Consider the following 225,564-nt stretch of genomic DNA (forward strand, 5'->3'; position numbering starts at 1 on the left):
CACGGCAGCTCCGCCGGAAGCGGCGCCACCCCGGGGACGGGCAGCACGGGATGGCCGGTGAGGGTGAGGTCGCGCAGGTCCAGCCGGCGCAGCCGGCGGCGCACAGTGCGGGGCGCCCCACCGGCCCAGGCGATCAGGTCGGCGGTCAGCAGGGCGGCGGTGAGCGCCGCGGACGTCTCGGTGTGGGCGAAGTCCCGTTCGCCGTGCGCCCGGTGGCCTTCCCAGTAGGCGGCGAGCTCCCGGTGGGCGGGGGTGGCGGCGAGCCTGCGGAGCCGGATGTGCCCGGCGGTGACATCGCCCGGCCCGGCGGCGAGCGGCTCCAGCCAGGCGGTGGCGCCTTCCCGGTGGCAGCGGAGCCAGCCGGTGCGACGGGCCGGCAGTGCCCGGTCGGCGGCGTCCCAGAGGCCGGGCGGCACCGGCCGGTCCAGACACCAGACCACGGCGGTGCGCTCGGGGTCGCCGGACTCCCGGAGGGCTGCCCCCTGTTCGTCCGCCGCCTCCACCTCGGCGCCTGCCTCGGCCGCGTACCGGGCGAGCGGCACGGTCAGCCGGGCGTCCCCGAGAATCCGTACGGTACGGCCGGCGAGCGGTGGAGCGGGCGGGGTCCGCACGGCGTGCCCGGCGGCCTCGAACGCCTCGGTGAGCGCGGCGAGCCGGGCGGACCGGTCCTGCGGGGCGGCCCCGCCGGCCGCGGGTGCCCGGCCGGCGGTGAGGTGGGCCAGCAGGGCCGCCTCGGGCACCCCGCCGGTGTCCACCCGCAGAAACTCCCCGTCGGGTGTCCGGACGGCGAGGCCCCGGCCGGGGACGGTGACAAGGGCGACGCCGGGCGCGAGCCGTGCGGTGGCCACGGGGTTCCTCCTGGAGACAGCGAAAGACAGCGGCAGACGAGAACGACGGACAACGAGGAGAACAGAGAACGACAGAGAACGACGGACAGCGGCAGAGAACGGGCGGACGACGACAGCCGGGCCCGGTCGGGGACGACGGAGCGGGTCGGGGACGACGGGGACGGGCCCGCCCGGAGGGTGTCCGGGCGGGCCCGCCGGAGGTGTTACTTCTCCGCGCCGGCCTCGGCGGCGGTGTCACCGGCCTCGCCGAGGTCGGCGAACGGGTTCTCCACGAGGGCGTTGGAGTGCGTCGCGGAGAGGTGGGCCAGCTGACCCTGCTCGGCGATCGGAGTGAACACCTTGTGCTGCTCCATGAGTTGAGCCTCCATTCGTTAGGGACCGCGCCGCCGGACCGGCGGTGCGTAAGGAACACTAATGAATATGATTTTCATTTTGCAAGTCCCGTTCGACAACTGTCTCGAACGGCAGGGGGTGATCCGGGTAACACACCGGCCAGCCACCCTCCGGATCGAGCCCGACCCGGCCCGCCACACCGAACACACCGGCGAGGAGCCCGGGGGTGACCACCCGCCCGGGCGGGCCGTCGGCGGCCACCCGGCCGTCCCGCAGCGCGACGATCCGGTCCGCGAACCGCGCGGCGTGCCCCAGGTCGTGCAGGACCATCAGGACGGTGAGCCCGCGTTCCTCCCGCAGCCGCACCACCGTCCGCATCACCTCCAGTTGGTGACGCAGGTCCAGATAGGTGGTGGGCTCGTCGAGCAGCAGCACCCGGGTGTCCTGGGCCAGCGCCATCGCCAGCCGCACCCGCTGCCGTTCCCCGCCGGAGAGGGCGTCCACCGGCCGGTCGGCCCAGCCGGCCACCCCCACATCGGCCAGCGCCCGGGCGCACACCGCGTCGTCGCCGTCCCTGAGCATGCCGAGCGGCCCCCGGGCGGCGTACCGTCCCTGGCGCACCAACTGCCGTACGGTCATGCCCGGTACGGCGGGCGCCGACTGATGGAGCAGGGCCACCCGGCGCGCGGCGGCCCGGCGGGAGAGCCGGGCGAGGTCGTCCCCGCCCAGCAGCACCTGGCCGCTCGTGGGTCTCAGCAGCCCGGCGCAGAGCCGCAACAGGGTGCTCTTGCCACAGCCGTTGAGGCCCACCAGGGCGACCAGCTCCCCGGCGCGGACACTCAGCTCCACCCCGTCCAGCACCTGCCGCCCGGGGTAGCCGAACCCCACTCCGGCCACCCGGAGCATCTCCCCGGCCGGTCCCGCTCCCCCGAACTCCCGGGGCAAGCCAGCCTCCTCGGGGCGGCGGTCCCCTTCCGGTGACAGATGTCCCGGCCACCGGTGGCCCGGCCCCGGGTGTCGCGCTCCCGTCACTCCTGGTCTCCTCTCACCCCTGGTCTCTCCTCACTCCTGGTCTCCTCTCCGCCGGGCCACGAGCAGCAGCAGCGCGGCTCCGGCACAGGTCGTCAACGCCCCCACCGGCACACTCAGCCGGTCCACCTCCAGCACCCGCGCCGCCACCCGGGAGAGCGACTGGGCCGCCGCGTCGGCGCCGCCCACCACCACCGCCCCGAGCAGCGCGGCCCCGGGCAGCGCCGCCCGCAGATCCGCGCCGAACAGGGCGAATGCCAGGTGCGGTACGAGCAGCCCCACGAAACCCAGGGCGCCCACCACCGAGACGGCACCGGCGGTCAGCGCCACCGCGCACCCCAGGGCGGCGAGCCGGGCCCGGTCGGTGCGCAGCCCGGCGGCGGACGCCTGCTCGTCGCCGCAGCGCAGCAGGGTCAGCGGGGCCGCCAGCGCCCAGGCGGCCAGGGCCCAGACGGCCGCCCAGGGCCAGAGCAGCCGCCAGTGCGCCCACACCCGGCCCTCGGTGGAACCGACCAGCCACTGCACCACACTGCCGAGCTCGCCGGGCGCGACCAGCAGCACCACGGCGGTGAGCCCGGAGAGCACCGCCGAGACCAGCACCCCGTGCACCGCCAGCCGGGCCGGGTCGCCCTTCTCCCGTCCGGCGACCAGCCAGAGCAGCCCCGCCCCGGCGAGGCCGCCCAGACAGGCGGCGGCGACCACGGCGGCCGGGGAACGCCAGCCGGCCAGGCCGAGACCGGTGGCGGTCACCGCCCCGAGCACGGCACCCGGGGTGACCCCGGTGACCTCCGGACCGGCCAGCGGATTGCGCAGCGCCGCCTGGAGAACGACCCCGGCCAGCCCGAGCGAGCCCCCCGCGACCAGCGCCACCAGGGCGCGTGGCAGCCGGAGTTGCAGCACCACATGACGGGCGATCGGATCGCCGCCGCCGCTCAACACCTCCCAGACGTCCGCCGGGGCGACCGCCCGGCCGGCCAGCAGCCCGGCCCCGGCGGCGGCCAGCAGGGCGAGCCCGAGCAGGGCGTACCGGCGGACGAGCCTCACCCGTACGGCGGTACGGCCGGCCGGCCGGGCACCCTCCCGGGTCAGCGGAGCGGGGCCGGTCATCGGCGGCCTCCCGTGCGCAGCAGGATCACGCCCGCCGGTACGCCGAGCAGTGCGGTCCAGGCGCCGACCGGAGTTTCCACCGGCGCCAGGGCGAGCCGGGCCGGCAGATCGGCACCGGCCACGGCGAGCGCGCCGCAGAGCGCGGACCAGGGCAGCCAGCCGACCGCGTCGGTGTCCGGGCGCAGCCGCCGGGCGAGATGCGGGGCGAGGAAGCCCACCCAGGCGACCGGGCCGCAGACGGCCACCACCGGGGCGATCAGCAGGACCGCGATGGCGAGCGCGGCGAGCCGGGCGCGGCGCACCCGCACCCCGAGCGCCCGGGCGTCGTCGTCCCCGAGCCTGAGCACCCCCAGGACCGGGGCGCAGAGCACCAGCGCGGGCACGGCCGCGAGCAGCCAGGGCCAGAGTCCGGTGAGGTCGTCCCAGGTCCGGGCGGAGAGGCTGCCGAGCAGATAGCGGTAGATGAGCTGGAGGTCCAGCTGGTCGGCGAGGACCATCAGGACCAGCAGGGCGGCCTGGAGGGCGGCGGCTACGGCCGCCCCGGTCAGCAGCACCGCCGAGGGGCTGCGCCCGAACCCGGCGGCAAGCAGGGTGAGCAGCCCGCCGGCCGCCGCACCGGCCAGCGCCGCCAGCGGCTGGACGACGGCGGGCACCGGGAGCGCGAGCACCAGCGGCGCGGCCACCCCCAGCGCCGCCCCACTGGAGACGCCGAGCATCTCCGGGACGGCGAGCGGATTGCGCAGCGCCTCCTGGAGCACCAGCCCGGCCGCGCCCAGACAGCCGCCCGCGACCAGGGCCAGCAGCAGCCTGGGCAGCCGCAGTTCACCGACCACCACCCCGGCCAGGCCGTCGCCGGTGAGAGCCCCGGGCAGGGCGGTGGGCGCCAGCGTGGGCGTACCGGCGCAGAGCGCGGCTCCGGTCACCAGGAGCAGCAGCGCCCCGGCGACGGGCAGCTGCCACCGCGCCCCGCTCGCCCGGCGCCGCCCCACCGACCCGGACGGAGCCGCACCGGCCGGCCCGCCCGGGGCGACAGCGGCCGGGCCGGGTGAAGTCCGGTCGATCGCTGAGGAGTTGACCGTGACCGCTCCCGGGTCGGTTACGGCCGCGGACGAGGCGGCCGCCTCCGGAGTCGTACCGAAGGAGGTCGCGCCCGGGCCTTCCGGGTCCGGGGTATCCGGGTCCGGGGTATCCGGGTCCGGGGCATTCGCGCCCGGGGCATCCGGGTACGCGGCGGACACGCCCGGGCCGTTCGCGTCCGGGGCGCTCGGGTGCGGGGCGGCCGGGTGCGGGGCGGCCGGGTGCGGGACGACCCCGTTCCGGGTTCCGTCGGCGGTCATGCCAGCGCGGCCGTCGCCTCGTCGAGGACGAGGGAGAGGGAGCGGGTGCCGCGCCCCTTGGCCCAGACCTCGGCGTCCACCTCGTGCACCCTGCCCTCCCGGACCGCCGGAATCCGGGACCAGAGCGGGTTCTTGGCCAGTTTGTCGGAGAGCTTGCCGCTCGCCGGTCCGCCGAAGGAGAGCGTCTCCACGAAGAGCACGTCCACGTCCCGGGCGAGGATCTCCTCCAGGCTGTAGGTGCCGTCGACTCCCCGGCTGCTCCACGGATAGTCGGTGAGTCTCGGCAGCAGACCGGCGGTGACGTCGTCGCCGGGGGTGGCGACGCCGAAGTTCTCGTCGCTGCCGAAGACGATCAGTGCGGTCTTGTCGCTGCGCGCCCGTTCGGCGCGGGCGAGCTTGGTGCGGAAGGCCCGCTCGGCCGCCTCACCCTGCCGGGTGCGCCCGGTGAGCGCGGCCAGATCACGGAGATAGCCGACACTGTCCTGCCAACTCCCGGGCTGTACGGGCCAGAAGGCCGTGGCGCCCTGGAGGGCGGGGGCCAGCTTGCCGTGGGTGTCCGCCAGCCCGATCACCAGATCCGGCTTCTGGGCGAGGATCGCCTCGGCCTCGGGGGCGAGGAACCCGCCGGGTATCGCCGGGATCCGGTCCGCCCGCGCCCGGCCGAGAAACTTCGGATGGGCCAGCAGCCGGGAGTTGGTGGCGGCCGGGGTCATGCCGAGTTCGGTCAGCATGTCGTCGCAGAGGGCGACCAGACAGACGATCCGGCGGGGTGGCCGCTCGGTGGCGACAGTGACACCCCGGGCGTCGGTGATCCGGCGGGCGGCGGTGATGGGCCGGACCGAGGTGGTGGTTCTCGGCCCCTCCTGGCCCGAGGCGGCGGTGTCCTCGGTGGCGGTGGCGCCGCAGCCGGTGAGCAGGGTGCCGAGGACGGCGGCGGCCGTCCAGCGGCGGACATGGGCGATCAACTTCCTTGAGGGCATGGCGTTTTCCGTACTCCACAGAAGAGGGGTCACAGCGAGGGGGCACAGCGAAAGGGGCGACGGCACTCCCGCCGGCAAGTCGCCACATGATAATCATTATCAACAATCCACCACTTCCACCAGCCCCCGGAGTCCGCCATGCCCCGCCCACCGCGCCCCCTTCCGGACCACACACCGCACTCCCTCCCGGATCGCTCACGGACCGCCCCCGCGGACCGCGCACCGGCCTCCCCGGCGTACGGCTCACCCGCCCCCGCGCGGCAGCCGTCCCGGACCGGCTCGCGGCGGCTGCCGCCCCGGCTGCTCGTGGCCGACCAGGTGGCGGGGACGGTGCGGGTGCTGGACCTGCCGGACGGCCGGCTCGCCGGTGAGCTGACCGGCCGGCATCTCGCGGAGCACGCCGGGTTCCTGGCACTCCCCGGCGGCCGGTGGGCCTTCGCGGACGATCTGGCGGGCGAGGTGGTGGTGCTCGATCCCTACGGCCCCGATCACGGCCGGCCCCTGGTCGCCGCCACCGCCCCGGTCGCCGTTCCGGCCGAACATCTGGCCGCCGATCCCTCCGGCCGGTTGCTGGCCGTCTCGACCGGGCTCGGCCGCGACGAGGCCGCGTGGAGCGATCTGCTCACCGCCGTCGACCTGGCGGCCCCCGGCGGGCCGCGCGCGGTGCGGGTCCGGACCCGCACCGGCGAGCCGGGGGTGACGGTGCTGGGCCCGCCGGACGACGCCCTGGTGGTGCTCCGTCACCGGGAGCCGGGTGCGCTCGCGGCGTACCGGCACGCCGAGTTGCTGGCCGCCGCGCCCGGCTGCCCGGCCGTCGGGGCCGCGTACGGGCTTCCGCTGCCCGACCCCGACGGGCACGGCGACGCCCAGGACCCGTGCACCGGACGGGTGTTCGCGGCGACGGGCTCCGGGGTGCACCGGGCCCGGCGGGCCGGCGAGGGGCTGGTGGCCGAGGAGCCGCTCGCCTGGGCGGGCCCGGGGCGCGGCTACTATCTGCGGCTCGACCCGGGGCGCCGGGCGCTCTGGTCCTGCGTCCGGGGCGGCCCGGCCGACCCGGGGCGCTGGCCGGAGTGGTCGAACGACGCCTGGTGCCACGCGCTGGACACCGGCCGTACCGAGCGGGTGCCGCTCGGCCCCGGCCTGGTCTTCCGGCTGGCCCTCACCGACCGGCACGCCGCCTTCGCCCGCGTCCACCCGGACGGTGACGAACTGATCCTGCTCACCCCCGGGCCGGCCGGCGTCCGGACGGTGGCCCGCCGGCCACTGCCGCCCATGGCCGGGGCGCCCCGGCCCGGCTCGACCCCCTGGGACGGTGTGCAGCGCCGGGCGATCGCCGGTTCACCGGGGGCCGGATTCACCGCCGTCAGCCGGGGCGGTCACGGCGAGATTCACCTATTCGACGGAACCGAACCGGTCGCCACCCTGACCGTGCCCACCCCGCTCGACGACGGCGGCCACCTCGCCCTGACCGCCCCGGACGACGGGGCGGAGGGTGACCCGGTGGGCCGGTGACCGGGCCGCTGAGGGCACCCGGCAGGCGTACCCGGGCCGTTGACCCGGCCGGCGGTGATCGCACGAGGAGCGCGAGCGGGACCGGGAACGGCACCGGAACGCGCCGGAGCGCGACCGCCCCCGGTTTGTGAATCCATTCACCCACCCCCTTGGCCGGGCGGGCGATCCATGCTGAACTGCGTCCCGACCCAACGGCCCAACGGTGTGCTCGGGGAGGGCAAGTGGCGGAAACCGCCGTGTCTGGTTCCGGAACGACCGAGAGTGACGATCCCCTCCGGGCCGCGGTGTGGCGGCTGCGTTCCCGAGGCTGCTGGACCGACGCGGCGGCGCTGCTGGCGCCGCACGCCACCGAGCCCGCCGTCGCGGTGGAGCGGGCGGCCCTGCTGATCGAGCGCTGTCTCTACACCGAGCGCGGCTGGGCCGAGGCCGAGACGGCGGTACGGCTGGCCGAGGCGGTCGCCCGGAAGGGCGGGGAACGCGGCGCCGCCGCCTGCGAGCGCGGCCATCTCGCCTACGCGGCCACCCTGCTGGGCGTACGGGACCGGGCCGACGAGGCGCGTGCGGCACTGGGCCGGGCGGCCGCGCTGGTCGCCCCGGACTCCCCCGGCCGGCCGCTGCTGGACTTCCGGCGCGGGCTGGTCGCCCAGGACCTGAGCGACTCCCCGCAGGCCGCGCGGGCCGCCTACCGCCGGGCCCATACCGGCGCCGCCGCGCTCGGGGACACCCTGCTGCTCTCCTCCACCTGGCGCCACCTCGCCGGACTGGCCCTGCGGGAAGGCGAGTTGGCCGAGGCCCGGCACGGTTTCGCCGAGTCGCTGCGGATCCGCGAGGAGCTGGGACACCTGGTGGGTACGGCTCCGGCGCTCGCGGCGCTGGCGGACGCCGAACCCGAACCTGAGGCGAGCCGGCTGCGCGCCGAGGCCTGGCGGCTGTTCCGGCTGCTGGGCGGGGTGCCCACCTGGCTGGGCGGCCGGCTGGCCCCCCGTCCGGCGGCCTGAGCGGGACCGGCGGCCGGGGAACGGTCGCCGCGGCGGGGCGGGTGGAACGGGCCCGGGATCGGCTCCGGACAGAGCATGCGTGCCGGAACCCGCCCCGGCCGGGCGGCTCGGATCAGTCCCCGGCGGAGCGGGCGGGCCGCAGCCGGATCAGGGTCTCGTCGGTGCCGATCACCAGGGTCCCGCCCCCGGCGACCGCGACCGCGCGGACCGGCACACCCGGCCGGAAGGACAGTGTCCGCGCCGCGTCCGTGTCCGCCCCGCCCGCGTCCGCCGCCTTCGCGCCCGTGCCCACCGTGTCCGGGTCGGCCGCCTTCGCGCCCGAGTCCACCGTGTCCGGGTCCGTACGGGTGTCCATCGCGCTCCCCGCCCCGGCCCGGCGGAGTTCCACCAGTCCGTCCCCCCAGGCGACGGCGAGCAGTCCGCCGCCGGCGCCCAGGGCGACGACCGGGCAGGGCCGGGACGCCAGCGGGCGCGGGCGCGCCGACCGTCCGGGGACCCAGCCCCGTACCGTGCCGTCGGCCCCGCCGGAGTAGACGACGGAGCGCGCCCCGGACGTGCCGGGCATGGCCGTCAGGGCGGTGACCCGGCCGGAGTGGGCGGCCGTCTGCTCGACCCCGCCGAGGCCGAAGGCGTGCACCGAACCGGTCCGGTCGCCCACCAGCACGGTGGGACCGGCGGTCGCCAGCGCGGTGCCCGGGTGCCGTTCCAGAGTGGCCGCCACCGCCCGGACCAGCCGGTCGGCCGGGCCGCCCGCGCTGTGCAGGCGACCCCGCTCGTCCAGCAGCAGCGGCGTCCCGTCCGGGGCGGCGGCGAGGGCCCGGGGCCGTGTCCCGGTCGCGAGCGCTCCGCCGGGGCCGTCCGCCATCCCGGACCGGTCGGCCGCCAGCAGCAGGTCACGGTGGGCCGCCAGCGCGACGGCACCCCGGGGCTCGGTGGGCGCGGCCCGCCAGGCGGTGCCCACGGCCAGGGCGGCGAGCGCGGCGCGCACCTCCGGGTGGGCGTCCCCGGGCAGGGCGGTCAGCAGTATCAGCGCCCGGTCGGCCGGCGCGCCCTCCCGGACCAGGGCCTGACCCGCCCGCAACCAGGCCCGGCGCAGTCCGCCGTGGCCGGCGGCGCCGGACTCGTACCCGGCGGTCACCCGCAGCGGGTCGGCCGCGCAGACCGCCACCGGATCACCGAGGGCGACGGGCCCGGCCCCTGTCCCACCGGCCGGCCGGTCCGGCCCGGCGCCCGGCGGACCGGACGGCTCCGGCGGCTGGACCAGCTCGACCGGGAGCAGCGGGGCCAGCTCCCGGGCCAGCTCGGCGGCGCCCGGGCAGTCGGGCAGCTCCACCGGGCCGGGACGCCGGTGACCCGCCAGCACGGCGGAGAGCAGTTCGGCGGGCGTCCCGGCCACCACTCCCAGTCGGTTCGCCAGCGCCCACACCGCGACCCGCACGCGCCCTCCCCCTCACATTCCGATTATTCCGATGATCCGTTTTTGCGACGATCCCCGCCGTTTCCGGTGATCCGCTGCTTCCTGTGCACGGCCGCTTTCCGTGCACGGCCGTTCTCTGTGCACGGCCGTTTCCGATGGACGGCTGCTTCCGTTCCCCGGCCCCGTCCGCCACCCCCGGGCCGGCCTCCGGGTCCGCGCCCGGGTCCGGTTCCGCCTCCGGGTCCGGGTCCGGGCGGCTCAGCCCTTGGCGCCGGTGAAGTGCTCCCGCACCAGGGACTCGACCACCGTCAGGTCCCGGGCGATCAGCGCCTCCAGCAGCGCGCCGTGCTCGGCCGCGTCCGCCACCAGATCCGCCCGACGCTCGGCCGGGACGCTGACCAGCGGCCACTGGGAGCGGCGGTGCAGGTCCTCCGCGACGGCCACCAGTTGCTCATTGCCCGCCAGCGCGAGCACGGCCCGGTGGAAGGCACGGTCCGACTCGGCGTAGTGGGCCCGGTCGCCCCGGGCGGCGGCGGTGGCGGTGGCCTCGGCGAGCGGACGCAGCCGTGCCCACTGGCCGGCGGGCACGGTGCGGGCCAGCCGCAGCATCACCGGGACCTCGATCAGCGCCCGGACCTCCACCAGCTCCGCCAGTTCCCTGGAGGTGCGCTCGATCACCCGGAAGCCCCGGTTCGGCACCACCTCGACGGCGCCCTCCAGGGCCAGCTGCTGCATCGCCTCACGCACCGGGGTGGCCGACACCCCGAGGCGCAGCCCGAGCGCGGGCGCCGAGTACACCTCACCGGGCACCAGCTCGCCGTCGACGAGCGCGCTGCGCAGCGCGGTGAGAACCTGGCCCCGTACCGAGTGGCGTACCACCGGGGACGCGGCGGCGTCCGGCGGGCCGGGTTGCGCCGGCAGCGCGCCGTGCCTGCTCGCCTGCTCCACTCGGGTCCTCCTGCCGCCGGGTCTGCGGACCCGGCTCGCGGCGCACGGGTCCCGCGTGCACCATAAGCAAACAGAGGCCGAACAGTCCCGTCGAAACGATCCGGTAAGGTAAGGCTTACCTGCTAACGATCGCGATTCGGTGGTCCTGCATGTCCCCCACACTGCTTTCCGCTCTGCCCTCGCCCGTCGCGGACGCCTATGCCCGGCTGGCGGAGGTCTTCCCCGGGCTGCGCGTCGGCGAGCTGGCGGAGGACGAACGGGCGCCGCGCGGCGGCGCCTGGGTGGGCGCGGACGAGCTCGCGGCCGGCGGCGCGGAGCTGGACGCCTTTCTGGCTTGGGACGACGCCCAGGTGCTGCGGGACTACGGCGAGCGGGGCCGGCCCGATGTGATCGCCTCCTTCGGTCTGCACCGGTACGCCTGGACCGCCTGTCTGCTGGTGACCATTCCGTGGTTCCTGCGCCGCCGGGTGCCCCGGGTGCCCGCCGCCGATGTCTCCTTCGAGCGGGTGCGCGGCCGGATGGCCGTCCGGGTGCGGCAGTTCGCCTGCCTGCCCGGTGACCCGGCCGCCGCGCTGCCCGGCGCCCGGGTGGTGCCGGACGAGGAGGCGCTCCGGGCCGAGGTGCGGGCCGCCGTCGCCGAACACCTGGACCCGGTGCTGGGCGGCTTCGGCCCCCGGATGCGGCGCGGCAAGCGGGCGCTGTGGGGCATGGTGACGGACGAGATCGTCGAGAGCCTCTGGTACGTCTCCCACCTGCTGGGCGAGGAGTCCCGCGCCCGGACCGAGCTGGAGCTGCTGCTGCCGGGTGCCACCAAGCCGTACGTCGGCACGGCCGCCTTCCGGGAGCTGACCGGACCGGACGGGACGCCGCTGCCGACCCGCGACCGGGCGAGCTGCTGCCTCTTCTACACCGTGCGCCCGGACGACACCTGTGTGACCTGCCCGCGCACCTGTGACGCCGAGCGCGTCCGCCGACTGAGCGCCTCCGCCTGACCGGTCGGCGCGACGCCTCGCGCCACCTCGTGCCGACAGGGCCGTCCGGGGGATTCACGCCACCCGGACGAGTGGTTTCATGCGCCACCTGACTCGAACGTAACTCCATCTCACCAAGCGTCAGTTCGAGGGAATCGTACCTATTCGTATGCCGTCCGTCCCCGACCGCGTTCTCTTGCGCGAAAAGCCGGTGGGCTCTCCGCCTCCTCGGTCACTATGACGCCGGGCGAGTGAGCCGAAGGGGGCGCTCCGGTGCCGGCTTCCGGCGCCGACGGAGGCGGATCGAGCCCAGGTTGACCGAAGGGCCCCACCGCGACGCGAGGAACACCGCATGAGAATGACCGACATGGCGCTGGACTGGCTGCTTCCCGGCGGCGTGATGCTCGTGGGGGCCCTGGCGGCGGTCGCGGTGCTCACCCGGGGCAGGCGCGCCGCCGGAAAGACGGCCGCCGCCGACGACTCCTGGGAGCGCAGCGAGGAGCGGCGCCGGCGCAAGGAGGCCGTCTACGGCACCGCCTCCTATCTGCTGCTCTTCTGCTGCGCCGCAGTGGCCGCCGCGCTCTCCTTCCACGGTCTGGTCGGCTTCGGCCGGCAGAACCTCAATCTCAGCGGCGGCTGGGAGTATCTGGTGCCGTTCGGGCTGGACGGCGCGGCGATGTTCTGCTCGGTGCTCGCGGTGCGCGAGGCCAGCCACGGCGACGCGGCCCTCGGCTCCCGGCTCCTGGTGTGGCTGTTCGCCGGGGCGGCCGCCTGGTTCAACTGGGTGCACGCTCCCCGGGGCCTGGACCACGCGGGTGCCCCGCAGTTCTTCGCGGGCATGTCGCTGTCGGCGGCGGTGCTGTTCGACCGGGCGCTCAAGCAGACCCGGCGGGCCGCCCTCCGGGAGCAGGGCCTGGTGCCCCGGCCGCTTCCTCAGATCCGGGTGGTCCGCTGGCTGCGGGCGCCCCGGGAGACCTTCGGCGCCTGGTCGCTGATGCTGCTGGAGGGCGTCCGCACGCTGGACGAGGCGGTGGACGAGGTGCGGGAGGACCGGCGCCAGAAGGAGCTGGAGCGACAGCGCCGCCGCGAGCAGCAGAAGCTGGAGCGGGCCCGGATCAAGGCGCTGAACCGGCAGCACCGCGCCCGGTTCGGCCGGGGCGGCCGGCAGATCGGCATGGTGCCCCCGGTGACCGGGCCTCAGGTGGAGGTGGAGGTCGGCCACGTCGGCTCCGGTTCCGCCCCGGCCGCCGTGGGGCCCGCCGTCGCGGAGCCCGCCATAACCGGGCCAGGACAGCTGCCGCTTCGATCCCGGCCCTCCCTGCAAGCCGTGACCGGCACTGAGCACCCCCGGACCGCCGCCCCGGGCACCGACCCCCGTCCCCGGTCGGCCGCCCCGGGGGCCGACCACCGGTCCCGGTCGGCCGCCCCGGGCGGCGGGCAGGCCCGGGCGGAGACCCGTACGGTCGATCTCACCGCCGAGGACGACACCCAGAGTCTCCCCCGGCTCGACTCCCTGGAGCGCAAACTCGCCGATCTGGAGCAGCAGTTCGGCTGAGCCGACCGGTCCTCGCGCCACGGCGCCGCCGGGCCGGACAGCAGGAGCGACCGCCCACCCCGGACGGCGGGTAGCGCCCGGCGCGGACGGCCGGAAGCGGCGGCCGTCCGCGCCACCTGCTCCCGCCGCTCCCCCTATCGCCCGTGCCCCGGTCTCCGCCCGACCGGGGCACGGGCTCGTCCGCCGGCCGCCGGAGCCGTACCGACGCACCCGCTCGCCGTCAGCCGGCCGGCTCCAGCCGTACCGCGTCCGGGCACGGCCCTTCCTCCGGCTTCGACCCTTCCGCCACCGCCGGCAGCGGCTCGCCCGTGAACCCGGTGATCGCGGACTCGTCGCTGTACAGCACATTGCCGGAGGAGCACTGGCGCGGGCGGTCGGGAAGCCGCCAGACGGAGAGCGCGGCATGGGTGCCGGTGTGGTCGAAGGTGGCGCCGGAGACGGTGTTCCGGTTGCTGAAGTCCGTGACACGCACCGGGTCGCCGCTGACCCGGGCGAAGGTGGTGGTGCCGGTCACCCGGTTGTCGTTGCTCTCCAGCGCCAGATAGACGCCGTGCATACAGCCGCCGCACTCGCCGTTGACCAGATCGAGGAAGGCGTTGTTCTGGATCAGCGTGTGATCCGCGTAGTTGAGGTGGACGGCGCCGAACCCGCTGGCGGGGCCGCCGATCTCCTTGAAGACATTGCCCCGGATGGTGGCCCCGGTGATCCGCTTGCCCGGCCCGGTGCCGGTGCCGCGCAGCATGATGCCGCCAATGGTGTAGCGCAGCACGGTGAAGCCGGTGAAGGAGAGCCGGGTCTCGGTGGGCATGACCTTCAGCCAGTACTCTGCCGTCCGCCCGCCGTCGAACACCGGCCGCCCGGTGCCGGGTTCGGCCGCGAAGTCGATGCTCCGCGCCCCGGTGGGGTGCAGCTGCTGCTGCGGCAGCCGGTAGGTGCCGCCCCGGAAGAGCACGGTCACGGCGCCGGTCGCGCCGCGCTTCGCGACGACCCGCTCCACCCCGGCGATGTCGGCCACCGGGGCACTCTTGGTCCCGTCGCCCTCGTTCCGGCCGTCGGGGCTCACATGGACGGTCGCGTCCACGGCCGGGGCGGCGGCGCCCCGGCCGCTCCCGGCCGCCGTCCGTACCGGCGCACTCGCCGCCGGGGCCACCAGCCCGCCCACGAGCAGACCGGCCACCATCGCCACCAACCCGGTTCTCCGCATACCTCGTTCGCCTCCCGAGACTCCGCTTCGCCGGACGGGCACACGTGTCGCGCCCGCCCGCCGAAGATCTTCTGTACATCGACTCTCGGTCATCGGAGGCGCCGGTTCAATCCCTTTCGCGGCCGGATGATCATCCGTTGGCGCCACCGGGCCCCGGTCCCTCCCCCGAGGTTCCGGCCAGCGCGGCGAGCAGCCAGTCGTGGGCCGCGCCCGGCGTCGGCTCGGCCGGGCCGGAGTCCGGGGCGGTCAGCTCGGCCACCAGGTCCCAGTAGCGGTCGATCCGGGGGTCGGCGGCCAGTCGCCGGCCGAGCAGCCGGCGGAAGGCGGGTATGTCCCGGACACCGCCCGCCCGGGCGTAGGCGGAGACGAAGCCGTCGAGCGCCTCGCCCGCCACCGGCGGCCGCCCGGCGCGCAGTTCGGGGGCGGCGAGGTCGTACGCCTCACGCAGCCCGGCGTAGAGCACGGCCGGCCGGACCCCCGCGTCCGGCCGGTGGGCGGCGGGCTGATGGGGAGCGGCACCGGCCCGGCAGTCGCCGGAGACCAGGGCGTGCAGCCGGGCGAAGGCCAGGACCCGGGACGGGTTCGGTTCCGCGGGCGGCTCGGGTACCGCCGCGTCCACCACGGCCGCGAGCAGCGGGGCCGGCAGCCGCGCCGGGCCCAGCCAGCGCCGCCAGAAGCGGGCCAGTGCCGTGGTGTCCGGCGGCATGGCGACGGCTCCGATCAGCCGCAGCCGGTCGGCGCGCTCCTCCGGCCCGCAGCCCTGGAGCGACCGGAGCGCCGCCTCCCGCCAGCGCAGGGCGGCCAGCCGGGTGCCGAGGTCGCTCAGCCGCTCCGCGACCAGGTCCTCCAGGTCGTCCTCGCGGTCGAGCACCCGCTCCACGTCCGGCACCGGCAGGTCCAGGCTCCGCAGCGAGCGGATCAACCGCAGCCGGTCCAGCGCCCCGGGACCGTATCTGCGGTGGCCGCCCGAACTGCGGCCCGCCGCGGGAAGCAGCCCCCGGTCCGAGTAGAAGCGGACCGTCTTGACGGTGACGCCCGCCCGCGCGGCCAGTTCCCCGATGCTCCAGAAGCCGTCGGCGCTCACCACTTGAACCTCCCTCAGGGGGAGTTCCTACCGTAACGGCGGACGTGACCGGCCGGAGGGGCCGGGGTGGCGACCGCCGCCGTGGCGGCCGTGCGTCCGGGAGGAGTCCGGGGATGACAAGAGACACGACGAGCAAGACGAGCAAGACGAACGCGGCGGACACGGCCGACACGCCGGACACACCGGTCGCGACGGGCACCACAGGGACGACGGGGACGGCAGGGGCAACAGGGACCGGGACAGCAGGGGCAGCAGGGACAGCAGGGACAGCAGGGACAGCGAGAACGGTGGACACAGCGGACGGGACCGGGGCGACGGACACGGCCGGCACGGCGGTGCCGACGGCCCGGCCGACGACGGCGTTCGTCCTGGTGGCGGGGGCGCATACCGGGAGCTGGGTGTGGGACGAGGTGGCCGGGGCGCTGCGGCGGGCGGGCGCGGAGGCGTACCCCGCCCCGCTCACCGGTCTGGAGGACGGCCGCCCGGCCGCCGTCCCGCCCGGCGTGGATCTGGAGACGCACATCGCGGAGCTGACCGGCCTGATCGACCGGACCGGAGCGGCGGAGCTGGTGCTCGTCGGCCATGGCTACGGCCTCCTGCCGGTGCTGGGCGCGGCCGGCCGGCGGCCGGGCCGGGTCGCCCGGATCGTTCATCTGGACACCGGGGTGGCGGAAGACGGTGATACGGCGCTGACGCTGCTGCCCGCCCTGGCGGAGCCGGCCGGCCGGGGGCCCTGGGTGGCGCCACCGGCTCGCGGTGACTGGCACCGGCTGGGCAGCACCGCCGGGCTCTCCCCGGCCGGCCTGGACCGGCTGGCCGGGCGCGCCGTGGCACAGCCGGCGGCCACGCTGACCGCCCCGCTCCGGCTGCCGGAGGCGGTCGCGGCGGTGCCGCGGAGCGGGGTGCTCTGCACGGGCAACGGCTCCACCCTCGCCCGGGTCGAGGAGCTGGTGGCCCTGGGCGACCCCCGGCTGCGGTCGCTCGCCGGCCCCCGGACCGGCTTCTTCGAACTGGACACCGGCCACTGGCCGATGCTCTCCGCGCCCGGCGAGCTGGCCCGGGTGCTGCTGGCGGCGGCGGCCGGCGAGGGCCGGCGGATCTCCCCGTCGGCGGCCGGAATCCCCGCTCGGCTGCGGCCGTTCCCGCTGAGTCCCGTGGAGCGGCCCCGGGACCGGATCGGGCGGGTGGACCTCTATGCCCCGGACGCCGACGGGCCCCGGCCGGCGGTGGTGTTCGTGCACGGCGGACCGGTGCCGGCCCGGGTGCGGCCGACACCACGGGACTGGCCGCTCTTCACCGGCTATGCCCGGTACGCGGCCGAGCGCGGGGTGGTGGGTGTGACGGTGGACCACCGGCTGCACGGGACCGGGGAGTACGAGCGGGCCGCCGGCGATGTGGCCGAGGCGGTGGAGGTGATCCGGGCGGACCACCGGGTGGACGGGGACCGGGTGGCGCTCTGGTTCTTCTCCGCCGGCGGGCTGCTGGCCGCGGACTGGCTGGCCGCCCCGCCGCCGTGGCTGCGCTGTCTGGCGGCGAGCTATCCGGTGCTGGCGCCGCTGCCCGGCTGGGGCGCGACCGGTGACCGGTTCCGCCCGGCGGCGGCGGTACGCGGGGCGGGGCGGCTGCCCCTGGTGCTGACCCGGGTGGGCCGGGAGAGTCCGGAGATCGCGGCGACGGTCACGGAGTTCCTGGCGGTGGCCGAGGAGTGCGGGGCGCGGGTGGAGGTGGTGGACGTACCGCACGGGCGCCACGCCTTCGAGACGCTGGACGTACCGGATCACGCCGCTGAGGTCCTGGGGGCGCTGGACCGGGCGATGGGGCTGGTGGTCGGCCTACTCCGCCCGGCGCGGGCGGCCGCCCCCGGGCCCGGCGGACGCCCGGACCGGGCCTCCCGAGGTCGGCCCCGCTGAGCACGGCCCGAGCGAGGAGCCGGCCGGCCACCTCGCCGGGGCCGCGCATGACCGGGACCGCTCAATGACCGCTCATCGTCGCTCGTGGTCGGAGAGACACCCCCTAGGAGCAGGTGTCTCCCGCGTCGCTCGTGCCGGTGCGGCCGGCGGCCGAGCCGTTGGAACCGGCCGGGCCGCCGTCGCCTCCCGGAGACAGCTCGAACCACACCACCTTGCCCACGCCGTGGCCGCGCACCCCCCAGGCGTCGGCGAGGCCGTCCACCAGCACCAGGCCGCGGCCGTGGGTGCCGTCGTCGACCGAGGGGCGGTGCGGGGTCGGCGGCGCGGCGAGGAAGTCCCGTACCTCCACGCGTAAACCGGCCGGGCCGAGGGTCGCCGTGACGACCGCGCCGCGCTCGGTGTGGATCAGCGCGTTGGTCACCAGCTCGCTGGTGAGCAGCTCCGCGACGTCGGCCGACCCGGGGCCGCCCCAGTGGCGCAGCAGTTCCCGCAGATCCTGGCGGATCTCCCGGACGGCCTTGAGATCGGCGGGGCCCACCTGGCGGTGCCAGCGCGCGAGTGGCCCCTGCTCCGGTCCGTCCGCCCCCTGCCCGGTCGCGCGCGGTCCGCGCTCGCCCGGGGCCGGCCCGGCCGCCCCTGCCTGACGCCCACTCATAACCCCCACCCGCACGTCATCGGCCCTTTCCGCTCGAACATGCTCACGGGATGCATGCCCGGGCCCACCGTGTGTCACGCATCGGTCACGGCGGAGCACGGGGGGCGCATGGGCGTAAGCCGCGCGAACCGGTCGCGCCGTGCGCGGGGTCCCGGGCCGGGCCCCCGCGCCGGATGTGCGGGGTGCCGGGCGGCCCTGACCCCGCGCCGGGGGTTCGGGGACGATTCAGGGGCGGGGACGGCTCGGGTGCGGGGACGGCTCAGGGGCGGGGGACGTTCCGCAGGTTGGAGCGGGCCATCTGGAGCATCTTGCCGACGCCGCCGTCCAGGACGACCTTGCTGGCCGAGAGGGCGAAGCCGGTGACCATGTCGGCCTTGATCTTCGGCGGGATGGAGAGCGCGTTGGGATCGGTGACCACGTCGACCAGCGCGGGACCCTTGTGCCGGAAGGCGTCCTTGAGGGCGCCCGCCAGTTCCTTGGGCTTCTCCACCCGCACTCCGTAGGCGCCGGCCGCGCGGGCGATGGCGGCGAAGTCCGGGTTGTGGTTGGCGGTGCCGTGCGCGGGCAGTCCGGCCACCATCATCTCCAACTCCACCATGCCCAGCGAGGAGTTGTTGAACAGCACGATCTTCACCGGCAGATCCTGCTGGACGAGGGTGAGGAAGTCGCCCATCAGCATGGTGAATCCGCCGTCGCCGGACATCGAGACGACCTGCCGCTTGCGGTCGGTGAGCTGGGCGCCGATCGCCTGCGGCAGCGCGTTGGCCATCGAGCCGTGGCTGAACGAACCGATGATCCGGCGCTTGCCGTTGGGGGTGATGTACCGGGCCGACCAGACGTTGCACATACCGGTGTCCACGGTGAACACGGCGTCGTCGTCGGCCATCTCGTCCAGCACCGAGGCGACGTACTCGGGGTGGATCGGGGTGTGCTTCTCCACCTTGCGGGTGTACGCCTTGACGACCCCTTCGAGCGCGTCGGCGTGCTTCTTCAGCATCTTGTCGAGGAAGGCGCGGCTCTTCTTCTCCCGGACCCGCGGGGTGACACAGCGCAGGGTCTCGCGCGCGTCGCCCCAGATCGCCAGGTCCAGCTTGGAGCGCCGGCCGAGGTGCTCGGGCCGCACATCCACCTGGACGATCTTGACGTCGTCGGGGAGGAAGGCGTTGTACGGGAAGTCGGTGCCGAGCAGGATCAGCAGATCGCACTCGTGGGTGGCCTCGTAGGCGGCGCCGTAGCCGAGCAGCCCGCTCATCCCCACGTCGTACGGATTGTCGTACTGGATCCACTCCTTGCCGCGCAGCGCGTGGCCGACCGGGGCCTTGACCCGCTCGGCGAACTCCATCACCTCCGCGTGCGCGCCCGCCGTGCCGCTGCCGCAGAACAGGGTGACCTTGCGGGCGTCGTCGATCATCCGCACCAGCGCGTCGATCTCGTCGTCGCCGGGGCGGACCGTCGGCCGGGAGGTGACCAGGGCGTGTTCGGTGGCCTTCTCCGGAGCGGGCTTGGCGGCGATGTCCCCGGGGAGGGTGACCACCGAGACGCCCCGTCGGCCGACCGCGTGCTGGATGGCGGTCTGGAGCAGCCGGGGCATCTGCTCCGGGCTGGAGATCATCTCGTTGTAGTGGCTGCACTCCTGGAAGAGCCGGTCGGGGTGGGTCTCCTGGAAGTAGCCCGAGCCGATCTCGCTGGTGGGGATGTGCGAGGCGAGGGCCAGCACCGGCGCCATCGAGCGGTGGGCGTCGTAGAGGCCGTTGATCAGATGGAGGTTGCCGGGCCCGCAGGAGCCGGCACACGCGGCCAGCTTCCCGGTGATCTGCGCCTCGGCGCCCGCCGCGAACGCGGCGGCCTCCTCGTGCCGGACGTGCACCCAGTCGATGCCGGCGGTGCGGCGGACCGCGTCCACCACCGGGTTGAGGCTGTCTCCCACGACCCCGTACAGCCGCTGCACACCGGCCCGGCCGAGGATCTCGACGAATTGTTCCGCGACGTTCTGCTTTGCCATGATTCCTATCAAGTCATGTCGGGCGTCGTTACGCCTCCCGGATGGCCACCCCCGTACGATCATCGGCGTACCCCGTCATCCCGGCCCGCATGTCCGGCACCCGTCCGGCGCCCTCCGGAACCCGGGCTTGGCGGAGCGGCGGGTGATACGGGGATGATGGCCGGCGTCGGGTGCGCGCCGTGGCCCGTTTCCACCGCGGCGCCCGGGAGCGACGGCGTCCGGCGGGGGTCCGGGGCGGAGGGGTGAGGGCACGATGCTGACCGCGATTGGTCTCGACGAACACCAGGAGTCCGCCTACCGGGCCCTGGTCGCGCTCGGCGCGGCCGAGGTGGCGGACCTGGCGCACCGGCTGGCGCTGCCGGAACCGGACACCGAACGGGCGCTGCGGCGACTGGAGTCCCAGGGGCTGGCCGCCCAGTCGTCGGCGCGGACCGGGCGCTGGGTGGCCGCGCCGCCCGGGGTGGCGCTGGGCGCGCTGCTGACCCAGCAGCGGCACGAGCTCGAACGGGCGGAGCTGGCGGCGGCGCTGCTGGCCCAGGAGTACCGGGCCGAGGCGGTGGAGCCCGCGGTGCACGACCTGGTGGAGGTGGTGACCGGGCGCAGCGCGGTGGCGCACCGGTTCCGCCAGCTCCAGCTGGGCGCGGCGCGGGAGGTGTGCGCGCTGGTCACCGGGGAGCCGCTGGCGGTGAGCGCCGCCGAGAACGAGGCGGAGGAGCGGGCGGCGGCCCGGGGGGTGGCGTACCGGGTGGTGGTCGAGCGGGAGGTGCTGGCGCTGCCCGGCGGGGTGCGGGAGCTGTCGGTGGCGCTGGGGCGCGGGGAGCGGGTGCGGGCGACCGAGCGGGTGCCGACCAAGCTGGTGGTGGCCGACCGGTCGCTGGCCATGGTCCCGCTCACCGGGCGGGGCGCCGAGCCGGCCGCCGTGATGGTGCACGGGAGCGGGCTGCTGGAGTCGCTGACCGGGCTCTTCGAGGCGGTCTGGCGGGAGGCGCTGCCGCTGCGGCTGGGCACCGGCGGCCGGGTGCTGGAGGGCCCGGCGCCCGGCCCGGACGGCACGGACCTGGAGATCCTCTCCCTGCTGCTGGCCGGGATGACGGACGCCAGTGTGGCCAAGCAGCTGGAGCTGGGGCTGCGCACGGTGCAGCGCCGGGTGCGGGGGCTGATGGAGCTGGCGGGGGTGACCACCCGGTTGCAACTCGGCTGGCACGCGTACGAACGCGGCTGGGTCGCCCGGTAGACCGTACCGGCGGTGGGCCGGTGTGCCGTACGTACGGCCTCCGATAGGTACGGCCTCCGGTAGGTACGCCCCCGTACGGCGGACCGGCCGGGCGGCCGTGCCGGGGGCCGTACCCGGCACCGGACACGGGCCGCGCGGCCGGCCGGTCCGTGCCCGGGCCACCGGGCCGCCGGGGCTCAGGGCTTGACGGCGACGGCGGCGTAGCAGGCGGCCTCGGCGGCGGTGACGCTCCCGAACGGCTCGTCCGGGTCGGGACGCCACTCATGGGTCGGCACCAGTCCCGGCTCCTGGATCTCGAAGCCGGTGAAGAAACGGGCGATCTCGGTACGGCTCCGGGCCTGGAGCGGGGTGCCGACGGCGACATAGGTGTCGGTGACCCGGGCCATCGCCGCCGGGTCGAAGTCCGGGGTGGCATGGCTGATGGTCAGCGCGCTGCCCGGGACCAGCCGCTCCATGAGCCGCTCGACGATCCCGTGGGCGTCCTGGTCGTCGGTGACGAAGTGCAGCAGGGCGTTGAGGCTGAGCACGACGGGCCGGTCCAGGTCGAGCGTCTGGTCGAGCACCGGGTGCCCGAGCAGCGTGCCGGGGTCGGTGACATCGGCCTGGACGTAGGCGGTACGGCCTTCGGGGTGGCTGTGCAGCAGGGCGCGGGCGTGCGCCAGCACGATGGGGTCGTTGTCGGTGTAGACGACCCGGGAGCGCCGGTTCACCGCCTGGGCGATCTCATGGAGGTTGGGCGACGTGGGGATGCCGGTGCCGATGTCCAGGAACTGGTCGTGGCCCCGCTCGGCGAGGAACCGGGTGGAGCGGTGCATGAAGCGGCGGTTGATGCGGGCGGCGGCCAGCGCCGAGGGGAAGGCCGCCAGGGCCCGGCCGGCGGCCTCCCGGTCGGCCGGGAAGTTGGTCACGCCGCCCAGGTAATAGTCGTACATCCGGGCCGAATGCGCCTTGTCGAGCTCCAGGTCCACGGCGTCGCCGCCCATTCTCCGCCCCCCGCGTGGTCAGGTGTCAGGTGGTCCCGCGCCAGGGGTGGCGCGAGGCAGCGCCACCCCTGGCGCCACCCGATGACTGCCCCGGGCCGTCCCGGGGCAACCGCCGCCACCGGAGGGACTCTCCGTTAACGCCGAAGTCGAGCCACCGCCCCCGGAGTCCCCGGCAGCGGCCGGGCCGGGGCGGCGACACCGCGAAGGGGCCCGGCGTGGGGCCGGGACCGGAGCGAGAGCCGTCGACCATGACCCCGGAGTGAACCGCCTGTCACGTCCCGCGAGAAAAGCGGAACCGGGGACGCGCGGAAGCAACGGTTCCGTCGCCTCGTGACCGGCCGTGGGACGGCTCAATTCCCGCGCCACCGGCCCCCGGTGGCGGGTGCCAGGTACCGGGTGGCACGGTGCGCGGCCGGCCGGGCACCACCGCTCGCGGCGCCGTCCCGGCCGTGGCCCGGTCCGGGCCCGTACGCGGCGGAAGCGCGTACGGGCTCGGGACCACCGCACGCCCGGGACCACCGCACGCGTGGGGCCCGGCCGGGCGGCCGGCGGACGCGAGCGGATCAGCGGGTCCGGATCAGCGGGTCCGGCCGCCCCGCTTGATGGCCGTCGCCTCACGGCTCGCGGCGACCGTGCGCTTCCAGTCCTTCAGGATCTCGGTCCGGAGCCGGGCGTCGGTCTTGGCGACGATCCGCTGGTTCTCGCGCTGCAGCTTCCGATAGCTGTCCAGCCGGCGCTCGGGCAGCTCGCCCGCGTCGATGGCGGCGAGCACCGCGCACCCCGGCTCGGTGCGGTGCGCGCAGTCGTGGAACCGGCACTCCCCGGCCAGCTCCTCGATCTCGGCGAACGTCCGGCCGACCCCGTGCCCGGCGTCCCACAGCCCGACACCGCGCAGCCCCGGGGTGTCGATCAGCACCCCGCCGCCCGGGAGCACCAGGAGGTTGCGGGTGGTCGTGGTGTGCCGGCCCTTGCCGTCGACCTCCCGGATCGCGCCGACGGCCATCGTGTCGGTGCCGAGCAGGGCGTTGGCCAGGGTGGACTTACCCGCGCCGGAGACGCCGAGCAGCACACTGGTCCCGCCCGCCACGATCTCCGCGAGCGCGCCCATACCCTCACCGGTGGCGGAGCTGACGGCCAGCACCCGCACCCCCGGCGCGCCGGCCTCGACGTCCTGGACGAGATGGCCGAGGACCACCGGGTCGGGCACCAGGTCGGCCTTGGTGAGCACCACCAGCGGCTGCGCCCCGGACTCCCAGGCCAGGGCGAGGAACCGCTCGATCCGGCCGAGGTCGAGTTCGCCGGTGAGCGCGACCGCCACCACGGCGTGGTCGACGTTGGCGGCGAGGATCTGGCCCTCGGACCGCTGGGACGACGTGGAGCGCACAAAGGCGGTACGCCGCCGCAGGCAGGCCCGTACGTACCGGGGCGTGCCCCCGGTGTCCACGGCGGCCCAGTCACCGGTGCAGACGACCCGCAGCGGGTCGTGCGGGGTGACGAAGGCGGTGTCGGCGCGGACGACTCCCTCGGCGGTGACGACATCGCACTGGCCGCGGTCGACGCGCACCACCCGCCCCGGCACATATCCGTCGGCGGCGTACGGAGCGAACTCCGCCTCCCAGGCGCTGTCCCAGCCGTACCGGGCGAGCGGATGCCCGGCGCCGGACGCGGCGGAGACAGAAGCGGCGGACGCGGAGAAGGAAACGGAGGAAGAGGAGGAAGACAAGGAGGAGCGAGACGGGGTGGAGAAGACCTCGTTCAAGGGGGAACCCTTCGAAGGGTGGCCCCGGCACGGCACGCCGCACGCGCGGCGGAAGAAGGGTCAGCCGGAGACCACAGGGATGGAAACGATGAACTCCTGCGTGCGGGCAGCGCCCGCCTCCGTGACAGTCATCAATGTCCTCACCCCCTGCTTCTTCTCAACCTCATGACGGATCGACACCGCTCACTCGCGCATCACTCACGCGTCCCTCGCGAACGGACGAGCAGAACCATAGCCCCGTCCGGGGGACGGCACCACCGAATTGGACGTCACCTCGCGAGAGCGGGAACGGCGGCCGGCATCTGACCACCCGGCCAGTCCAGCGCCGGACTCGGCCGGGCTCTGGTCACTCTGGCGTCGGAGTGGCGGTCAGCCTGCTCGCCGGAGTCACGATCACCTCGTTCTACGACCGCCGGCGCCCCACAGGACCGCCGGTACCAGTGCCACCAGGGCGCCGCCGAACCAGGGCAGCCAGTGGAGACCGCCGCCGTCGGCGATCCGTCCTCCGGTCAGCGCCCCCAGCGAGATGGACGCGTTGAAGACGGAGATGAACAGCGCCGAGGCCACGTCACCGGCGGCCGGGGCGACCCGCAGCACCCACGCCTGGGCGCTGAGCGACACGCCTCCGTACGCCGTTCCCCAGCCGATGAGCAGGATCCAGGCGGCGACCGGTGCCGCGCCGAACGGCGGGATCAGTACCACCGATCCGGCGAGCAGGACCGATACCGCGACGAGCGTGGGCCCGGGGGCGCGGTGGGCGCGCGTTCCCGCCAGGAAGTTCCCGGCCACCCCGGCGGCTCCGTAGCCGAGGAGCAGACCGCTGAGCAGTTCCGGAGAGGTCCCGGCGACCGATTCCAGCAAGGGACGCAGATAGGTGTAGACGCTGAAGTGACCGGTCACCAGCAGTGCGGTGACGAGCAGTCCGGTGCGCAGCCGCGCGTTACGGAGGAGGTCCGGCAGCTCCGCGAGCCGCACCGCCCGGCGGGACGGCAGCGGCGGCAGCAGCACCGCCAGGGCCACGAGGACCAGGAAGCACCCCAGGCCCATCAGCGCGAACGGGATCCGCCAGTTCCCCAGCCCCCCGACGAACGTGCCGAGGGGCACCCCGACGACGAACCCGACGGCGATTCCACCGAAGATCACCGAGGTGGCGGCCGGGGCGGCTCGCTCCGGCACCAGGCGGCCCGCGATGCCCACGGCTATCGGCCAGATTCCGCCGATGGCCAGCCCGATCAGCACCCGGGCGCCCAGCAGCACGGCGAAGTGGGGCGCGAACGCGGTGGCCAGATTGGCCGCCGTCAGCAGAACCATCAGCAGACACAGGACCGGTCTCCGGTCGTGGCGGCCGACGGCGAGGGCCAGCGGCGGCGCGGACAGCGCGGCCACGACCCCCGGCAGCGTCATCGCCAGTCCGGCGGTGCCCGGGGAGACCTGGAGCGCCGCGCTCATCGGGGTCAGCAGGCCGACGGGCAGCATCTCGGTGGTGACCAGGGAGAACACGGCGAAGGCCACGGCGGCCACCGTGAGCCGCCCGCGCAGCGGGGAGAGGGCCGGCCCGGCGGTGCCGGCCGGGGACGGTTCCGGCACCGCCACGGACGGGGCGGACGAGCGGGGAGCCGAGGGGTCGGACATGGCAGCGGATTTCCGTTCGCCTGGCGTGGGAAAAGCGGCGGGTGCGGACCCGAACGCCACTCCGGAAATACAGCACGGAGGCGGTCCGCATGCGCTTGCGGAAAAAGCGGTACAGGACGGGGCATGACAATGAATTTTCTCGACAGAGGCCGCGACCGGATTCGAACCGATGTAGACCGCTTTGCAGGCGGTTCCCTGACCACTCGGGCACACGGCCACCACCCTGGCGTCATTCGAACGGAGCGCCGTATGTGGTGATGAGGAGAACTTATCCGCCACCGGCTCGCCGGGTCAATGCCGGGAAAGCAGATATTTTCCACTCCCGGGAAATGCGACGGCGACAGGGGCAGCTGAGGGAAAACCCACTCACACGTCATGGCGCCGTCTCCTTTCCTGTTTTCCGGCCAGGAATTCCCCGTCCGGGACCGATTCCCGTCCGGGACCGCTCACCGTGCCGGCCGGGCGCCGTGGCGGCGGCCCGGCGGCACCGTGGCCCTCCCGGTCAGCGACGGGGGCTGCGCCCGGCGGTGGTGGCCACGCGGAGCGCCGCCTGCCTCGCACCGGTCCCGTCGTGCCCGGTCCCGGCACTCCCGCCCTCGCCGCTTCCGTCCTCGTCGCCGAGGGCGGCGAGGTAGCGCTCCGCGTCCAGCGCGGCGGCGCAGCCGCTGCCCGCCGCCGTCACCGCCTGGCGGTAGACGTGGTCGGCCACGTCCCCGGCCGCGAAGACACCGGGCACAGCGGTCCGGGTCGACCCCGGTTCCACCCGCAGATAGCCGTTCTCGTCCCGGTCGAGCACCCCGGCGAAGAGTTCACTGCGCGGAATGTGGCCGATCGCCTCGAAGAGACCGGTCACCGGGAGGGTCACCGTCCCGCCGGTGCGCACGGAGCGGGCGACGACCCCGGTGAGCGAGGTCGCGCCGCGCAGCTCCACCACCTCGTGTTCCAGCAGGAAGGTGATCCCGGGGTCGACGAGAGCGCGCCGCCGCATCACCCGCGAGGCCCGTAGCTCCGGGCGGCGGTGGACGACCGTCACCGAGCGTGCGTACCGGCTGAGGAAACAGGCCTCTTCGAGCGCCGTGTCACCGCCGCCGACCACCACCAGGTCCTGGCCCCGGAAGAAGAACCCGTCGCAGGTGGCGCACCAGGAGACGCCATGGCCGGCGAGCTCGTCCTCGCGGGGCAGACCGAGGCGGCGGTGCCCCGCCCCGGTGGCCACGATCACGGCGCGGGCCCGGTGGACCGCGCCCCGCGAGTCGGTCAACCGCTTGACGGGGCCGGTCAGTTCGACCGTCACCACATCGCGCTCCAGGGTCTCGGCGCCGAACCGTTCGGCCTGGGCGCGCATCCGGTCCATCAGCTCGGGTCCCTGGACGCCCTCGGGGAAGCCCGGGTAGTTCTCCACCTCGGTGGTCGTGGCCAGCGCACCGCCCTGGAAGGCCTCGCCGCACAGGACGAGCGGACAGAGCTCCGCGCGCGCCGCGTAGAGCGCCGCGGTGAACCCGGCCGGGCCCGAGCCGATGACGATCACCTCACGGGGCTCGTCGGCGCCGCCGTCCCGCGCGCCGGGCAGTCCACGGGGGGCGCCGGCCGGCTCGCCGGGTGGTCTGGGTCCCGGAAGCGACTCCGCGCTCACCGGCCCGGCTCCCCCGGGGCGGACACCGGGCCGGGGCCCCCGTCCCCCACGTGCAGCAGGCGGTTGGGCGAGTCCTCGCCGGCGTCCCGCACCCGGTCCTTGGTCGAGTCGTCGATCAGCGCCTTGTCCAGGTCGGCGGGGGTGGCGGCCGGCCGGGCCGCGAGCTGGAGGGCCGCGGCACCGGCGACCGCCGCGGCGGCGGCCGAGGTACCGGTCAGGGTGACCCACCGGCGGTCGGCGGCGGCGGACGCCGTCGGGATGCCGGCACCGGGTGCGAACAGATGCACACAGGAACCGTGGCTGGACCCCGCCGCCCTGCTGTCGTCCGGCCCGGTGGCGGCGGCGGTGAGCGCGGTGGTCTGGCGGCCCGGTGTCAGGTCGCAGGAGTCGGCGTCCGTGCCGTCGGAGCCGCCGCCCGCCGGGGCCGCGTACGCGATGCCCTTCTGGGTCATGTGGTAGAGCTGGAGGTCCAGTACGGAGGCAGCGGGGCCGGAGAAGCCGAGGGCGACCACGGCCGGCTTGCGGGCATGGCCGGTGATCCAGTCCACCGCGGTGAGCAGATGCTCCAGGGTGCCCTTCCCGTCGCAGCCCAGCGCCCGCACCGACTCCACGCGCGCCTGCCGGGCCACCCCGGCCGCCCGGCCCGCCGCGATCGCCGCGACGGCCGTGCCGTGGCCGTGGCAGTCCTGGCCGCCGCCGCCCTCGCGCCGGCTGATCGCGTCATAGGCGCCACGGGCCCGCCCGGTGAAGTCGCCGTGGCCGGTCCGTACTCCGGTGTCCACGACATAGACGCGCACGCCGGGCGCGCCCCGGGTGACGGAGTACCGGCCGTCCAGGGGCAGTTCCCGCTGGTCGACGCGGTCGAGCCCCCAGGGCACGGCCGCGGCCGGCGACGGGCTGCCGGAGCCGAGCGGCGCGAGCCGCCCGGCGACGGTGTAGATCTGGTCCTCGGTGACGGCGCCGACCCGGGTGTCCTTGAGGTACTTCCTCACCTGCTCCGGGGTGAGCGCGGTGGAGAAGCCCTGCATCGGATCGGTGTACACGCGCCGGACGCTGCCGCCGTGAGCGGCGGTCATCTCGGTGGCCACCCTGGTGACCGCCTCCGTCGTCGCCTCGACGTCATTGAGCCGGATGATGTGGACGGTGGCGTCCGGGGAGGTCCGTGCCACGGCGGCGGGCGAGGCCGCGCCGGTGTGCCCGGCGGCCTGCGCCGGCGAGGGCACCGTGGCGGCCAGGGGCAGACAGACGGCGGCGGCCAGGGCCGTGGTGAGGCGCGAGCGGGTGAGGCGTACGGCGGCCAGGGCGCGGGCACCGGCGGGGGCGGCCCGGCCGGTGCGCGCTTCCGGCGTCCGCTGCCGGCCGGTCGCGCTGTCGGGGTGATCCATGAGGTCTGCCTTTCGGGGGTGTGGGTCCGCCGGGACGGGTGCGGAGCCGGAGCGTCCGGGACCGCCCGGGGACCTCGGGGAACTCCCGGGGGGTTCCAGGGACTGCCGGAACCCCCCGGGGACTTCCGGGGACTTCCAGGGACTTCGGGGAACTTCGGGGGGAGGGCGGCCGGGTGGGCACCGGCCCGCGGCGGCGCCACGGGGCGCGATGCCGCGGGCCGGCACCCTGCACCCGTCACCGGCCGGGTGCCGGCCGGTTCTCAGGGCCTCACAGGTTGTTCAGCCAGGTGCGGAGCGCACGGGCGCCGTCCCAGCCCTCCATCCGGCTGCCGGCCTCCGCGCCGTTCCGGAGGTTCACCAGCGTCGGCAGACCGCTGACCTTGAACTTCCTGACCAGGTCACGGTTGGTGTCGGCGTCGACGCGCGCCCAGATCCAGGCGCCCTTGTCGTCCTTGTTGTACTGGGCGAGGTAGGGCTTCTGCTTCTGGCACCAGGAGCACCAGGTCGCGGTGAAGTCCAGCACCACCGGCTTGGTCTTCGAGTACTCCACCACCTGCTGGTAGTTGGCCGAGGTGACGTCGATCTCGGAGGGGGTGTCGGCCGCGGCCCGGTACGTCACCGGGGCGGCGGGGGCGGCGGCGACGGCGGGCACGGCGGCCCCGCCCAGCATCAGCAGGGCGGTGGTCGCCGCCGTGGCGAGTGTCTTGAACATGACATTTCCTTTCGGTGGGGCGGACGGACTGCCCCGGGACCGGGTGGCCCCGGGGCCCGACGGCCGGGAACGAGCGATCGGAACAGATGGCCGGGACGCGGGCCCGGCGGGCGGGCCACCCCGGCCGGTGCGGCGCACCGGGACCGGACGGGCTCCGCCGGGGACCGGGGCTCAGCCGGGCGAGCCGGCACCGGGGCCGGGCCGAACCGCGGCGCGGGTGCCTTCGGTGGGCAGCCCGGCGGACACCCAGTCCTCGATGCCCTCGCGGTACTTGCGCACATCGGCGTAACCGAGTTCGGCCAGCCGGGCGCCGACCAGTTCGCTGTTGCGGCAGGGCACGTTGGCGCAGTAGACGACGACCGGCACGGACTTGTCCGGCACCACCACGGGCGCGTGTTCGTCCGTGAACCCGGCCGCCTCCTCGTACGGGAAGCCGGGGATGTTACGGGCGCCGGGAAGGTGCTCGCGCGCGTAGTAGTCGGCGGGCATGGTGTCGACGACGATCACGGACTGGTCCCGTATCGCCTGCCGGAGCTCTTCCCTGGCGATCAGCGGCAGCACGGCGGCCTCCTGAGGTAGTGGGGGTTCTCGGTGACCGGCGGGGACGGGGGCGGTACGGCCCCGCCGGCGGGGGTGGCTGGTCCCGGAGGGGCGACCCAGGGCGGGCGCTCCCCGGAAGTCCCTCCGGGCCCCGGGGGCGCGCCGGGGCGTACGCCGGGCGGGCACTCTCCGGACGGACGTGCACCGGGCGGACTCCGAGCGGACGTGCACCGGGCGGACGTTCACCAGGCGGACTCCGGACGGACGTACATCAGGCGGACTCCGGACGGACGTGCACCGGGCGGGCCCCGGTCCGGGCGGGCCTAATCCGGACCGGCGTTCACCGGGCCGGCGTTCACCGGGCCGGGCTCGGTGCGCCGGGGCCGCACGGGGCGGGTCCGCCCATCGGCCCCGGTGCGGCGGGCCAGGGCGAGGCCGGCCGCGGCGTACAGGACGAACGCCGCCAGCAGCGAGTTCACGGCCGGGATGCCCGGCTCCACCCAGGTGCCCGCGGCCCAGCCGGCGGCCCAGCACACCAGGGAGAGCGGCAGCCACGGGGCGCTCGTCTCCGGCAGTACGCCCTCGGCCCGGGCCCGGTCGAACACGGGACGGCACTCGCGCACCACGAAGTACTCGGCGATGAGGACGCCGGCCACCGGGGGCGCCAGCACGCCGAGTGTGGTCAGGAAGCCGGTGAAGTGGCCGGCGATGCCCACGGCGGAGAGCAGGGTGCCCACCGCTCCGAGGACGAGCGTGACCCCGCGCCGGCCCAGCCGCCGGCCGAGGAGCACCTCGGCGGAGTTCACCAGGCCCAGCGAGGACGAGTAGAGATTCCAGTCGTTGATCTTGACGATCGCGGTGGCCAGGACGAAGGTGCCCAGCAGTCCCGACGAGGAGGTGATGATGCCGACCACGTCCGGGCTGCGGGCGGCATGGCCGAGCAGGACCGCGGTGAGACCGATGACGTACTCGCCCAGCGTCACACTGATGAGGGTCTGTTTGACGACATCGGCCGAGCTCCGGTTGAAGCGGGTCATGTCCGGAGTCATGATCGCGCCGAGCACGAAGGCGCCCGCCACCAGTGTGGTCCCCGCCGCCAGGGACATCGCCGGGCCCGGCGGCGGGGCGGTGACCAGTTCCCGCAGGGAGTGGTCGCGCAGGGTGTCCACGATCGCGTAACCGGCCAGCGCCAGGAAGGCCGGGACGGTGAGCCACGCGGTCCGGGCCATCGCCTGGAAGCCGTACAGCGCGATCACCGTGACCGCGGCGCCGCCGGCGATCGCCCACGCCCAGGCGGGTGCCCAGCCGGCCAGGCCGTGCATGCCCTCGGCGAAGACGCCGTTCTGGACGCCGAACCAGCCCGCCAGGCTCAGCGAGATCAGCAGGCCGACCGCCGCCGACCCCTTGTGCCCGAAGCCCGCCCACCGGGCCAGCACGGAGGTGGAGAGCCCCTCCCGGACACCGGCGATCCCCAGGGCGATGGTGACGCACTCCAGCAGGACGGAGCCGAAGGTGATCGCCAGGAACGCGTCCCGGAAGGTCATGGAGTATCCGAGGACGGCACCGACCATGAACTGCTGGAACGAGGAGACCTGCCCGAATCGCTGCACGGCCACGGAGACCCAGGAGTGCCGCGCCGCCCGGGGCACGGGCGTCAGCGCGTAGTCGTCACCGGCCTCCGCCGGCCGGGCGGCCCTCATACCGGCTCCCCCGCCCGGACCTTCTCCGTCACCAGCAGAAAGCCCTGCCGCTCGGCGGGGCGCCAGGCCAGTTCCCCGCGGTAGAGGCGCTCCAGGAAACGGACCCGCTGGTGGTAGACGAAGAGCGAGGGACGCCCGGGACTGTCCAGGCAGATGGTGGCCGAGTCCGTGAAGAGCGGCAGCTCCGCCAGGAAGTAGCGCACCGCCAGGGCGAGTTGCTCCTCGGTGGGCTCCCGCCCGTCCGGCAGCCTGCGGTCGAGCACCCAGCGGGAGGCGTCCAGACAGGCGGCGCGGAAGGCGTCGTCCGAGTCGAACAGCCGCTGTGCGGCCTCGCGCAGTTCCTGGTAGCGAGGGGACGCCGCCAGGCGCCGCGCCCCCCACACCAGGCTCTCGGGCCGGGAGATCCCGAGCGAACCGAGCGCGGTGGCCAGCTTGTTGTGCACATAGGCGCCCTGGCGGGCGGCCTTGTGCCGGGCACGCCCGGCCGGGTAGCCGAGGGCTTCGAGGGTGAAGGCGGCCGGGCCGTCCGGGACGAAGAAGTGGCAGGACCCGAAGCGGGACATGGCCCAGGCGGCCAGCGCGGCGATGCGCCGAGTGCTGAAGTAGCTATTGAATGGGCTGATACCGATGCACACATGGTCAGCCTCAGACAATACAAACTTGCACTTGTCAGTGAGTGGTTCAAGGTCGAACATTATCCGCCCTTGCGGTGGTGGGGGGAAACAGCCGTGCGGCGGGGGCTCGCGATTCAGCAGGGAGGAGTCTCACGCGAAACGCACGGTCCCGGTAATGTCGGGCCGCTATGCCTTCGGCGCATATCCCGCTCACCGCCCGGGGGACATAATCGGCATAACCGCCAAACGAATCCGTATGGCCGCACGGTCTACTCGCGTCACCTTTACAGGTGTGCGAATTTACTCGCAGGTGTGGTGGGGGGAACGCGATGGCGGTTTACTGCCCGCCATGAATCTTGAGATACGGCATCTGCGCATCCTCCGCGCCGTGGCCGAGCTCGGCAGTGTCAACCGGGCGGCCATCGCCCTCGGCCTGTCCCAGCCGAATCTCAGCAGACAGGTGCGCCGGCTGGAGCAGACCCTGGGCGGAACCCTCTTCGAGCGGGACATCCGGGGCACCCGGCCCACCGAGCTGGGAACTGCCGTCCTGGGCCGCGCCGAACCGATCATGCGTCTCCTCGACGAACTGGAGCAGCAGCTGACGACGCTGCACACGCAGCGGGACCGGCTGCTGCGCGTGGGGTGGGCCACCACTCCGCTGTACGAGCTCCTGCTGCGCTGCCTGGACTGCCTCGACGCCGGCAACCGGCGCCCCCGGGTGGTGACCGCCGCCTCCTCGTGGGAACTGACCGAGCTGGTCCGGGCGGGCGAGATCGACATCGCGCTGATCGACCACGAGAGCGACACCCCGCCGGTGTGCCGGCCCGGCCTGGCGGAGGTGGTCCTCGGCTGGTCACGGGTGGCGCTGGCGCTGGGCGCCGGTCACCCCCTGGCCGACGGCGGGCGCATCGTCATGGCCGACCTCGCGGACGAGGACTGGATCACCTGCTCGGGTCCTGACGGCTGTCCCGACAAGCTGCGCGCGCTCTGCGAGGGCTTCGGCTTCGCCCCCCGGCTCGCCCATGACATTCCGGTGAACGGCTGCCGGGGCAGTGTCATCCGCAACCAGCGGTGCGTCACGCTCGCCCAGGTACTGCGCCCGGTCGGCCCGGGAGTGGTCCTGCGGCCGGTCGCCGACCTGTCCCGGGGTGTGCGGCACTGTCTGCTGTTCCGTACCGACGGCCCGGGCGCCGCGTTCCTCCCCGCGCTCACCCGGAGCCTCTCCTGCGCGCTGCGCGCCCTCGCCCATCACCGGGCCCCGGCGTCGGGGGCCCCGGGGCGCCGGGCGGTGCGGCCACCGTGACGGGCGCCCGGCTCCGCCGCCCCGTTCCCGTTCCCCTTGCCGTTCCCCGCACGATGCCGCCGTCCGCACGAGACCGCCGTCCGGCCGGCCGCGACCCGTCCCCGCTCGCCAACTCGCCCACCCGGATTCCCCCATGAACATCGAACTCCAGGATCTCAGACTGCTGCGGGCGATCGACGAGGCCCGCACCCTGCACGGCGCCGCCTGCCTGCTCGGCATCAACCAGGCGAACGTCAGCCGCCGTCTGCAACGGCTGGAACGGGTCTGCGGTCTGCCGCTGTTCCGCCGATGTCCCGGTGGAGTAGTGCCCACCGCCGCCGGGGGGCTGCTCCTGCACTACGCCCGGCGCGTCCTGCCGCTGGTGGACGAGCTGTGCGCCACCGCCGCCCGGAGCGACCAGGAGCGGGCCGCGCACCCCGAGGACGGGAAGCCGCACGGCGAACGCCCGGGGCCGCGCGGTGAGGGCCCGGGGACATGAGGAAGCGCCGGCCCCCACCGTGCCGGGACGCCACCGTGCCGGGACACCGCGCCGCCGGGGCCCAGGACCGGCGGCGGCCGGGCCGGTCAGCGGGCCACCGGGAGCACCCGGCGGAGGGCGGCGTCCAGGTCCCGGGCCAGCTCCTTGTCGGAGGGCGGGTCGTCCTCGAAGAGCCGGCTCAGCCCGCTCAGGAAGGTCTGGCTGAAGGCCCCGTAGTGCGGGGTGCGGGGGCGCTCGACCACGGAGCCGTTGAGGGCGGGGAGCAGGATGGTACGGGCGTACCGCGGGCGCCCGTTCGCGTCCCGGGGCATCCGGTCGGCGCTCTCCGGCGCACCACCGCCCGGAGCGCCGGTGGTGGTCGGGGAGGCGCCGTGCGACGGCAGCCGGCAGGTGACCCGCTCGTCGGAGTAGGCCGAGGTGCGGGTGGCGGCGAACCCGGCGTCCAGCAGGCAGCGTTCGCTGCGCCGGTCGGTGAGGAAGGCGATCAGCTCGCGGGCCGCCGCGGCCCGGGGGCCGGTGGCCGCCGTGGTGACGGCGAGGTTCTGACCGCCGAGCACGGCCCGGCCGGGCAGCGGGGCCACGCCCAGCTGTTGCGCGTTCAGCGACTGGTGGAGGATCCGGTAGGCGTAGGGCCAGTGTCTCAGGAAGGTGGTCCGGCCGTCGGCGAAGGCGGTGAGCGAGGCGGTCTCGTCGGAACCGGTGGCCTCGGACAGCAGGTCGGAGGCGTCGGTGCGGACACGCAGTTCGTCGAGGCCGTCCTCCAGGACACCGGGAGTGCCGGTGTACCGGCCGCGCTCGTCGGTGAGCCCCTGTCCCTTCGCCATGACGGAGGCGAACGCCTCGATGCCGTTGACCGTCAGGCCCTCGTACGGCGCCAGTTGGGTGGTCCAGCCGGCCTCCTGTCCCGGGGGCCGCCGGTGTTCGACGGTACGGATCAGGCCGCGCAGCTCGGTCCAGGTGGTGCCGGAACCCAGCCGGGTGTCCCGCACCCCGGCCCGCGTCAGATGGTCGCGGCGGTAGTAGAGCAGGCCGACATCGGTGTTGAACGGTACGGAGTACACCGCGTCGTTCCACCGGGCGGTGCGGGCCACGGAGTCGATGACGTCGCCGTCCAGGAACGCGGGGTCGAGCGACTGGACCAGCCCGGCCTCGGCGAACTCCGGGACCCAGGTGACGTCGAGGTTGACCACGTCGTACCGGGCGCCGCCGGACTGGAGGCCGCCCAGGAGCTGGCTGCGCTGCTCGTCGGCGGAGCCGGGGAGCTCCACCAGCCGGGCCCGGTAGGCCACTCCGGGCCGCGCGTTCCACTGCTCGATCAGCCGCTCCCGGATGCCGCCCTTACCGGTGACGTCCCGGCCGCTGGCCACGATCAGCGGGTCGCCGGGGCCGGGCGCGGACGGGCCCGGGGCGGGGCCGGTCCCGTCGTCCCCGGCGGAACAGGCGCCGAGCAGCGAGGCCGTCGCGGTGAGGAGGAGGGCGAGCAGGGCGGCGAGCGCGGCGGAGCTACCGCGCCTCCGCATCCGGCCGGGTCGCCGGACGCGCTCCGGCCGGGCCGGGCGGGCCGGGACCGCCTGCCGGGCCGGGGCGGCAGGTCGCGGGGGCCTCGGGTCCGTGGGCCTTCGGTCTGTCGGCCTCGGGTCCGTCGGCCTCGGGTCCGTGGGCCTTCGGTCCGTCGGCCTCGGGTCCGTCGGCCTCGGGTCCCTTGGCTCCGGCTCCGGGAGTCGCATGGCGGTCTCAGGGCTCCTCTCCCGGGTCACCGGTGCCGGTGCGGGCGACCTCGGCCCGCACTCCGGCCGCCAGATCTTCCGAACCGTCCACGCACCGGCCGCCGCTCGCCTCGGCGATCCGGGCGTCGGCCTTGCCGGCCGCGCAGGCGCCGATGTCCAGCGAGGCCATCACCACCGGGACCGCCGCGGCGCGCAGAGCCCCGAGCAGTTCCGTCAGCCGGGCGCCGGTGAGCCGGTCGTGATCCTCGTCGTCCGTCACGTACACGATGAGCCGGGGGCTGTCGTCGCCGGCGTTCCGGGGGCGCATGGCGTCGAGCGCCGAGCGGAGCGCCGCGTAGGGATCGGCTTCCAGGTCCGCGACCCGGGCCCGGGCGAGCGCGGCCTCGGCCTCGGCACGCCGGGCGTGCGCGGCCAGCGCGAGCAGGGGGGTGTACGCGCGCTCCGCGCCGGGCGCGGCGGACACGGTCCAGACGCCGTACGCGTCCTCGCCGCCCAGGTCGTCGAACGCCTGCCGGACGATTCCCGGGGCGCCGCTGGGGCCGTCCCAGAGCGGCTGCATGGAACCGGAGTTGTCGAGCAGGAACAGCACCCGGCCGGGCCCGCGCGCCTTGCGGTAGCCCTCCAGGGCCGCGGCGACGGCGGCGACCGGGGCCTGGTCGGGCAGCGGCCCGGGGTCCGCGAGGGTGCCCTCGGCCGGCGGCGCGGTCGTCCCGCTCCCGGCGCCCGGGCCCTCGCCGGAGCCGGGGCGGTAGCCGTCGGCGGTGAAGACGGCCACCCCCGCCGGGCCGGTCAGCCACTGCCGGAACCGCTCCACGGCCGCCCGCCTGGCCGGCGCGTCCCGGGTGGCCCCCGCCCACGCGACGCGGACGAACGGCAGCGCGAGCCGGGGCACGTCCGAGGGATACTCGGCCACCCGGGGCTCCCGGGTCCTGGCCTCGCAGCGGGTGCCGGTGCGCAGCAGATGCTCGGGGACCAGCGCGGCGGTGCTCCGGTCGGCCGCCGGGTCCCGGGGCAGCGCGCAGAGCAGGGCCCGGCCGTCCGGCGGCGTCGGTCCGCCGGACCAGAGCGCCCGCTCGGCGCCGGGGGCGGCCCCGGGGAGCCCGCCGTACAGCCCGACGGTGGCCAGCAGGGCGGCGTCGGTGTGCTCGGGGTCGGCGCGGGCCACGGTGAGCGGGTGCGCCGCGAGCAGCTGGGCGAGCGACCGGCCGCTCCGCTCGCCCTGGTCCGCCGGGGCCAGCCTCCCGGGCACCGCGAGCACCAGCGGCGAGTGCACGAAGGGCTCCCCGGCCGTCAGCGTCACCGGTGCTCCCCCGCCCTTTCCCCCACCGTCGGCATCCGCATCCGCATCGCCGTCGGCCGTGCCGGGCCCGGCCCAGGCCACGCTCGCCACCGAGCCGGGAATCCAGACGTCCGGCTGCGGCCCGACGTCCCGCTGGGGGTTGGTGGTGGCGTCCGGGGACTGCCAGAACCTGGCCTGCTCGCGGAAGGCGGTGATCACGGCGGTGGCCCGGGCGCTGTAGACGGTGATGCCACTGCCCCGGCAGCCGTGGTCGCGGTCGGCGTCGGAGTTCAGATACGCGGCGGCCGCCCTGCGCACCGTCGGTGCCGCGTCCGGATCGGTGAGCACCCGCAGCTCCAGCGGCGGCGGGCAGGAGGCGGGCTCCTCGGACGCCCACAGGGCGCGTAACGCCGGGTATCCCAGGGCGCCGAGCAGGCCGAGCAGTCCCAGGACGAGGCCGAGCGCGGCCGCCCCGCCGGCGGACCGGCGCCGCCCGGACCGGCCGGCCCCCGGCTCTCCCCTCGCCCCATTGCCGCCGACCGGTCCCGCCGTACCGGGTGCGTACTCCCGGCCGCCCGGGGCCGCCGGTCCGGTGTCCGGCTCCCCCGGGACCGCGCCGCCGCCGTCCGGCGAGGGCCCCGGCTCCGTACCGTCACCGTCCTGGCCGGCACCGCCATCGGGGCCCGCCGGGGGCGTGCCGAGCCCGGCGAGCAGCACATCGGCCGCCTCGGCCGGGCAGCTGTGCGGCAGCCAGGGAGTGGGCGGACGGCGGAGGGTGGTGTGGTGGGCGGACATGTAGGCGGTGAGCGCGTCGGCCAGGTCCGCGAAACCCACCTCCCCGCCGCGCCCCGTCACCCCCGTTTCGAGCAGCTGGACGAGGCGGGCGGTGAACGGTGTCGGGGTCGCCGCGTCCCCCGCGTCGATACGGTCGTTGGCCTCCACACAGGCGAGCAGCGAGACCCGCCGGCGGTCGGCGGCGGGCAGCTTGTTCCAGGCGGCCGAGGCGTTCCCTGCGTGGCAGCAGTCGAGCACCACCACGAGCTGCTCGGCCCGGGCGTGGGCCAGCGCGGCGGGCAGCAGCTCCGTCCAGCGGACCGCCCGCAGCACCACCGGCGGGCCGCCCGGCACGATGGTGGTTCCGGGCATGGCGAGCCACAGCTCGTCCGGGTCGTGGTAGCTGGAGACCAGACCGTGGCCGGCGAAGTAGAGCAGCAGCAGCCCCTCGGCCCGCGCGCAGGCGCGGGTCAGCTCCCGGTAGAAGGCGTCGGCGCCGTCCGGTTCGGCGAGGGTGACCTCGTCGGGCCCGAAGACCCCGCCGGCCCGCAGCGCACGGGCGAGCCCGGTGGCGTTGTGCCGGACGGCGGCGATGTCGCCCAGCGCCCCGGAGGGATCCGGCGGCCGGTCGGAGTGGTACCGGGGGACGGTGACGACAAGTGCGTGGTTCCTGCTGCCGCGCGGGTCGAAGCGCGCCACCGGGTCACCCGGCGTCGTCGCCGTCCACGGTGACATCGAAGTCCGGCGGGTCGTCGTCACCGACGGACCTGCGGTTCTCCTGCCATTCCCGTACCGCGCTCTTGGCCTGCTCCATGAGTTCGAGCACCACGACACCGGTGACGCCCTGCACCACCACCAGGACGATCTCCGAGCCGAGGCCCATCGGCGTCCCGGTCGCGTCGGCCACCGGCCGCTCCTGGAGCCTGCACTCCCCCCTCGCCAGCCGCTCGCTCAGGAACCGCTCGCGCGCGAGCCAGACCCGCAGGGCCTCCACATCGCTGCCGGGCGTCTCCCCGGCCGGCCTGATCCGGATGACCTGACGCGGCGCCCCACCCTCCCCGTATGCCATGGCTCACATCATGGCACGGGGGGCGCCGGGAGGAACCGGCCTTGTACGGATCTCCCGCCCGCCGTCCGGACGGCCCGCGAGCCGGGCTGTCGCGGACACCTGGACGGCAGCGGGGCCAGGGCGACCGCGGGCGCCCGGGCGGCCACGCACAGCGGGCGGCCACGCACAGCGGGCGGCCACGGACGGCGGGCGGCCACGGACGCCGGAACGGCCACGGGACCGAGTGGCCACGGCTCCCGGGGCGACGGCTCCGGGGACGCGGGCGGTGACGGACACCGGGACGGCTCCGGGTTCCGGCGGATCAGCTGGCGGCCGGGGTCCCCGGGGCCTCGGCCAGCTCCTCGTGGCCGGCCGGGGGCGGGGCCGGGGGCCCGGCGGGCGGCGGGGCGGACCCGGCGGGGGTGCCCCGGCCCAGCAGGCCGCGCAGCCGGCCGACCGCGGGCTCGGTCCAGCGGGCGGTGAGCGGGCCGAGGACGACCAGGATCAGGACGTACGCCGTGGCGATCGGCCCGATGCGCGGCTCGGTGCCCACCGCGAGCCCCGCGATCACGATGGAGAACTCGCCCCGGGCGACCAGCGCCCCGCCCGCCCGCAGCCGGCCGCGCGCCCCGATCCCGGCCCGGCGGGCCGCGTACCAGCCGGTGACGATCTTGGTGGCGGCGGTGACCAGGGCGAGCAGCAACGCGGGCAGCAGCACCGGCGGGATGTCGGCCGGGGCGGTGGAGAGCCCGAAGAAGACGAAGAAGACCGCGGCGAACAGGTCGCGCAGCGGGGTGAGCAGCTTCCGGGCGCCCTCCGCGACCTCCCCGGAGAGGGCGATGCCGACGAGGAAGGCGCCGACGGCGGCCGAGACCTGGAGCTGCTGGGCGATCCCGGCGACCAGCACGGTGAGCCCGAGCACGACCAGGAGCAGCATCTCGGGGTTGTCCGAGGAGACCGCCCGGCTGATCACCCGGCCGTGGCGGAGGGCGGCGTACAGCACCAGACCGACGGCGCCGAGGGCGATGAGCAGGGTGATGCTGCCGCCGGCCAGGCCGACGCCGGCCAGCAGGGCGGTGAGCAGCGGCAGATACACCGCCATCGACAGGTCCTCGATGACCAGGACGCCCAGGATGACCGGGGTCTCGCGGTTGCCGAGTCGGCCGAGGTCGGTGAGCACCTTGGCGATGACCCCGGAGGAGGAGATCCAGGTGACCCCGGCGAGGGCCACCGCGCCGGTCGGCCCCCAGCCGAGGAGCAGCCCGGCCACCGCGCCCGGCACGGCGTTGAGCGCGAAGTCCACCGCGCCCGAGGGGTACTGGGTCTTGAGACTGGTGACGAGTTCGGAGGCGCTGTACTCCAGGCCGAGCAGGAGCAGCAGCAGGATGACGCCGATCTCGGCGCCGACCGCGACGAAGTCCTCACTGGCGTTGAGCGGCAGCAGTCCGCCGTGGCCGAAGGCGAGTCCGGCGAGGAGGTAGAGAGGTATCGGGGAGAGGCCGACCCGCCCGGCGAAGCGGCCTATCAGCCCGAGGCCGAGGATGACCGCCCCCAGCTCGATGAGGAGCGCGGTGGTGTCGTGCATGTCAGCCTCCGCCGACGATCGCGGCGAGGGCGTCCACACCCTCGCGGGTTCCGACGGCGACGAGGGTGTCCCCGATGGCGAGCCGGAAGTCCGGGCCCGGGGAGGGATGGGCGCTGTGGCGGCGGAGCACGGCGACGATGGAGGCCCCGGTGCGGGTGCGCGCCTTGGTGTCGCCCAGCTGCCGGCCGCCGTAGGGCGAGCGGGCGGTGACCGGGATGTGCTCGGTGACCAGGTCGAGACCGTCGGTGCGGACCGCGTCGATCGGCGCCGGGTCGACGAGGTGGGCCAGCGCGGTGGCCTCGCCGGTGGTGAGCTGCACCGACGCCTGGCAGGTGTCGGGATCGTCGGGCCGGTAGAAGCCGAGGAACCGGCGGCCGTCGTGGTGGACGACGACGGATATGTGCTGGCCCGCGTCGGTGACGAAGTCGTACTGCGTGCCGACGCCGGGCAGCGGGGTGCGGCGGGTACCCATGTCGCTCCTCCGGTGGGTCGCCCGGACGGCGCGGGGCGTGCGACGGGGTGCGACACGGCGCGCGAAGGGGCGGATGGGGGGGTGCAGTGGCGCGTAAGGATCTTTCTTTACCGTATCATTACGTTCCTTTGCCCGACGAGGCGGTTCCGGCCGGTATGCCCGTCCGGGCCTCGGGCGGGCCCACCGGCGCCCGGGACCCGGGACCGGGGGCCCGTGACCGGGACGGGGTCTTCTAGCGCCGCTGGTCCCCGTTGCGGCCGGGCGGGGTGTTCCAGGGGTCCCACCAGGCCCCGTCGCCTCCCCCGGCTCCGTTCTCGCCGCCGTTCAGGGGCTCCCCGGGCGCCTCGCCCCTCTCCCCCGGCCGCTCCTCGCGTCCCTTCCGATCCGCCCGCCCCTTCTGCTCCTGCTTGCCCTGCTCCTTCTGCTTGCCCTGCTCCTTCTGCTCCTTCTCGCGGGAGCTCTGCAGCCGGGAGCGGACGTCCTCCGGGGGAAGGAAGCGGGACCACCGCTCGGGGAACTCCGACGGCATGTCCGGGTCGTCGTCGTCCAGTTCCTCGACCGCCGACTTCGCCCGGGCCACCAGCGCCGCCGCCTCGGCGGTGCGCGCCCGCTCGGTCTCGGCGCGGGCGGCGGCGGTGGCGACGGACGGCCAGACCCGGTCGATCGCGGCGTTCACGGCCGCGCCGACCAGCACCGCGAAGGCCGAGATGCCGATCCAGAGGAGGACCGCGATGGGCGCGGCGAGCGAGCCGTAGATGGTGGGCCCCTCGACGGTGCTGGTCAGATAGAGCCGCAGCCCGAAGCTCCCCAGCACCCACATCGCCAGCGCCACCAGGGCCCCCGGCACGTCCTCGACCCAGGGCGAACGGACCGGGACCGAGACGTGGTACAGCGTCGTCAGGAAGGCGATCGACAGCAGGATCACCACCGGCCAGTAGAGGATCGCGACGACCTCGGTGCCCCAGGGGACCAGCTCCACCACCCGGTCGGGCCCCACCACCGCCAGCGGCAGCACCACCGCGCCGATCACCAGCGCCACCAGGTAGAGCAGAAAAGCGAGCAGCCGGGTGGCGACGATCCCCCGGTGGCCGTCCAGGCCGTACATCACGGTGATGGTGTCGATGAAGACATTGACCGCCCGGGAGCCGGACCAGAGGGCGATGGCGAAGCCGATCGAGATGATGTCGGGGCGGCCGTTGCGGGTGACGTCGGCGAGCAGCGGCCGGGCGATGTCGTTGACGCTCCGGTCGGAGAGGAAGGTGCCCACCGCGTGAAGGATGTTCTTCTCGATGGAGGAGACCGTCGTGGTGCTGGTCCAGTCGTCCATGTAGCCGAGCAGGCCGAGCAGGCCGAGCATCAGCGGCGGCAGCGACAGCAGGGTGAAGAACGCCGCCTCGGCGGCCAGCCCCAGGATCCGGTACTCGACGCACGAGTTGACCGTGTCCTTCAGCAGCAACCAGGCCATGCGCCGCTTGGAGACATTGCGGTAGAGGGCCCTCGCCCGGTGGAGCCGGCCGGACGCTTTCGGCGACGACTCGGGTGTTTCATTTGCTGCCTGCACCTCTTTACCGTAGCCGCATGGCGACCAGCACCCACACAGTGACCAACCAGGCTCCGCCCCTGGTCGGATACGACGTCTACACCGCCGACCGGGCCCTCACCGAGGCGGTCGAGCGCCACCTCCCGGAGGAGCTGCGGGACGAGGCGCGGCGGGAGCTGTCCTCCCTCGGCACGACGGCCGGTTCCGCCCAGGCGCAGCAGTGGGGGGTGCTCGCCAACGAGAACCCGCCCCGGCTGCGCACCCACGACCGGTACGGCAACCGGATCGACGAGGTCGAGTTCCATCCGGCCTGGCACCGGCTGCTGGGCCACGCGGTGACCAACGGGCTCACCGGCGCCTGGAACCGGCCGGGCGGCCATGTGCGGCGGGCGGCCGGCTTTCTGGTGTGGACCCAGACCGAGGCGGGCCACGGCTGCCCGCTGTCGATGACCCATGCCGCGGTGCCCGCGCTGCGCACCGACCCCGAGCTGGCGGCCGAGTGGGAGCCCCGGCTCACCTCGCGGGTGTACGAGGGCGAGGACCCGCTGCCGCCCGCCGGGAAGAGCGGGGTGCTCTTCGGGATGGGGATGACGGAGAAGCAGGGCGGCAGCGACGTACGGGCCAACACCACGGCGGCGGTGCCGCTGGCGGAGGCGGGGACGTACGCGCTGACCGGGCACAAGTGGTTCTGCTCGGCACCGATGAGCGACGGCTTCCTGGTGCTGGCACAGGCGCCCGGGGGGCTCACCTGCTTCCTGGTGCCCCGGGTGCTGGCGGACGGCGGCCGGAACGTCTTCCGGATCCAGCGGCTCAAGGACAAGCTCGGCAACCGGTCGAACGCCTCCGCCGAGGTGGAGTTCGACGGCACCTGGGCGCGCCGGGTGGGCGAGGAGGGGCGCGGGGTGCGGACCATCATCGGGATGGTGGCGGCCACCCGGCTGGACTGTGTGCTGGGCTCGGCGGCGCTGATGCGCCAGGCGGTGGCGCAGGCGGTGCACCACTCGGCGTACCGGAGCGCCTTCGGCGGGGTGCTGATCGAGAAGCCGCTGATGCGGAACGTGCTGGCGGATCTGGCACTGGAGTCGGAGGCCGCGACCACGCTGGCGCTCCGGCTGGCGGCGGCGTACGACGACGGCTCGGAGCGGGAGCGGGCGTTTCTGCGGATCGCGGTGCCGGTGGCCAAGTACTGGGTGACCAAGCGGTGTACGCCGGTGGCCGCCGAGGCGCTGGAGTGCCTGGGCGGCAACGGGTACGTCGAGGAGTCGGGCATGCCCCGGCTGCTCCGCGAGGCGCCGCTCAACTCCATCTGGGAGGGCTCCGGCAATGTCCAGGCGCTGGACGTGCTGCGGGCGCTGGGCCGGGAGCCGGGCGCGATGGACGCCTTCCTCCGGGAGGTGGGCGCCGCCCGGGGCGCGGACCACCGGCTGGACGGGGCGGTCAAGGATCTCCTCACCGAACTGGCGGATCTGGAGGGCGTCGAGGCCCGGGCCCGCCGGCTGGTCGAGCGGATGGCGCTGGTGCTCCAGGGGTCGCTGCTGGTGCGCTGGGCGCCGCCGGCGGTGGCGGACGCGTTCTGCGCCTCCCGGCTGGGCGGCGACTGGGGCGCGGCCTTCGGCACCCTGCCGGGCACCCTGGACCTGGGCTCGGTGGTCGAGCGGGCCCGCCCGGTGGACTGAGGGAAGCGGACGGGTGCCTTCCGGCTCGGGTGGACGGCCTGTGGTTCCGGTGGACGGCCCGCGCTTCCGGTGGGCGGGCGACTCGGCGCGCTCGTGGGCCCGGCGACCGCCTCGGGGCCCGGGCCCGCACACGGGGAGGGCGGAGGCCCGGGCGCCCGGAGGCAGGCGAGTGGGGTGGTGCTGCGCCGACACGGCACCACCCCGTCGCCGTACCGGCGGACCGGTACGCCCTCACTGTCGTACGGGACGGGGGGCGCCCGCGAGAGTTGCAAGAGGTTGCGGTTTCGGCCGGATCCTTGCGTCGGCCGCCGCCCGGGAAGGGGGAATATCCGAGGAGACGGCCGACGCCGGAGGGCCTCGGGACCATCGGGACACGGCGAACGCCGGAGGGCCTCGGGACGACCGGGTCACGGCGAGACGCCGGAGGGCCTCGGAATGACCGGTACGCCGAAAAGCGTCCGGTACGCGGAAGAGCGGAAGAGATGACGGCACCAGTGGGGAGGGCCGGAATGCCGGAAGCCACCGTGCGGACCGTGGAGATGGGCCGGCTCGCCGGCATGGACGCCCGGGAGGCGACCCGGCTGCTCCAGCGGGTCCGGGACACCGCGCTGCGGGGCGGGCGGCCCACCCCCGGGCCGCGCGCGGACATAGGGGCGTCGTGGCAGCGGATGATGCGTACCGGGGTGGACCCGGACCGTGACCGCCGCTCGGGGCTGCTGGGCCCGGACGAACTGGCCCGCCGCCGGGCCGAGTCCCCGCTCGCCCAGGTGCTTCCCGTGCTGCGGGAGGGGTTGATGGCGGGTACGGGCGGCGGACCGATGCGCCACATCATGGTCGTGGGCGACGCCGAGGGGCGGGTGCTCTGGCGCGAGGGCCACCCGGCGGTGCTGCGCAGCGCGGACATCCACGGCTTCGTCCCGGGCGCGGACTGGCGGGAATCGACCGTCGGCACCAACGGCCTGGGCACCTCGCTGGTCACCCGGCGGCCGGTGCAGGTGCACTCGGCCGAGCACTTCGTGTCGACGCACCACCCCTGGACCTGTGCCGGCGCGCCGATCACCGACCCCCGGGACGGCACCCTGCTCGGCGCCGTGGACGTCAGCGGGCCGCTGGGCACCATGCAGCCGCTGACCCTGCTGCTGGTCGCCTCGGTGGCCCGGCTGGCCGAGGCGGAGCTGCGCAACCGGCACCTCACCGAGCTGGCCCGGCTCCGGTCGGTGGCCGCGCCGCTGCTCTGCCGGGTGGGCGGCCGGGCCCTGGTGGTGGACCCGCACGGCTGGACCGCGGCGGTGACCGGCGTGGCACCGCCGGACCGGCTGCCGCTGCCGGCGTCGTTCGCGGCCGGCCGGGTGTGGCTGCCGTCGCTGGGGGCGTGCGTGGCGGAGCCGCTGCCGGGTGGCTGGCTGCTGCGGGTCGTGGACGAGGAGCCGGCCGCCGGGGCCGGGGCCGGCCGGGTGGTGCTGGACATGAGCCGGCCGCGCCGCTGGACGGTGGAGGTGTCCGGGGCGGCGGGCGGCTGGATCCAGGAGCTGAGCCCGCGCCATGCCGAGCTGCTCTATCTGCTGGCGGTGCACCGGGACGGGCGGACGGCGGCGGAGCTGGCCGGCGACCTGTTCGGCGACCGCACCCGCACGGTGACCGTCCGGGCCGAGCTGTCCCGCATCCGGCGCACCCTGGCGGGCGTGCTGGACCACCGGCCGTACCGCTTCCGGGACGAGGTGGAGGTGGCGGTGGTGCCCCCGGCCGACCCGGCGGACCTGCTCCCCCACTCGACCGCCCCGGCGGTGGCGGCCGCCCGCGCCGGCCGGGCCGGGCCCCTGACCGGAGCGCGGAGCGCGGGGGCGACGGGGGCGGGGAGGCTTTCGGTGGACATGGTGTCCACTCCGTGGGACGGGCCGCACCCAGCGGGCCCGGTGGACCCGCGAGGCCGGCCGGGCCTGCCAGATTCGCCGGGCCGGCCGGGCCTGGCGGGCAGGCCGGGACGGGCCGCGGTCGACCGGCCGGTGGCGGGGCGGCCGGCCGGTCGTGGTTCGCTGGGGCCATGAGCATCACCGTGACCACCTGGTCCCTGGAACAGACCTCGCCCGAAGATCTGCGCCCGGCCGCCGAGCCGCCCGGGGACATTCGGATCGTCCGGGCCGGGGTGCCCTCGCCCGAGTTCAGCCGCTTCCTCTATTCGGCCGTGGGCGGTGACATCCACTGGACGGACCGGCTGGGGCTGACCCGTGCCGAGTGGCGGGAGATCCTGGAGCGTCCGGGTGCCGAGACCTGGGTGGCGTACGAGAACGGCACGCCCGCCGGCTATGTGGAGCTGGACGCGCAGGACGACGGGACGGTCGAGATCGCGTACTTCGGGCTGATACCGGCCTTCCGGGGGCGCCGGATCGGCGGTCATCTGCTGTCGTACGGGACGGCCCGCGCCTGGGACCTGGCCGAGCGCCGGCCGGAGCGCGCGCCGACCAAGCGGGTCTGGCTGCACACCTGTTCACTGGACGGTCCGCACGCGATGGACAACTATCTGCGGCGCGGTTTCCGGCTCTTCGCCACCGAGGTGGCCGAGCAGGAGGAGCGCCCCACCCCGGGCCCCTGGCCGGGCGCCCACGACTGACCCGCCCCGTACGGCTCCGGCCGGGTCGGGCCCGGAGCCGTACGCCCCCGGAACCCGGGATTCCGGCGGATTCCCGGGCCGGGCACGCTTCCCGGCGCCATGTGGTCCGCAGCACAGTCATCTCGTATCGCGAGACAGAGTAGTCCACATCACGGACAAAGCTGGACTGGCTCCGAACTCCCGTGCCAGGCTTCCGCCATGTCTTCAGCTGGAACCGCCCTGGTGAGTCGACGCCACGTCGACCTCGGCCGCATGTCCAGCGCCATCTGTCCGGTGAGCTGAGCGACCCAGCACCTCCGCGAGACACCGACCTCCTCATCTCCCCGCACACGCGGCGCCATCCCGTGGCCTCGCCCGCGTATGCGCAGGTCAGAGCCGCCCTCCTGCAGTCCCGAAGGACGTATCGCCATGGCCGCCACCCCGGAAAAGCCCGCTCCCGCCGCCGCCCGACGCAAAACCGGACGGCATCGCGGCGAGGGTCAGTGGGCCGCGGGCCACTTCACGCCCCTCAACGGCAACGAGCAGTTCAAGAAGGACGACGACGGTCTCAATGTGCGGACACGCATTGAGACGATCTACGCCAAGGCGGGATTTCACTCCATCGACCCCAACGACCTGCGCGGGCGCATGCGTTGGTGGGGTCTGTACACCCAGCGCAAGCCCGGTATCGACGGCGGCAAGACCGCGATCCTGGAGCCGGAGGAGCTGGACGACGAGTACTTCATGCTCCGGGTCCGTATCGACGGCGGGCGGCTGAGCACCGAGCAGCTGCGGGTCATCGGGGAGATCTCCCAGGAGTTCGCGCGCGGCACCGCCGACATCACCGACCGGCAGAACGTCCAGTACCACTGGATCCGGATCGAGGACGTCCCCGAGATCTGGCGCCGTCTGGAGGCGGTGGGCCTCTCCACCACCGAGGCGTGCGGCGACACCCCGCGCGTGGTGCTCGGCTCGCCGGTCGCCGGGATCGCGGCGGACGAGATCATCGACGGGACGCCCGCCGTCGAGGAGATCTACCGCCGGATCGTCGGCAACCCGGACTTCTCCAATCTGCCCCGGAAGTTCAAGTCCGCCGTCTCGGGATCGCCGCTGCTGGACGTGGCGCACGAGATCAATGACATCGCCTTCGTCGGGGTGCGCCATCCCGAGCACGGACCGGGCTTCGACCTCTGGGTCGGCGGCGGGCTGTCCACCAACCCCAAGATCGGGGTCCGGCTGGGCGCCTGGGTGCCGCTGGACGAGGTGCCGGACGTCTACACCGGCGTCATCTCGATCTTCCGCGACTACGGCTACCGGCGGCTGCGCAACCGGGCCCGGCTGAAGTTCCTGGTGGCGGACTGGGGCGCGGAGAAGTTCCGGCAGATCCTGGAGGACGAGTACCTCGGCCGGAAGCTGGCCGACGGACCGGCGCCCGAGCAGCCGGTGGAGCGGTGGCGGGACCACGTCGGGGTGCACCGGCAGCGGGACGGCCTCTACTACGTCGGCTTCGCCCCCCGGGTCGGCCGGGTGGACGGCGCCACGCTCACCAAGATCGCCGAGGTGGCGGAGGCGCACGGCTCCGGCCGGCTGCGCACCACCGTCGAGCAGAAGATGATCGTCCTCGATGTGCACGAGGAGCAGGTGGACTCGCTGGTCTCGGCGCTGGAGTCGCTGGATCTGCGGGTGACCCCGTCCCCCTTCCGGCGCGGCACCATGGCCTGCACCGGCATCGAGTTCTGCAAGCTGGCGATCGTCGAGACCAAGGCGCGCGGTGCCTCGCTCATCGACGAACTGGAGCGCCGTCTCCCGGAGTTCGACCAGCCGATCACCATCAACATCAACGGCTGCCCCAACGCCTGCGCCCGTATCCAGGTGGCGGACATCGGCCTCAAGGGCCAGCTGGTGCTGGACGACGCGGGCAACCAGGTGGAGGGCTTCCAGGTACACCTGGGCGGCGCGCTGGGCCTGGAGCCCGGTTTCGGCCGCAAGGTGCGCGGGCTGAAGGTCACTTCGGAGGAGCTCCCCGACTACGTCGAGCGAGTGCTCCGCCGCTTCCAGACCGAGCGCGAGGCCGGCGAGCGCTTCGCCACCTGGGCGGCACGCGCCTCCGAGGAGGCTCTCTCGTGAGCGTCGCACGCGCGGCCACCGGGCCGCACCCGACGACGAAAGCCGCGCCCCCGCGCCGCGCGGGCGGAGAAGCGAACCAACAGGCACGGAGCGTCGCACGCGCGGCCACCGGGCCGCACCCGACGACGGAAGCCGCGCCGCCGCGCCGCGCGGGCGGAGAAGCGAACCGTGTGAGGGAGGCGCAGTCGTGAGCGAACGCGCCGCACCGTTCTACTGCCCCTACTGCGGGGACGAGGATCTGCGACCGAGCGAGGAGGGGCACGGCGCCTGGGAGTGCGCGGGGTGCAACCGGGCCTTCCGGCTGAAGTTCCTCGGGCTGCTGTCCCGGGGGCTCCGCCCGGGCGCGGCGTCCGGACCGGCGGACGCCCCCGGCCCGGACAGCCCCCCTCAGGCCGACGGAGGCACGACATGACGACGCCCGCTCAGGAGGCCGGCGAAGCTCAGGAGGCCGAAAAGGCCGCCCGGCTCAGGGAGTTGGCCGAGCGGGCCGGCCGGGAGCTGGAGGACGCCCCGGCGCTGGAGATCCTCTCCTGGGCGGCGAGGACGTTCGGGGAGCGGTTCTGCGTCACCTCCTCCATGGAGGACGCCGTCGTCGCCCATCTCGCCGCCCGGGCCCGGCCCGGTGTGGACGTGGTCTTCCTGGACACCGGCTACCACTTTCCCGAGACCATCGGCACCCGGGACGCGGTGGACGCGGTGATGGACGTCCGGGTCATCACGCTCACTCCGCGCCGCACCGTGGCCGAGCAGGACGCCGAGCACGGTCCCCGGCTGCACGACCGGAACCCCGACCTGTGCTGCGCGCTGCGGAAGGTGGCCCCGCTCGAAGAGGGGCTGACCGGCTACGACGCCTGGGCGACCGGGCTCCGCCGGGACGAGTCGCCGACCCGCGCCGGCACCCCGGTCGTCGGCTGGGACGAGCGGCGCCGGAAGGTGAAGGTCTCCCCCATCGCCCGCTGGACCCAGGACGACGTGGACGCGTACGTGGCCGAGCACGGGGTGCTCACCAACCCGCTGCTGACGGACGGTTACGCCTCCGTCGGCTGCGCACCCTGCACCCGCCGGGTGCTGGAGGGCGAGGACGCCCGGGCCGGCCGCTGGGCGGGCCGCACCAAGACCGAGTGCGGGCTCCACGGATGACGGGCGCGCACAGCCCGTCCGCCGCCCACCCCCGCACCCGCCCGCCGGGCGAGCACCACCACCCGACCACCACCCCACCGCACCCACGGGAGACACACGTGACTGGGGCCACCATCTGGCTCACCGGACTGCCGAGCGCCGGCAAGACGACCATCGCGCACGCGCTGGCGGACCGGTTGCGCGCGGAGGGGCGCCGGACCGAGGTGCTCGACGGCGACGAGATCCGGACGTTCCTCTCGGCGGGCCTCGGCTTCGGCCGCGAGGACCGGCACACCAACGTCCAGCGGATCGGCTTCGTCGCCGAACTGCTCGCCTCGCACGGGGTGCTGACGCTGGTACCGGTGATCGCCCCGTACGCCGGCAGCCGGGAGGCCGTCCGCAAGCGCCACCAGCAGGAGGGCACCGCCTATCTGGAGGTGCATGTGGCGACCCCGGTCGAGGTGTGTTCGGTACGCGATGTGAAGGGGCTCTACGCCAAGCAGGCGGCGGGCGAACTGACCGGGCTCACCGGGGTGGACGACCCGTACGAGGAGCCCGCCTCCCCCGATCTGCGCGTCGAGGCGCAAGCCCAGACGGTCCAGGAGTCCGCCGCGGCGGTCCACGCGCTGCTCACCGAGAGGGGTCTGCTGTGACCTCGGTCGCCCCCGCCCACGACGGCACCGACAGCCCGTTCGCCCTGTCCCACCTGGACTCGCTGGAGTCCGAGGCGGTGCACATCTTCCGGGAGGTGGCGGGCGAGTTCGAGCGCCCGGTGCTGCTGTTCTCCGGCGGCAAGGACTCGATCGTCATGCTGTGGCTGGCGCTCAAGGCGTTCGCGCCCGCCGCCGTGCCGTTCGCGCTGCTGCACGTGGACACCGGGCACAACTTCCCGGAGGTGCTCGCCTACCGGGACCGGGTGGTGGCCCGGCACGGGCTGCGGCTCCATGTGGCCAGTGTGCAGGAGTACATCGACGCGGGCACCCTGCGCGAGCGCCCGGACGGCACCCGCAACCCGCTGCAGACCGTGCCGCTCACCGATGCCATCCGGCACCACCGGTTCGACGCGGTGTTCGGCGGCGGACGGCGCGACGAGGAGAAGGCCCGGGCCAAGGAGCGGGTGTTCTCGCTGCGGGACGAGTTCTCCCAGTGGGACCCGCGCCGCCAGCGCCCCGAGCTGTGGCAGCTCTACAACGGCCGGCACGCGCCCGGCGAGCACGTACGGGTCTTCCCGCTCTCCAACTGGACCGAGCTGGACGTCTGGCAGTACATCGCCCGGGAGGGGATCGAGCTGCCGGAGATCTACTTCGCGCACGAGCGGGAGGTGTTCTCCCGCGACGGCATGTGGCTGACCGCCGGGGAGTGGGGCGGGCCGAAGGAGTCGGAGCCGGTGGAGACCCGGCTGATCCGCTACCGCACGGTCGGGGACATGTCCTGCACCGGCGCGGTGGAGTCCGACGCGACCACCCTGGACGCGGTGATCGCGGAGATCGCCGCCTCCCGGCTGACCGAGCGCGGGGCCACCCGCGCCGACGACAAGCTCTCCGAGGCGGCGATGGAAGACCGCAAACGCGAAGGGTACTTCTAGTCATGACGAGCACCACCGAGCGGCTCAGCGCGACCACGCTGCTGCGGTTCGCCACCGCCGGTTCCGTGGACGACGGCAAGTCCACCCTGGTCGGCCGGCTGCTGCACGACTCCAAGTCGGTGCTGGCCGACCAGTTGGAGGCGGTCGAGCACGCCTCCCGCTCGCGCGGCCAGCAGGCCCCGGACCTGGCGCTGCTCACCGACGGGCTGCGGGCCGAGCGGGAGCAGGGCATCACCATCGACGTGGCCTACCGCTACTTCGCCACGCCCCGCCGCCGGTTCATCCTCGCGGACACCCCCGGCCATGTGCAGTACACCCGGAACATGGTCACCGGGGCCTCCACCGCCGAGCTGGCCGTGGTGCTGGTGGACGCCCGCAACGGCGTGGTCGAGCAGACCCGCCGGCACGCCGCCGTCGCCGCCCTGCTGCGGGTGCCGCATGTGGTGCTGGCGGTCAACAAGATGGACCTGGTGGGGTACGAGGAGGCCGTCTTCGCCGCCATCGCGCGGGAGTTCACCGCGTACGCCTCCGAGCTGGGCGTCCCGGAGATCACCGCGATCCCGATCTCGGCGCTGGCCGGCGACAATGTGGTGGAGCCGTCCGCGCACATGGACTGGTACGGCGGCCCCACCGTCCTGGAGCACCTGGAGACCGTGCCGGTCAGCCACGATCTGACCGGCTGCCCGCCGCGCTTCCCGGTGCAGTACGTCATCCGGCCCGGGACGGCCGAGCACCCGGACTACCGGGGCTACGCGGGCCAGATAGCCTCCGGCGCGCTGCGGGTGGGCGATCCGGTGACCGTGCTGCCCTCGGGCCGCACCTCGGTGATCACCGCGATCGACGCGCTGGGCACCCCGGTGGACATCGCCTGGGCCCCGCAGTCAGTGACCGTCCGGCTCGCCGACGACATCGACATCGCGCGCGGCGATCTGATCGCCCCCACCGCGACCGCCCCGGCCACCACCCGCGAAGTGACCGCCACCGTCTGCCATGTGGCCGACGAACCGCTGGTCCCGGGGCAGCGGGTGCTGCTCAAGCACACCACCCGTACGGTCAAGGCGATCGTCCAGGAGATCCCGTCCCGGCTCACCCTGGACGACCTCTCCCAGCACCCGTCCCCCGGGCGGCTGGTGGCCAACGACATCGGCCGGGTGCGCGTCCGCACCGCCGAGCCGCTGCCGCTCGACTCCTACGCCGACTCCCGGCGCACCGGCTCCTTCCTGCTCATCGACCCGGCCGACGGCACCACCCTGGCGGCCGGCATGGCGGGCGACTCCCTCACCCCGGCCGCCGCCCCGGCGGCACCCGCCGACGACGAGGGCTGGGACTTCTGATGGCGCTCACCCTCCGGTACGCCGATGTGTACGCGACCTTCGCCAAGGAGGGCGGCCGGATCGGCAGCGGCAGGCTCGGCAGCGGGCAGGGCGGAGTGGCCCGATGTGCCTGACCGCCGCCGCCCGCGCGCCCCGCGCCCCCCACGGGCGTTTCCGCACGACCGTACCGCCGCCCCCACGAAGACCCGACCGCCTCCCGGCCGCGTCCCCGGATCCCCGGAGGACCTGAACACCGGGCCAACGAGAGGACCCCCTCCCGTGTCCGCACCGTCCCGCCGTCTCGCCGCCCTCCGTGGCTCCGCCGGCCACACCGGACTCACCACCCGCCGCGGGCTCGCCGCCGTCGCGGCCCTGCCCCTGCTGATCGGGGCGCTCGCCTCCTGCGGCTACGGCTCCGAGGCCACCGCCGACAAGAAGGTGGCCGCCCAGGGCGAGAAGCTCTCGGCCGGCGAGGTGCGGCTCGGCTACTTCCCCAACCTGACCCACGCCACCGCGCTCGTGGGTGACCAGGAGGGCCTGTTCCAGAAGGAGTTGGGCGGCACCCAGCTGAAGGTCTCCACCTTCAACGCGGGTCCCTCCGAGATCGAGGCGCTCAACGCGGGCTCCATCGACATCGGCTTCATCGGCCCCTCGCCCTCCATCAACGGCTATGTGAAGTCGAAGGGTTCCAACCTCCGGATCGTCGGCGGCGCGGCCTCCGGCGGGGTGAAGCTGGTGGTGAACCCGGCGAAGATCAAGACGCTGGACGACGTCAAGGGCAAGCGGATCGCCACCCCGCAGCTCGGCAACACCCAGGACGTGGCCTTCCTGCACTGGGCCGCCGAGCGCGGCTGGAAGGTCGACCCGCAGAGCGGCAAGGGTGACGTCTCGGTGGTGCGCACCGACAACAAGGTGACCCCGGACGCGTACAAGTCCGGCTCCGTGGACGGTGCCTGGGTGCCCGAGCCGACCGCCTCCAAGCTGGTCACCGAGGGCGCCAAGGTCCTGCTGGACGAGTCCACGCTGTGGCCTGGTGACAAGTTCGTCATCACCAACATCATCGTGTCGCAGACGTTCCTCAAGGAGCACCCGGACGTGGTGGAGGCGGTGCTGCGCGGCTCGGTGCGGACCAACGCCTGGATCAACGCCCACCAGGAGAAGGCCAAGGCGTCCGCCAACGAGAAGCTGAAGGCGCTCTCCGGGAAGGCGCTGGGCGACCAGGTGATCGACGCGGCCTGGCCGTCGATCCGGTTCACCGACGACCCGCTGGCGAGCACCCTCCAGGCGCAGGCGGACCACGCGGTCGGCGCCGGGCTGCTCAAGAAGCCGGACCTGAAGGGGATCTACGACCTGCGGCCGCTCAACAAGGTACTCAAGGCCGAGGGCAGGCCCGCGGTGGCCGACGCCGGCCTCGGCACCCCGTAGCCGCAGGGCCCGTACGGCCGCACCGCCGAACAGGCATACGCCGTACGGGCCGTGTCCCCACCCGTCCGCCGGACGTCCCGACCCGGTGACGACCCGGCTCCCAGGCAATCCGACATCCCGACATCCCCAGGAGGTGACGATCATGGCCACCGCATACGCCGAGGCCGGTGACCGTACGGCGGCGGCGACCCACGCCGCCCGGCTGACGCATGTGTCGAAGTCCTTCGCCGGCCCGGCGGGCCCCCAGCTCGTGCTGGACGACATCTCGCTCGATGTCGCACCCGGCGAATTCGTCACCCTGCTGGGGGCGTCCGGCTGCGGCAAGTCCACCCTGCTCAATCTGGTCGCCGGACTCGACCGGCCGACCGCGGGGTCCATCGAGACCACCGGCGGCCGGCCGGCCCTGATGTTCCAGGAACACGCGCTCTTCCCGTGGCTCACGGCGGGCAAGAACATCGAACTCGCCCTGCGGCTGCGGGGGGTGGCGAAGGCCGGGCGCCGCGCCGAGGCCGAGCGGCTGCTCGGTCTGGTACGGCTCGGCGGCGCGTACGGGAAGCGGGTGCACGAGCTGTCCGGCGGGATGCGCCAGCGGGTCGCGCTGGCCCGGGCGCTCGCCCAGGACAGCCGGCTGCTGCTGATGGACGAACCGTTCGCGGCGCTGGACGCCATCACCCGGGACGTGCTCCACGACGAGCTGACCCGGATCTGGCGCGAGGCCGGCGTCTCGGTCCTGTTCGTCACCCACAACGTGCGCGAGGCGGTGCGGCTGGCCCAGCGGGTGGTGCTGCTCTCCTCGCGGCCCGGGCGGGTGGCCCGGGAGTGGACGGTCGGCATCGAGCACCCGCGCCGGATCGAGGACGCCGCGGTGGCGGAGCTGTCCGTGGAGATCACCGAAGAACTACGGGGGGAGATCCGCCGCCATGGCCGCGACTGAGACGACGACCGCCAAGACCCCGCCCGGGCCGGGAACGCCGGGATCCGGAACTCCGGGGCCGGGGGCTCCGGGGCCGGGGGCTCCGGGGCCGGGGAAGAACGCCGACGACCTGGCCGGTCTCGAAGCGGGACTGGACGCGCTGGAAACGGTGCGGGAGCAGCGGGTGCCGGTCCGGGAGGTGCTGCTGCGCAAGGTGCTGCCCCCGGTGACCGCCGTCGCGCTGGTCCTGGTGGTCTGGCAGCTGCTGGTCTCCGGCGGGGTCACCGACAGCTACAAGCTCCCGCCGCCGTCCGCCGTCTGGGACAGCCTGACCGCCATGTGGCTGCAGGGCACCCTGCTGGACGTCCTGTGGACCTCGGTCTCCCGCGCGCTGCTCGGCTTTCTGATGGCACTCGCCATCGGCACCCCGCTGGGGCTCCTGGTGGCCCGGGTGCGGGTGGTCCGGGCGGCGATCGGCCCGATCCTCTCCGGCCTCCAGTCGCTGCCCTCGGTGGCCTGGGTGCCGCCCGCGGTGCTCTGGCTGGGGCTCAATGACTCGATGATGTTCGCGGTGATCCTGCTGGGCGCGGTGCCGTCGATCGCCAACGGCCTGGTGGCCGGCGTCGACCAGGTGCCCCCGCTGTTCCTGCGGGCCGGCCGGACCATGGGGGCGACCGGGCTGCGGGGCGCCCGGCACATCGTCATGCCGGCGGCGCTGCCCGGCTATCTCGCCGGGCTGAAGCAGGGCTGGGCGTTCTCCTGGCGGTCGCTGATGGCGGCGGAGATCATCGCCTCCTCGCCCGATCTGGGCCTCGGCCTCGGCCAGTTGCTGGAGAACGGCCGCAACAACATCGACATGCCGGGCATCTTCCTGGCGATCATCCTCATCCTGGTCGTCGGCGTCGCCATCGACCTGCTGGTCTTCAGTCCGCTGGAGCGGTGGGTGCTGCGCAGCCGGGGCCTGCTGGTCAGGAGCTGAACGTTTCCATGCACGCCTCCCCCGTCCTTCTCGTCGTCGCCCACGGCAGCCGGGACCCCCGGCACGCCGCGACCGTCCACGCCCTGGTGCGCCGGGCCGCCGCGCTCCGGCCCGGGGTGCGGACGGAGACGGCGTTCCTCGACTTCAATGTGCCCTCGGTGCCGGCCGTGCTCGACCGGCTGGCGGCCGAGGGGGCACGGGAGGTGGTGGCCCTGCCGCTGCTGCTGACCCGGGCCTTCCACGCCAAGTCCGACCTCCCCGCCGCGCTGCGGGAGGCGCCGCCGGGCCTGCGGGTGCGCCAGGCCCCGGTGCTCGGCCCCTCCCCGCTGCTGCTCGCAGCGGTGGAACGGCGGCTGTACGAGGCCGGGCTGAGCCCCGGCGACAAGTCCGGCACCGGGGTCGTCCTGGCCTCGGCGGGCTCCACCGACCCGGAGGCGGGCGCGGCGATCGCAGAAACGGCGCGGGAGCTGCGGCGCGCCGGTTGGTGCGCCGTGCGGCCCGCGTTCGCCTCCGCTTCCACGCCCCGTACGGAGGACGCGGTCCGCGCCCTGCGTGCCCAGGGGGTGGCCCGGGTGGCGGTGGCCCCGTACGTCATCGCGCCCGGCCGCCTTCCGGACCGCATCGCCGCGGGCGCCGCGGGCGCGGACGTCCTCGCCGGCGTCCTCGGTCCCGCCCCCGAACTGGCCCGGCTGCTGCTCACCCGCTACGACGAGGCCCGTGCCTGGCGGTCCCACGCCGCCGTCGCCTGAGCCCCGGCGCGGCCGTCAGGCCCGGTTCTGCCGCCTGGCCCGCCACCTCCGCCCCCGCTCGGGCGCTCCCTTCAGCATGCCGTCCCGCAGCCAGCCGAGGCCCGCCGCCAGCGGTGTCACCGCGAGACCGACCAGCAGCGCCTTGTCCCACTCCATCCCGTCGCGCCGGAAGCGCAGCATCAGCACACAGATCACATACAGCCCCACCGCGTAGAGCGCGATCTTCATTGCTCTTGGCATCCCCATGCGCACCCGGGTACCCCGCCACGGGCGCTGAAGGCCCGTCATCCGGAAGGTCGCACGCGGGTGCGGCGGGGGCCGGTGGGCACCACGATGGGGTTTTCGGCGGACGGGTACGGAGGTGGCCGGTGACGGAGGTGCGGCTTCGGGCGGCGGGGACGGCGCCGGTGGAGACGGTGTGGCGGCGGTATGTGACGCCGGGGTGCTGGCCGGAGTGGTCACCGCAGATCCGGGCGGTGCGGGTGGCCGGGGACCGGGTGGTGCCGGGGCTGCGCGGGGAGATCCGGACGGTGCTCGGGGTGGGCGTGCCGTTCGTGGTGGAGGCGGTGGACGAGGAGCGGCGGATCTGGAGCTGGCGGGTGCGGCTGGGGCCGGTCCGGCTGCGGCTGCGCCACGAGGTGCGGGAGCGGCCGGGCGGCGGGGCGCTGACCGAGCTTCGGGTGACGGGACCGGTCTGGGCGGTGGCCGGGTACGCGCCGCTGGCCCGGCTGGCGCTGAGGCGGCTGGTACGGCGCTGAGCCGGGCGGGGGCCTCGGGCGCGGGGCCCGTGCCGGTCCGGGCCCCGGACGCGGCACCGGTCCGGGCAGGCGCGGGGCGGGCGGGCGGACACGCGGCCGGGCGCCGGCCACCGGGCGGGCGCGGGGCCGGTGGGCCGGGCGCGGCCACCGGGCGTCAGCCGCCGGTCAGTTCGGCCAGCTTCCGGACAGTGTTCCAGTTGCGCGAGGTGGCGACGAGGCCCCGGTTCAGCGCGGGGCGGGAGAGCGCGACGGCCAGTTTGGAGCGGCCCAGGCCCTCGGGCGCGTACAGATAGAGCGCCCGGTCGCCGAGCCGGAACTCCTCGGGCCGGAAGGCGTCCGCGTCCAGCGCGGCGAACCGGTCGGCGGCGACGGGCCCGGAGAAGAAGGTGACGTGCAGTTGTCGGCCCTCCAGCCGGCCGGCCGGGAAGGGGCAGGCGTCCCGCACGGACCGGAGGTAGGGACCGGAGCGGACCAGGCAGTCGACGCGGAAGCCGAACCGCTCCTCGATCGCGGTCTCCAGCTCGGCGGCGAGGGCGTCCTCGCCGGTGCCGGAGGCGGCGGTGAAGACCGCGTTCCCGCTCTGGAGATAGGTGGTCGCACCGGTATGGCCCAGGCCGGTGAGCAGGTCCCGCAGCTCGGCCATCGGGACCTTCTTGCCGCCGCCGACATTGATTCCGCGCAGCAGGGCGGCGTAGGTGATCTCCATGGCCCCCATCCTGACAGAACGGGCGGTGGCCGCCGTGCCCCATGGGGGCGGGCACGGCGGCCACCGGTTCTGGGAGGGTAACCCCGCTACTGGACGATCCTCAGCAGCTTGTTGGGCGTGCCCTGGGTGGCGTTGGTGATCTTGCCCGCGGTGGCCCCGTCCACCAGGGCCCTGGTGACCTGCTCGGGCGTGGCGTCCGGGTGGCCGGCCAGATAGATCGCGGCGGCGCCGACCACGTGCGGGGTGGCCATGGACGTACCCGAAAGGGTCTTGGTGCCGGTGTCGCTGTCGTTCCAGGCCGAGGTGATGGAGGAACCGGGGGCGTACAGGTCCACCAGCGTGCCGAAGTTGGAGAAGTCGGACTGCTGGTCGGCGGTGGTGGAGGAGGCGACCGTGATGGCCTCGGCCACCCGCGCCGGGGAGACCTGCTGGACGTCCTGGCTCTCGTTGCCGGCCGCCACGCCGAAGGTGATCCCGGCCGCGACGGCGCCGCGCACGGCCGCGTCCATCGCCTGGTCGGCACCGCCGCCGAGGCTCATGTTGGCGACCGACGGCCCCTGGTGGTGCTCGGTCACCCAGTCGATCCCGGCCACGACCTGATCGGTGGTGCCGGCACCCGAGTCGTCGAGCACCCGGACGGCCACGATCTTCGCCTTCTTGGCGACACCGTGGGCGGCTCCGGCGAGGGTGGCCGCGACATGGGTGCCGTGGCCGTGTCCGTCACTGGCGTCGGTGTCGTTGTCGATGGCGTCGAAGCCGGAGGTGGCCCGGCCCTCGAAGTCCTGGTGGGTGAGCCGGACACCGGTGTCCACCACATAGGCGGTGACGCCCTCACCGGCCGTGTCCGGATAGGTGAACTTCTTGTCCAGGGCGGCGTCGGTCTGGTCGATCCGGTCGAGCCCCCAGGAGGGCGGATTCTCCTGGGTGGCACTGACAGTGGTGGCGCCGGCCGCGGCGGAGCTGATCCGGAACGTCTTGTTCTGCACCACGGCGGAGACCGCCGGGTCGGCGGCGAGTTCCTTCGCCTTGGCCTCGGACAGGTTGTCGGCCGAGAAGCCGTTGACGGCGAAGGAGTAGGTGCGCTTCAGGGTGCCGCCGTACTTCTGCGCCAGCCGTTGTTTGGCCGCCTTGTCGGTCTCGGCGGACCGGCCGTGCAGCAGCACGATGTAGCTGCCGGTGACGGCGCCCTGGGCGCCGGCCCCGTGGACCGTACCCGCCGGGGGCTTGGGAGGGGGGACGGCGGCGCCGGCGAAGGACATGCCCAGCACGCTGACTCCGGCCACCGCCGCCAGGGCGGCGGCGAGCCGGGATCCACGCTTGCGAGTGGTCATGTAGAGGGGTCTCCTCGTCATTCTGTGGGGGGACCGGCCCTCGGACGGAAATCCTCCGGGCGCCGGCTCGAAAGACTGGCGGATTGACGCGCTCATATCAAGAGCGTCGCCCGACCGGGACCCACTCAACAACGAGCCGACATCAAAAACCAGCCAAATCCGGGCATGTCGTCTCCCTGCACCCTCGTTCGAACCACCACCCCCGCCGGAGACCGCACGCCCGGCCGTGCGGGTGGCCCCCGGCCCGGGCGGGCGGCCGGCGGCCCGCCGCTCCGGGGATGCGAGACTGCCGGAGCCGGGCGCCGGCGAACCGGCCCCGGCGCGGCCCGGTACGGACCGGGGCACGGCGGCGGCACATGGCCCATGGCGCGCGGACAGCGGAAGGAAGCGGACGACGGTGGACGAGGCACGGGCACGGGAGGTCCTGGCGGCGGCCGGGGTGGCGGGCGCGGCGGAGGTGGCCGGCGCGGAGCTGCTGGCGCTGGGCGAGAACGCGGCCTTCGGCGTCGGTGACCTGGTGGTGAAGGTGGGCCGGGACGCCGAGCTGCTGGCCCGCGCCGAGCGGGAGCTCGCCGTCTCCGCCTGGCTGGCCGGGTGCGGTGTCCCGGCGGCCCGGGCGGCGGAGCCGGCGCCCCGGCTGGTGGCCGGGCACCCGGTGACCCTCTGGTACCGGCTGCCCGCCGCCGTCCGGCCCGCCGAGCCCCGCGACCTGGCGCCGCTGCTCCGGGCCGTGCACGCGCTGCCCGAGCCGCCGGTCCCGCTGCCGCGCCGGGACCTGCTGGGCGGGGTCGAGCGCTGGCTGCGGCTGGCCGGGGAGGCGGTGGACCCGGCGGACGCCGCCTATCTGCGGGAGCGCCGGGACGGGTTCGCCACCGCCGCTGCCGCGCTCACCCCCCGGCTGACGCCGGGTCCGGTCCATGGCGACGCGCTGCCCCGGAACGTCCAGGTGGGCCCGGACGGACCCGTGCTAGTGGACCTGGAGACCTTCTCCTCGGACCTGCGGGAACACGACCTGGTGGTGCTCGCGCTCGCCCGCGACCGGTACGGCCTGGACCCGGCGGCCCATGACGCGTTCACCCGGGCCTACGGCTGGGACGTACGCGAGTGGGACGGCTGCGCGGTGCTGCGCGGCGCCCGGGAGACGGCCAGCTGTGCCTGGGTGGCCCAGCACGCCCCGTACAACCCGAAGGCGCTGGCCGAGTTCCGCCGCCGGGTGGCCTCGCTCCGGGACGGCGACCCGGAGGTGCGCTGGTACCCGTTCTGACGCCGGTTCAGGGTGTCCGGACCGGGGTGCCCGGGACCGGCTCCCGCAGCGGCCAGACCGGGTCGATCACCGCGTCCGGGCTCCCCTTGCGGCGCAGGAACCCCTGGAAGTCGGCGGCCCACTCGGCGTACCACCCGATCTGGCGGTCATGCAGCTCGGCCGGGGTCAGCGCGGCCACCGAGGGGTGCCGCCCGGCTATCGCCCGGGCGACCAGCACCGCCGCGAGCGCGTCGGCCGCCGCCTCGTGGGCACCGTCCAGCCGTACGCCGTACTCCCCGCAGACCGCCTCCAGATTGCGCTTGCCGCGCCGGTAGCGGTCGACGGCCCGGTCGATGGTGTACGGATCGATCACCGGACCGGCCGGGGCGCCGCCCAGCCGGTCACCGAGCGACGGCAGCCCGTACCGCAGCAGTTCGGCGGCGAGCAGGGTCAGATCGAAGGCGGCATTGTACGCCACGACCGGGACACCCCTAGCCCAGTATCCGGTGAGCGCCTCGGCCAGCTCCTCCGCCACCTCGCGGCCCGGGCGCCCGTCGGCGGCGGCCCGCTCGGTGCTGATGCCATGGATGGCGGACGCCTGCGCCGGTATCCGGACGCCCGGATCGGCCAGCCACTGCCGACGGGCCGTCACCTCCCCGGCCCGCACCTCCACGATCGCCGCCGTCACGATCCGCGCCTCGCGCGGATCCGTGCCCGTCGTCTCCAGATCGAAGCCGACGAGCGTCTCCCCGTGCCAGCCCATGCTGCTCCTTCCACGGTGCTCTGGTGCGTTCCCCCGTCCGGGCGCGCCGGACGCGCGGCGCCCTGGTGCGCACGGTCCCGCGGTGCACTCCCCCTGTGTCCTTCACCCTGGCACGCGCCACTGACAACGCCGTCCCCGGCTCCCTCCCGACGAGGGCGCCGACGGGGCGTCAGGCCGGGTTCCCGGACCGTGCGGGTACCAACCCGACTTGGCGGCTTCCCGGGGGGCCGGGCCGGGCGGGGGGGGATCCGGCCGTCCGGGCCGACCGTCCGGGCGACCGGTCCGACGGCCCGCCGGAGAACTGACCGGAGCGCCGGTCAGGAGACCGGGCGGGAGTCGGTCCAGACGGACTCGAACTCCTCCCGGTAGATCTCGAAGAGGCCGTGTTCGCTCTCCGCGCCGGACCGGACCACCGCCCGCCTGCCGCCGCGCAGCACCAGGACCGGCGCCTCCATCCCCCGGGCCCGGCGCAGATACGACTGGACGACCCCGACCCCGTCCGGCCCGTCGCCATCCACCAGATAGGCGGTGAAGCGGGGGGTCTCGTCGAAGACCTGGATCTCGAAGGCGCCCGGGTCGCGGAGCCGGGCGCGCACCCGGCGCATGTGCAGGATGTTCATCTCGACCGAGCGGCTCAGCTCGCCCTTCTTGATCCCCAGCTCCCGCTCCCGCCGCCGGACGGCGCTGCTGGCCGGATTGAGGAAGAGCAGCCGTATCCGGCAGCCGGTCTCGGCCAGCCGCACCAGCCGGCGCCCGGAGAAGTTCTGCACCAGCAGATTGAGACCTATGCCGATGGCGTCCAGCCGGCGGGCGCCGCCGAACAGGTCCTCGGCGGGCAGCTGCCGCTGGAGCCGCACCCGGTCCGGGTGGACCGAGACCACGTCCGCGTACCGGTCCCCGACCAGGTCCTCCACCGCGTCCACCGGCAGCCGGTGGGCGGACGGCACCCCGGCGCCACCGCCCAGGATCTCCAGGAGCCGGGCACTGGCCCGCTCCGACTGGTCCAGCACGGTCCGGGAGAGCGCCCGGTTGCGGGAGACCACGTTCCGGGTGACCTCCAGCTCGTCCAGGGCGAGTTCCACCTCGCGGCGGTCGTCGAAGTAGGGCTCGAAGCAGGGCCAGTGCTGGACCATCAGCTCCCGCAGCTGGGGCAGGGTGAGGAAGCTCAGCACATTGTCGTCGGCCGGGTCGAGGAGATAGCCCTTGCGGCGGGACACCTCCCGGACCGCCACCGCCCGCTGCACCCACTCCTGTCCGGCGGGGCCGGCGGCGGCCACCACCCACTCGTCGCCGTGCACCGGCTCGTAGACCGGACGCAGCACCGCCGCCACCACGGCACGCAGCCGCTGTTCGACCAGATTCAGCCAGATGTAGGCGCGGCCAGCCCGCTGGGCCCGGGTGCGCACCTCGCTCCAGGCGTCCGGTCCCCAGTCCAGTTCCGCGCCGATCTCCATGGGCCGGGCGAGGGAGACCGCGCCGGGCGGGACATCAGCGGGGTCAGTGGAGTCCCCCTCATGACCTGGGTCACCTGGGGGCAGCTCCAGCCCTCCCGAGCTCACCCGCGCACCGCCTTCTGCTTCCGTACACCCGTGTGCACCCGTCTCCAACGATCAAGGAAGGTTACTCCGGGAGTGGGCCGGGACGCAGCCCGTTGCCGTCCCTCCCCGGTCAACTCCCCTGGCCAAAATGGCCGTTCTCCGGGCCGAGTTCGACCGGAGTGAGCGGATTCATAATGATTGGCACCGCCCGGACGGGGCCGCCGGACGGCCGCCGGAGGCGGTCCCGGGCACCGCCGGACGGCGTTCGATGCGGGCGACATCCAGATGTGCGAGGTTGACCGGTCCTCGCCCCCGGTCCTCGCCTTGCCCGGCCGGAAGCGGGGTATCCACCCGGCACGGGCCGGGTACATGCCCGGGGCAGGACCGGCGTGGCGGCCGGTTCCGGTCCGGGCCGCCGGGGGCGGGTCCGGGTGGAAGCCGGGCACGGGCGGGGTACAGAGAACGGGAGGCCGGAGCGAGCCGCACCGGGCGCGCGGGGCGGAGGGGCCGGAAGCGCCGGCTCCGGGCGACTCACCGTCCCCGACGGCGGGAAGTCCTAGGAGGTCGCACCACTTTCGGGGAGGATCGGCAAAAAAGCCACCATTCAGCCGGATCAGAAGTGGAAGAGTCCTATCGATGCAGGTCTGGCCGGGACAGGCGTATCCCCTCGGTGCCACCTACGACGGCGCCGGAACCAACTTCGCGGTCTTCTCGGAGACCGCCGAACGAATCGAGCTGTGTCTGCTCCACGACGACGGCTCCGAGACCGCGGTGGAGCTGCGGGAGAGCGACGCCTTTGTGCGCCACGCGTATCTGCCGGGGGTGATGCCGGGTCAGCGGTACGGCTTCCGGGTCCACGGGCCGTACGCGCCGGAGCACGGGCAGCGCTGCAACTCCGCCAAGCTGCTCCTCGACCCGTACGCGCGGGCCGTCTCCGGTGCGATCGACTGGGGCGAGGCGGTGTACGGCTACCACTTCGGCAAGCCGGACTCCCGCAACGACCTGGACTCCGCGCCGCACACCATGGCCTCGGTGGTCGTCAACCCCTACTTCGACTGGGGTGACGACCGGCCGCCGCGCACCGACTACCACCGGACCGTGATCTACGAGGCGCACGTCAAGGGCCTGACGATGCGCCACCCGGCCCTCCCGGACGATCTGCGTGGCACCTACGCGGGGCTCGCGCACCCCGCCGTGCTGGAGCACCTGACGGAGCTGGGGGTCACGGCGCTGGAGCTGATGCCGGTCCACCAGTTCGTCAACGACCACCGGCTCGCGGACGCCGGACTCGCCAACTACTGGGGTTACAACACCATCGGCTTCTTCGCCCCGCACAACACCTATGCCTCCTGGGGCGACCGGGGCCAGCAGGTGCTGGAGTTCAAGTCGGCGGTCCGGGCGCTCCACCAGGCGGGGATCGAAGTCATCCTGGACGTGGTCTACAACCACACCGCCGAGGGCAACCACCTGGGCCCGACGCTCTCCTTCCGGGGGCTTGACAACCCGTCGTACTACCGCCTCACCGACGACCCCCGGTACTACATGGACACCACCGGCACCGGCAACTCGCTGCTGATGCGCTCCCCGCACGTCCTTCAGCTGATCATGGACTCGCTGCGGTACTGGGTGACCGAGATGCATGTCGACGGTTTCCGCTTCGATCTGGCGGCGACCCTGGCCCGGCAGTTCCACGAGGTGGACCGGCTGTCGTCCTTCTTCGACCTGGTCCAGCAGGACCCGGTGGTGAGCCAGGTGAAGCTGATCGCCGAGCCCTGGGACGTGGGCGAGGGCGGTTACCAGGTGGGCAACTTCCCGCCGCTGTGGACCGAGTGGAACGGCATGTATCGGGACACGGTCCGGGACCTGTGGCGGGGCGAGCCGCGCACCCTGGCGGAGTTCGCCTCCCGGCTGACCGGTTCCTCGGACCTGTACCAGGACGACGGGCGCCGTCCGCTGGCCTCGGTCAACTTCGTCACCTGCCACGACGGTTTCACCCTGCGCGACCTGGTCTCGTACAACGAGAAGCACAACGAGGCCAACGGCGAGAACAACCGGGACGGCGAGAGCCACAACCGGTCCTGGAACTGCGGTGCCGAGGGCGAGACGGACAACGACGAGATCAACGCGCTGCGGCTGCGCCAGACCCGCAACTTCATCGCCACCCTGCTGCTCTCCCAGGGGGTACCGATGCTCAGCCACGGGGACGAGTTCGGCCGCAGCCAGCGCGGCAACAACAACGCCTACTGCCAGGACAACGAGCTGTCCTGGGTGGAGTGGCCGGACGCCGGGACCACGGAGGCGCCGGAGGCCCCTCCGGTGGCGGACGGCGAAGGCCCGGCCGGCTCCGGGGACCGGGCCGGCGCGCCGGGCGGCAAGGCGGCCGCGGAGGCCCGGGCGCTGCTCGAATTCACCCGTTCGATGGTCTGGCTGCGCCGGGACCACCCGGTCTTCCGGCGCCGGCGCTTCTTCCACGGGCGGCCGGTGGAGGGCACCCACGACGAGCTGTCGGACATCAACTGGTTCACCCCGGACGGCTCCGAGATGACCTCCGAGGACTGGCAGGCGGCGCACGCCAAGGCGCTGTCGGTCTTCCTGAACGGCAACGCCATCTCGGAGCCCGGGCCGCGCGGCGAGCGGATCGCGGACGACTCCTTCCTGCTGATGTTCAACGCCGGGGCGGAGGAGCTGGAGTTCGTGGTCCCGGTCAACCACGGCCGGCAGTGGCAGGTGGTGGTGGACACGGCGGTGCCGGAGAGCGTCCGGCCCGGCCAGGGCGCCAAGGTGGCCGCGGGCGACCGGCTCACCCTGATGGGTCGCAGCATGACCGTCCTGCGCCGCCCGGCGTAACGCCCCGGCCCGGCGCCCACCGGGCCCTGGTGCGCCCGGCCCCGGGCCCGGCCGGGGCCTCCCCGGCCCCGTCGGGCGTACCGGCCGGTGTCCGTCCGGAACCGCCGGGCGCACGGACCGGACACCGGGCGCCGGGCACCCGGCGGCGATTCACCTTTTCGGATGCTCGTAGTGCGTACCCGGGCCCCCCGGGCCGGGGTACGCCGTCCGCGCGCGCGGACAGCAGGCCGGGCCGGGGTACGGCGACCGCCCGCACGGGTACCGGGCCGGGCGTACCCCCGCCCCCCGATCCCCCGGCCGCCGGTCCCCCGATCGCGCGCTCCGGAGTGCGGCCCTCGGCCGCCCGCGCCCCGGTGCGGCGGGGGGCGTAAATGGCGTGAGCCGATGACAGAGACCGCGTTCCAGCGGGTACCAGCGTGTCCATGACGCCCTCTGCCACCTACCGGCTCCAGATCCAGCCGGAGTTCCCGTTCCCGGCCGCCGAGCGCGCGGTGCCCCGCCTGGCCTCGCTCGGGGTGTCCCACCTCCATCTCTCCCCGGTCCTGGAGGCGGTCCCCGGCTCCTCGCACGGGTACGACGTGACCGACCACGGCCGGGTGCGCGAGGAGCTGGGCGGCGAGGCGGGGCTGCGGTCCCTCGCCGCGACGGCCAGGGCCAACGGCCTGGGGCTCGTGGTGGACCTGGTGCCCAACCACATGGCGGCCTCCCCGCGCCACAACCACCGGCTCCGGGAGGTGCTGCGGGAGGGGCCCGGGTCGCGGTACGCCCGCTGGTTCGACATCGACTGGGCGGGCGGGGACGGCAAGGTACTGCTGCCGGTGCTCGGCGGCCGGATCGGGGACGAGCTGGCCGGAGCCCGGGTGGTGGACGGTCTGCTGCGCTGCGGGGGCCAGGAGTTCCCGCTGCGGCCCGGTACGGAGGGACTGCCGCTGCCGGAGCTGCTGGACGCCCAGTGGTACCGGCTCGGCTGGTGGCGGCTGGCCCGCACCGAGCTCAACTACCGGCGCTTCTTCACCATCTCGGACCTCATCGGGGTGCGGGTGGAGGACCCGGAGGTGTTCGCGGCCACCCATGTCAAGATCCTGGAGCTGGTGCGGGACGGGGTGATCGAGGGGCTGCGCATCGACCACCCGGACGGGCTCGCGGACCCCGAAACGTATCTGCGCGAGCTGGACCGGGCGACCGGCGGCTGCTGGACGGTGGTGGAGAAGATCCTCAGCGAGGAGGAACGACTCCCCGCGAGCTGGCCGGTGGCCGGGACGACCGGGTACGACGCGCTGCGCCGGATCGACGGGGTCTTCGTGGACCCGGCGGGCGCGGCCGAGCTGACCGAGCGGTATCGGGCGTACGCCCGGCCCGCCGCCGACCGGGGCGGCGACTGGGCGGCCACGGCGCGCCGGGCGGCGTACGAGGTGGTCACCCATCAGCTCGCCGCCGAGGTCTCCTACCTCACCCGGACGGCGGAACGCATCGCCGCCGCCGACCCGGCGACCCGCGACCACGCCCCCTGGGCGCTGCGGGAGGCCGTCCGGGAGCTGCTGGTCCGGCTGCCGGTCTACCGGCCGTACGGCACCGGGGACGAGACCGTACTGACCCCGGAGGCGGCGGCCGAGGCCCGGGCGGCCTTCGCCGTGCCGGACGAGGCGGCGGCGGTCGACCTCGTACGGGACCTGGCGCTCGGGCTGCGCGGGGACGGGCCGGACGAGCGGGCGTTCCGGGTGCGGTTCGCCCAGACCTCGTCGGCGCTGCGCGCCAAGTCCCTGGAGGACCTGGCCTTCTACCGCCACACCCCGCTGCTCTCGGCCAATGAGGTGGGCGGGGAGCCGGGGCGGCCGGCCGTGGAGCCGGCGGCGTTCCACACCTACTGCGCCCGGCTGGCCCGCGACTGGCCGGCCTCCGGGACGGTGCTCTCCACTCATGACACCAAGCGCAGCGCCGACGTCCGGGCCCGGATCGCGGTGCTCTCGGAGTGCCCGGAGCGGTTCGCCAAACTGCTCGCCGACGTGGACCCCAAGGCGCCCGCGCCCGACGGCGGAGTGGGCTGGACCGGCTGGCAGACGGCGGTCGGCTTCGGGACGCCGGACGCCGCGCGGCTGGGGCCCGCGCTGCTCAAGGCGGTCCGCGAGGCGGGCCTGCGCACCACCTGGACCGAGCCGGACGAGGCGTACGAACGGGCCGTCACCGACTTCGCGGCCGCGGGCCCGGCCGGTCCCCCGCAGTACCTGGTGGAGGTGCTGGCCCGCGAACTGGCCCCGCACTTCCGGGCCAACATCCTGGGCGCGGCCCTGCTCCAGCTGACCATGCCGGGCGTGCCGGACCTGTACCAGGGCACCGAGCGGGAGTACCGGGCGCTGGTCGACCCGGACAACCGGGCGCCGTTCGCGGCGGCCGAGCCCGGTGACGAGCGCGGCGAGGACGAGAAGACCGGGCTGACCCGGGCGGCCCTGGCGCTGCGCCGGGAGCGCCCGGAGGCGTTCGGCCCGGCCGGCGGCTACACCCCGCTGACCGCCACCGGCCCGGCCGCCGGACACTGCCTGGCCTTCGCCCGCGCGGACGAGGTGGTCACGGCGGTGACCCGGCTCTCGCTCCGGCTGGCGCAGTCCGGTGGCTGGGCGGACACCGCGCTCACCCTGCCCGAAGGGGTCTGGCACGACGCGCTGGCCGGGGACCCGGCGGGGGCCCGGGAGTTCCCGGGCGGCGCCCCGGTCGCCCTGGCGGAGCTGTTCGGCGACCGCCCGGTGGCGCTGCTGGCCCGCCGGGACTGAGGACCCGGTCCGCCGCGCCCGTACCGACCCCGGTGGCGGCGGAGGCGGACCCGGCGGACGAACCGGCCCGCGCGCCCGGGCCGTACCCTCGGCCCCGGGCACCCGCGTCCGCCCCCTCGGCCCCGGGCGCCGGCCGCGTCCGCCCGGGCGACAGGGCGCACGCGCGACCGCCGTTCCCCGGCGAGCCGCCCGGCGGCAGGGCGTACGGCACAAGGGCCCCGGACCGTACACCCACCCGCGCGCCGGGGCGGGCGGTGGCGACAGCGGCGGACACGGGGCCCCGTCCCACGACCGCCGTCCGCCCGGCGGCCGGTGCCCGGAGCCCGGCCGTGCGGCGAGCACCGACCCCGCCACCGCCCTGGGCCCGGCCTCGCCACCGCCCCGGCCCGGAGCCCAACTCCTCGCGCTCCGCCCCCCGTCGGCTCCACGAGCCGGCCGGGCCCGCCCCACGGCCGGGAGCCACCCGGGGGTACGGAATGAGCCGCACGCCGGTGACAAACGACCCCGAAGCGGCGACGGCCGACGACACCTCGCTGATCGGCCGCACCCTGGCCCGCGCCTTCGAGTACGACCCGACGATGCGCTGGTTCTTCCCCGGTGACGCCTCGCGCGCGCAGAGGCTGGAACGCCGCTTCACCACGCTCTTCACCCGGCAGTACGTCCACCACGGCACAGGCGAACGCGCCGGGGCGGCCGCGGCGTTCTGGGTCCCGCCGGAGGCGCGGGACAAGGCCGTTCCGGACGCGGAGACCGTCCGGGAGCTCCAGGAGGTCCTGGGCGACCGGGCCGAGCGGTTCGCGGCCGGAGTCGGGATGGCCGCCGGGCACACGCCCCGGGAGCCGCACTGGTACCTGGCGGTGATCGGTGCCGACCCGGCCGCCCGGGGCCAGGGGCTCGGGACCGCCCTGCTGCGCTCGGGCCGGTCAAGGCCGACGCGGAGGGTCTGCCGGTCTGTCTGGAGCCCTCCAAGCCGGCCGACCCGCCCTTCTACGAGCGCTTCGGCTTCACCGTGCGCGAGGAGCTGCGGCTGCCGCAGGGCGGGCCGGCGCTGTGGGCGATGCGGCGCGAACCACGCCGCCCGGCCGGCGACCGGTGAGCACCGGCCGTACCACCCACCACTGACTGACCGCGTGACGCGGGCGTGGCCCCTCCGCCGCCGGCCGCCCGACCGCCCGTCACGCGACGGCCACCGTCACACGGCGGCGGCCGGGCCGCGGACCTCAGCGGGCCGACAGGCAGAAGGACATATGGCCGAAGGAGACCAGGTCGCCGGCGCGGACCACCACCGTGCCGGTGACCCGGCGGCCGTTGACGGTGGTGCCATTGGTCGAGCCGAGGTCCCGCAGCAGCCACACCCCGCCGCTCAGGGTCAGCTCGGCATGGGCCCGGGAGACCGTCTCATGGCTGAGCCGCAGCCCGCAGACCGGATCCCGCCCTATCCGCAGCGGCAGCGGCCCCGGCTCGGGCAGCAGCAGCTTGGGCAGCCGCTGGGCCTCCCAGGCGCGGCCCAGCCGGGCGGTGAACTCCGAGGCGCGGCCGACCGCCCCGACCAGCCGCTTGGTCCAGCGGCCCTCGGAGCACAGATCGGCGGTGAGCGCGGCCAGTTCGTCGGAGCGGCGGGCGACCAGGGCCAGTTCCATCCGCCGCAGAAAGGTGTCGTGCGACAGCCGGCCCTGGGCGGCCCCGTCCCTGAGCAGTTCCAGCGCGCGGTCCCGCTCGGCGTCGGAGAGCCGGGCGGACCGGGTGGCGAACTCGTACGGGGTGCTCACGGGCTGATTGTCGGTCCGGAAGGCCCGGGGTGTCCAGACGGCTCCGGTCGCCGGAAATCCCGCTGACCGGCGGCGCCCCGCCCGGTACCGTACCGGCCGCTCGAACCACCGCTGAGGAGAAACGACATGACAGACGCGCGCCGGCCGGCGGCCGTCACCTTCCGCCCGCTGTCCGCACCCGAGGAGCTGCCACTCTTCCGGCGGTTGACGTATGTGCTCGACCATGAGCTGGCCGACGACCTGGCGGCCGGCCGCCGCCGTCCCGAGTGGCTGTGGGTGGCGCTCGACGGGGCGGGCCGGGTGGTGGCCCGGCTGGCCTGGTGGACCGGCGCCCCCGGTGGGCCGCCGCGGGTACTCGACATCCTCGACTTCCTTGACGGCCCCGCCCGCCCCGGTGTCGCCGGTGTCCCCGACGGCCTTGACGCCCTTGGCCGTCACCATGGGCCGGCCGCCGCCGGGGACCCGGCCGAGGTGGCGGTACGACTGCTGGAGACGGCGACCGCCCGGGTGGTTCCGGCGGGGGCGCCGCGCCCGGAGTACACCCGGTTCGTACCGCCGGACTGGCGCACGGACCCGGCCGCCCGGGCGGTGGTGGCGGCCAGGACCGGGGTGGTGGAGCGGACCGGGGCGCGGCTGCTGGTGGAGCGGCTGCGGCTGGAGTGGCGGTCCGGGGCGCCAGAGCCGGAGCCCACCGGGCGGCTGGTCTTCCGGGGGGTGCGGGACGGGGAGGAACTGGTGGCGCTGATGGCCCGGGTGATGGACGGCACCCTGGACGCGCACGGACGGGCCGACCTGGCCTCCGGTCTCTCGCCCCGCGCGGCGGCGGAGAAGCACTACACGGAGGAACTGGCCCGGTACCGCACACCGCGTGCGTGGTGGCGGATCGCGGAACTGCCGGAGGGCGGCGGCCCGGTGGGGTTCGTGATCCCGGCACGGAACAACTACCACCCGATCATCGCCTACCTCGGGGTGCTGCCCGAGCACCGGGGGCGGGGGTACATCGACGAGATACTCGCCGAGGGCACCCGGGTGCTCGCCGCCGAGGGCGTCCACCGGATCCGCGCCGCCACCGACCTCGGGAACGTACCGATGGCGCGGGCCTTCGCCCGGGCGGGGTATGTGAACTTCGAACGCCAGGTGGACTACGTCTGGCCGGCCGGCTGACCCGGGTCCCGCGGACACCGCGCCGGCCCGGGCGAAGGGGTGGCCTTCGGCCGAGTGCCGTGCTTCCGGTTACGGATCTTGCCAGGATGGGCGCTGTCGTCGACGAGGGGATCGCCAGTGCTGTTCGAGGTGTGGGCACCGAAGGCAAGCGAGCGGGTGGAACTCCGACTGGAGGGTGGACGGTTCCCGTTGACCCGGGACCCGGAGCGGGACGGCTGGTGGCGGGCGGAGGTGGCGCCGGAGGCCGGCGCGCGGGACGGGGCGCGGTACGGCTTCGCGGTGGACGGCGGGCCGGTGCTGCCCGATCCGCGCTCCCGCCGCCAGCCGGACGGCCCGGACGGGCTGAGCGCGGTGGTGGACCACGGCACCTTCGCCTGGCGCCACCGGCCGCCGGGGCGCGGGCTGAGCGGGGCCGTGCTGTACGAGCTGCACATCGGTACGTACACCCCGGAGGGCACGCTCGACGCGGCCGCCGCCCGGCTGGACCATCTGGTGGAGCTGGGTGTCACCCATGTGGAGCTGATGCCGCTCTGCCCCTTCCCCGGCGTCCACGGCTGGGGGTACGAGGGGGTGTCGCTCTGGGCGGTGCACGAGCCGTACGGCGGCCCCGAGGCGCTGAAGCGGTTCACCGACACGGCGCACGGGCTGGGCCTGGAGGTCGTCCTGGACGTGGTCCACAACCATCTGGGCCCGTCCGGCAATCATCTGCCCGCCTTCGGGCCGTACTTCACCGAGACCCATCACACGCCGTGGGGCGCGGCGGTGAACCTGGACGCGCCCGGCTCCGACGAGGTGCGGGACTACCTGCGGGAGAGCGCCCTCGCCTGGCTGCGGGACTACCGGCTCGACGGGCTGCGGCTGGACGCGGTGCACGCGCTGGCCGACACCCGGGCGCTGACCTTCCTGGAGGAGCTGTCGGCGGCGGTGGACGAACTCGGCGCCGAACAGGGCCGGGAGCTGTTCCTGATCGCGGAGTCCGATCTCTGCGACCCGCGCACCACCACCCCGCGCGAGGCGGGCGGCCTGGGGCTGCACGCCCAGTGGAACGACGACTTCCACCACGCCCTGCACACCGCGCTCACCGGAGAGAGCCAGGGCTACTACGAAGACTTCGCCCGCGCCCCGCTCGCCGCGCTGGCCAGGACGCTGGGCCATGTCTTCTTCCACGACGGCACCTACTCGGCCTTCCGGGCCCGTACCCACGGCCGCCCGGTGGACCGGAGCCGCACGCCCGCGCACCGCTTCCTCGGCTACGCCCAGACCCACGACCAGATCGGCAACCGGGCGCTCGGCGACCGGCTCGCCGCCTCCTGCTCCCCGGGACTGCTCGCCTGCGCCGCGGCCCTGGTGCTCACCGGGCCGTTCACCCCGATGCTCTTCATGGGCGAGGAGTGGGGGGCCGGTACGCCCTGGCAGTTCTTCACCGATCACACCGACCCGGGGCTGGCGGAGGCGGTACGCACCGGCCGGCGGCGCGAGTTCGGCGCGCACGGCTGGGCCGAGGAGGAGATCCCGGACCCGCAGGAGCGGGCCACCCGGGACCGGTCCTGCCTCGACTGGAGCGAGCCGGGGCGGGAGCCGCACGCCCGGCTGCTCGCCTGGCACCAGGAACTGATCGCCCTGCGCGCCGCCCAGCCGGACCTGACCGACCCGGACCTGACGGCGGTGCGGGTGGTCTTCGACGAGCGGGCCCGCTGGCTGGCGTACCGGCGCGGTGACCTGCGGATCGCGGTGAACCTCGGCCCCGAGCCCGCCCCGGTCCCGGTGGGCACCGGCGGCCGGGTGCTGGCCGCCTGGGAGCCGGTGACGCTCCCGGACGCCACCGGTGCGGCGGCCGGCGGCCCGGACGAGGGACTGTTGCGTGTCCCGGCCGAGTCCTGCGTGATCCTGACGGACGACTGAGCGGGGCGGGGGCCGGGCCCGCGCGTACCGTGCCGGGTCCGGCACGGTACGCGTGCACGGCCAGCGACTAGTACGGATGTACGACGAGGTCGGCGCGGGCGCGGCCGGGGGCGACCAGCCGGGCGTTGGCCTCGTCGGAGCGGTGCACCCAGCGCTCGGCGGCGGCTCGCTCCCGGCCGTACCGGACGTGCCGGCCGATCAGCCGCTCCACCCGGCGGCCGTGATCCGGCTCCAGGAACCAGACCTCGTCCAGCAGGGCCCGGACCCGCGCCCAGGGGCCCTCGTCGTGGAGCAGATAGTTGCCCTCAGTGATCACCAGGGGCACCTCCGGGTCCACCGGTACGGCCCCGGCGAGCGGTTCCTCCAGCCTCCGGTCGAAGGCGGGCGCGTAGACGGTGACACCCGGTTCGGGGGCGCGCAGCCGGGCCAGCAGGGCCAGGTACCCGGCCGAGTCGAAGGTGTCGGGCGCGCCCTTGCGGTCGGCCCGGCCGAGCCGCCGCAGCTCGGCGCCCGCGAGGTGGAAGCCGTCCATCGGCACCACGACGGCGGCGCCGTCCAGGCCCTCCGCGAGCCGTCCGGCCAGGGTGGACTTCCCCGCCCCGGGGGCCCCGGCGATGCCGAGGACCCGCCGCTCCCCCGGGACGGCGAGACCACGGGCCCGGGCGATGAGCCCGGCGAGCTGCTGTGCGTCCATGCCCGCATTCTCCCGGCCCCGCCCGGCCGGCCGGCGAGCGGGGGCCATGGGACCGGGCCTTGGGACCGAACCTCGAGACCGGCCCATGGGCCGGGGCCAAAGCCGGCCGGAGTCCTGGACCCCGCCCTGTCATACGTATAACGTCCCCTTCATGGCTCATCTCGCACTGGTCACGCTGGTCGTCCGCGACTACGACGAGGCCATCGCCTTCTACCGGGACGCGCTCGGCTTCGAACTCGTCGAGGACACCGACCGGGGCGACGGCTCCCGCTGGGTGGTGGTCCGGCCGCGTGGTACGGCGCCCGGCACCGGTCTGCTGCTGGCCCGCGCCGCCACCGATGCCCAGCGGGCGGCCGTGGGCACCCAGGCGGGCGGCCGGGTCGGCTTCTTCCTGCACACCGGGGACTTCGCCGCCGAGCACGCCCGGATGGCCGGGGCCGGGGTGCGCTTCCTGGAGGAGCCCCGCCACGAGCCCTATGGCACCGTCGCGGTCTTCGAGGACCTCTACGGCAACCGCTGGGACCTCCTCCAGCCCGCCTGACCGGAGGCCGGACCGGCCCGGCCGGCCCACTCCCGCGTCAGGCCGACACACCCCCACGGGGCCCCGGCCGGCCCGTGCCGTATATGAGGGCGGGGGCCTCTTCGGCTTCCCTCTCTTCCTGTTCCGTCAGGTCTCCGACGGAGTCCGCCGACAACGGAGGCAGTGCCGCCGCTTCCGCCTCGGCCTCCGCGATCAGGGCGTCCACCCCGGCGAACCGCGCCTCCATGGCTTCGGTCTCCGCCATCTGACGACCCCCGGCACGGACGAGACAGGCGGAAACATCCATGCCCTCTTGCGCGGCATGCCGCCGCACCCGCTCGGCCTGCTCCGCTTCGAGGCCGACGCTGATCCTCACCACGCGCTGGAGGGTACGCCGCGTATCGCCGTGCGCGGGTCCCCCGGGGGACCCGTCTCACCGCCTCGTACGTCCGTTCCCGCCGGGGCGTGCCGACGGGAACGGGAGCGGGGACCGGCCGGGGCTCAGCCCTCGTCGGAGGCGAGCTTGAGCGAGACCGAGTTGATGCAGTAGCGCTGGTCGGTCGGGGTCGGGTAGCCCTCGCCCGCGAAGACATGGCCCAGGTGGGAGCCGCAGCGGGCGCAGCGCACCTCGGTGCGGACCATGCCGTGCGACCGGTCCTCGATCAGCTCGACGGCGTCGCCGTCCTTGGGGTCGTAGAAGGACGGCCAGCCGCAGTGCGACTCGAACTTGGCGGTGGAGGTGAACAGTTCGGCGCCGCACGCCCGGCAGAAGTACACGCCCCGCGTCGTGGTGTCCGTGTACTCACCGGTGAACGGCCGCTCGGTGCCGGCCTCGCGCAGGACGTGGTACTCCTCCGGGGACAGCTCGGCGCGCCACTGCTCGTCCGGCTTCTCGATGTCGTACGCCATGCGTGCGTGCTCCCTCGGGTGTGGCGGGTCTCAGGCGGACAGCCGGGCGAGGATCTCCGGACCGAGGTCGGTGACATCGCCCGCGCCCATGGTGAGAACAAGATCACCGGGCTTGGCCATTCCCGCGACCACCTCGGCGACGGCCGCCTTGTCCGGGACGGCGGTGACGTCCGCGCCGGCCGCCCGGGCGGCGTCGGTGATCAGCGCGCTGGTGACGCCGGGGATCGGGTCCTCGCGGGCCGGGTAGATGTCCAGCACCAGGGAGGCGTCCGCGAGGGCGAGCGCCCGGCCCATCTCCAGGCCCAGTTCCTGGGTGCGCGAGAACAGGTGCGGCTGGAAGACCACGAGCAGCCGGGCGGATTCGGCGGCGGCCCGCATCGCCTCCAGGTCGGCGGTCATCTCGGTGGGGTGGTGCGCGTACGAGTCGATGACCTGGACACCCGCCGCCTCGCCCTTCAGCTGGAGGCGGCGGCCCACCCCGGTGTAGGCGGTGAGCGCCCGGGCCAGCGCGGCCGGGTCGACTCCGGCGCGGACACCGGCCACCAGCGCGGCGGCGGCGTTGTGCGCGTAGTGGCGGCCGGGCACCGAGACGGTGAAGGTGTGCGCGGTGCCGTCCAGTTCGACGGTGACCTCGCTGGTCATCCCCTGGGGCACCACGGCGGTGATCCGGGCGTCGGAGTCGGCCGACTCACCGACCCGGACGACCCGCAGATCCTGCCGTCCGGCGACCCGGCGGGCCAGCTCGCGGGCGCCCTCGTGCTCCCCGACCACCAGGGTGCCGCCGGGGCGGATCCGGGCGGCGAACGCCTCGAAGGACTCGTAGATCTCCGCCATGGAGGCGTAGTTGGCGTGGTGGTCCAGCTCGACATTGAGGACGATCGCGACCTCGGGCTCGTACTTCTGGAAGCTGCGGTCGCTCTCGTCCGCCTCGGCCACGAAGATCTCACCGGCGCCGTGCCGGGCGTTGGTGCCCGGGCCCGCGAGGTCGCCGCCGATGGCGTACGAGGGGTCGAGCCCCAGCTCGGTGAGGGCGACGGCGAGCATCGAGGTGGTGGTGGTCTTGCCGTGGGTACCGGCCACCGCGATCGCCCGGAGGTCCGTCATCAGGGCGGCCAGCGCGTCGGAGCGGTGCACCACCGGGATGCCCAGCTCATGGGCGCGGACCAGCTCCGGGTTGTCCGCGCGGATGGCGCTGGAGACGACGACGGCGGTGGCGTCCGGGGCGAGGTGGCCGGCGGCGTGCCCGATGTGGACGGTGGCCCCGACCGCCCGCAGCGAGGCGGCGGTCTCCGACTCGCGCGCGTCGCTGCCGGCCACGGCGGCGCCTCGGCTGGCGAGGATCCTGGCGATGCCCGACATGCCGGCGCCGCCGATGCCGATGAAGTGCGGCCGTTCCATGGCAGCAGGGATGGCGGGTGCCATAGGTCTCTCCCCGGGGTGAGGCGTGTGTGCGGGCCCCAGCCTATGCGGTGCGCGGCGGCGCGCTCCGCAGCCCCGGGCCGGGACCCGGCCGGGCCCCGGCAGGCGGCCGGCCGAGGAGCCCCGGACGACCCGGCGGAGCGGCCGGGCGATCCCCGGCGGAGCGACAGACCGGCGGGGCGACGGGGCCGCGGATCACCGGGCCGCCGGGCCGGCGATCCGGCGGATCATTCGTTGTGGGCGAAGAGCTTCAGCACCGGCACCCCCACCTTGTGCCGCGCCCGGGAGGCCCAGTCCCGGTGGAAGAACTCCTCCACGTAGTGCGGGGCGGTCAGCACGATCACCTCGTCGGCCCCGGATTCGTCCACCACCGCCTGAAGTCTGTCCAGCGGATGGTCCTCGACCACCTGCCCGACGGCCTCGCAGCCGGCGTTCCGCAGCACCTGGAGGGAGTGTTCCAGGGCCGTCTCGGCCGGGACGCGCGCGGCCCGGCCCTCCGGCTCCTCGCCCTCGCGGGCGGCTTCCTTGATCTCTCCGACGGCCACGTCGTCGATGGCGCGCAACAGCACGACGGCCTGATCACCACGGGGCTGCATCAGGACGATGAACGACATGCGCTCGTCCCCGTGCAGGGTGGTGACGAACTCCACATCCACGGACGACAGGGGCTTCTCGATCATCAGAACGCTTGTGAACATCTGGGGAGCCCTTCTGCCGAAACCATCCTTCCCCGTGATCGCACGGGGACTGCGAGAGTAAGTGTGCCCAGCCGAAGCTGACCGGAACGGTGGATTCCGCAACTCGGCGCGCAACTCCGGGCCGACCGGCCCGGAGTTGTCGTACGGCACAGTCCCGGACACGGCGGGCCATCCGGCACAGTACGCGTCACCCCCGGGCCGTACCGGTCGGATTCCGTCGCGCCCCGATCAGATCCTGCCGTACCGCGTATAGAGGAACCCCTCCTCCTCCAGTACGGAAACCAGTGCGAACCGCGCCGGGACCGCGAGCCCGGGCCCCCCGGCGATCCGCTGGGCGTCCCCGGCGGTCAGCAGCGGGGAGACGGTGAGGCAGAGTTCGTCCAGCACCCCGGCGGCCACCCACTGGCCCAACAGCCGCGGCCCGCCCTCGGTGAGCTGACGGGTCAGCCCCCGGGCGGCCAGCGCCTCCGGCACCCGGGCCGGGTCCACGCCCGCGCCGTCCCCCGCCAGGACCACCACGGCACCGGCCCGCTCCGCCGCGCGGACCCGCTCGGGCGGCGCCCCGGCCCCGGTCAGCAGGAGCGTCGGAACGAGGGGGGCGGTGAACAGGGGTGCGGTGAAATCCAGGTCGAGGGAGGCGCTGACCACGGCGATCGCGGGCGCGGGCCCCTGCCCGGCCGCCGCGCGCCGCTCCGCGAACGCCTCCCGGGCGCGGGCCGGCCGGTATCCCTCCAGGCGCACCGTCTCGGCGCCGACCACCACCACGTCGGCGAGGGCCCGGAGGGTGCCGAAGATCCGCATGTCGGTGGCGGACGAGATCGGCTGGGAGCGCCCCTCGTGCTGGGCCGCCCCGTCCAGCGAGGTGACCATGTTGGCACGCAGCCAGGGACGGGCCCGGGCGGCGGCGGGGTACGCGTACGCCTCGGCCAGCTCGTCCAGGGACCACTCCCGGTCCTCCGGGGAACCGGGGAGGTCCCGGTCCTCCGGGGGGCCGGGGAGGTCCCGGGAGTCCCGCGAGCCGGGGATTTCCCGGGGCTCCGGGCCTTCCGGCGCCCCCGGCGGCCCGGCCGGGACAGCCGGCGCGTCCCGGACGGCGTCCGCCGCCCCGGCGGCGGACGGGCCCGGGGCACCGGATGCCATGAGCCCGCCGGACGGGCCCGGCGAACCGGCGGTACGGGCGCCGAGTGCCGGACCGGCGGCTCCGGCGGGTGCTGTCGGGTCGGTCACAGGGAAGAGGCGTCGCATGCCGGCGAGTCTGGCACGCCGCTTACAGTGGAAGCGTGTCCCTCAGTGCCATAACCGAAGCGGCTCCGCTCTCCCTGTGCGCCCGTGAGCCGCACGTCCCCGCCGATCGTCTGGTCGCGGAGATGGTGCCGCCACCGCGCTTCGACGGGGTGCGCTTCGAGACGTACCTCCCGGACCCGAACCAGCCCAGCCAGACCGAGGCGGTGGAGGTGCTGCGCGGCTTCGCCGCCGGACTCGGCGGCGGGAGCGCGCCGGGCTCCGGACTGCGCCGGTGGTTCGGCCGGAAGCCCGCCGCCCCGGCCGGGCCGCGCGGGGTGTATCTGGACGGCGGGTACGGCGTGGGCAAGACCCATCTGCTCGCCTCGCTCTGGCACGCCACGCCCGCCGAGCCCGCGCTCAAGGCGTTCGGCACCTTCGTGGAGCTGACCAACCTGGTGGGGGCGCTCGGCTTCCAGCAGACGGTGGCGACCCTCAGCGGGCACCGGCTGCTCTGCATCGACGAGTTCGAGCTCGACGACCCGGGCGACACCGTGCTGGTCTCCACCCTGCTGGGGAGGCTGGTGGAGGCGGGCGTGGCCCTGGCCGCCACCTCCAACACCCTGCCGGGCAAGCTGGGCGAGGGCCGGTTCGCGGCGGCGGACTTCCTCCGCGAGATCCAGGGGCTCTCGGCGCACTTCCGGCCGCTGCGCATCGACGGCGAGGACTACCGGCACCGGGGGCTGCCCGAGGCCCCGGCGCCCTTCTCGGACGAGGTGGTCACCCGGGCCGCGCACGCGGTGCCGGGCGCCTCGCTGGACGCGTTCCCGGAGCTGCTGGGCCACCTGGCGAAGGTGCACCCGAGCCGGTACGGGGCGCTTACCGACGGTCTGGCGGCCGTCTGCCTCACCGGGGTGACGGCCGTGCCCGACCAGGCGACCGCGCTGCGTCTGGTGGTGCTCGCCGACCGGCTCTACGACCGGGAGGTCCCGGTCCTCGCCTCGGGGCTGCCGTTCGACCGGCTGTTCAGCGACGAGATGCTGAACGGCGGTTACCGGAAGAAGTACTTCCGGGCGATCTCCCGGCTCACCGCGCTGGCCCGGGAAGCGAAGGGCCTGGCCGGGCAGTAGGTTGGGGTCCGGTACGCCCCGCGGGCCGTGTGCGCACGCGTCCTGACGGGTCGTACGGCTCGGCGGTGCGGCCGGCGCCGGGCGCCGTACGCGCGCCGCGGCGGGCCGTCCGGCCCGTGGCGGTGGTACGTCTCCGGTGACGGGCGCCGCCCGGTGCGGCCCCGCGCCTCGCCGGACGCCGCGCTCGCGCCGGAGGCCGGACGCGCGACCGGGGGTACGCGACCGCGGACGCCCGGCCGGTGAGCGGGCCGGCGCCGCCACGCCACCGAGCCACCGGAACCCCATCGTCGGACCATCGGAAGGAATCACCACCATGGCCACCACCCGCGTCGCCCGTACCGCCTGGGAGGGCGAACTGCTCAAGGGCTCGGGCGTCGTCACCTTCGACTCCTCGGGCATCGGCGAGTACCCGGTCTCCTGGCCCTCGCGCGCCGAGGAGGCGAACGGGAAGACCAGCCCGGAGGAGCTGATCGCCGCCGCCCACTCCAGCTGCTTCTCGATGGCCCTCTCGCACGGCCTGACCGGTGCCGGCACCCCGCCCACCCGGCTGGAGACCAAGGCGGAGGTCACCTTCCAGCCCGGCGAGGGGATCACCGGTATCCACCTCACCGTGCGCGGCGAGGTGCCCGGCGTCGACCAGCAGGGGTTCGCCGCTGCCGCCGAGGACGCCAAGAAGAACTGCCCGGTCAGCCAGGCGCTCGCCGGCACCACCATCACCCTCACCGCCGAGCTCGGCTGATCCCGGACGGCCCGCGCCACTGAGGCGCCGCCGGCGGTCCCGTGCTCCGGGGCCGCCGGCGACCCGTGCGGCCGGACGGTTCCGCGTGGTTCCCGCGCCCGTACGGTGCGTGATACACACATGCGGTCACCGCACATCTCCTGTCCGCCAGCAGGGAGTTGCCTCATGTCCGCGACACGACGTCAGATCCTGGCCCGTACCGGTGGTTCGGTGGCCGGGATCGCCTTCACCGGGGCGCTGTCCGAACTCTTCACCGGGTCCGCAGCCGCCCTCGGCCGGGGCGCCGGCTACGGCCCGCTCGTCCCCGACCCGGCCGGTCTGCTGGACCTGCCGAAAGGTTTCCGTTATCAGGTGCTCTCCCGCGAGGGGGACCGGCTGCGCTCCGGCGAGGGGCCGGTGCCGAGCAACCACGACGGAATGGCCGCCTTCGCCGGGCGGCGCGGCCGGACGCACCTGGTCCGCAACCACGAGAACGCCTACGACGGCCGGATCGCCGTGCCCACCGCCCGGGGGCTGACCTACGACCCGGCGGCCAGGGGCGGCTGCACCGCGTTCGAGCTGGACGGCCGGAACACCGTGCTCGGCGAGCGGGTGGCCCTCGCCGGTACGGCCGTCAACTGCGCGGGCGGGCCCACTCCCTGGGGTACCTGGCTCAGCTGCGAGGAGACCGAGGACCGGACGGGCGACCACGGCTACACCAAGGATCACGGCTTCGTCTTCGAGGTCCACCCGGCCGACCCGCTGCGCACCGGCGCCGTACCGCTCATCGCGCTGGGCCGCTTCCAGCACGAGGCGATCGCCGTGGACCCGCGCGGCGGAGTGGTGTACGAGACGGAGGACGCCTTCGACAGTCCGTTCGGGCTCTTCTACCGCTTCCTGCCGCGCCGGCCGCTCGGCGGCACCGGTTCGCTGCGGGCCGGCGGCGAGCTGGAGGCGATGCGGGTGCCGGGGGTACCGGACCTCTCGGCGGTCCAGGAGCCGGGCACCGTCTTCGAGGGCGTGGAGTGGGTGCCCGTACCGGATCCACTGGCCCGCCGGACCCCGGTACGGCTCCAGGACTATGGCCCCGGGGGCATCACCCACGCCCAGAAGCTGGAGGGCTGCTACTGGTCGGGGGCGTCGGTCTGCTTCGTCTCCAGCTACGCCGAGGCGGCGGACGGTTCGGCGGCGGACCACCACGGGCAGGTCTGGAAGTACGAGCCGCACCGGCGGCGGCTGACCCTCGTGGTCGTCTTCGGGCCGGACACCGACGTACGGCTGCCCGGCGAGGCCCCGGACAACATCTGCCTGGCCCCCGGCGGCGGGCTGATGGTCTGCGAGGACGGCGACGGCGCCCAGCACGTCTTCGGGCTGACCCGGCGGGGCGAGGTCTATCCGATGGCCCGGGGCGCGCAGAACATCGGCACCCCGGAGGAGCCCGCGTGGGGCGAGTTCGCGGGGGTCACCTTCGCCCCGGACGGCGGCACGATGTACGTCAACTGCTACACCCCGGGCACCACCTTCGCGGTGACCGGCCCCTGGCGGTGACCCGCGGCCCCCGGTGAGGGAGCGTGGCGCCGCCGGTGACGGGGGTGGCGCCGCTCGTCAGGGGCGCGGCGTTCGGCCACTCCGGGGGTGGCCGGGCGCCGCGCCGGGTGCCGTACCGACACTGGTGGGTTAATCGGATAATTTCCCCCGGTGACCCTCTCTGCACGGAAACGGAAACTCCCGCTGCTCGCCGTCCTCGGCGCCGCCGCGCTCGCGGCCTGCGCGGCTCCCGCCGCCCCGGACGGCACCCGTACCGCCGACCGGCCGGCCACCGCCCACCCCACCGCCGGCGCGCCGGGCCGGCCCGCCGCCGAGGCGGTTCCTCCCCGGCACCCCGGGCAGGCCGCGACGCCCCAGGCCCCGCCCACGATGGCACCGGGGCCCGGCGGCCGTACCCCCGTCTTCGAGCGCGGCAGCGCGGTGGCCGGCAAGACGGTGGCGCTCACCTTCGACGCCGACATGACGGCCGATCAGGGTCCCCGGGCGGCGCGCGGCGAACACTTCGACAACCCGGCCCTGATCGGCGCCCTGCGTGAGCTGAAGGTGGACGCCACCGTCTTCATGACCGGCCGCTGGGCGGAGGAGTACCCGGACCAGGCGCGGGCGATCGGCACCGACCCCCGCTTCGAGATCGCCAACCACTCGTACAGCCACTACGCCTTCAAGGACCCCTGCTACGGGCTGCCGGTCCTCGGCCGGGCGGAGCAGGTGGCCGACGTCCGCCGGGCCTTCGACGCCTTCCGGACGGCGGGCGCCCGGAACGTGGTGCCCTACTTCCGCTTCCCCGGCGGCTGCCACGACGACCGCGCGCTCACCGAGCTGGCGCCCGCCCGGGTGACCGCCGTCCAGTGGGACGTGGTCAGCGGTGACGCCTTCGCCACCGACGCCGACGCGGTCGCCGAACAGGTGCTCGCCGGGGTCCGGCCCGGCTCGCTGGTGGTGATGCACTGCACCCGCAGCGCGGCACCCGTCACCGAGCGGGCCGTCCGGAAGATCGTGCCCGCGCTGCGGGCCAAGGGCTACCGGTTCGTCAAGGTCTCCGAGCTGATGCGCCCCGAACACGGCGACGAACGCTGAACCCGGGCGGGTACGGGGGGTCCGCGCCGCCTGCCGGGGCGGTGCCGGCTCCTCGGGCCCGCGCCGACTCGCCGGAGCCGCCCGTCCGCGCACGCCGGGCCGAGCGGCCGGGCGGCCTCCGCCGCCGGGCCGGGAAATCCCATGGCCGGCGCCGGACCGCCCGTGTTACCACTTTCCGGTTCCGGGCGCGGGCCCGGACGGGACACGAAGGTGGCGCGAGTGATACGCGGAACGTCGGTGCGACTGCGGGCGATGGGGGCCGAGGACGCGGAATCGCTGTGGCGGTGGAATCACGACCCCGAGGTCATGCGCTGGATGGAGAACCCCCACCCGCAGACGCTCTCCCAGGTCCGTGACCGGCTCGCCGCGCGGGCCGCCAACGCCTACGACGACCTGCTCCTCGGAGTGGAGGCCCTGGCGGACGGGGTGCTGATCGGTCTGGTCGCGCTGCGGGAGGCCGCTCCGGAGAAGGGCATCGCCTCGCTCGACATCTATCTGGGCGAGAAGGAGTACTGGGGCCGCGGCCACGCCACCGACGCCATGCGGACGGTCTGCCGGTACGGCTTCGGGGACATGCGCCTGCACAAGATCGAGCTCACCGTCGTCACCGAGAACCACGCCGCCCGCCGGGTCTACGAGAAGGTCGGGTTCATGGAGGAGGGCCGGCTGCGGCGCTGCTTCCGCCGGGACGGACAGTGGTACGACAGGTACGCCATGGGGCTCTTCCCGGACGAGCTGCGCTGACGGTACCGGGGCCGGCCAGGTACCGGGCCCGGGCAGATGCCGGGGCCCCGGACCGGCGCCGGTCCCGGACAGGTGCCGGGGCCAGGTGGGCGGCCGGGCCCCGGCGCGGGTCAGTGCTGGCCCGGCTTCTGCGGGGTCAGCTCGCTCGGGCGGACGATCACGAAGCCCTCGCCCTGGAGCATCAGCTGCACCGCCTCGCCGGAGCCGCCCCGGATCATGGAGCCGAAGGACTGCGAGCGGTGCAGCGAGGTGTTCAGCTGGGCGCTCCAGCCGACGACGGCGTCGGTGTCCACGTACACCGGCTGGTTGTGGGTGACCGGGATGACCAGCGGGTTGCCCTCGCAGATCACGGCGAGCCTGCCATACCCGGTGAAGAGGCTGTTGAACAGCCCTCCCCCGGTCATCCCGGCCCCCTTCACCGTCTTGATCTCGTACGAGAGGGTGGGGTCGAAGCAGAGCACATTGCGGCCATTGACGGTGAGGGCGTCACCCTGCTCCACATCCACGATGAAACAGTTCTGCGCCTCGTGCGCGAACCACGCCTCGCCCTGGCCGCGCACCGCCATCAGCGGCAGCCCCTCCCCGGTGACCGCGCGCTTCAGCATGCCGCCGACGCCCTGGCCCTTCCGCTCGAACTGGAGATTGCCCCGCCAGGCGATCATCGCCCCCTGCCGGGCGTACATCTCCCCGTTCACCGTGTACTTCACCGATTTGGCGTTCTGGAGCACCATGCCGGGCGCGGTCGCGGGCTGGGCCATGTTCTCGGAGGAGAAAAGATCACTCTTCATGTCCGGCATCGTCGCCCCTGACCCCCCGGACCGACAAGCGCACTGTGGGAACACCGGCCGGGAGACCGCCCGGCGCGCGCCGTCCGGCGGCTGGCAGACTGGGCCGGTGAGCAGCGACGATGTGAACCGCGAAGCCCAGGCCCCGGCCCAGGACGCCCGTGAGGCCGGGGACGACCGGGACGCTAGGGACGAGGCCCCGCAGTATGTGCTTCCCCTGGTGGTCCGGATCGAGAGGGCCGCGCCCCCGGAGCGCACCGACGCCCTGGAGACGGCGGCCCGGGCGGTGCTGCTGATGCTCACCCACGACCGCGCGACCGGCGACGGCGACTGGGCGCCCGCGCTGCGGGCCTGGCAGGACGGCCGGATCCGCAAGGTGGTGCGCCGGGCGCGCGGTGCCGAGTGGCGGAAGGCCGGCGAGCTGCCCGGACTCACGGTCGCCGGTGACGGTGCCGAGGTACGGGTCTTCCCGCCGGTCCCGCTGGACGGCTGGCCCAAGGAGCTGGCCAAGCTCCAGGTCTCCGGCACCGAACTGGCGGACCCCGCCGCCCCGTCCGAGCCGGGCCCCGGCCGGGCGCTGCTCTGGCTCAGCCCGGAGCTGGAGATGTCGGCCGGCAAGGAGATGGCCCAGGTCGGGCACGGCGCCCAGCTGCTCTGGTACGCCCTTCCGGAGCGGCGGCGCGAGGAGTGGCGGCGGGCCGGCTTCCCGCTGGCGGTGCGCACCTCCTCGCGGGAGCGGTGGGCCCGGCTGACCGACGGCGGGCTGCCCGTCGTTCGGGACGCGGGTTTCACCGAGATCGCCGCGGGCTCCCGCACCGTGGCGGCCGAGCCCCCGGCGGACGGCTTCGACCCGGTGGCCGGCTTCGACCCGGTGGCCGGCTGACCCCGGGGCGGGGCACCCGGGCCGGGGCTCGGCCGGTCGGCTGCCAGGCCCGGTCGGCTGCCAGGCCCGGTCGGCTGCCAGGCCCGGGAGGACCGGCCGTCGGAAACGGGTCGGCTTCCGCACCCGGGGCCGCTGAACGCCCCGGGTCCGCTATACGTACCTCCGGACACCGCCACGAGGGCCCGGCCGGGCGCCGTGGGGCACAGGCACGGCTCGGGAGGCACATTGCTGCGGTGGATCAACGGCTCGGTACTCATCATCGCGGCGCTGGTCGCGACCATCGGGGCGCTGGCGTTCCCGGTCTGGTCGTACGCCGACCGCTCGGGCACCGGTCAGGCGAACCTCGACGCCGCGACCGTGGCCACCCAGTGGGGCCCGCTGTCGGCCACCGACCGGGACTTCCTGGTCAAGGTCCGGCTGGCCGGGCTCTGGGAGCTGCCGGCCGGTCAGCAGGCGATCGAGCGGGCGCCGAGCAAGGCCATCAGGGACGCGGGTGACCATCTGGTGGTCGGCCACACCGATCTGGACCAGCGGGTCCGGGACGTCTCCGCCCGGCTGGGGGTGGAGCTGCCGAACCAGCCCAACGAGCAGCAGCAGGGCTGGCTGCGGGAGCTCTCGGCGGCGAGCGGGCAGGAGTACGAGCGGAAGTTCGCCAATCTGCTGCGCAACGCGCACGGCAAGGTCTTCGCCCTGGTCGCCCAGGTCCGGCACACCACCCGCAACTCCCTGGTGCGGCAGCTCGCCACCGACGCCAACCAGACGGTGCTGGACCACATCACCATGCTGGAGCAGACCGGGCTGGTCGACTTCGACGCGCTGGCCAATGAGGCGGCAGGCGCCGCGACCGCCAGCCCGACCGGTCCGCCGCCGCCCGGCGGCGGTCTGCCGCCCGCCCCCTCCCCCGCCGTGCCGAGCGGGGACGACCAGTCCTTCACCTCCCGCCCCTCCACCCAGCCGGGGCCGCCGACGGCCGTCAACACCGACCGCCCGCCGGCCGGTGGTCACGGGGAGGGGGGAACCGCTCCCTGAGCGCGTACGTCACTGTCCCGGAAGCTCAAATCAAGCTCTGAACCGGGGGCCTGCCGGATTGACGGCCGGCCTTCGGGGCCATCACCCCGGGGACCGGCCGGCGGGAGGACCGGGCAGCCGGGACCGGGTGGGACCGGCGGGGACAGGGACGGGAACGGGGGACGGGATGAGGGAGCCGACGCGGCTGGGTACGGGCATCGGCTGGCGCCCGGAGATCGCGGACGTGGTGGCGGAACTGCCCGGACTCGACTGGGTGGAGGTGGTGGCGGAGAACGTCTGCGCCGGCCACCCCCCGGAGGCCCTGGTACGGCTGCGCGAGCGCGGTGTGACGGTCGTCCCGCACGGGGTCTCGCTGGGGCTCGGCGGGGCGGACCGGCCGGACGCCGGGCGGCTCTCGGCGCTGGCGGCGACGGCCACCGCGCTGGGCGCCCCGCTGGTGACCGAGCACATCGCCTTCGTCCGGGCGGGCGGCCCGCTCACCGCGTCACCGGCGCTGGAGGCGGGCCATCTGCTGCCGGTCCCCCGCACCCGGGACGCGCTCGACGTGCTCTGCAAGAACGTCCGGATCGCCCAGGACGCCCTGCCGGTGCCCCTGGCCGTCGAGAACATCGCGGCCCTCTTCTCCTGGCCGGACGAGGAGCTGACGGAGGCGCAGTTCCTGACCGAGCTGGTCGAGCGGACCGGGGTACGGCTGCTGATCGACGTGGCCAATCTGTACACCAACCAGGTCAACCGGGGCGATGACGCGGTCAAGGCACTGGCCGCGCTGCCGGTGGAGGCGATCGCGTACGTCCATGTGGCCGGCGGGGTCGAGCGGGACGGGATCTGGCACGACACTCACGCCCACCCGGTCCCCCGCGCCGTGCTGGACGTGCTGGCCGAACTGACCGCCCGGGTGGATCCACCGGGTGTGCTGCTGGAACGGGACGACGACTTCCCGCCCGGCCCCGAGCTGGCCGCCGAACTGGCCGTGGTCACCGGGATGGTCGCCCACGCCCGGCGCGCCGCCACCCGGGCGGAACCGGTGCCGGCGGGCGCCCTCCCGGCCGTGCCGCCCGCCGCCTCCGGACCCGCCACGGGGCCGGAGGTGCCGGGGCCGGTCCCGCCGAGGCCGGTCATGGACGAACCGGTCGTGCCGGGGCCGGTCGTGTCGGGGCCGGAGGTGCCGGGTGCCCGGCAGCGGCTGGGCATCGCGCAGACCGCGCTGCTGTCGGCGCTGGTCGCCGGGACACCGGCGCCCGAGGGGTTCGACCGCGCCCGGCTGCGGGTGCAGAGCCGGGCACTGGTGGCCAAGCGGACCGGGGTGGTCGCCCGGCTGGCGCCGGAGCTGCCGGCGATCCTCGGGCCGGACTTCGGCCGGGCCTTCACCGCGTACGCCGGCGCCCGGCCGATGCGCGGCGGCTACCGGCGCGACGCCCTGGACTTCGCCGAACGGCTGCTCGTCGACGAGCGGTCGCCGTACCTGACCGACCCGGCCGCGCGCCGCCGGCTGGCCCGCTGGTGGCAGGACCGGGCCGGAGCGCGGCCGCCGTCCCGGACGGCCCGCCTGCTCCGGGGCGCCCGGGATGTGCTGGGCGCACGGTGGACGGCGTGAGCTTCACCGGAACGGCGGTCGCGCTGATGTACGCGGCTGTGGCGTTCTCGTCGATGTCGCTGCCGTCCGGGTGGCCCGGCACCGGAGGGACACGCCCGGGACGCTCCAGCACCCGGTGGAGGCCGCGTTCCTGAGCAGCGGGCCCAGCCGTGTGGTGGACTCCGCGCCGGCCGGCGACGGATGGCTCGCCGTCGGCGGGCCGGGAATCGTGATGGTACTCCGTCCGGTCGTCCACGATCCGGTGGAACAGGCGGTGCTGGAGGCGTACGGGCAGGCTCCCGGCGGTGCCCCGCACTACCTGCGGCAGGAGGCCCCGCGGACCCGGGCCGTCCAGAGGATCGGCGGCGGCCTGGCCGGGTGGGGCCCGCTGGTGCCGTATGTCTCGGGGCCCCGCTGCGCCACCGGGCCAAGGCGTAAGCGGCCCTGTGCCTGCTGCTCCCTGTCCCGGTGGTGCTGAGCGCACCGGTGGCGTCCGCCACGGGCCTCCCAACCAGCCCTGCCCGTTGGCCCTTGCGGTGGCGCAGGGGCCGGCCGGGGCCTGATGGTGGCCGCTGTGGACGGCCTGCTCGTCGCCGGCCGGGTGACCGGGGCAGGCCGGCGGGAGCGGGTCGTGTACGGCAGGACATCTGGCGCGGTCACCACGCCCGGCGCCCTGGCGGCGCCGCACGGGCTCCGGACGCTGCCCGATCCGGTACCGCGCGAGCAACTACTGGTGGGCGCGGCGCGCCGGCGGTGCCTCGGTGGCCCTGGCGGGGCGGGAGAAGGGGCCGACGGCGCCTGGACGGACGCGGTGGCGTGGTGCGCCGTACGGCCCCCAGCCGATGCGGCGGCCCGGACTGCGGCTCCGGGACGGGTGGCTCGGGCTGTCCGGGCGGCCCAAGGCCGCGGCGGGGTGGTGGAGGCGGCTGCGGAGGGGGCGGCGGCTGAGATCCCGCCCGGGCGGCTTGCGGGGCGGAGCCGGCCGGGCGGTGCCCCGGTACGGCCCGCGCGGCGCGCCCGACGACCAGGCCGGCGCGGTGCGGCCGGGCTTCACCCGATCGGCGGGCGTCGCCGTTGACATGGTTGTCGGACCACCCGAAAGGGTCATTGATCCCGACACGGGCCACCGGTCCTTGGCCGGGCGCCGGGGGCTGGGGACGGTCGTCCTCCCCGCCTCGTACGAAGGGACCGCGACACCGCGATGAGGACACCCGACCCGGCCCGGCGCACCACCCGGCCCGCCCCCGCTCCGCCGCCCGGGCCCCGGCGCCGGCTCCGTACCGCCGCCGCCCTCACCACCGCCCTCGGCTCGCTGGCGGTCTCGGCGCTCGCCGCCGCCCCCGCCGAGGGCCGTGCCCCGGGCCCGGCCGGGGAGTACGGGGTCGCCGTGGCCGTGCGGTGGGCGACCGAGGCGGGCATCGCCTTCGGACCCTGCCCCGCCGCCGAGGAGCTGCCCGCGCCGGTGGAGTGCGGCACGGTCCAGGTGCCGCTGGACTACGCGGCACCCGACGGCCGCCGGATCTCCCTCACCGTCAGCCGGGTGAGGGCCGGCGGGGCGCCCGGGGACCGGCAGGGCGCGCTGGTCTTCAACCCGGGCGGCCCCGGCGGCTCCTCGATGTACTTCCCGCTCGCCGCCGGGCTGGCCGCGTGGAAGAGGCTGGCCGCCGCGTACGACTTCGTGGGATACGCCCCGCGCGGGGTCGGCCGGTCGGCGCCGATCAGCTGCCAGGAGCCCGCCCGGACGGTCGAGGCGCCGACCCCGGCGGTGGTCCGGCCCTCGGAGGCGGAGAAGCGGGAGCGGATCGAGCGAGCCAGGGCGTACGCCCGGGGGTGTGCCGAGCGGACCGGGCCGGCGCTGCGGCACTACACCTCGCTCAACAACGCCCGGGACCTGGAGGTGCTGCGGGCGGCGCTGGGCGAGCCGGAACTCACCTATCTGGGTGCTTCATACGGCACCTACTTCGGCGCGCTGTACGCCACCCTCTTCCCGTCCCGGGTCCGTCGGATGGTCTTCGACTCGGCGGTGGACCCGGATCCGGAGCGGATCTGGTACGTCAACAACCTGAACCAGTCGCTCGCCTTCGAGCAGCGGTGGCTGGACTTCAAGATCTGGGCGGCCCGGCACGACGACACGTACCGTCTGGGCGTCTCCCCGGGGGCGGTGCAGGCGTCGTACGAGAAGGCGGCGGCCCGGCTGGCGGAGGAGCCGGCCGGTGGCACCGTGGGCCCCGGCGAGCTCCAGGCGGCGATGCTGAGCACCGGCTACCACGACCGCTACTGGCCCCGGCGGGCCGGCGCGCTCGCGGAGTACCTGGCGGGCGATCCGGCGAAGCTGATCGAGCAGGCGGCGCCCGATCCGTCCACCGCGAAGGAGGCGGAGAACTCCACGGCCGTCTACACGGCGGTGGAGTGCAATGACGCTCCCTGGCCGGAGGACTGGGCGACCTGGGACCGGGACAACTCCCGGCTGGCCGGGGCGGCGCCGTTCGAGACCTGGTCCAACGCCTGGCTCAACCTGCCGTGCGCGTACTGGCCGGCGCCCCGGCAGCGGCCGCTGGAGGTGCGCACCGGTCCCGGTGAACTGCCGCCGGTGCTGATCCTGGCGTCCGAGCGGGACGCGGCCACACCGTACGAGGGGGCCAAGGAGCTGCAGCGCCGGCTGGCGGGCTCGGTGCTGGTCACCGAGCGGGACGCGGGCAACCACGGGGTGTCGGGTGGTCAGAACGACTGCGTCGACACCTATCTGGAGGACTATCTGCTGCGCGGGGTGACGCCGGTGCGGCGCGCGACATGCGCGCCGCACCCGGAGCCTGACCCGGTGTCGCTGGACCGGCGGACGGTGCCCGGGCCGGAGGTACCGGCCGGACGGACGCCCGCCGTCTGATCTTCCGGGTCTGCGGGTGGCGGGGCGGCCGTCAGGCCAGTCCCGCCACCAGGTCCGCGACCGACTTGCGCCGGCCGGTGAAGAACGGGACCTCCTCGCGGACGTGCATCCGCGCCTCGGACGCGCGCAGATGGCGCATCAGGTCCACGATCCGGTGCAGCTCGTCCGCCTCGAAGGCGAGCAGCCACTCGTAGTCGCCCAGCGAGAAGGAGGCGACGGTGTTGGCGCGCACGTCGGGGTAGCCCCGGGCCATCTTGCCGTGGTCCGCGAGCATCCGGCGGCGGTCCTCGTCGGGCAGCAGGTACCAGTCGTACGAGCGCACGAACGGATAGACGCTCACATAGTCGCGCGCCGTCTCGTCGGCGAGGAACGCCGGAATGTGCGACTTGTTGAACTCGGCCGGGCGGTGCAGGGCCATGTTCGACCAGACCGGTTCCATGGCGCGGCCGAGCCGGGTGCGCCGGAAGAGGTTGTACGCCTCCTGGAGCTCGTCGGCGGTCTCGGCGTGCCACCAGATCATCAGGTCGGCGTCGGCCCGCAGTCCGGAGAGGTCATAGGTGCCGCGCACCGTGATGTCCTTGGCGTCGAGCTGATCGAACAGCTCCTGGACCTCGTCGGCCCAGCCGCCCCGGTCCTCGGGGAGCACATCGCGCAGCTTGAAGACGGACCACAGCGTGTAGCGGATGACCTGGTTGAGGTCCTTCGCCTTCTTGCCGGCGTTCGGAATCTTTTCGGGCGCACTCATGGGGCTATTCTCGCCCCTCGTTTTCCGTGGTCCGCGCCGGGGTGGACGTGGCGATGATCTCGTCCGCGGCCCGGTGGGCACTGGCCACGCAGGCGGGGATGCCGACCCCGTCGTAGGCGGCGCCGCAGACCCGGATGCCGGGCAGCTTGGCGACCGCGTCCCGGACCCGGGCGACCCGGGCGAGGTGGCCGACCGGGTACTGCGGCAGGCCGTCGGTCCAGCGGGTGACCCGGGTGGCGACCGGGGCGGCGGTGAGACCGGTGGCGGCGGCCAGGTCGGTGCGGGAGACCGCGACCAGATCGGCGTCGTCCCGGTGCAGATACTCCTCGTCGCCGTACCGGCCGACCGAGGTGCGCAGCACCAGCAGGTCCGGGGCGGCCTCGCCGAGCCAGGACCACTTCTGGGAGGAGAAGGTGGACGCCTTGACGGTACGGCCGTCCACCGGCGGGACCAGGAAGCCGGAGCCGGCCGGCAGGGCGCCCGCGTCGGCACGCCGGAAGGCGAGGGTGACCAGGGACATGGAGGCGTACTCCACGGCGGCCAGCTCCCCGGCGGCGGCCGGGGACTCGGCGGCGAGCAGCCGCGCGGCGGGCCCGGCCGGTACGGCGACCACCACGGCGGCGGCGGTCAGCGTCTCCCGGTCGGTGCGCACCCGCCAGCCGTCGGCGGCGCGGGTCAGGGCCTGGACCGGGGTGCCGTACCGGATCTCGCCCCCCCGGGCGGTGACGGCGTCCGCGACGGCGCCGGGCAGCAGCCCCAGTCCGCCCGCGAGGCCCAGGAAGACAGGCCCGGGCGTGGCCTGGGCGGCGGCCCGCTGGACGGCCCCGACGGCCTCGGTCAGGGTCGGCCGCTCCCGTACGGCGTCGAAGAGCTTCGGTACGGCGGCCCGCATGGAGATCCGGTAGGAGTCGCCCGCGTAGACCCCGCCGAGCAGCGGTTCCACCAGCCGGTCCACCACTTCCCGGCCCATCCGGGCGGCGACGAACTCACCGATCGCCACGTCCTCGCCGACCTCGGCGGGCGGCAGCTCCCGGTCCCGCTCGATCCGGGCCAGTCCCTCGGCCGAGAGCAGCCCGGCGAGGGCGGACGGATCGCCCGGCACGCCCATGACATGCCCCTTCGGCATGGGGCGGAGGGCGTCCCTGGTCCAGACGGACGCGGTGGCGGTGGCGGGTGGCCGGAGCCGGTCCCCGAGGCCGACCGCCCGGGCCAGCTCGACCGCCTCCGGGCGGCGGGCCAGCACGGACTCGGCGCCCAGGTCGACCTGGACGCCCGCGATCTGCCCGGCGAGGAGCTTGCCGCCGGGCCGGGAGCCGGCCTCCAGCACGGTCACCCGCCGGCCCGCCGAGGCCAGCCGGTGGGCGGCGGCCAGTCCGGCGATGCCGGCGCCGATGACGACGACCCGGCCGCCCGGGGGGGCCGCCGGTTCGGGTTCCGCTCGGAGCTGCGCGTTCATGGGTCCACTCTCTCAAACACCGTGCCGAGTCCCGACCGTGACCCGTTCGGAATCACCTGGCCGAAACCGATCCCCGGGACCGGCACGTCGAACCGGTGTCGGGGAGCGCGGCATTCGGGCCGCTCTCCGGGCTGTCCGGCAGCGGGAGCGAGGGGGACGAGGGATGACGGCGGACGTACGGGACGGCCGGCGGGACCGGTCCGGGGAGCGGGACCCGCGGGGCGCGGCCGGCGGGCCGGGCCTCCGGGCGCGGCCCGGCGCACCGGACCGGCGGGGCACGGCGGGCCGGTGGCCCGGCGGACGGAGCCGGCGCGGACTCGCGGTCCTGCTGCTCGCCGCCGGGCTGGCGCTGAGCGGCTGCGCCGGCTCGTCCGACTCTCGCGGCTCCTCCGGTGACAGCGCGTCGGACCACAAGGCGGCGGCCCCGAAGCAGGACACCGGCGCGGCCGCGCCCGGGCAGCCGTACGCCACCGGCCGGCCCGCCCCGAGCGGCGCGCCCGCCACCGGCGGTGCACCGGGCGCGAAGAAGCCGGCCGCCCAGTTCCTGATCCGCACGGCCGAGCTGTCCGTGGAGGCCGGCGACGCGGCGAAGGCGGCGGCCACCGCCCGTACCGTCGCGACCGGGGCCGGCGGCCAGGTCGCGGGCGAGGACACCGGGCGGGACGCCGGCGGCCGGGTCACCTCGCGGATCACACTGCGGGTGCCCCAGGAGTCGTACGAGCGGGTGCTGAGCGCCCTGACCGGCACCGGGAAGCTGCTGTCCCGCACCCAGCGGGCCGAGGACGTCACCGACCAGGTGGTGGACGTGGAGAGCCGGATCGCCAGCCAGCGGGCGAGCGTGGCGCGGGTGCGGGCGCTGATGGACCGGGCCGGGGCGCTGAGCGACGTGGTCGCCCTGGAAGGCGAGCTGAGCAGGCGTCAGGCCGATCTGGAGGCGCTGCTGGCCCAGCAGTCCTCGCTGCGGGACCGTACGTCGCTGGCGACGATCACTCTGCGGATCACCGAGCCCGGCGCGGCCGTCCGGGACCGGGACGACGAGCGGCCGGGCTTCCTGGAGGCGCTGGCGGCCGGCTGGCGGACCCTGGTCGCCTCGGTGGCCTGGGTGGCGGTGGTCCTGGCCGCGGTGGCCCCGTGGCTGGCGGTGGCACTGGCCGGATATCTGCTGTGGCGCCGGTTCGTCCGGCCGCGCACCGCCCGGCGCCCGGCGCACACCCCGGGCGCCCCGGCGGGCGGGTTCCCGGCGGCCTGGCCGGCGCACCGCTCCCCCGCCCCGGGTGCCCAGGACGCCCCCGGGGGCCCGGGCGCCCCGGACGCCCCGGACCAGGGCTCCACCGGCCCGTCGGACGACGGCCCGTCCGGCGGCACCGGGTGACCGCGCCGTAGCGTGTCCCGCATGGCGAAGCAGTCGGAGCAGGCAGACCGGTCGGAAGAGCGGGGACAGCCGGAAGAGTCGGAACGGTCGGAACAGGCAGACCGGTCGGAGCAGTCGGAGCGGGTGGGGACGGCGGGGCGGGCAGGCCCGGGAGGGCGGCGGCCGGAGCGGCTGGTGGTGGTCGGCGGGGACGCGGCGGGCATGGCGGCCGCGTCCGGCGCCCGGCGGCTCAGGGGCCCGGACGAACTGGAGATCGTCGCCTTCGAGCGCGGCCACTTCACCTCGTACTCCGCCTGCGGGATCCCGTACTGGGTCGGCGGGGACGTGGACGGGCCGGACGAGCTGGTGGCCCGTACCCCCGAGCAGCACCGGGAGCGCGGGATCGCGCTGCGGATGCGCACCGAGGTCACCGAACTAGACCTGGAGCGGCAGCGGGTCCGGGCCCGGGACCTGGAGTCCGGCGAGGAGTCCTGGACCGGGTACGACAAGCTGGTGCTGGCCACCGGGGCCCGGCCGCTCCGTCCCGCGCTGCCCGGGATCGACGCGCCGGGGGTGCACGGGGTGCAGACCCTGGACGACGGCCGGGAGCTGCTGGACGCGCTCGCCGCGGCGGAGGGCCGGCGCGCGGTGGTGGTGGGCGCCGGGTACATCGGGGTGGAGATGGCCGAGGCGCTGCTCAAGCGCGGCTACGAGGTGACCGTCCTCGACCGGGGCGAGCAGCCGATGTCCACGCTCGACCCGGACATGGGGCGGCTGGTCCGGGAGGCGATGGACGGGCTCGGCATCACCACGGTGGGCGGCGCCGAGGTGACCAGGATCCTCACCGGCGACGACGGCCGGGTCCGGGCGGTGGCCACCACGGAGGAGGAGTACCCGGCGGACGTGGTGGTGCTGGGCCTGGGCGTGGCGCCGGAGACCTCGCTCGCCCGGGCGGCCGGGCTGCCGCTCGGGGAGTACGGCGGGCTGCTCACCGATCTGTCGATGCGGGTGCGCGGCCGGGAGGACGTCTGGGCCGGCGGCGACTGCGTGGAGGTGCTGGACCTGGTCTCGGGCCGGGAGCGGCACATCGCGCTGGGCACCCATGCCAACAAGCACGGTCAGGTGATCGGCGCCAATGTGGCGGGCGGCTACGGCACCTTCCCCGGTGTGGTGGGGACGGCGGTGAGCAAGGTCTGCTCGCTGGAGATCGCGCGCACCGGGCTGCGGGAGAAGGACGCCCGGGCGGCGGGGCTGCGGTTCGTCACGGCGACGGTGGAGGCCACCAGCCGGGCGGGCTACTACCCGGGGGCGGCCCCGATGACGGTGAAGGTGCTGGCCGAGCGGCGGACCGGGCGGCTGCTGGGGGCGCAGATCGTGGGCCGGGAGGGCGCGGCGAAGCGGGTGGACATCGCGGCGGTGGCGCTGACGGCCGGGATGACGGTGGAGCAGTTGGTGGCCCTGGACCTGGGGTACGCCCCGCCGTTCTCACCGGTCTGGGATCCGGTGCAGGTGGCCGCCCGCAAGGCGGTGTCGGCGGTGCGCGCGGCGGGCGGCTGACCCCTGCGGGACACATGAGCCGGTACGACGGGGTGACGTACGGCCGGTACGGCGACGGGGGCGGGGGCGGGGGCGGGACCGGTGGTGGTCCGCCCCCGCCCGCCGTCGCGCGGGCGTGTCCGGCGCCGGGGCGTCCCCCGCCGGCGCGACGGCGCGCGGGCAGGAGCGGGGGCGGCGCCGGGAGGCCCCGCCCGGGGTCAGCGCGCGGTGCGGGTGTGGACGTGCTCCACCAGGCGGGTCAGCGCGTCCGGGTCGGTGGCGGGCAGCACCCCGTGGCCCAGGTTGAAGATGTGGCCCTCCAGGCCGGAGGCGGCGGCCAGCACCCGGTCGGTCGCGGACTCCACCGCCTGCCGGGGGGCGAAGAGGACGGCCGGGTCCAGGTTGCCCTGGATCGCCTTGCCGGGGCCCACCCGCCGGGCCGCCTCGTCCACCGGCACCCGCCAGTCGGCGCCCACCACATCGGCGCCCGCCTCGCCCATCAGGCCGAGCAGCTCGCCGGTGCCGACCCCGAAGTGGATGCGCGGAACGCCGTATTCCGCCACGGCGTCGAAGACCCGGGCGGAGGCCGGCAGCACCGAGCGGCGGTAGTCGGCCGGGGAGAGCGCGCCGACCCAGGAGTCGAAGAGCTGCACCGCCGAGGCGCCCGCCTCGATCTGGACCCGCAGGAAGGCGGCGGTGATGGCGGCGAGCCGGTCGAGCAGCTCGGCCCACAGCTCCGGGTCGCCGTACATCAGTGCCTTGGTGTGCTCGTGGTTGCGGGAGGGGCCGCCCTCCACCAGATAGCTCGCCAGGGTGAAGGGGGCGCCGGCGAAGCCGATCAGCGGGGTGGCGCCCAGCTCGCCGGTGAGCATGCCGATGGCCTCGGTGACATAGGCGACGTCCTCGGGGGTGAGGTCGCGCAGCCGGGCCAGGTCCTCGCGGCGGCGGACCGGCTCGGCGACGACCGGGCCGACGCCGGGCTTGATGTCGAGGTCGATCCCGATGGCCTTGAGCGGGACCACGATGTCGCTGAAGTAGATGGCCGCGTCGACCTTGTGGCGGCGCACCGGCTGCAGGGTGATCTCGGTGACCAGCTCGGGCCGCATGCAGGACTCGAGCATCGGGATGCCCTCGCGGACCTTCAGATACTCGGGGAGCGACCGGCCCGCCTGCCGCATGAACCAGACCGGCGTGTGCGGCACGGGCTCGCGCCGGCACGCCTTCAGAAAGGCGGAGTCACGGGCGGCGGCCGGGGCGTACGGGGCGGTCCGGAGCCGGCCGGCGGCGCCTGCGGGGCGGCCGGCCGCTCCGGCGGGGATCGGGTCGCCGGATGCCGGGGCGCCGGCACCGGCGTGGGTCAGGTCCTGGGCACCGGCGGGGGGCAGGTCGTTGGCACTCACGCCAAGAATCTTCGCACGCGGCGGGAAGCCGCCTGCCCGGCCCGGGTGTCCCTCCCCGCACAGGGCCCGGCTTCCGCCTACGCTTCCCCGCATGGCTGCGGCTCAGGGACATTTTTCCGATCATTCCGGCGGCACCCGGAAACCGGACGGCACCGAGGAGGAGGCTCCGCCGGCCGCCTTCCGGCTGGCGGTGGACGCGCTGCGCACGGTGCGGCTGCGCCCGGAGATCGAGGTCGAGCCGACCCGGGCGCCGCAGCGGCTCGCCCCGTACGCGCACGCGGTGGAGGCGGCCGTGGTGGAGGCCGACGAGGACCTGGCCGACGGCCGGCTGGTGCTGCTGCACGATCCGGCCGGTCACGAGGGGTGGGAGGGCACCTTCCGGCTGGTGACCCTGGTCCGGGCCGAGCTGGAGCCGGAGATGGCGACGGACCCGCTGCTGCCGGAGGTCTGCTGGTCCTGGCTGACCGGGGCGCTGGAGGCGCGGGGGCTGGCGTACGGCGCGCCGGGCGGCACGGTGACGCGGTCGGGGTCGTACTACTTCGGCGGCCTCAGCGACCGCCGCCCGGCGACCCAGATCGAGATCCGTGCCTCCTGGACGCCGCGCGAGGACCGGAACGGGGTGCCGGACACCGGGGCGCACCTGGCGGCCTGGTGCGACCTGCTCTGCCAGATCGCGGGACTGCCGCCGTCGGCCCCCGGGCCGGCCGAGCCGGGCGCGGGCGTCGTCTCACTGCCCCAGCGCCGGGGCCCCCGGCAGCCCTGACCGGGCCGGCCGGGGGCCGCGACCGCCGGCTGGGTCTGACGAGGAGCATTCGGGAGTCTTCGGGGGCGCGCGGGGGCGCCTGAGCTCATCCGGGGGCGCTCAGGGGCCCGAGGGGCACAGGGGCCCGAGGGGCGCCGAGGGGCGCCGAGGGGCGCCGAGGGGCTCGTGAGAGCACTCAGGGGCGCTCGGGGGATGGTCATATCATCGATCACTCGTCCGAATTGCATCGAATGCGAAGATTTCTGGTCATCAAAACGTGATCGTTTCCTAAAGGCCGACGGGATTGCTGCCGAAGAGGTCTGTGACCCTTCCCGCACGGTTCGCCCGGCTTCTTCCCCGAGCCGGATGTGTCCCGACCTTCCCAGGAGGCCTGGTGTCCGTTCTCCTTGAGCAGCCCGCAAGCCTGGTCGCCTACCGCCCGAACAAGCCGACGGCCATGGTCGTCGTGGCCGACCCGCGCGTCCGTTCCACCGTGACCCGCCATCTCTGGGCTCTCGGAGTACGTGATGTCATCGAGGCGTCGTCCATCGCGGAGGCCCGCCCCCGAATCGGCAACCCGCGCGACATCTGCGTTGCCGACGTCCATCTGCCCGACGGCTCCGGGCTCACCCTGCTGTCCGAGACCCGCGCGGCCGGCTGGCCCAACGGCCTGGCCCTCTCGGCCGCCGACGACATCGGCGCCGTGCGCAACGCACTGGCCGGCGGTGTCAAGGGATATGTCGTCACCGGTACGCGTACGAATATCGGCCACCCGACCCGTCCCGGCGCCGCCCCCATCGGCGCCGCCCGGATGCACCGCCGTCCCCCCGGCGCCCCGAGCCACCCGGGCGGCTACCGCGAGCTCTCCGGGCGCGAGGTGGAGGTGCTCCGCCTGGTGGCCGAGGGACAGTCGAACAAGGCGATCGGGGTCTCGATGGGACTCTCCGCGCTGACCGTCAAGAGCCACCTGGCGCGGATCGCCCGCAAGCTCGGCACCGGCGACAGAGCGGGCATGGTCGCGGTGGCACTTCGTACGGGAATCATCCACTGACCGGTTCCCGACCCTGTGAGCGCCCGTCGACGGAACGTTCCGGCGACGGGCGCCTGCCGTTCGCGGATACCCTTGACAGGTGACCGACGCCCAAGAGACCGCAGCAGAGACAGCACTGCGAACCGCCGGGGGCGGCCCCCCGGACGACGGCGTCGCAGCCGCCGGCGCCGACGGAGCGCCCATCCCCCTGCTGGAGCCCCGCGAGGGCATCCCGCCCGTCGTGGCCGACGAGCACGCCCTCGCCGAAGTGATCGCCGCCTTCGCCGGTGGCACCGGACCCGTCGCCGTGGATGCCGAACGCGCGTCCGGATACCGCTACGGCCAGCGCGCCTATCTGGTGCAGCTGCGCCGCGCCGGGGCGGGCACCGCGCTGATCGACCCGGTCGGCTGCCCGGACCTCTCCGGCCTGGGCGAGGCCCTCGCCGGCACCGAGTGGATCCTGCACGCCGCCACCCAGGACCTGCCCTGTCTCCGGGACATAGGCATGACCCCCACCAGCCTCTTCGACACCGAGCTGGCCGGACGGCTCGCGGGCTTCCCGCGAGTGGGCCTCGGCGCCATGGTCGAATCGGTGCTCGGGTACGCCTTGGAGAAGGGGCACTCGGCCGTCGACTGGTCCACCCGCCCGCTCCCCGAGCCCTGGCTCCGGTACGCCGCGCTGGACGTCGAGCTGCTCGTCGACCTGCGGGACGCACTGGAGAAGGAGCTGGACCGGCAGGGCAAGCTGGACTGGGCGCACCAGGAGTTCGCCGCGATCGCCGCCGCTCCCCCGCCGCCGCCGCGCAAGGACCCCTGGCGCCGCACCTCGGGCATGCACAAGGTGCGCCGCCGCCGGCAGATGGCGGTGGTACGTGAGCTGTGGACCGCGCGCGACCGGATCGCCCAGCGCCGGGACGTGTCGCCCGGCAAGGTGCTGAGCGACGCCGCCATCATCGAGGCCGCGCTCGCCGTGCCGCCACACGCCCAGGCGCTCGCCGCCCTGCCGGGATACGGCCACCGGATGGGCCGCCGGCAGCTGGAGCAGTGGCAGGCCGCCGTGGACCGCGCCCGCGCCCTGCCGGAGGCCCAGCTCCCCCAGCCGGGCCAGCAGCTCGCGGGGCCGCCGCCGCCCCGCGCCTGGGCGGAGAAGGACCCGGCGGCGGCCGCCCGGCTGACCGCCGCCCGCTCGGGCGTCACGGCCCTGGCCGAGCGGCTGAACCTGCCGCCGGAGAACCTGATCACCCCGGACACCGTGCGCCGCGTCTGCTGGGAGCCCCCCGCCGACCCGGCCCCCGAGTCCCTGGCCGCCGCCCTCACCACCCACGGCGCCCGCCCCTGGCAGATCGCCCAGGTCACCCCGCTGCTCGTCGCGGCACTCCAGGAGCAGCCGAAGAGCTGACCCCGCGCGCGCCCACCGGCCCGTTTCCCGCCTGGGGCGGTTCCTCTCTTGTCTTACGGAGGGGCCGCCTTTGCATGTGCGGGGAGCACCGACGGGCCGCGTCGGGCGCGGGCGTGCCGGAGGGGTCACCCCCGCATACGCGGGGAGCACTTGGTAGTGGTTCGGTTCACGGCTCTTCGTCAGGGGTCACCCCCGCATACGCGGGGAGCACACGGTGGAACCAGAACGAACGAGAGGGCCGGGGGGGGCACCCCCGCATACGCGGGGAGCACAGGAGCTGACCAGCGACTTTAGCGTGGGCGGGGAGGGGATTGAGCAACTTTCGTGGATTGCGACTCTTCAGGACACAAGGGGCGTAGATGCCAGAAAGGGGCGTCGATCGCGGCGCCGCGCGCCCGGCGGGCGGGGCGTCGGGCCCGTACAAAGGGGGTGTCGGGGGTGGGGGCGGTGTGAGGTTCGCCGCTCCGGGCGGGGGGACTGGGCAGGTTGGTTACTCATAAGTAGCATGAGGGCGCAAGCGCGCGCTTAGCCGTGCGCCCGCAGCAGTGCCACCCCGCACCCTGGAGGAGAGCCATCGTGCCTCGTACCGTCAGGGACGTCGTCTTCGTCGACGGCGTCCGCACCCCGTTCGGCAAGGCGGGCCCGAAGGGCATCTACCACGAGACCCGCGCCGACGACCTCGTTGTCAAGGCCATCCGGGAGCTGCTGCGCCGCAACCCGGCGCTCGACCCCAAGAAGGTCGACGAGGTGGCCATCGCCGCCACCACCCAGATCGGGGACCAGGGGCTCACCCTGGGCCGGACGGCCGGCATTCTGGCGGGGCTGCCGCAGTCCGTGCCGGGGTACTCCATCGACCGGATGTGCGCGGGCGCGCTGACCGCCGTGACGTCGACGGCCGGTTCGATCGCCTTCGGCGCGTACGACGCCGTGATCGCCGGTGGTGTCGAGCACATGGGCCGCCACCCGATGGGCGAGGGCGTCGACCCCAACCCGCGGTTCGTCAGCGAGAAGCTGGTGGACGAGTCGGCCCTGTTCATGGGCATGACGGCGGAGAACCTGCACGACCGCTACCCGCACATCACCAAGCAGCGCGCCGACGAGTACGCCGTGCGCTCGCAGGAGAAGGCGGCCAAGGCGTACGCCAACGGCAAGATCCAGCAGGATCTGGTGCCGATCTCGGTGCGCCGCACCAACCCGGAGGCGGGCGAGACCGGCTGGGGTCTGGTCACGGCCGACGAGCCGATGCGCCCGGGCACCACGCTGGAGAACCTGGCCGGCCTGAAGACGCCGTTCCGGGTGCACGGCCGGGTCACCGCCGGCAACGCCGCGGGGCTCAACGACGGCGCCACCGCGTCGATCATCGCCTCCGAGGAGTTCGCCCGCGAGAACGGCCTGCCGGTCAAGATGCGGCTGGTCTCGTACGCCTTCGCCGGCGTCGAGCCGGAGGTCATGGGTTACGGCCCGATCCCCGCCACCGAGAAGGCCCTCGCCAAGGCCGGGCTGGCCATCGGCGACATCAATCTCTTTGAGATCAACGAGGCGTTCGCCGTCCAGGTGCTGGCCTTCCTGGACCACTACGGCATCGCCGACGACGACGCGCGCGTCAACCAGTACGGCGGGGCGATCGCGTTCGGTCACCCGCTGGCCTCCTCCGGCGTCCGGCTGATGACGCAGCTGGCCCGGCAGTTCGAGGAGCAGCCGGAGGTCCGCTACGGCCTCACCACCATGTGCGTCGGCTTCGGCATGGGCGCCACGGTCATCTGGGAGAACCCGCACCACAAGGACGCCGGAGGCACCAAGTGAGCAGCACCGCCGAGCTTCTGAAGGGCGCCGCCGAGCTCTTCCCGGACGAGGTCGTCACCCAGGCCCATGTACGCCACCTGGACCTGCCCGCCGGGGCGGGGCGGTTCGCGCTGATCACCCTGGACAACGGCCACGACCACACCAAGCCGACCACCTTCGGCCCGCAGTCGCTGGCCAACCTCGACGCGGCCATCGACCAGGTCGAGAGGGAGGCCGGCGAGGGCACGATCGTCGGCGTCGGCATCACCGGCAAGCCGTTCATCTTCGCCGTCGGTGCCGACCTCAAGGGCGTCGAGCTGCTGAAGCGCCACGAGGACGCGCTCGCCATCGGCAAGGGCGGCCACGAGGTCTTCAAGCGGCTGGCCAGGCTGGCCGTGCCGACCTTCGCGTACTACAACGGCGCGGCGATGGGCGGCGGTGTCGAGGTCGGTCTGCACTGCGCCTACCGGACCGTCTCGGCGGCCGTGCCCGCCTTCTCGCTGCCCGAGGTCTTCCTCGGTCTGGTGCCGGGCTGGGGCGGCTGCGCCCTGCTGCCGAACCTGATCGGCGCGGACCGCGCGGTATCGGTGATCATCGAGAACTCGCTCAGCCAGAACCGCCAGCTGAAGGGCGCCCAGGTCTACGAGCTGGGCATCGCGGACGCCATCTTCGAGGGCGCCGACTTCCTGGAGCAGTCGCTGATCTGGACCGCCGCCGTCCTCAAGGGCGAGCTGGCGGTCGAGCGTCCCGAGGTGGACCGCGGCGAGGGCTGGGACCAGGCGGTGGCGCGCGGCCGGGCGATCGCCGACGCCAAGGTGCACTGCGCGGCCCCGGCGGCGTACCGCGCCCTGGACATCATCGAGGCGGCCAAGGACGGCGACGTCCAGAAGGGCTTCGACGCCGAGGACGCCGCGCTGGCCGACCTGATCATGGGCGGCGAGCTGCGCAGCGGCATCTACGCCTTCAACCTGGTGCAGAAGCGGGCCAAGCGGCCGGCCGGCGCCCCGGACAAGAACCTGGCCCGCCCGGTCACCAAGGTCGGCGTCGTGGGCGCCGGTCTGATGGCCTCGCAGCTGGCCCTGCTCTTCCTGCGCCGTCTGGAGGTGCCGGTCGTCCTGACCGACATCGACCAGGAGCGGGTGGACAAGGGCGTCGGCTATGTCCGTGCCGAGATCGAGAAGCTGCTCGGCAAGGGCCGGATCAACCAGGACAAGGCCAACCGCCTCAAGGCCCTGGTGACCGGTGTGCTGGACAAGGCCGAGGGCTTCGCGGACGCGGACTTCATCATCGAGGCCGTGTTCGAGGAGATGTCGGTCAAGCAGAAGGTGTTCGCCGAGGTGGAGGCCGTCGCCCCGGCGCACGCCGTCCTCGCCACCAACACCTCCTCGCTCTCGGTCTCCGAGATGGCCTCGAAGCTCCAGCACCCGGAGCGGGTCGTCGGCTTCCACTTCTTCAACCCGGTGGCCGTGCTGCCGCTGCTGGAGATCGTGCGCGGCGAGCGGACCGACGACGCCGCGCTGGCGACCGCGTTCGGCGCGGCCAAGAAGCTGAAGAAGACCGCGGTGCTGGTGAAGGACGCCCCGGCGTTCGTCGTGAACCGCATCCTGACCCGCTTCATGGGCGAGATCCAGAACGTCATCGACGAGGGCACCCCGGTCGAGGTGGCGGAGCGCGCGGTGGAGCCGCTCGGGCTGCCGATGTCGCCGCTGGTGCTGCTGGAGCTGGTCGGCCCGGCGATCGGTCTGCATGTGTCGGAGACCCTCAACCGGGCCTTCCCGGACCGCTTCACGGTCTCCCCGAACCTGGCGGCCGTCGTCAAGGCGGGCAAGCGCGGCTTCTACGTCTACGACTCCGGCAAGCCGGAGCTGGACCCGGAGGTCGCCGCGCTGCTGAAGCAGGGCGACACGGTGCTCACCGAGGACCAGGTGCGCGAGCGGGTGCTCGACGCGGTGGCACGGGAGATCGGCCTGATGCTGGAGGAGGGCGTGGTCGCGGAGGCGCAGGACATCGACCTGTGCCTGATCACCGGCGCCGGCTGGCCGTTCCACCTGGGCGGTCTCACCCCGTATCTGGACCGCGAGGGCGTCTCGCAGCGGGTGAACGGCAAGCCGTTCCTCGCCCAGGGCGTGGCGAGCGTCCCTGCGTAACGGGGCCCCCGGCCCTGTGCCTGCCGTCCCGGCGTGACGGGACGGCAGGCGGACCGGCGGACCGGAACCGGGATGACGACCGGGCGGGCGGTACGGGAGAGGTTCTCCCCGTACCGCCCGCCCGGTGTCATATGCCGCCGATACCGTACGCGTGGCACCGGCGGCAGGAGCTTGGTCCGGGCTCCTCACTCTCCTTCGGCGGGCCCGGCGAGGGCGTCCAGGATCGACTGGCCGTACTTGGCGAGCTTGTTCTCGCCGACGCCGCTCACCCCGCCCAGGTCGGCCAGGGTGGCCGGCGGAGCGGCGGCGATCTCGCGCAGGGTGGCGTCGTGGAAGATCACATACGCCGGGACGCCCTGCTCCTTGGCGGTCGCCGCCCGCCAGGCGCGCAGCCGCTCGAAGACCGGTACCGCCTCGGCCGGCAGATCGGCGGGCGGCGCCTTGCGCGAGCCGCCGCCGGACTTCCCGCCCCGGGCCGCGCGGGCCGGGCGCTCGGGTTCACTGCGCAGCGCCACCTGGCGCCGGCCGCCCAGCACCTCGCCGGCGGCGTCGCCCAGGACCAGGGTGCCGTAGTCGCCCTCGACGGCGAGCAGCCCCTGGGCGAGCACCTGGCGCACCACGCCCCGCCACTGGGCCTCGGTCAGCTCGGTGCCGATGCCGAAGACGCTGAGCGCGTCGTGGTCGAACTGGATCACCTTGGCGGTCTTGCGGCCGAGCAGGATGTCGATGAGCTGGCCGGCGCCGAACTTCTGGTTCCGCTCCCGCTTCAGCCGCACCACCGTGGAGAGCAGCTTCTGCGTGGCGACGGTGCCGTCCCAGGACTTGGGCGGGGTGAGACAGGTGTCGCAGTTGCCGCACGGGGTGCTCTCCTGGCCGAAGTAGGCCAGCAGCCGTACCCGGCGGCACTCCACGGTCTCGCAGAGCGCCAGCATGGCGTCCAGATGGGCGGCGAGCCGGCGGCGGTGCTCGGCGTCGCCCTCGGAGCCGTCGATCATCTTGCGCTGCTGCACCACGTCCTGGAGGCCGTACGCCAGCCAGGCGGTGGACGGCAGTCCGTCCCGGCCCGCGCGGCCGGTCTCCTGGTAGTAGCCCTCCACCGACTTGGGCAGGTCCAGATGGGCGACGAAGCGGACGTCCGGCTTGTCGATGCCCATGCCGAAGGCGATGGTCGCGACCACGATCAGACCGTCCTCGCGGAGGAAGCGGGCCTGGTTCTCGGCGCGGACCCGGGCGTCCAGACCGGCGTGGTACGGGACGGCGTCGATGCCGTTCTCGACCAGGAAGGCGGCCGTCTTCTCGACCGAGGCCCGGGAGAGGCAGTAGACGATGCCCGCGTCGCCCTGGTGCTCCCCGCGCAGCAGTTCCAGGAGCTGCCGCTTGGGCTCGTTCTTGGGGACGATCCGGTACTGGATGTTGGGCCGGTCGAAGCTGGCGACGAAGTGCCGGGCGTCCTGGAGGCGCAGCCGGCCGGCGATCTCGGTGTGGGTGGCGCGGGTGGCGGTCGCGGTGAGCGCGATGCGCGGGACGTCGGGCCAGCGCTCGTGGAGGGCCGAGAGCTGGAGGTAGTCGGGCCGGAAGTCGTGGCCCCACTGGGCGACGCAGTGCGCCTCGTCGATGGCGAAGAGCGAGACGGTGCCGCGATCCAGCATGGCGAGCGTCGACTCGACCCGCAGCCGCTCCGGGGCGAGGTAGAGCAGGTCCAGCTCCCCGGCGGCGAACTCGGCCTCCACCAGCCGCCGTTCGTCCAGGTCCTGGGTGGAGTTGAGGAAACCTGCCCGGACCCCGAGGGCCCGCAGCGCGTCCACCTGGTCCTGCATCAGGGCGATGAGCGGTGAGATCACCACCCCGACACCCGGGCGGACCAGGGCGGGGATCTGGTAGCAGAGCGACTTGCCGCCGCCGGTCGGCATCAGGACCAGCGCGTCACCGCCGCCGGCCACCTGGTCGATGATCTCCGCCTGCTCGCCGCGGAAGGAGTCGTAGCCGAAGACCCGGCTCAGCACGGTCAGGGGCGCCTCGCCGACGAACGCCCCGGCGGCCGGGCGGCCGGCGGCGCCACCGGACAAGGCGGCCGGTTCGCCGGCCGGGTACGCGTGCTCGTACGCCGGGTCCTCGGGAAAGTCCTCGGGCGGGTGGTCCTCGGGGAACCCGGGGTCCTCCGGGAAGCCCGGGTCGTCGAACGGGAACCCGTCGTCGGATGCGAAGCCGCCGGCGGTACGACCGTCCGGGGCGCCGTCGTCGGTCGGGGAGCCTGTGCCGGTGGCCCGGCCGTCGTCGGGGGAGCTCATCCGGCGATTCTACGAGCGGCTCACCCGGACAGCCCAAATCCGGCCAGACCCGGAGCGGGTCCGGCGGGTCCGGAGCGGGCCTCGCCGCCTGGCACCCTGGTCGCATGAGCGAGGACGTCACATGAGTGAGGACGACACGTGAGCGTGGACGGCGGTGCGCTGCTGATCGTGGACGGCGCCAATGTGGTGGGTTCGGTGCCGGACGGCTGGTGGCGCGACCGGTTCGGCGCGGCCGAGCGGCTGCGGGACCGGCTGGTGCCGCTGGCGGAGACGGGGGCGGCCGGGCTGCCCGGGCCGCTGGAGGTGGTGCTGGTCGTGGAGGGCCGGGCCCGGGGTGTGGCCCCGGTGCCGGGGGTCCGGGTGGTCGAGGCGCCCGGCAGCGGGGACGACCGGATCGTGGAGCTGGTCCGGGCGGCGGCGGACCGGCCGTGCGTGGTGGTCACGGCCGACCGGGAGCTGCGCCGCCGGGTCGCCGCGCACGGCGCGGAGTGCGTGGGGCCGTCGGCGGTGCGATAGACCGTCCCCGCCCTGCCGGCGGGGCGCGATCGCCGGGCGCCCAGGTGCCGGGGCTCCGGGTCCCCGGGCCGGGCGGGGTCGTCCGGCCGGGCGCCGTACCGATGGCGCGTCGGTGCGGGTCCCCCGGGTGGCGCCTCCGCCGGACCGCCCGCCGGTACGGGGCCGGGGCGGGCCGCGCCGGAGACGGAGCCATGGCGGCGCCTCGCCGGGCGTCCGGCCGCTGCCACCCGCGCGCGGGCCGGACCCCGGACGCCGCGCGGTGTCCGCGCGGGGCCGGATCGCGGGTGCGGGGCCCGTGCGGAACGGAGCGGGGGCGTACCTCCGGGCGGGCTCAGTCGAAGACGATCCCGTCCGGTGACAGCCGGGAGAGCACGGCGAGGAAGCGCTCCGAACCGGTGACGACCCCGGGGGCGGAGCTGCCCGGAGGCGCCGGGGTCACACCGATGGACTCCACCGAGCCCTCATACATCCAGAGCACCCGGGAGCACAACCGCCGTTCGGGTGGCTGCTCGGCCCAGTGCTTCTCGACGGTCTCCGCGCAGCCGATGAGCTGCCACCGCGGTTCCCCGGCGTTCAGGGCCGTGAAGAAGAGAGAGCCCTCGTACGGCACCATCGCCAGGATGCCGTGCGGGGCGGGGGTGGTGAGGAGCTCGGGCACCCGCAGCAGATGGGCCGAGGTGAAGCCGGCCGGGCTCTCGGCGTTCACCATCGCGCGGTCGCCGTCGTGGCCGAGGGCGACCGGATCGTGGTGGAGGTTGGCGAGGGCGCGCCGCAGCGCCGCCTCGGGGGTCATCCCCCACCGCTCGGCACGCTCGGCCGGGAGCGGGTGTGCCCGGTCGCCCACCCGGACGAACACCAGGACGGACAGCTCGTCGGTGAGCGTCCCGTGCACCACCCCGTCGGGTATGTCGTCGGGCCGCCGGAGCCGGGGCAGCAGCAGGGCCGGTACGTCATCGGGGGCGAGCCCCCCGAAAACGTCCAGGGCGGCGAGGCCGCGCTCGGCCTCCGCGGTGAGCCGGAGCAGCGCGGCCGGCCACTCCCAGCGGGGCAGCGGCCGGATCTCGGCCGCGAGCCGGCCGAGGTCCAGCGGGACATGGTGCCCGTCCGCCCGGCCCAGATGGACGAACCGCTCCTCCCCCGGCCCGGCGCCGCCGCCCGCGATGCCGGGCCCGGCATCGCGGAAGACGGAGGCGAGGGCTTCCCGGAAGGCCGCCCACTCCGCCGGGGTGAACCACGGGCACCAGTCCGGGGCCGGCCCCGTGTGGGCCAACGGCTGTCTCTTGGGTCTCCTGGAGCTCCGGAACAACGGCATGGGGTCACGCTAGGGGCGGACCGCCCCGGCCCGGACGGTTTTCGGGCACATGGGCCGGGCGGCACCGCGGGGGCGGTCAGGGGAGCCGCTCGCCCCGGGCCCGGGTGGCGAGACGGCTGTGGGAGCGGCCGTAGAGGGCGTAGACGACGATGCCGATCACCATCCAGACGGCGAATCGGAACCAGGTCTCGCCCGGCAGGTTGAGCATCAACCAGACGGAGGCGGCGACCGACAGGATCGGGAGGGCCGGGACCCAGGGGGTGCGGAAGGCACGGTGCAGGTCGGGGCGGGTACGGCGCAGGATGATCACGCCGAGGGCGACCACCACGAAGGCGAAGAGGGTGCCGATGTTCACCAGGGTGGCCAGCTCGTTGATGCTGGTGAAGCCCGCGACGACGGCGATGACCACACCGAGCAGGATGGTCGGGCGGTAGGGCGTGCGGAAGCGCGGGTGGGTGATGGAGAAGAAGCGGGGCAGCAGTCCGTCGCGGCTCATCGCGAAGAAGACCCGGGTCTGGCCGAGAAGCAGGATCAGGCAGACGGTGGTCAGACCGACGGCGGCGCCGAAGCTGATGATCCCGCCGTAGACGGGGTGGCCGACGTCCTTGAAGGCGTCGGCGAGCGGGGCGCTGACCGAGAGCCTGCTGTAGTTCTGCATACCGGTGACGACCAGCGAGACGGCGACGTACAGCACGGTGCAGATGAGCAGCGAGCCGAGGATGCCGCGCGGCATGTCGCGCTGCGGGAGCCGGGTCTCCTCGGCGGCGGTGGCCACCACGTCGAAGCCGATGAAGGCGAAGAAGACGACCGAGGCGGCGGTGAAGATGCCCATGACGCCGAAGTTGGTGGGCGCGTATCCGAAGATCGTCTGAACCAGCGGGGCGTCCCAGCCGGAGCTGGTGGGCGGGGTGACCGGGTCGGGGATGAAGGGCGAGTAGTTGTCGCCGACGATGAAGAAGAGGCCCGCGATGATCACGATCATCACCACGGTCACCTTGATCGCCACCACGACCGCGGTGATCCGGGCGGAGAGTTTCATGCCGACGACCAGGACCGCGGTGAGCACCAGGACCAGCAGGAAGGCCAGCAGGTCGAAGGTGCCGCCGGGTACGTCCGGACCCTCCAGGACGGCGGGCAGATGCCAGCCCAGGTTGTCGAAGAGCGAGCGCACATAGCCGGACCAGCCGACCGCGACCACCGCCGTGCCGAGGGCGAACTCCAGCACCAGGTCCCAGCCGATGATCCAGGCGGGCAGCTCGCCGAGGGAGGCGTAGGCGAAGGTGTACGCCGAGCCCGCGACCGGGACGGTGGAGGCGAACTCCGCGTAGCAGAGGGCGGCCAGCGCGCAGACGATCCCCGCTGTGACGAAGGCCAGGGCGGTGGCGGGGCCTGCCGTCTCCTTGGCGACCTTGCCGGTGAGGACGAAGATGCCGGTGCCGATGATCACACCGACACCGAAGACCGTGAGGTCCCAGGCGGAGAGCGTCTTCTTGAGCGCGTGCTCCGGCTCCTCGGTGTCCTGAATGGATTGCTCGACGCTTTTCGTCCGGAACATTCCGGTATCGCGTGCTGGCTGCTCCGTGCTCACCGGCGTACCTCCGTAGCCATCGGCCTGTCCAGCCCATGTTCGAGAGGAGCGCCGAATGGCGCTCGCCCTCGGGTATGCCTTTCACACAAAAGGACCGCTGGGAACCCCCTGGGGATACTCCGACCGGCTCAACACGCTCCGGTGGCCGGGACCGCTCGGGACCCGCTCGGGAAGAGGGAGGGCCCGGGGCGTACGGCGTGCCCCGGGCCCTCCCTCTCCTGGCATGCGGAGGCTCGTGGAGCCCCCGCACGGCGGCGGGCGGTCGCCGGCCGCCGTGCGGATCAGTCGCCCGCGGATCAGTCGCGCGCGGTGGCCACCTCGGCGTCGTCCGCGGCGGCGGCGTCCTCGTAGCGGCCGTCCAGCTTGGCGACGAGCCCGGTCACCTGGCGGGCGATGTCCGGGGCGGTGAGGCCGATCTCCGCCAGCACCTCCTTGCGGGAGGCGTGGTCCAGGAAGCGCGGCGGGATGCCGAAGTCACGCAGCGGCACGTCCACGCCCGCGTCGCGCAGCGCCTGGGCGACCGCCGAGCCGACGCCACCGACCCGGCCGTTGTCCTCGACGGTGACGACCACCCGGTGGCCGGCGGCCAGCGGCGGCAGGGCGTCGTCCACCGGCTTGACCCAGCGGGGGTCCACCACCGTGGTGGAGATGCCCTGCTTGTCCAGCAGATCCGCGATCTCCAGGCACATCGGGGCGAGGGCGCCCACCGAGACCAGCAGCACATCGGGCCGGTCCGCCCCGGCCTCACGCAGCACGTCCATGCCGCCGATCCGGCCGACGGCCTCCACCGCCGGGCCGACCGCGCCCTTGGAGTAGCGGACCACGGTCGGCGCGTCCTCCACCGCCACGGCCTCCCGCAACTGGGCCCGGACCTGGTCGGCGTCGCGCGGGGCGGCGATCCGGAGGTCCGGCACGACCTGGAGGATCGACATGTCCCACATGCCGTTGTGCGAGGCGCCGTCGGTGCCGGTGACACCCGCCCGGTCCAGTACGAAGGTCACACCGCACTTGTGGAGGGCCACATCCATCAGCACCTGGTCGAAGGCACGATTGAGGAAGGTGGCGTACACCGCGAAGACCGGGTGGAGCCCTCCGGTGGCGAGCCCGGCGGCGGAGACGGCACCGTGCTGCTCGGCGATGCCCACGTCGTACACCCGGTCGGGGAACGCCCTGGCGAACTTGTCCAGGCCGACCGGCTGGAGCATGGCCGCGGTGATCGCGACGATGTCCTCGCGCTCCTTGCCCAGCTCGACCATCTCGTCCGCGAAGACCGAGGTCCAGTCGGCGCCGGAGGTGGCGATCGGCAGGCCGGTGTCCGGGTGGATCTTGCCGACGGCGTGGAAGCGGTCGGCCTCGTCCTGGAGGGCGGGCTGGTAGCCGCGGCCCTTCTCGGTGAGGCAGTGCACGATCACCGGGCCGCCGAACCGCTTGGCCCGGGTGAGTGCCGACTCCAGCGCCTCGATGTCATGGCCGTCGATCGGGCCGACGTACTTCAGGCCCAGGTCCTCGAACATGCCCTGCGGGGCGATGAAGTCCTTGAGGCCCTTCTTGGCGCCGTGCAGCGTCTCGTACAGCGGCTTCCCGACCACCGGGGTCCGGTCCAGGATGTCCTTGGTGCGGGCCAGGAAGCGCTCGTAGCCGTCGGTGGTGCGCAGCGTCGCGAGGTGGTTGGCCAGGCCGCCGATGGTCGGCGCGTAGGAGCGCTCGTTGTCGTTGACCACGATGACCAGCGGGCGGTCCTTGGCCTCCGCGATGTTGTTGAGCGCCTCCCAGGCCATACCGCCGGTGAGGGCGCCGTCACCGATCACGGCGACCACGTGGTCGTCGCGTTTCAGCACCTCGTTCGCCTTGGCGAGGCCGTCGGCCCAGCCGAGGACGGTGGAGGCGTGGCTGTTCTCGATGACATCGTGCTCGGACTCGGCACGCGCCGGGTAGCCGGAGAGGCCACCCTTCATCTTCAGCCGGGAGAAGTCCTGACGGCCGGTGAGCAGCTTGTGGACGTACGACTGGTGTCCGGTGTCCCAGAGGATCTTGTCCTTCGGGGATTCGAAGACCCGGTGCAGGGCGATGGTCAGTTCGACGACGCCCAGATTCGGGCCGAGGTGGCCACCGGTCTTGGAGACCGCTTCGACGAGGAAGGTCCGGATCTCCGCGGCCAGCTCCTCCAACTGCTCCGGGGAGAGCCGGTCGAGATCGCGCGGGTCCCTGATACGGGTCAGCAGAGCCACCCGTGCCTCCTTGCGTGTTGAGCTGGTCGAGATGCCGATTCGGTCGAGTCTAATGTTCCGCTCCGCCCGTGCGTCATGGGGCGGCGGGTCCCCGTTCACGCCATTGGCTCAGACCGCGGCATGTTCTGGTTTCACTCTGTCGGCTCAGACACGGGTGTGCCCGGCGCCGGTTGAGGCGCCGGGCACGAAGTGATCGGAATTACCCGCCGCGCCCCTCACCGTCCGGGCCGGGCCCGGCGGCGGGGGGGGCGGGGTCACGCGCGGCCCGGAGGCCGTCGCGGGCCCGCGTGGGCCCTGGGCCGGCGGGCCCTGGCCCGGGCGTCGCCCTGCCGGCCCCGTCGGTGCCGGCCGTGGCGGCTCCGTGCGGGCTCCGGCCCGGCGGGGCTCCGGGCGGGCAGGCCCCCCGGAGCGCCGGCGGGGTTACGCGCGGCCCGCGGTCTTCTGGGTACGCCGGGAGACCGAGTCGATCACCACGGCGGCGAGCAGCACCGCGCCGGTGATCATGTACTGGATCTCATTGGCCATGCCGATCATGTTCAGACCCTGCTGGATCGACTGGATGACGATCATCCCGAGCAGCGCCGACCAGACCTTGCCCCGGCCGCCGAAGAGGCTGGTGCCGCCGATCACGGCCGCCGCGATGACCAGCATCAGGGTGTTGCCGCTGCCCAGGCTCTTGGTGGCGCCGCCGGAGAGGCTGGCGACGAAGAGCCCGCCGAAGGCGGCGAGCATGCCGGAGAGGCCGAAGACCACGATCCGGACCCGGTCCACGTTGATGCCGGCCCGGCGGGCGGCCTCGGCGTTGCCGCCGACCGCGAAGACGGTCCGGCCGAAGGTGGTGCGGCGGGCCACGAAGTCCGCCACCACCAGTACGGCGAGGAAGAGCACCAGGGCGAGCGGCAGCCCGCGCGCGCCGGCCGGCTCGTTGAGGATGTACGCCACCGCGAAGCAGAGCACCGCGACCACACCGGTGCGCAGCACGATCTCGCTCACCGGCCGGGCGGGCAGCGCGGCGGCCTTGCGGCGCCTGCTGTCCACCAGGAGCGAGGCGGCGTAGGCGAGGACCGCGACCAGCGCGAGACCGTAGGCGGCGGCCTTGTCCTCGAAGTAGTACGCGGTGAGGTTCTCCACCACGCTGCCGGAGGGGGCGTTGATCGAGCCCTCCTTGCCCATCAGCCAGATCTGGAGACCGCTCCAGCCGAGGAACCCGGCGAGGGTGACGACGAACGCCGGGACACCGATCTTGGCGAAGAAGAAGCCGTGCAGCAGGCCGAGCGCCAGCCCGCAGACCACGGCGATGCCGACCGCCAGCCAGTCGTTCATGCCGTTGCTCACATTGAGTACGGCCCAGACCGCCGCGCCGACGCCCGCGACCGAGCCGACCGAGAGGTCGATCTCGCCCAGGATCAGGACGAAGACGATGCCGACCGCCATGATGCCGAGGCCGGAGCTGTAGACGGCGATGTTGGCGACGGAGCTGGCGGAGAGGAAGTTGCCGTTCTGCAGCTGGAAGACGACCGCGATGACGATCAGCCCGACGAAGACCGGCAGGGAGCCCAGCTCACCGCCGCGCACCTTTCGGGTGAACTCGGTCCAGTAGCCCTTCAGGCCCTCCTCGCGGACCAGCAGCCTGGGGTCGACGGCGGGCACCGGCGCGGCGCTGCCGGCGGGGGCCGGGCCGGGCGCCCGGTCGGAGGACTTGTCGAGGGCGACGGGGTCCGGGGATCCGGGAGTCTGGGATCCGGGAGTCTGGGATCCGGGGGTCTGGGATCCGGGGGTCTTCTTGGTGAGGTCGCTCACTTCGCGTCCTCCTTCGTGGCCGTGCGTGCCTGCCGGCGGGTGACGGCGTTGTCCGTGGCGCCGGTGATCGCGGCGATGATCGTTTCGTGGGTGGTGTCCTTGACGACGAAGACACCGTTGTTGCGGCCGAGGCGGAGCACCGCGACCCGGTCCGCGACGGCGCGGACGTCCGCCATGTTGTGGCTGATGAGGATCACGCCGTGGCCGCGCTCGCGCAGCCGCTCCACCAGGTCGAGCACCTGGGCGGTCTGCTCGACACCGAGGGCGGCGGTGGGCTCGTCCAGAATGACGATCTTGGGGTCGCCGATCAGCGCGCGGGCGATGGCGACGACCTGCCGCTGACCGCCGGAGAGCGAGGCGACCGGGATACGGACGCTCGGAATGCGGATGGACAGGGTGTCCAGCAGTTCCTTGGCCCGCTTCTCCATGGCGATCTCGTCCAGGACGGCGGAGCGCTTCAGCTCGCTGCCGAGGAAGAGGTTGGCGACCACGTCGAGGTTGTCGCAGAGCGCCAGGTCCTGGTAGACGGTCGCGACGCCGAGCTCCTGGGCGTCGTTCGGCCGGGTGACCCGGACCGGCCGGCCCTCCCACTCGATGGCACCTTCGTCGATCGGGTGGACCCCCGAAATGGTCTTGACGAGCGTCGACTTGCCGGCGCCGTTGTCGCCGACCAGGGCGACGACCTCACCGGCGTGGATCTCCAGGTGTACATCGGTGAGCGCCTGGACGGCGCCGAACCGCTTGGAGACTCCGCGCAACGCCAGCACGGGCGTAGCGGACACGTGAATCATCTCCTTCACCCGCCGGTCGGCGGGGATGGTGGTACTGCTGCTGGCACAAAGGGTCTGGAGGGACGAGGCCCCGCCTCGGGCCCGGGGGCCGGGGCGCGGAACCGGGTCCGGCTGTCGTCGGGCGCGTACGTCCGGCGGGCGCTCCGGTGGGCGCGTACGTCCGGTGGGTGCGCACGCGGGCGTGGGGCGGGTACGGGCCGCGCGCCGGTCCGGTGGTCTCCGGGGCCCCGGCGGTACGGAGCGGGGTGCGCCCCGGCCGGGCACGGTGCGCCCGGCCTGCTCCGGAACGGGGCCGGGCGCCCACCGGGCAGGCGGGCCCGCTCCGGACGACGGGCGCCGCGCACCGGTACCGGGGAACCGGCCCCGGCCGCTTCCGCAGCCGGGAGCAGGCCCGGGGCCCGGCCCCGTGCGGACGACCGGAGCGGATCCGGTGCGACCCGGGGTGCCCGGAGCCGTACCCACCGGGTCCGCGTGGTCCAGGTGGGCGCGGTCCGGGCCCGGGAGCCGTACCGGATCGGAGGTGCCTCCCGGGGCCGTACGGCGCTCGCGCCCCGGGCCGGGCCGGAAGCGGCGGGGCCGGCTCCGGGAGCCGGGAGCCGTCCGGGTGTCCGGGCTGTCGGAGCCGTCCGGGCCGGTCCCGCCCCGGTCGCGTCCGGGCGGGCGGGCGGGCGGCGGGTTACTTCACGCCCGCCGCGACGCAGGCCGCCTTGTACTCGGCGGTGCAGATGTCGGCGGCTCGGTAGACCTTGTCCGCGACGATGGTGGAGGCGATGTTCTCCTTGGTCACGACCTGCGCGTCGTACAGCTTCGCCGGGATGCCCTTGAACTCGCCGCTGAGGCTGTCCACCTTGGCCGGGGTCAGGGCGTCGATCTTCTCGCCCTTCAGCAGCTTGACCGCGATCTCGGCCGTGGTCTCGGCCTCCGGCTTGATCTGCTTGTAGATGGTGAACGCCTGGTCGCCCGCGAGAATGCGCTGGAGACCGGCCAGCTCGGCGTCCTGACCGCCCACCGGGACCTTGACGCCCTGCTTCTTGAGCGCGGTGATGATGCCGCCGGCCATGCCGTCGTTGGCCGAGTAGACGCCCTGGAAGCCGGTCTTGCCGAGCGAGTCGATGGCGGCGCCCATCTTCCTGTTGGCCTCGTCCGGGGACCAGTCGGGGATGTCCTGCTCGTAGACGACCTTCTTGACCTGCTTGTCCAGCACGCTGTGGGCGCCCCGCTTGAACAGCGGCGCGTTGGGGTCGGTCGGGGAGCCGTTGATCATGACAACGTTGGCGTCCTTGGCGCCGGCGCCCAGCGCCTTGACCAGGCCCTCGCCCTGAAGGCGGCCGATCTTCTCATTGTCGTACGAGACATACGCGGAGATCGGGCCCTCGGCGAGCCGGTCGTACGCGACGACCTTGACGCCCTTCTTCTCCGCGTCCCGCACCCAGGTCTTGGTGGCCTTGTAGTCGACCGAGTCCAGAATGATCACCTTGACGCCCTGGGTGATCAACGAGTCGAACTGCTTCTTCTGGGTCTCGGTGTCCTGCGCGGCGTTGTTGTACCTGACGTCGCAGTCGCCGCAGAGCTCGTCGATCTTCGCCTCGATGATCGGGCGGTCGAACGTCTCGTAGCGGGTCGTCTTGTTCTCCGGCAGCAGCAGACCGATGGTCTTGCTGTCGCCACCACTGCCGCCGGCGGTGTCGTCACCCGCCTTGCCACACGCTGCGAGGGAAACGGCCATGGAGACCGCTGCCGTGCCTATGACGACGCGTCGCGTCATTGCGTTCATGTGGGGTTGCCTCCCTGACGAGGCCGCGACGTTGCGGCCGAGGTGGCTGGAAGTCAACTCGGCCGCCAGGTCGGCGTCAAGGAGTAAATCCTTAACGAGATGACAACGGTGCCATCCGTTATCTAAGTGAACGCGGGCGTGGTCACCGGAAGAGCGCCGCCGCTCTGACCGGAATCCCCGGTGGCACCGCGCGCGACACCACTCATCAGGGTGGAGTCGCCCATCTCGCTCAGGACGAGGGCGAGCGCGCCCAGCACCTCCGCCCGGCCACCCAGGGCGCCGGGGGCCACCGACAGCTGCCGCGCGGCGCTGGGAATGGCGTACCGGGAGACCGAGTCGCGGATCGGCGCGAGCACCAGCTCACCCGCCTCGGCCAGATCGCCGCCCAGCACCACCCGGCTCGGGTTGAGCAGGTTGCAGAGGTTGGCCACCCCGCTGCCAATGTGGCGGCCCACGTCGGCGATCACCCGGCGGCAGCCGGGGTCGCCCTCCCGGGCCAGCTGGACCACCCGTTCCATGGTGAGGTCGGGCCCGTGGCTGGACTGGAGCAGCGGCAGCACATAGCGGGCGGCGGTGAAGGTCTCCAGGCAGCCGCGGTTGCCGCACCGGCAGACCGGCCCGGCCTCGTCCAGGGTGATGTGGCCGATCTCGCCGGCCGTGCCGCCGGGACCCCGGTAGATCTGCCCGGCGATCACCAGTCCGGCGCCGACCCCGCTGGCGACCTTGATGTAGGCGAGGTCGGTGACACCCCGGCCGCTCCCCCAGACCAGTTCACCGAGGGCGCCGAGGTTGGCGTCGTTGTCGACGTGCACCGGCACGCCGAGCCGGCCGCGCAGTTCCTCGCTGGGGTTGATCCCGGTCCAGCCCGGCAGGATGGAGGTGGAGCCCAGGGTGCCGGAGGAGACATCGATCGGGCCGGGCACGCCGAGCCCGACCCCGATCACCTTGTCCGGGCCGATGCCGGTGGTCGCGATCAGTCGTTTGACCAGGTGTTCCGCCCGGTCGAAGCCCTCCGCCGACGAGGCGTCGACATCCAGCGGCTCGGCCTCCTCCGCGAGGACCCGGTGGGCGAGGTTGCCCACCGCGACCCGCAGATGGGTGTGGCCGAAGTCGACCCCGATGACGATTCCGGCGTCCCCGCTGAGCGAGACGCTGCGGGCCCGGCGGCCGCCGGCCGAGGTCGGGGTCACCTCCACGGTGCCGCCGTCCTTGAGCTCCCGGACGATATTGGAGACGGTGGCGGCGGAGAGGCCGGTGGCCCTGGCGATCTCCGCCTGGGTGAGCGAACCGGCCATGCGCACGGCGCGTACGACGCGTTCGAGGTTGGCCCGATGCAGAGATGTCTGCGACCCCGGAGTCTCCATCGACTCACTCACTCCTGCCGTTTTCTCCAACATGTGAACTCTAAGCTCAGCCTTTTGGGTTGGTTCCCGTCAAGACCTTGAGTGGGGCGGAGCCCAGATGAGCGTGAATGGAAACATAAGATGCCCATTCACCGGCATATATGCGGTATGTCCGCCACTGGGGCCGACGGGTGCGGCCGGGGCCGGTCCGCACATGCCGAAAACGCCCCGGCGGGTGCGGGGCGCTCGGGGCGCCGGCACCCGCCGGGGCGTTTCGGAGACCGGTGGTCCCCGGGCCGCCGGACACCGGCGGCCCCGTGGGCCGGCCGGCGCGAGGGGGCTCGCGAGGGGTTCGGGGGAGGGACTACTTGACGGCGCCCGCCGTGAGCCCGGTCACCACCTGGCGCTGGAAGACGATGTACGCCGCCAGCACCGGCAGCATCGCGATCACCAGGCCGGCGAAGAGCCCGGAGTAGTCGCCCTTGTACCCCTGGCTGGTGGAGAGCTCCACCAGCCCCTGGGCCAGCACCCGCTTCTCCGGGTCCGTGTTGAGCACGGTCGGCAGCATGTACTGGTTCCACTGCCCCAGGAAGTTGAAGATCCCGACGCTGATCAGCCCGGGACGGGCGAGCGGCAGCATCACCTGGAAGAACGTCCGGGTGTGCGAGGCGCCGTCCAGCATCGCCGCCTCCGCGATGGAGGTGGGCAGCGTCCGGAAGAACGAGGTCAGGAAGAAGACGGTGAACGGCAGCGAATAGGCGATGTACACCAGGATCAGCCCGTGGATGGTGTTGAGCAGCCCGGTGTTCTCCATGACGAAGAAGAGCGGCACCAGCGCCAGCATCACCGGGAAGCTCATCCCGCCCACGAAGAGGAAGTAGATGAACCGGTTGCCCGGGAACTCGAACCGGGCCAGGACGTACGCCGCCATCGAGCCCAGCAGCAGGGTGCCCACCAGCGAACCCGCCACCACCACCAGGGTGTTGAGGAAGTACTCGCCCATGTGCGCCTCGGTCCAGGCACGTCCCCAGTTCTCGAAGTGCAGCGTGTCCGGCAGCCCCCAGGGCTCGTCGAAGATGCCCGCGTCCGTCTTGAACGAGGACATCACCGCCCACAGCAGCGGCAGCACGACCATCACGGCCCAGAGGATCAGCATGCCGTGCGAGAACACATTGAGGACGGTGCCCTCGCCGCCCTTCCGCCCGGTCCCGGCGGGCGCGTCGCCGGCCGGGGCGCCGGGCGTGCGGGGACCCGGCACGGCCGGGGCGCCGGGGACGGCGGGGGGCGTGTCAGTGGTTTTCATCAGAACTCCAGCCGTTCGCGCCGGCCCAGCCGCATCACCACGGCCGCGAAGGCCAGGGTGACGACGAGCAGGGCGACGCCGATCGTGGTGGCGTAGGCCGCCTGGCCGTCCCGGAAGGCCGCCTGGTAGACGTAGAGCGGCAGGACGGTGGTCGCGTAGTCGGGGCCGCCGGGGCCGATCGACATGATGTGCACGACGGCGAACGCCTCGGCGCCCAGCGCCAGGATGCCCATGTAGACCCAGCCGGACTGCACGGTGTCCCAGAGCAGCGGCAGGGTGATCCGGAAGAAGGTGGTCACCCGGCTCGCGCCGTCCAGCAGCGCCGCCTCGTAGAAGTCCCTGGGGATCGAGGCCATGCCCGCCGAGAAGAGCACCACGAAGAAGCCGACCGTGCACCAGACGAGCACGGCCGTGATGCACCAGAGGGCGAGGCCCGGATCACCGAGCCAGTTGGGCTGGAGGCCGTCGAGCCCGACGGTCCGCAGGGCGCCGTTGATCATGCCCTGGGCGGGGTCGTAGGCGAACTGGAAGAGGATCGCCACGATCGCGATGGAGAGGACCTGGGGGAAGAAGTACGCGATCTTGTAGAAACCGGAGCCGCGCACTCCGCCCACGGCCGCGCCCTTCCGGCGCCGCCCGCCGACATTGATCATGAAGGCGAAGAAGAGGGCGAGGCCCAGGGTGATCACCGGAAGCACCAGCAGCAGCACCACACTGTGCTGGAGGGACTTCCAGAAGACCTCGTCCTGGAACATCTTGGTGTAGTTGGCGAAGCCCACCATCGAGAACTCGGGACTCAGGCCGGTCCAGTCGGTGAACGAGTAGTAGATCGACTGGATGAAGGGCCAGATGACGAAGACGGCGTAGAGCGCGAGGGGCGCCGCCAGGAACCCGATGATGAAGCGGTACTTGCCGTGTTGCATGGTCGCTGACTCGTCCTTCCGTGGGACCGCCGGCCCCGGGGCCCGCGCGGCCGGCCGGCTCGCCGCCGGCCGGTGCGCGGACGCCGGCCCCGGGGCCCGGCCGTCACTTCTGGTGCTTGAAGTGCTTGATGGACGAGTCCTTGGCGGCCGCGTCGGCGAAGCCCTGGATCTTCTTGATGGTCTCGGCGGGGGTGGCCCGGCCCGCCATCATCTCGCCGAGACCGGCGACACCGATCTGCTCCTTCTGGAGCTTGACGTACCAGTCCTGGAGGCGCGGGTTGAGCACGTTCTTGCCGGCCTTCTCCAGCGCGGCGACACCGGACGTGAGGCCGTCCGAGAGCGGAATGCCCTCGGTGCCGCCGTTGAAGGCGGAGAGCGACTTGGTGCTGGTGGTGAAGCTCTTGGAGGACGCCTCGCTGAGCATGATGCGCAACTGCTCCATGCCGCCCTCGGCGTTCCGCGCCTTGGCCGGGACGATGAAGGGCTCGCCGCCGGAGGCCCAGAGGGTGCCGAACGGCAGCTTGTCGGAGGAGTCCAGGCCGGAGGGCGCGCCGACCGCCAGTCTGAAGTCCTTGGGGATGAACTTCGCCTCCTCGTTCTCCACCCAGGAGCCGTTGGGGATGAACAGCGCCTTGCCCCGCGCCCAGGCGCCCTGTGAGCCCCGGTGGTCCAGGCCCGGGGTGCCGGGGAGGATGTATCCCTTGGCGTAGAGCTCGTAGTACGCCTCGAACGCGGCCTTGACGGCGGGGTGTTCCCAGGCCCTGGGCTCCAGGTTGTCGATGGCGTCGAGCACCTCGGCGCCGCCGATCTTGCCGATGAACGGGTAGAGCGAGAACGGGATGTAGTACGGGTGCTTGCCCGAGTACGTCCAGCCCGCGATGCCCTGCTTCTTCGCCTTGGCGCAGAGCGCGAGCATCTCGTCCCAGGTCTCCGGGTACCGGGCGTCGAGCTTCTCCAGCGCGGTCTGCGAGTACCAGACGCCGTACACCGTGTAGGCGTAGTACAGGATCCAGACCGGGTCGCCGTCGAACTGGCCCATCTCCACGATGCCGGGGCGCAGGGTGTCCCGGACCTTCTTCTTGGGGTCGTCGACGGAGGGCGCGTCCAGCAGCGGGGTGAGGTCGGTGAGCTGCTTCTTGCCCACCAGGACGCCCATGTCCATCTGCTGGGCGCCGGAGTTGTCGATCAGGTCCGGCGGAGTGCCGCCGTTGAAGCGCGGCTGGAGGACGGACTGGATCTTCTGGGTCTTGGAGAACTTGACCTCGGCCTTCGGGTACGTCTTCGCGTAGACGTCCTTGGCGTCCTCGGCGTACTGGGTGCCGAACCCGCCGTCGAAGATGACCAGTTCGAGCGGGGCGGAGGCGTTGACGCCGAGCGGGTTCTTGGCGGTCTTCTCGCCCTTCTCGGCCTTGCCGGAGTCGCCGGAGCCGCCGCCGCTGGCGCAGGCGGACAGCACGCCCATGGCCGGTACGGAGATCAGGCCGAGCGCCGCGGACCGCTTGATCAGGTCGCGTCGGCCGACGCCTCCGGGGCTGCCGTCGAGGTGTGCCGTGTCCGTGCCGGGGCCCTCGGTGCCACGAGCGGAGGTGGTTCCCATGCGCAAGTCCTCGCCTTCTCCAGGACTCAGGCGGTGTACCGGTCGCTCGCGCTCTCGCCTGAGCCGGAGGGGCCGCCACCGCGGTCGATTGCTGGGTCGTGCAGGTGCTGTTCGGTGCAAGGTGGTGCGGTGTGACGCGTGTGGTGCGGTGTGGTGCTGTGTGACGCGTGTGGTGCGGATCGAAGTGGCGCCGGGTGGTGCGGTGTTCCGTTCCATGCCCCAAGCCGCCCGGACGCCGACAGGTATAGTCCACTCCCCGTCAACTGAGCAAGATCGAAAGCGGGGTTGACGAGCAGTCTTTCCCGAGTTGAGACCTCCCGGAGCCGATGCGCGGCTCTGTCCACGCGCACCCGTCCTTCCGTCCATGGACATCGAGCGGCACGAGAGGCACGGGAGACACGAAGCCGTCGGCACGCCCGGCGCCGAACCCCCCGGACGGCTGAAATCCCCACACCTCCTTCCGGGCTTCACCCTGCCCCTTTTACAGGCTCCTTTCCCCCTCCCTCCGGACTTCTTCCCGCTCGTCCCGCCGGGGCTCTTGCGGCAACACCCTTGACAGCACACCGCACTTGCCTCCCTACTGTTTCCCGCACGGCCCTCCTGACAACGTTGTCCAGAGCCGTTTCACGGCCCGGCAGAAGGAAGAGCGCGGGATGCGACCCCGACGATCCGCCCGACGACCCGGACGACGCGCCCGTTCCGGACACCCCCACACCGGACGCCCCCGGGTGCCCGGCCTTCATCCGGCCGCCCTGCTGACGGCCGCCGCCCTGCTGGTGACGGCGCTGCCTCAGGCCGCCGTCGCCGCGCCCGGCCGGCACGGACCCGCGGCGGACCGGGCGCCCGGCGGCTCCCCGATGTCCTCGGCCTCCGCGTCCTCCTCGCCGTCCACGGCCTCCTTCATGTCCTCCTTCGAGGACGGTGAGCCCCGGCCCAGCTGGCTGGACACCGTCGAGACGGGCCCGGACGGCCGCCCCCGGGCCTCCGGGGTGGACGGGGCCTACGCGGCGGGCATCCCGGGCAATGTCACGGACACGGTGACCGCCGTCCGGGCCAGCGGTGAGAACACCGGCGGCGGGGAGACCAAGGAGAATCTGGTCGACCTCCAGCCCACCACCAAGTGGCTGGCCTTCTCCCCCACCGCCTGGGCCGAGTTCGACCTCCGGGCCCCGGTCAAGCTGGCGGCCTACGCCCTGACCTCGGCCAACGACGCCGCACCGCGCGACCCGAGGGACTGGACGCTCAAGGGCTCGGCCGACGGCACCGACTGGAAGACGCTGGACACCCGCGAGGGCCAGAGCTTCGCCAAGCGCTTCCAGACCGTGTCGTACGACCTGGCCGGGAACACCACCGCGTACGCGCACTACCGGCTGGAGATCACCGCCAACAACGGCGCGTCCGACATCACCCAGCTCGCCGATGTGCAGTTCTCCGACGGTGACGGCACCGCCCCGGCGCCCGCCACCATGCGCAGCCACCCGGACCGGGGCCCGGCGGGCTCCCCCACCGCCAAGGCGAACGCCGGCTTCACCGGCAAACGGGCGCTGCGGTACGCGGGCACCCATCACCCGGCCGGGCGGGCCTATTCGTACAACAAGGTCTTCGACGTGGACGTACCGGTCCGCCGGGACACCGAGCTGTCCTACCGGATCTTCCCCGACATGCCGGAGACCGATCCGCGCTACCCGGCCACCCGGGTGGCGGTCGACCTGGCCTTCACCGACGGCAGTTACCTCAGCGGTCTGCGGGCCACCGACAGCCACGGCGGGGCGCTCACCCCGCAGGGCCAGGGCGCGGCCAAGCGGCTCTACGTCAACCAGTGGAACCAGGTCACCGCCGCCATCGGCACGGTCGCGGCGGGGAGGACGGTGGACCGGATCCTGGTGGCGTACGACTCCCCGGAGGGCCCGGCGAAGTTCCAGGGGTGGATCGACGATCTGGCCATCCGGCGCGCCGCCCCGGTCGAGCGGCCCTCCCGTCTCTCGGAGTACGCCTCCACCGTGCGCGGGACCAACTCCAGCGGCTCCTTCTCACGCGGCAACACCTTCCCGGCGACCGCCGTGCCGCACGGCTTCAACTTCTGGACCCCGGTGACCAACGCGGCCTCGCTGAGTTGGCTCTACGACTACGCCCGGGGCAACAACGCGGACAATCTGCCGACGCTCCAGGCGTTCGGCGCCAGCCATGAGCCGAGCCCCTGGATGGGCGACCGGCAGACCTTCCAGCTGATGCCATCGGCCGCCGCCGGGACCCCGCCCACCGGCCGGACGGCCCGGGCGCTGCCGTTCCGCCATGAGCGGGAGACCGCCCGGCCGCACTACTACGGAGTCACCTTCGAGAACGGACTGCGCGCGGAGCTGGCGCCGACCGACCACGCGGCGATGATGCGGTTCACCTATCCGGGCGAGGACGCCTCGGTGGTCCTCGACAATGTCACCGAGCAGGGCGGGCTCACCCTCGACCCCGCGACCAGCTCCTTCACCGGGTTCTCGGATGTCAGGTCCGGGCTGTCCACCGGCGCCACCCGGATGTTCGTCTACGGCGTCTTCGACGCGCCGGTCACCGGTTCCGCCTCGGCGGGCGTCACGGGCCATCTGCGCTTCGACGCCGGGGCCGACCGGACGGTCACGCTCCGGATGGCCACCTCGCTGATCGGCGTGGAGCAGGCCAGGGCGAACCTGGCCGCCGAACTCCCGGAGGGCTCCCGCTTCGAGCGGGTGGTGTCCCGGGCGCAGGACGCCTGGGACGCGGTACTGGGCCGGGTCCGGGTGGAGGGCGCCACCCACGACCAGCTGGTCACCCTCTACTCCAGCCTCTACCGGCTCTACCTCTACCCCAACTCCGGTTCCGAGAAGGTGGACGGCGAGGACCGGTACGCCAGCCCGTTCTCGCCCCGGACCGGTCCCGACACCCCGACCCGCACCGGCGCGAAGATCGTGGACGGCCGGGTGTACGTCAACAACGGGTTCTGGGACACCTATCGCACCACCTGGCCCGCCTACTCTCTCCTCACCCCGAAGAAGGCGGGTGAGCTGGTGGACGGCTTCGTCCAGCAGTACAAGGACGGCGGCTGGATCTCCCGCTGGTCCTCACCGGGGTACGCCGATCTGATGACCGGCACCTCCTCCGACGTGGCCTTCGCGGACGCGCTGGTCAAGGGGGTGGACTTCGACGCGGAGGCGGCGTACGAGGCCGCGCTCAAGAACGCCACGGTGGTGCCGCCCGGCGACGGGGTGGGGCGCAAGGGGATGGCCACCTCGCCGTTCCTCGGCTACGCCTCCACCGAGACCCACGAGGGCCTCTCGTGGACCCTGGAGGGCTGCCTCAACGACTACGGCATCGCGCGGATGGCCGAGGCGCTGTACCGGAAGACCAAGAAGCCGCGCTACCGGGAGGAGGCCGCCTACTTCCGCAACCGGGCGCTCTCCTACGTCCATCTCTTCGACCCGAAGGCCGGCTTCTTCCAGGGCAGGGACCTCAAGGGCGACTGGCGGGTGGACAGCGCCTCGTACGACCCCCGGGTCTGGGGGTACGACTACACCGAGACCAACGGCTGGGGGTACGCCTTCACCGCCCCGCAGGACAGCCGGGGCCTGGCCAATCTGTACGGCGGACGCGCCGGGCTCGGCGAGAAGCTGGACCGGTACTTCGCCACCCCCGAGACCGCGAGCCCGGAGTTCGTCGGCTCGTACGGCAGTGTCATCCACGAGATGACCGAGGCCCGGGACGTCCGGATGGGCATGTACGGCCACTCCAACCAGGTCGCCCACCATGTCCCGTACATGTACGACGCCGCCGGACAGCCGTGGAAGACCCAGGAGAAGGTGCGCGAGGTGCTCTCCCGCCTCTACACCGGCAGCGAGATCGGCCAGGGCTACCACGGCGACGAGGACAACGGCGAGCAGTCGGCCTGGTATCTCTTCTCCGCGCTGGGCTTCTATCCGCTGGTGATGGGCAGCGGGGAGTACGCGGTCGGCTCGCCGCTCTTCACCAGGGCGACGGTACGGATGGACAACGGCCGCACCCTGGTGGTCCGGGCGCCGGAGAACAGCGCGCGCAACATCTACGTCCAGGGGCTGCGGGTGAACGGCAAGCGCTGGACCTCCACCGCCCTGCCGCACGAACTGCTGGCCCGGGGCGGGACGCTGGACTTCGCGATGGGCCCCCGCCCCTCCCGCTGGGGCACCGGGCCGGGTGCCGCGCCCGTCTCGCTCACCACCGGCGACCGGGCCCCGTCCCCCCGCCGGGACGCGCTGACCGGACCGGGCGCGCTGGCCGACGACACCTCGGCCACCTCGGCCCCGGTGACCACCGCCGTCCTCCCGGTGGCCGCGCCGGCCCGGGTGGTCCAGTACACCCTGACCTCGGCCGCCCGGGACCGGGCCCCGGCCGGCTGGGTGCTGGAGGGCTCCAGGGACGGTACCTCCTGGACCCGGCTGGACGAGCGGCGCGGCGAGTCCTTCGCCTGGGACCGCCAGACCCGCGCCTTCACGGTCGCCGCACCGGGCACCTACGCCACGTACCGCCTGGTGACGACCGAACCTGGCGCGACCCTCGCGGAGGTGGAACTGCTGTCCTGACCGGCCCGGGGCGCGTACCGGCGACCGGCCCGGGGTGCGGCCGGCGCCGTCGGTACGCGCCCCGGGGCCCGTGCGTTCCGCACCCGCCCGAGAGGTTGATCACAGGGCGCCGGGCGCTGTACCGCTTTGGGCACCTTTGGCGAGAATCCGGAACAGCCCCCGCCTGTCAAACCGGTTGACCGGTAAAGATGCTGTGGAAGTATCCATGGAGTCGCGTGAGCGGCCGCCGAGCCCGGCGCGCCGGCCCGGGAACCACCGAGTTCCCGGCGGCGCGAAGGCTCCCGGGGGGCTTGTGCCGCCCTGTGCCGTCCGCTCCGCCGACACACCGATTCATGACTCACATGGAGAGTTACGTGGCCAATTCTTTGGGCCGTAAGCGCGGGCGCAAGCTCTCGCGTCTCGCCGTCGCGGCGGCTGTCGCCGCCCTCGTCGGCACCTCCGCCGGGACCGCCGTGGCGGACCCGCAGCCCACCGCCCCGGAGGCGTCCGCCGCCGCGGCGGGCGTCGGCAAGGAGGCGTTCACCGGTAAGGCGCCCACCACCGCCACCGTCAAGGCCGGCGCCGCCGCTCCGGTCAACGCCCTGTTCGCGGCCGACAAGTCGGGCGCGCTGTTCATGTACATCCCGAACGGCAAGGGCGCGTTCACCTCCCGGCAGCAGATCGGCGACGGCTGGGACCTGATGGCGGCCTCGGACCAGGCCGACCACGACGGCGACGGCGAGGCCGAGGGCCTGTACGTCTGGGACAAGCAGGGGAACGTCTTCTACAACTCCGACGACGAGTCGGAGAACTACGAGGGCCACGGCTGGAACATCTACGACAAGGTGCTGGTCGCGGGTGACCTGGGCGGTTCCTCCGCCTCGGACGTCCTGGCCCGCGACAAGACCGGGGTGCTCTGGCTCTACAAGGGCAACGCCGACGGTTCGCTGCAGAACCGCACCAAGGTCGGCGCCGGCTGGGGTGGCTTCGACCAGCTCGTCGGCAAGGGCGACCTCTCCGGCGACGGCCGCGCGGACATCGTGGCGCGGGACAAGTCCGGTGTGCTGTGGCTGTACCAGGGCACGGGCAACCCCGCCGCCCCGTTCAAGGCCCGCACCAAGGTCGGCTCCGGCTGGAACACGTTCAACTACCTCGTCTCCACGGGTGACCTGAACGCGGACGGCCACACCGACCTGATCGGCCGGGACGCCAAGGGCGCCCTGTGGCGTTACGACGGCACCGGCAACGCCGCCGCCCCGTTCAAGGCGCGGACCCAGATCGGCGCCTCGGGCTGGAACATCTACACCATGATGTTCTGAGCCGACCCGGCTCCCGCCACGCGCGAGGAGGGCCGCACCCCGTCCGACGGGGTGCGGCCCTTTCGCGTCACCGGCGCCCGGCGGTGCGGGGCGCGGGGGCCGGGCACGCGCGGGCGCCCGGATGTACGGGCGCCAGAGGTGCGGGCGGCCCGGACGTGCGGGCCCGGCCCGGTGTACGGCCTCACCGGTGTCCGGGCCCCGGGGCTCCGGGCCCGCGAACGGGCCCGGAGTCGTACCGGCCCCGGGTGCGCGGCCCCGGAGCCGGTCGGCGGGCGATCCGTCAGGCGCGGAGCAGGTTCCGCAGGACGTACTGCATGATGCCGCCGTTGCGGTAGTAGTCGGCCTCACCGGGGGTGTCGATGCGGACGACCGCGTCGAACTCCACGCCCGTGTCGGTGGTGACCTTCACGGTGCGCGGGGTGGTGCCCTCGTTCAGCTCGGTGACCCCGGTGAAGGAGAAGGTCTCCTCGCCGGTGAGCCCCAGCGCCTGCGCCGAACCGCCCTCGGGGAACTGGAGCGGCAGCACGCCCATGCCGATGAGGTTCGAGCGGTGGATGCGCTCGTACGACTCGGCGATGACGGCCTTGACGCCGAGCAGCGCGGTGCCCTTGGCCGCCCAGTCGCGGGAGGAGCCGGAGCCGTACTCCTTGCCGGCCAGTACGACCAGCGGGATGTCCTGCTCGATGTAGTTGCGGGAGGCGTCGTAGATGAACGACACCGGACCGCCGTCCTGGGTGAAGTCGCGGGTGTAGCCGCCCTCGGTGCCCGGCGCGATCTGGTTGCGCAGGCGGATGTTGGCGAACGTACCGCGGATCATGACCTCGTGGTTGCCGCGGCGGGAGCCGTAGCTGTTGAAGTCGCGGCGCTCCACACCGTGCTCGGTGAGGTACTTGCCGGCCGGGGTGTCGGCCTTGATCGCACCGGCCGGGGAGATGTGGTCGGTGGTGACCGAGTCGCCCAGCTTGGCCAGGACGCGGGCCCCGGTGATGTCGCCCACCGGCGCCGGGTCCATCGTCATGCCCTCGAAGTACGGGGGCTTGCGGACGTAGGTGGACTCGGTGTCCCACTCGAAGGTGTCACCGGTCGGGATGGACAGCGCCTGCCACTGCGCGTCGCCCGCGAAGACGTCCTGGTAGGACTTGTTGAACATGTCCTCGCCGATGGCGTTGGCCACCACGTCGTTGACCTCGGCCTCGGTCGGCCAGATGTCCTTGAGGTGCACCGGGTTGCCCTCGGTGTCGATGCCCAGGGCCTCCGTGGTGATGTCCACCTTCATCGAGCCCGCGAGCGCGTAGGCGACCACCAGCGGCGGGGAGGCCAGGTAGTTCATCTTGACGTCGGGGTTGATCCGGCCCTCGAAGTTGCGGTTGCCGGAGAGCACCGAGGTGACCGCGAGGTCATTGTCGTTGATCGCCCGGGAGACCTCCTCCGGCAGCGGGCCGGAGTTGCCGATGCAGGTGGTGCAGCCGTAACCGACCAGGTTGAAGCCGACCTTGTCCAGGTACGGGGTGAGGCCCGACTTGTCGAAGTAGTCGGTGACGACCTTGGAGCCCGGCGCCAGCGTGGTCTTGACCCACGGCTTGCGGGTGAGGCCCTTCTCCACCGCCTTCTTGGCCACCAGCGCGGCGGCGACCATGACGTACGGGTTGGAGGTGTTGGTGCAGGAGGTGATGGCGGCGACGGTGACGGCGCCGTGGTCCAGCTCGTACGTCGAGCCGTCGGGGGCCGTGACGGTGACCGGGTTGGACGGCACGCCGTCGCTGTGCGCCGGGGCGTCGGAGGCCGGGAAGGACTCCTTGCCCGCCTCGTCCACGGAGTCCACGTAGTTGAGGACGTCGCTGCGGAACTTCTCGGCGGCCTCGGCCAGCACGATCCGGTCCTGCGGGCGCTTGGGGCCGGCGATGGACGGGACGACCGTGGAGAGGTCGAGCTCCAGCTTCTCGGAGAAGTCCGGCTCGGCGGCCGGGTCCAGCCAGAGGCCCTGCTGCTTGGCGTACGCCTCCACCAGCGCGACCTGCTGCTCGGAGCGGCCGGTCAGCTTCAGGTAGTTGAGGGTCTCGTCGTCGATCGGGAAGATCGCGGCGGTGGAGCCGAACTCCGGCGACATGTTGCCGATGGTGGCGCGGTTGGCCAGCGAGGTGGCGGCGACGCCCTCGCCGTAGAACTCCACGAACTTGCCGACCACGCCGTGCTTGCGCAGCATCTCGGTGATGGTGAGCACCAGGTCGGTGGCGGTGGTGCCGGGGGTGAGCTCACCGGTCAGCTTGAAGCCGACGACGCGCGGGATGAGCATGGAGACCGGCTGGCCGAGCATGGCGGCCTCGGCCTCGATGCCGCCGACGCCCCAGCCGAGCACACCGAGGCCGTTGACCATGGTGGTGTGCGAGTCGGTGCCGACGAGGGTGTCCGGGTACGCCTGGCCGTTTCGCACCATGACCGTACGGGCCAGGTGCTCGATGTTGACCTGGTGGACGATGCCGGTGCCGGGCGGGACGACCTTGAACTCGTCGAAGGCGGTCTGGCCCCAGCGCAGGAACTGGTAGCGCTCCTTGTTGCGGCCGTACTCGAGCTCGACGTTCTGGCCGAAGGCGTCGGCGGTGCCGAACTTGTCCGCGATGACCGAGTGGTCGATGACCAGCTCGGCCGGGGCGAGCGGGTTGATCCTGGCCGGGTCACCGCCCAGCTCCTTGACGGCCTCCCGCATGGTCGCGAGGTCCACGACGCACGGCACACCGGTGAAGTCCTGCATGATCACGCGGGCCGGGGTGAACTGGATCTCCTGGCTCGGCTGGGCCTGCGAGTCCCAGTTGCCCAGGGCGCGGATGTGGTCGGCGGTGATGTTGGCGCCGTCCTCGGTGCGGAGCAGGTTCTCCAGGAGCACCTTGAGGCTGTAGGGAAGGCGAGCGGAGCCCTCGACCTTGTCCAGCCTGAAGATCTCGTACGACTCGTCGCCCACGCGCAGCGTGCTGCGGGCGTCGAAGCTGTTCGCCGACACGACAGTCTCCTTCATGAATGTGCGCGTACTTTCCGCATCCTGCCTCGTGGGCCCCGCGCCGATCCGCTAAGGTAAGACTTAGTTAGGTAACCCTTACCGGCTGGCGCGGCTGCGGTGCGTCTTTCGGCAGATATCTCGATGTCGAGATAACTCTAGTACATGACCGCTGCGCGGTCATGCCCGGACGCCTGTGATCGCCGCCATCCGGTGGGCTCCCGCCCGCCGTCCCCGGCACGTTCGCCCTACCTCTGTACCCGTGCGCCTGGCCGCGCCGGGCGAACGCCGCCGGGACGGTGGGCCGAGGGAGCCGGCTCCTCTCCCCAGTGCCCGAGAGGGAGCCGACTCCTCTCCGGACCCCGAGCGGCGCCGGTCCCGCTCCCCTCCGGGTACCCGCCGGAAGCGCCCCGACGCGGAGCGCCCGGCCCGGCGGCACAACTCCTCTCCGCCGCCTTTCTCTCCCGGGACACCCGGACGGCGGCGCTCGTCTCGCCCCGCGTGACCCGGCAGTTCACGATCGAGGAGACCGGGCTCACTCGCGCAGATCCCTCCCCAGGAGGGAATCTCATATGTGAGATAGCCTGCGAATATGTCAGACGATTACCTCGTACGTATCGGCAAGCTCATCCGTGACGCTCGCCAGCATCGTGGCTGGACACAGGCGCAGTTGGCCGAAGCCCTGGCAACCAGCCAGAGCGCCGTGAACCGCATCGAGCGCGGCAACCAGAACATCAGCCTTGAGATGATCGCGCGCATCGGTGAGGCGCTCGACAGTGAGATCGTGTCGCTCGGCTATGCCGGGCCGATGCATCTGCGGGTGGTCGGCGGACGCCGGCTGTCCGGGTCCATCGACGTGAAGACCAGCAAGAACGCCTGTGTGGCGCTGCTCTGCGCGTCGCTGCTGAACAAGGGCCGTACGGTACTGCGCCGGGTGGCGCGGATCGAAGAGGTCTACCGGCTGCTGGAGGTGCTCAACTCCATCGGCGTCCGCACCCGCTGGATCAACGACGGGATGGACCTGGAGATCGTGCCGCCCGGCCATCTCGACATGGAGTCCATCGACGCCGACGCCGCCCGCCGCACCCGGTCGATCATCATGTTCCTGGGCCCGCTGCTGCACCGGCTGCGGCACTTCAAGCTGCCGTACGCGGGCGGCTGCGACCTGGGCACCCGGACCATCGAGCCGCACATGATCGCGCTCCGCCGGTTCGGCCTCGACATCACCGCGACCGAGGGCCTGTACCACGCCGAGGTGGACCGGGACGTGGCGCCGGACCGGCCCATCGTGCTGACCGAGCGCGGCGACACGGTGACCGAGAACGCGCTGCTGGCCGCCGCCCGGCACGACGGCGTGACCGTCATCCGCAACGCCTCGTCCAACTACATGGTCCAGGACCTCTGCTTCTTCCTGGAGGCGCTGGGCGTACGGGTGGAGGGCATCGGCACCACCACCCTGACCGTCCACGGTGTGCCGAGGATCGACACCGACGTGGACTACTCGCCGTCCGAGGACCCGGTGGAGGCGATGAGCCTGGTGGCCGCCGCCGTGGTCACCGAGTCGGAGCTGACCGTGCGCCGGGTGCCCATCGAGTTCCTGGAGATCGAGCTGGCGGTCCTGGAGGAGATGGGCCTCGACCACGACCGGTCCGCCGAGTACACCGCCGACAACGGCCGTACCCGGCTGGTGGATCTGACCGTACGGCCCTCCAAGCTGGAGGCCCCGATCGACAAGATCCACCCCATGCCCTTCCCGGGCCTGAACATCGACAACGTCCCGTTCTTCGCGGCCATCGCGGCCGCCGCGCAGGGCAAGACGCTCATCCACGACTGGGTCTACGACAACCGGGCCATCTACCTCACCGACCTCAACCGCCTCGGTGGCCGGCTCCAGTTGCTCGATCCGCACCGGGTCCTGGTGGAAGGCCCGACCCGCTGGCGCGCCGCCGAGATGATGTGCCCGCCGGCGCTGCGGCCCGCCGTGGTGGTGCTGCTCGCCATGATGGCGGCCGAGGGCACCTCCGTACTCCGCAACGTCTATGTCATCAACCGGGGTTACGAGGACCTGGCCGAGCGCCTCAACTCGGTCGGCGCCCAGATCGAGATCTTCCGGGACATCTAGACCTCCGGGCCTCCGGGACTCCGGGCGACGGTCACCGCCGTATCCGCTCCAACCTTCGTGGCCGCGGGTGTCGAGGGGGTGCGGCGGGGGTGCGGCGGTGCTCGTGGGACCTCTCCGGGACTCGGGCCGGGGCAGGCGCCGGCGGCCCGGTTCCGCCCGTCCCGCGTGTCGTGGGGACGTGGACCCCGGCCATCGCCCCGGGCCCGGACAAGTCCGCCCGTCCCGCGTGTCGTGGGAACGTGGGGCCTCGCGGCCCTTCTCTCCCGCGCCGGCGGGAGCGGGGAGGCCTCGCGGTCTCCCGCGCCGGCGGGAGCGGGGGCCGGACGGTGGTGCCGTTCGAGCCCGCGGCCGGCCCCGCCCTGCCCGGGCGCATTCCAGGGGTCGTTGCAACACAAGTTGATCAACTGGCTGTTGCCAGGAGCTTAGCGAGACGCCCGGCTGGGGTTTCCCAGCCGAGCGTTTTGCGTGGTCGGCTGTTCAGCTCGGCTGCGACGGCGTCCAGCTCCGGGCGGGTGTAGCGGGCCAGGTCGGTGCCCTTGGGGAAGTACTGCCGCAGCAGGCCGTTGGTGTTCTCGTTCGAGCCGCGCTGCCAGGGGCTGCCGGGGTCGCAGAAGAAGACCGGCATGTCGGTGGCGGTGCTGAAGTCCTTGTGCAGGTGCATTTCGGAGCCCTGGTCCCAGGTGAGGGAGCGTCTGAGCTGGGCGGGCAGGGTCGAGACGGTCTGGATGAGTGCGTCCCGCATCTGTGAGGGGCGGCGGCCTTCGGGCAGGTGGACCAGGGTGACGAAGCGGCTGGAGCGCTCGACGAGCGTGCCGATGGCGGACTTGTGGGCCTTGCCGATGATGAGGTCGCCCTCCCAGTGCCCGGGGACGGCCCGGTCGGCGGCCTCGGCGGGTCGGTCGCTGATCATCACCATGTCCTTGGCCATGCGGGGCTGGCGCCGGTAGGACTGGCGGTGCGGCCTACGCATCGTGCGGCCGGTGCGCAGTGCCCTGGCCAGCTCACGGCGTAGTTCGCCGCGGCCCTGAACGTAGAGGGCCTGGTAGACGGTCTCATGGGTCACGTGCATCTCCGGCCGGTCGGGGAAGCGTGTCCGTAGAGCCTGGCAGATCTGCTCGGGGCTCCACCGGCGTTCGAGGTGGTGCCGAATGAAGTCGCGCAGTTCCTGGTTCTGGCCGATCTTTCCCGGCTTCGGCCGGGGCCGGCGGGCGTCGGCGCGGGACTGAGCGGCGTGCGGGCGGTAGGCCCAGCGGGAAGAGTCCCCGCGCAGTGGCATGCCGTTGCGGCGTATCTCCCGGCTGATGGTGGACGGGCTCCGGCCCAGCTCAGAGGCTATCTGTCGGATCGATGCCTTCTCACGCAGCCGGTCGGCGATGTGGATGCGGTCGGCCTCGCGCAGATACCGCGACGGGCCGACAGAGGAGAGTGGCCGACGGATCGGTGGCGCACTGCGCGTGCTTCCCGTGGCCTGGCGTCCGTTGCGCCACCGCTTCCCCGTGCGCCGGTTGATCCCGACGACCCGGCATGCCTCCATGCTGCTGACGCCCTGGTCCATGAGCCGGAAGTATTCCTCCCGCTCACGGACCAGGGCCTTTCGGCCTGGCGCCTGCCCCCGGCCCTCCCGGATCTTGAAGTCCATCGCATCCCCTGAGCTGGGGTGTTGCGACGACCACTAGAACGGAAGCCGACGGGGTGGGGCCGTGGGCGGCGTTTGCGCGGAAGCCGCCGGGAAGGAGCAGGTCCGGGCCCGCCGGGGTAGAGGGACCATGGAACCAGGAGCATGCCGCGCGCGAGCGGCGTGTCGCCCTTCGACAAGGACGGAACGCGGCCGATGAGCGATGAGCGCCGGGATGCGCGGGGGCGGCGGATGCTGGCGGGGCTGCTGACCGCGAGCCACCTGATGCCGCTGGAACTGCTGCCGTCCGTCGTGGCCGAGAACGCCAGGGCCGTGGGATTCACCCAGGCCCTGATCTATCTCGGGGATCTCCAGCGGGATGTGCTGCGGCTGCTGACGGGCGAGGGCCTGGACGCCGGGGAGGACACGGTCGGCGAGGAAGCCGAGCTGAAGATCGACGACAGCCCCGCGGGACGCGCCTACCAGTACGGACGCATCCTTCCCGGGACTCCGGAGGGCGGCGGGGAGGGGCACTGGTGGGTGCCTCTGCTCGACGGTACCGAACGGCTGGGGGTGCTGCGGGTCACCACCGCCGACCGCGACGCGGCGGCGCGGGAGGACATGACGCTGCTGGCCGCCGTGATCGCTCTGATCCTGCACAGCAAGGAGAGGAACAGCGACGCGCTGGCGCGGCTGACGCGGGTCCGTCCGTTGAACATCGCGGCCGAGATGCAGTGGAACCTGATGCCGCCGCGCAGCTACGCGGACGGCCGGGTGATGATCGCCGCGGCGATGGAGCCCGCCTACTCGATCAGCGGGGGCGCCTATGACTACGCCACCGCCGGCCACGTGGTGCACCTGTCGGTCTTCGACGCCATGGGCCACGACACCGCCGCCGACCTGACCGCCAACCTCGCCATGGCGACCTGCCGCAACTCCCGTCGCCAGGGCATGGGACTGGGCGAGACCACCGAGAGGATCGAACGGGCGCTGATCGAGCAGTACGGTCACACCCGTTACGCCACCGGCATCCTCGCCGACCTGGACACCCGTACCGGGGTGCTGACGTGGGTCAATCGCGGGCACCATCCGCCGGTGCTCATGCGCGGCGGCCGCTGGCACAGCCATCTCGGCTGCCGTCCCGCACACCCGATGGGCACGGGCCTGGGCCTGGCCGTGACGCCGTGCCGGCACCAGCTGGAGCCCGGGGACCGGGTCGTGCTCCACACCGACGGCATCATCGAGGCCCGCGGAGCCGGCGGCCAGGAGTTCGGTGTGGACCGCTTCACCGACTTCCTCGACCGGCACCACGCCGAGGGCCTGCCCGTGCCCGAGACCCTGCGGCGCCTCATGCACGCCGTGCTCGACCACCACGGCGGGCAGTTGCAGGACGACGCCACCGTCCTGTTCTGCGAATGGCTCGGACCCGAGACCCGTCGCACCGACCGGGCCGCGGCTCTGGCCGGTCTGCCGCCCGAGGAGTCCGCCGGACCGGGCCGCCCCGGCGGGAGTCTTCCCGGATGAACGCCGGGACCGCGAGTGACCGTCCGGCACGAGCGGGATCACCTCGCCGTGATCACCGTGGCCGGCCCGCCGCGCTTCCACCCGTCCGGCGTCCTGCCGGGGCGGGCCGCCGCCGCAGGCGGTGCGCACGAAGGGTGCGCACCGCCACCTGGTGCCGGACATGCCGCGGGCGGCCTTCCGGCACTCCTCCGGCCCCGACAGTGTGCCGCGCCCGCTCCGCCGCGCCCGGGCCGACGACGTCGCTCTCACACCGGTCGTCGTCCCGGCCCGGTCCGAGCGGCTGCTGACGATCACCGGGGCGGACGCGGCCCTCACCATCCGGGGCGACCTCGCCGAAATCCCGACGGCCCAGGACGCGGCGGACCGGGGCGACCGGCCGCCGCCCCGGTGACCTGCCCGGGGCACCCGCACGGAGCGGGCCGCCACGGGCAGGCCACAGGCCGCCCCGTGACGGGGGCCGCCGCGGCGGGAGCAGCGGGGAACGGGGGCAGGGGGCGCGGCAGGCGGTGCTGAGAACGAGTCGTACCGAGTCGTACCGTCCGCGGGGGGGGGTATGCGGTGGCCGGGAGCTCCGGCGCGCTGTCCGCGTCCCTCCGCCGTTCGCGCGCCACCCGTGTCCCGCGCGCTCGTCGCCGCCGACCGGGCGCGCTCCTGCCCGTACCGCCGCGAGTGATGCCCCTAGTGCGTCCAGTGCCAGTCCGCTCCGGAGGGCATGTTCGGGGTGAATGAACGGGCGCGCTGCCACATGCCCTGGAACTGCTGGGCGGGGCGCTGCTGTTCACCGTGCAGGGCGTTGAGGATCAGCAGCGCGCCGGTCAGTGCCGGGACGGCCCACTGCGCGTACGTCAGGTGCCGTCCGGCCTTGTCGGTGTCGATCGGGTGCCGGGCGGCCTTCTCGGCGTCCTGCGGGTCGGAGGAGGTGGCGAGTTCGATCTTCTTGCCCAGTACCCGGCTGTAGGCGGTGGCTCCGAGGGCCGCGCCGGTCAGGACGGTCTTGGCGAGTGTGGAGGTGGCCACTCCCTGCTGGGTGGCCACGCGTGGGGCGTTCACGGCGAGCAGCCCGCCGGAGCCGAACAGGTGGACGGCGATGGCCGCGGCGTTGACGGGTGTCCACTTCGCCCATCCCGAGCTGGCGATCCGCGCGGCCGTCTGCCAGGTGCCGCCCTCGCTCCGCGCCGCGCCGTTCAGGCCGACCGCGCCCATCAGAGAGCCGCCGAACCAGGCGGCCAGTCCCACATCGTGTGAAGCGCGCAGCATCGTGTTGCGTTCGGACATGACCAGCTCCCTTGTCCAGGCGGATGAGGCACCGGCGCGGCTGCCTGCGCCCACCTCACCGTGGCCGCCCCGCCCGGCACGGGCCACCGCTACTGGTACGAACGGAGCAGGCGGACGGCTCCGTGGCACCCATGCGCCTCCTGTGGACCGGCCGGGCCCCGGGACTGCCGGTGCCGGCCGGGCACACCCCGGCGAGGGTCCGCGCCGGCCCGGCGGTGACCGGGCCGGCCGTGTGCCGCCCGGCCGCCGCGCCGCCGCCGGACCGCGGTCCGCCCGGCTCGCCGGCCGCCCGCCTCCGTGGCCGGTTGCCGGCGACCCGCCACCGACGGGGCGTTCGGGCACGTACCGCACCGAGCCCCGGCACCGGTGCCGGGCCTCGTGGGCCGGTCCGGGTGCGCGAGGCCCTCGGCCGGTGACCGTCACCCGGGCTCAGCCGTCCCCGCGCTCACCGGGAGGGCGCTCGCGACGTCGGTGAGGCGGTCGGCGCGGGCGCGCGTGGGGGCCGGTCGCCGGTGCGGCGGGCAGGGCCATGAGCGCGGACAAGTCGCCGCCGTCGCCGTCGATGCCGCCGTTGATGTCGCCCCGCGCCACCCCGCGCGGTCCGGGCGCGGGAAGCCCGGAGTGCGGATGCTCCGTCCTCGGTGGCGGCCGCCGCCGGTACAGCCGTGCTCCGGTACTCGGTCGTCCCCGCGCCCGGACACGGACCGGGGAGATCAGCGCGCCTCCGGGTGAGTCCGCGCCGCCTCGTACCCGGCAGCTCGTGTCTCGTAGCCCGTCGCAGCCCGCAGCTCGTGTCTCGTAGCCCGTAGCCCGTAGCCCGTAGCCCGTACGGAAATCCCGGCCGCCGGGGTGAGGCATGCTCCGGTCGTGGCACTCGTCACCCGTCACCACGCCGCCGGACGTGCCCGGGGCCCGGCCCGCGCGGAGCCCCCCTCGCCGTCCGGGTCCGAGCCGCACGCGTCCCCGCCGAAGGAGTCACGACATGACCGTGCCCCCCGCCGCGTCCGCCGAGCTGTCCTTCATCGGCAACGCCACCCTGCTCATCCGGTACGGCGATCTCACGCTGCTCACCGACCCGAACTTCCTGCACCGCGGGCAGCGGGCCTATCTGGGCCACGGCCTGGTCTCCAAGCGGCTGACGGAACCGGCCCTGGACGTACGGGAACTGCCACAGGACCTCGACGCGGTCGTCCTCTCCCACCTGCACGGGGACCACTGGGACCGCGTCACCCGCCGCCATCTGGACCGCTCGCTGCCCGTGGTCACCACGCCGCACGCGGCCCGCCGTCTCCAGGGGCTGCACGGCTTCCGCCGCGCCGTGGGCCTGCGCACCTGGGAGGGTCACCCGCTCATCAGCGGCCGGCAGCAGGTCCGTGTCACCTCTCTGCCCGGCGCCCACGCCCGGGGGCCGGCGGCCCGTCTGCTGCCGCCCGTGATGGGCAGCCTGCTGGAGTTCGGCGATCTGGGCGGGCCGGTACGCCTGCGTATGTATCTCACCGGTGACACGCTCATGTACGAGGGCGTCAGGGAGATCGCCCGGCGCTGCCCGGACCTGGACCTGGCCGTCGTCCACCTCGGCGGAACCACCCTGCCCGGAGGGCTGCTGGTCACCATGGACGGCCGGCAGGGCGTCGAACTCCTGGAGACCGTGCGGCCGAGGCGGGCCCTGCCGGTGCACTACGACGACTACACCGTCTTCCGCTCGCCGCTGGACGCCTTTCTCCGCCATGCCGGGGAACGGGGCTGGGCGGACGCGATCGTGCGCTGCGCCCCCGGGGAACGCGTCACGGTGGCGGCCGGCGGGATGCCGCCGCGGGCGGCCTCCGACCGGTGACCGCGCGGCGCCCGTCCGGTCCGCCGCCCGGAGGCCCGTCCCGGGCGGTGGTCCGTTTCACGCCGGGCGGGAGGGTACCCGCCCGCCATGGACACACTCCGTTCCTCGACCACCGCCGGCCGGCGCACTCCCCGGGCGGAGGGACCCGGCAGGGTCCTGGCCGCTATGGACCGGCTGGAGCGGTGGAGCCGGCTCGACAGCGCCGTACGGGTCGTACAACGGGCCGTGCGCGTCCTGCCGCCCGGCCCGGCCAAGGACCTGCTGCACGGCCGCCGGCTGGGTCACCCGCTCCACCCGCTGCTGGTGCAGGTCCCGATCGGCACCTGGCTCTCGGCCGCGGTGCTGGACACCCTGCCCGGCCGGCATGGATCGGCTCAGGCCCTGATCGGCGTGGGGCTGGCCGCCGCCGCCCCGGCCGCCATGGCGGGCTGGGCCGACTGGGCCGAGTCGCAGCGGCCGCAGATGCGTGTGGGGCTGGTGCACGCGGCGGCCAATGTCACGGCCGTCGTCCTGTACGCGGCGTCGTTCCTGGCCCGCGCGCGCGGCCGGACGGCACCGGGCAAGGTCCTCGGCTTCACCGGGCTCGGCGTGGTCGGCATCGGCGGCGCCATCGGCGGGCACCTCGCCTACCGGCAGGCGTCGGGCGCCAACCACGCCGAGGCCGTGCCCCATCTCGTCCCCGACGGGTGGCAGGACATCGGTGACCTCGCCGGTCTGCTCGTCGGCCATCCCGTACGGCGACACCTCGGTGACGTGCCCGTCCTGGTCGTGCGCGAACAGGACGACACCGTCCGTGTGCTGGCGGATACCTGCAGCCATCTGGGCGGCCCGCTCTCGCAGGGCACGCTGTCCGACGGCTGCGTCCAGTGTCCGTGGCACGGCAGCCGTTTCCGCCTCGACGACGGCTGGAACGTGCGCGGACCGGCGACCGCGCCCCAACCCGTCTTCGACGCCCGTGTCATCGGTGGCCGGATCCAGGCGCGGCTGCGGCAGCGGGGCGCGACACGGCATCGCGCGGCCTGACCCGTCATCATCCTGCGGCACGCCCACCGGCGGTCCTCCGGCCCGGCCCCCGCTCACTCCCGCTTCAGTGATCGTCGCGGCACCCCGGCTCAGGGGGTGCGACGGACTTCGCGTTCCGGGAGGGCCGGGGGCCGTCGCCGGACCGCGAGGCCCTGGCCCGCGAGCGGGAGGACTACCTCCGTCCCACCCCTGGATCAGGGCGTCAGCGGCGCGGTGGGCCCGCCGGGTCGCCGGCCCCGACCGGCGCACCGGGAAGCGGAAGCGGTGGCGCGACGGCCGCCGCGCCATGGGCGACACCCCCGCGCGCCGCCGATCCGCCGGCCGCTCAGGCCGACAGCCGTCGCGGTGTCCGGGTGAGGCCGAGCGCGTCCACCTCGCCGGACGGCCGCGGGAGAGGACGTCGATCCGGGCAGCCGGTCTCCGATCCGGGCCGGGCCCGAAGCGAGTGGTGACCCGACGCGTCGTCGGTGCCACCGCTCCACCGGAACCGGAGCAGCGGAAGACGCCGGCTCGGCCCACACCCCGCCGGAGCACCGTCCACTGGCGCCACCCGTGGCACTGCGGTGGCGCGAGCACCGTCCGGTGCGGCGAGTGGCGCCATATGGGCCTTGAGGAGCGTCAGCCGCGCGGCGGACTCCAGTGGCGCGGTGAGCCGCTCGGCCAGGCCGTGCGCCTCTTCACCGCCGGCGCCCGCGGCGACCGCGAGCTCCCGGCGAAGGTGTCGGCGTGAGGGTCAGGTCCGTGGAGAGGCAGTGCGCCATGGGCGACCTTCGATGGCGCTGTCCGCCGCCTCGGACGAGATCGCCCGCGAGCCGGCACCGGGCTCGGTGGACGTACGGCTGCGGGGACTCGACCCCGAGTTCGTGGTGACCGCGCCACCTGCCGCCGAGACGCCCGCCAGCGGCACGACCGACGCGGTGCCCCCAGTGGCACCACCCGCCGCACCCATGGCGCCACCCTTCGGGCACGCGGGCGCGCAGGGGTGCGGCGGCATCCGGGGGCATCCGTGCGCGGCGCGCCGCGAGAGCCCGTGTCCGCCGGCGCCACGGGAGCGAGTGGGCCCGGCGGACGCGGGCGGCCGGGGGCCGGTCAGGAGGCCATGTGGTGGGCGATCAATTCCAGCAGGCGCGTGACGGCGGTGTCGGTGTCCGGGCGGTGGACGGCGACCAGGGTGGTCTCCAGGTGCGGCGAGGTCTCCCGCAGGGGGACGAAGGCCACTTCGGGGACATGGAAGTCACGGAGGCGCTCGGGCAGCAGGCTCACGCACAAGCCGGAGGCGACATAACTGAACAGTCCGGTCAGGTCGTCCGAGACGGCACGGCTCCGGGGAGTGAACCCCGCCTCTCCGCAGGCGAGCTGGACCTGGTGAGCCAGCGTCGGCAGCGCGCCGGCGTCGGGGAGGACGAAGTCCTCGTCGCGCAGTTCGCTCAGACCGACCTCGTCGCGGCCGGCCAGCGGATGGCGGTGCGGCACCGCCGCCGCGATGCGCTCGACCGCGAAATCGCGGCTGACGAGCTCGGCCGACAGGTGGGAGGGGTCCCGGAGGAACGCCAGATCGAGCGAGGCGGAGCGCACCATCTCCGCGAGGGCCGCGGGCGAGTCCTGGTGCAGGTGCACCCGCAGGCCGGGCAGTTCCTCGGCCGCGGCGCGGAGAAGCCCGGGAAGGTAGTGATGGCTGAGGATGCTCACATACCCCACCCGGACATCGCCCTCCAGGCCGCGCGCGACGCGCCTGACGCGCTCGATGGCGGCGGACTGGGAGTCGAGCAGGCGTCGCGCGTCCACGGCGAAGACCTCGCCGGCGGCGGTCGGCGCGACGCCGCCGGGGCCGCGCTCGAACAGCGTGACACCCAGGCCGCGTTCGAGGCGCTGGATCGACTGGCTGAGCGGCGGCTGGCTCATGCCGAGACGTTCGGCCGCGCGCCCGAAATGCCGTTCGTCGGCCACCGCCAGGAATTGCTCCAGCAGTCGCCTGGTCAGCTGAATATCCTCAAGCATATGAGCCATGACCCAAGCATATATTGGACAGACCTGCCCTGAGAGGTGTGCACTGGGTGGTGGGCGTTCACCAGCAGCACACCAGCGGCACCTGGCGCCCCTCCCCCAGAAAATCCGATGCGGGAGCAATCCGCGAGATGTGCGCGGACCGCCACCGGTCTCCTTCCGGTGGCGACTCCCCTGGAGGCCCTCATGCACGAGCAGGACGTCGCCCGGCTCTTCACCACCCCGGTGGACTCCCCCGCCTACGCGCCCACCCGGTACCGCTTCACCGATCGCGAGTACCTGAACATCTACTACCGCACCGACCCCGACGCGCTGCGCCGGCTGGTCCCCGAGCCGCTGACCGTCACGGACCCGGTCGTCCGCTTCGAGATCATGCGCATGCCCGACGTAACCGGCCTGGGCGACTACACCGAGGCCGGCCAGCTGATCGCCGTCGAGCACGAGGGCGAGGCGGGCGAGTTCAACCTGGCGATGTACGTGGACAGCGTCCCGGCGATCTCCAGCGGCCGCGAGTACAGCGCGTACCCGAAGAAGTCCGGCTCCCCCCGCCTCTACCTCGACTCCGACACCCTGGTCGGCACGCTCGACTACGGCACCCTCCGCGTGGCGACGGCCACCATGGGCTACAAGCACCACGTGCTGGACCCGGACGAGGCCCGCGCGGAGATCTGCTCGGCCGCCTTCATGGTCAAGACGGTCCCGAACTACGACGGCACCCCGCGCATCTGCGAACTGGTCCGCACCCGGGTCACCGACGCCACCGTGAGGAGCGCGTTCACCGCCCCGGCCCGGCTCCAGCTGTCCGCCCATGTCATGGCGCCGCTCGCCGACCTGCCGGTCCTGGAGATCGTCCGGGCCAGCCACATCGTCACCGACCTGTCCCTGAACCCCGTCGAGCCGGTCCACGACTACCTCGCCGCCTGAGCCGGCGGGTACGTCCGGGACGGCCGCTTCCCCCGCCACGGGCGTTCACCGGGAAGCCCGGCGCACCTCTTCGGGAGAACCGGCACACCTCTTCGAGAAAGCTGCGAGACCATGACCTCTGCGACCTCTCCGACCTCTGCGGCCTCTGCGACCTCTGCCGCCTCTGCTGCCGAGCCCGTTCTGGATTCCTACCGGCGCGCCGCGATCATCGGCGGCGGCGTGATCGGCGTCTCCTGGGCCGGTCTCTTCCTCGCCCGTGGAATCGACGTGGTCGTCAGCGACCCGCGCGAGGACATCGAGGACCTCGTCCGCGCGGGCCTCGCCGGGATCACCCCGGCCCTGGCCGGGCTGGGCCTGCCGACCGGGAACCTCACCGAGGGGCTCTCCTTCGAGGCCGACCTCGCCACCGCCGTCGCGGAGGCGGACGTCGTCCAGGAGAACGGCCCCGAGCGCCTGGAGCTCAAGCGGGAGATCTGGCGGGCCATCGAGGAGGCGGCCCCGGCGCACGCGCTGCTGGCCACCTCGACGTCCAGCATTCCCGCCAGCGCCATCGCCACCGCGATGCGGCAGCCGGCCCGCCTCGTCGTGGGCCATCCCTTCAACCCGCCGCACCTGGTGCCGCTGGTGGAGATCGTGCCCGGCGAGCGGACCTCGGAGGCGACCGTCGAGCGGGCCAGGGCGTTCTACGCCGCGCTCGGCAAGAAGCCGCAAGTGCTGCGCAAGGAGGTCCCCGGCTTCGTCGCCAACCGTCTGCAGTCCGCGCTCTTCCGCGAGTGCGTGCACCTCGTCGCGGAGGGCGTGGTCACCGAGCGGGAGCTGGACGAGATCGTCACCTCCTCCCTCGGCCCGCGCTGGGCGGTCGGCGGCCCCTTCCGCACCTTCCATCTCGGCGGCGGCCCCGGCGGGCTGCCCCACTTCATCGAGCACCTCGGCCGCGCCATGGAGACCACCATGTGGCCGGCTCTGGGCGACCCGACCTTCGACGATGCCACCGTGGCCACTCTCGTCGAGCAGGCCAACGAGGCTTTCGGCACGGGCACCGTCGAGGAGCTGGCCGCCGAGCGCGACCGCGCGCAGATCGCCCTCATGCGCGCCCTGGGCGAGACTCCCGACTCCGGCGGCACCCGCGCCTGACGGTCCCATCCCCCCTGAACGTCACTGAGAAGCGAAGAGATCATGGACCTCACCGACAAGATCAAGAAGGCCGTCGCCGGCCCGGCCACCGACGACGCGTTCGACGTCCACGCCGAGACCGACCAGGTGCTCCGGGAGATCGGCCTGCGACCGGGCGACACCGGGGGCCACATCACCTTCGAGGGCGCCGACCCCGTCGTACCGAGCACCCTTCGGCTCGGCGCGGCCTCCGGCATCTCCCTGGTCGCCAAGTCGGCGGCCATCGCCGCTCTGTGGAAGGACCGCACCGGCCGCGGCCAGGACATCCACATGGACCTCCGCAAGGGCCCGCACCGCCTGTGCCCCTTCTACGAGGGCAAGTGGGAGCTCCTCAACGGCTACCCCAGCGGCACACCGTCCATCGTCAACATGGCGCTGGCGAACAACTTCTACCGCACCGCGGACGGGCGTTGGATGATGCCGTTCAACATCTACCCCAACATCAAGGTCGCCGCCCAGCGGCTGCTGGGCGTGGGCGAGGTGCCCGAGCACGTCGCCGCCGCGATCGCGAAGTGGGACGCCCGCGAGCTGGAGCGGGCCGGCGCCGAGGCCGGGTGTGTGATGCCGATGGTGCGCACGCCCCGGGAGATCCTGGACGAGGCGCAGTACCAGCAGGTGCTCTCCAGGATGCCGCTGGTGGAGATCACCCGGGTCGGAGACAGCGCCCCGGAGCAGTTGCCGGCCGACCCGGCGGCCCCGTTCGACGGCGTACGCGCGCTGGGCATGGGCCACATCATCGCCGGAGCGGGCGCGGGACGCGCCATGGCCCTGCACGGTGCCGATGTGCTCAACCTGTGGCGCCCGTACGAGCTGGAGCACGATGTCACCTACCACACGACAGGTGTGGGGGTGCGCTCCGCGACGGTGAGTCCGTACACCGAGGAGGGCCTGGCCCTCATTCACAAGCTCCAGTCCGAGGCCGACGTCTTCTACGCCAACCGCCGCCCCGGGTTCCTGGACCGTGTGGGCCTGTCCGAGGAGGAGGCCGTCGCCCGCCGCCCCGGCCTCATCTACGCCACGGTGTCGCTGAACGGGCGGACCGGTCCGTGGAAGGACTACCTGGGCTTCGACCAGACCGCCGGGGCCCTCACCGGCCTGCTGCACCTGGAGGGCGACGGCGACGAGCCGGCCCTGCCGCCGATCACCGTCGTCAACGACTACCTCGTCTCGTGGTTCATGACGGCCGGGATCGCCGAGGCGCTGCGCCGCCGTGCCAGGGACGGCGGCAGCTACCGGGTGCATGTCTCCCTGTCCCGCGTCGCCCTGTGGATCCTCTCCCTGGGCATCTTCGACCAGGAGTACGCCCGGCAGACCGCGGGCACGGGCGAGCTCCACTCCTACCCGGACCCCGAGCTGTTCACCGCCGAGACCCCGCTCGGCCACTACCAGGGCGTCACCGACCAGGTGCGGATGTCGGACACCCCCGGCGGCTACCGGCAGATCCTGGTGCCGCGCGGTTCCCAGCGCCCGGAGTGGCTGCCCGCCTCCTGACCGTCCGCCCGCCTCCTGACCGTCCGCCCGGACCGCCGTCCGCCGGACGGCCACGGTTCGCGAGGTGCGGTGGCTCCGGCAGGCGCTGTCCGGCGTGTACGTGGGGGCGGCGGGAGCGACCGGGTTCGGCCTCGCGCAGGACCTCCCGGGTCACCGGCGCGACCTCGCCGTGTCCGAGGAGGAAGGTGACGCGCACGTGGCCGCGCCCCGGGCCGTGGCGCGCGTACCGGCACCGTCACGGGACTCGCGGTGCTGACGCCGGACGCGCCGGCGGTCGCGGTGCACCGCCGGCTCCGCTTCCGCCCGCCATGACCCGGGGCGCGGTGCTCGGAGCCGTCCCGTCGCCGGTGCGGGGAGGCGCGCGGCCCCGGCCGGAAGACCGGGAGGGCAGGGGCCGCGCTGCGGGGCGGGGCGGGGCGGTCAGGAGACGTCGGCGTAGGCGGTGCCGATCTTCAGGCTGTCGACGCGGTTGACGATCTCGGTGCTGGTGTTGCCCCGGTCGTAGGCACCCCACTTGGGCTCGTTGGCGGAGTCCCAGGTGCGGCCGGTGAAGCGGGTGGAGCCGTTGGTGAAGGTCTGCCGGGCACCGTTGTAGTAGAGCTCGACCCAGCCGGAGGAGGCGGAGCCGGAGGTGTGGATGCCGATGGCGACGCGGTTCCAGTCGAAGGCGGTGACCGGCTTGGACCAGATGTACTTCCAGTCCTGACCGGGCCCGGCGTAGACGAGGTTGACCCTGCCCTTCCCGACGGTCATCAGCACGGGGTAGTTCTGCTGGCTGTTGGGATAGGACTTCCACTGCCAGGGGACCCAGTCGCCGCCGGCCGGGACGACGGAGAACTTCTGCTCCCAGCCGAGCCAGTAGGTCTTGTCGGCGGCGAAGGCGTAACGGGAGCCGCCGGCCTTGATGCCGCGCGACTCGCAGCGGTAGGTGCCGACCGACTTGGTGTAGCGGAACACGGTCCCGTGCCCGTCGGTCTGGGCCGCGGTGACCAGGCTGCCCGGGGTCGCGCACTCGACGCTGCCGAACACTCCGGTGCCCTTGCCCGCGTCACCGTCCCAGAACGTGGCGGCCTGCGCGGAGAGGGGATCGACCAGGGCCATCACACAGGCCGAGGTTGCGGCGGTCATGACAAACAGAGGGGTGCGGAGCTTGCGGCCATGCGTCGGCACGGGGGCCTCCTTGTGGGGGGGGTGGGGCCTGGGGAAGCGGGGGGTGGGCTTCCGGCCCGGCCGAGTCTCCGGCATCGGCGCTCGCGCGCTCAACCCCCCGGCCGGGAGCAATCACCAGAGCTTGGTTTCCGGAGCTGGCGTGAGCGGAGGCTCGGCTTTCCGAAGCCGGCGTGAGCGGGGCCACCCTTCGCGTACGGCCGCCGGTCCCGCGAGGCGCGCGGCACACCCCTCCCGGCGCCATGGGACCTCCCGCGCCAGCATCGTGACACCTCCCGACTAGCGCCATGGCACCTCACGTGGCGCCACACAACGCCGCATGGCGCCACGAGGACTTGCCATGGTGCCATTCTGGTGCCACTATCTCTCCATGGACCTGACCCCCTATGTCGATCACCTTCGCCGGGAACTCGCGGTCGCCGCGGGCGCCGGCGGCGAAGAGGCGCGCGCCCTGGCCGAGCGGCTCACCGCGCCGCTGGAGTCCGCCGCGCGGCTGACGCTCCTCAACGCCCTGTCCGCCGCTTCGGACGAGATCACCCGCGAGCTGGCGCCGGGCTCGGTGGACGTGCGACTGCGGGGACTCGACCCCGAATTCGTGGTGACGGCGCCACCTGCCGCCGAGGCGCCCGACGGCGGCACGACCGGCATGGCGCCACCGTTGGCGCCACCCGCCGCACCCATGGCGCCATCCGTCGGGGACGGCGAGGACAGCGGCACCGCGCGCATCAACTTCCGGCTCCCGGCGCACCTCAAGGCCCGGGTCGAGGACGCCGCCGGCCGGGAGGGCCTGTCGGTCAACGCCTGGCTCGTACGGGCGGTGGCCGTCGCCCTGGAACCGGCCGGGTCGGGCGGGGCCACCGCCCGGGCCGCCCGCCCGGGACAGAGTTACCGGGGCTGGGTCCGCTAGGCCGAGCACCGCCCTCGCATCACCCGCGACACCCGCGCGCACATCCACCGGAGCCGACGCGCGCATCCATCGGACATCAGAGCCAAGAGGACGGGACAGCCATGCCTTCTTATGAAACCCCCGGACCCATCACCGCGATCCTCCAGTTCGAGGTCGGCAAGGTGCGGATCGTGGCCGGCGAGCGACCGGACACGGTCGTCGAGGTGCTGCCGAGCAACGGGGCCGAGGACGCCGACGTACGGGCGGTGCAGCAGACCGAGGTCGCGTACGCCCAGGGCACCCTGACCGTGAAGGGACCCCGGAAGCGCTCGCTGTTCGGCAAGCACGGATCGATCGATGTGACCGTCGAACTCCCGGCCGGCTCACGCCTCGACTGCACCTCCCCCATGGGGGACTACACCGGCGAGGGGCCGCTCGGGGAGTGCCGGGTCAAGACCTCGCTCGGCGACATCCGGCTCGACGAGGCCGGCGCCGTGAACCTGCGCACGGACCACGGGGACATCCGTGTCGGCCGCGCGGCGGGCGAGGTCGAGATCCACGGATCCGGCCGGATCGAGATCGGCGGGATCACGGGGACGGCGACGATCAAGAACGGCAACGGCGAGACCACGGTCGGCGAGATCACCGGTGATCTCACGGCCAACTCCTCCAACGGCCGCATCACGGTCGGCGTCGCCCACGCCTCCGTGGAGGCGAAGTCCGCCAACGGCGCCATCCGCCTCGACGACGTGGCCCGTGGGGTGCTGCGGCTCCAGACCGCCGCCGGCGGTGTGGAGATCGGTGTCCGGGAGTCCACCGCGGCCTGGCTGGACGTCAACTCCCGGGTCGGCACCGTCCGCAACTCGCTCGGTGCCGCCGAGGGACCCGGCGCCTCCGAGGAGACCGTCGAGATCCATGCCCGTGCCGGCGTCGGCGACATCGTGATCCGCCGCGCCTGAGCCCTCCCCGGACCACCGGAGGGACGCCCAGAGGTCACCGCGCCTGAACTCCCCGGACCGCCGGGGGACGCCCGGGGGCCACCCCCGACGACCCCGGCGCGGGTCACCGCGCCGGATCCCGTGGCGGCGCCCACTCCATGAATAGTCATGCCCATGTCCTTACCACCATGTCATCACCCATCCCGCAGCCGCCGGAGGCGGATCTCATGACCACGACATCCCCGACCACCGCTCCACCGGCGATCTCCGCCCTGGGGCTGTGCAAGTCCTACGGCGACAAGGTCGTCCTGGACGGCATCGACCTGGCCGTCCCCGAGGGCACCGTCTTCGCCCTGCTCGGCCCCAACGGCGCCGGCAAGACCACCACCGTCCAGATCCTGTCCACGCTCATCGCCCCGGACGCCGGCCGCGCCCGGGTCGCCGGCCACGACCTCACCGAACGGCCGGAGGGGGTGCGCGCCGCCATCGGGGTCACCGGCCAGTTCGCCGCCGTCGACCATCTCCTCACGGCGGAGGAGAACCTGCTCCTCATGGCGGACCTCCAGCATCTGCCCCGCCGCGAGGGCAGGCGGCGCGCCGCCGGACTCCTGCGGCGGTTCGAGCTGACCGAGGCGGCGCGCGGCCCGGTGAGCACCTTCTCCGGTGGCATGCGCCGCAAGCTCGACCTCGCGATGACCCTGGTCGGAGACCCGAGGATCATCTTCCTCGACGAGCCGACCACCGGGCTCGACCCCCGCAGCCGCCGCACCATGTGGGAGATCATCCGCGGTCTGGTCACGGAGCACGGCGTGACGATCTTCCTCACCACGCAGTACCTGGAGGAGGCCGACCAACTGGCCGACCGCATCGCCGTCCTCGACCGGGGCAGGCTGGTCGCCGAGGGCACCGCGGAGGAGCTGAAGCGTCGCGTCCCCGGCGGCCACATCCGGCTCCGGTTCAGCGACGCCGCCGAACTCGAGGCCGCCGCACGGCACTTCGGCGGGGCGGCACGCGATCTGGACGAACTCACGCTCCGCGTCCCCGGCGACGGCGGCGTTCCGGCCCTGCGGGCCGTCCTCGACACACTGGACGACGCGGCGGTACGGGCCGAGTCGCTGACCGTGCACACCCCCGACCTCGACGACGTCTTCCTCACCCTCACCGGTCACGGGACCCCCGACACCGCCACGGAGATGGCCCGATGAGCACCCTCACCCACGCCTTCGGCGACTCGATGACCATGTTGCGCCGCAACCTCAGGCACGCGCTGCGCTATCCGTCGATGACCTTCTCCGTCGTCGCGATGCCGGTGATGATGCTGCTGCTGTTCACCTACGCGTTCGGTGGCGCCCTCGGCGCCGGAATCCCCGGCGCGGGCGACGGGGCGTACATCGACTATGTCGCTCCCGGCATCATTCTCATGGCCGCGACAGCCGGGGCGGTGGCCACGGCGGTCGGCGTCTGCGTCGACATGACCGAGGGCATCGTCAACCGGTTCCGTACGATGTCGATCTCCCGCGCCGCGTTCCTCACCGGTCATGTCGTCGGCAGCGCGATCCAGACCCTGATCGCCATCGCCCTGGTGATCGGTGTGGCGGTCGCGATCGGTTTCCGCCCCGATGCCACCGCCGTGGAGTGGCTCGCCGCGATCGGGCTGCTCATCCTGCTCACCCTGGCGCTGACCTGGCTGTCGGCCGGCATCGGGCTGGTGTCCAGGACCCCGGAGTCCGCGAGCAACACACCGATGCCGCTGACCTTCCTGCCCTTCCTCGGCAGCGCCATCGTGCCGACCGACTCGATGCCGACCGGGCTGCGCTGGTTCGCCGAGTACCAGCCCTTCACCCCGGTGATCGAGACCCTGCGCGGGCTGCTCATGGGAACCGGGATCGGCAACAGCGGCTACCTCGCGCTCGCCTGGTGCGTGGGCCTCATCGTCGTCGGTCACTTCTGGGCGCGCGCCGCCTTCGACCGCACCGCGAGGCGGTAGGTCACCGCGTACGGTTCCGAGTCGGACCGGCGGCCGCCGGTGCGCGAGCCCCCGGACGGCTTCCGGGGGCTCGCGCGGTACGCCGGGTGGGGGCGGCCGGCGCCAAACGGGTTCAGCCGGTGACCGGTTCGGGCTCCGGCGCCGCCCGGGGGGTCCACGGGATGCGTACGCTGCACAGGGACACCGCGGCCGCGCACCCCGCGACCACGGCGAACACCCAGACGAGGCTGCCGGCCCCGGCGACCAGGCCGAGGAGCGGCGGCCCGGCCAGCAGCCCGGTGGTGCCCATGGCGGCGACCAGGGCCAGGTCCTCGGGGCTCCGCCGGGCGGCGGCCACATAGACGCAGGGGGTGACGGCGGCGACGCCGAGCCCCACGCACGCGAAGCCGGTGAGCGCCGGTACGACTCCGCCGGCCATCAGCGCGAAGGCCAGCCCGGCGGCGGCCAGGGCGCTGCCGTACAGCACCACCCGGCCGTCGCCCCAGCGGGCCCGGAACCGGTCGGCGAAGAGCCGGACCAGCAGCATCGTGCCGGAGACCGAGGCGATGCCCAGCGGGAGCAGCGCGGCGGGCGCCTCGGCGATCTCCTTGAGGTAGAGCCCGGACCAGTCGTTCATGGCGCCCTCGGTGACCGTGCCGAAGGCCATGGCGGCGCACATCCACCAGGTGGCCCCGGCGGGCAGGGCCAGCCGCCGGCCGCGGCGCTTCCCGGGCGCGGCCCCGGGGGCGGGCTCCTCCTCACCGAGCAGTCCGGTGCGGGACGAGGCACAGAGCAGCAGCAGGAGGGCGGCGGCCACCGCGAAGTGGGCCAGGACCGAAGAGGTCAGCGCGGTGACACCGGAGGCGAGCAGCGCGGCGAGCAGCGAACCGCCGCTGAAGGTGGCGTGCAGCCTGGCCATGGCATTGCGGCCGTGGGCGGCCTCCAGAGCGGCGCCCTGTGCGTTCATCGCGGTGTTGAGGCAGCCCACCAGCACCCCGTCGGCGCACAGGACGACCAGCGCGAGCGGGTAGTTCGGGGCGACGGCCAGCGCGAGCAGCAGCGCGGTGAGCCCGAGCAGGGAGAGCAGCGACAGGCGCCGCGAGCCGAGCCGCCGCATCAGCAGGGCGACCAGCGGGAAGGAGACGCTGGCCCCGACCCCCGCGGCCATCAGCAGGACGCCGACCTCGGCGTCGGTCAGCCGCAGTTCGGTCTTCAGGGCCGGGATGCGGGCGGCCCAGGTGGCGTACTGGAACCCCAGCGCGCAGAACAGCGCGGCGATGGCCAACTGGCCGCGGCCGAAGGAGCCCTGGCAGACGGAGGGACGGGGCACGACATCAACTCGCTTCGAGACGCTGGGACATGTAGACGGCCTGGTCGCCGTAGCCGGCGGGCGGTCGGACGCCGGGGTGGGCGGTGAACCCCCGGGCCGCCCAGAAGGGGTCGGCTCCCCCGACGGCGACCAGCGAGATCCGCTCGTACCCGAGCGACCCGGCGGTCCGGCGGAGATGGCGGATCAGCCGCTGGGCGAGGCCCTGGCGCCGGAGTTCCCGGGCGATGACGAGGTCGTGGAGGTGGAGGTTGCCGGCGTGCGGCCCGGGGGCGGACGGCTGTTCGGCGCGGTCCAGGTCCGGGCAGCGGAACGGCGGGCAGGGCAGCGAGAGCAGATAGCCGGCGAGCCGGTCACCGAGGTGCAGCACGGAGCAGGTCTCCGGGGAGACGGCGGCGCGGGACCGCAGCCGCTGTTCGCCCTCGCTCAGGCCGAGCGGGGTGTAGGCCGCCGCCTCCAGGGCGGTGATGGCGCTCCAGTCGCCCTCCTGGATCCGGCGCACCCGGACGGCCGGTGCCGGGAGGCGCCGTGCGGGGGCGGGGGGCAGGGAGGCGGGGGCGGGGGTGGGTTCGTCGCCGGTCATCGGTGGTCCGCCGCCGTCCGCCCGGTGCCGGCGACACAGCTGTGCGGCAGCGGTGCGAAGCCGTTGAAGCCCTGGGTGAGATAGCTGGTGGCGTACGCGCCGCTGGACAGCACCCACACGGGGTCGCCGGAGGCGAGTGCGCGCGGTACGGCGACGAGCGCGCGGTCGTCGTGGTCCCAGGCGTCGTCGCTGTCGCAGGTGGGGCCCGCCACCACGGCCGGGATCCGCTCGCCGCCGGGGTGGGTGGGAAAGCGCAGCCGGTACTGGAGGGCGTCCGACTCGTACAGCCCGTTGAACTTGCCGCAGCTCAGATAGAGCCAGTGCCGGACCCGGCCGTCCGGGGCGCGGCGGCGGGCGAGCCGCACCACCCGGGCGCGGACGGCGCCGCTGTCGGCCACCAGATGGCGGCCCGGTTCCATGACGAAGGCGAGCGGGCCGCCGTGGATCCGGCGCAGTCGTCCGACACCCTCCCTGAGCACGGCGAAGATCTTGTCGAGCGGCGGGTCCAGCGGGTTGCCGTACCGGTCCAGGCAGCCCAGCGCGGGCAGCCCGCCGCCGAGGTTGATGTGGTCCGGGGCGATGCCGCGCCGGAGCAGCTCGGTCAGGGTGGTGGCGAGCAGGTCGAGGGCCTCGCTCCAGGCGTCGGCGGTCATCTGCTGGGAGCCGACGTGCACCGAGAGCCCGGCCGGGACGAGCCCCAGGTCACCGGCGGCCGTCAGGAGCCGGACCGCATCGCCGGGCGGGCAGCCGAACTTGTGGCTGAGGCCCCACAGGGCGCCGGCCCCGCTGGTGGCGAGGCGGCAGTAGACCCGGGCGCCGGGGGCGTGGGCGGCGATCGCGGCCAGGTCCTCGGAGTTGTCGGTGGCGAAGGTACGGATGCCGAGGCGATGGGCGTCGGCGATGTCCTGGTCGGACTTGACGGTGTTGCCGTAGTGCGTCAGATCGGCCGGGACACCGGCCCGGCGGGCCTGCGCCAGTTCGCGCGGGCTCGCGGCGTCGGCCCCGGCGCCCAGCCGGGCCAGGTGCTCGATCACCTCGTCCACCGGGCAGGCTTTCAGGGCGAACCGTACGGCCACGTCGGGGAGTTCATGGCGCAGTCGGCGGTAGCGCCGCTCGATGCCGGAGAGGTCGTAGACGATCCGGTCGTCGGGCGCGGCGGCCAGGGCGTCGTACAGCGCCTCCTCCGGAGCGTCGTCCGGGGCGTCGTCCGGGACACGGCTTCCGGTGGTCCGCGGCGAGTGGTCGTTCATCGGGCGGGTGCCACCGTGGTGTGCCGGGCCGCCTCGATCAGCGACCGCCAGACGTCGGTGAGCAGGGCGAAGTCCTCGATGTCCCGCCGGGCGGCGTCCAGCAGGAGGGCGCGGCGCGGGGCGAGCCGGTCGGCGAAGGTCGCGTAACGGCCGCCGAGCCGGCGGTAGGCCGCGTCCAGCACGTCGAGCCGCCGGACGTTCTCCGCCCGGTCCACCGCGGCGCTCTCGCGGGCGAAGGCCGCGACGAGCTCCGGGCGGGGCCGGTGACGCTCGTCCAGCAGGCCGGGGCCGGCCGCGGTCATCCGGTCGTAGACCGGGTGGAGATGGAGCATGGAGAGCAGGAACTTGGTGAACCGGGTCTGGTAGGCCGGAAAGCCCGCGTCGGTGCGGCGTTCACCGGTGTAGTGATTGACGATGTGCCGGTTGTGCAGCACACCGGGCAGCCCCGCCTTGTGCACCACATGGATGAGGAAGTAGTCGCTGCCGATGGTGTCGGTGGCGGGCAGCAGCGGGATGTGCTCCTGCACCCCGTGGAAGGCGATGTTGCACATGTCGACCCGCATCGGATCGACCACGGTGAGCAGCGAGTGGTCCTCGGTGAAGGGTTCGGTGCCGGCCCCCGCGAAGGAGTCGTCGGCCAGCTCCCGCCTCTGCTCGGCCGACCAGTGCGCGGGGGCCCACAGTCCGACCACCTCACGGTAGGTGTCGGGGTCGAGGGCGCGTATCTCCCCGATGTCCACCGACAGTTCACCGATGAAGGAGGCACCCACCATGGCCACCGGACGGTCCGGGTGCGCGGGGTCGAGCGCGGTCTCGGTCACCGCCGGCGCGGCGTCGGCGGCGCGGCGGCCGATGGCGGCGAGTTCGTGGTGGACGGGGAAGACCGGCCGCCCGTCCGGGCCGGTCTGGTAGCGGCTGTCGGAGTCCCGGCGGTGCACGGATTCACAGCCGAGCGCGGCGGCGAGCAGAAAGGCCCGGTTGGTGCAGGCGCCGTAGGAGAGGGCGTCGGGCAGCATCAGATCGAGCAGCCGTCCGGGCCCGGGGGCGCCGGTGCGGTCGACGACCCGTTTCAGGAAGTCGCGCTGGGCCGTCTCGTCCAGGTGGTACGCGGTGACGCCCGGGTGGCCGGGCAGTTCGCGGACCGCGGCGGCGTGCCGCTCGTACTCCGGGGGCTCGCAGGAGTCCAGGACCAGCAGACACACCTCGGCCCCGAACCGCTCGGCGGCGTACACCGCCTCCTCGCCGAGTGCCGTGATCGCCTCGGCACAGGGCCGGTTGGTGGGCAGGGTCAGGCAGATCCGGCTCATGTCCCCTCCCCCGTGCCGTCCTCGCCCTGCCAGGAGTCCAGGCCGAGGAGCCTGCGGCCGAGGCCGGTCAGCTCGGCGGGGCCGTAGCGCTGGGACTCGGGGCGGACGGCGTCACCGAGCAGGGTGGCGTTCCACTCCGGGGTGGCCAGGGTGCGCCAGGACTCGACCCGGGAGCGCCGCAGTGCGCGGTGGGTCTCCAGGGCGGGCATCATCGAGAGGTACTGCACCGCCCGGACGCCGCCCTCCGAGGTGTTGGGTGCCACGCCGTGCGCCAGCATCCCGTTGAAGATCAGCAGGTCGCCGGCGCCCAGCTCGGGGCGTACCACCGGCGTCTCCGCCCGGTCGATGCTCGGCCGGAAGGGGTCGCGGTCCGCCGGCCGGCCGGCCTTCCACTGGTCGAACTGCCGGAAGAGTTCAGGACAGCACTGGAATCCGCCCAGCTCGGCGCCGGTGTCATGGAGCGCGATGATCCCCTGCACCCGCTGCGGCGGCACCCCGAGGGTGGTGTCGACGTCCCAGTGCAGCTCGATGTCGAAACCCCGCTCGGTGGGGGCGATCCGGGAGCGGGAACGGCTGCCCACATTGGGCGGATTGAGGTTGAGCCGGTCCAGGGTGACCCACAGCTCGGCGCAGTCCCAGACATCGGTGAACGCCTCGTAGACCCGCCGGGTCTGCCGGCTGTCCCAGATGAGCTGGTGGTGGTACGCCTCCACGAAGCCGTAGACGTACAGGTCACGGTCGAGCTCGGAGCGGAACGGAGGCTCCTGGTACCAGGTGTCCGGGCGCTCCGGGTCCATGCCCGAGAACTCCCAGGCGAAGTCGAGCAGCCGGCTCGCGGCACTCCGGGGTATCGCCTCCCTCACGACGACGTAGCCGTACGTCTGCCAGAAGGCGAAGTCCTCCTCGGAGAGCACCCGCAGCGGCCGGGTCTTCCGCAGCTCGCGCAGGGGCGCCGGGGTCAGATAGGTCTCGCCGTCGGCGCTGAAGTACGGGACGGGCGAAGGGGCACGGTGAAGATAGGGGTGGGGATCGGCCGTGGGCATGGGTGTTTCCACTCTCGAAGGGGTGTCGCCACCGCGATCACGCGGGCACGGAGGGGGCAACCACGCGGCAGAGATCGGACGTTCGGCGTCCGAAAAGCATGGACTAGACCACCTGAGATCGTCAACAGCCGATGACATGCCGAGCCTTGGCTCCACGGCCCCGGCGGGCCGCACGGGCCGGCCACGACGGCTGCCAAACTCGCCTCCGGAGGATGCGCGGACGGGAGAACTTCCCTGGCCCGGGGACGGGGCGGAGGGGGACAGCGGTCACGGAGTGGCGGGGTGGACGGCGAGCGGGTGGCTGGTTTGCGCCAACTTCACCGGGTGGCGGCGCACGCCGGTGAAACCCGTACGGCTTCCCCGCCGCCTCCGGTAGCTTCACACGGGCGCCGGTACGGGCCCGGGGGGCGCGGCGCGAGGGGGACGGGAGCGTGCCATGGAACCCACGCCGTACGGGATGGAGGACGTACTCGACCGGCTGGTGCCGCAGTTGGTGGGGCGCGGGCGTGACGGTGAGGTGTGCCGGTTCGGCCGGAAGGACGGGGCCCATCCGGTCCTGGAGGTGGTCGGGCAGCGGCATTCGGGCAAGACCCTGCTGCTGGACAGCCTCTACACGGCCTACAAACCCTGGGTCGCCGTGGCCAGGGCGGACTGCGGGGACCCACGGCTGGGCGAGCCGTCGCTGCGGGCGGGCGCCGACGAGCTGGAGAACTCCCATGTCTCGCCGCTGACGAGCCTGCTGTATCTGCTCTCCCACAAGCTCGGTCTGGGCCCCCGGCGGATCCGGTTCCGGCGTCTTTCGGTGGGGCTGGTGGTGGTGTCCGCCTGGCGCCCCGAGGACGAGGGGCTGGCCCCCGCCGAACTCCGCCGGGCACAGGACGAGGTGGACGCGGTCCTGGCGAGCGAGCTGGCGGACTGGCAGGCGCGCCGGCGGGCCCTGGAGCGCTGGCTCGACGTGGTGGGCCGGCTGGCCGCCGCCCTGGTGCCCGTCTTCCCCGAGGCGGAGGCCGCGCAGCCGTTGCTGGAGGTGGCCCGCGAGCAGTTGCGCGCCCGTCCCGGGCGAGGCGCCCTGCGCTGGTGGGGCGACCAGCTCGACGCCTTCCAGGGCGACCCGGCACAGCGGCTGTTCGCCTCGGTGTGGGACTTCCGCCGCGGCGGGGTGAGCCGCGCCCAGGCCGAGGCACGGCTGGTGCGGGCCTTCGTGGAGGACGTGTGCGACCAGTACGGTCTGCGCCGGCGGCTGGACCGGGCGGCCAAGCCCCTGCTGCTGCTCGACAACGCGCACGCGCCGCTGGGTGAGCGCTTCCTCGGCCCGCTCACCGAACGGTTCGCCGCCGTCGGCGCGGAGCCGGGCCGTCCGGTGGTCGTCGCCGCCTCGCTCGGCGGGACGGCGGACCCGGCCGGGCCGGTACGGGACGTCGCCGCGCTGCCGCCGGGCCTCGCCCGCGTCAGGCTGGCCCTCGCTCCGCTGACCGGCCTCCAGATCCGGTCGATGCTCCAGGTGGTCCCCCGGTACCCGGCCGGGCTTCCCGTCCTCGTGGAGCGCTTCAGCGGTGGCCGCTCGGGGTGTGCCCGCCTGCTGGTCGAGGAGAGCGTACGGCTCCGGGGCACGGGCGGAGCCGTCGGCGGCCGGGCCCTGCTGGACGCCACCGCCGGGCGGCTGCTGGAGCGGCTGCTCCCGCACCGGGAGGCGCGCGAGCGCCTGGTGCTGCTCAGCGCCACCGATGACGAACCGTCCGCCGTCCGGCTGTGGCGCGCCCTGTTCCCCGACGAGGACGCGGCGGCCCGGGTCGAGCAGGCCCTCGCCCATCTGCGCGCCCAGCGGCTGGACCGGGACCGGGCCACCCGGATCCTGCTGCTGCACCTGCTGGGCCGGGACGAGCGCCGGGAGCGGGTGCATCTGCTGCTGCGCTCGCTCCACGACCCGCACCGGCTGGACGAGTACGCGGATGGGCACCCGGACGCGTACCTCTTCCACACCCTGGCACTCGGGCGGACCGAGGTGGTGGTGCACGCCCTGCACCGCCGGTTCGCCTCCACCCCGCCCCGGGATTGGCTGGAGAGTCTCAACTCGCTCTGCGCGGCCCCCCGTTCCGGTGTCCCGGCCGGCACCTCCGGGGCCCGGGAGACACCGGTGCCCGGCTGCCCCGCCTGCGCGGACCCGGCTCGCCCGGACCGGGTCCACCGCGCGATCCGGCGCCTGGTCGCCACGGTGTGGCGGCTGTCCGACCCGTGCCACTGCCTGCCGGGCGAGGACGACCTGGACGCGGTCCGGGCCGATCTGGAGATCCTGCACCAGGCCCGGGACGAGGAGGACACCACGTACCGGCGGGCCGCCCGGCAGTGGAGCGCCCAGCTCCGGGAACAGGCGCAGGCGCCGGACCTGCGGCTCACCGGACCCACCGGGCCGGAGGGTCCGGACGGGACCCGCGGCGGCGCCCGGCACGGGGAGGGGGGCGGGGCCGGGGACCACCCGGGGCCCCGGCCGCACGGACAAGGAGGGGTGTGGTGACACGGTTCGCCGGAAGTGGAGCGCGCGGCCGGTGGCGGCGGTCGGGCCGGCTGGCGAGGGCGGCGGCCTCCGTCGTCGTGCTGGCCGTCCTGGCCGCCGGTGGCTGGCTGGTGTATCTGACCCTGCGGCCGGACCTGTCCTGCGGGCCCGGGGTGCGGCGGGCCGCCGAGGGGGCGGAGTGTTTCGGGGTGAGCGACGGGCGCCACAGCTTCGCCCGGGATCTCGACGCGATCAGCGCCCGGATCGCCGCGCAGAACGCCCGCGCGGTCCGGTTTCCCTACGTCAGCATCGCCCTCATGCTGCCCATGAGCCCGCCCGAGTCCTTCGAGCGGCGGAAGATCCTCGAACAGGTCCAGGGGGCGTATCTCGCGCAGTACGCGGCCAACGAGAAGGACAACGACAAGAATCCGCGGATCAGGCTGTTGCTGGCCAGCCCCGGCCGTGACCACGCGCACTGGCGGGCCGTGGCCGACGACCTGGCCCGCCGCGCGGCCTCCGCCGAGAACCTGCGCGTGGTCATCGGCTTCGACGTCAGCACGGCGGTCACCCGGGAGGCCATCCGCCATCTGACCGTGGAACGCCGCATTCCGGTGGTCGCGGGGCCGGTCACCGCCGAGAACATCGGGCCCCATCCCGGATTCGCCCGGATCGTGCCCACCACCCGTGACCAGGCCGACGCCCTGGCGCACTTCGACCAGGACACCGATCCGCGTACCGCTCTGGTCGTCGAGGACAAGCGCACCGACGACGACTACATCACCTCGCTGCGCGGCGCGTTCCGCCGGCTCGCGCGCGGAGCGCCCAGGGCCCCGGAGATCTACGAGTCACCCCGGAACGTCAACGACGACGGCAACACGTCCACCGTGTTCGGGCAGATGGTGAACAGCATCTGCGGCTCCCGGGCGAAGACCCTGTACTTCGCCGGCCGGCCGGTCCAACTGCGGCAGTTCCTCAACGAACTGGGCCATCGGCCGTGTGCGGAGAAGACCTACCGGGTCGTCACCGGTTCCGGTGCGTCGACCATCATCGCCGACCGGAAACTGGACTGGCCGGCGCTCACCCGGGGCGTGACACTCCAGTACGCCGCGCCCGCGCACCCCGATGCCTGGTCGGGACCCGGAAGGCCCGCCACCGGTGGCTCACCGGCCGCCTTCCAGGCCCTCACCCGGCTCGCCCGGGAGGCGGAACGGCCGCCGGCCGGCCCCGTCGGCCCGATCGTTCTCACCGACTCGCGCACCATCATCACGTACGACGCCACCACCACGGCCATCCAGGCCGTCCGGGCCAACGCCACCCAGGCCCAGCCGGTCGCCCCGCTCGACCAGATCCGCAACGCCTGGCTCCGGGTCCGCGGCCCCAACAAGGTCGTCGGGGTCTCCGGCTGGATCTGCCTGGACAACCAGGGCAATCCCTACGACAAGGCGGTGGCCGTCGTCCAGTTGCGTCCGGCCACCCGGGATCTCGGCTTCGTCGGCCTCGCCTGGCCCCGTGGGGCTCCCCCCGAGAGCGACTGCACGGCGCCCACCGACGACGGAACCTGACCCACGCGCCGGCTCACCCGGCCGCCCGGCCGGGAGCGGGCCGCGGTACGCGCGGGGCGCGGGGGTCGATGCGAAAGTCGAAGGCGGCGGTCCCGGGGTCGACGGCCGTCACCCCGCCGTCCACGGTGAGCACCGCGCCATTGACGAAGGACGCGGCGGGCGAGAGCAGCCAGGCGACGGCCTCCGCCACCTCGCGCGGCTCACCGGGACGGCCGACCGGCAGCAGCCGGGTGGCCTGCTCATAGGCGGCCTCCACACCGTCGCTCCCCCGCCCTTCGGCCCCGGACGCCTCCCCGCCGGCGAGGCCGGCCTCGCCGGCGAACCGCGCCATCCGCCGGTCCGCCATGTCGGTGCGGACCCAGCTCGGGCAGACGGTGTTGGCCCGCACGCCCCGGGCCCCGTAGTCGACGGCCACCGAGCCGCACAGCTGGAGCAGGCCCGCCTTCGAGGTGGCGTAGGCGGCGTTGGCGGTGCCGTTGCGCAGCGCGGAGACCGAGGCGACGGCGACCACCGCGCCACGGGCCGCCAGCAGATGCGGAAGCGCGGCCCGCAGCAGCAGGAACGGGCCGGTGAGGTTGGTGCGCAGGACGGCCTGCCAGTCCTCGTCGGACAGCTCCCCCACGGCGCCGCCGCGGCCGGTGCCGGCGTTGAGGACCAGTCCGTCGAGCCGGCCGTACTCCGCCACGGTGGCGTCCACCAGGCCCCGGACCTGCTCGGCGTCCCCGATGTCGGCCGCGTGCGGCAGCACCCCGGTCTCCTCCGCCAGGGCCCGCAGGGGTCCGGGCCGCCGCCCCGAGACGACCACCCGGTGCCCGTGCTCGCGCAGCAGCCGCGCGGTGGCCGCGCCGATACCGGTTCCGCCCCCCGTGACGAGCACGACCCGCTGGTCCGTCATGTCCGGCCAACCCCTCCGGTGCGTACACCTGCTGAAGAGGCCGATCATAGGCGGGAGCCCTGCCGGCCGGGGCGCCTGCCGGCCGCGTCCGGGACGCGCTGGGGCGCCTGCCGGCCGTGCCCGGCGCGCTCCGGGAGGGAGCGGGGTCTCAGCCGTCCTGCCACAGGGTGGTGGGGGCCTCCTTCCGCACCACGGGGGCGATCTCCTCGGCGAACCGGCGCAGTTGGTCGGTCTGTTCGGCCGGGGACAGCCCGGAGCTGTCGGCGGTGACGGACTGGAGGTCGTGGCGGTAGGCCGCGTGGAAGCCGAGGATCTTGTCGATGATCTGCTGGGGGCTGCCGATGAGATGGGGCCCGTCCGCGACGGCCTCCTCGATGGTGCGGAAGGGGGTGTTGTAGCCCGGCCTGCCCTCCAGCTGGGGCCGGTACGTCTGCCGGACCCGGGCCTCGTAGTAGTCCCGGAAGCGCGCCACCGCCTCCTGGGTGGTGTCCGCGATGAACAACCCGCCCGACCCCGCGCCCACATGGGCGGTGCCGGGGTCGTGACCGTACGCCTCGAACCGCTCGCGGTAGTGCGCGATGAGCCGGGCGTACGCCGCGCGCGGCTGGATGGCGTTGGCGCTGAACAGCGGGTCACCGTGCCGGGCGGCCAGCTCCGGCGAGTTGAGGCTGGTGGCCGAGCCGTGCCAGACCCGGGGCGGGCGCCCGGCGTACGGACGGGGGACGGTGGTGGCGCCGGTCAGCGGCGGGCGGAACCTGCCCCGCCAGCTGACGTTCTCCTCGCGCCAGAGCCGGCGCAGCAGCTCGTACTTCTCCGCCTGGTACTCCCACTGGAGCTCCTCGTCCAGGCCGAAGAGGTCGAAGTGGCCCATCTCCGCCCCCTTGCCGACGACCAGTTCCAGGCGGCCCCGGGAGAGCTGGTGCAGGGTGGCGTAGTCCTCAGCGACCCGCACCGGATCGAGGACGGCGAGCACCGTGACCCCGGTGAGCAGCCGGATCCGGGTGGTCCGGGCGGCGAGCGCGCCGAGCAGCGCGGTCGGGCTGGAGGACAGAAAGGGCCCGGCGTGCCGCTCCCCCACGGCGTAGGCGTCGAAGCCCAGCTCCTCGGCGACCGCGCCGGTCTCGACCACCTCGGCCAACCGTTGGGCGGCCGAGGGAAGTTCACCGGTCAGCGGGTGCGGGGCGTGACCGACGATGGTGAGGACCTGAAACCTCATACGGGACCTCCGGGGGCGGGGAGCGAGTGGCCGGGACGGCGGGCGGGCCCGGCGGAGGAGAGGGGGTGGTGGGCGGGTCAGCCGGCCGTACGGGACAGACCAGGCTGCTCAGCCGGCCGTACGGGACAGACCAGGCTGCTCAGCCGGCCGTACGGGACAGACCAGGCTGCTCAGCCGGCCGTACGGGACAGACCAGGCTGCTCAGCCGGCCGTACGGGGCAGGCCGGGCGGGTTGATCTCGGACCGGGTGACGGCCTCGTCGGACAGCCCCCAGCGCTTCAGCACCTCGGCGTACGTGCCGTTGCGGATGACCTCGTCGAGGGCGGCGGCCAGCGGCTCGGCCAGGCCGCTGTCCTTCTTGGTGGTGGCCGCGATGAGGCCCTGGAGGGAGGCGCCGGCGCCGGAGTACGTGCCCGCGATCTCGGTCTGGCCGGCGGTGGCCACCTGGTAGGCCGCGGTCGGGTGGGGGCCGAGGTAGAGGTCGATCCGGCCGGAGCGGAGAGCCAGATAGGTGTCGCTGTCCTTCTGGTAGTACCGGATGTCCACCGGCCGCCGGCCGGCCCTCCTGTCGGCCTCGCTCCACTCCACCAGGAGCTTCTCCTGGTTGGTGCCGCTGCTCACCGCGACGGTGCGGCCGGCCACGTCCGCCGGTCCGCCGATCTTCAGTCCGCTGCCCTTCTTCGCGAGAAAGGCCAGGTTGTCCTTGCGGTAGGTGGCGAAGTCGTACTTCTCCTTGCGCTCCTCGGTGACGGTGATGTTGCTGAAGCCCACGTCGTACTTGGCGCTGTCCAGGCCCACGAAGAGGTTCTCCCAGGACGCCTTGTTGAGGTGCACCCGCAGGCCGAGGACACCGGCGACCAGATGGGCGAGGTCGGGCTCCACACCGATCACGGTCTTGTCGTCGGTGGCGTGGAAGGCGAGCGGCGGGGCGGAGTCGGAGGAGGTGGCCACCTCCAGGACCCCGCTCCGGCGGATCCGCTCCGGGAGTCCGGCGGCTATGGACTCGACCTTCCCGGTGGTGATCCGCTTCCGGTCGGGGCTCAGGTCGAGTGTGGTCCGGGTGCCCGAGCCGGCCGCGACCTCGGTGGTGGCCCCGTCCGAGGGGTTGGCGCAGCCACCGAGGGCCAGGGCGGAGGCGAGCCCGAGAGCGACGGCGGCGGTGGTACGGGCGGCGGGCATGGGCACGGTCGGATCTCCTTATTGCGGCGGTGCGGCGGTGCGGCGGGCACGGCGGTCGCGGCGGTGGGTGGGACGCCGGCGCGGAGGGTGAACGGGGGCGAAGGCCGGCGAAGGGAGACGGGCGGCGGTCAGAGCACCTTGGAGAGGAAGGCCCGGGTGCGTTCCTGTCGCGGGTTGTCGAGCACGGCCGAGGGCGGCCCCTGTTCGACGACGACTCCGCCGTCCATGAAGACCACGGTGTCCGCGACCTCACGGGCGAAGCCGATCTCATGGGTGACGACGATCATCGTGGTGCCGCTCCGGGCCAGGTCCTTGATCACGTCCAGGACCTCCCCGACCAGCTCCGGGTCGAGCGCCGAGGTGGGTTCGTCGAAGAGCAGCACCTTCGGTTCGAGGGCGAGCGCACGGGCGATGGCCACTCGCTGCTGCTGGCCGCCGGAGAGCTGCCGGGGATAGGTGCCGGCCCTGCCCGCGAGGCCGACCCGCTCCAGCAGCCGGCGCGCCGTCTCCCGGGCCTCCTTGCGCGGACGGCGGAGCGCGGAGACGGGTGCCTCGACCAGGTTCTCCTCCACCGTGAGATGGGGGAAGAGATTGAAGTCCTGGAAGACGAAGCCGATCCGGGTGCGCTGCCTCAGCACCTCCTTCTCCTTGAGCTCGTACAGCTTGTCGCCGGAGCGGCGGTAGCCGATCAGCTCGCCGTCCACACTGATCCAGCCGCGATCGACCTTCTCCAGGTGGTTGATGGTGCGCAGCAGGGTGGACTTCCCGGAGCCGGACGGGCCGAGGACCACGGTGACCTCGCCGGCCCGGACCCGCAGGTCCACGCCGCGCAGCACCTCCAGCGGGCCGAAGCCCTTGTGGACGCCCCGGACGTCCACCATCACCCGGTCCGTCTCACCGGCGGTGCCGTCCGCCGCGCCCTTCGGGCTCGCGGGGCTCTTCGACAGGGTCATCGGTTCTCTCCCCGGAGGGTCGCGGCGGGTACGACGGGACGGTCGCGCCGGGCGGCGGCGGCCCGCAGGGCGCGGAGCGAGCGCCGGGCCCGCTGGAGCGGCGTCGGCGGCGGTGTGCGGTCGGCGCCCCGGGCGAAGTGCCGCTCGACGTAGTACTGCGCCACCGACAGCACCGAGGTCAGCACGACGTACCAGGCGGTGGCGACCAGCAGCAGGGGGATCACCCGGCCGGTGCGGCCGTAGACCACCTGCACCTGGTAGAAGAGCTCACCGATCGCCATCACATAGACCACCGAGGTGCCCTTGAGCAGGCCCACGACCTCGTTGCCGGCCGCGGGCAGGATGGCGCGCATGGCCTGCGGCAGCACGATCCGGCGGATCTGCCGCAGCCGGGGGATGCCCAGCGCCGCGGCGGCCTCCAGCTGGCCGTGGTCGACCGAGACGACACCGCCGCGCACGATCTCGGCGGCATAGGCGGCCTGGTGGAGCGAGAGCCCCACGACGGCGGCGCCGATGGTGCCGATGAGGCTGTCGCTGTCGACCGACCAGAGGACCGGCCCGAACGGGATGCCGAGCCCCAACTCCTCGTAGAGAGCGCTCAGGTTGAACCAGAAGACCAGCTGGACGATCATCGGGATGGACCGGAAGATCCAGATGTAGGTCCAGGCGGCGGTGGCGAGCACCGGGCTGCGGGAGAGCCGCATGAAGGCGAGTACGGTGCCGAGGAGAAAGCCCAGCACGGTGGCGCAGGCGGTGAGCTGGAGGGTCACCCCCACCGCCTGGACGATGGTCTCGGAGAAGAGATAGCCGCGGAAGACGTCCCACTCCCAGACCGGGTTGGTGGCCAGTCCATGGGTGAACTGTGCGGCCAGTACGGCCACCGCGAGAGCCGCCGCCCACCGGGCGGGGTGGCGGGCGGGCACGACGGTGAGGGACCCGGGACCGCCCGGGCCGGACGGCGGGCCGGGCGCGGTGGCGCCGGTGGCGGACGGATCGCCGGACGGGGCGGCGGCGGTCGTGGCGGTGGGTCTCATGGTGGTGGGGTACTCGGCTCTCAGGGGTACTCGGTCCTCGGCGGGCGTACGGCTCTCGGGGTGTACGGCTCTCGGGGTGTACGGCTCTCGGGGCGTTCGGTCCTCGGGGCCTCGCCCCGGGGCTCTTCGGCGCTCAGGGGTGCTCGGGCGGGCTGATCCGCGAGGTGTCGATCGCGGAGGCCTCGGTGCCCCACTTCTTCAGGATCCGCCGGTAGGTGCCGTTCCTGATCAGCTCGTTGACGGCGGCCTGGAACGCCTTGGTGAGCGGGGAGCCCTTGGGGAAGGCGAATCCGACGTCGAGCCGGTGGAACTCGCCGAGGAAGGCGGTCCGGGCGGCGGGCTGGGCCGCCTGGTACCGCAGTCCGTTGATGGTCGACATGATCACATCGATCCGGCCCTGCTGGAGCGCGGTGAGTGTGGCTCCGTTCTCCGCGTACGCCTTCACCTCGTACGGCTTCTTGCCGGCCTGGGCGCACACGTCCTTCCGCGCGCTCAGCGTCGCTTCGAAGGTGGTGCCGGCCCCGATGCCCACGGTCCGCCCGCAGAGCTGGACCAGGTCGGTGACACGGTCACCGAACGAGGTGTCGCCCCGCCGTGCCGCGAAGCCCTGGCCGTCGTCGACGTAGGTGACGAAGTCGATGCTCTTCAACCGCTCGGTGGTGACCCCGAAGTTGCCGGTGCCGACGTCGTACTTGCCGCTGCGCAGCGCGGGCAGGATCGTCTCGAAGGAGGCGTCCTGGCGCTCCAGCCGGAGACCGAGCACCCTGGCGACGGCGTCCGCGACGTCGATGTCCTGGCCCTCCGGCTTCCGGTCCGTCCCGTTCGGGTAGTACGCCGAGGGCGGGGTCCCGGTGGAGGTGCCGATCCGGAGGGTGCCGGAGGCCCGTACGGCGGCGGGCAGCAGCGCGGCGGCGGAGTCCACCCGGTGGACGGCGGACACCGGGTCGTCGGTCGGCACCGGGCGCGCCCCGGCCCCCGCGACCGCCGTACCGGGATCGCCGGATCCGCAGCCGGTCAGGGCCAGGAGCGGCAGCAGCGCGAACCCGGCCGCGACGGCACGGGCACGGGCACGGGCACGGGTACGCGTTCGGGGACGGGGGCGGACGTACGAGGACGACACCGAAGGGGCGTCGGCACGAGGGGACTTCACAGGGCTCTGGCCTCTCCGGGGCGGGCGGGGGCGGGCAGGTGCTTCTCGAACGGCAGCGGTCCGATGGACTCCGGGTCGGCGGTGGTGTCGAAGAGCGGGGTGTAGCCGCTCGTCAGGTAGAGATCGCGCGCCTCGGGCTGCCGGGGCCCGGTGGTCAGGTAGATCCGCCGGTAGCCGACCCGGACCACCTCGGACTCCAGCTCGGCGAGCACCCGGCGGGCCAGGCCCCGGCGGCGGTGGGCGGAGTGTGTCCAGACCCGCTTGAGCTCGGCCGTGCCGGAGTCGTACCGGCGGAAGGCACCGCCGGCGACCGGCTCGCCGCGCTCCAGCAGCAGCAACAGCACACCGCCGTACGCCGCGGTGAACTCCTCGTCCGGGTAACGGGTCAGCTCGGCGTGGGCGGACTCGCCGTAGCGCGCGGTGTACTCGGCGGCCAGTTCCCGGAGCAGCGGCTCCACCCGGGGATCGGAGACCGGTACGCGGACGGTCACCGTCCCGGAGAGCGTGCCGGGCAGGGGGGTGGGGACGGTGGCGGCGGTCACTCGCCCACCGCCGCCAGGGTCCCGGTGGTGTGCGCCGCCCGCCCGGCGTCCCGTTCGGCCTTCGGCCCGGCGTCCCCCCTGGCATCCCGTTCGGCGTCCCGTTCGGCGTCCCGCTTGGCGACCTCCTCACGGACGAGCGGGATGACGTACCGGCCGAAGTCGATCGCGTCGTCCAGCAGGTCGTAGCCGCGCGCGGAGAGGATGTCCACGCCCAAGTCGTAGTAGTCGAGCAGTGCTTGGGCGACCGTCTCCGGGGTCCCGACCAGGGCGTTGGAGTTGCCCGCGCCCCCGGTGGCGGCGGCGGTCGGGGTCCACAGGGCGCGGTCGTACCGCTCCCCCGCCTCGGCGATGGCGACGAGCCGCTGGGAGCCGGTGTTCTCCGGCGTGTCGCGGCGGTGGTGGCGTACGACTCCGGCCTCCCGGCGCTCGCGGATGGCGGCGACCGTGCGGTGGGCCTTCTCCCAGGCCAGCTCCTCGGTCGGGGCGATGATCGGACGGAAGGCCACCTGGATCCTCGGCACATCGGTGCGGCCGGCGGCCTTCGCGGCGGCCTTCACCGCCTCGATCTGCTGGGCGGTCTCGGCCAGGGGTTCGCCCCAGAGGCAGTAGATGTCCGCCTCGGCTCCCCCGGCGGCGTACGCGGCGGGGGACGAGCCGCCGAACGACACTCCCGGGCGCGGCTGCTGGACCGGGAAGACATCGCTGACGAAGTCGTGGAAGCGGTAGTGCTCGCCCTCGTGGTCGAAGGGCTCATGGGTGGTCCAGATCTTCTTGACGATCCGGATGTACTCCCGGGTGCGGGCGTAGCGCTCGTCCTTGGTGAGGGTGTCGCCCTCCCGCCGCTGCTCGTGGTCGTTGCCGCCGGTGATGAAGTGCACCGTCAGCCGGCCCTCGCTGATCCGGTCGAGGGTGGCGAAGGTCTTCGCGGCGAAGGTGGGGCTGGAGACATTGGGGCGGTGGGCCAGCAGGATCTGGAGGCGGTCCAGCCGGCTCGCGATGTACGCGGCGGCCGGTGCGGGGTCGGGCGAGCCGGAGCCGTAGGCGAACAGCACCCGGTCCCAGCCGTGGTCCTCGTGGGCCCGGGCGAGCCGGAGTGTGTACTCCTTGTCGAAGGCGGCGCCGGAGCGCGGAGTGGTTTCGGAGCCGTTGCTGGTCGCGGCGATACCGAGGAATTCCACGGGCATGGGTGTCGGTCTCTCCTCAGGTCCCCCGGGCCTCCGGGGCCTCCGGGGGCGATCCGGCCCCGGCGGGCGGGCAGGGCGGACCACCGTCCGGGGACGGCGCGTCGGGGCACGGGTACGGACGGGTGTGGGCACGGACGGACGGATGGCAGGCGCAGGGATGACGGGCGGGCGGACACCGGGCGGGCGGACGCGCACGGACGGGCGAAGGGCGTGACGGCGCCGGGATGCCGGGGCACCGGGCGCCGGGCGTCAGAGGTGGGCGGCAGCGGCGTCCGCGCGCCGGGGCGCGGACTGGTACGGAACCCGGCCCGTGCACGGCGGCGGTGGTGGTGCGGAAGGTGCTCGGCCCGCGACGGGGTCACCGAGGGAGGGAAGGGCCGGCCGGACGGCCCGCTGCCGAGTCAGGCGCGACACGCCGCGGACCACACCCGACCGAAGTCGATGTGGTCGCGGGAGACCAAGCGCTGCTGGGCGTTCATGCGTTCCATTCAGCAGGACGACGCGCGGTACGTCAACCACCGTCCGGCCACCGGAACCGGCCTTCGTCCAGGCTCAACATGCCTGTAACACAACAGCGTTGACAGCCCTCCGCACCTGCTGCCTACGATCGAGCGCGGATCGGCCCCCGCCCTGTCGCACCCGTGCCGGGCAGGCGGCGGCCCGTCCGGCCGCGTTGAGGGACGCGGCGCGCGTGACGACACGGCACCCCGGCCAGGAGGCGGGCCCTATGGCCGGGGGCACAGGGCCCATGGGCCGGGTACCGGGTCTCCCGGCCGGGACGCGGAACCCACGGCGGGGCGCGACTTCCGCCCCGGCCGGCGCGTGGGGCTCCCGGCGGAGGCGCGGCTCCCACCCCGGGCCCGAGCCGCGCGTGGCCCCGGGCCACACCGTGACCACCGCCCCCACCCCACCATCCGTCCCCTCGTCCGCCCCCACGCCCGCGACTCCCTCGTTCCGGAGAGCCCCCGATGGCCACGCCTTCCCGTCTCACCGCCCTCGACGTCCCCTTCCCCCCGGCCGGCGATCCGGCGGCCGGTCCGCGCCCCCGGGCCACGGCACCCCCACCGGCCGACGCCTCCGGGGCCCTGCCGAGAATCGTGCCTCGCCGGAAGACCGGCCGGCTGGTCGCGGCCGCCGTGGCGCTGCTGCTCTTCGCCATGGCGGTGAACTCGGTGGTACGGAACGACGCCTTCCAATGGGACGTGGTGGGGCGGTACTTCACCACCGCCGCCGTCCTCGACGGGCTGTGGATGACCCTGTGGCTCACCGCCGTGGTGACGGTCCTGGGCTTTCTGCTCGGCATCCCGCTGGCGGTGGCACGGCTCTCCGCCAATCCGGTGCTCCGGACCCTGAGCTGGGGCTATGTCTGGATCTTCCGTTCCACCCCGCTGCTGGTGCAGTTGCTCTTCTGGTTCAACATCGGCGCCCTCTACCCCACGCTCGGTCTCGGGATCCCGTTCGGGCCCCGGCTGGTGAGCGTCGAGACGGTGAATCTGCTCGGTCCCACCCTCACCGCCGTCATCGGGCTCACCCTGCACGAGGCCGCCTACGCCGCCGAGGTGGTGCGCGGCGGCATCCTCTCGGTGGACGCCGGACAGGCCGAGGCCGCCCAGGCGCTCGGCCTCGGCCGGTGGCGGACGCTGCGCCGGATCGTCGTCCCGCAGGCGATGCGGGCCATCGTGCCGACCGCCGGGAACATGCTGATCGGGACGCTCAAGGGCACCAGCATCGTCAGTGTGCTGGCCGTGCACGACCTGCTGTTCTCGGTGCAGTTGGTCTACAACCAGACGTACCAGGTCATCCCGCTGCTGCTGGTCGCCACCCTCTGGTACATCGCCGTCACCACCGTGCTCGGCGCCGGCCAGTACTACGTCGAGCGGTACTACGCCCGGGGCAGCACGCGGGGCCTGCCGCCCACTCCGCTCGGGCGGCTGCGGGTGACCCTGGCCGGCCTGCGGGCGCGGCTGCGCCGGGCGACCGCCGCCGACGCCGGGCCCGCCACCGGGGGTGACCGGTGAGCCGCCCTGGTGCGGCGACCGGTCCGGACCGACCGGGCCCGCACACCGGCCGGAACCTGCCGCACCCGGCGGCCGGTCCGGAGCTGCCGGGTCCGGCACTCGGCGCGGACCGCCCGGCCGTGCTGCTGATCGTCGGCGCCGGGCCGCGCGCCACCGGGCTGCTGGAGCGCATCGCCGCCAGCGCCTCCGAACTATGGCCGCCTGAGCGGAGGTTGCTCGTCCACCTGGTGGACCCGCATCCGCCGGGGCCCGGCCGGATCTGGCGGCACGAGCAGTCGCCGCTGCTGCGGATGAACTCCATGGCCGAGGACGTCACCCTGTTCACCGACGAGAGCTGCGCCGTCGAGGGCCCGGTGCGGCCGGGCCCCTCGCTCGCGGAGTGGGCGGCGCGGTTCGCCGGCCCCGGCGCCCCGCGCGACGCGCCGTACACGGAGCCCGCCGATCCGGAGGTGCTGGCGGAGCTGCGTACCCTGGCCGGTACCGACTTCCCGACCCGCCGGGCCCAGAGCGCCTATCTGGACTGGGTGTTCCGCCGGGTCACCGCCGAACTCCCGCCGCGGATCACCCTCGTCCGGCACCGCACCACCGCGACCGCCGTCACCGGCCCCCCGGACGGTCCGCAGCGGGTACGGCTGGCCGGCCGGGAGCACCCGGTCACCGCCGATCTGGTGGTGCTGGCCCAGGGGCACCTGGGCTCCGCCCCCGCCGGGGAGCACCGCGACCACGCCGCCTTCGCCCGCCGGCACGGCCGCTTCCATCTGGCCCCCGACTTCTCCGCCGACGCCGACCTGTCCGGGCTGCGCCCCGGCAGCCGGGTGATCCTGCGCGGCTTCGGGCTGGCCTTCGTCGATCTGATGACGCTGCTCACCGAGGGCCGTGGCGGCACCTACCGCACCGAACCCGACGGCACGCTCCGCTACCTCCCCTCGGGCCGGGAGCCCGTCCTCCATGTCGGTTCCCGCCGGGGGGTGCCGTACCACGCCAAGACCCACTACCGGCTCGGCGGTCCCCGCCCTCCGCTGCCCCGCCACTTCGGTCCCGCGGCCGTCGACGCGCTGCTCGCCCGGGACCGCCCGCCGGAACTGCGGCGGGACGTCTGGCCGTTGATGGCCAAGGAGATCGGGTTCGGCCACTACCACGAGCTGTTCCACGCCCACCCCGAGCGGACCGCCCTGCCCTGGCCGGAGTTCCTCGCCGCGTACGACCGGCTCGACTGGTACGACCCGGACCTGGCCGCCCTGGTCGCCGCGGCCGTGCCCGACCCGGCGGACCGGCTGGACTTCGAGGCCCTGGACCGCCCGCTGGCGGGGCTCGCCTTCGCCACTCCGGACGCCTTCCAGGACCATCTGCGCGCCCATATCGCCGGGGACGTGGCCCGCCGCGAGGACCCGGCCCACAGCGCCGACCTCGGCGCCTTCCTGGCCCTGCTCTCCGTCTACGGCCAGCTCCCCCGGCTGCTGGACCCCGGGCGGCCGGCGGCCGGCGCGCTGGCCGAGGGGCTCGACGGCTGGTGGCACGGCTTCTTCAGCTTCCTCGCCTCGGGGCCGCCCGGCTTCCGGCTCCGCCAGTTGCTGGCGCTCTCCCGCGCCGGGATCGTCCACTTCCTGGGCGCGGACCTCCGGATCGGCACCGACGAGCCGACCGGCACCTTCACCGCGAGCAGCCCCACGGTGCCGGGTCACACCGTGCACGCCACCGCCCTGATCGAGGCGTATCTGCCGGGCCCGGACCTGGACCGCACCCGGGACCCGCTGCTGCGCCGGCTGCGCCGGGCCGGCGGGCTCACCGAGGAGGTCGTCGACGGTGCCTCCCGCCCCCACCGCTCCGGCCGGATCGCCGTGGACCCGGCCGACGGACGGCTCATCGACCCGACCCTGCGCGGCCCGCACCCGCGCCGTTTCGCCCTCGGCGCCCCCACCAACAGCCGTGCCGTGGCCGCCTTCGCCCGCCCCGGCACCGACGCGCCCGCCTTCCGCCAGAACGACGCGGTGGCCCGTACGGTCCTGCGGACCCTGGCGGCCGGCCGGGCCCCGGAACCGTTCGCCGGCCGGGGAGCCGGGGCGGCCGGGGCGGGTCAGAAGAGCGCGGGCTGGTGGTCGGGGGCGGGCGCGGGGGTCTCGCCGGGGGCGAAGACGGAGACGGTGCCGAAGACCCCGTCGTAGCCGGGGTCCCGGTGGACGCGTCCGGTGCGCAGCCGGTCCACCGCCTCGGCGAGGCCGGCCTCTCCCGCCGCCCGCAGCTCCGGCAGCGGAAGGTCGAGGAGCAGCGGCAGCTCCGGGCCGAGGGCGGAGGTCAGTTCGGCCACCCGGGCGGTGACCTTCTTGGACTTGGGGCCCACCCCCAGGAGCTCACCCACCAGTTCCGGGAGCGGCACGATCTTCCGGGAGGCGCCGGCGGTCGCCGGGCGGGTGCCCTCGGGATGGCCGGTGAGCTGCCGTACGCGATGGAGCACACCGACCGTCACCCGGCGGCCGCACTCCGGGCACCGGCCGCCCAGCGCCTCGGTCTCGTCCGGATCGAGGCGTACGCCGCAGGCGCGGTGGCCGTCCAGGTGGTACTTGCCCTCCTCGGGGTGGAGGTCCACGGTGCCGGTGTACCCCTCGCCGGTCCGCAGGGCGTGGCGCAGGGCGAAATAGTCCAGGCGGGTGTCGAAGAGGGTGGCGTTCCGGCCGATGATCGGGGCCGAGTGGGCGTCCGAGTGGCTGACCAGCCGGTAGCGGTCGAGCCCGGGCACCCGCCAGTTCATCTCCGGGTCCGAGGAGAGGCCGGTCTCCACCGCGAAGATCTCCCCGGCCAGGTCGCCGTAGCACTCCTCCACCGAGTCGAAGCCGAAGGTGCTGCCCAGCACCCCGAACCAGGGCGTCCAGATGTGCGCGGGGACCAGATAGGCCCCCTCGCCGGACTCCAGGGTGGCCGACAGCAGTTCCCGGGCGTCCATCGCCAGGAAGGGCCGCCCGTCGCCGGTGAGGTCGCCGTGGCGGGCGAGCCGGCGGGAGAGGCCGGCCGCCGCCTCGAAGTCCGGTACGTACAGCAGATGGTGGAGCTTGCGCGCCCGGCCGCCCTGGCGATGTCCGGTGGCCACCTCGACCTGGAGCAGAAACCGCAGGGGCCCCCGGCAGCTGCGCGGCAGCGACCGCAGCACCTCCTCCTCCAGGTCGTCCCGGAGCCGGAAGAGTCCAGGTTCCGCCGGGACCAGGTCCTCACGCAGCCGCCGTGCCCACTCCGGATGGGTGAAGTCACCGGTGCCGAGCACGGTGATGCCCTTCCGCCGTGCCCACCGCGCCAGCTCCGGCAGCTCGCTGTAACGGCTGCACGCCCTGCTGTACTTCGAGTGGACATGCAGGTCCGCGTAGTACCGCATCCCGCCTCCTCCCCGCCGGACTCCGGTCTCCCGGCGCCCGGTTCGTCGTTCCGGCACCCGCGTGCCCCGGACCGGCGCGGTGATGCGGCCGGGCGACCGCCGGCCGGTGGTGCCGGACCTCCGGTACGGGGCCGGGGGGCCGGCCGTCCCGGGCCCGGCCGGCGGGTGGCGGGAGCGTACGAACTCGACTGCGCGGAAGAGGGCTTGCCGCTCCCTGGGGCCACCGCCGGGCCGGGAGGGATGCGCGGCGGCGGTCGGGAGCACCGGCCGGAGCGTGTGGCGGGGAACGGGAGCACCTGCCGGGACGCCCCGGAACCCGCCGCCGGACCCGGTGGTGCGGTGGCCCGGAGGCCCCTGCCGGACGGGCGCGGCGGGGGTTCCGCGAAACGGGGGACGCCACCTCCGCGCCCGGTGTGCCGCGCATATGCCGGGAGCAACGCCGTGCTGCACTGGCCGCGCTCAGGGGCGTGGCCGCCCCTGAGCCGCACCTCCCACCAACGCCGGCGCCGGGCCTCAGGGCGGGCCGTTCCCGCCGGGCCCGGCACGCCGCCGTACGACGGAACGGAAACTGACATGGGACGGGAATCGAACCCCCGGCGGGCGCGGACGCGCCGCCGGTGGGCAGCGCTCGGCGGCGGAGCGTCGCTGAGCCTGCTGATGATCTGCGGGACCGGGACGTTCTCCGCCGGCCCCGCCGTCGCCTTCCAGCCGGCGGCACACGACGACGCGGTCACGGGAGCACTGGGCGACCGGTTCGGCCGTACCACCCTCAGCCTGCTCCAGCGGGCCGTCATGTCGTCCGACTCCAAGCCGTACTGGTCGGACGGCAACGCCCACTGCGACGACATCGACAACCTGGGGTACGCCCACGACTACCGGGTACGGGACTTCGAGTACGCCACACCCGAGAACACCCGGCCGGACAGGCCGGAGGAGATCAAAGAGTTCGCCCGGTACTACTTCGACTTCCGCACCGGCCGGCGAGCCGCGCGCGGCGCCGCCGACCTCCAGCTCCTCGGCTGTCTCCAGTACGGCTTCGACCGTGTCAATCTCGCGGTCCACCTCGCCGGGGACCTGCTCGACGCCCGGGGCAACCCGCGTCCCTCGGTCCGCCGGGACGTGTGGTGCCAGGAGGTCCGCCCGGTGGGGAGCGGCGCCCCGGCCCCGCGCGGGGCGACCGGGGCCGCTCCGTCCGCCGCCGGAAGCGCGCCGGCGGCGGCGAGTCCCGAGCCGCGCTTCACCGATCAGCTCAAGGCCAACCCCAAGTGCAATGTGATCGAGCAGTTCGGGCGCGGCCTGCACGCCGTGCAGGACTTCTACGCGCACAGCAACTGGGCGGACAGCGAAATCACCACCGACGCGCGGGACTTCCCGTACCGGAAGAGGATCGGCACCCCGGCCAACCCGAGGGGCCTGAAGAACACGTCCGTCTTCCCGCTCTTCGACTACGCGCGGCTGGGCGTGCGCCCGGTGGACTACGCCAAGGTCGAACGGGAGGCGCGGCCGCTGCCGGGCGAGGCCGGCCGGCGGGTCGACCCCTGGCGGTACTTCCCGCCCCGGCTCACCCAGAAGGTGCGGAGCGGGCTGACCCTCCCCGGAGACGGCCGCCCCTACCAGGTGGCGCGCTTCGACCAGTTCCGCGACCAGTACCTGGTGGCCCACGGGGGACGGCCGCCGCTCGGTGAGCCGGCCCTCCGGGGACTGCAGAGCGGCTGCTACACCGAGCAGACGATCATCGGCAACCGGATCTGCGACGAGGAACGGCAGATCGGCCACTACGGGTTCGGGGACCGGGAAGACACCGACTGGGCGCTCAGCGACCGGATCGGGGGCCTGGCGAAGGACTCGTTGCTGGACACCACGGACCGCGCCGCGGCGAACCTGCGGACCGGCGAACTCCCCGCCGACCGCGAGCAGGCCGAGCGCGCGGCGGCGAACAGCAACTTCGCCAACGCGCTGAAGGTGGCCACCAAGGACACCGCGCGCCAGTGGGGGTACTTCACCCAGCGGCTGCGGGCCACCTATGGCGCCACCCGGGCCGCGGCGATGATCCGGGTGCTCACCACCGACTAGAAGTCCGTCTGACGCGCGACCACTTGGGGGCGCGGCCGTGACCGGAGGAGAGACACACGGCCGCGCCCCGGCCGGAGGGGAGGCGGCCGGGCGTCAGCTGGTCTTGGTGTTGGGCAGATGCTCCCCGATGTGGCCGACATAGATCCGGCCGTCGCCCGCGGTGTTGTCGTAGAGGTGGAGCCGGGGCGCGGGCGGGGTGCCGGAGCCGATACGGATGTGCTCGGCCATCAGCACCCGCCCGGCCGGATGGACCTCGCGCGGGACCGGCAGCATCCGGGCGTCGCGCAGTTTGGGCGCCGTCAGCACGGTACGGGACTCACCGCTGGCGTACCGGCTCCGGGGCAGCGGGACCGGGGCGCCCCGCCACTGGAGGTAGGCGGTCAGGTGCGGGATCTTGTCGGCGCCGTGCTCGGCCTTGGCCCGCGCGTACGCGTCCAGCGCCTGGAGCGCCTCCCAGGCCCGGCGGCGCCAGGTCGCCTCCAGGGCGTGCCCCCGCAGTGCCCGGGAGGTCGCGAGTACGTCCCCGAGCACGACGCCCGGCAGGTCCGTCCCGGTCCGCAGGACCAGCTCCTCCCAGGTGTCCGGGGCCGTGCGCGGCTCGGGCACGGCCGGGGCGGGGCGGTCCGCCTCCGCGAGCTGGACGCGCAGCCAGCCGACCTCCCGGGTCAGTTCGTCCAGCAGCTCCTCGGCCGCCTCCGCCTCCTGCTCGGCCCGCTCCCGCTCGCGCAGGGCCCGGCCCAGATCGCCCGCCTCGTGCACGGCGCGCAGCTCGTCATGGGCGGCGCGCAGCCGGTCCAGCTCGTCCCTGGCCGCCCGGGCCTCCGCCTCGGCGCACCGGGCGCGTTCCTCGTGGTCCCGCGCCTCTCGCCGGGCGTCCGCCAACTCCGTCCGGACGTCGCGCAGTTCGACCCGGGCCTCGACGTACTGGCCGACGGCGGCGGCGAGCCGGCCCTCGGGGGTGTTCTCCGGGTCCAGTGTGAAGCTCTCGCGGAGCAGGGCGATTCCGGCGCGGGCGGCGGTTCCGGCGGGGCGGGGCAGCTCGGCGTACCGGTGCAGGGCCGCCATCAGCTCCGGCGGGCGGCCCGGGCGGTTGAGCGCGCCCCGGATGCGCAGGTCGGCGGGGCGGAGCCCGGCGCGGTGCGCGCGGGACGGGATGATCAGCGCGTCGCCCGGCTCGATGGGGGTCGGCAACTGCTGGTTGACCACGTCCAGCACATGGGGGGCGATACGGTGCTCCACCACCCGGCCCAGCAGGGAGGCGGCCCGGTAGCGCATCAGCGGCGGCTCGGGCTCCTCGCCCTGCCTCAGGCCGCGGACCCCCTCCTCGGAGACGGTGGTGAACACATGGATGTCCGACTCCGCCTGCACCGCCAGCCGCAGGGTCAGCCGGGCCTCGTCGATCGAGGGGACCGGGTTGCAGAGCCGGTAGCGCCACCAGGGGCGGGCGGCGACCTGGTCCCAGCCCACATCGATGGTCTCGGGCCAGAACATGGTGGCCGGCGACGGCCAGGACCAGTCCCAGGGCCGGGTCGCCTCGGCGATGAGCTGCCAGGAGTGCGGCCGATGGGCGGGCATCTCCTCGCCCCGGTCGCCGGTGAGCAGCAGCAGCCGGGCACGGACATGGACCCGGGCCTCGGGGAACCACAGGGCCTCGAAGACGACGCGGTCCGAGTCGGGGTCGGGCGGGGGCACCCGGGTGAAGGTCTCGACCTCACCCTTCTCGGTCTGCCTCGCCAGCCACTTCTCGATCGTCTGCGCCGGCCGTACCGCCGTGCACGCCCCGCGGACGTGCCAGACGGTGTCGGGACAGGGATCGGGCTTCTTGCGCGCCATGCTCACCTGGGGTCGGGGACAGCGGATGGCGCTCAGTATGGGCCCCCGCGCCGAGCGGGCGCAGGGAGTTGGCGAGAGTCACCGGATGGAGTGGCGCCGGACCACGACCGAGCCCCCGAACAGGTGATCGCTCGTACCTCTGTACGTCTCCGGCCGCCCCGGGCCGCCGGTCCCCCTCGGTCCACCGGGCCGTTCCGGACGCTCCGGACGCTCCGGACGCTCCGGACAGCCGGTCCCCTCCGGCCCACCGCGGTCCACCACGGCTCGCCACGGCCCTCGGGCCGTCCGGCCCCTCCCCGGCCACCGGTGTCTCCCGGCAGCTGGTCTCTCCCCCCGCCGGTGTCTCCCCGGCCGCCGCACCGCCCGGGGCACCGCGTTCACTCCAGCACCGCCAGTCCGTCCAGCTCCACCGCCGCCGCCTCGTCCCAGAGCCGGACCACCCCGACCACCGCCATCGCCGGATAGTCGCGGCCCGCCAACCGGCGCCAGATACGGCCCAGTTCGGTGGCGCAGGCCCGGTATCCGGCCACGTCCGTGGTGTAGACGGTGACCCGGGCGAGGTCGGCCGGAGTACCGCCGGCCGCCCGCAGGGCGGTCAGCAGATTGGTGAGCGCGGTCCCGAACTGTTCCGGCAGGCTCTCCCCCACCACCCGGCCCGTTCCGTCCAGCGCGGTCTGGCCGGCCAGCAGCACCAGCCGGCTGCCGGTGGCGGTGACGGCGTGCGAGAAGCCGGTGGGCGGGGAGAGTTCGGCCGGATTGATCCGCCGCAGAGTCATCGCCGGTTCCTTCCGCCGAAACCGGAGCCGAGACCGAAACCGGAATCCGAGCCGGGGGCCGGACCGGTCCCGGGGCCGGAGTGCGAGCCGATCCCGGAGACCGGGCCGGAGCCAGAGCCGGTCTCCGAGCCCGAGCCGGTCCACGAGACCGGGCCAGAGCCCGAGCCGGTCCCGGAGGCCCCAGCTTCCCCGGCCGCCTCCGCCTCCCCCGCGGCCACCGCCCGGTAGAGCTCGCGGGCGACGAGGGTACGCTGCACCTCACTGGCGCCCTCGTAGATCCTGGGCGCCCGGACCTCCCGGTAGAGGTGCTCCAGCAGGTGCCCCCGGCGCAACGCCCGGGCGCCGTGCAACTGGACGGCGGCGTCCACCACGTACTGGGCCGTCTCGGTGGCGAACAGCTTGGCCATGGCGGCCCGGCCCGGCACGTCCGGGGCGCCGGAGTCGTACGCCTCGGCCGCCGCGTACACCAGCAGCCGGGCCGCCTCGGTGCGGGTCGCCATCTCGGCCACCTGGTGCGCCACGGCCTGGAGGTCCTTGAGCGCGCCGCCGAAGGCCCGGCGCCGTGCCGTGTGGACGACCGTGGCGTCCAGGGCCGCCCGGGCCATGCCGACGGCGAAGGCGCCGACACTGGGCCGGAAGAGGTTGAGGGTCTCCATCGCCACCCGGAAGCCGCCGCCGGGTTCGCCCAGCAGATCGGCCCGGGTGACCGGGACCCCGTCGAAGACCAGGGTGCCGATGGCGTGCGGGGCCAGCATCTCCAGCGGCTCACCACCGAGGCCGGGCCGGTCCGCCGGGACCAGGAAGGCGGTGACTCCCCGGGCTCCGGCGCCCGGGTCCGTCCGGGCGAAGACCGTGGCGAAGTCGGCCCCGGGGGCATGGGAGATCCAGCACTTCTCGCCGGTCAACCGCCAGCCCGCGCCGTCCGGTTCGGCCGCCAGGGTCAGGGCCGCGGCGTCCGAGCCCGCGTCCGGCTCGCTCAGCGCGAAGGCCGGCACCACCCGGCCGGCCGTCACCCCGGGCAGCCAGCGGGCCCGCTGCTCCGGGGTGCCCCGGGCGGCGACCGGATGGGCACCGAGCCCCTGGAGGGCGAGCGCGGTCTCGGCCTCCGTGCATTCCCGGGCCAGGGACTCCCGGAGCAGACAGAGATCCAGCGCCCCCGAGGTGAACACGCGACCGAGCAGCCCGAGTTCTCCCAGCATGGCGATCAAGGGGCGGTTGATCCGGCCGGGTTCACCCCGCTCGGCGAGCGGTCGCAGTCGGGTGGCGGCCAGTTCACGCAGCCGGTCGCACCAGGCGGAGCGCTCGGCACCCAGCGAGAAGGCGGGCGGTGGAACGTCGGACATCGAGGCCCCTTCCAGGAGTCGGCGCCGCGAAACCCCGTGCGCCCGGAGACCCGTGCGCACGAAGGCCCGTGGGCGCGAAGGCCCGGGCGCGCACCACTCCGGTGCGCGCGAAGCCCGGCACCCACCGGACCCGTGGGTTTTATCGCGTGCCATTGACTGTCGTCACTTTCCCGTTACGCTCCAGGAGCGTTCCCACCATGACAAGGGGGCGAACCATGGAGCTGACCGCGTCGGCACATCGCGACACCTTCGCCCGGGACCATCTGCCACCGCCCGGGGAGTGGCCCGAACTCGACTTCGAACTGCCGGAGTTGCGCTACCCCGGCCGGCTCAACTGCGGCACGGAGCTGCTGGACCGCACGGCGGACCGATTCGGCGCCGGCCGGCCCGCGCTCCGGGACGCCTCGGGCGGGATCTGGACCTACGGCGAACTGCGCGACCGGGTCGACCGGATCGCCCACACCCTGGGCCGCCTCGGGGTGGTGCCCGGCAATCGGGTGCTGCTGCGCGGTCCGGTGACCCCCTGGCTGGCGGCCTGCTGGCTGGCGGTGATGAAGGCCGGCGCGGTGGCGGTCACCGTGCTGGCCGAGGCCCGCGCCCAGGAGCTGGCCGTGATGTGCGAGCGGGCCTCGGTGAGCCATGCGCTCTGCGACGCCCGCTCGCTGGACGAACTGGTCCGGGCGGAGGTGCCGGGGCTGCGGATCACACCCTTCGGCGGCGCGGGCCCGGACGATCTGCTGCGGCTGGCGGCCGGCGCTCCGGCGGGGTACCGGGCGGTGGACACCGCCGGCGACGACGTGGCGCTGATCGCCTTCACCTCGGGCACCACCGGCCGTCCCAAGGGCTGTGCGCACTTCCACCGGGACGTGCTGGCGGTGGCCGACACCTTCTCCGCCCGGGTGCTGCGGCCCCGGCCCGGCGATGTGTTCGCCAGCAGCGCCCCGCTCGCCTTCACCTTCGGCCTGGGCGGGTTACTGATCTTCCCGCTGCGGGCCGGCGCCTCGGCGCTGCTGCTGGAGCGGGCCCGGCCGGAGCAGTTGCTGGCGGCCGTCGCGGAGCACCGGGTCACCGTGCTGTTCACCGCGCCCACCGCGTACCGGCTGATGCTCGACGCGCTCGGCTCCCGGACCGGTCCGCCGGAGAACCGGCCGTACGACCTCTCCTCGCTGCGCCGCTGTGTCTCGGCGGGCGAGCATCTGCCGGCGGCGGTCTGGCACGACTGGTACGAGCGGACCGGACTGCGGCTGATCAACGGCATCGGTTCCACCGAGCTGTTGCACATCTTCGTCTCGGCCGCCGACGAGGCCGCCCGGCCGGACTCCACGGGCGTGCCGGTGCCCGGCTGGCGGGCCCGGGTGGTGGACGGGGCGGGCCGGCCGGTGCCGGACGGCGAGCCGGGGCTGCTCGCGATACGCGGCCCGGTGGGCTGCCGCTATCTCGCCGATCCGCGCCAGCGGGAGTATGTGCGGGACGGCTGGAACCTCACCGGGGACACCTACGTCCGCGAACCGGACGGCCGGCTGCGCTATGTCGGGCGCGCCGACGACATGATCGTCTCGGCCGGGCGCAACATCGCCGGGGCCGAGGTGGAGGAGGTCCTGCTCGCCCACCCCGATGTGCGGGAGGCGGCCGTGGTGGGCCGCCCCGACGAGCTGCGCGGCCAGGTCGCGGTGGCGCATGTGGTGCTCCGGGCCGGGGTGCCGCGCGACGAGGTCACGGCGGACATGTTGCGCGCCTTCGTGCGCGCCCGGCTCACCCCGTACAAGTGCCCGCGCGTCTTCGCGTTCCCGGACGCGCTGCCCCGTACGGCCACCGGCAAGCTCCAGCGGTTCCGGCTCCGGGAGTGAGCGGTTCCCGGCAGGCCCCGGCATAGGGTGGGGCCCGTGGCCGAACAGCGCACCCCGGGTTCCCTGATCCTCACCCTGTACGGGGCGTACGGGCGGACGCCGGGCGACGAACCGCTGGCGGTGGCCGAGTTGATCCGGCTGCTGGCCGCCCTGGAGGTGGACGCCCCGTCGGTGCGCTCGGCGGTCTCCCGGCTGAAGCGGCGCGGCCTGCTCGAACCACGCCGTACGGCGGGCGGAGCCGCCGGGTACGCCCTCTCGCCGGGCGCCCGGCAGCTGCTCGACGACGGCGACCGGCGCATCTACCCGGAACGGCCTCCGGAGCCGGCGGCCGGCTGGGTGCTGGCGGTGTTCTCGGTGCCCGAGTCCGAACGGCGGCAGCGGCATCTGCTCCGCTCCCGGCTGACCCGGCTCGGCTTCGGCACGGCCGCGCCCGGGGTCTGGATCGCCCCGGCGGCGGTCTTCGAGGAGACCCGGCACACACTGGAGCGGCTGGGGCTCGCCCGGTACGTCGACCTCTTCCGGGGCGAGCACCTGGGCTTCACCGCCACGGCCGGGGCGGTGGCCCGCTGGTGGGACCTCCCGGCCATCGCGGCGCGGTACGAGGAGTTCCTCGCCGCCCAGGAACCGGTGCTGCGGTCCTGGGGCGGGCCCCCCGGGGGTCCGAGCGGGAGCGGGGCCCCCGGGGAGCCGGCCGGGGGCGGGGCCGCCGCGCGGGACGCCCGGGCCGACGGGGCGGACGGCACCGCCGAGGCGGCGTACCGGGACTACCTCCCCGCGCTGGACGCCTGGCGGCGGCTGCCGTACGCCGACCCCGGGCTGCCCGCCGCGCTGCTCCCGGCGGACTGGCCGGGGGGCCGGGCGGCGGCGGTGTTCGCCGCCCTCCACCGGCGGCTCCGGGACGCGGGCGCCGCCTTCGTACGCGGCTGAGCCGGCCCGGCGGCCCTACGCCCCACGTGCCGGCCGGCGGCCGTACGGGACGGGGTCCGCCGTACGGAGCCCGGGGCCCGGCCGGAGGTCGTACCCGACCGGGACCGGCCCGGCGGCCGTACGCGCCCGGGACGGGCGGCCCCCGGCGGCCCGCCCGCTCAGGTGGCCGGCGGGAGGGTGAGCCGGGGCCGGGGGCCGTCGGTGCGGCCGGTCGGCGGCCGGCGGCTGCCGGCCCGGTACGGGTCCGGCCAGGGGGCGCCCGGGCCCTGATAGCCCTGCTCGGCGGCGGCGTGCAGGGTCCAGTGCGGGTCGTAGAGGTGCGGCCGGCCCAGCGCGCAGAGGTCGGCCCGGCCCGCGAGAATCAGCGAATTGACGTCGTCCCAGGAGGAGATGGCGCCGACCGCGATCACCGGCACCCGCAGCTCCGCCCGTATCCGGTCGGCGTAGGGCGTCTGGTAGGAGCGGCCGAACTCCGGCCGCTCGTCGGCGACCACCTGCCCGGTGGAGACGTCGATGGCGTCCGCGCCATGGGCGGTGAAGGCCCGGGCGATCTCCACGGCCTCCTCGGCGGTGGTGCCGCCGGGCGCCCAGTCGGTCGCGGAGAGCCGTACGGTCATGGGCCGTTCGTCCGGCCAGGCCTCCCGTACCGCGTCGAAGACCTCCAGCGGAAAGCGCAGCCGGGCCTCCGGCGAGCCGCCGTAGGCGTCGGTACGGCGGTTGGTGAGCGGCGAGAGGAAGCCCGACAGCAGATACCCGTGGGCGCAGTGGAGTTCGAGCAGATCGAAGCCGGCCCGGGCGGCCCGGCGCGCGGCGGCGGCGAACATCCCGCGCAGATCGGTGAGCGCGGCCCGGTGCAACTCCTGCGGGACCTGGCTGACACCGGGCAGATAGGGCAGCGGGGAGGCCGCGTACAGTGGCCAGTTGCCGGTGTCGAGCGGCTGGTCCATGCCCTCCCACATCAGCTTGGTGGACCCCTTGCGGCCGGAGTGGCCGAGTTGGACGCCGATCGCGGTGCCGGGCGACCGCCGGTGGACGAAGTCGGTGATCCGGCGCCAGGCGGCGGTGTGTCCGGGCGTGTAGAGCCCGGCGCAGCCCGGGGTGATCCGGCCGTGCGGGGAGACGCAGACCATCTCGGTCATCACCAGCCCCGCCCCGCCCAGCGCCCGGGCGCCCAGATGGACCAGGTGGAAGTCGCCCGGGAGGCCGTCCTCGGCCGAGTACATGTCCATCGCGGAGACCACCACCCGGTTGCGCAGGGTCAGTCCGCGCAGGCTCAGGGGGGTGAACATCGGCGGCGTACCCGGCGGGCAGCCGAACTCCCGCTCCACCCCGGTGGTGAACTCCGGGTCACGCAGCCGGAGATTGTCGTGGGTGACCCGGCGGCTGCGGGTGAGCAGGTCGAAGGCGAACTGCCGGGGCGGCCGGTCGAGCCGGCCGGCCAGCTCCTCGAACCAGCGCAGACTGGCGGCGGCGGCCCGCTGGGTGGACTCCACCACCGGGCGGCGCTCGGCCTCGTACGCGGCGAGCGCGGCGGTCAGGTCCGGGTGCTCGGTCACACAGGCGGCGAGCGCCAGGGCGTCCTCCACCGCCAGTTTGGTGCCGGAGCCGATGGAGAAGTGCGCGGTGTGCGCGGCGTCGCCCAGCAGCACGGTGTTCCCGTGCGACCAGCGGGCGTTGGTGACGGTACGGAAGGCGGTCCAGGCGGAGTCGCGGGCGATCAGCGGCCGGCCGCCGAGCGCTTCGGCGAAGACCTTGGCGCAGCGGGCCACCGAGTCGGCCGGGTCGGTCTCGTCGAAGCCGGCGGCCCGCCAGACCTCCTCGCGCGTCTCCACGATGACGGTGGAGGCGTCCGGCGCGTACGGATAGCCGTGCAGCTGCATCACCCCGTGCTCGGTCTCCGCGATCTCGAACCGGAAGGCGTCGAAGGCGAAGCCGGCGGCGAGCCAGATGTACCGGTTGCGATGGGTGGCCAGGCGCGGCCCGAAGACCTCCGGACGGGCGGCCCGGGTGCGGCTGTGCACCCCGTCGGCGGCGACCACCAGGTCGTGGGAGGCGGCCAGTTCGGCGGCCGGCGGCGCCTCGGCGCGGAAGCGGAGCCGTACCCCGAGACCGGCACAGCGCTCCTGGAGGACGGCGAGCAGCCGGCGGCGGCCCAGCGCGGCGAAGCCGTGGCCGCCGGAGGTGAGCGTCCGGCCCCGGTGCACGATGTCGATGTCGTCCCAGCGGACGAACTCCTCCCGTAACGCCCGGTACACCTCGGGGTCGGCGTGCTCGATACCGCCCAGCGTCTCGTCGGAGAGCACCACCCCGAAGCCGAAGGTGTCATCGGGGGCGTTGCGCTCCCAGACGGTGATCTCCCGAGCCGGGTCGAGCCGTTTGAGCAGCGCGGCCGCGTACAGTCCGCCGGGCCCGCCGCCGATGACCGCGATCCGCACGGCCCCTCACCGCCCCTGCCAGACGGGCGGCCGCTTGCCGGTGAAGGCCGCGTGGAACTCTGCGTAGTCGGCGCCGTTCATCAGCAACGCCTGGGTGGCGGCGTCGAGTTCGACGGCGGCGCCGAGCGGCATGTCCAGTTCGGCGGTGAGCAGCGCCTTGGTCTGGGCGTGCGCGAGGGCCGGCCCGTCCGCGAGCCGGCGGGCGAGTGCGGCGGCCCGCTCGTCCGCCTCGCCCTCGGCGGTGAGTTCGCTGAGCAGCCCGACGCGCTCGGCCTCGGCGGCGCGGACCGGCTCACCGAGCAGCAGGATCCGGGTGGCGTGGCCGAGGCCGACCACCCGGGGCAGCAGATAGGCGGCGCCCATGTCGCCTCCGGAGAGCCCGACCCGGGTGAAGAGGAAGGCGAACCGGGCGGTGGGGTCGGCCACCCGGAAGTCGGCGGCCAGGGCGAGTACCGCGCCCGCCCCGGCCGCCACCCCGTGCACGGCGGCGATCACCGGGAAGGGGCACTCCCGCAGGGCCCGGACCACCTGGCCGGTCATCCGGTTGAAGTCGAGCAGCTGCGCGGTGTCCATGGCGAGGGTGGCGCCGATGATCTCGTCCACGTCCCCGCCGGAGCAGAAGCCGGGCCCCTCCCCCGCCAGTACCAGGGCGCGCACCAGCCGCTCCCGGGACAGCTCGGCGAGCAGGTCCCGCAGATCGGCGTAGGCGCCGAAGGTGAGGGCGTTGAGCTTTCCCGGCCGGTCCAGGGTGACGGTGGCGACCCCGTCCCGGATCTCCAGCCGGAGATGGCGCCATGTCCCGGTGCGGGCGGCGGAGCTGGCAAAGGGGCTCATCGGTACGCGGCCTCCCTCGGTGGGCGGACCCCCGAGGCCCGCGTGGGGTGGGTGCGGTGCGACCCGGGCGCCGCGCTTCGACGCTAGCACGCATACGTGACGCCCGTCACGAGTGCGCGACATACCCCGGCACCCGCGAGATTCGGGATGCGAAGCGCCCGGCGGTGGGCGCCGGGGACACGACGGCGGGCGCCCGGGACACGACGGTGGGCGCCGGAGGTACCGGCGGGCGCCCGGAAAGACGACGGCTCCCGCCCGGAGAGGATCCGGGCGGGAGCCGTCGGTGGTCACCGGCGCTCCGGGGGCGGGGCGTCAGCCCTCCGGGGTGGCCGCGGGCGCCTCGGCGGCGGCCGCCTGGCGCAGCCCGAGCCGCGAGTTGCGGCGCCCGTAGAGCGCGTACACCAGCGCCCCGGCGGCCAGGAAGACGGCGAACTGGAGCCAGGTCCGCCAGCCGGTGCCCCAGATCAGATACAGGCAGAACAGCACGCCGAGCGCGGGCACCACCGGGTAGAGCGGCACCCGGAAGCTGGTCTCGGCGTCCGGGTAGCGGCGGCGCAGCGCGATCACCGCGATGTTCACCGAGGCCATCACGGCGAGGGTGCCGATGGTGGTCAGGTTCATCACCACGTCCAGCGGGACCACGGCGGCCGGGACGGCGAAGACCAGCGCCACGATCCAGGTGTTGGCGACCGGGGTGGAGGTCTTCGGGGAGACCTTCTCGAAGACGTGCGGGACCAGGCCGTCCCGGGACATCGACATCAGGATCCGGGTCTGGCCGTACATCACCGCCAGCACCACCGAGGCGATGGCGACGACCGCGCCGAAGGCGATGATCCCGCCGCCGAACGCCGACTCGGTGACCCGGTCCACGATCAGCGAGAGGGCGGCCGGCTGGTCGGCCACCTCGTCGGCGGAGAGCGCGCCGATGGCCGCGACCGCCACCGTGCAGTAGAGCAGGGTGACGATGCCGATGCAGATCAGGATGGCCAGCGGAATGTTCCGGCGGGGGTTCTTGACCTCCTCGCCGGCGGTGGTGATCGCGTCGAAGCCGATGTACGAGAAGAAGGCCAGCGAGGCGCCCGAGGTGACCCCGGCGATCCCGTGCGCGGTGAACGGCGAGAGGTTGTCCGAGCGGAACGCGGTGAAGGCGATGGCGCAGAAGAGCACCAGGACCACCAGCTTCACCACCGCCATCGCGGCCGTCGCCCGGGCGCTCTCCCGGATGCCCCGGACCAGCAGCAGGGCGGCGAGCCCGATGACCACGACGGCCGGGATGTTCACCACTCCGCCGTCGCCGGGCGGGCTGGAGAGGGCGGCGGGCAGCTGCCAGCCGACCAGGCTGTCGAGCAGTTCGTTGAGGTACTGGCCCCAGCCGACCGCCACGGCGGAGACGGAGACGCCGTACTCCAGCAGCAGACACCAGCCGACCAGGAACGCGGTGCGCTCCCCGAGCGTGGCGTAGGCGAAGGAGTACGAGCTGCCGGAGACCGGGATGGCGCTGCCCAGCTCGGCGAAGGCGAAGGCGGTGAGGACACAGGTGATCGCGGCGAGGAGGAAGGAGACCACGACCGCGGGGCCCGCCTCCGCCACACTGTCGGAGAGCCCGACGAAGATGCCGGTGCCGACGATGGCGCCGACGCCGAAGCAGACGAGCTGGAACAGGCCCATCGTGCGGTTGAGGCCGTGCCCCTCCAGGTCGGCGCCGGATTCGGCGATCAGCTGGGCGGGGTTCTTGATGCGCGGTCCGGTGGGACGCATGGGGTGGTTCTCTTCTCTTGGCCGTGCTGCCGTGCGGAAAGCGGGTCGCGACGCGGGGTGCGGTCGCACGGTACGCGCCCGGATGCGGATCGCGCGGTGGGCGGCGTACCGGAGTGCGGCGTGCCGGGGTGTCGCACCGGAGTGCGGCACCCCGAGGGGCTGTACCAACACGACGGGGCCCGGGCCTGCGAGCCCGGACCCCACCATGCGAATCGTTCGTACCGATCGTAGTCGATACGGATCAGTGGATCAGTGGCCGGATACGTCCCCGGCGGATCCGAGGGTCGCCACCAGCACCGCCTTGATGGTGTGCAGCCGGTTCTCGGCCTCGTCGAAGACCACCGAGTGCGGCGACTCGAAGACCTCGTCGGTCACCTCCAGCTCGGTGCGGCCGTACCGCCGGTGGATCTCCCGGGCGACGGAGGTGCCGAGGTCGTGGAAGGCGGGCAGGCAGTGCAGGAACCGCACCTCCGGATTGCCGGTGGCGCGCAGCACGTCCATGGTCACCGTGTACGGGCCGAGGGCGGCGATCCGCTCGTCCCACACATCGGCGGGCTCCCCCATGGAGACCCATACGTCGGTGGCGACGAAATCGGCGCCCCGGACCCCCTCCGCGATGTCGGGGGTCAGGGTGATCCGGGCGCCGCTCGCCCCCGCCAGCTCCCGGGCCCGGGCCACCACCGGCCCGGCCGGCCAGTACTCCTCGGGCGCCACGATCCGGACGTCCATGCCGAGCAGAGCGGCGGTGATCAGATAGGAGTTGCCCATGTTGTACCGGCCGTCACCGAGATAGGCGAAGGCGACGCGCTCCGGGGGCCGGCCGGTGTGCTCGGTCATGGTGAGCACGTCCGCGAGCATCTGGGTGGGGTGCCAGTCGTCGGTGAGGCCGTTGTAGACCGGCACCCCGGCGTGGGCGGCCAGCTCCTCCACCGTGGCCTGGGCGTCGCCCCGGAACTCGATGGCGTCGAAGAACCGCCCGAGCACCCGGGCGGTGTCCCGCGCCGACTCCTTCTTGCCGATGTGCGAGCCCGCCGGGTCGATATAGGTGGTGGCGGCGCCCTGGTCGGCGGCGGCGACCTCGAAGGCGCAGCGCGTCCGGGTGGAGGGCTTCTCGAAGATCAGCGCGATGTTCCGGCCGCGCAGCCGCCGGACCTCGGTGCCCGCCTTCTTCGCCGCCTTGAGTTCCGCGGCCAGGCCGAGCAGGCCGCGGAACTCCTCGGCGGTGAAGTCCAGCTCCTTGAGGAAGTGGCGACCGGTGAGGTCGGGGGCCATGGCGCTGCTCCTGGGGTCTGGGTACGGGACATCGGAATCCTATACGGGTGGATGCAATTTTATACATCCTCTGTTCCGTCTCCGGCCGGTGCCGCCCCCAGGGCCCGGCGGCCGGCCGGGCGGGCCGGCCCGGCCGACACCGATCATGGCATCCCGCTCCCGGGCCGCCTCCTCCCCCGCGCACCCGGCACCGGCACTCACGCACCGAGCACTCACACGGCGTCGCGCTCCACCGGGCAGCTCATACAGCGCGGCCCGCCCCGCCCCCGGCCCAGCTCGCTGCCGCGGATCTCGATCACCTCGATCCCCTCCTTGCGCAGATGGGTGTTGGTGGTGACATTCCGCTCGTACGCCACCACCACCCCCGGCTCCACCGCCAGCACATTGCAGCCGTCGTCCCACTGCTCCCGCTCGGCCGCGTGCACGTCCTGGGTGGCGGTGAGCACCCGGATGGCGGGCAGCTCCAGGGCGGCGGCGACGGCCCGGTGCATGTGCTCCGGCGGGTGGTCGGTGACCTTCAGCGCCCGGCCGCCCTCGCCGGGCTCGATGGTGTACGAACGGAGCATGCCGAGCCCGGCGTACTGGGTGAAGGCGTCCGGGGCGACCATGGTCATCACGGTGTCGAGATGCATGAAGGCCCGGCTCTTCGGCAGGTCGAGGGCGACGATGGTACGGGCCGAGCCGGCCGCGAAGAGGCCGCGCGCCAGCATCTCCACCGCCTGCGGGGTGGTGCGCTCGCTCATGCCGATCAGTACGGCTCCGTTGCCGATGACCAGCACGTCGCCGCCCTCGATGGTGGACGGGAAGTCGCCCTGTCCCTCCGACCAGTGGTGGAAATCGCCCGCCTCCGGCCCGGTGAACAGCGGATGGTGCCGGTAGATCGCCTCGAAATGGACCGTCTCGCGCTTCCGGGCCGGCCAGCGCATGGCGTTGATGGAGACACCGTCGTAGATCCAGGCGGAGGTGTCCCGGGTGAAGAGGTGGTTGGGGAGCGGGCCGAGCAGGAAGTCGTCCGGGTCCATCACATGGAACCGGACCGAGACCGGCTCGGGATGGCCCTCCAGGAACTCCCGCTTGGTCATCCCGCCGACCAGCGCCGCCACCAGATCGGCGGTCTCCATGGCGTCGAAGGCGGCGCGGAGGTGGTCGGTGGCGAGCGGACCGTACTCCTTCTCGTCGAAGACCCGGTCGAGCACCAGATCCCGCGCCGGTCTCAGCTCCAGGGTCTCGCGCAGCAGGTCCCCGAAGAGGTGCACCGCCACCCCCCGGTCGCGCAGCACATCGGCGAAGCCGTCGTGCTCCTGGCGGGCCCGGCGCACCCAGAGGACGTCGTCGAAGAGCAACGCGTCCTTGTTGCGCGGGGTCAGCCGCTTCAGCTCCAGATCGGGCCGGTGGAGTATGACGCGGCGGAGCCGCCCGGTCTCGGAATCGACGTGGAATCCCATGCCCTCATCCTGACCACCCGCGTCACAGTTCACCCGCCTTCACCGCCGCGACCTTCCGGCCGGGCCCGCGCCCGGACCGGACCGGGCCGGGACCAGGGCCGGAGCGGGCCGCCGGGACCCGGCGGTACGGCGGCCCGGCACGACCCGTGACCACCCGGGCCCCGCCGCTCCCGGGCGGCCGGGACAGTGGAGCCGGGCCCGCCCGGGTCCACGGCCACTCGCCCGCCCGGGTCCACGGCGGGGCGCGCCCCGGTTCACCGCCGGGCTCCTGGGTTCAGAGCCGGGGGTCGACCGGCTCCGACTCCAGGGCCAGCACCGCGAAGACCGCCTCGTGGACCCGCCACAGCGGCTCGCCCCCGGCCAGCCGGTCCAGCGCCTCCAGGCCGAGCGCGTACTCCCGCAGCGCCAGCGACCGCTTGTGGCCGAGGGACCGGTCCCGCAGCCGCTCCAGGTTCTCCGGGCGGGTGTACTCCGGGCCGTAGACGATCCGCAGATACTCCCGGCCCCGCACCTTGACGCCCGGCTGCGCGAGCCGCCCCCGGCCGTCCCGCACCAGGGCGTCCAGCGGCTTGACCACCATGCCCTCGCCGCCCGCGCCGGTGAGCTGCAGCCACCAGTCGGTACCGGCCCGCACCGAGGTCTCGTCGCCGGTGTCCACGAGGATCCTCCGGGTCGCCCGGAGGAGTCCGGTCGGGTCCCGCTCCACCAGCCGGTCCAGCCAGGCCAGCTGGGCGTCGTGCGGTACGTCCGCCAGCGACCGGCCGCGCCCGGCGAGCACCTGGAACGGCGCGAACCGCACCCCGTCCAGGCCCTCGGTGGTCCAGCAGTACCGCCGGTACGCCTCGGTGAACGCCGCCGCGTCCACGGCCCGGGCCCGCTGCCGCTCCAGCAGCGCGCCGGCCCCGGCGCCCCGGGCCCCGGCCGCCTCCAACGCGGCCACCACGGCGGGCAGCACGGCGCCCGAGGCGGCGCCCACGGCGGCGTACTGGCCGCGCAGCAGCCCCATGGACTTCAGCGACCAGGGCAGCAGCTCGCCGTCGAGCAGCAGCCAGTCGGTGTCCAGCTCGTCCCAGAGCCCGGCGCCGGTGACGGCGGCCCGCAGCCGGTCCAGCACCTCCTCGGTGACCGCCGGGTCGTCGAAGAACGGCCGACCGGTACGGGTGTACAGCGCGCCGGTCGGCCCGGCGGCGCCGAACCGCTCCCGGGCGGTGTCCGCGTCCCGGCAGACCAGGGCGACGGCCCGCGAGCCCATGTGCTTCTCCTCGCACACCACCCGTGCCACCCCGTCGGCCCGGTACTGGGCGAACGCCTCCGCCGGGTGCTCCAGATAGCCGTCCAGCCGGGAGGCGGCGGTCGGCGCCATGGTCGGCGGGAGGTACGGGAGCAGCGCCGGGTCGACGGCGAACCGGCTCATCACCTCCAGGGCGGCCGCCGCGTTCTCCTCGCGCACGGCGACCCTGCCCAGGTGGCGGGTCTCCACGACCCGCCGTCCGTGCACATCGGCCAGGTCGAGCGGCCGGCCCTGGTGGCCGCCGGGCGCGTCGGTGGCGAGCGGCCGTACCGGCTCGTACCAGACCTTCTCGGCCGGTACGTCGACCAGTTCGCGCTCCGGCCAGCGCAGCGCGGTCAGCCGGCCGCCGAAGACGGCCCCGGTGTCCAGGCAGATGGTGTTGTTCACCCAGGAGGTGGTGGGCACCGGGGTGTGGCCGTAGACCACGGTGGCCCGGCCCCGGTACTCCTCGGCCCACGGGTAGCGCACCGGCAGCCCGAACTCGTCGGTCTCGCCGGTGGTGTCGCCGTACAGCGCGTGCGAGCGCACCCGGCCGGAGGTGCGGCCGTGGTACTTCTCGGGCAGCCCGGCGTGGCAGACCACCAGACGGCCGCCGTCGAGCACGTAGTGGCTGACCAGTCCGTCGATGAACTCCCGCACCTCGGCCCGGAATTCCTCGCTCTCGCGGTCCAGCTGGGCGATGGTCTCGGCGAGCCCGTGGGTGAGCTGGACCTGCTTGCCGCGCAGCCGGCGGCCGAGCTTGTTCTCGTGGTTGCCGGGCACACAGAGGGCGGTGCCCGCGCGGACCATGGACATCACCCGGCGGAGCACGCCCGGGCTGTCGGGCCCCCGGTCCACCAGGTCCCCGACGAAGACGGCGGTACGCCCCTCCGGGTGGGCGCCGTCCGCGTAACCGAGCCGGGTGAGCAGCGCCTCCAGTTCGGCCGAGCAGCCGTGCACGTCCCCGATAATGTCGAACGGGCCGGTGAGGTGGCGCAGGTCGTTGTAGCGCGGCTCCAGCACGACCCGGGCCGCCGCCACCTCCTCGGCCCCGCGCAGCACATGCACCTTGCGGAAGCCCTCGCGCTCAAGTCCCCGCAGTGAGCGGCGCAGTTCGCGGCGGTGGCGCTGGATGACGTGCCGGGGCAGGTCCGCCCGGTCCGGCCGGCCGGCGTTCCGCGCGGCGCACACCTCCTCGGGGAGGTCGAGCACGACGGCGATCGGCAGCACATCGTGCTCCCGGGCCAGCCGCACCAGCTGGGCGCGGCTCTCCCGCTGCACATTGGTCGCGTCGATCACGGTCAGCCGTCCGGCGGCGAGCCGCTTGCCGGCGATGTAGTGCAGTACGTCGAAGGCGTCCCCGCTGGCGGTCTGGTCGTTCTCGTCGTCCGCGACCAGCCCCCGGCAGAAGTCGGAGGAGAGCACCTCGGTGGGCTTGAAGTGCCGGCGCGCGAAGGTGGTCTTGCCCGATCCGGTGGCGCCGATCAGCACCACGAGGGACAGATCGGTGACGGCCAGCGCCCGTCCGGCCGGCTCCCCGGCGATGTACCCGGCGCTCATGCCGCCCCCTCCCCCGTGCCCGTGCTCGTGCTCGTGCTCGTGCTCGTACCACTGCGGTCGCTCATCCCATGGCCCCCGTCATGCACACCACTTACCTCACTCACACCGCTCGTCACACCGTCCCCGGCCGCGCCGACGGCATCACTGCCCCGGGTGAACACCGCCAGCTGGGTCGGCGGCCCCACCTCCGGGTCGTCGGGCCCCACCGGCAGATACCGCATGGTGTATCCGTACCGCTCCGCCACCGCCGAGGCCCAGGCGCGGAACTGCGCGCGGGTCCACTCGAACCGGTGGTCACCGTGGCGGACGTGCCCGGCGGGCAGGCTCTCCCAGCGGACGTTGTACTCGGCGTTGGGCGTGGTGACGACGGCGGTGCCGGGGCGCGCGGAGCCGAAGACCGCGTACTCCAGCGCGGGCAGCCGGTCCGGGTCGACATGCTCGATCACCTCGCTGAGCACGGCCGCGTCATATCCGGTGAGCCGCTTGTCGGTGTACGTCAGCGAGCCCTGGACCAGCCGTACGCGCCCGGCCTGGCGCTCGCTCATCCGCTCCGGCTTCAGCCGCCGGCCGGCCACGGTGAGGGCGCGCACCGAGACGTCGACGCCCACGATCTCGGTGTACCGGACGTCCTTGAGCAGCTCTCCCACCAACTGGCCCTGTCCGCAGCCCAGATCGAGCACCCGGCCGGCGCCCGCCCCGCGCAGCACCGCCAGAATGGCCTCCCGGCGCCGGACGGCCAGCGGGACCGGTCGCTCCTCGGTGTCGGTGGTCTCGTCCACCGCGTTGTCGACCGCCTCCGCGTCGAGGCCCTCCGCCTCGGCCAGCCGGGCGAGTTCGAGCCGCTCGGTGGCCTGCCGGGTGAGGCCCCGGCGGCGGGCCAGATAGCGGCTGGTGATCAGCTGTCGCTCGGGGTGTTCCGCGAGCCAGCCCTCCCCGGCGCGCAGCAGCTTGTCCACCTCGTCGGGGGCTACCCAGTAGTGCTTGGCGTCGTCCAGCACCGGCAGCAGCACATACAACTGCCGCAGCGCGTCGGCCAGGCGTACCTCGCCCTCCAGGGCCAGCCCGACATACCGGGAGTCGCCCCACTCGGGAAAGGCCGCGTCCAGGGCCACCGGTTCGGCCCGCACCTCCGCCCAGCCGAGCGGCCCGAAGAGCGCCCGGACCAGCCCGGCCCCGCCGCGCGCGGGCACCGCCGGCACCTCGATCCGCAACGGCAGCGGCGCCGCGGCCCGTTCGGGCCGGGCGGCGCAGTCGCCGCGCAGGGCGCTCTTGAAGGCCGTGCTGATCGCCACCGACAGCAGCGAGGACCCGGCATAGGGCCGGTCGTTCACATACTGCGCCAGCGCCGCGTCGGGCGCCCCGCCCCGGCCCTTGCCCCGTCCGCGCCGCACCAGTCCGAGCGCGTCCACCTCCAGCAGCAGCGCCGCCGTGCACCGTTCCTCGGACGCCTCGGGGTAGAACACATGGGCGGTGCCGTACGCGGTGGAGAACGCCTGCGCCTTGCCGGGATGCTTGTGCAGCAGGAAACCCAGGTCGGTGGCGGGGCGTTCAGGGGTGCCGGTGGTGCTGATCGTCAGGAACACACGCCCGATTCTCGCCCATCCCCACCGCCCCCACCACGCCTTTTCCCGGGTGGCCCCGCCCGTGGGCGCGGCGACCCGGGCACCGATCCGGCAGCTCCGGAAGCCAGGTCCGGGCCGGGCCGCCGCGCGGAGGCGACGGCCCGGCTCCCGGCCCCTGGGCTCCGGGCCCGTGCCCGGAACCGGCGGCCGGATCAGAAGAGGCCGTTCAGGTCCCACCAGTCGGTGTCCACCACCACGCCCGGCTCCAGCGCACCGTTGCCCCGGCCCGTGTGAACGAGCTGGCAGCCGACACCCCGGCACTCCGGACTGACGAAGTCACTGGTGGTCGTGGTGACGAGGTCGGCCCGGCCGTCACCGTTGACGTCGCCCACCCCCAGGAAGGTGTCCATGAGCTTCCAGCCGCTGCCGGAACCGCTCAGCACCCGGGGGCCGAGCGAGCCCGCCTTGCCCGGGTAGAGCCAGAGCTTCCCGGTGGACGCCTCGCGGGCGATCAGATCGGCTCGGCCGTCACCGTTCATGTCGCCCGCGCCGACCAGGGCGTTGATGCCGTTCCACCCGCCGCTGCCGAGGAGCTTGCGCACTCCCAGGCCACCCGTGGCGGTACCCGGGTACAGCCACAGCTTGCCGGTGGACTTCTCGACGGCCAGCACATCGGCACGGCCGTCGCCGGTGAGGTCACCGGCGCCGACGATCCGGCTCATGGCGTTCCAGCCGCCGCCCAGGAGCTTGCGGGCACCGAGGCTTCCGGTGCCGGTGCCGGAGTACAGCCACAGCTTTCCGGTGGACGCCTCGCGGGCGAGCACGTCCTCCCGGCCGTCGCCGGTGAAGTCACCGTGCCGGACGAGGGAGTCGAAGGCGTTCCAGCCGCCGGTGCCGACCAGCTTGCCGGTGGTGTCACCGGGCAGGAACCAGAGCCGGCCCGCCTTGTCCCGGACGAGGACATCGGCCCGGCGGTCGGCGTCGAGGTCACCGAAGCCCGCCGCACGGGGCGCGACCGACGAGTACCACCGCGGGTAGACCGGCAGGACGCACTCCCGCGACGTGGGAACGAGCCGCAGCGAGCTGACGGTGCCGCCCGAGTGGCCCCACTCGGTGCCCTTGGGGTCGGGATCCCACACGGAGACACTCCCGGCCGGCCCGTGCTTCGGGTCGTCGTACAGACAGGCGAACTTGGACGTGTGGTTCACGACCGAGCGGAACGTGTTGTCCCAGGCCCCGAGCGTCGCCTTGTCGGTGTTCGTCTTGAACATGGTGCCGGTGCCGTTGTCGGTCTTCCAGGCACAGAAATACCCCGCCGGGCAGTCCTTGATCGCGGCCTGTGCGGGCGCCGCGCCCGCACCGAGGAGCCCGAGCGAGGTGAGCCCCAGCGTCGTGGCCAGCGTGGCCAGGCGCCGGAGCGGTGATACGCGCATGTCTTCCCTCCCTGACGCGGCGCGGAGAAATCCTCGACACGCCGCCAGAGGAAGATACCCGGTGGCCGATCACCCCGCGCCGGGGCCCGGTCCCTCACCCGCCGTTCTCGGCACTCTCGCCGTTCTCGGCACTCTCGCCGGTCTCGGCACTTTCGCCGGTCTCGGGGCACCCGGTGCTCTCGGGGCTCTCGGCGTGGTGACCGGCCGCCCGCCGGCCGGCGCCCACGGAGTGGACCGGGGCGCGCACGCGGGAACTCGCGGGTCCGCAGGCGCCCGGGAGGCCGGGGAGCGTCCGCCGTGACGCACGGCGGTCCACCCCATCAATTTAGGTTACCCTAAGTTCATGTCTGTTTCGGTGGTTGCCCCCGGTCGTGAGCGCGGTGCGGGGCTCATGACGGCCGCGCTCCGATGGACCGAACCATCGATCGGCGGCCCCCTGGTGGACGCCCCCTATCTGCTGACCACCGCGGTCTTCGACGGCTCCGAACCGACCGGGCCGACGGCGACCGGCGTGCACACGCACACCGACGCGCTCCTGGTCTGGCCGCACACCGGTTCGACGACGCTGCAGACCCGGAACACCGTCCGCCGCCTCCTGCCCGGCCAGGGCGCCTGGTTGCCCCCGGGCACCCCGCACGCCTCCCGCCCCGATCCGGGCAGCGTCAGCTGCTACACCTATGTGACGCCGGCCGCGATCCCACCGCACTGGTCCGCCCCGCGGCCGCTGCGACTGGGGCGCGCGCTCCAGGAGATGCTGCTCCACCTCGACGCCACGCCGATGCCCGACGAACGCCGGCTGCGGACCCAGCGCCTGGTCATCGAGATGCTGGAGGAGGACCCGTACGCGGCGATCGAGGTTCCCGTCCCCGAGGACCCGCGGATCCGCGCCCTGGCCGACGACATCGTGCGGGCCCCGGAGAGCGACCTCTCGCTGGAGGAGTGGGCGAGCCGGCACGCGCTGAGCGTACGCACCGTCACCCGGGCGTTCGTCCGTGACGTCGGCATGCCGTTCGCGCGGTGGCGGTCGCTGGTACGGATGTCTCTGGCCACGACCCTGCTGGCGCAGGACTGCCCGGTCAACCTGGTCGCCCACCGCTGCGGCTACGCCACCACGAGCGCGTTCTCCGCCGCCTTCCGCCGGGTGACCGGCACCAGTCCGACCGCGTATCTGCGCGAACGGACAGCGCTCGCACCGGCCGACCGCTGAGCACCTCGCCGGGCGGCCGGGCGCCCCTCCCCGGCCGGGCCTCTGCCCCGACCACCCGCCGCCGGAGCGGTCCGGCCGGCGAGTGACCGATTCGCGACGCACTCTGGCCGGTTCTCGACCCCCTTCCGGGGCCCACTCTCCTACGGTCCACTGAGTAAGGGTGACCTAACCTCAACGGTGCCGGCCTGACGGTCCGCACCGCTGCCCGTGGCACACCCCGTACACCCGCTGTCGCACCACCACGCGGTGTCCAGATCCAAGGAGAAACGTGTCCCTATCCCTTCCGGCCAGACGCGGACCGGGCGCCCTGGCCCGCGCCGCCGCGCTCGCCGTCGCCGCCGTCCTCCTCCTGGGAGGCTGCGGCGGTGGCGAGTCCGGGCAGGCCGCCCCGCAGGCGAAGACCGGCACCGGCGCGAGCAGTTTCCCCCTGGCCATCAAGCACGCCCACGGGACAACGACGATCAAGCAGAAGCCCCGGCGCGTCGTCGCGCTCAACGGGATCTCGCTCGACGTGGTGGCCGCGCTGGGGACCGTACCGGTCGGCGTGGACAAGCAGTGGGGCGGCGACAAGGACGGGTACACCCCGTGGTTCCGCGGTGCCGTCGAGAAGCTCGGCGGTCCCCTCCCCGAGGTCCTGAAGCAGGGCGACGGAGGCGAGATCGACTTCGAGCAGATCCTCGCGCTGAAGCCGGATCTCATCATCGGTCTGTACTCCGGCATCACGGACGTCGACTACAAGCGTCTCTCCGAGATCGCGCCCACCCTGCCCTACCTCAAGAAGCCCTGGGACGGCGGGACCTGGCAGGAGATGACCCGCACCATCGGCAAGGCGATGGGCGAGAACGCGAAGGCCGAGCGCCTGGTCGGCGATGTCAGCGGGCAACTGGCCGCCGTGGCCGAGCAGCACCCGGAGTTCAAGGACAAGACCTTCACCTACGGCCTCGCCCTCACGCCCGGGGCGACGGAGGTCGGCCTCTACCTCGACTACGACGCCCGCGTCCGGCTGCTGACCGAGATGGGCTTCAGGAACACCCCCTCGATGAGCGCGATCGCGTCCACCGCGAAGGGCTCCGACTGGTACGGCGCGATCAGTCTGGAGAAGCTCGGCACGATCAAGGCCGATGTCTTCGTCGCCTGGGCGAACGACCCCACCGAGATCACCCACTCCCTCAAGGACCCGCTCTTCGCGCGCTGGCAGCCGATCGCCGGGAAGCACTACGCCTTCGTGGCGGACGACCAGCTGGCCATGGCCACCACCGGAACGTCCGTGCTCTCCATCCCCTGGGCGCTCGGACGCTATGTGCCGATGCTCGCCGACGCCGTGGCGGGCAAGGGCGCCACCGGCACGCACTCCTGACCGTCACCCGGCGCCCGACCGTCACCCGGCGCTCCTCGGGTCCTGTCGTTCGGATCCTGCCCAGCCCGACCCGAACGACAGGCCCGGGTGACACCCCTCCAAGGACGACCATGACCACCACCGCACCACCACCGGGTGCCCTCACCGCGGAGCCGGAGCCCGCCGCGCCGGGACCGCGCCCCGGCGCGGGCCCGGCCCGCCGGACCCGCCTGCTGATCCTGCTGACCGCGGTCGGGCTGCTGCTCGTCATGGCCGTTCTCAGCGTCATGGTCGGCGCCCGGTCCCTCTCCCCCGGCACCGTCTGGGACGCCCTGTTCCACTTCGACGACTCCGACGAACACGTGATGGTGCGCGAGCTGCGGGTGCCGCGCACCGTGATCGGGCTCGTCACCGGCGCCGCGCTGGGCCTGAGCGGCGCGCTGATCCAGGCGTTCACCCGCAACCCCCTGGCCGACCCCGGCGTCCTCGGGGTCAACGCGGGCGCGAGCCTCGCCGTGACCTTCGCCGTCGCCGTCCTCGGGTTCGGCGCGGCGAGCCAGTTCATCTGGTTCGCGCTGGCGGGCGCCTTCGGCCTCACCGTGCTCGTCTACGCCCTCGGCTCGATCGGCGCCGACCGGGGCACACCGGTGAAACTCACCCTGGCGGGCGTCGCGTTCACCGCCGTGTGCGGCGGCCTCACCTCCGCCATGGCGCTCAAGAGCACGACCACCTTCGACGTCATGCGGTTCTGGGGAGTGGGATCGATCGGCGGCCGCTCCCTGGACATCCTCCCGGTCGCGCTTCCCCTCGTCGGCGCCGGCATCGCGCTGGGACTGCTCAGCGCGGGCTCCCTCAACGCCCTGGCGCTCGGCGACGACATCGCCCGGTCCCTGGGGACGCGCCTCGCGGTCGCCCGGGTGAGTGTCGTCCTCGCCGTCACCCTGCTGGCCGGCACCTCCGTCGCCGTCGCCGGACCCATCTCCTTCGTGGGCCTGATGGTGCCCCATGTGGTGCGCTGGTTCGTCGGGCCCGACCAGCGCTGGATCCTGCCCGTGACGACCGTCGCCGCCCCCGCCTTCCTGCTGGCCGCCGACATCGTCGGACGGGTGGTGCTCCCCTCGGGAGAGCTCCAGGTCGGACTCGTCACCGCGCTCGTCGGCGCCCCCGTCCTCGTGGTGCTGGTCCGGCGCCGGAAAGTGAGCAGCCTGTGACCGCCGCGACACCGCCGGCCCGGGTCGGTCCCGGCCGGGCCACCTGGGTGTGGCGCCGCTGGGGAGTGGCCCTGCGCTTCGAGCGCAGGTCCGTCCTCGTCTGCGGGACCCTGGCCGCGGTGGTGGCCCTCCTCGGTGTGCTCGCCCTCGGTACGGGTTCCCTGCGGCTCTCCCCCGCCGAGGTGCTGTCCGCCCTGTTCGACCCGGACGCCGACCCCCGCGCGCGGCTGGTCGTCGTGACCTGGCGGCTGCCCCGGCTGCTGTTCGCGGTGGTCTGCGGGGCGGCGCTGGCGGTCAGCGGAGCGATTTTCCAGTCGCTCACCAAGAACCCGCTGGGCTCCCCCGACGTGATCGGCTTCGCCTCCGGTTCGTACGCGGGCGCGAGCGTGGTCATGCTGCTGCTCGGCAGCGCCGACTACCTGGCGGTGGCCTCGGGTTCGCTGACCGGCGGCACCGTGACCGCGCTCCTGGTGTACGCGCTGGCCCATCGCCACGGGGTGCGCCCCTTCCGGCTCATCATCGTCGGCATCGCCGTCGGCGCGTTCCTCAGCTCCCTGACCTCGATGCTGCTCCTCTCCGTCAGTCCGCAGCAGGCGATGCTCGTGGCCACCTGGGGAGCCGGCTCCCTCAATGGGCTCGGCTTCGAGCAGCTGCGGGTGGCGGCGGTCGTCCTGGTCGTCCTGCTGATCTGCGCGGCCACCGTGGTACGGCCCCTGGTCCAGCTGGAGATGGGGGACGACACCGCCGTGGCGCTCGGGGTGAACGCGCGGCGCGCCCGGTTCGCCGGCACCCTGGTCGGCGTCGCCCTCACCGCGCTGGTGACCGCGGCCGTCGGTCCGATCGCGTTCGTCGCGCTCGCCGCACCACAGATCGCCCGGCGCCTGACCCGGGGCGCCACCACGCTGCGGATCGCCCCGGCGGCGCTCACCGGCGCCGCGGTGCTGGTCACGGCCGACTTCATCGCCCAGCGCGTCGACCTGCCCGTGGGCGTGGTCACGGTGTGCGTCGGCGGGGTCTATCTGGCCTGGCTGCTCGTCCGTCAGTACCGGGGCGGCCGCCGATGACCCCGCCCGAAGCCCCCGGGACCGCCGGGACCGTCGAAGTCTCCGGGGCCCCCGGAGCCCGGACCACCGAAGCCGCTGCAGCCGCCGGTGCGGCCGAAGCCACTGGAGCCGGCGAAGCCGCCGGGGCCGCCGGGGCCCGCGGAATCGACGAAGCCGGGACCGCCGGGGCTCACGGAACCGACGAAGCCGGGACCCCCGAGGCCCCGGGGACCCCTGAAGCCCGGGCCGCCGGAGCCGCCGGGGCCCTCGGGCCGGGGACCGTCCGGGCGCTGTTCCGGGTCGCGCTGCTGCGGGACGGGCGCGGCCACCGGATGGCTCTCACCACCCTCGCGTTCATGCTCCACCAACTGTGCGAGGCGCTGGTCCCCGTCCTCATCGGCGTCGTCATCGACCGGGCGATGGCCCCGGCCGGCCGCGCCGCCCTGTTCCGGTGGCTCGCCGTGCTCGCCGGGGTCTTCGTCGTCCTGTCGCTCTCCTACCAGCGGGCGTCCTCGTCCATGGTGACGGTCTACGGCCACGGCGAACACGAGCTGAGACAGCGGGCCATGACCAGGCTGCTGGATCCGCGCTCCCTGCGCCGCCGCCCCGGACCGGGCGAGGCGCTCTCCCTGGTCTCGTCCGACGCCTACCGGGTCGCGGGGGTCTCCTGGAGCGTCGTCCAGCAGGCGTCCGCCCTCACCGCGATCCTGGTGGCGTCGGCGGTCCTGCTGACGATCTCCGTACCGCTGGGCCTGGGTGTCATCGCCGGCACCGTGCTGGTGCTGGTCGTGATGCACCGCGTCTCGATGCCGCTGGAGGCCCGGGGCCTGGCCGAGCAGAGCGCGGCGGCGCGGGCCGGCGAGGTGGCCACCGACATGATCGCCGGACTGCGGGTGGTGATCGGCATGGGGGGCCGGGCGGAGGCCGCCCGCCGCTACCGGGCCGTGAGTGACGCCTCCCGGCACGGCGCCGTCGCCGCCTCGCGTTCCGTCCTGGCGTACGGCAACCTCGGCACACTGCTGTCGGGAGTGTTCCTCGCCGCGCTCACCACGGCGTCCGCCTGGCTCGCCCTCGACGGCCGGCTCACCGTCGGCCGGCTCGTCACCGTCCTGGGCCTCGCCCAGTACCTCCAGGGCGCGCTGGCCCAGGCCGGCGCCTTCGCGTCCCACTGGGCCCATAAGCGCGCCTCCGCGCGCCGGCTCGGCGGGCTGATGGACGAACCGCCCCTGCTCGCCCCGGGGCGGGCCCGCCACGCCGACCCCGCCGGCTGTTCCGGCCGGGACGGCCGGCACAGCCCGGACGGCCAGGACGGTACGGCGGTCCGGTGGCTTCCGCCCGGGCACCGCGCCCCCCTCGATCTGCGCCCCGGGGACCTCGTCGGTGTCGTCCCCCGGGACCCGGCACACGCCCGCGACCTCAGCGACCGGCTCGGCTACCGGGTCCCGCTGGGCCGTGGCGAACTCCTGATCGGCGGAGCCGACGCCGTCGATCTCGGCCCGGAGCGGGTCCGTGCCCGGATCACCGCGCCGCCCCACCACGGCGCGGTGTTCTCCGGCACCCTGCGGTCGAACCTCGTCCCCGAAGGACAAGAACCCGACCCCGCCGTGCTCGGGGCCGTGGTGCTCGACGACGTACTCGAACACATCGGCGGCGACCGGGCCGAGGTCGGTGAGCACGGCCGCCGGCTCTCCGGCGGCCAGCGCCAGCGGCTGCTGCTCGCCCGTGCCCTGCACACCGGCGCCGGCCTCGTCGTCCTCGACGAACCCACCACCGCGATCGACCCGGTGACCGAACAGCGCGTCGCCGAGGGGCTGCGCGGTCTGCCGGCCACCGTCCTCCTGATCACCGCCAGCCCGATCCTGCTCTCCGTCTGCGACCGGGTCGTGGTGCTCGACGGCGACGACCACGCCCACGACCACGACCCGAAGGGAACCCACCGGTGAGCCCCGAGCAAGGCACCCTGCCCGTCGCGGACGCGCGCCGCACCCGCCGGGAGCTCCTCCGCCGGCTCGGCGCGCACCGGGGCCGGCTCGCCGCGTCCCTGCTCGTCCTGCTCGGCGGTACGGCGGCCACCCTGGTGACACCCCCGGTCCTCGGAGACGTGGTGGACGCCGTCACGGCCGGGGCCGGCCGGGGGCGGATCGCGGTCCTCGGGCTGACGCTCGCGCTCGCCGCCGCCGTCGGCGCCGGTCTCTCCTATGCCGGCGGCCGGATGCTGGCCGCCCTCGTCCAGCAGGTGCTGGCCGGGCTGCGCGAGGACGTGTTCGAGACCGCGGTGCGCCTTCCCCTGAACACCCTGGAGTCCGCCGGCAGCTCCGATGTCGTCTCCCGGGTCACCCACGACGTGGAGGCGGTGTCCGAAGCCGCCTCCGACGTGCTTCCCGAGGTGACCCACGCGGCCCTCACCACCGGCCTGAGCCTGCTGGGCCTCGCGGTCCTGGACTACCGCCTGGCGCTCGCCGGTCTCGTCTGCCTGCCGGTCCACATCCACGCCGCCCGGTGGTTCCTCGCCCGCTCGCACCTGGTGTACGGGGACATCCGCCGGCTGGAGTCCGCACGCGGGCAGCTGGTCATCGAGGCGGTGCGGGGGGCCGAGACGATCCGTGCGTACCGGGCCCAGCGCCACCACCTCGACGAGCTGGCCGGACGCAGCCTGCGGGCGGTCGAGCGGCAGCGCGACGGGATGCGGCTGCGCAACCGGTTCAACGGCCTGCTCAACACGGCGGAGTACCTCGGTCTCGCCGCCGTGCTCATGACGGGCTTCGTACTGGTCGGCTCCGGCGCCGTCTCCCTGGGCACCGCCACCGCCGCCGCCCTGTACGTCCACCGGCTCTTCGGTCCGGTCGGGGTGCTGCTGGACAGTCTGGACGACATCCAGCGGGCCACCGTGGGACTGTCCCGCCTCGTCGGGATCACCGACCTGGGCCACGGCGGCGGCCCGGGTGAGAGCGAGGGCGCGAGCCCGGGCGAGGGCGGCCACCCGGGCGGGGACGACGGGCCGGAACAGCCGTCCGGCCGCCCGGAGATCGAGGTACGGGGCGTCTCGTACGCGTACGAGGGCAGCGCCCGCCCCGTGCTGCGCGACATCTCCCTGCGGGTCCCCGCGGGCACCAGCCTCGCGCTGGTCGGCGCCAGCGGCTCGGGCAAGAGCACACTGGCCCGGCTGATCGCGGGCCTGGGCGAGCCGGACCGGGGCCGGATCACCGTCGGGGCCGCCGAGACCCCGTACGCTCCCGCCCGGTACCTGGTCACCCAGGAGGTCCACCTCTTCGGCGGTACCCTCGCGGACAATCTGCGCATGGCCCGGCCCCGCGCCACCGACGCCGAACTGCGCCGGGCCCTGCGCGAGGTCGGGGCGGAGTGGGCCCTGCGGCTGGACTCCGGGCTCGACACCGTCCTCGGCCCCACCGGTGTCCCGCTCGACGACGGATCGGTCCAGCACCTCGCGCTGGCGCGGGTCCTGCTCGCCGACCCGCCCGTCGTCGTCCTCGACGAGGCCACCGCCGAATCCGGCCCGGGGACCGGCGCCCTCCTCCAGGCGGCTCTCGCCCGGGTCACCCGGGGGCGGACCAGTGTGGTCGTCGCACACCGCCTGGAACAGGCACGCCACGCGGACCGGGTCCTCGTGCTGCGCCACGGGGAGGTGGCCGAACAGGGCACGCACCAGGAACTGCTGGCCGCCGGGGGCGAGTACGCCGCGCTCTGGACGGCCTACGACCGCACCGCCCGCCGCCCCGGGATCCCGACCGCCCGGCCGGGGCCCGCGGACCACACCGCCATCCGGCCGGGGCCCGCGGACCACACCCCCGCCCCGCTCGCCTGAATCCCTCCGCACGACCCGCACCACCGAGGACCACCCACCCGCACGAAGGAGCAGTGCCCATGCCGATCCACCGAGCCGTCGTCGCCCGGGTCCAGCCGCTCAGCACGGCGATGACCCGGATCACCTTCCACGGCAGCGACCTGGCCGCCTTTCTCTCCACGGGCGTCGGCGACGAGTACGTACGCCTCTTCCTCCCGCACGGTCCCGACCGCGCCGACCTCTCCCTGCCCGAGGCGACGGACGACGGCGGCTGGCAGACCCCCGACGGGTGCCCCGAGGCTCCCATGCGCACCTACACCATCCGGTCGGTGCGCCCGGAGTCCGGCGAGATCGACATCGACTTCGTGCTGCACGACCACGGGGTGGCGTCCGGCTGGGCCGCCGCCGCCCGCCCCGGTGACCCGATCGGTCTCAACACCCCGACCGGCCTGTACCGCGCCCCCGCCGATCTCGCCTGGCAGGTACTGGTCTGCGACCTCACCGGCCTGCCCGCCGCCGCCCGCATCGTGGAGGGCACCCCGGACGGGGTCAGGACCCGGGTGGTCGTGGAGGCCCCCGACCCGTCCTGCGTCCAGCCGCTCCCGGACCGGCCCGGTGTCAGGACCACCTGGACCTACGGCGGCAACGGCCACGGCCCCAGCCACCTGGCCGACCTGGTCGGCGCCGCGATCCCGCCCGGCACCGACCTGACCGGCGGGTATGTGTGGGTCGCGGGCCAGACCAACGCCCTGCGCACCGTCCGCCGTTATCTGCGCAAGGACCTGGGCCTCCCTCCGGAGCGCTTCAAGGTCGTCGGCTACTGGGTGCCGGAGTCCGGCACCTGGACCGAGCGGTACGAGGCGCTGCCCGCCGCCGTACGGTCCGAGCTGGACGCCCTCTGGGACGACCCGGCCGACGAGCCCGAGGACCTCGCCATCCGCTACGAGACCCGTCTCAGCGAACTCGGTCTGTGAACCCGGCACGACCGCCGGAAGGGTGACGGTGCGCCTCCCCTCCCGGCGGCCGGCGGTGTCCGGCCCGGGTCAGGAGAGCTGGGACTGGATCTGGGCGGAGATCAGCTCCAGGTGGTCGAGGTCGTCCAGGTCCAGCATCTGGAGATAGACACGGGAGGAGCCAGTGGCGGCGTAGCGGCCGAGCCTGTCGACCACTTCGGCGGGCGAGCCGGCCAGGCCGTTGGTCTTCAGCTCGTCCACCTCCCGGCCGATGGCGGCGGCGCGGCGGGCCACCTCGGCGTCGTCCTTGCCGACACAGACGACCAGGGCGTTGGAGTACACCAGGGCGTTGGGCGCGCGGCCGGCCTCCTGGGCGGCGGCACGGACCCGGGCGAACTGGCGCTCGGTGTCCTCGACCGAGGCGAACGGCATGTTGAACTCGTCGGCGTAGGTGGCCGCGAGCCGGGGGGTGCGGGTCGCGCCGTGGCCACCGATCAGCACCGGCACCCTGGCCTGGGCCGGCTTGGGCAGCGCGGGCGAGTCGGTGAGTTGGTAGTGGGTGCCGTCGTAGGAGAAGGTCTCGCCCGCCGGGGTGGACCAGACACCGGTGACAATGGCGAGCTGCTCCTCCAGCCGGCCGAATTTCTCCTTGGGGAAGGGGATCCCGTACGCCGTGTGCTCCTGCTCGAACCAGCCCGCGCCGAGGCCCAGTTCGATCCGGCCGCCGGACATCTGGTCGACCTGTGCCACCTGGATGGCGAGCACACCGGGGAGCCGGAAGGTGCCGGCGGTCATCAGGGTGCCGAGCCGGATGCGGCGGGTCTCCCGGGCCAGGCCCGCCAGGGTGATCCAGGCGTCGGTGGGACCGGGCAGACCGTCGGCGGAGCCCATGGCGAGATAGTGGTCGGAGCGGAAGAAGGCGTCGAATCCGAGGTCCTCGGTGGCCTTGGCGACGGTGAGCAGGGTGTCGTAGCTCGCGCCCTGCTGGGGCTCGGTGAAGATACGCAGATCCATGTGTTCATCCTGCACCCTCGCCGTGCGGGCGGACGCCGGTCTCCCGCCGCCGGGCCGGGGCGCCGGACCCGGCCGGGCGGGTGCCCGAGGGCAGGCCGGGCACGGCGCCGGCCCGCCGGTGCGCCGGGGCCGGCCGCGCCGCCCGGGGCCACCGGGCCCGCGGTGGCCGTGCGGTGATCGCCATGGGAGTCGTCGTGGGGATCATGACGGGCCCGCCATGCGGTCGAGGCGGGGCCAGGGTTCGCCGGCTCCGGGAGGTCTGTCGCGCTCCCTGGCCACCAGCCGGCGCAGCAGTCCGCGCACCCGGTCGCCGGCCTCGTCGGCCGCGTCGATGGCCTCGACGCACTGCCAGTAGAGCCCCTCCTCGTCGGTGCCGCAGGCGACACCGACCAGCGCGATGCCCACCTCACCCAGCAGCGCGCCGAGCCCCAGCAGCGCACCGCGTGTGTCGGTGACCCGGGTGAGCCGGTCGGCCCGCACTCCCCGGGGCAGTGGCACCGGCTGGTCGACCGTGCCACTGCGGCCGCCGGTCTCGCTGAGCTCCCGCGCCTCCGCCCGCAGTTCCAGCGGACCGGTGAGGGCCAGGAATCCCCCTATCGCCTGGGCGAGTGCCTGGGCCTGCCAGGCCTCCGCCACGATGTCCAGTGCCGTCCGGCTCTCCGCCAGAGCCCCACGGCCGATGCTGATGAGCCGCTCCGCCTCCATGTACGCCAACCCCCGGTTCGTACGAATGCCCGGTCACTATGTCACTACCCAGAGTGAAGGTGAACCGACCCAAAAGCTAGGGGAATTCGGAATTCTGTGGACAGGAAGCCCAGTGTGGATAAGTGGATCACTCCGTAGAGTGACGATCGCCTCGTGCGGCCCGTCCCGGCGGCCGCCCCACCGGGAAGCGGCGCTCGTTCCGGTCGATCTTCGCGTCCAGCGCGGCCAGCGGATCGACGCCCAACACCCCGCAGAACTGGAGGAGATAGGCCAGTACATCCGCCACCTCGTCCCGCACCCGGTGGGCCGTCTCCGGGTCCGCCATCACCCGGTCCGCCTCCTCCGGCGTCAACCACTGGAAGATCTCCAGCAGTTCGGCCGCCTCCACACTCAGCGCGGCGGCCAGGTTCTTCGGTGTGTGGTACGGCTGCCACGCGCGCGAGGCGGCGAACTCCGCGAGCCGGCGCTGCAGTCCCTGTACGTCCAGTTCGGTCACGGCGTCAGGTCTACCACCGTCACACCGTCCGTCCCTCCCCCGGGGCCCGGCGGACCGGCCCAGGCGGCGGTGGCCGCGGCACCGGCGGTGCCCAGCACCGTGCCCAGCAGCCGCATATGGCCCTCGGCGCAGATCTGCGCCGCCAGCGAGACCAGCCCGTCCGCCTGGCGCCGGTCCAGGCTCCGGTCGAAGCCGTCGGCCAGCACGGTCAGGGTCTGCATCGCGTCCGGCACCTCGGCCGCCCGGTCCATGGCGAACACCCCGGGCCCGGTGAGCAGCACCAGCGCGAGTGCCAGATAGCGCAGTTCGCCCTCGCCGAGCCGCTCCGCCGGGGTGGCGCCGGCCCCGCCGGTGCGGCCCAGCACCGCCCGTACCGTGCCGTCGGAGAGCCGCTCCACGTCCAGTGCGCCCACCGGCCCCGTGATGCCCGCCCGGGCGACCGAGGCGAGCCTGGCGTGGCGGCGCGGGCAGTCGGTGCGGGTCCGGTACAGCACCTCCGCCAGGTTGTCGCAGCCGCGCCGCAGCCGTCCCTCGCCGGGCGGCACGGGCAGCCGCATCCGGCTGGGCTGCGGGTCGCAGGAGAAGACCGACCGCAGGGCCACCACGACCTGTTCGGCGGCGGCCAGCACCCGCAGCTGCCCCGCCGTCTTGCCGGCCACCCGCAGCGGCAGCAGGGCCGTGGCGAGCCGGTCGTCCGGCAGCGGGGCCCGGGTGACCGGAGCCGCTCCCGCGGTGTGCCACTCGGCCTGCACCCGGCGGCGCCCCGGGTCGCGCAGCGCGGTGGCGAGCAGGGTCCGCCCCTGGCCGTCGGTCAGCCGCTCCCCGACCACCCGCAGCGCCGGTTCGGCCTGTACGGCGAGGTCGAGCCGGACCGGACCGGCCGGGCCGTCCGCCGTGCAGCCGATCCGGAAGCCGCGCCGCCCCTGGGAGTCCGGCCCGGCCCGCTCGGGCACGCAGCCCGCCGGGTCCGGGAACGCCTCCGCCAGCGCGGCGCCCGAGCCCAGCCGGGCCAGCGCCTCGTACGCGTCCAGCACCCCGGACTTGCCGCTGCCGCTGGGCCCCGCGATCAGGGTCACCGGACCGAGCGGAAAGCGGGCGCCCCGGTGCGACTTGAAGGCGGAGAGCCGGAGTTCGGTGACGGCCGGCCGCGCGGGGGACGGCCCCGGAGGGCAGGCCGGGCGGGCCGGGGCGGCGGAACGGGCCGGGGACGGGAGTTCGGTCGGGTCCATGGCCGGACGGTACGAGGGGGGTCCCGCGCCGAACCGTTCCGCCTGCCCCGGCTTCCCACGAACGAGGGAGCGGCGCCGGTCCGCGCCGGATCGGATCAGGCGTGCGGCACGGCCGCCTCGGCGCCCTCCACCTCCGTACCGACCGGGGCCAGCAGGAAGACGTTCCGGTCGACCCGGTGCATCCCGCTGCCGAGGCCGAAGACGACCCCGCTGCTGAAGTCCAGGATGCGCTTGGCGACATCCGTGTCGGCGCCGGTCAGGTCCAGCAGTACCGGGATCTGGGCGACGAGGTACTCCGCCACCTCACGCGCGTCCGCGAACACCTGCACCCGCAGCACGACCATCCGGCGGGTGGCCGTGTCCTCGAACTCGTCGGGAATCGCGTGGTGGTCGACCCTGGAGGGCCACTCGTTGCGCCCGCGCAGGGGAACTACTTGAGCCAGGCCCTCCCACTGCTCGTCGGTGGCGTCATACCTCTCGTACCTACTCATACGCTTATCCTCACCCGGCTCTGCCATTCAGCCCAACTCCGACACGAACGGGTAGTGGCCGAAATTCGCCGCTGACCACGCCCTTCGCTCGCCCGGCCGCCCGTACGGGTACCCCATTCGTCCGCGCGCACGGTCGTCCGTACGGGTACCTCGTCCGCCGCGCCCCGGCACCCTTCGGGCCCCGCTCAGCCACCGGCCCGCCCGCGCCGGGACGCCCGGCCGCCGGTACGCCCCTGGAGCACGCACTCCTCGCACATGCCCCCGCGCGGCGCCCGGTAGTACAGACAGCAGCTGCGGCGCCGGAAGACCACGGCGCCGTCCCCGGCCACCCGGAACGGCCCGGTCCCGGCCAGCGGCGGCCGGGCCAGCAACTCCCGTACCAGCGGCAGCGGGTCGCGCGGCGCGTCCGGCACCCGGGCGCCCAGCACCCGGAGCGCGCCGACCAGGGCGGAGGCCGAGTTGCCCCGCGACACCTGGGGCGACACGCCGTGGTGGCGGCGCAGGGCGGCGTCGAAGGGCGCCAGATTCCGGGCCGTCACCGTCTCCTGGAGGGCGGCCACCGGATCGCCGGGCAGCTCGCGCGGCTCGGGCAGCCACAGCTCCACGGGGCCGGACTGGGGCCGGCGCCACCACAGGGTCTCCGGCGCCAGGTCGGGCACGCGGCCGGTCAGCACGGCGGAGGCCAGCCCCACCGACCAGAGCCGGGCGGCCGTTCCGATGTGCAGGGTGGAGGCGGCCACCCGGCCCTCCCCGGTGCCGATCCGCCGCCCGACCTCCGTCACATGGCCGGCCAGGACCTCCGGGTCGCCGTACAGCTCGCTGAGCGGCCGGAACGGCTCGCCCGCCGGCGGCCGGTCCCCGCCGGCCACCGCGAAGTACGGCCCCACGGCGGCGACCGGTTCCAGCGCGAGGGGCTCGGACATGGTCGTACGTCCTCCTTGTTCACGGACACCGATCAGACACCGATCGGTGTCCGGTCGGACACCGGTCGGGCGTGGCACGGGCACGGGAGCGGACACGGGCCGGGACGAGGGCGCCGCCCCCTCCGGCCCGGCACCAGCCCCTCCGGCCCGGCACCGGCCTCCGGCCCCGCGCGCCGGGTCCGGCCGCTTCCGGGACCCGCCGCCGCGGGCCCGGCCGTCCCGGTGAGCCTACGGCCTCCCCCGCAGCTCCCGCCCCGGTACCCCCACCCCGCTGCCACCGGCGGTCATTCCCCGCCGTTCGCGGCACCGGGCGTCACACTGTCCCCCGGGGCATCGCCCGCACCGCCCGAGGGAAGGACCGGTCCATGAGCCTCTTCACCACCACCGACGGCACCCAACTCTTCTACAAGGACTGGGGCACCGGCCGCCCGGTCGTGCTCAGCCACGGCTGGCCGCTCAACGCCGACGCCTGGGACGGCCAGCTCCGGCTGCTCGCCGAGAACGGCTTCCGGGCCGTCGCCCACGACCGGCGGGGCCACGGCCGCTCCGCCCAGCCGTGGCAGGGCAACGACATGGACACCTACGCCGACGACCTGGCGCAGCTGATCGAGCATCTGGACCTGCGGGACGTGGTGCTGGTCGGCCACTCGACCGGCGGCGGCGAGGTGACCCGCTATCTGGGCCGGCACGGCAGCGCGCGGGTGGCCAAGGCGGTACTCCTCGGGGCGGTGCCGCCGCTGATGCTGAGGACGGACGCCAACCCGGAGGGCACCCCCGTCGAGGTGTTCGACGGGATCCGGGAGGGCGTGCGCACCGACCGGTCGGAGTTCTACCGCACGCTGGCGAACAGCTTCTACGGCGCCAACCGCCCCGGCTCGGAGGTCACCCAGGGCAGGCTGGACGCCTTCTGGCTGATGAGCATGCAGGCCGGGCTGAAGGCCGCCTACGACTGCGTGGAGCAGTTCTCGGCCACCGACTTCACCGAGGACCTGGCCCGCATCGACGTGCCGACCCTGATCGCCCACGGCGACGACGACCAGATCGTGCCCATCGGCGCCGCCGCCCTCAAGTCCGCCGAACTGGTCCGGAACGCCACCCTCAAGGTCTACCCGGGCGCCCCGCACGGCCTGACCGGCGACTACGAGGAGAAGTTCAACGCCGACCTGCTGAACTTCATCCGCTCCTGAGCACACCCCGCACGGCGGCCCCCGGCCCGGCCGCCGTGCGCCGGCCGGGCCAGGGACAGCCCCGCTAAGGAGCCGGGCTGTCCCCGCCGGGCTCCGGTGACCCGCCGGGGTCCGGTGATCCGCCGGGGTCCGGGAGGCCGGGGTCGGCGAACGCCGCCAGGATGCGTTCGGCGGCCAGGGTGGCGGTCAGTTCGCCGTCGCGCACCCGGCGCTCCAGGGCGGGGGCCAGGGCGCGGACGCCCGGGTGGGAGCGGAGCCGGCCGAGCAGCTCGTCGCGGACCATCGCCCAGGTCCACTCCACCTGCTGGTCCCGGCGCTTGGCGGCGAGGCGGCCGGCGGAGTCCAGCAGCGCCCGGTGCTGTTCGAGGCGCTCCCAGACGGTGTCCAGGCCCACCGACTCGCGGGCGCTGCAGGTGAGCACCGGCGGGGTCCAGGCGGCGTCGGCGGGGGTCATCAGCCGCAGCGCGCCGGAGAGTTCCCGGGCGGCGGTCCGCGCGTCCCGCTCGTGGGGGCCGTCGGCCTTGTTGACGGCCAGCACGTCGGCCAGTTCCAGGACGCCCTTCTTGATGCCCTGGAGCTGGTCGCCGGTCCGGGCCAGGGTGAGCAGCAGGAAGGAGTCGACCATCCCCGCCACGGTGGTCTCGGACTGGCCCACGCCGACGGTCTCGACCAGCACCACGTCGTAGCCGGCGGCCTCCATCACCACCATGGACTCGCGGGTCGCCTTGGCCACCCCGCCGAGCGTGCCGGCGCTGGGCGAGGGCCGGACGAAGGCGGCCGGGTCCACCGCGAGCCGCTCCATCCGGGTCTTGTCGCCCAGGATGGAGCCGCCGGTGCGGCTGGAGGACGGGTCCACGGCCAGCACCGCGACCCGGTGGCCGAGGCCGGTCAGCATGGTGCCGAAGGCGTCGATGAAGGTGGACTTGCCGACCCCCGGCACCCCGCTGATCCCGATCCGCCGCGCCCCGCCGGTGTGCGGGAGCAGCTCGGTGAGGAGCCGCTGGGCGAGGGCGCGGTGGTCGGCGCGGGTGGACTCGACCAGGGTGATGGCGCGGGCGACGAAGGCCCGCTTCCCGTCGAGCACGCCCTTCACATAGCTGTCCAGGTCGATGGTGGCCATGGGCGGCTACAGCTCGTCGTGGCCGAGCGCGGCGCCCAGCCGCTCCACCAGGTCGTACGCCGCGTCCGGGATCACCGTGCCGGGCGGGAAGACGGCGGTCGCGCCCATCTCCAGCAGGGCCGGCACGTCCTGCGGCGGGATGACCCCGCCCACGACGATCATGATGTCCTCGCGGCCCTCCTCCGCGAGCTGCTCGCGCAGCGCCGGGACGAGGGTGAGGTGGCCGGCCGCCAGCGAGGAGACGCCCACGATGTGCACGTCCGCCTCGACCGCCTGCCGGGCCACCTCGGCGGGCGTCTGGAAGAGCGGGCCGACGTCCACGTCGAAGCCCAGGTCGGCGAAGGCGGTGGCGATCACCTTCTGGCCCCGGTCGTGGCCGTCCTGGCCCATCTTGGCGACCAGGATGCGCGGGCGGCGGCCCTCGGCCTCCTCGAACCGGCCGACCAGCGCGCGGGTGCGTTCCACGGAGGGCGACTCCCCTGCCTCGTTGCGGTAGACACCGGAGATCGTACGGATCTGGCCCGCGTGCCGCCCGTACACCTTCTCCAGGGCGTCGGAGATCTCCCCGACGGTGGCCTTGGCGCGGGCGGCGTCCACGGCGAGGGCGAGCAGATTGCCCTCCAGGCCCGGTCCCGAGCCGCGTCCGGCGGCCTCGGTGAGGGCGCGCAGCGCGTCCTGGGTGACGGCCTCGTCCCGCTCCTCGCGCAGCCGCCGCAGCTTCTCGATCTGCTGGGCGCGCACCGAGGAGTTGTCGACCTTGAGCACCTCGATCTGCTCGTCGGTGTCGACCCGGTACTTGTTGACCCCGATCACCGGCTGGCGGCCGGAGTCGATCCGGGCCTGGGTCCTGGCCGCCGCCTCCTCCACCCGCAGCTTGGGGATGCCCGCGTCGATGGCCTGCGCCATGCCGCCGGCCCGCTCGACCTCCTCGATGTGCTGCCAGGCGCGGTGGGCGAGGTCGTGGGTGAGCCGCTCGACATAGGCGCTGCCGCCCCAGGGGTCGATGACCCGGCAGGTGCCGGACTCCTGCTGGAGCAGCAGCTGGGTGTTGCGGGCGATCCGGGCGGAGAAGTCGGTGGGCAGCGCCAGCGCCTCGTCCAGCGCGTTGGTGTGCAGCGACTGGGTGTGCCCCTGGGTGGCGGCCATCGCCTCCACACAGGTGCGGGTGACGTTGTTGAACACGTCCTGGGCGGTGAGCGACCAGCCGGAGGTCTGCGAATGGGTGCGCAGCGACAGCGACTTGGCGTTCTTCGGCTCGAACTGCTTGACCAGTTTGGCCCAGAGCAGCCGGGCCGCCCGCATCTTGGCGATCTCCATGAAGAAGTTCATGCCGATCGCCCAGAAGAACGAGAGCCGGGGTGCGAAGGCGTCCACGTCCAGACCGGCGTCCCGCCCGGCGCGCAGGTACTCCACCCCGTCGGCGAGGGTGTAGGCCAGCTCCAGGTCGGCCGTGGCCCCGGCCTCCTGGATGTGGTAGCCGGAGATGGAGATCGAGTTGTAGCGGGGCATCTTCTGCGAGGTGTAGGCGAAGATGTCGCTGATGATCCGCATGGAGGGGCGTGGCGGATAGATGTAGGTGTTGCGGACCATGAACTCCTTGAGGATGTCGTTCTGGATGGTCCCGGCCAGCTTCTCCGGCGGTACGCCCTGCTCCTCGGCAGCCACGATGTAGAGGGCGAGCACGGGGAGGACGGCGCCGTTCATGGTCATCGAGACGGTCATCCGGTCGAGCGGGATGCCGTCGAAGAGCCGGCGCATGTCGTAGATGGAGTCGATGGCCACGCCCGCCATGCCGACGTCGCCGGTCACCCGGGGGTGGTCGCTGTCGTATCCCCGGTGGGTGGGCAGGTCGAAGGCGACCGAGAGCCCCTTCTGCCCGGCGGCGAGGTTGCGCCGGTAGAAGGCGTTGGACTCCTCGGCGGTGGAGAACCCGGCGTACTGGCGGATGGTCCACGGCTGGTTGACGTACATCGTCGGATAGGGGCCGCGCAGATACGGGGCGATGCCCGGATAGGTGGCCAGGAAGTCCAGGCCCTCCAGGTCACGGGCGGTGTAGAGCGGCTTGACCGCGATGCCCTCGGGAGTGTCCCAGCGGAGGTCGTCGGCGCTGCTGCCGGTGGTCTCCTTGACGGCCGCCCGCCACTGCTCCTCGGTCACGCGCTCGCCCGCGCCGGCCGTCCCGGTGGTTCCGCCGGTGTGCCCGGGGGCTCCGGCGCCGGCGGGGGCTCCGGGGCCGGCGGTGGCGGTGGCGGTGACGCCATCGGGGTCGGCCGGGTGCAGGGGCACCTCTGCGAAGTCGGGGATCTTCACGCCGCCACTCCCATGCGGTCCAGGACGGAGGACAGGACGGCCACCGCGTCACAGCCCGCGTAGACGTACTCGTCGATTCCGGTCTGCTCGTCGGTTCCGGTGTGCTCGTCGTTTCCAGTGTGCTCGCCCGGCCGCCCGGCCAGGTAGATCCGCTCGGCACCGGCCGCCCGCAGCGCCGCCGCGACCGGTCCTGCCTGCTCGGCGTAGAGCGCGTCACTGGAGCAGAGGCAGGCCACGGTGGCCCCGGCGGCCCGGAAGGCGTCGGCGGCGGTCTCCGGGTCCACGGTCACCGGCTGGTGCACCGGCTCCACCCCGCCGGCCTGGAAGAGATTGGCGGCGAAGGAGACCCGGGCGGTGTGCGCGGCGGCCGGGCCGAGCGCGGCGAGGAAGATCCTCGGCCGGGCGCCGGTGGCGGCGAGATGGGCGTCGGAACGGGCGCGCAGCGCCTCGTACGCCTCGTCCCGGCGCACCCGGGGCAGCCCGCCGGGGTGGGCGGCCGGCTCCGGGGCGGGCTCCCGCTCGACCGGCTTCTCCGCCAGATGGGGGAATTCGCTGACCCCGGTGACGGGCTCCTTGCGGCGGGCCAGCCGCTGCTTGCGGGCGGCCCAGCCGGCCGCGATCCGCTCGCCCACCAGTCCGGAGCGGAGCGCCGCCTCCTGCCCGCCGGCGGCCTCCAGCTCCTGGAAGAAGGCCCAGCCGGCCCCGGCGAGCTCCTCGGTGAGGCGCTCGATGTACCAGGAGCCGCCGGCCGGGTCCGCGACCCTTCCGAGATGGGACTCCTCAAGAAGGATCGTGGAGGTGTTGCGCGAGATCCGGCGGGCGAAGGCGTCCGGGAGGCCCAGCTCCTGGTCGAAGGGGAGCACGGTGACGGCGTCGGCGCCGCCCACCCCCGCGCCCAGGGCGGCGATGGTGGTGCGGAGCATGTTCACATACGGGTCGCGGCGGGTCATCATCACCGGCGACGTGACCGCGTGCTGGCGCTGCGCCCCGGCCTCCCCGGTGACCCCGCAGACCTCGGCGACCCGGGCCCAGAGCCGGCGGGCGGCGCGCAGCGCGGCGACGGTGAGGAACTGGTCGGCGGTGGCCGCGTAGCGGAACTCCAGCTGGCGGCAGGCGGCGTCGGCCGGCAGTCCCGCCTCGGTCAGCAGCCGCAGATAGGCGACCCCGGTGGCGAGCGAGAGGCCCAGTTCCTGGGCGGCCGAGGCGCCGGCCTCGTGGTAGGGCAGCGCGTCCACCGTGAGGGCGCGCAGCCCCGGGTAGCCGTCGTGCAGCCGATGGGCGAGCGCGGCGGCCTCCCCGGTGCCGGTGACCGGCTCCCCGGTGCGGGCGGCCAGGCCCAGCGGGTCGGCGCCGAGATTGCCCCGGGCCGCGTCCGGGGCGACGCCCCGCTCCTCGTACAGCCGCAGCAGCGCCTCGGCGGCGGCCGGGGTGTCGGCGCCCGCGTCCAGCACCACCGGGGCCAGGTCCAGATAGACGCCGTCCAGGGCGCGGCCCAGCCCGGCCACCGGGACGCCGCCCGCGCCGACGGCCAGCCAGAGGGAGGTGACGCCGTTCTCCAGGTCGTCCAGGACGGCCCGGTTGGTGCGGTCGGGCTCGGCCCGGCGGTGGAGCTGGCGCACGTCCCAGCCGCCGACCGGGCGACCGCCGCGAGTGAACGGCGCGAACCCGGGATAGCCTGCCTCCGGCAGCCCGGCCGCGCCCTCTGTGACCGGCCCGGGGCCCGTCTCCGGCCCGGGGACGGAGTCCCGCGCGGTGTAGAGGGGGCGGACGACGACGCCGTCGTCCAGCGCCGTGGCCAGCGCCTCCTCGGCCGCCGCACCCGTCACGTCCTTGCCGGACTTGCGCAGCACGCCCTCGACGAGGCGCTGCCACTGCTCATGGGTGGCGTCCGGGAACTCGGCGGCGAGCGAGAGCCCGTCATCGGGGAGAACCGTCATGCCCGGATGCTAGGGCAGCCGCACGGATGAGCGAGAGAGGTCACGGCTGTGACCTTGCCCTCCCTGCCCGAACCCACCGCCCGGCCCGGCCCGGTTCACCGGCCCGCGCCGGCCGACCGCTCCGCGCGCCGCGCCCCGCCCCGCCCCGCCCCGCCCCGCCGCATGACACACCGTCCGTCACCCGCGTGACAGCGCTTCACAGCGTTTGTACGGCTCCGAGCGCGCCCGTCGGCAAGGGCGACGGGCACCGCCCGGTCGCCCTCGCCGGCGGGGGGCACCGCCCGTCCGGTGGCCGGGGTTGCCGGGTGCCCTCCGCCGTGGCAGGCGCCGCACCACCCGCCCGGAGGGTCCGGACGGGGCCGACTGCCGGTACGGGCGGGCAGGCGCGGTGCCGCGTCGCACTGTCCTACAGTCCCACCGCCGCATCCCGGCCGCGCTCCGGGGCGCGGGCACGACGCCGCACGCCCCACGCACCCCTCCGGATGCTCCCGTACAACCACGCGCACCTCCGTACGCCCCCGCCGCCGGCCCCGGTCGGCCGTCCCGGCTCACCCTCTCCACCCCAGGCACCCCTGCCACCACGGGTTATGCCGGTCTCGCGCAGCTGACTCCGGCAGACGGCGGAACTCCGGCCCCCGCACCGGTGGGTGATCGCACAGATATGCCCCGCACCGAAATCCACCCCCGGGCCGATCATCCGAAATGACGTCCGGACGAAGGGAATTCGCCCCCGGCAGCACCGGCCCGGGCCGCCCGGGCTCCGGGGAACACGCCTGTCACGCGCCGTTGACGCTCCCCCGGGAGAGGCGTATCACTTTCGGCTAGTGCCGTAACTTCTCCCCCACGCCCCGGAGGTGTTCCCCCGTTGACGACGCGACGCGCGTTCCTCACCGGCACCACCGCAGCACTCTCCGCCACAATTCTCGACTTCACGACACTCGCCAGCGGCGCCCACGCGGCGGACAATCGAATGATGCGCGAACCCGTCTCCCTGGGGGTACCGCTGTCCGACGTGCTGCTGCTCGGCGGCACCGTCGCACCCGGCCCCGGCGGCCGAGCCGCCCTGTGGAACGTATCGACCGGAAAGCCCGCCTACCTCAACGCCATCGACCCCGGCACCGGCGAACAGCTGGTCAGCGTCCCGCTGACCGGCGCCGACGGTTCCTGGGCGGTCACGGCCGCGCCCGACGGCGTCTACGCCGGCACCTACGGCAACGCCCACCTCTACCGCTGGCGCCCCGGCAACGCGGGGGCGGCCGAGGACCTCGGGCTGCCGCTCGCCCGGCAGACGTTCATCTGGAGCCTCGCCACCGACGAGGCCGGCAAGGTCTGGGGCGGCACCTTCCCCGAGGGCAAGGTGTTCCGCTACGACCCCGCCACCGGGGCGGTGAAGGACTTCGGGCAGGCGGTCGCCGGGCAGACGTACGTCCGGTCGCTCGCCTGCACCGGCGGCAAGGTGTACAGCGGCGCCTACGCCTCGGCGCACATCGCCGAACTCGACCCGGCCACCGGTGTCTTCACCCAGCTGCCCGCCCCGCCCGGGCTCGACACGATAAGCGGACGGGCCGTCTACGACCTGAACGCCCACGGCGGCCGGCTCTACGCGCGGATCGGCTCCGATCTGCCGAGCCCGCTCTTCGTCTACGACACCGCCGCCCGGGTCTGGACCGACAAGATCCCCGAGGCACACGGGCTGAGCGTCTGTCCGCCGGACGAGGAGGGCCGGGTCTACCTCATCCAGGAGGGTGAACTCCGCCGCTACGATCCGCAGACCAAGCAGATCACCGGCACCGGGCTGGTGTTCGACGGCAAGGTGCGCAACGCCCGGTCGTTCGGCTGGGTGGAGCTGGGGCTCCCGGACTACCCGGGCCGGAGTGTGGTCGGCACCCTCTGGCGGGGCGAGATGTTCCGCTACAACCCCCGGACCGGGGCGCACGCCATTCTGCCGACCCAGGTGCGCCACGAGCCGATCGAGATCCTCTCGCTGGCCGACGGCGGGCGGCGGACGGTCTACGCGGGCGGCTTCCTCAACGGCGGCCTCGGCGCGGTGCACACCGAGTCGGCCGCCAGCGCCTTCCACCGGTTCGCCCAGATCGAGTACGTCCAGCAGGCGTCGGACGGCTCGGTCTGGCTGGGGGTGTATCCGGAGGGGCGGGTCTACCGCTACCGCCCCGACCGGACCTGGAACAGCCCGGAGTACTCCCCGGCCGGCACCCGCGCGCTGCCGGCCAACCCCGAGCTGATCATGACGCTCAAGCCGTATCTCCAGATGCGGGCCAAGGTGCTGGCCGAGACCGAGGGCAAGATGGTGGTCGGCACCGTGCCGGAGGGCGACCGGCTCGGCGGCGGGATCGCCGTCTACGACATGTCCACCGGGGCCTGGGAGTTCACCCGGAACGTCGTCCAGGACCAGTCGGTCTTCGCGCTCGCCGGCCATCAGGGCGTGATGTACGGCGGGGCCTCGGTCACCGGCGGGCTCAGCACCACCCCGCCCACCCGGAAGGCGGGCGCGGTCTTCGCCTGGGACGTGCACCGCAACACCAAGCTCTGGGAGCTGGAACCGGTCGCCACCGAGGGCACGGTGAGCGGGCTGGCGGTGGGGCCGGACGGCCGGCTCTGGGGGCTCGCGGGCCACACCCTCTTCGCCGTCGACCTGCGCTCCCGGACCATCGTCCGCCGGCTGGAGCTGGGCACCCGCAGCACCGGCGGCACGGTGGTGGTCTCCCGGGGCATGCTGTACGTCAGTGTCGACGGCGGGCTGGTCTTCCGGGTCAACCCGTTCGCCTCGCACCTCGACCCGGTGCTGATCGCCGCCTTCGCGCACCGCCGGATGACCGGTCACCGGGACGGCCGGCTCTACTTCAGCCGGGGCGCCGAACTGCTGAAGCTCGACCCCCGCCCCTGACCGGCCCGTCGGAATCAACGCACCCCTAGAGTGGGCATGTTGATGTTCCGGAGGCATCCGGCTGCTCTCGGTCCCGTCCGAGGCGGCCGGGCCTCGTCCCTTCCCGGTCTCCTGGCCCCCGGAGGTATCGATGAGGACCGGCTTCACCCGCAGGACCGGTTTCACGCGCGCCGCCCTGCCCCTGGCCCTGCTCTCGCTCGTGGCCACCGCGCTCACCGCCTGCGGAGGCGGCGGCTCCGGGGACGGCGAGGGCGTCACCGTATGGATGTATCCGGTGATCTCCGACCCCAAGGCCAACGCCGCCTACTGGGACGGGATCGAGCGGGCCTTCGAGAAGGCCCACCCCGGGACCCCGCTCACCATCGAGCAGCAGCCCTGGGACAACCGGGACCAGAAGCTCGCCACCGCCTTCGCCGGCGGCAAGGGACCCGACGTGGTGCTGCTCAACCCCGACCAGGTGCCGCAGTTCGCCACCAGCGGGGCACTGCGGCCGGTGGACAAGGCGCTCTCCTCCTCCACCGGGGCCTTTCTGCCCGCCGCGCTGAAGGCGATGACCCAGGACGGCAAGGTGTACGCGGCGCCGGTCTACCAGACCGTCACCACCACGCTCTACAACAAGCGGCTGCTCACCGCCGCCGGTATCACCACGCCCCCCGCCACCTGGGAGGAGATCAAGGCCGCCGCGCCGAAGCTCAGGGCGAGGAAGGTGGCCATACTGGACTACTCGGCCGGCAACGAGGCGACCCTCAACCTCAACTTCTATCCGCTGCTGTGGCAGGCGGGCGGCCGGATCTTCAGCGAGGACGGCAAGAAGGCCGCGTTCAACGGCCCCGAGGGCGTCACGGCGCTCACCTTCCTCACCGACCTCTACCGGGCGGGCGGGGTGCCCCGGTCCGCGCTGACCAACACCAATGTCCTCGCCGACCAGGCGCTCGGCCGCCAGCAGGCCGCGATGGGCTTCTCCGCCGCGCTCGCGGACACCGAGCTGGCGGCGAAGACCTGGGGCGCGGAGAACGTGGTGGTGGGCGCGCCGCTGAAGGGCGCCAAGCAGGTCGCCTTCGGGGTCCCCGGCGGGCTCGGGATCAGCGCCCGTACCGGCGATCCGTCCGGCGCCGAGCAGTTCGTGGCCTTCATGACCGAGCCCGCGCAGATCGAGTCGCTGGGGAAGGCGAGCGGCTTCTTCTCGCCCCGGACCGATGTCACGGTGCCCAGCGACTCCCCGTACGCCGAGCAGTACCAGGCCGCGCTGGCCCATGTCTTCCCGGGTGAGCCGCACCCGGCCGCCCGCCAGCTGATGGGGCTGCTGGCCCCGGAGATCCAGGCGGCGCTGACCGGCAAGAAGACCCCGAAGCAGGCCCTGGACGCGGCGGCGGACGCGGCCGACGAGCTGCTGGCACGGCAGCGTTGAGCGGAGCCCTGACCGACGAGTCCACCGCCGGGGAGGAGGTGCCGGAGCCGGGCGGTCCCGGCCGGTCCACCGCCCAGGACGCGCGCGGCGGTACGGGCCGGGGCGGATCCGCCCGCCGTACGACCGGCCCGCGCCCCGGCTCGCGGCGGCGGGAGGCGCTCAGCGGTCTCGCCTTCGTCGCCCCGATGCTGGTGCTCTTCCTGGTCTTCCGCTTCGGGCCGACGATCGGCGCGGTGCTGCTGTCGCTCACCGACTTCCGGCTCAGCGGCGACTGGCGGTTCATCGGCGCGGAGAACTACATCCGGCTGCTGGACGACGGCCTGTTCTGGGAGAGCCTGGGCGTCACCGCCCTCTACACCGTGCTGTTCGTGCCGATGACGGTGCTGGCCTCGCTGGGCACCGCGGTACTGCTGCACCGCACGGTGTGGGCGCGCGGCTTCTTCCGGGGGCTGTTCTTCCTCCCGTACGTCACCAGCATCGTGCTCGCCGCGGTGATCTGGAAGTGGATCTACGAGGTGGACGACGGCCTGCTCGACGCGGCGCTCGGCCTGCTGCGCCTCGGCCCGGTCGACTTCCTGGGCGACGAGCGGCTGGTGCTGCCGTCCATCGCCGTCACCGCCGCCTGGAAGGGCTTCGGCTACTCCATGCTCATTCTGCTCGCCGGGCTCCAGAACATCCCCAAGGAGATCGGGGAGGCCGCCACCATCGACGGGGCCGGGCCCTGGCAGCGGTTCCGCTGGGTGACCCTGCCGCTGCTGCGCCCGGTGCTCTTCTTCGTCCTGGTCATCGAGGCGATCGGCGCCTTCCAGGTGTTCGACGCCATGTATGTGATGACCGGCGGCGGGCCGGTGCGGGCCAGCTATTCACTGGTGTACTTCCTCTACGACTCCGGCTTCAAGTACTTCGACTTCGGCTACGCGAGCGCCATCGGGCTGGTGCTCTTCCTCGTCGTGCTGGTCTTCTCGCTGATCCAGCGGCGGCTCGTCGGACGGGAGGACGACTGATGGCGCGGGCCTCGGTGGCGGAGCCGTACCGGGCCCGCCCGGAGAAGACGGGGAATACGCGCGAGTCGCGCGAGACACCGGGGCGGTGCGGGTCCGGCGGGGGCCGGCGGGGGCGGCCGGTGGCGCGGCTGCGGCTGCCGGTGCTGCTGGTGCTGGTCGCCCTGGTGACGGTGACGCCGTTCGTGGTGATGGTGCTGGTGGCCTTCGCACCGCCCGGCGGCCGTACGCTGCCCGGCGCGCTGGACCTCACCCGGGCCACCTGGCGGAACTTCGCGGATGTGCTGGAGAGCGCCGACATCGTGCGGTGGGCGCTCAACTCGCTGGTCTACTCGCTCGTCTCGGTGCTGCTGATCCTGCTCTTCGCCTCGATGGCCGGCTATGCCTTCGCCAAGAAGCGCTTCCCCGGCCGGGAGGTGCTGTTCTGGTCGTTCCTGGCCACCCTGATGGTGCCGTTCCAGGCCACCCTGATCCCGTACTACCTGCTGATCTCGCGGCTGGGCGGGGTGGACACCTACTGGGGCCTGATCGTGCCGACCCTGGCCAACTCCCAGGCGGTGTTCCTGATGCGGCAGTTCATCACGCAGCTGCCGGACGAACTGTTCGAGGCGGCCCGGATCGACGGGGCGTCCGAGTGGCGGATCTACACCAGTGTGGTGGTGCCGCTGACCCGGCCGGTGCTGGCGACCCTGGGGGTATTCGTCTTCCTCTGGCACTGGAACGACTTCCTCTGGCCGCTGGTCATCGGCCAGTCGGAGCGGATGCGCACCCTGACGGTGGGGCTGGCCACGCTGGAGGGCGAGAACGTGGCCGTCAACCAGGTGATGGCCGGGGCGACCATCACCGTGGTGCCGTGTCTGCTGGTCTTCGGGCTGCTCCAGCGGTATCTGACCGACTCCGTCGCCACGACGGGGATGAAGTCCTGACACCCCCTCCGGGGCCGGGGAGAAGGGGGGAGTGTGGCGGGGGCTCAGGCGGCGGGTTCCGGCTGCCGCTCCTGACCGGCGTCGGGCCCGGGACCGGTGCCGGAGTCCCTGCCGGCGCCGGAGTCCGTGCCGGTGCGGGAGCCCCCGCCGGTGCCGGAGTCCGTGCCGGTGCGGGTTTCGGGGCCGCTGCCGGCGCCGGGGTCCGGACCCAGTTCGCCGAAGGTCTCGATGGCGCGGAGGGCGTCCGCCTGGGACATGCCCGGCGGCTGCACCCGGAGGATCAGTCCGTCGGCGCCCATCGCCGCGTACCGCTCGACGCGCTCCCGGCACTGCGCGGGCGAACCGATGACCGAGCGGGCCGCGATGTCGTCCCACTCCTGGGCGTACCGGGCGGCGTCGGCCGAGGTGCGCTTCCAGTCGCCGTAGGCGTCGTACAGCTCCCGCAGCGGCCCCTCCAGGGCGGCGCGGGCGGCCTGGCCGGTGGGAGCGGCGTACCCCTCCCGGCAGACGATGACCTCGGCGCCCAGCGAGCGCGGGCCGCGCGGATACGAGCGGTACTCCGCGATCTTCCCGGGCAGTTCCTCGTCCGTCTCGTTGAACGAGGTGGTCCAGCCGTCGCAGAGCAGCGCGGTGCGCCGCAGGGCGGCGGAGACCCGGCCGCCGTTCCAGATCACCGGGCGGGGGCGCCGCACCGGGCGGGGTGCGAGATACGCGTTCTCCAGCCGGGTCCAGCGGCCGGTGAAGGTCACCTCGTCCTCGGTCCAGAGCCGGGTGAGCACCTCCAGCGCCTCTTCGAAGCGGGGCACCCGCTCGGCCGGCCGGGTGCCGTAGAGGGCGAACTCCTCGGGGCGGTAGCCGAGGACGAACCCGGCGGTGAGCCGCCCGCCGGAGAGCACGTCGAGGTGGGCGAGGGTCTCGGCCAGCCACACCGGGTCGTAGACCGGGGCGATCAGCCCGGCGGTGGCGAGCCCGATCCGCTCGGTGTGCGCGGCCAGATAGGTGAGCGAGGTCAGCGCCTCGTGGTAGCCCGGGCGGTGCAGATGGCGCTCGCCCACCACGGCCCAGGCGAACCCGGCCTGTTCGGCGAGCCGGACCTGTTCCACCGCGTCCGCCAGGCGTGGGCGCTCGTCCGGTCGGGCGTAGAGGTTGACATAGAGGCCCAGGCGCATGGGTGAGTCCCTTCCTTTACGGTCCGGGCCGTAAAGGCTAGCGTGTCGGCCACCCGGCGACAGGCAGGAGTCGAGCAGCATGTCCGAGAATCCCACCTACCTGACCGAGCCGGCCGAGACCGGGCCGGGCGGGGTGAGGGAGGCAGACCCCGGTGGAGCTCCTCCGGCATCCGTGCGTGAGGTGACGGCCCGTCTGGTCGGCGTGCTGCGCGGGACGGTGGTCCCGGCGGTGCTCACCCCGATGGGCGCGGACGGGGCGGTGGACCTCGGGGCGCTGCGCGGCTACGCCGAGCGGATCGCCGCCGGGCCGGTGGGCGGGGTGGCGGTCTGGGCGCACACCGGCCGGGGGCTGTATCTCTCCCGCGAGGACCGCCGCCGGGTGCTGGCGGTGTGGCGGGAGGCGGCCGGAAGCGGGGTGGTGGTGGCGGGGGCGGGGGTGCCGCGCGCCGGCTACGCCGGATACACGGATCACGCGGGGAGCACCCCGGA

Annotated in this window: 177 protein-coding genes, 1 tRNA gene and 1 pseudogene (2 of these 179 only partly in view); 83 read left to right on the forward strand and 96 right to left on the reverse strand. The window is 74.0% G+C overall.

Features of this window, described 5'->3' with window-relative positions:
- Positions 1-3 carry the 5' end (the start) of a CocE/NonD family hydrolase gene (locus tag NX801_RS07050; protein ID WP_258786237.1) on the reverse strand. Its footprint begins 1,398 nt before the window's first position, so the window shows 3 of its 1,401 coding nt (coding positions 1-3); its start codon is at positions 1-3; the stop codon falls past the left edge of the window.
- Positions 1-848 carry the 5' portion of a hypothetical protein gene (locus NX801_RS07055; protein WP_258786238.1) on the reverse strand. It extends 1 nt beyond the left edge of the window, so 848 of the gene's 849 nt are visible here — the first part of the coding sequence; its start codon is at positions 846-848; only part of the stop codon is in view: it crosses the left edge, with 2 bases visible at positions 1-2. Before NX801_RS07055 ends, NX801_RS07050 begins: the two co-directional genes overlap by 4 nt.
- Positions 849-1,051: 203 nt before the next feature.
- Entirely contained in the window at positions 1,052-1,201 is a 150-nt protein-coding gene (gene amiA / locus NX801_RS07060; RefSeq protein ID WP_258786240.1) for a streptamidine family RiPP, read from the reverse strand.
- A gap of 58 nt (positions 1,202-1,259) precedes the next feature.
- On the reverse strand, positions 1,260-2,087 hold the full coding sequence (locus NX801_RS07065; protein WP_258786431.1) for an ABC transporter ATP-binding protein: 828 nt from the start codon (positions 2,085-2,087) through the stop codon (positions 1,260-1,262).
- A gap of 156 nt (positions 2,088-2,243) precedes the next feature.
- A complete protein-coding gene (locus NX801_RS07070; RefSeq protein ID WP_258786241.1) occupies positions 2,244-3,317 on the reverse strand; it encodes a FecCD family ABC transporter permease in 1,074 nt (357 codons plus the stop codon).
- The gene (locus tag NX801_RS07075) at positions 3,314-4,270 is read right to left on the reverse strand and encodes a FecCD family ABC transporter permease (protein WP_428986090.1); all 957 of its coding nucleotides are present in this window, start codon (positions 4,268-4,270) and stop codon (positions 3,314-3,316) included. Before NX801_RS07075 ends, NX801_RS07070 begins: the two co-directional genes overlap by 4 nt.
- Before the next feature lie 380 nt (positions 4,271-4,650).
- Positions 4,651-5,634, reverse strand: a complete 984-nt coding sequence (locus NX801_RS07080) for an ABC transporter substrate-binding protein (RefSeq protein ID WP_258786243.1) — start codon at positions 5,632-5,634, stop codon at positions 4,651-4,653.
- Positions 5,635-5,940: 306 nt separating this feature from the next.
- Between NX801_RS07080 and NX801_RS07085 the strand changes: the two genes are divergently transcribed.
- Together NX801_RS07085 and NX801_RS07090 are read left to right on the forward strand one after the other, a co-directional pair.
- Positions 5,941-7,146 (forward strand): hypothetical protein, encoded by a 1,206-nt coding sequence (locus tag NX801_RS07085; RefSeq protein ID WP_258786244.1) that lies wholly within the window; start codon positions 5,941-5,943, stop codon positions 7,144-7,146.
- Between the two features lie 221 nt (positions 7,147-7,367).
- Positions 7,368-8,144 (forward strand): hypothetical protein, encoded by a 777-nt coding sequence (locus NX801_RS07090; protein WP_258786245.1) that lies wholly within the window; start codon positions 7,368-7,370, stop codon positions 8,142-8,144.
- 112 nt (positions 8,145-8,256) lie between these two features.
- On the opposite strand, the gene NX801_RS07095 is transcribed toward NX801_RS07090, so the two are convergent.
- Together NX801_RS07095 and NX801_RS07100 are read right to left on the reverse strand one after the other, a co-directional pair.
- Entirely contained in the window at positions 8,257-9,582 is a 1,326-nt protein-coding gene (locus NX801_RS07095; RefSeq protein ID WP_258786246.1) for a serine/threonine-protein kinase, read from the reverse strand.
- Positions 9,583-9,819: 237 nt separating this feature from the next.
- On the reverse strand, positions 9,820-10,509 hold the full coding sequence (locus tag NX801_RS07100) for a GntR family transcriptional regulator (protein ID WP_258786247.1): 690 nt from the start codon (positions 10,507-10,509) through the stop codon (positions 9,820-9,822).
- A gap of 149 nt (positions 10,510-10,658) precedes the next feature.
- Here NX801_RS07100 and NX801_RS07105 point away from each other — a divergent pair, with 149 nt between their 5' ends.
- A complete protein-coding gene (locus NX801_RS07105; RefSeq protein ID WP_258786249.1) occupies positions 10,659-11,501 on the forward strand; it encodes a (2Fe-2S)-binding protein in 843 nt (280 codons plus the stop codon).
- A 331-nt stretch (positions 11,502-11,832) separates the two neighbouring features.
- A complete protein-coding gene (locus NX801_RS07110) occupies positions 11,833-13,035 on the forward strand; it encodes a DUF2637 domain-containing protein (protein ID WP_258786250.1) in 1,203 nt (400 codons plus the stop codon).
- Between the two features lie 220 nt (positions 13,036-13,255).
- Here NX801_RS07110 and NX801_RS07115 read toward each other — a convergent pair whose 3' ends face one another.
- Both NX801_RS07115 and NX801_RS07120 read right to left on the reverse strand, forming a co-directional pair.
- The gene (locus tag NX801_RS07115; RefSeq protein WP_258786251.1) at positions 13,256-14,239 is read right to left on the reverse strand and encodes a right-handed parallel beta-helix repeat-containing protein; all 984 of its coding nucleotides are present in this window, start codon (positions 14,237-14,239) and stop codon (positions 13,256-13,258) included.
- A 130-nt stretch (positions 14,240-14,369) separates the two neighbouring features.
- Entirely contained in the window at positions 14,370-15,323 is a 954-nt protein-coding gene (locus tag NX801_RS07120; protein WP_258786435.1) for a MerR family transcriptional regulator, read from the reverse strand.
- A 335-nt stretch (positions 15,324-15,658) separates the two neighbouring features.
- Here NX801_RS07120 and NX801_RS07125 point away from each other — a divergent pair, with 335 nt between their 5' ends.
- Positions 15,659-17,233: a S9 family peptidase gene (locus tag NX801_RS07125; RefSeq protein ID WP_258786436.1), complete on the forward strand. Its 1,575-nt coding sequence runs from the start codon at positions 15,659-15,661 to the stop codon at positions 17,231-17,233.
- Positions 17,234-17,336: 103 nt separating this feature from the next.
- Here NX801_RS07125 and NX801_RS07130 read toward each other — a convergent pair whose 3' ends face one another.
- Positions 17,337-17,888 carry an ATP-binding protein gene (locus NX801_RS07130; RefSeq protein WP_258786252.1) on the reverse strand — a complete coding sequence of 184 codons (552 nt, stop codon included), beginning with the start codon at positions 17,886-17,888 and terminating at the stop codon, positions 17,337-17,339.
- Between the two features lie 259 nt (positions 17,889-18,147).
- Entirely contained in the window at positions 18,148-19,890 is a 1,743-nt protein-coding gene (locus NX801_RS07135; protein ID WP_258786253.1) for a pyruvate dehydrogenase, read from the reverse strand.
- Positions 19,891-20,143: 253 nt separating this feature from the next.
- On the opposite strand from NX801_RS07135, the gene NX801_RS07140 reads away from it, so the two are divergent.
- Positions 20,144-21,124: a helix-turn-helix domain-containing protein gene (locus tag NX801_RS07140; protein WP_258786254.1), complete on the forward strand. Its 981-nt coding sequence runs from the start codon at positions 20,144-20,146 to the stop codon at positions 21,122-21,124.
- A 176-nt stretch (positions 21,125-21,300) separates the two neighbouring features.
- On the opposite strand, the gene NX801_RS07145 is transcribed toward NX801_RS07140, so the two are convergent.
- From NX801_RS07145 to NX801_RS07190, 10 genes are all read right to left on the reverse strand, one after another.
- Positions 21,301-22,107 (reverse strand): SAM-dependent methyltransferase, encoded by an 807-nt coding sequence (locus NX801_RS07145; RefSeq protein ID WP_258786255.1) that lies wholly within the window; start codon positions 22,105-22,107, stop codon positions 21,301-21,303.
- 577 nt (positions 22,108-22,684) lie between these two features.
- The gene (rsgA, locus tag NX801_RS07150; protein WP_258786256.1) at positions 22,685-23,830 is read right to left on the reverse strand and encodes a ribosome small subunit-dependent GTPase A; all 1,146 of its coding nucleotides are present in this window, start codon (positions 23,828-23,830) and stop codon (positions 22,685-22,687) included.
- A 429-nt stretch (positions 23,831-24,259) separates the two neighbouring features.
- Complete coding sequence (locus tag NX801_RS07155) at positions 24,260-25,498, reverse strand: MFS transporter (protein ID WP_258786258.1); 1,239 nt, start codon at positions 25,496-25,498, stop codon at positions 24,260-24,262.
- A 146-nt stretch (positions 25,499-25,644) separates the two neighbouring features.
- Positions 25,645-25,715: transfer RNA gene (locus NX801_RS07160), tRNA-Cys, on the reverse strand.
- Positions 25,716-26,000: 285 nt separating this feature from the next.
- Positions 26,001-27,068 carry a thioredoxin-disulfide reductase gene (gene trxB / locus NX801_RS07165; protein WP_258786437.1) on the reverse strand — a complete coding sequence of 356 codons (1,068 nt, stop codon included), beginning with the start codon at positions 27,066-27,068 and terminating at the stop codon, positions 26,001-26,003.
- Positions 27,069-27,127: 59 nt separating this feature from the next.
- Entirely contained in the window at positions 27,128-28,516 is a 1,389-nt protein-coding gene (locus tag NX801_RS07170; RefSeq protein WP_258786259.1) for a S8 family serine peptidase, read from the reverse strand.
- Positions 28,517-28,784: 268 nt separating this feature from the next.
- Positions 28,785-29,228, reverse strand: coding sequence for a thioredoxin family protein (locus NX801_RS07175; RefSeq protein ID WP_258786260.1), 444 nt, complete (start codon positions 29,226-29,228; stop codon positions 28,785-28,787).
- Positions 29,229-29,399: 171 nt separating this feature from the next.
- On the reverse strand, positions 29,400-29,789 hold the full coding sequence (locus NX801_RS07180) for a rhodanese-like domain-containing protein (RefSeq protein ID WP_258786261.1): 390 nt from the start codon (positions 29,787-29,789) through the stop codon (positions 29,400-29,402).
- 302 nt (positions 29,790-30,091) lie between these two features.
- Positions 30,092-31,468, reverse strand: coding sequence for a purine-cytosine permease family protein (locus NX801_RS07185; protein WP_258786262.1), 1,377 nt, complete (start codon positions 31,466-31,468; stop codon positions 30,092-30,094).
- Positions 31,465-32,103, reverse strand: a complete 639-nt coding sequence (locus tag NX801_RS07190; RefSeq protein WP_428986079.1) for a tRNA-dependent cyclodipeptide synthase — start codon at positions 32,101-32,103, stop codon at positions 31,465-31,467. Before NX801_RS07190 ends, NX801_RS07185 begins: the two co-directional genes overlap by 4 nt.
- 328 nt (positions 32,104-32,431) lie before the next feature.
- Between NX801_RS07190 and NX801_RS07195 the strand changes: the two genes are divergently transcribed.
- Positions 32,432-33,385, forward strand: coding sequence for a LysR family transcriptional regulator (locus NX801_RS07195; protein ID WP_258786264.1), 954 nt, complete (start codon positions 32,432-32,434; stop codon positions 33,383-33,385).
- 133 nt (positions 33,386-33,518) lie between these two features.
- Entirely contained in the window at positions 33,519-33,863 is a 345-nt protein-coding gene (locus NX801_RS07200) for a helix-turn-helix domain-containing protein (protein WP_258786265.1), read from the forward strand.
- An 86-nt stretch (positions 33,864-33,949) separates the two neighbouring features.
- Here the strand turns inward: NX801_RS07200 and NX801_RS07205 are convergent, their stop codons facing one another.
- From NX801_RS07205 to NX801_RS07230, 6 genes are all read right to left on the reverse strand, one after another.
- Entirely contained in the window at positions 33,950-35,383 is a 1,434-nt protein-coding gene (locus NX801_RS07205; protein ID WP_258786266.1) for an extracellular solute-binding protein, read from the reverse strand.
- 214 nt (positions 35,384-35,597) lie between these two features.
- Positions 35,598-38,342 carry a substrate-binding domain-containing protein gene (locus NX801_RS30715; protein ID WP_309505795.1) on the reverse strand — a complete coding sequence of 915 codons (2,745 nt, stop codon included), beginning with the start codon at positions 38,340-38,342 and terminating at the stop codon, positions 35,598-35,600.
- A 4-nt stretch (positions 38,343-38,346) separates the two neighbouring features.
- Complete coding sequence (locus NX801_RS07215) at positions 38,347-38,712, reverse strand: hypothetical protein (protein ID WP_258786267.1); 366 nt, start codon at positions 38,710-38,712, stop codon at positions 38,347-38,349.
- A gap of 301 nt (positions 38,713-39,013) precedes the next feature.
- The gene (locus tag NX801_RS07220) at positions 39,014-40,276 is read right to left on the reverse strand and encodes a cation:proton antiporter (protein ID WP_258786269.1); all 1,263 of its coding nucleotides are present in this window, start codon (positions 40,274-40,276) and stop codon (positions 39,014-39,016) included.
- Between the two features lies 1 nt (position 40,277).
- Positions 40,278-40,748, reverse strand: coding sequence for a cation:proton antiporter regulatory subunit (locus tag NX801_RS07225; RefSeq protein ID WP_258786270.1), 471 nt, complete (start codon positions 40,746-40,748; stop codon positions 40,278-40,280).
- Positions 40,749-40,980: 232 nt separating this feature from the next.
- Positions 40,981-42,309: a YihY/virulence factor BrkB family protein gene (locus NX801_RS07230; protein ID WP_258786271.1), complete on the reverse strand. Its 1,329-nt coding sequence runs from the start codon at positions 42,307-42,309 to the stop codon at positions 40,981-40,983.
- 17 nt (positions 42,310-42,326) lie between these two features.
- Here NX801_RS07230 and NX801_RS07235 point away from each other — a divergent pair, with 17 nt between their 5' ends.
- The 14 genes from NX801_RS07235 (at position 42,327) to NX801_RS07295 (ending at position 56,761) form a co-directional block, all read left to right on the forward strand.
- Entirely contained in the window at positions 42,327-43,964 is a 1,638-nt protein-coding gene (locus NX801_RS07235; RefSeq protein WP_258786272.1) for an acyl-CoA dehydrogenase family protein, read from the forward strand.
- A gap of 509 nt (positions 43,965-44,473) precedes the next feature.
- Positions 44,474-46,009, forward strand: a complete 1,536-nt coding sequence (locus NX801_RS07240) for a GAF domain-containing protein (RefSeq protein WP_309505796.1) — start codon at positions 44,474-44,476, stop codon at positions 46,007-46,009.
- Entirely contained in the window at positions 46,006-46,572 is a 567-nt protein-coding gene (locus NX801_RS07245) for a GNAT family N-acetyltransferase (protein WP_258786273.1), read from the forward strand. The genes NX801_RS07240 and NX801_RS07245 overlap by 4 nt, the downstream gene beginning before the upstream one ends.
- Positions 46,573-46,770: 198 nt before the next feature.
- Positions 46,771-46,854 carry a putative leader peptide gene (locus NX801_RS30980; RefSeq protein WP_428986091.1) on the forward strand — a complete coding sequence of 28 codons (84 nt, stop codon included), beginning with the start codon at positions 46,771-46,773 and terminating at the stop codon, positions 46,852-46,854.
- A gap of 126 nt (positions 46,855-46,980) precedes the next feature.
- Positions 46,981-48,678: a nitrite/sulfite reductase gene (locus NX801_RS07250; RefSeq protein ID WP_258786274.1), complete on the forward strand. Its 1,698-nt coding sequence runs from the start codon at positions 46,981-46,983 to the stop codon at positions 48,676-48,678.
- Positions 48,679-48,865: 187 nt separating this feature from the next.
- Positions 48,866-49,090 carry a hypothetical protein gene (locus tag NX801_RS07255; protein ID WP_258786275.1) on the forward strand — a complete coding sequence of 75 codons (225 nt, stop codon included), beginning with the start codon at positions 48,866-48,868 and terminating at the stop codon, positions 49,088-49,090.
- Positions 49,087-49,818 (forward strand): phosphoadenylyl-sulfate reductase, encoded by a 732-nt coding sequence (locus NX801_RS07260; RefSeq protein WP_258786276.1) that lies wholly within the window; start codon positions 49,087-49,089, stop codon positions 49,816-49,818. Before NX801_RS07255 ends, NX801_RS07260 begins: the two co-directional genes overlap by 4 nt.
- A gap of 98 nt (positions 49,819-49,916) precedes the next feature.
- Positions 49,917-50,450: an adenylyl-sulfate kinase gene (cysC, locus tag NX801_RS07265; protein ID WP_428986080.1), complete on the forward strand. Its 534-nt coding sequence runs from the start codon at positions 49,917-49,919 to the stop codon at positions 50,448-50,450.
- Positions 50,447-51,382: a sulfate adenylyltransferase subunit CysD gene (gene cysD, locus NX801_RS07270; RefSeq protein ID WP_258786278.1), complete on the forward strand. Its 936-nt coding sequence runs from the start codon at positions 50,447-50,449 to the stop codon at positions 51,380-51,382. Before cysC ends, cysD begins: the two co-directional genes overlap by 4 nt.
- Positions 51,383-51,384: 2 nt before the next feature.
- The gene (locus NX801_RS07275) at positions 51,385-52,716 is read left to right on the forward strand and encodes a sulfate adenylyltransferase subunit 1 (RefSeq protein WP_258786279.1); all 1,332 of its coding nucleotides are present in this window, start codon (positions 51,385-51,387) and stop codon (positions 52,714-52,716) included.
- Positions 52,717-52,974: 258 nt separating this feature from the next.
- Positions 52,975-54,120, forward strand: a complete 1,146-nt coding sequence (locus tag NX801_RS07280) for an aliphatic sulfonate ABC transporter substrate-binding protein (RefSeq protein WP_258786283.1) — start codon at positions 52,975-52,977, stop codon at positions 54,118-54,120.
- Positions 54,121-54,262: 142 nt separating this feature from the next.
- Positions 54,263-55,054 carry an ABC transporter ATP-binding protein gene (locus NX801_RS07285; protein WP_258786287.1) on the forward strand — a complete coding sequence of 264 codons (792 nt, stop codon included), beginning with the start codon at positions 54,263-54,265 and terminating at the stop codon, positions 55,052-55,054.
- Complete coding sequence (locus tag NX801_RS07290; RefSeq protein ID WP_258786288.1) at positions 55,041-56,012, forward strand: ABC transporter permease; 972 nt, start codon at positions 55,041-55,043, stop codon at positions 56,010-56,012. Before NX801_RS07285 ends, NX801_RS07290 begins: the two co-directional genes overlap by 14 nt.
- Before the next feature lie 8 nt (positions 56,013-56,020).
- A complete protein-coding gene (locus tag NX801_RS07295) occupies positions 56,021-56,761 on the forward strand; it encodes a sirohydrochlorin chelatase (RefSeq protein WP_258786289.1) in 741 nt (246 codons plus the stop codon).
- Between the two features lie 15 nt (positions 56,762-56,776).
- On the opposite strand, the gene NX801_RS07300 is transcribed toward NX801_RS07295, so the two are convergent.
- Positions 56,777-56,989: a hypothetical protein gene (locus NX801_RS07300; protein WP_258786290.1), complete on the reverse strand. Its 213-nt coding sequence runs from the start codon at positions 56,987-56,989 to the stop codon at positions 56,777-56,779.
- 140 nt (positions 56,990-57,129) lie between these two features.
- Between NX801_RS07300 and NX801_RS07305 the strand changes: the two genes are divergently transcribed.
- The gene (locus NX801_RS07305; protein ID WP_428986081.1) at positions 57,130-57,519 is read left to right on the forward strand and encodes an SRPBCC family protein; all 390 of its coding nucleotides are present in this window, start codon (positions 57,130-57,132) and stop codon (positions 57,517-57,519) included.
- A gap of 154 nt (positions 57,520-57,673) precedes the next feature.
- Here the strand turns inward: NX801_RS07305 and NX801_RS07310 are convergent, their stop codons facing one another.
- Both NX801_RS07310 and NX801_RS07315 read right to left on the reverse strand, forming a co-directional pair.
- Positions 57,674-58,225, reverse strand: coding sequence for a DUF1697 domain-containing protein (locus NX801_RS07310; protein ID WP_258786291.1), 552 nt, complete (start codon positions 58,223-58,225; stop codon positions 57,674-57,676).
- Positions 58,226-58,311: 86 nt separating this feature from the next.
- Positions 58,312-59,556: a S8 family peptidase gene (locus NX801_RS07315; RefSeq protein ID WP_258786292.1), complete on the reverse strand. Its 1,245-nt coding sequence runs from the start codon at positions 59,554-59,556 to the stop codon at positions 58,312-58,314.
- A 397-nt stretch (positions 59,557-59,953) separates the two neighbouring features.
- Between NX801_RS07315 and NX801_RS07320 the strand changes: the two genes are divergently transcribed.
- Entirely contained in the window at positions 59,954-60,820 is an 867-nt protein-coding gene (locus NX801_RS07320; protein WP_258786293.1) for an aminoglycoside phosphotransferase family protein, read from the forward strand.
- A 7-nt stretch (positions 60,821-60,827) separates the two neighbouring features.
- On the opposite strand, the gene NX801_RS07325 is transcribed toward NX801_RS07320, so the two are convergent.
- Positions 60,828-61,562 (reverse strand): 3'-5' exonuclease, encoded by a 735-nt coding sequence (locus tag NX801_RS07325; RefSeq protein ID WP_258786294.1) that lies wholly within the window; start codon positions 61,560-61,562, stop codon positions 60,828-60,830.
- A gap of 317 nt (positions 61,563-61,879) precedes the next feature.
- Complete coding sequence (locus NX801_RS07330; RefSeq protein WP_258786295.1) at positions 61,880-63,121, reverse strand: DUF5919 domain-containing protein; 1,242 nt, start codon at positions 63,119-63,121, stop codon at positions 61,880-61,882.
- A 615-nt stretch (positions 63,122-63,736) separates the two neighbouring features.
- On the opposite strand from NX801_RS07330, the gene glgX reads away from it, so the two are divergent.
- From glgX to NX801_RS07345, 3 genes and pseudogenes are all read left to right on the forward strand, one after another.
- Entirely contained in the window at positions 63,737-65,947 is a 2,211-nt protein-coding gene (gene glgX, locus NX801_RS07335; protein ID WP_258786296.1) for a glycogen debranching protein GlgX, read from the forward strand.
- Positions 65,948-66,369: 422 nt separating this feature from the next.
- Positions 66,370-68,712, forward strand: a complete 2,343-nt coding sequence (treY, locus tag NX801_RS07340; RefSeq protein WP_258786297.1) for a malto-oligosyltrehalose synthase — start codon at positions 66,370-66,372, stop codon at positions 68,710-68,712.
- A gap of 476 nt (positions 68,713-69,188) precedes the next feature.
- Positions 69,189-69,808: pseudogene (locus NX801_RS07345) on the forward strand (GNAT family N-acetyltransferase).
- A gap of 124 nt (positions 69,809-69,932) precedes the next feature.
- On the opposite strand, the gene NX801_RS07350 reads toward NX801_RS07345, so the two are convergent.
- Complete coding sequence (locus NX801_RS07350) at positions 69,933-70,481, reverse strand: FHA domain-containing protein (RefSeq protein ID WP_258786298.1); 549 nt, start codon at positions 70,479-70,481, stop codon at positions 69,933-69,935.
- A gap of 126 nt (positions 70,482-70,607) precedes the next feature.
- On the opposite strand from NX801_RS07350, the gene NX801_RS07355 reads away from it, so the two are divergent.
- Positions 70,608-71,645: a GNAT family N-acetyltransferase gene (locus tag NX801_RS07355; protein WP_258786299.1), complete on the forward strand. Its 1,038-nt coding sequence runs from the start codon at positions 70,608-70,610 to the stop codon at positions 71,643-71,645.
- A gap of 117 nt (positions 71,646-71,762) precedes the next feature.
- Positions 71,763-73,547 carry a malto-oligosyltrehalose trehalohydrolase gene (gene treZ / locus NX801_RS07360; protein ID WP_258786300.1) on the forward strand — a complete coding sequence of 595 codons (1,785 nt, stop codon included), beginning with the start codon at positions 71,763-71,765 and terminating at the stop codon, positions 73,545-73,547.
- Positions 73,548-73,614: 67 nt separating this feature from the next.
- On the opposite strand, the gene NX801_RS07365 is transcribed toward treZ, so the two are convergent.
- On the reverse strand, positions 73,615-74,241 hold the full coding sequence (locus NX801_RS07365) for a nucleoside/nucleotide kinase family protein (protein WP_258786301.1): 627 nt from the start codon (positions 74,239-74,241) through the stop codon (positions 73,615-73,617).
- Between the two features lie 151 nt (positions 74,242-74,392).
- Between NX801_RS07365 and NX801_RS07370 the strand changes: the two genes are divergently transcribed.
- Positions 74,393-74,782, forward strand: a complete 390-nt coding sequence (locus tag NX801_RS07370; RefSeq protein ID WP_258786302.1) for a VOC family protein — start codon at positions 74,393-74,395, stop codon at positions 74,780-74,782.
- A 37-nt stretch (positions 74,783-74,819) separates the two neighbouring features.
- Here NX801_RS07370 and NX801_RS07375 read toward each other — a convergent pair whose 3' ends face one another.
- The 5 genes from NX801_RS07375 to NX801_RS07395 all read right to left on the reverse strand — a co-directional run bounded on the left by NX801_RS07375 (position 74,820) and on the right by NX801_RS07395 (position 78,927).
- Complete coding sequence (locus tag NX801_RS07375; RefSeq protein WP_258786461.1) at positions 74,820-75,140, reverse strand: hypothetical protein; 321 nt, start codon at positions 75,138-75,140, stop codon at positions 74,820-74,822.
- 122 nt (positions 75,141-75,262) lie between these two features.
- The gene (msrB, locus tag NX801_RS07380) at positions 75,263-75,670 is read right to left on the reverse strand and encodes a peptide-methionine (R)-S-oxide reductase MsrB (protein ID WP_258786304.1); all 408 of its coding nucleotides are present in this window, start codon (positions 75,668-75,670) and stop codon (positions 75,263-75,265) included.
- Between the two features lie 30 nt (positions 75,671-75,700).
- Positions 75,701-77,092: a UDP-N-acetylmuramate--L-alanine ligase gene (gene murC / locus NX801_RS07385; protein ID WP_258786305.1), complete on the reverse strand. Its 1,392-nt coding sequence runs from the start codon at positions 77,090-77,092 to the stop codon at positions 75,701-75,703.
- 224 nt (positions 77,093-77,316) lie between these two features.
- Complete coding sequence (locus NX801_RS07390) at positions 77,317-77,787, reverse strand: indole-3-glycerol phosphate synthase (protein ID WP_258786307.1); 471 nt, start codon at positions 77,785-77,787, stop codon at positions 77,317-77,319.
- Positions 77,788-78,015: 228 nt separating this feature from the next.
- The gene (locus NX801_RS07395) at positions 78,016-78,927 is read right to left on the reverse strand and encodes a pyrimidine reductase family protein (protein ID WP_428986092.1); all 912 of its coding nucleotides are present in this window, start codon (positions 78,925-78,927) and stop codon (positions 78,016-78,018) included.
- A gap of 140 nt (positions 78,928-79,067) precedes the next feature.
- Here NX801_RS07395 and zapE point away from each other — a divergent pair, with 140 nt between their 5' ends.
- The 5 genes from zapE (at position 79,068) to NX801_RS07420 (ending at position 84,225) form a co-directional block, all read left to right on the forward strand.
- The gene (gene zapE / locus NX801_RS07400) at positions 79,068-80,138 is read left to right on the forward strand and encodes a cell division protein ZapE (RefSeq protein ID WP_428986082.1); all 1,071 of its coding nucleotides are present in this window, start codon (positions 79,068-79,070) and stop codon (positions 80,136-80,138) included.
- Positions 80,139-80,451: 313 nt separating this feature from the next.
- Positions 80,452-80,877, forward strand: coding sequence for an OsmC family protein (locus NX801_RS07405; protein ID WP_258786308.1), 426 nt, complete (start codon positions 80,452-80,454; stop codon positions 80,875-80,877).
- A gap of 165 nt (positions 80,878-81,042) precedes the next feature.
- Positions 81,043-82,404 carry a PhoX family protein gene (locus NX801_RS07410; protein ID WP_258786310.1) on the forward strand — a complete coding sequence of 454 codons (1,362 nt, stop codon included), beginning with the start codon at positions 81,043-81,045 and terminating at the stop codon, positions 82,402-82,404.
- 150 nt (positions 82,405-82,554) lie between these two features.
- Entirely contained in the window at positions 82,555-83,481 is a 927-nt protein-coding gene (locus NX801_RS07415) for a polysaccharide deacetylase family protein (protein WP_258786311.1), read from the forward strand.
- A gap of 219 nt (positions 83,482-83,700) precedes the next feature.
- A complete protein-coding gene (locus NX801_RS07420) occupies positions 83,701-84,225 on the forward strand; it encodes a GNAT family N-acetyltransferase (protein WP_258786312.1) in 525 nt (174 codons plus the stop codon).
- 110 nt (positions 84,226-84,335) lie between these two features.
- On the opposite strand, the gene NX801_RS07425 is transcribed toward NX801_RS07420, so the two are convergent.
- Positions 84,336-85,013: an AIM24 family protein gene (locus NX801_RS07425; RefSeq protein WP_258786314.1), complete on the reverse strand. Its 678-nt coding sequence runs from the start codon at positions 85,011-85,013 to the stop codon at positions 84,336-84,338.
- A 106-nt stretch (positions 85,014-85,119) separates the two neighbouring features.
- On the opposite strand from NX801_RS07425, the gene NX801_RS07430 reads away from it, so the two are divergent.
- The 5 genes from NX801_RS07430 (at position 85,120) to NX801_RS07450 (ending at position 91,379) form a co-directional block, all read left to right on the forward strand.
- A complete protein-coding gene (locus tag NX801_RS07430; RefSeq protein WP_428986083.1) occupies positions 85,120-85,893 on the forward strand; it encodes a peptidyl-tRNA hydrolase in 774 nt (257 codons plus the stop codon).
- A gap of 228 nt (positions 85,894-86,121) precedes the next feature.
- The gene (locus tag NX801_RS07435) at positions 86,122-86,922 is read left to right on the forward strand and encodes a DUF4142 domain-containing protein (RefSeq protein ID WP_258786442.1); all 801 of its coding nucleotides are present in this window, start codon (positions 86,122-86,124) and stop codon (positions 86,920-86,922) included.
- Between the two features lie 166 nt (positions 86,923-87,088).
- Positions 87,089-88,516 carry an MbnB/TglH/ChrH family RiPP precursor modification enzyme gene (locus NX801_RS07440; protein WP_258786315.1) on the forward strand — a complete coding sequence of 476 codons (1,428 nt, stop codon included), beginning with the start codon at positions 87,089-87,091 and terminating at the stop codon, positions 88,514-88,516.
- Positions 88,488-88,973 carry a TIGR04222 domain-containing membrane protein gene (locus NX801_RS07445; RefSeq protein WP_258786316.1) on the forward strand — a complete coding sequence of 162 codons (486 nt, stop codon included), beginning with the start codon at positions 88,488-88,490 and terminating at the stop codon, positions 88,971-88,973. Before NX801_RS07440 ends, NX801_RS07445 begins: the two co-directional genes overlap by 29 nt.
- Before the next feature lie 723 nt (positions 88,974-89,696).
- Positions 89,697-91,379, forward strand: a complete 1,683-nt coding sequence (locus NX801_RS07450) for an alpha/beta hydrolase (RefSeq protein WP_258786317.1) — start codon at positions 89,697-89,699, stop codon at positions 91,377-91,379.
- Positions 91,380-91,410: 31 nt separating this feature from the next.
- On the opposite strand, the gene hemQ is transcribed toward NX801_RS07450, so the two are convergent.
- Both hemQ and hemG read right to left on the reverse strand, forming a co-directional pair.
- Complete coding sequence (gene hemQ / locus NX801_RS07455) at positions 91,411-92,124, reverse strand: hydrogen peroxide-dependent heme synthase (RefSeq protein ID WP_258786319.1); 714 nt, start codon at positions 92,122-92,124, stop codon at positions 91,411-91,413.
- 4 nt (positions 92,125-92,128) lie between these two features.
- Positions 92,129-93,580, reverse strand: a complete 1,452-nt coding sequence (gene hemG / locus NX801_RS07460) for a protoporphyrinogen oxidase (RefSeq protein ID WP_258786320.1) — start codon at positions 93,578-93,580, stop codon at positions 92,129-92,131.
- A gap of 163 nt (positions 93,581-93,743) precedes the next feature.
- On the opposite strand from hemG, the gene NX801_RS07465 reads away from it, so the two are divergent.
- Together NX801_RS07465 and NX801_RS07470 are read left to right on the forward strand one after the other, a co-directional pair.
- Positions 93,744-94,952 carry a DUF4349 domain-containing protein gene (locus NX801_RS07465; RefSeq protein WP_258786321.1) on the forward strand — a complete coding sequence of 403 codons (1,209 nt, stop codon included), beginning with the start codon at positions 93,744-93,746 and terminating at the stop codon, positions 94,950-94,952.
- A gap of 21 nt (positions 94,953-94,973) precedes the next feature.
- Entirely contained in the window at positions 94,974-96,488 is a 1,515-nt protein-coding gene (locus tag NX801_RS07470) for an FAD-dependent oxidoreductase (protein ID WP_309505797.1), read from the forward strand.
- A 197-nt stretch (positions 96,489-96,685) separates the two neighbouring features.
- On the opposite strand, the gene hemE is transcribed toward NX801_RS07470, so the two are convergent.
- Positions 96,686-97,693 (reverse strand): uroporphyrinogen decarboxylase, encoded by a 1,008-nt coding sequence (hemE, locus tag NX801_RS07475; protein ID WP_258786444.1) that lies wholly within the window; start codon positions 97,691-97,693, stop codon positions 96,686-96,688.
- A gap of 265 nt (positions 97,694-97,958) precedes the next feature.
- Here hemE and NX801_RS07480 point away from each other — a divergent pair, with 265 nt between their 5' ends.
- The 5 genes from NX801_RS07480 (at position 97,959) to NX801_RS07500 (ending at position 104,967) form a co-directional block, all read left to right on the forward strand.
- Positions 97,959-98,630 (forward strand): DUF3000 domain-containing protein, encoded by a 672-nt coding sequence (locus NX801_RS07480; RefSeq protein ID WP_258786322.1) that lies wholly within the window; start codon positions 97,959-97,961, stop codon positions 98,628-98,630.
- Positions 98,631-99,003: 373 nt separating this feature from the next.
- Positions 99,004-99,660: a response regulator transcription factor gene (locus tag NX801_RS07485; protein ID WP_258786323.1), complete on the forward strand. Its 657-nt coding sequence runs from the start codon at positions 99,004-99,006 to the stop codon at positions 99,658-99,660.
- 79 nt (positions 99,661-99,739) lie between these two features.
- Positions 99,740-101,038: a ribonuclease D gene (locus NX801_RS07490; protein WP_258786324.1), complete on the forward strand. Its 1,299-nt coding sequence runs from the start codon at positions 99,740-99,742 to the stop codon at positions 101,036-101,038.
- A gap of 576 nt (positions 101,039-101,614) precedes the next feature.
- Positions 101,615-102,841, forward strand: coding sequence for a thiolase family protein (locus NX801_RS07495; protein WP_258786327.1), 1,227 nt, complete (start codon positions 101,615-101,617; stop codon positions 102,839-102,841).
- Positions 102,838-104,967: a 3-hydroxyacyl-CoA dehydrogenase NAD-binding domain-containing protein gene (locus NX801_RS07500; RefSeq protein WP_258786328.1), complete on the forward strand. Its 2,130-nt coding sequence runs from the start codon at positions 102,838-102,840 to the stop codon at positions 104,965-104,967. The genes NX801_RS07495 and NX801_RS07500 overlap by 4 nt, the downstream gene beginning before the upstream one ends.
- 185 nt (positions 104,968-105,152) lie before the next feature.
- Here NX801_RS07500 and recQ read toward each other — a convergent pair whose 3' ends face one another.
- Positions 105,153-107,255, reverse strand: coding sequence for a DNA helicase RecQ (recQ, locus tag NX801_RS07505; protein WP_258786329.1), 2,103 nt, complete (start codon positions 107,253-107,255; stop codon positions 105,153-105,155).
- 138 nt (positions 107,256-107,393) lie between these two features.
- Between recQ and NX801_RS07510 the strand changes: the two genes are divergently transcribed.
- Positions 107,394-107,771, forward strand: a complete 378-nt coding sequence (locus NX801_RS07510; RefSeq protein WP_258786330.1) for a PIN domain-containing protein — start codon at positions 107,394-107,396, stop codon at positions 107,769-107,771.
- Between the two features lie 331 nt (positions 107,772-108,102).
- Here NX801_RS07510 and NX801_RS30720 read toward each other — a convergent pair whose 3' ends face one another.
- From NX801_RS30720 to ngcE, 10 genes are all read right to left on the reverse strand, one after another.
- A complete protein-coding gene (locus NX801_RS30720; protein ID WP_309505798.1) occupies positions 108,103-109,041 on the reverse strand; it encodes a hypothetical protein in 939 nt (312 codons plus the stop codon).
- 118 nt (positions 109,042-109,159) lie between these two features.
- The gene (locus tag NX801_RS07520) at positions 109,160-110,638 is read right to left on the reverse strand and encodes an amino acid permease (protein WP_428986084.1); all 1,479 of its coding nucleotides are present in this window, start codon (positions 110,636-110,638) and stop codon (positions 109,160-109,162) included.
- A gap of 329 nt (positions 110,639-110,967) precedes the next feature.
- Positions 110,968-112,899, reverse strand: coding sequence for a 1-deoxy-D-xylulose-5-phosphate synthase (dxs, locus tag NX801_RS07525; RefSeq protein WP_258786332.1), 1,932 nt, complete (start codon positions 112,897-112,899; stop codon positions 110,968-110,970).
- Between the two features lie 420 nt (positions 112,900-113,319).
- Positions 113,320-114,699, reverse strand: a complete 1,380-nt coding sequence (locus NX801_RS07530; protein ID WP_428986085.1) for a sugar ABC transporter permease — start codon at positions 114,697-114,699, stop codon at positions 113,320-113,322.
- Complete coding sequence (locus NX801_RS07535) at positions 114,696-115,490, reverse strand: ATP-binding cassette domain-containing protein (RefSeq protein ID WP_258786333.1); 795 nt, start codon at positions 115,488-115,490, stop codon at positions 114,696-114,698. The genes NX801_RS07530 and NX801_RS07535 overlap by 4 nt, the downstream gene beginning before the upstream one ends.
- A gap of 676 nt (positions 115,491-116,166) precedes the next feature.
- The gene (locus NX801_RS07540) at positions 116,167-117,264 is read right to left on the reverse strand and encodes a substrate-binding domain-containing protein (RefSeq protein ID WP_428986086.1); all 1,098 of its coding nucleotides are present in this window, start codon (positions 117,262-117,264) and stop codon (positions 116,167-116,169) included.
- Positions 117,265-117,386: 122 nt separating this feature from the next.
- Complete coding sequence (locus NX801_RS07545; RefSeq protein ID WP_258786334.1) at positions 117,387-118,628, reverse strand: ROK family transcriptional regulator; 1,242 nt, start codon at positions 118,626-118,628, stop codon at positions 117,387-117,389.
- 343 nt (positions 118,629-118,971) lie between these two features.
- Positions 118,972-119,910 carry a carbohydrate ABC transporter permease gene (locus NX801_RS07550; RefSeq protein ID WP_258786335.1) on the reverse strand — a complete coding sequence of 313 codons (939 nt, stop codon included), beginning with the start codon at positions 119,908-119,910 and terminating at the stop codon, positions 118,972-118,974.
- Positions 119,910-120,833: a carbohydrate ABC transporter permease gene (locus NX801_RS07555; RefSeq protein WP_258786336.1), complete on the reverse strand. Its 924-nt coding sequence runs from the start codon at positions 120,831-120,833 to the stop codon at positions 119,910-119,912. The genes NX801_RS07550 and NX801_RS07555 overlap by 1 nt, the downstream gene beginning before the upstream one ends.
- A 103-nt stretch (positions 120,834-120,936) precedes the next feature.
- On the reverse strand, positions 120,937-122,430 hold the full coding sequence (gene ngcE / locus NX801_RS07560) for an N-acetylglucosamine/diacetylchitobiose ABC transporter substrate-binding protein (RefSeq protein WP_258786338.1): 1,494 nt from the start codon (positions 122,428-122,430) through the stop codon (positions 120,937-120,939).
- 653 nt (positions 122,431-123,083) lie between these two features.
- Here ngcE and NX801_RS07565 point away from each other — a divergent pair.
- On the forward strand, positions 123,084-127,010 hold the full coding sequence (locus NX801_RS07565; RefSeq protein ID WP_428986087.1) for a GH92 family glycosyl hydrolase: 3,927 nt from the start codon (positions 123,084-123,086) through the stop codon (positions 127,008-127,010).
- Positions 127,011-127,342: 332 nt separating this feature from the next.
- Entirely contained in the window at positions 127,343-128,308 is a 966-nt protein-coding gene (locus tag NX801_RS07570) for an FG-GAP repeat domain-containing protein (RefSeq protein ID WP_258786339.1), read from the forward strand.
- Between the two features lie 280 nt (positions 128,309-128,588).
- Here NX801_RS07570 and acnA read toward each other — a convergent pair whose 3' ends face one another.
- Positions 128,589-131,303: an aconitate hydratase AcnA gene (acnA, locus tag NX801_RS07575; protein WP_309505801.1), complete on the reverse strand. Its 2,715-nt coding sequence runs from the start codon at positions 131,301-131,303 to the stop codon at positions 128,589-128,591.
- Between the two features lie 586 nt (positions 131,304-131,889).
- Here acnA and NX801_RS07580 point away from each other — a divergent pair.
- The gene (locus NX801_RS07580; RefSeq protein ID WP_258786342.1) at positions 131,890-133,419 is read left to right on the forward strand and encodes a UDP-N-acetylglucosamine 1-carboxyvinyltransferase; all 1,530 of its coding nucleotides are present in this window, start codon (positions 131,890-131,892) and stop codon (positions 133,417-133,419) included.
- 400 nt (positions 133,420-133,819) lie between these two features.
- Here NX801_RS07580 and NX801_RS07585 read toward each other — a convergent pair whose 3' ends face one another.
- Positions 133,820-135,058: an IS30 family transposase gene (locus NX801_RS07585; RefSeq protein ID WP_258786343.1), complete on the reverse strand. Its 1,239-nt coding sequence runs from the start codon at positions 135,056-135,058 to the stop codon at positions 133,820-133,822.
- A gap of 228 nt (positions 135,059-135,286) precedes the next feature.
- On the opposite strand from NX801_RS07585, the gene NX801_RS07590 reads away from it, so the two are divergent.
- Together NX801_RS07590 and NX801_RS07595 are read left to right on the forward strand one after the other, a co-directional pair.
- Entirely contained in the window at positions 135,287-136,558 is a 1,272-nt protein-coding gene (locus tag NX801_RS07590; protein ID WP_258786448.1) for a PP2C family protein-serine/threonine phosphatase, read from the forward strand.
- A gap of 121 nt (positions 136,559-136,679) precedes the next feature.
- On the forward strand, positions 136,680-136,949 hold the full coding sequence (locus tag NX801_RS07595) for a hypothetical protein (protein ID WP_258786344.1): 270 nt from the start codon (positions 136,680-136,682) through the stop codon (positions 136,947-136,949).
- Between the two features lie 287 nt (positions 136,950-137,236).
- Here the strand turns inward: NX801_RS07595 and NX801_RS07600 are convergent, their stop codons facing one another.
- Complete coding sequence (locus tag NX801_RS07600) at positions 137,237-137,833, reverse strand: hypothetical protein (RefSeq protein ID WP_258786345.1); 597 nt, start codon at positions 137,831-137,833, stop codon at positions 137,237-137,239.
- 982 nt (positions 137,834-138,815) lie between these two features.
- On the opposite strand from NX801_RS07600, the gene NX801_RS07605 reads away from it, so the two are divergent.
- The 3 genes from NX801_RS07605 to NX801_RS07615 all read left to right on the forward strand — a co-directional run bounded on the left by NX801_RS07605 (position 138,816) and on the right by NX801_RS07615 (position 141,420).
- On the forward strand, positions 138,816-139,667 hold the full coding sequence (locus NX801_RS07605) for an MBL fold metallo-hydrolase (RefSeq protein ID WP_258786346.1): 852 nt from the start codon (positions 138,816-138,818) through the stop codon (positions 139,665-139,667).
- A gap of 87 nt (positions 139,668-139,754) precedes the next feature.
- On the forward strand, positions 139,755-140,690 hold the full coding sequence (locus tag NX801_RS07610) for a Rieske (2Fe-2S) protein (protein WP_258786347.1): 936 nt from the start codon (positions 139,755-139,757) through the stop codon (positions 140,688-140,690).
- Between the two features lie 448 nt (positions 140,691-141,138).
- Complete coding sequence (locus NX801_RS07615; RefSeq protein WP_258786348.1) at positions 141,139-141,420, forward strand: hypothetical protein; 282 nt, start codon at positions 141,139-141,141, stop codon at positions 141,418-141,420.
- A gap of 359 nt (positions 141,421-141,779) precedes the next feature.
- On the opposite strand, the gene NX801_RS07620 is transcribed toward NX801_RS07615, so the two are convergent.
- Complete coding sequence (locus NX801_RS07620) at positions 141,780-142,697, reverse strand: LysR substrate-binding domain-containing protein (protein ID WP_258786350.1); 918 nt, start codon at positions 142,695-142,697, stop codon at positions 141,780-141,782.
- Positions 142,698-142,880: 183 nt separating this feature from the next.
- Between NX801_RS07620 and NX801_RS07625 the strand changes: the two genes are divergently transcribed.
- The 3 genes from NX801_RS07625 (at position 142,881) to NX801_RS07635 (ending at position 146,282) form a co-directional block, all read left to right on the forward strand.
- Complete coding sequence (locus NX801_RS07625) at positions 142,881-143,618, forward strand: acetoacetate decarboxylase (protein ID WP_258786351.1); 738 nt, start codon at positions 142,881-142,883, stop codon at positions 143,616-143,618.
- 111 nt (positions 143,619-143,729) lie between these two features.
- The gene (locus NX801_RS07630) at positions 143,730-144,752 is read left to right on the forward strand and encodes a 3-hydroxyacyl-CoA dehydrogenase NAD-binding domain-containing protein (RefSeq protein ID WP_258786353.1); all 1,023 of its coding nucleotides are present in this window, start codon (positions 143,730-143,732) and stop codon (positions 144,750-144,752) included.
- A gap of 42 nt (positions 144,753-144,794) precedes the next feature.
- On the forward strand, positions 144,795-146,282 hold the full coding sequence (locus NX801_RS07635) for a CoA transferase (RefSeq protein ID WP_258786355.1): 1,488 nt from the start codon (positions 144,795-144,797) through the stop codon (positions 146,280-146,282).
- A gap of 420 nt (positions 146,283-146,702) precedes the next feature.
- Here the strand turns inward: NX801_RS07635 and NX801_RS07640 are convergent, their stop codons facing one another.
- Positions 146,703-147,452, reverse strand: coding sequence for a polysaccharide lyase family protein (locus tag NX801_RS07640; RefSeq protein WP_258786357.1), 750 nt, complete (start codon positions 147,450-147,452; stop codon positions 146,703-146,705).
- A 367-nt stretch (positions 147,453-147,819) separates the two neighbouring features.
- Here NX801_RS07640 and NX801_RS07645 point away from each other — a divergent pair, with 367 nt between their 5' ends.
- The 4 genes from NX801_RS07645 (at position 147,820) to NX801_RS07660 (ending at position 151,260) form a co-directional block, all read left to right on the forward strand.
- Positions 147,820-148,356, forward strand: a complete 537-nt coding sequence (locus NX801_RS07645; RefSeq protein ID WP_258786449.1) for a hypothetical protein — start codon at positions 147,820-147,822, stop codon at positions 148,354-148,356.
- 101 nt (positions 148,357-148,457) lie between these two features.
- Complete coding sequence (locus NX801_RS07650; protein ID WP_258786358.1) at positions 148,458-149,294, forward strand: DUF4097 family beta strand repeat-containing protein; 837 nt, start codon at positions 148,458-148,460, stop codon at positions 149,292-149,294.
- 206 nt (positions 149,295-149,500) lie between these two features.
- Positions 149,501-150,478, forward strand: coding sequence for an ATP-binding cassette domain-containing protein (locus NX801_RS07655; RefSeq protein WP_258786359.1), 978 nt, complete (start codon positions 149,501-149,503; stop codon positions 150,476-150,478).
- Positions 150,475-151,260, forward strand: a complete 786-nt coding sequence (locus NX801_RS07660) for an ABC transporter permease (RefSeq protein ID WP_258786360.1) — start codon at positions 150,475-150,477, stop codon at positions 151,258-151,260. Before NX801_RS07655 ends, NX801_RS07660 begins: the two co-directional genes overlap by 4 nt.
- A gap of 112 nt (positions 151,261-151,372) precedes the next feature.
- Here the strand turns inward: NX801_RS07660 and NX801_RS07665 are convergent, their stop codons facing one another.
- Genes NX801_RS07665 through NX801_RS07685 form a run of 5 tightly spaced genes read right to left on the reverse strand, consistent with a single transcriptional unit; the run spans position 151,373 to position 156,749 of the window.
- On the reverse strand, positions 151,373-152,569 hold the full coding sequence (locus tag NX801_RS07665) for an MFS transporter (protein ID WP_258786361.1): 1,197 nt from the start codon (positions 152,567-152,569) through the stop codon (positions 151,373-151,375).
- A 4-nt stretch (positions 152,570-152,573) separates the two neighbouring features.
- Positions 152,574-153,149, reverse strand: coding sequence for a GNAT family N-acetyltransferase (locus NX801_RS07670; protein ID WP_258786362.1), 576 nt, complete (start codon positions 153,147-153,149; stop codon positions 152,574-152,576).
- On the reverse strand, positions 153,146-154,399 hold the full coding sequence (locus NX801_RS07675; RefSeq protein ID WP_258786363.1) for a type III PLP-dependent enzyme domain-containing protein: 1,254 nt from the start codon (positions 154,397-154,399) through the stop codon (positions 153,146-153,148). The genes NX801_RS07670 and NX801_RS07675 overlap by 4 nt, the downstream gene beginning before the upstream one ends.
- A complete protein-coding gene (locus NX801_RS07680) occupies positions 154,396-155,706 on the reverse strand; it encodes a DUF6271 family protein (RefSeq protein ID WP_258786364.1) in 1,311 nt (436 codons plus the stop codon). The genes NX801_RS07675 and NX801_RS07680 overlap by 4 nt, the downstream gene beginning before the upstream one ends.
- Positions 155,703-156,749, reverse strand: a complete 1,047-nt coding sequence (locus NX801_RS07685) for a phytanoyl-CoA dioxygenase family protein (protein ID WP_258786365.1) — start codon at positions 156,747-156,749, stop codon at positions 155,703-155,705. The genes NX801_RS07680 and NX801_RS07685 overlap by 4 nt, the downstream gene beginning before the upstream one ends.
- A gap of 436 nt (positions 156,750-157,185) precedes the next feature.
- Here NX801_RS07685 and NX801_RS07690 point away from each other — a divergent pair, with 436 nt between their 5' ends.
- Both NX801_RS07690 and NX801_RS07695 read left to right on the forward strand, forming a co-directional pair.
- Positions 157,186-159,261 (forward strand): hypothetical protein, encoded by a 2,076-nt coding sequence (locus NX801_RS07690; protein WP_258786366.1) that lies wholly within the window; start codon positions 157,186-157,188, stop codon positions 159,259-159,261.
- Positions 159,258-160,802, forward strand: coding sequence for an ABC transporter substrate-binding protein (locus NX801_RS07695; protein ID WP_258786367.1), 1,545 nt, complete (start codon positions 159,258-159,260; stop codon positions 160,800-160,802). The genes NX801_RS07690 and NX801_RS07695 overlap by 4 nt, the downstream gene beginning before the upstream one ends.
- Before the next feature lie 13 nt (positions 160,803-160,815).
- On the opposite strand, the gene NX801_RS07700 is transcribed toward NX801_RS07695, so the two are convergent.
- From NX801_RS07700 to NX801_RS07735, 8 genes are all read right to left on the reverse strand, one after another.
- Complete coding sequence (locus NX801_RS07700) at positions 160,816-161,697, reverse strand: SDR family NAD(P)-dependent oxidoreductase (RefSeq protein ID WP_258786368.1); 882 nt, start codon at positions 161,695-161,697, stop codon at positions 160,816-160,818.
- Between the two features lie 148 nt (positions 161,698-161,845).
- On the reverse strand, positions 161,846-162,913 hold the full coding sequence (locus tag NX801_RS07705; protein ID WP_258786369.1) for an LLM class flavin-dependent oxidoreductase: 1,068 nt from the start codon (positions 162,911-162,913) through the stop codon (positions 161,846-161,848).
- A 201-nt stretch (positions 162,914-163,114) separates the two neighbouring features.
- Positions 163,115-164,092 carry an ABC transporter substrate-binding protein gene (locus NX801_RS07710; RefSeq protein ID WP_258786450.1) on the reverse strand — a complete coding sequence of 326 codons (978 nt, stop codon included), beginning with the start codon at positions 164,090-164,092 and terminating at the stop codon, positions 163,115-163,117.
- 128 nt (positions 164,093-164,220) lie between these two features.
- Positions 164,221-164,973 (reverse strand): amino acid ABC transporter ATP-binding protein, encoded by a 753-nt coding sequence (locus NX801_RS07715; RefSeq protein WP_258786454.1) that lies wholly within the window; start codon positions 164,971-164,973, stop codon positions 164,221-164,223.
- 68 nt (positions 164,974-165,041) lie between these two features.
- Positions 165,042-166,079 (reverse strand): amino acid ABC transporter permease, encoded by a 1,038-nt coding sequence (locus NX801_RS07720; protein ID WP_258786370.1) that lies wholly within the window; start codon positions 166,077-166,079, stop codon positions 165,042-165,044.
- Between the two features lie 133 nt (positions 166,080-166,212).
- Positions 166,213-167,115 (reverse strand): ABC transporter substrate-binding protein, encoded by a 903-nt coding sequence (locus NX801_RS07725; RefSeq protein WP_428986093.1) that lies wholly within the window; start codon positions 167,113-167,115, stop codon positions 166,213-166,215.
- 110 nt (positions 167,116-167,225) lie between these two features.
- The gene (locus NX801_RS07730; RefSeq protein WP_258786372.1) at positions 167,226-167,771 is read right to left on the reverse strand and encodes a GNAT family N-acetyltransferase; all 546 of its coding nucleotides are present in this window, start codon (positions 167,769-167,771) and stop codon (positions 167,226-167,228) included.
- On the reverse strand, positions 167,768-168,955 hold the full coding sequence (locus tag NX801_RS07735) for an LLM class flavin-dependent oxidoreductase (RefSeq protein ID WP_258786373.1): 1,188 nt from the start codon (positions 168,953-168,955) through the stop codon (positions 167,768-167,770). Before NX801_RS07735 ends, NX801_RS07730 begins: the two co-directional genes overlap by 4 nt.
- Positions 168,956-169,923: 968 nt before the next feature.
- Between NX801_RS07735 and NX801_RS07740 the strand changes: the two genes are divergently transcribed.
- Together NX801_RS07740 and NX801_RS07745 are read left to right on the forward strand one after the other, a co-directional pair.
- On the forward strand, positions 169,924-170,973 hold the full coding sequence (locus NX801_RS07740; protein WP_258786374.1) for an amino acid ABC transporter permease: 1,050 nt from the start codon (positions 169,924-169,926) through the stop codon (positions 170,971-170,973).
- Positions 170,974-171,092: 119 nt separating this feature from the next.
- Positions 171,093-173,135 (forward strand): FAD/NAD(P)-binding protein, encoded by a 2,043-nt coding sequence (locus NX801_RS07745; protein WP_428986094.1) that lies wholly within the window; start codon positions 171,093-171,095, stop codon positions 173,133-173,135.
- On the opposite strand, the gene NX801_RS07750 is transcribed toward NX801_RS07745, so the two are convergent.
- Positions 173,048-174,334 carry an endonuclease Q family protein gene (locus tag NX801_RS07750; RefSeq protein WP_258786375.1) on the reverse strand — a complete coding sequence of 429 codons (1,287 nt, stop codon included), beginning with the start codon at positions 174,332-174,334 and terminating at the stop codon, positions 173,048-173,050. The genes NX801_RS07745 and NX801_RS07750 overlap by 88 nt on opposite strands.
- A 573-nt stretch (positions 174,335-174,907) precedes the next feature.
- Here NX801_RS07750 and NX801_RS07755 point away from each other — a divergent pair.
- Positions 174,908-176,407: a hypothetical protein gene (locus NX801_RS07755; RefSeq protein WP_258786376.1), complete on the forward strand. Its 1,500-nt coding sequence runs from the start codon at positions 174,908-174,910 to the stop codon at positions 176,405-176,407.
- A 93-nt stretch (positions 176,408-176,500) separates the two neighbouring features.
- Here the strand turns inward: NX801_RS07755 and NX801_RS07760 are convergent, their stop codons facing one another.
- From NX801_RS07760 to NX801_RS07770, 3 genes are all read right to left on the reverse strand, one after another.
- Positions 176,501-178,240 carry a hypothetical protein gene (locus NX801_RS07760; RefSeq protein WP_258786377.1) on the reverse strand — a complete coding sequence of 580 codons (1,740 nt, stop codon included), beginning with the start codon at positions 178,238-178,240 and terminating at the stop codon, positions 176,501-176,503.
- Positions 178,241-178,617: 377 nt separating this feature from the next.
- The gene (locus NX801_RS07765) at positions 178,618-179,016 is read right to left on the reverse strand and encodes a RidA family protein (RefSeq protein WP_258786378.1); all 399 of its coding nucleotides are present in this window, start codon (positions 179,014-179,016) and stop codon (positions 178,618-178,620) included.
- A complete protein-coding gene (locus NX801_RS07770) occupies positions 179,013-180,359 on the reverse strand; it encodes an acyl-CoA dehydrogenase family protein (RefSeq protein ID WP_258786379.1) in 1,347 nt (448 codons plus the stop codon). Before NX801_RS07770 ends, NX801_RS07765 begins: the two co-directional genes overlap by 4 nt.
- 215 nt (positions 180,360-180,574) lie before the next feature.
- Between NX801_RS07770 and NX801_RS07775 the strand changes: the two genes are divergently transcribed.
- Positions 180,575-182,206, forward strand: a complete 1,632-nt coding sequence (locus tag NX801_RS07775) for an AMP-binding protein (RefSeq protein ID WP_258786457.1) — start codon at positions 180,575-180,577, stop codon at positions 182,204-182,206.
- A 36-nt stretch (positions 182,207-182,242) separates the two neighbouring features.
- Entirely contained in the window at positions 182,243-183,133 is an 891-nt protein-coding gene (locus tag NX801_RS07780; protein ID WP_258786380.1) for a PaaX family transcriptional regulator, read from the forward strand.
- 158 nt (positions 183,134-183,291) lie between these two features.
- Here the strand turns inward: NX801_RS07780 and NX801_RS07785 are convergent, their stop codons facing one another.
- From NX801_RS07785 to NX801_RS07820, 8 genes are all read right to left on the reverse strand, one after another.
- Positions 183,292-185,568, reverse strand: coding sequence for a bifunctional salicylyl-CoA 5-hydroxylase/oxidoreductase (locus tag NX801_RS07785; RefSeq protein WP_258786381.1), 2,277 nt, complete (start codon positions 185,566-185,568; stop codon positions 183,292-183,294).
- A gap of 6 nt (positions 185,569-185,574) precedes the next feature.
- Positions 185,575-186,402 carry an enoyl-CoA hydratase family protein gene (locus NX801_RS07790; protein ID WP_258786383.1) on the reverse strand — a complete coding sequence of 276 codons (828 nt, stop codon included), beginning with the start codon at positions 186,400-186,402 and terminating at the stop codon, positions 185,575-185,577.
- A 312-nt stretch (positions 186,403-186,714) separates the two neighbouring features.
- A complete protein-coding gene (locus tag NX801_RS07795; protein ID WP_258786385.1) occupies positions 186,715-188,160 on the reverse strand; it encodes an amino acid permease in 1,446 nt (481 codons plus the stop codon).
- Positions 188,161-188,409: 249 nt separating this feature from the next.
- Positions 188,410-189,432 carry an ornithine carbamoyltransferase gene (gene argF / locus NX801_RS07800; protein ID WP_258786386.1) on the reverse strand — a complete coding sequence of 341 codons (1,023 nt, stop codon included), beginning with the start codon at positions 189,430-189,432 and terminating at the stop codon, positions 188,410-188,412.
- Positions 189,433-189,644: 212 nt separating this feature from the next.
- Complete coding sequence (locus NX801_RS07805) at positions 189,645-190,877, reverse strand: arginine deiminase (RefSeq protein WP_258786387.1); 1,233 nt, start codon at positions 190,875-190,877, stop codon at positions 189,645-189,647.
- Positions 190,878-191,151: 274 nt separating this feature from the next.
- Positions 191,152-193,707, reverse strand: coding sequence for a polynucleotide kinase-phosphatase (locus tag NX801_RS07810; RefSeq protein WP_258786388.1), 2,556 nt, complete (start codon positions 193,705-193,707; stop codon positions 191,152-191,154).
- On the reverse strand, positions 193,704-195,290 hold the full coding sequence (locus NX801_RS07815) for a 3' terminal RNA ribose 2'-O-methyltransferase Hen1 (protein WP_258786389.1): 1,587 nt from the start codon (positions 195,288-195,290) through the stop codon (positions 193,704-193,706). Before NX801_RS07815 ends, NX801_RS07810 begins: the two co-directional genes overlap by 4 nt.
- A 191-nt stretch (positions 195,291-195,481) precedes the next feature.
- Positions 195,482-196,702, reverse strand: coding sequence for an FG-GAP-like repeat-containing protein (locus tag NX801_RS07820; protein WP_258786390.1), 1,221 nt, complete (start codon positions 196,700-196,702; stop codon positions 195,482-195,484).
- Between the two features lie 343 nt (positions 196,703-197,045).
- Between NX801_RS07820 and NX801_RS07825 the strand changes: the two genes are divergently transcribed.
- The 7 genes from NX801_RS07825 to NX801_RS07855 all read left to right on the forward strand — a co-directional run bounded on the left by NX801_RS07825 (position 197,046) and on the right by NX801_RS07855 (position 206,275).
- Positions 197,046-197,909, forward strand: a complete 864-nt coding sequence (locus NX801_RS07825; RefSeq protein WP_258786391.1) for a helix-turn-helix domain-containing protein — start codon at positions 197,046-197,048, stop codon at positions 197,907-197,909.
- 268 nt (positions 197,910-198,177) lie between these two features.
- The gene (locus tag NX801_RS07830; protein WP_258786392.1) at positions 198,178-199,266 is read left to right on the forward strand and encodes an iron-siderophore ABC transporter substrate-binding protein; all 1,089 of its coding nucleotides are present in this window, start codon (positions 198,178-198,180) and stop codon (positions 199,264-199,266) included.
- A gap of 110 nt (positions 199,267-199,376) precedes the next feature.
- Positions 199,377-200,456: a FecCD family ABC transporter permease gene (locus tag NX801_RS07835; protein ID WP_258786394.1), complete on the forward strand. Its 1,080-nt coding sequence runs from the start codon at positions 199,377-199,379 to the stop codon at positions 200,454-200,456.
- Positions 200,453-201,520, forward strand: a complete 1,068-nt coding sequence (locus NX801_RS07840) for a FecCD family ABC transporter permease (protein ID WP_258786396.1) — start codon at positions 200,453-200,455, stop codon at positions 201,518-201,520. Before NX801_RS07835 ends, NX801_RS07840 begins: the two co-directional genes overlap by 4 nt.
- Before the next feature lie 311 nt (positions 201,521-201,831).
- Complete coding sequence (locus NX801_RS07845; RefSeq protein WP_258786397.1) at positions 201,832-203,442, forward strand: ABC transporter transmembrane domain-containing protein; 1,611 nt, start codon at positions 201,832-201,834, stop codon at positions 203,440-203,442.
- Entirely contained in the window at positions 203,439-205,322 is a 1,884-nt protein-coding gene (locus NX801_RS07850) for an ABC transporter ATP-binding protein (protein WP_258786398.1), read from the forward strand. The genes NX801_RS07845 and NX801_RS07850 overlap by 4 nt, the downstream gene beginning before the upstream one ends.
- Before the next feature lie 59 nt (positions 205,323-205,381).
- Positions 205,382-206,275 (forward strand): siderophore-interacting protein, encoded by an 894-nt coding sequence (locus NX801_RS07855; RefSeq protein WP_258786399.1) that lies wholly within the window; start codon positions 205,382-205,384, stop codon positions 206,273-206,275.
- A 69-nt stretch (positions 206,276-206,344) separates the two neighbouring features.
- On the opposite strand, the gene NX801_RS07860 is transcribed toward NX801_RS07855, so the two are convergent.
- From NX801_RS07860 to NX801_RS07885, 6 genes are all read right to left on the reverse strand, one after another.
- On the reverse strand, positions 206,345-207,268 hold the full coding sequence (locus tag NX801_RS07860; protein ID WP_258786400.1) for an LLM class F420-dependent oxidoreductase: 924 nt from the start codon (positions 207,266-207,268) through the stop codon (positions 206,345-206,347).
- 201 nt (positions 207,269-207,469) lie between these two features.
- The gene (locus NX801_RS07865; protein ID WP_258786458.1) at positions 207,470-207,973 is read right to left on the reverse strand and encodes a DUF6099 family protein; all 504 of its coding nucleotides are present in this window, start codon (positions 207,971-207,973) and stop codon (positions 207,470-207,472) included.
- Positions 207,974-208,100: 127 nt separating this feature from the next.
- On the reverse strand, positions 208,101-208,469 hold the full coding sequence (locus NX801_RS07870; RefSeq protein ID WP_258786401.1) for a nucleotide pyrophosphohydrolase: 369 nt from the start codon (positions 208,467-208,469) through the stop codon (positions 208,101-208,103).
- Complete coding sequence (locus tag NX801_RS07875; RefSeq protein ID WP_258786402.1) at positions 208,466-209,698, reverse strand: AAA family ATPase; 1,233 nt, start codon at positions 209,696-209,698, stop codon at positions 208,466-208,468. Before NX801_RS07875 ends, NX801_RS07870 begins: the two co-directional genes overlap by 4 nt.
- A gap of 95 nt (positions 209,699-209,793) precedes the next feature.
- Positions 209,794-210,189 (reverse strand): cell division protein SepF, encoded by a 396-nt coding sequence (locus NX801_RS07880; RefSeq protein WP_258786403.1) that lies wholly within the window; start codon positions 210,187-210,189, stop codon positions 209,794-209,796.
- A 185-nt stretch (positions 210,190-210,374) separates the two neighbouring features.
- Positions 210,375-211,112: a (2Fe-2S)-binding protein gene (locus tag NX801_RS07885; RefSeq protein WP_258786404.1), complete on the reverse strand. Its 738-nt coding sequence runs from the start codon at positions 211,110-211,112 to the stop codon at positions 210,375-210,377.
- Positions 211,113-211,477: 365 nt separating this feature from the next.
- Between NX801_RS07885 and NX801_RS07890 the strand changes: the two genes are divergently transcribed.
- On the forward strand, positions 211,478-212,299 hold the full coding sequence (locus NX801_RS07890) for an alpha/beta fold hydrolase (RefSeq protein ID WP_258786405.1): 822 nt from the start codon (positions 211,478-211,480) through the stop codon (positions 212,297-212,299).
- Between the two features lie 64 nt (positions 212,300-212,363).
- On the opposite strand, the gene meaB is transcribed toward NX801_RS07890, so the two are convergent.
- From meaB to NX801_RS07905, 3 genes are all read right to left on the reverse strand, one after another.
- Positions 212,364-213,419 (reverse strand): methylmalonyl Co-A mutase-associated GTPase MeaB, encoded by a 1,056-nt coding sequence (gene meaB, locus NX801_RS07895; protein ID WP_258786406.1) that lies wholly within the window; start codon positions 213,417-213,419, stop codon positions 212,364-212,366.
- Positions 213,420-213,425: 6 nt separating this feature from the next.
- The gene (gene scpA, locus NX801_RS07900) at positions 213,426-215,576 is read right to left on the reverse strand and encodes a methylmalonyl-CoA mutase (protein WP_258786460.1); all 2,151 of its coding nucleotides are present in this window, start codon (positions 215,574-215,576) and stop codon (positions 213,426-213,428) included.
- 149 nt (positions 215,577-215,725) lie between these two features.
- Positions 215,726-217,666 (reverse strand): methylmalonyl-CoA mutase family protein, encoded by a 1,941-nt coding sequence (locus NX801_RS07905; RefSeq protein WP_258786407.1) that lies wholly within the window; start codon positions 217,664-217,666, stop codon positions 215,726-215,728.
- A gap of 865 nt (positions 217,667-218,531) precedes the next feature.
- Between NX801_RS07905 and NX801_RS07910 the strand changes: the two genes are divergently transcribed.
- The 4 genes from NX801_RS07910 (at position 218,532) to NX801_RS07925 (ending at position 223,906) form a co-directional block, all read left to right on the forward strand.
- Positions 218,532-220,571, forward strand: a complete 2,040-nt coding sequence (locus NX801_RS07910) for an NHL repeat-containing protein (RefSeq protein ID WP_258786408.1) — start codon at positions 218,532-218,534, stop codon at positions 220,569-220,571.
- 130 nt (positions 220,572-220,701) lie between these two features.
- On the forward strand, positions 220,702-221,979 hold the full coding sequence (locus NX801_RS07915; RefSeq protein ID WP_258786409.1) for an ABC transporter substrate-binding protein: 1,278 nt from the start codon (positions 220,702-220,704) through the stop codon (positions 221,977-221,979).
- The gene (locus NX801_RS07920; protein WP_258786410.1) at positions 221,976-222,983 is read left to right on the forward strand and encodes a carbohydrate ABC transporter permease; all 1,008 of its coding nucleotides are present in this window, start codon (positions 221,976-221,978) and stop codon (positions 222,981-222,983) included. The genes NX801_RS07915 and NX801_RS07920 overlap by 4 nt, the downstream gene beginning before the upstream one ends.
- A complete protein-coding gene (locus NX801_RS07925) occupies positions 222,983-223,906 on the forward strand; it encodes a carbohydrate ABC transporter permease (protein WP_258786411.1) in 924 nt (307 codons plus the stop codon). Before NX801_RS07920 ends, NX801_RS07925 begins: the two co-directional genes overlap by 1 nt.
- A 44-nt stretch (positions 223,907-223,950) precedes the next feature.
- Here NX801_RS07925 and NX801_RS07930 read toward each other — a convergent pair whose 3' ends face one another.
- The gene (locus tag NX801_RS07930; protein WP_258786413.1) at positions 223,951-225,075 is read right to left on the reverse strand and encodes an LLM class flavin-dependent oxidoreductase; all 1,125 of its coding nucleotides are present in this window, start codon (positions 225,073-225,075) and stop codon (positions 223,951-223,953) included.
- Between the two features lie 79 nt (positions 225,076-225,154).
- On the opposite strand from NX801_RS07930, the gene NX801_RS07935 reads away from it, so the two are divergent.
- Positions 225,155-225,564: dihydrodipicolinate synthase family protein (locus tag NX801_RS07935; RefSeq protein WP_258786414.1), on the forward strand; the 410-nt coding region annotated here is incomplete at its 3' end.

It is taken from the genome of Streptomyces pyxinae (assembly GCF_024756275.1).
Classification (GTDB): domain Bacteria; phylum Actinomycetota; class Actinomycetes; order Streptomycetales; family Streptomycetaceae; genus Streptomyces; species Streptomyces pyxinae.

Coding starts and splice junctions, on each gene's coding strand:
- hemQ (WP_258786319.1), bottom strand. CDS start 92,124: ATGAGTGCGCCCGAAAAGATTCCGAACGCCGGCAAGAAGGCGAAGGAC.
- NX801_RS07810 (WP_258786388.1), bottom strand. CDS start 193,707: ATGAGCGCCGGGTACATCGCCGGGGAGCCGGCCGGACGGGCGCTGGCC.
- NX801_RS07465 (WP_258786321.1), top strand. CDS start 93,744: ATGACGGCGGACGTACGGGACGGCCGGCGGGACCGGTCCGGGGAGCGG.
- NX801_RS07775 (WP_258786457.1), top strand. CDS start 180,575: ATGGAGCTGACCGCGTCGGCACATCGCGACACCTTCGCCCGGGACCAT.
- NX801_RS07175 (WP_258786260.1), bottom strand. CDS start 29,228: ATGTTCAAGACACTCGCCACGGCGGCGACCACCGCCCTGCTGATGCTG.
- NX801_RS07585 (WP_258786343.1), bottom strand. CDS start 135,058: ATGGACTTCAAGATCCGGGAGGGCCGGGGGCAGGCGCCAGGCCGAAAG.
- NX801_RS07700 (WP_258786368.1), bottom strand. CDS start 161,697: ATGACGGACCAGCGGGTCGTGCTCGTCACGGGGGGCGGAACCGGTATC.
- NX801_RS07820 (WP_258786390.1), bottom strand. CDS start 196,702: ATGCGCGTATCACCGCTCCGGCGCCTGGCCACGCTGGCCACGACGCTG.
- NX801_RS07855 (WP_258786399.1), top strand. CDS start 205,382: ATGCCGATCCACCGAGCCGTCGTCGCCCGGGTCCAGCCGCTCAGCACG.
- NX801_RS07625 (WP_258786351.1), top strand. CDS start 142,881: ATGCACGAGCAGGACGTCGCCCGGCTCTTCACCACCCCGGTGGACTCC.
- NX801_RS07215 (WP_258786267.1), bottom strand. CDS start 38,712: ATGGCATACGGGGAGGGTGGGGCGCCGCGTCAGGTCATCCGGATCAGG.
- NX801_RS07220 (WP_258786269.1), bottom strand. CDS start 40,276: ATGCACGACACCACCGCGCTCCTCATCGAGCTGGGGGCGGTCATCCTC.
- NX801_RS07300 (WP_258786290.1), bottom strand. CDS start 56,989: ATGAAGATCGCGCTCTACGCGGTGGGGCTGTATGTGATCTGTGTGCTG.
- treY (WP_258786297.1), top strand. CDS start 66,370: ATGACGCCCTCTGCCACCTACCGGCTCCAGATCCAGCCGGAGTTCCCG.
- NX801_RS07570 (WP_258786339.1), top strand. CDS start 127,343: ATGACTCACATGGAGAGTTACGTGGCCAATTCTTTGGGCCGTAAGCGC.
- NX801_RS07240 (WP_309505796.1), top strand. CDS start 44,474: ATGCCGGAAGCCACCGTGCGGACCGTGGAGATGGGCCGGCTCGCCGGC.
- NX801_RS07405 (WP_258786308.1), top strand. CDS start 80,452: ATGGCCACCACCCGCGTCGCCCGTACCGCCTGGGAGGGCGAACTGCTC.
- NX801_RS07925 (WP_258786411.1), top strand. CDS start 222,983: ATGGCGCGGGCCTCGGTGGCGGAGCCGTACCGGGCCCGCCCGGAGAAG.
- amiA (WP_258786240.1), bottom strand. CDS start 1,201: ATGGAGCAGCACAAGGTGTTCACTCCGATCGCCGAGCAGGGTCAGCTG.
- NX801_RS07155 (WP_258786258.1), bottom strand. CDS start 25,498: ATGTCCGACCCCTCGGCTCCCCGCTCGTCCGCCCCGTCCGTGGCGGTG.
- NX801_RS07185 (WP_258786262.1), bottom strand. CDS start 31,468: ATGAGGGCCGCCCGGCCGGCGGAGGCCGGTGACGACTACGCGCTGACG.
- NX801_RS07325 (WP_258786294.1), bottom strand. CDS start 61,562: ATGGGCTGGCACGGGGAGACGCTCGTCGGCTTCGATCTGGAGACGACG.
- argF (WP_258786386.1), bottom strand. CDS start 189,432: ATGGCCCCCGACCTCACCGGTCGCCACTTCCTCAAGGAGCTGGACTTC.
- NX801_RS07205 (WP_258786266.1), bottom strand. CDS start 35,383: ATGCGGAGGCGCGGTAGCTCCGCCGCGCTCGCCGCCCTGCTCGCCCTC.
- NX801_RS07915 (WP_258786409.1), top strand. CDS start 220,702: ATGAGGACCGGCTTCACCCGCAGGACCGGTTTCACGCGCGCCGCCCTG.
- NX801_RS07880 (WP_258786403.1), bottom strand. CDS start 210,189: ATGAGTAGGTACGAGAGGTATGACGCCACCGACGAGCAGTGGGAGGGC.
- NX801_RS07690 (WP_258786366.1), top strand. CDS start 157,186: ATGGAACCCACGCCGTACGGGATGGAGGACGTACTCGACCGGCTGGTG.
- NX801_RS07905 (WP_258786407.1), bottom strand. CDS start 217,666: ATGACGGTTCTCCCCGATGACGGGCTCTCGCTCGCCGCCGAGTTCCCG.
- NX801_RS07440 (WP_258786315.1), top strand. CDS start 87,089: ATGAGGGAGCCGACGCGGCTGGGTACGGGCATCGGCTGGCGCCCGGAG.
- NX801_RS07860 (WP_258786400.1), bottom strand. CDS start 207,268: ATGGATCTGCGTATCTTCACCGAGCCCCAGCAGGGCGCGAGCTACGAC.
- NX801_RS07365 (WP_258786301.1), bottom strand. CDS start 74,241: ATGGACGCACAGCAGCTCGCCGGGCTCATCGCCCGGGCCCGTGGTCTC.
- NX801_RS07480 (WP_258786322.1), top strand. CDS start 97,959: ATGGCTGCGGCTCAGGGACATTTTTCCGATCATTCCGGCGGCACCCGG.
- NX801_RS07710 (WP_258786450.1), bottom strand. CDS start 164,092: ATGCCCGCCGCCCGTACCACCGCCGCCGTCGCTCTCGGGCTCGCCTCC.
- NX801_RS07145 (WP_258786255.1), bottom strand. CDS start 22,107: ATGGGCGGCGACGCCGTGGACCTGGAGCTCGACAAGGCGCATTCGGCC.
- NX801_RS07290 (WP_258786288.1), top strand. CDS start 55,041: ATGGCCGCGACTGAGACGACGACCGCCAAGACCCCGCCCGGGCCGGGA.
- NX801_RS07680 (WP_258786364.1), bottom strand. CDS start 155,706: ATGAGCCGGATCTGCCTGACCCTGCCCACCAACCGGCCCTGTGCCGAG.
- NX801_RS07355 (WP_258786299.1), top strand. CDS start 70,608: ATGACAGACGCGCGCCGGCCGGCGGCCGTCACCTTCCGCCCGCTGTCC.
- NX801_RS07890 (WP_258786405.1), top strand. CDS start 211,478: ATGAGCCTCTTCACCACCACCGACGGCACCCAACTCTTCTACAAGGAC.
- NX801_RS07540 (WP_428986086.1), bottom strand. CDS start 117,264: ATGAACGCAATGACGCGACGCGTCGTCATAGGCACGGCAGCGGTCTCC.
- NX801_RS07770 (WP_258786379.1), bottom strand. CDS start 180,359: ATGTCCGACGTTCCACCGCCCGCCTTCTCGCTGGGTGCCGAGCGCTCC.
- hemG (WP_258786320.1), bottom strand. CDS start 93,580: ATGAACGCGCAGCTCCGAGCGGAACCCGAACCGGCGGCCCCCCCGGGC.
- NX801_RS07130 (WP_258786252.1), bottom strand. CDS start 17,888: ATGAGTGGGCGTCAGGCAGGGGCGGCCGGGCCGGCCCCGGGCGAGCGC.
- NX801_RS07805 (WP_258786387.1), bottom strand. CDS start 190,877: ATGGGATTCCACGTCGATTCCGAGACCGGGCGGCTCCGCCGCGTCATA.
- NX801_RS07070 (WP_258786241.1), bottom strand. CDS start 3,317: ATGACCGGCCCCGCTCCGCTGACCCGGGAGGGTGCCCGGCCGGCCGGC.
- ngcE (WP_258786338.1), bottom strand. CDS start 122,430: ATGGGAACCACCTCCGCTCGTGGCACCGAGGGCCCCGGCACGGACACG.
- NX801_RS07620 (WP_258786350.1), bottom strand. CDS start 142,697: ATGGCTCATATGCTTGAGGATATTCAGCTGACCAGGCGACTGCTGGAG.
- glgX (WP_258786296.1), top strand. CDS start 63,737: ATGCAGGTCTGGCCGGGACAGGCGTATCCCCTCGGTGCCACCTACGAC.
- NX801_RS07755 (WP_258786376.1), top strand. CDS start 174,908: ATGGGACGGGAATCGAACCCCCGGCGGGCGCGGACGCGCCGCCGGTGG.
- NX801_RS07885 (WP_258786404.1), bottom strand. CDS start 211,112: ATGTCCGAGCCCCTCGCGCTGGAACCGGTCGCCGCCGTGGGGCCGTAC.
- NX801_RS07395 (WP_428986092.1), bottom strand. CDS start 78,927: ATGGCATCCGGTGCCCCGGGCCCGTCCGCCGCCGGGGCGGCGGACGCC.
- meaB (WP_258786406.1), bottom strand. CDS start 213,419: ATGGCCACCATCGACCTGGACAGCTATGTGAAGGGCGTGCTCGACGGG.
- NX801_RS07195 (WP_258786264.1), top strand. CDS start 32,432: ATGAATCTTGAGATACGGCATCTGCGCATCCTCCGCGCCGTGGCCGAG.
- NX801_RS07675 (WP_258786363.1), bottom strand. CDS start 154,399: ATGAACGACCACTCGCCGCGGACCACCGGAAGCCGTGTCCCGGACGAC.
- NX801_RS07550 (WP_258786335.1), bottom strand. CDS start 119,910: ATGAAAACCACTGACACGCCCCCCGCCGTCCCCGGCGCCCCGGCCGTG.
- NX801_RS07590 (WP_258786448.1), top strand. CDS start 135,287: ATGCTGGCGGGGCTGCTGACCGCGAGCCACCTGATGCCGCTGGAACTG.
- NX801_RS07875 (WP_258786402.1), bottom strand. CDS start 209,698: ATGGACCCGACCGAACTCCCGTCCCCGGCCCGTTCCGCCGCCCCGGCC.
- NX801_RS07105 (WP_258786249.1), top strand. CDS start 10,659: ATGTCCCCCACACTGCTTTCCGCTCTGCCCTCGCCCGTCGCGGACGCC.
- NX801_RS07795 (WP_258786385.1), bottom strand. CDS start 188,160: ATGCGTCCCACCGGACCGCGCATCAAGAACCCCGCCCAGCTGATCGCC.
- NX801_RS07740 (WP_258786374.1), top strand. CDS start 169,924: ATGGCCACGCCTTCCCGTCTCACCGCCCTCGACGTCCCCTTCCCCCCG.
- msrB (WP_258786304.1), bottom strand. CDS start 75,670: ATGGCGTACGACATCGAGAAGCCGGACGAGCAGTGGCGCGCCGAGCTG.
- NX801_RS07370 (WP_258786302.1), top strand. CDS start 74,393: ATGGCTCATCTCGCACTGGTCACGCTGGTCGTCCGCGACTACGACGAG.
- NX801_RS30980 (WP_428986091.1), top strand. CDS start 46,771: ATGTCTTCAGCTGGAACCGCCCTGGTGAGTCGACGCCACGTCGACCTC.
- NX801_RS07580 (WP_258786342.1), top strand. CDS start 131,890: ATGTCAGACGATTACCTCGTACGTATCGGCAAGCTCATCCGTGACGCT.
- NX801_RS07765 (WP_258786378.1), bottom strand. CDS start 179,016: ATGACTCTGCGGCGGATCAATCCGGCCGAACTCTCCCCGCCCACCGGC.
- NX801_RS07845 (WP_258786397.1), top strand. CDS start 201,832: ATGGCTCTCACCACCCTCGCGTTCATGCTCCACCAACTGTGCGAGGCG.
- NX801_RS07115 (WP_258786251.1), bottom strand. CDS start 14,239: ATGCGGAGAACCGGGTTGGTGGCGATGGTGGCCGGTCTGCTCGTGGGC.
- NX801_RS07390 (WP_258786307.1), bottom strand. CDS start 77,787: ATGTTCACAAGCGTTCTGATGATCGAGAAGCCCCTGTCGTCCGTGGAT.
- NX801_RS07930 (WP_258786413.1), bottom strand. CDS start 225,075: ATGCGCCTGGGCCTCTATGTCAACCTCTACGCCCGACCGGACGAGCGC.
- NX801_RS07285 (WP_258786287.1), top strand. CDS start 54,263: ATGGCCACCGCATACGCCGAGGCCGGTGACCGTACGGCGGCGGCGACC.
- NX801_RS07565 (WP_428986087.1), top strand. CDS start 123,084: ATGCGACCCCGACGATCCGCCCGACGACCCGGACGACGCGCCCGTTCC.
- NX801_RS07445 (WP_258786316.1), top strand. CDS start 88,488: ATGTGCTGGGCGCACGGTGGACGGCGTGAGCTTCACCGGAACGGCGGT.
- NX801_RS07760 (WP_258786377.1), bottom strand. CDS start 178,240: ATGGCGCGCAAGAAGCCCGATCCCTGTCCCGACACCGTCTGGCACGTC.
- NX801_RS07650 (WP_258786358.1), top strand. CDS start 148,458: ATGCCTTCTTATGAAACCCCCGGACCCATCACCGCGATCCTCCAGTTC.
- NX801_RS07610 (WP_258786347.1), top strand. CDS start 139,755: ATGGACACACTCCGTTCCTCGACCACCGCCGGCCGGCGCACTCCCCGG.
- NX801_RS07225 (WP_258786270.1), bottom strand. CDS start 40,748: ATGGGTACCCGCCGCACCCCGCTGCCCGGCGTCGGCACGCAGTACGAC.
- NX801_RS07315 (WP_258786292.1), bottom strand. CDS start 59,556: ATGACCACTCGCAAGCGTGGATCCCGGCTCGCCGCCGCCCTGGCGGCG.
- NX801_RS07790 (WP_258786383.1), bottom strand. CDS start 186,402: ATGAGCCCCTTTGCCAGCTCCGCCGCCCGCACCGGGACATGGCGCCAT.
- NX801_RS07535 (WP_258786333.1), bottom strand. CDS start 115,490: ATGATTCACGTGTCCGCTACGCCCGTGCTGGCGTTGCGCGGAGTCTCC.
- NX801_RS07715 (WP_258786454.1), bottom strand. CDS start 164,973: ATGGTGGACGTCCGGGGCGTCCACAAGGGCTTCGGCCCGCTGGAGGTG.
- NX801_RS07170 (WP_258786259.1), bottom strand. CDS start 28,516: ATGGATCACCCCGACAGCGCGACCGGCCGGCAGCGGACGCCGGAAGCG.
- NX801_RS07750 (WP_258786375.1), bottom strand. CDS start 174,334: ATGCGGTACTACGCGGACCTGCATGTCCACTCGAAGTACAGCAGGGCG.
- NX801_RS07825 (WP_258786391.1), top strand. CDS start 197,046: ATGTCTGTTTCGGTGGTTGCCCCCGGTCGTGAGCGCGGTGCGGGGCTC.
- NX801_RS07245 (WP_258786273.1), top strand. CDS start 46,006: ATGAGCATCACCGTGACCACCTGGTCCCTGGAACAGACCTCGCCCGAA.
- NX801_RS07655 (WP_258786359.1), top strand. CDS start 149,501: ATGACCACGACATCCCCGACCACCGCTCCACCGGCGATCTCCGCCCTG.
- NX801_RS07705 (WP_258786369.1), bottom strand. CDS start 162,913: ATGAGGTTTCAGGTCCTCACCATCGTCGGTCACGCCCCGCACCCGCTG.
- NX801_RS07295 (WP_258786289.1), top strand. CDS start 56,021: ATGCACGCCTCCCCCGTCCTTCTCGTCGTCGCCCACGGCAGCCGGGAC.
- NX801_RS07470 (WP_309505797.1), top strand. CDS start 94,974: ATGGCGAAGCAGTCGGAGCAGGCAGACCGGTCGGAAGAGCGGGGACAG.
- NX801_RS07660 (WP_258786360.1), top strand. CDS start 150,475: ATGAGCACCCTCACCCACGCCTTCGGCGACTCGATGACCATGTTGCGC.
- NX801_RS07605 (WP_258786346.1), top strand. CDS start 138,816: ATGACCGTGCCCCCCGCCGCGTCCGCCGAGCTGTCCTTCATCGGCAAC.
- NX801_RS07630 (WP_258786353.1), top strand. CDS start 143,730: ATGACCTCTGCGACCTCTCCGACCTCTGCGGCCTCTGCGACCTCTGCC.
- NX801_RS07450 (WP_258786317.1), top strand. CDS start 89,697: ATGAGGACACCCGACCCGGCCCGGCGCACCACCCGGCCCGCCCCCGCT.
- NX801_RS07865 (WP_258786458.1), bottom strand. CDS start 207,973: ATGGAGGCGGAGCGGCTCATCAGCATCGGCCGTGGGGCTCTGGCGGAG.
- NX801_RS07065 (WP_258786431.1), bottom strand. CDS start 2,087: ATGCTCCGGGTGGCCGGAGTGGGGTTCGGCTACCCCGGGCGGCAGGTG.
- NX801_RS07275 (WP_258786279.1), top strand. CDS start 51,385: ATGACGAGCACCACCGAGCGGCTCAGCGCGACCACGCTGCTGCGGTTC.
- NX801_RS07545 (WP_258786334.1), bottom strand. CDS start 118,628: ATGGAGACTCCGGGGTCGCAGACATCTCTGCATCGGGCCAACCTCGAA.
- NX801_RS07685 (WP_258786365.1), bottom strand. CDS start 156,749: ATGCCCACGGCCGATCCCCACCCCTATCTTCACCGTGCCCCTTCGCCC.
- NX801_RS07410 (WP_258786310.1), top strand. CDS start 81,043: ATGTCCGCGACACGACGTCAGATCCTGGCCCGTACCGGTGGTTCGGTG.
- NX801_RS07635 (WP_258786355.1), top strand. CDS start 144,795: ATGGACCTCACCGACAAGATCAAGAAGGCCGTCGCCGGCCCGGCCACC.
- NX801_RS07200 (WP_258786265.1), top strand. CDS start 33,519: ATGAACATCGAACTCCAGGATCTCAGACTGCTGCGGGCGATCGACGAG.
- NX801_RS07260 (WP_258786276.1), top strand. CDS start 49,087: ATGACGACGCCCGCTCAGGAGGCCGGCGAAGCTCAGGAGGCCGAAAAG.
- NX801_RS07080 (WP_258786243.1), bottom strand. CDS start 5,634: ATGCCCTCAAGGAAGTTGATCGCCCATGTCCGCCGCTGGACGGCCGCC.
- NX801_RS07735 (WP_258786373.1), bottom strand. CDS start 168,955: ATGCCCGTGGAATTCCTCGGTATCGCCGCGACCAGCAACGGCTCCGAA.
- recQ (WP_258786329.1), bottom strand. CDS start 107,255: ATGAGCTCCCCCGACGACGGCCGGGCCACCGGCACAGGCTCCCCGACC.
- murC (WP_258786305.1), bottom strand. CDS start 77,092: ATGGCACCCGCCATCCCTGCTGCCATGGAACGGCCGCACTTCATCGGC.
- NX801_RS07520 (WP_428986084.1), bottom strand. CDS start 110,638: ATGTTCCGGACGAAAAGCGTCGAGCAATCCATTCAGGACACCGAGGAG.
- NX801_RS07235 (WP_258786272.1), top strand. CDS start 42,327: ATGGCGACCAGCACCCACACAGTGACCAACCAGGCTCCGCCCCTGGTC.
- NX801_RS07600 (WP_258786345.1), bottom strand. CDS start 137,833: ATGTCCGAACGCAACACGATGCTGCGCGCTTCACACGATGTGGGACTG.
- NX801_RS07835 (WP_258786394.1), top strand. CDS start 199,377: ATGACCACCACCGCACCACCACCGGGTGCCCTCACCGCGGAGCCGGAG.
- NX801_RS07555 (WP_258786336.1), bottom strand. CDS start 120,833: ATGCAACACGGCAAGTACCGCTTCATCATCGGGTTCCTGGCGGCGCCC.
- NX801_RS07310 (WP_258786291.1), bottom strand. CDS start 58,225: ATGGAGATCACCTACGCCGCCCTGCTGCGCGGAATCAATGTCGGCGGC.
- NX801_RS07135 (WP_258786253.1), bottom strand. CDS start 19,890: ATGGCAAAGCAGAACGTCGCGGAACAATTCGTCGAGATCCTCGGCCGG.
- NX801_RS07670 (WP_258786362.1), bottom strand. CDS start 153,149: ATGACCGGCGACGAACCCACCCCCGCCCCCGCCTCCCTGCCCCCCGCC.
- NX801_RS07110 (WP_258786250.1), top strand. CDS start 11,833: ATGAGAATGACCGACATGGCGCTGGACTGGCTGCTTCCCGGCGGCGTG.
- NX801_RS07720 (WP_258786370.1), bottom strand. CDS start 166,079: ATGAGACCCACCGCCACGACCGCCGCCGCCCCGTCCGGCGATCCGTCC.
- NX801_RS07645 (WP_258786449.1), top strand. CDS start 147,820: ATGGACCTGACCCCCTATGTCGATCACCTTCGCCGGGAACTCGCGGTC.
- NX801_RS07425 (WP_258786314.1), bottom strand. CDS start 85,013: ATGAAGAGTGATCTTTTCTCCTCCGAGAACATGGCCCAGCCCGCGACC.
- NX801_RS07140 (WP_258786254.1), top strand. CDS start 20,144: ATGCTGACCGCGATTGGTCTCGACGAACACCAGGAGTCCGCCTACCGG.
- NX801_RS07250 (WP_258786274.1), top strand. CDS start 46,981: ATGGCCGCCACCCCGGAAAAGCCCGCTCCCGCCGCCGCCCGACGCAAA.